At 38.0% G+C, this 230,686-nt stretch carries 237 protein-coding genes, 17 tRNA genes, 3 rRNA genes, 3 pseudogenes and 2 riboswitches (2 of these 262 running past the window's edge); of the genes and pseudogenes, 209 read left to right on the top strand and 51 right to left on the bottom strand.

Annotation, left to right across the window (positions count from 1 at the left end):
- Window positions 1-430: the 3' end of a histidine ammonia-lyase gene (gene hutH / locus QF028_RS21980; protein ID WP_429468782.1), read on the top strand. The gene continues 1,097 nt to the left of window position 1, outside the view; the window shows 430 of its 1,527 coding nt (coding positions 1,098-1,527); the start codon falls outside the window, past its left edge; the stop codon is at window positions 428-430.
- A gap of 33 nt (window positions 431-463) precedes the next feature.
- Here hutH and QF028_RS21975 read toward each other — a convergent pair whose 3' ends face one another.
- Window positions 464-676: a hypothetical protein gene (locus tag QF028_RS21975; protein ID WP_429472451.1), complete on the bottom strand. Its 213-nt coding sequence runs from the start codon at window positions 674-676 to the stop codon at window positions 464-466.
- 616 nt (window positions 677-1,292) lie between these two features.
- Window positions 1,293-1,382: riboswitch (cyclic di-GMP riboswitch) on the top strand.
- A gap of 30 nt (window positions 1,383-1,412) precedes the next feature.
- On the opposite strand from QF028_RS21975, the gene QF028_RS21970 reads away from it, so the two are divergent.
- Window positions 1,413-1,544: an anti-repressor SinI family protein gene (locus tag QF028_RS21970; RefSeq protein ID WP_168242216.1), complete on the top strand. Its 132-nt coding sequence runs from the start codon at window positions 1,413-1,415 to the stop codon at window positions 1,542-1,544.
- A 109-nt stretch (window positions 1,545-1,653) separates the two neighbouring features.
- On the opposite strand, the gene QF028_RS21965 is transcribed toward QF028_RS21970, so the two are convergent.
- The gene (locus QF028_RS21965; RefSeq protein ID WP_429468779.1) at window positions 1,654-1,980 is read right to left on the bottom strand and encodes a helix-turn-helix domain-containing protein; all 327 of its coding nucleotides are present in this window, start codon (window positions 1,978-1,980) and stop codon (window positions 1,654-1,656) included.
- Between the two features lie 277 nt (window positions 1,981-2,257).
- Here QF028_RS21965 and map point away from each other — a divergent pair, with 277 nt between their 5' ends.
- Window positions 2,258-3,007: a type I methionyl aminopeptidase gene (gene map, locus QF028_RS21960; RefSeq protein WP_429468776.1), complete on the top strand. Its 750-nt coding sequence runs from the start codon at window positions 2,258-2,260 to the stop codon at window positions 3,005-3,007.
- 37 nt (window positions 3,008-3,044) lie between these two features.
- On the opposite strand, the gene QF028_RS21955 is transcribed toward map, so the two are convergent.
- Window positions 3,045-3,269: a DUF1128 domain-containing protein gene (locus QF028_RS21955; protein WP_066251264.1), complete on the bottom strand. Its 225-nt coding sequence runs from the start codon at window positions 3,267-3,269 to the stop codon at window positions 3,045-3,047.
- 237 nt (window positions 3,270-3,506) lie between these two features.
- Here QF028_RS21955 and QF028_RS21950 point away from each other — a divergent pair, with 237 nt between their 5' ends.
- Together QF028_RS21950 and QF028_RS21945 are read left to right on the top strand one after the other, a co-directional pair.
- Window positions 3,507-3,878: a YtxH domain-containing protein gene (locus QF028_RS21950; protein ID WP_429468772.1), complete on the top strand. Its 372-nt coding sequence runs from the start codon at window positions 3,507-3,509 to the stop codon at window positions 3,876-3,878.
- Between the two features lie 16 nt (window positions 3,879-3,894).
- Window positions 3,895-4,731 carry a YihY/virulence factor BrkB family protein gene (locus QF028_RS21945; RefSeq protein ID WP_215012121.1) on the top strand — a complete coding sequence of 279 codons (837 nt, stop codon included), beginning with the start codon at window positions 3,895-3,897 and terminating at the stop codon, window positions 4,729-4,731.
- A gap of 237 nt (window positions 4,732-4,968) precedes the next feature.
- Here the strand turns inward: QF028_RS21945 and QF028_RS21940 are convergent, their stop codons facing one another.
- Both QF028_RS21940 and QF028_RS21935 read right to left on the bottom strand, forming a co-directional pair.
- A complete protein-coding gene (locus QF028_RS21940; protein WP_429468769.1) occupies window positions 4,969-6,882 on the bottom strand; it encodes a heavy metal translocating P-type ATPase in 1,914 nt (637 codons plus the stop codon).
- Window positions 6,883-7,058: 176 nt separating this feature from the next.
- Window positions 7,059-8,237, bottom strand: a complete 1,179-nt coding sequence (locus QF028_RS21935) for an MFS transporter (RefSeq protein WP_429468766.1) — start codon at window positions 8,235-8,237, stop codon at window positions 7,059-7,061.
- A gap of 184 nt (window positions 8,238-8,421) precedes the next feature.
- Between QF028_RS21935 and cax the strand changes: the two genes are divergently transcribed.
- From cax to rlmD, 8 genes are all read left to right on the top strand, one after another.
- Entirely contained in the window at window positions 8,422-9,462 is a 1,041-nt protein-coding gene (cax, locus tag QF028_RS21930; protein WP_429472449.1) for a calcium/proton exchanger, read from the top strand.
- A gap of 383 nt (window positions 9,463-9,845) precedes the next feature.
- Window positions 9,846-10,460 (top strand): YczE/YyaS/YitT family protein, encoded by a 615-nt coding sequence (locus tag QF028_RS21925; RefSeq protein WP_215006073.1) that lies wholly within the window; start codon window positions 9,846-9,848, stop codon window positions 10,458-10,460.
- A gap of 131 nt (window positions 10,461-10,591) precedes the next feature.
- On the top strand, window positions 10,592-11,362 hold the full coding sequence (locus tag QF028_RS21920; RefSeq protein WP_251033171.1) for a YfkD famly protein: 771 nt from the start codon (window positions 10,592-10,594) through the stop codon (window positions 11,360-11,362).
- 132 nt (window positions 11,363-11,494) lie between these two features.
- The gene (locus QF028_RS21915) at window positions 11,495-11,692 is read left to right on the top strand and encodes an SE1561 family protein (protein WP_088085809.1); all 198 of its coding nucleotides are present in this window, start codon (window positions 11,495-11,497) and stop codon (window positions 11,690-11,692) included.
- A gap of 196 nt (window positions 11,693-11,888) precedes the next feature.
- The gene (locus QF028_RS21910; protein ID WP_429468763.1) at window positions 11,889-13,430 is read left to right on the top strand and encodes a fumarate hydratase; all 1,542 of its coding nucleotides are present in this window, start codon (window positions 11,889-11,891) and stop codon (window positions 13,428-13,430) included.
- A 405-nt stretch (window positions 13,431-13,835) separates the two neighbouring features.
- Window positions 13,836-14,801, top strand: coding sequence for a nuclease-related domain-containing protein (locus QF028_RS21905; RefSeq protein ID WP_429468760.1), 966 nt, complete (start codon window positions 13,836-13,838; stop codon window positions 14,799-14,801).
- A gap of 63 nt (window positions 14,802-14,864) precedes the next feature.
- Complete coding sequence (pdaA, locus tag QF028_RS21900; RefSeq protein WP_429468757.1) at window positions 14,865-15,632, top strand: delta-lactam-biosynthetic de-N-acetylase; 768 nt, start codon at window positions 14,865-14,867, stop codon at window positions 15,630-15,632.
- Between the two features lie 192 nt (window positions 15,633-15,824).
- Window positions 15,825-17,204, top strand: coding sequence for a 23S rRNA (uracil(1939)-C(5))-methyltransferase RlmD (gene rlmD, locus QF028_RS21895; RefSeq protein ID WP_429468755.1), 1,380 nt, complete (start codon window positions 15,825-15,827; stop codon window positions 17,202-17,204).
- 48 nt (window positions 17,205-17,252) lie between these two features.
- On the opposite strand, the gene QF028_RS21890 is transcribed toward rlmD, so the two are convergent.
- Entirely contained in the window at window positions 17,253-18,386 is a 1,134-nt protein-coding gene (locus tag QF028_RS21890; protein ID WP_429468753.1) for a tyrosine-type recombinase/integrase, read from the bottom strand.
- 286 nt (window positions 18,387-18,672) lie between these two features.
- On the bottom strand, window positions 18,673-19,014 hold the full coding sequence (locus QF028_RS21885; protein ID WP_429468750.1) for a helix-turn-helix domain-containing protein: 342 nt from the start codon (window positions 19,012-19,014) through the stop codon (window positions 18,673-18,675).
- Between the two features lie 237 nt (window positions 19,015-19,251).
- Between QF028_RS21885 and QF028_RS21880 the strand changes: the two genes are divergently transcribed.
- The 16 genes from QF028_RS21880 to QF028_RS21805 all read left to right on the top strand — a co-directional run bounded on the left by QF028_RS21880 (window position 19,252) and on the right by QF028_RS21805 (window position 24,610).
- Window positions 19,252-19,437, top strand: a complete 186-nt coding sequence (locus QF028_RS21880; protein ID WP_429468748.1) for an excisionase family DNA-binding protein — start codon at window positions 19,252-19,254, stop codon at window positions 19,435-19,437.
- Window positions 19,438-19,519: 82 nt separating this feature from the next.
- A complete protein-coding gene (locus QF028_RS21875) occupies window positions 19,520-20,020 on the top strand; it encodes a hypothetical protein (protein WP_429468746.1) in 501 nt (166 codons plus the stop codon).
- Window positions 20,020-20,499, top strand: a complete 480-nt coding sequence (locus QF028_RS21870) for a siphovirus Gp157 family protein (protein WP_429468743.1) — start codon at window positions 20,020-20,022, stop codon at window positions 20,497-20,499. Before QF028_RS21875 ends, QF028_RS21870 begins: the two co-directional genes overlap by 1 nt.
- On the top strand, window positions 20,496-20,942 hold the full coding sequence (locus QF028_RS21865) for an HNH endonuclease (protein ID WP_429468740.1): 447 nt from the start codon (window positions 20,496-20,498) through the stop codon (window positions 20,940-20,942). Before QF028_RS21870 ends, QF028_RS21865 begins: the two co-directional genes overlap by 4 nt.
- Window positions 20,943-21,077: a hypothetical protein gene (locus QF028_RS21860; protein WP_429468737.1), complete on the top strand. Its 135-nt coding sequence runs from the start codon at window positions 20,943-20,945 to the stop codon at window positions 21,075-21,077.
- Complete coding sequence (locus QF028_RS21855; RefSeq protein ID WP_429468734.1) at window positions 21,070-21,750, top strand: ERF family protein; 681 nt, start codon at window positions 21,070-21,072, stop codon at window positions 21,748-21,750. The genes QF028_RS21860 and QF028_RS21855 overlap by 8 nt, the downstream gene beginning before the upstream one ends.
- A gap of 38 nt (window positions 21,751-21,788) precedes the next feature.
- Window positions 21,789-21,947, top strand: a complete 159-nt coding sequence (locus QF028_RS21850) for a hypothetical protein (protein ID WP_429468732.1) — start codon at window positions 21,789-21,791, stop codon at window positions 21,945-21,947.
- 56 nt (window positions 21,948-22,003) lie between these two features.
- Window positions 22,004-22,534, top strand: a complete 531-nt coding sequence (locus tag QF028_RS21845; protein ID WP_429468730.1) for a hypothetical protein — start codon at window positions 22,004-22,006, stop codon at window positions 22,532-22,534.
- Window positions 22,535-22,562: 28 nt separating this feature from the next.
- Window positions 22,563-22,787, top strand: coding sequence for a hypothetical protein (locus QF028_RS21840; RefSeq protein WP_429468728.1), 225 nt, complete (start codon window positions 22,563-22,565; stop codon window positions 22,785-22,787).
- A 243-nt stretch (window positions 22,788-23,030) separates the two neighbouring features.
- Window positions 23,031-23,177 (top strand): hypothetical protein, encoded by a 147-nt coding sequence (locus QF028_RS21835; RefSeq protein ID WP_429468726.1) that lies wholly within the window; start codon window positions 23,031-23,033, stop codon window positions 23,175-23,177.
- On the top strand, window positions 23,174-23,407 hold the full coding sequence (locus QF028_RS21830; RefSeq protein WP_429468724.1) for a hypothetical protein: 234 nt from the start codon (window positions 23,174-23,176) through the stop codon (window positions 23,405-23,407). Before QF028_RS21835 ends, QF028_RS21830 begins: the two co-directional genes overlap by 4 nt.
- Window positions 23,407-23,625: a hypothetical protein gene (locus QF028_RS21825; RefSeq protein WP_429468722.1), complete on the top strand. Its 219-nt coding sequence runs from the start codon at window positions 23,407-23,409 to the stop codon at window positions 23,623-23,625. Before QF028_RS21830 ends, QF028_RS21825 begins: the two co-directional genes overlap by 1 nt.
- Window positions 23,609-24,040 (top strand): helix-turn-helix domain-containing protein, encoded by a 432-nt coding sequence (locus tag QF028_RS21820; RefSeq protein WP_429468719.1) that lies wholly within the window; start codon window positions 23,609-23,611, stop codon window positions 24,038-24,040. Before QF028_RS21825 ends, QF028_RS21820 begins: the two co-directional genes overlap by 17 nt.
- Window positions 24,033-24,200, top strand: coding sequence for a hypothetical protein (locus QF028_RS21815; RefSeq protein ID WP_429468717.1), 168 nt, complete (start codon window positions 24,033-24,035; stop codon window positions 24,198-24,200). The genes QF028_RS21820 and QF028_RS21815 overlap by 8 nt, the downstream gene beginning before the upstream one ends.
- A 4-nt stretch (window positions 24,201-24,204) precedes the next feature.
- On the top strand, window positions 24,205-24,378 hold the full coding sequence (locus tag QF028_RS21810; RefSeq protein WP_429468715.1) for a hypothetical protein: 174 nt from the start codon (window positions 24,205-24,207) through the stop codon (window positions 24,376-24,378).
- Window positions 24,379-24,403: 25 nt separating this feature from the next.
- The gene (locus tag QF028_RS21805; protein WP_429468712.1) at window positions 24,404-24,610 is read left to right on the top strand and encodes a DUF1653 domain-containing protein; all 207 of its coding nucleotides are present in this window, start codon (window positions 24,404-24,406) and stop codon (window positions 24,608-24,610) included.
- Window positions 24,611-24,659: 49 nt separating this feature from the next.
- On the opposite strand, the gene QF028_RS21800 is transcribed toward QF028_RS21805, so the two are convergent.
- The gene (locus QF028_RS21800) at window positions 24,660-24,854 is read right to left on the bottom strand and encodes a hypothetical protein (RefSeq protein ID WP_429468710.1); all 195 of its coding nucleotides are present in this window, start codon (window positions 24,852-24,854) and stop codon (window positions 24,660-24,662) included.
- Window positions 24,855-24,911: 57 nt separating this feature from the next.
- Window positions 24,912-25,124 (bottom strand): helix-turn-helix domain-containing protein, encoded by a 213-nt coding sequence (locus tag QF028_RS21795; RefSeq protein WP_429468708.1) that lies wholly within the window; start codon window positions 25,122-25,124, stop codon window positions 24,912-24,914.
- A 185-nt stretch (window positions 25,125-25,309) separates the two neighbouring features.
- Between QF028_RS21795 and QF028_RS21790 the strand changes: the two genes are divergently transcribed.
- The 38 genes from QF028_RS21790 to QF028_RS21605 all read left to right on the top strand — a co-directional run bounded on the left by QF028_RS21790 (window position 25,310) and on the right by QF028_RS21605 (window position 53,704).
- Window positions 25,310-25,525, top strand: coding sequence for a helix-turn-helix domain-containing protein (locus tag QF028_RS21790; protein WP_429468706.1), 216 nt, complete (start codon window positions 25,310-25,312; stop codon window positions 25,523-25,525).
- Between the two features lie 213 nt (window positions 25,526-25,738).
- Window positions 25,739-26,086 (top strand): ribbon-helix-helix domain-containing protein, encoded by a 348-nt coding sequence (locus tag QF028_RS21785; protein ID WP_429468703.1) that lies wholly within the window; start codon window positions 25,739-25,741, stop codon window positions 26,084-26,086.
- Entirely contained in the window at window positions 26,073-26,831 is a 759-nt protein-coding gene (locus QF028_RS21780; RefSeq protein ID WP_429468700.1) for a helix-turn-helix domain-containing protein, read from the top strand. Before QF028_RS21785 ends, QF028_RS21780 begins: the two co-directional genes overlap by 14 nt.
- A complete protein-coding gene (locus QF028_RS21775) occupies window positions 26,767-27,585 on the top strand; it encodes an ATP-binding protein (protein ID WP_429468698.1) in 819 nt (272 codons plus the stop codon). Before QF028_RS21780 ends, QF028_RS21775 begins: the two co-directional genes overlap by 65 nt.
- 145 nt (window positions 27,586-27,730) lie before the next feature.
- Window positions 27,731-28,045 (top strand): hypothetical protein, encoded by a 315-nt coding sequence (locus QF028_RS21770; protein ID WP_429468696.1) that lies wholly within the window; start codon window positions 27,731-27,733, stop codon window positions 28,043-28,045.
- A 34-nt stretch (window positions 28,046-28,079) separates the two neighbouring features.
- On the top strand, window positions 28,080-28,259 hold the full coding sequence (locus QF028_RS21765) for a hypothetical protein (RefSeq protein WP_429468693.1): 180 nt from the start codon (window positions 28,080-28,082) through the stop codon (window positions 28,257-28,259).
- Entirely contained in the window at window positions 28,256-28,942 is a 687-nt protein-coding gene (locus QF028_RS21760) for a hypothetical protein (protein WP_429468690.1), read from the top strand. Before QF028_RS21765 ends, QF028_RS21760 begins: the two co-directional genes overlap by 4 nt.
- A 19-nt stretch (window positions 28,943-28,961) precedes the next feature.
- Entirely contained in the window at window positions 28,962-29,126 is a 165-nt protein-coding gene (locus QF028_RS21755) for a hypothetical protein (RefSeq protein WP_429468687.1), read from the top strand.
- Window positions 29,126-29,272 carry a hypothetical protein gene (locus tag QF028_RS21750; RefSeq protein WP_429468684.1) on the top strand — a complete coding sequence of 49 codons (147 nt, stop codon included), beginning with the start codon at window positions 29,126-29,128 and terminating at the stop codon, window positions 29,270-29,272. Before QF028_RS21755 ends, QF028_RS21750 begins: the two co-directional genes overlap by 1 nt.
- A complete protein-coding gene (locus QF028_RS21745) occupies window positions 29,272-29,553 on the top strand; it encodes a hypothetical protein (RefSeq protein ID WP_429468682.1) in 282 nt (93 codons plus the stop codon). The genes QF028_RS21750 and QF028_RS21745 overlap by 1 nt, the downstream gene beginning before the upstream one ends.
- Window positions 29,544-30,056, top strand: coding sequence for an HNH endonuclease (locus QF028_RS21740; protein WP_429468679.1), 513 nt, complete (start codon window positions 29,544-29,546; stop codon window positions 30,054-30,056). The genes QF028_RS21745 and QF028_RS21740 overlap by 10 nt, the downstream gene beginning before the upstream one ends.
- Window positions 30,057-30,207: 151 nt before the next feature.
- Window positions 30,208-30,630, top strand: coding sequence for a single-stranded DNA-binding protein (locus QF028_RS21735; RefSeq protein ID WP_429468677.1), 423 nt, complete (start codon window positions 30,208-30,210; stop codon window positions 30,628-30,630).
- 11 nt (window positions 30,631-30,641) lie between these two features.
- Window positions 30,642-30,911 (top strand): hypothetical protein, encoded by a 270-nt coding sequence (locus tag QF028_RS21730; RefSeq protein ID WP_429468674.1) that lies wholly within the window; start codon window positions 30,642-30,644, stop codon window positions 30,909-30,911.
- Entirely contained in the window at window positions 30,908-31,441 is a 534-nt protein-coding gene (locus tag QF028_RS21725; protein ID WP_429468671.1) for a dUTP diphosphatase, read from the top strand. Before QF028_RS21730 ends, QF028_RS21725 begins: the two co-directional genes overlap by 4 nt.
- Complete coding sequence (locus QF028_RS21720; RefSeq protein WP_429468668.1) at window positions 31,441-31,566, top strand: hypothetical protein; 126 nt, start codon at window positions 31,441-31,443, stop codon at window positions 31,564-31,566. Before QF028_RS21725 ends, QF028_RS21720 begins: the two co-directional genes overlap by 1 nt.
- Window positions 31,553-31,984 (top strand): DUF1064 domain-containing protein, encoded by a 432-nt coding sequence (locus QF028_RS21715; RefSeq protein WP_429468665.1) that lies wholly within the window; start codon window positions 31,553-31,555, stop codon window positions 31,982-31,984. The genes QF028_RS21720 and QF028_RS21715 overlap by 14 nt, the downstream gene beginning before the upstream one ends.
- Before the next feature lie 103 nt (window positions 31,985-32,087).
- Window positions 32,088-32,486: a hypothetical protein gene (locus QF028_RS21710; RefSeq protein ID WP_429468663.1), complete on the top strand. Its 399-nt coding sequence runs from the start codon at window positions 32,088-32,090 to the stop codon at window positions 32,484-32,486.
- A complete protein-coding gene (locus QF028_RS21705; protein WP_429468660.1) occupies window positions 32,486-32,911 on the top strand; it encodes an ArpU family phage packaging/lysis transcriptional regulator in 426 nt (141 codons plus the stop codon). Before QF028_RS21710 ends, QF028_RS21705 begins: the two co-directional genes overlap by 1 nt.
- Window positions 32,912-33,595: 684 nt before the next feature.
- Complete coding sequence (locus QF028_RS21700) at window positions 33,596-34,015, top strand: terminase small subunit (protein ID WP_429468658.1); 420 nt, start codon at window positions 33,596-33,598, stop codon at window positions 34,013-34,015.
- The gene (locus QF028_RS21695) at window positions 34,008-35,321 is read left to right on the top strand and encodes a PBSX family phage terminase large subunit (protein WP_429468655.1); all 1,314 of its coding nucleotides are present in this window, start codon (window positions 34,008-34,010) and stop codon (window positions 35,319-35,321) included. The genes QF028_RS21700 and QF028_RS21695 overlap by 8 nt, the downstream gene beginning before the upstream one ends.
- Window positions 35,315-35,455 (top strand): hypothetical protein, encoded by a 141-nt coding sequence (locus tag QF028_RS21690; protein WP_429468652.1) that lies wholly within the window; start codon window positions 35,315-35,317, stop codon window positions 35,453-35,455. Before QF028_RS21695 ends, QF028_RS21690 begins: the two co-directional genes overlap by 7 nt.
- Window positions 35,452-35,703, top strand: a complete 252-nt coding sequence (locus QF028_RS21685) for a hypothetical protein (protein ID WP_429468650.1) — start codon at window positions 35,452-35,454, stop codon at window positions 35,701-35,703. The genes QF028_RS21690 and QF028_RS21685 overlap by 4 nt, the downstream gene beginning before the upstream one ends.
- Before the next feature lie 4 nt (window positions 35,704-35,707).
- On the top strand, window positions 35,708-37,519 hold the full coding sequence (locus QF028_RS21680) for a hypothetical protein (RefSeq protein WP_429468648.1): 1,812 nt from the start codon (window positions 35,708-35,710) through the stop codon (window positions 37,517-37,519).
- A 79-nt stretch (window positions 37,520-37,598) separates the two neighbouring features.
- A complete protein-coding gene (locus QF028_RS21675) occupies window positions 37,599-38,345 on the top strand; it encodes a hypothetical protein (RefSeq protein WP_429468646.1) in 747 nt (248 codons plus the stop codon).
- 12 nt (window positions 38,346-38,357) lie between these two features.
- A complete protein-coding gene (locus QF028_RS21670; RefSeq protein ID WP_429468644.1) occupies window positions 38,358-39,326 on the top strand; it encodes a N4-gp56 family major capsid protein in 969 nt (322 codons plus the stop codon).
- 54 nt (window positions 39,327-39,380) lie between these two features.
- Window positions 39,381-39,644: a hypothetical protein gene (locus tag QF028_RS21665; RefSeq protein WP_429468642.1), complete on the top strand. Its 264-nt coding sequence runs from the start codon at window positions 39,381-39,383 to the stop codon at window positions 39,642-39,644.
- A gap of 42 nt (window positions 39,645-39,686) precedes the next feature.
- On the top strand, window positions 39,687-42,434 hold the full coding sequence (locus QF028_RS21660; protein WP_429468640.1) for a hypothetical protein: 2,748 nt from the start codon (window positions 39,687-39,689) through the stop codon (window positions 42,432-42,434).
- A gap of 88 nt (window positions 42,435-42,522) precedes the next feature.
- Window positions 42,523-43,083, top strand: coding sequence for a hypothetical protein (locus tag QF028_RS21655; protein ID WP_429468637.1), 561 nt, complete (start codon window positions 42,523-42,525; stop codon window positions 43,081-43,083).
- Window positions 43,084-43,086: 3 nt separating this feature from the next.
- Complete coding sequence (locus QF028_RS21650; RefSeq protein WP_429468635.1) at window positions 43,087-44,685, top strand: hypothetical protein; 1,599 nt, start codon at window positions 43,087-43,089, stop codon at window positions 44,683-44,685.
- 12 nt (window positions 44,686-44,697) lie between these two features.
- Window positions 44,698-45,462 (top strand): hypothetical protein, encoded by a 765-nt coding sequence (locus QF028_RS21645; protein WP_429468634.1) that lies wholly within the window; start codon window positions 44,698-44,700, stop codon window positions 45,460-45,462.
- Between the two features lie 9 nt (window positions 45,463-45,471).
- Window positions 45,472-45,747, top strand: coding sequence for a hypothetical protein (locus tag QF028_RS21640; RefSeq protein WP_429468632.1), 276 nt, complete (start codon window positions 45,472-45,474; stop codon window positions 45,745-45,747).
- 1 nt (window position 45,748) lies between these two features.
- Entirely contained in the window at window positions 45,749-45,889 is a 141-nt protein-coding gene (locus QF028_RS21635; RefSeq protein WP_429468630.1) for a hypothetical protein, read from the top strand.
- A 12-nt stretch (window positions 45,890-45,901) separates the two neighbouring features.
- Window positions 45,902-46,591, top strand: a complete 690-nt coding sequence (locus tag QF028_RS21630) for a hypothetical protein (protein WP_429468628.1) — start codon at window positions 45,902-45,904, stop codon at window positions 46,589-46,591.
- 5 nt (window positions 46,592-46,596) lie between these two features.
- Window positions 46,597-47,265 (top strand): hypothetical protein, encoded by a 669-nt coding sequence (locus tag QF028_RS21625; protein WP_429468626.1) that lies wholly within the window; start codon window positions 46,597-46,599, stop codon window positions 47,263-47,265.
- Between the two features lie 11 nt (window positions 47,266-47,276).
- Window positions 47,277-52,352 (top strand): LPD38 domain-containing protein, encoded by a 5,076-nt coding sequence (locus QF028_RS21620; RefSeq protein ID WP_429468623.1) that lies wholly within the window; start codon window positions 47,277-47,279, stop codon window positions 52,350-52,352.
- 5 nt (window positions 52,353-52,357) lie between these two features.
- Window positions 52,358-52,543 carry a hypothetical protein gene (locus QF028_RS21615; RefSeq protein ID WP_429468620.1) on the top strand — a complete coding sequence of 62 codons (186 nt, stop codon included), beginning with the start codon at window positions 52,358-52,360 and terminating at the stop codon, window positions 52,541-52,543.
- 34 nt (window positions 52,544-52,577) lie between these two features.
- A complete protein-coding gene (locus tag QF028_RS21610) occupies window positions 52,578-52,970 on the top strand; it encodes a phage holin family protein (RefSeq protein WP_429468617.1) in 393 nt (130 codons plus the stop codon).
- Entirely contained in the window at window positions 52,967-53,704 is a 738-nt protein-coding gene (locus QF028_RS21605) for an N-acetylmuramoyl-L-alanine amidase family protein (protein ID WP_429468615.1), read from the top strand. The genes QF028_RS21610 and QF028_RS21605 overlap by 4 nt, the downstream gene beginning before the upstream one ends.
- A gap of 31 nt (window positions 53,705-53,735) precedes the next feature.
- Here QF028_RS21605 and QF028_RS21600 read toward each other — a convergent pair whose 3' ends face one another.
- Both QF028_RS21600 and QF028_RS21595 read right to left on the bottom strand, forming a co-directional pair.
- A complete protein-coding gene (locus tag QF028_RS21600) occupies window positions 53,736-54,533 on the bottom strand; it encodes a hypothetical protein (protein WP_429468613.1) in 798 nt (265 codons plus the stop codon).
- 21 nt (window positions 54,534-54,554) lie between these two features.
- Window positions 54,555-54,797 carry a helix-turn-helix transcriptional regulator gene (locus QF028_RS21595; protein WP_429468610.1) on the bottom strand — a complete coding sequence of 81 codons (243 nt, stop codon included), beginning with the start codon at window positions 54,795-54,797 and terminating at the stop codon, window positions 54,555-54,557.
- A 274-nt stretch (window positions 54,798-55,071) separates the two neighbouring features.
- Here QF028_RS21595 and QF028_RS21590 point away from each other — a divergent pair, with 274 nt between their 5' ends.
- From QF028_RS21590 to QF028_RS21515, 16 genes and pseudogenes are all read left to right on the top strand, one after another.
- Complete coding sequence (locus QF028_RS21590) at window positions 55,072-56,376, top strand: FtsK/SpoIIIE domain-containing protein (RefSeq protein ID WP_429468607.1); 1,305 nt, start codon at window positions 55,072-55,074, stop codon at window positions 56,374-56,376.
- Window positions 56,312-56,908 (top strand): replication-relaxation family protein, encoded by a 597-nt coding sequence (locus QF028_RS21585; protein ID WP_429468604.1) that lies wholly within the window; start codon window positions 56,312-56,314, stop codon window positions 56,906-56,908. The genes QF028_RS21590 and QF028_RS21585 overlap by 65 nt, the downstream gene beginning before the upstream one ends.
- Before the next feature lie 12 nt (window positions 56,909-56,920).
- The gene (locus QF028_RS21580) at window positions 56,921-57,388 is read left to right on the top strand and encodes a hypothetical protein (RefSeq protein WP_429468602.1); all 468 of its coding nucleotides are present in this window, start codon (window positions 56,921-56,923) and stop codon (window positions 57,386-57,388) included.
- Between the two features lie 391 nt (window positions 57,389-57,779).
- A complete protein-coding gene (locus QF028_RS21575; protein ID WP_429468599.1) occupies window positions 57,780-58,346 on the top strand; it encodes a DUF4256 domain-containing protein in 567 nt (188 codons plus the stop codon).
- Between the two features lie 250 nt (window positions 58,347-58,596).
- Complete coding sequence (locus tag QF028_RS21570) at window positions 58,597-58,920, top strand: ArsR/SmtB family transcription factor (protein ID WP_429468596.1); 324 nt, start codon at window positions 58,597-58,599, stop codon at window positions 58,918-58,920.
- Between the two features lie 3 nt (window positions 58,921-58,923).
- On the top strand, window positions 58,924-59,313 hold the full coding sequence (locus QF028_RS21565; protein ID WP_429468593.1) for an SRPBCC family protein: 390 nt from the start codon (window positions 58,924-58,926) through the stop codon (window positions 59,311-59,313).
- 21 nt (window positions 59,314-59,334) lie between these two features.
- Window positions 59,335-62,506 (top strand): annotated as a pseudogene (locus QF028_RS21560) (ATP-binding cassette domain-containing protein).
- Window positions 62,507-62,782: 276 nt separating this feature from the next.
- Window positions 62,783-64,015, top strand: a complete 1,233-nt coding sequence (locus tag QF028_RS21555) for an NlpC/P60 family protein (RefSeq protein ID WP_429468591.1) — start codon at window positions 62,783-62,785, stop codon at window positions 64,013-64,015.
- Between the two features lie 167 nt (window positions 64,016-64,182).
- The gene (locus QF028_RS21550; protein ID WP_429468589.1) at window positions 64,183-64,890 is read left to right on the top strand and encodes a M48 family metallopeptidase; all 708 of its coding nucleotides are present in this window, start codon (window positions 64,183-64,185) and stop codon (window positions 64,888-64,890) included.
- 34 nt (window positions 64,891-64,924) lie between these two features.
- The gene (locus QF028_RS21545; protein ID WP_429468586.1) at window positions 64,925-65,422 is read left to right on the top strand and encodes a DUF1456 family protein; all 498 of its coding nucleotides are present in this window, start codon (window positions 64,925-64,927) and stop codon (window positions 65,420-65,422) included.
- Window positions 65,423-65,483: 61 nt separating this feature from the next.
- The gene (locus QF028_RS21540; RefSeq protein ID WP_429472447.1) at window positions 65,484-66,953 is read left to right on the top strand and encodes a protein adenylyltransferase SelO; all 1,470 of its coding nucleotides are present in this window, start codon (window positions 65,484-65,486) and stop codon (window positions 66,951-66,953) included.
- Between the two features lie 51 nt (window positions 66,954-67,004).
- Complete coding sequence (locus tag QF028_RS21535; protein WP_429468583.1) at window positions 67,005-67,274, top strand: iron-sulfur cluster biosynthesis family protein; 270 nt, start codon at window positions 67,005-67,007, stop codon at window positions 67,272-67,274.
- Between the two features lie 173 nt (window positions 67,275-67,447).
- A complete protein-coding gene (locus QF028_RS21530) occupies window positions 67,448-68,221 on the top strand; it encodes an IclR family transcriptional regulator (protein WP_215012171.1) in 774 nt (257 codons plus the stop codon).
- A 52-nt stretch (window positions 68,222-68,273) separates the two neighbouring features.
- On the top strand, window positions 68,274-69,161 hold the full coding sequence (locus tag QF028_RS21525) for an acetaldehyde dehydrogenase (acetylating) (protein ID WP_429468581.1): 888 nt from the start codon (window positions 68,274-68,276) through the stop codon (window positions 69,159-69,161).
- A gap of 23 nt (window positions 69,162-69,184) precedes the next feature.
- On the top strand, window positions 69,185-70,213 hold the full coding sequence (gene dmpG, locus QF028_RS21520; protein WP_215006120.1) for a 4-hydroxy-2-oxovalerate aldolase: 1,029 nt from the start codon (window positions 69,185-69,187) through the stop codon (window positions 70,211-70,213).
- A 229-nt stretch (window positions 70,214-70,442) separates the two neighbouring features.
- Window positions 70,443-71,849: a GntP family permease gene (locus QF028_RS21515; protein WP_215006123.1), complete on the top strand. Its 1,407-nt coding sequence runs from the start codon at window positions 70,443-70,445 to the stop codon at window positions 71,847-71,849.
- Window positions 71,850-72,030: 181 nt separating this feature from the next.
- Here the strand turns inward: QF028_RS21515 and QF028_RS21510 are convergent, their stop codons facing one another.
- Window positions 72,031-72,456, bottom strand: coding sequence for a MarR family winged helix-turn-helix transcriptional regulator (locus QF028_RS21510; protein WP_429472445.1), 426 nt, complete (start codon window positions 72,454-72,456; stop codon window positions 72,031-72,033).
- 36 nt (window positions 72,457-72,492) lie between these two features.
- Window positions 72,493-72,972 carry a glutathione peroxidase gene (locus tag QF028_RS21505; protein WP_429468577.1) on the bottom strand — a complete coding sequence of 160 codons (480 nt, stop codon included), beginning with the start codon at window positions 72,970-72,972 and terminating at the stop codon, window positions 72,493-72,495.
- A 162-nt stretch (window positions 72,973-73,134) separates the two neighbouring features.
- Here QF028_RS21505 and QF028_RS21500 point away from each other — a divergent pair, with 162 nt between their 5' ends.
- The 3 genes from QF028_RS21500 (at window position 73,135) to QF028_RS21490 (ending at window position 74,606) form a co-directional block, all read left to right on the top strand.
- Window positions 73,135-73,362, top strand: a complete 228-nt coding sequence (locus tag QF028_RS21500; protein ID WP_215006130.1) for a hypothetical protein — start codon at window positions 73,135-73,137, stop codon at window positions 73,360-73,362.
- Between the two features lie 191 nt (window positions 73,363-73,553).
- Entirely contained in the window at window positions 73,554-73,937 is a 384-nt protein-coding gene (locus QF028_RS21495; protein ID WP_429472443.1) for a VWA-like domain-containing protein, read from the top strand.
- Between the two features lie 60 nt (window positions 73,938-73,997).
- On the top strand, window positions 73,998-74,606 hold the full coding sequence (locus tag QF028_RS21490) for a methyltransferase (RefSeq protein ID WP_168242271.1): 609 nt from the start codon (window positions 73,998-74,000) through the stop codon (window positions 74,604-74,606).
- On the opposite strand, the gene QF028_RS21485 is transcribed toward QF028_RS21490, so the two are convergent.
- Together QF028_RS21485 and QF028_RS21480 are read right to left on the bottom strand one after the other, a co-directional pair.
- Window positions 74,595-75,671 carry a UvrB/UvrC motif-containing protein gene (locus QF028_RS21485; protein WP_429468574.1) on the bottom strand — a complete coding sequence of 359 codons (1,077 nt, stop codon included), beginning with the start codon at window positions 75,669-75,671 and terminating at the stop codon, window positions 74,595-74,597. The two genes, QF028_RS21490 and QF028_RS21485, sit on opposite strands and share 12 nt — an antisense overlap.
- A gap of 97 nt (window positions 75,672-75,768) precedes the next feature.
- Window positions 75,769-77,253 (bottom strand): peptide MFS transporter, encoded by a 1,485-nt coding sequence (locus QF028_RS21480; RefSeq protein WP_429468572.1) that lies wholly within the window; start codon window positions 77,251-77,253, stop codon window positions 75,769-75,771.
- A 334-nt stretch (window positions 77,254-77,587) separates the two neighbouring features.
- Between QF028_RS21480 and QF028_RS21475 the strand changes: the two genes are divergently transcribed.
- From QF028_RS21475 to QF028_RS21370, 22 genes are all read left to right on the top strand, one after another.
- The gene (locus QF028_RS21475; protein ID WP_215006142.1) at window positions 77,588-78,352 is read left to right on the top strand and encodes a MerR family transcriptional regulator; all 765 of its coding nucleotides are present in this window, start codon (window positions 77,588-77,590) and stop codon (window positions 78,350-78,352) included.
- A 304-nt stretch (window positions 78,353-78,656) separates the two neighbouring features.
- Window positions 78,657-79,670 carry an ABC transporter ATP-binding protein gene (locus QF028_RS21470; protein WP_215006145.1) on the top strand — a complete coding sequence of 338 codons (1,014 nt, stop codon included), beginning with the start codon at window positions 78,657-78,659 and terminating at the stop codon, window positions 79,668-79,670.
- Complete coding sequence (locus QF028_RS21465) at window positions 79,651-80,619, top strand: ABC transporter ATP-binding protein (RefSeq protein ID WP_429468569.1); 969 nt, start codon at window positions 79,651-79,653, stop codon at window positions 80,617-80,619. Before QF028_RS21470 ends, QF028_RS21465 begins: the two co-directional genes overlap by 20 nt.
- Before the next feature lie 50 nt (window positions 80,620-80,669).
- Window positions 80,670-82,286 (top strand): ABC transporter substrate-binding protein, encoded by a 1,617-nt coding sequence (locus tag QF028_RS21460; RefSeq protein ID WP_410889315.1) that lies wholly within the window; start codon window positions 80,670-80,672, stop codon window positions 82,284-82,286.
- A 154-nt stretch (window positions 82,287-82,440) separates the two neighbouring features.
- Window positions 82,441-83,448, top strand: coding sequence for an ABC transporter permease (locus tag QF028_RS21455; RefSeq protein ID WP_429468566.1), 1,008 nt, complete (start codon window positions 82,441-82,443; stop codon window positions 83,446-83,448).
- Between the two features lie 17 nt (window positions 83,449-83,465).
- Entirely contained in the window at window positions 83,466-84,365 is a 900-nt protein-coding gene (locus QF028_RS21450) for an ABC transporter permease (RefSeq protein WP_308162605.1), read from the top strand.
- Window positions 84,366-84,504: 139 nt separating this feature from the next.
- The gene (locus tag QF028_RS21445) at window positions 84,505-85,023 is read left to right on the top strand and encodes a shikimate kinase (protein ID WP_410889318.1); all 519 of its coding nucleotides are present in this window, start codon (window positions 84,505-84,507) and stop codon (window positions 85,021-85,023) included.
- Between the two features lie 51 nt (window positions 85,024-85,074).
- Window positions 85,075-85,839, top strand: coding sequence for a type I 3-dehydroquinate dehydratase (gene aroD / locus QF028_RS21440; RefSeq protein WP_429468563.1), 765 nt, complete (start codon window positions 85,075-85,077; stop codon window positions 85,837-85,839).
- 119 nt (window positions 85,840-85,958) lie between these two features.
- Window positions 85,959-86,384, top strand: coding sequence for a DUF4395 domain-containing protein (locus tag QF028_RS21435; protein ID WP_215012224.1), 426 nt, complete (start codon window positions 85,959-85,961; stop codon window positions 86,382-86,384).
- Window positions 86,385-86,642: 258 nt separating this feature from the next.
- Window positions 86,643-87,689: an N-acetyl-gamma-glutamyl-phosphate reductase gene (argC, locus tag QF028_RS21430; protein ID WP_429468559.1), complete on the top strand. Its 1,047-nt coding sequence runs from the start codon at window positions 86,643-86,645 to the stop codon at window positions 87,687-87,689.
- Between the two features lie 18 nt (window positions 87,690-87,707).
- Entirely contained in the window at window positions 87,708-88,976 is a 1,269-nt protein-coding gene (argJ, locus tag QF028_RS21425; RefSeq protein ID WP_429468558.1) for a bifunctional glutamate N-acetyltransferase/amino-acid acetyltransferase ArgJ, read from the top strand.
- A gap of 14 nt (window positions 88,977-88,990) precedes the next feature.
- Entirely contained in the window at window positions 88,991-89,788 is a 798-nt protein-coding gene (gene argB, locus QF028_RS21420) for an acetylglutamate kinase (protein WP_214998191.1), read from the top strand.
- Window positions 89,788-90,987 carry an acetylornithine transaminase gene (locus QF028_RS21415; RefSeq protein ID WP_429468555.1) on the top strand — a complete coding sequence of 400 codons (1,200 nt, stop codon included), beginning with the start codon at window positions 89,788-89,790 and terminating at the stop codon, window positions 90,985-90,987. The genes argB and QF028_RS21415 overlap by 1 nt, the downstream gene beginning before the upstream one ends.
- 5 nt (window positions 90,988-90,992) lie before the next feature.
- Entirely contained in the window at window positions 90,993-92,069 is a 1,077-nt protein-coding gene (locus QF028_RS21410; RefSeq protein ID WP_214998196.1) for a carbamoyl phosphate synthase small subunit, read from the top strand.
- Window positions 92,056-95,283 carry a carbamoyl-phosphate synthase (glutamine-hydrolyzing) large subunit gene (gene carB / locus QF028_RS21405; RefSeq protein ID WP_429468552.1) on the top strand — a complete coding sequence of 1,076 codons (3,228 nt, stop codon included), beginning with the start codon at window positions 92,056-92,058 and terminating at the stop codon, window positions 95,281-95,283. The genes QF028_RS21410 and carB overlap by 14 nt, the downstream gene beginning before the upstream one ends.
- A complete protein-coding gene (gene argF, locus QF028_RS21400) occupies window positions 95,276-96,253 on the top strand; it encodes an ornithine carbamoyltransferase (RefSeq protein ID WP_429468549.1) in 978 nt (325 codons plus the stop codon). Before carB ends, argF begins: the two co-directional genes overlap by 8 nt.
- 84 nt (window positions 96,254-96,337) lie before the next feature.
- Window positions 96,338-97,549, top strand: a complete 1,212-nt coding sequence (locus QF028_RS21395; RefSeq protein ID WP_410889657.1) for an argininosuccinate synthase — start codon at window positions 96,338-96,340, stop codon at window positions 97,547-97,549.
- Between the two features lie 61 nt (window positions 97,550-97,610).
- On the top strand, window positions 97,611-98,987 hold the full coding sequence (gene argH / locus QF028_RS21390; protein ID WP_410889659.1) for an argininosuccinate lyase: 1,377 nt from the start codon (window positions 97,611-97,613) through the stop codon (window positions 98,985-98,987).
- A gap of 121 nt (window positions 98,988-99,108) precedes the next feature.
- Window positions 99,109-99,969, top strand: a complete 861-nt coding sequence (locus QF028_RS21385; RefSeq protein ID WP_168245978.1) for a carbon-nitrogen hydrolase family protein — start codon at window positions 99,109-99,111, stop codon at window positions 99,967-99,969.
- Window positions 99,970-99,989: 20 nt separating this feature from the next.
- The gene (locus QF028_RS21380) at window positions 99,990-100,652 is read left to right on the top strand and encodes a GNAT family N-acetyltransferase (protein WP_429468547.1); all 663 of its coding nucleotides are present in this window, start codon (window positions 99,990-99,992) and stop codon (window positions 100,650-100,652) included.
- Window positions 100,653-100,671: 19 nt separating this feature from the next.
- Window positions 100,672-101,346 (top strand): GNAT family N-acetyltransferase, encoded by a 675-nt coding sequence (locus tag QF028_RS21375; protein WP_429468545.1) that lies wholly within the window; start codon window positions 100,672-100,674, stop codon window positions 101,344-101,346.
- A 96-nt stretch (window positions 101,347-101,442) separates the two neighbouring features.
- Window positions 101,443-101,554, top strand: a riboswitch (SAM riboswitch).
- A 102-nt stretch (window positions 101,555-101,656) separates the two neighbouring features.
- On the top strand, window positions 101,657-102,895 hold the full coding sequence (locus QF028_RS21370; RefSeq protein WP_168242291.1) for a homoserine dehydrogenase: 1,239 nt from the start codon (window positions 101,657-101,659) through the stop codon (window positions 102,893-102,895).
- Between the two features lie 206 nt (window positions 102,896-103,101).
- On the opposite strand, the gene QF028_RS21365 is transcribed toward QF028_RS21370, so the two are convergent.
- The 4 genes from QF028_RS21365 to QF028_RS21350 all read right to left on the bottom strand — a co-directional run bounded on the left by QF028_RS21365 (window position 103,102) and on the right by QF028_RS21350 (window position 105,746).
- The gene (locus QF028_RS21365; RefSeq protein ID WP_429468542.1) at window positions 103,102-103,896 is read right to left on the bottom strand and encodes a transposase; all 795 of its coding nucleotides are present in this window, start codon (window positions 103,894-103,896) and stop codon (window positions 103,102-103,104) included.
- 354 nt (window positions 103,897-104,250) lie between these two features.
- Window positions 104,251-104,442: a YfhD family protein gene (locus QF028_RS21360; RefSeq protein ID WP_168242292.1), complete on the bottom strand. Its 192-nt coding sequence runs from the start codon at window positions 104,440-104,442 to the stop codon at window positions 104,251-104,253.
- Window positions 104,443-104,583: 141 nt separating this feature from the next.
- Window positions 104,584-104,718, bottom strand: coding sequence for a YfhE family protein (locus tag QF028_RS21355; protein WP_082797355.1), 135 nt, complete (start codon window positions 104,716-104,718; stop codon window positions 104,584-104,586).
- 119 nt (window positions 104,719-104,837) lie between these two features.
- Complete coding sequence (locus QF028_RS21350; RefSeq protein WP_429468538.1) at window positions 104,838-105,746, bottom strand: TIGR01777 family oxidoreductase; 909 nt, start codon at window positions 105,744-105,746, stop codon at window positions 104,838-104,840.
- Between the two features lie 76 nt (window positions 105,747-105,822).
- Here QF028_RS21350 and recX point away from each other — a divergent pair, with 76 nt between their 5' ends.
- Window positions 105,823-106,638 carry a recombination regulator RecX gene (recX, locus tag QF028_RS21345; protein ID WP_429468535.1) on the top strand — a complete coding sequence of 272 codons (816 nt, stop codon included), beginning with the start codon at window positions 105,823-105,825 and terminating at the stop codon, window positions 106,636-106,638.
- An 8-nt stretch (window positions 106,639-106,646) separates the two neighbouring features.
- On the opposite strand, the gene QF028_RS21340 is transcribed toward recX, so the two are convergent.
- Window positions 106,647-107,324, bottom strand: a complete 678-nt coding sequence (locus QF028_RS21340) for an SDR family NAD(P)-dependent oxidoreductase (protein ID WP_410889534.1) — start codon at window positions 107,322-107,324, stop codon at window positions 106,647-106,649.
- Between the two features lie 86 nt (window positions 107,325-107,410).
- On the opposite strand from QF028_RS21340, the gene QF028_RS21335 reads away from it, so the two are divergent.
- Window positions 107,411-107,737 carry a YfhH family protein gene (locus QF028_RS21335; protein ID WP_429468532.1) on the top strand — a complete coding sequence of 109 codons (327 nt, stop codon included), beginning with the start codon at window positions 107,411-107,413 and terminating at the stop codon, window positions 107,735-107,737.
- Between the two features lie 57 nt (window positions 107,738-107,794).
- Here QF028_RS21335 and QF028_RS21330 read toward each other — a convergent pair whose 3' ends face one another.
- Window positions 107,795-107,971: a small, acid-soluble spore protein K gene (locus QF028_RS21330; protein ID WP_066070009.1), complete on the bottom strand. Its 177-nt coding sequence runs from the start codon at window positions 107,969-107,971 to the stop codon at window positions 107,795-107,797.
- A gap of 127 nt (window positions 107,972-108,098) precedes the next feature.
- Here QF028_RS21330 and QF028_RS21325 point away from each other — a divergent pair, with 127 nt between their 5' ends.
- Entirely contained in the window at window positions 108,099-108,368 is a 270-nt protein-coding gene (locus QF028_RS21325) for a YfhJ family protein (protein ID WP_429468530.1), read from the top strand.
- 27 nt (window positions 108,369-108,395) lie between these two features.
- Here QF028_RS21325 and QF028_RS21320 read toward each other — a convergent pair whose 3' ends face one another.
- Window positions 108,396-109,376, bottom strand: coding sequence for a metal-dependent hydrolase (locus QF028_RS21320; protein WP_214998178.1), 981 nt, complete (start codon window positions 109,374-109,376; stop codon window positions 108,396-108,398).
- A gap of 125 nt (window positions 109,377-109,501) precedes the next feature.
- On the opposite strand from QF028_RS21320, the gene mutY reads away from it, so the two are divergent.
- Window positions 109,502-110,602, top strand: a complete 1,101-nt coding sequence (gene mutY / locus QF028_RS21315; protein WP_429468527.1) for an A/G-specific adenine glycosylase — start codon at window positions 109,502-109,504, stop codon at window positions 110,600-110,602.
- Between the two features lie 26 nt (window positions 110,603-110,628).
- Here the strand turns inward: mutY and QF028_RS21310 are convergent, their stop codons facing one another.
- Entirely contained in the window at window positions 110,629-110,853 is a 225-nt protein-coding gene (locus QF028_RS21310) for a hypothetical protein (RefSeq protein ID WP_168242299.1), read from the bottom strand.
- 114 nt (window positions 110,854-110,967) lie between these two features.
- Between QF028_RS21310 and fabL the strand changes: the two genes are divergently transcribed.
- The 5 genes from fabL to QF028_RS21285 all read left to right on the top strand — a co-directional run bounded on the left by fabL (window position 110,968) and on the right by QF028_RS21285 (window position 115,113).
- Window positions 110,968-111,717 (top strand): enoyl-[acyl-carrier-protein] reductase FabL, encoded by a 750-nt coding sequence (fabL, locus tag QF028_RS21305; RefSeq protein ID WP_214998176.1) that lies wholly within the window; start codon window positions 110,968-110,970, stop codon window positions 111,715-111,717.
- Between the two features lie 75 nt (window positions 111,718-111,792).
- A complete protein-coding gene (locus tag QF028_RS21300; protein WP_214998175.1) occupies window positions 111,793-112,119 on the top strand; it encodes a gamma-type small acid-soluble spore protein in 327 nt (108 codons plus the stop codon).
- 149 nt (window positions 112,120-112,268) lie between these two features.
- On the top strand, window positions 112,269-112,526 hold the full coding sequence (locus QF028_RS21295) for a YgaB family protein (RefSeq protein ID WP_214717005.1): 258 nt from the start codon (window positions 112,269-112,271) through the stop codon (window positions 112,524-112,526).
- 203 nt (window positions 112,527-112,729) lie between these two features.
- The gene (ntdP, locus tag QF028_RS21290) at window positions 112,730-113,260 is read left to right on the top strand and encodes a nucleoside tri-diphosphate phosphatase (RefSeq protein ID WP_088085870.1); all 531 of its coding nucleotides are present in this window, start codon (window positions 112,730-112,732) and stop codon (window positions 113,258-113,260) included.
- 86 nt (window positions 113,261-113,346) lie between these two features.
- On the top strand, window positions 113,347-115,113 hold the full coding sequence (locus tag QF028_RS21285) for an ABC transporter ATP-binding protein (protein WP_429468522.1): 1,767 nt from the start codon (window positions 113,347-113,349) through the stop codon (window positions 115,111-115,113).
- 14 nt (window positions 115,114-115,127) lie between these two features.
- On the opposite strand, the gene QF028_RS21280 is transcribed toward QF028_RS21285, so the two are convergent.
- The 3 genes from QF028_RS21280 to QF028_RS21270 form a co-directional block, all read right to left on the bottom strand.
- A complete protein-coding gene (locus QF028_RS21280) occupies window positions 115,128-116,201 on the bottom strand; it encodes an FUSC family protein (RefSeq protein WP_214998173.1) in 1,074 nt (357 codons plus the stop codon).
- 229 nt (window positions 116,202-116,430) lie between these two features.
- Window positions 116,431-120,900, bottom strand: a complete 4,470-nt coding sequence (locus tag QF028_RS21275) for a glutamate synthase-related protein (protein WP_429468519.1) — start codon at window positions 120,898-120,900, stop codon at window positions 116,431-116,433.
- 321 nt (window positions 120,901-121,221) lie between these two features.
- Window positions 121,222-122,517, bottom strand: a complete 1,296-nt coding sequence (locus tag QF028_RS21270) for a glutamate-1-semialdehyde 2,1-aminomutase (RefSeq protein ID WP_429468517.1) — start codon at window positions 122,515-122,517, stop codon at window positions 121,222-121,224.
- A gap of 160 nt (window positions 122,518-122,677) precedes the next feature.
- Here QF028_RS21270 and QF028_RS21265 point away from each other — a divergent pair, with 160 nt between their 5' ends.
- The 6 genes from QF028_RS21265 to perR all read left to right on the top strand — a co-directional run bounded on the left by QF028_RS21265 (window position 122,678) and on the right by perR (window position 127,100).
- A complete protein-coding gene (locus tag QF028_RS21265; protein ID WP_429468514.1) occupies window positions 122,678-123,685 on the top strand; it encodes an ABC transporter ATP-binding protein in 1,008 nt (335 codons plus the stop codon).
- Window positions 123,686-124,477 (top strand): ABC transporter permease, encoded by a 792-nt coding sequence (locus QF028_RS21260; RefSeq protein WP_214998169.1) that lies wholly within the window; start codon window positions 123,686-123,688, stop codon window positions 124,475-124,477.
- Window positions 124,478-124,480: 3 nt separating this feature from the next.
- Window positions 124,481-125,266, top strand: coding sequence for an ABC transporter permease (locus QF028_RS21255; protein WP_098929927.1), 786 nt, complete (start codon window positions 124,481-124,483; stop codon window positions 125,264-125,266).
- Between the two features lie 71 nt (window positions 125,267-125,337).
- Window positions 125,338-125,730, top strand: a complete 393-nt coding sequence (locus QF028_RS21250; RefSeq protein ID WP_214998168.1) for an ion channel — start codon at window positions 125,338-125,340, stop codon at window positions 125,728-125,730.
- 84 nt (window positions 125,731-125,814) lie between these two features.
- Window positions 125,815-126,285: a thioredoxin-dependent thiol peroxidase gene (gene bcp / locus QF028_RS21245; protein WP_410889550.1), complete on the top strand. Its 471-nt coding sequence runs from the start codon at window positions 125,815-125,817 to the stop codon at window positions 126,283-126,285.
- Between the two features lie 377 nt (window positions 126,286-126,662).
- Window positions 126,663-127,100, top strand: coding sequence for a peroxide-responsive transcriptional repressor PerR (gene perR / locus QF028_RS21240; RefSeq protein ID WP_168242311.1), 438 nt, complete (start codon window positions 126,663-126,665; stop codon window positions 127,098-127,100).
- A gap of 112 nt (window positions 127,101-127,212) precedes the next feature.
- On the opposite strand, the gene QF028_RS21235 is transcribed toward perR, so the two are convergent.
- Window positions 127,213-127,557, bottom strand: coding sequence for a YgzB family protein (locus QF028_RS21235; protein ID WP_214998166.1), 345 nt, complete (start codon window positions 127,555-127,557; stop codon window positions 127,213-127,215).
- Window positions 127,558-127,709: 152 nt separating this feature from the next.
- Between QF028_RS21235 and QF028_RS21230 the strand changes: the two genes are divergently transcribed.
- From QF028_RS21230 to QF028_RS21130, 21 genes are all read left to right on the top strand, one after another.
- Complete coding sequence (locus tag QF028_RS21230) at window positions 127,710-128,585, top strand: nucleotidyltransferase-like protein (RefSeq protein ID WP_429468509.1); 876 nt, start codon at window positions 127,710-127,712, stop codon at window positions 128,583-128,585.
- A gap of 268 nt (window positions 128,586-128,853) precedes the next feature.
- Window positions 128,854-130,403, top strand: a 16S ribosomal RNA gene (locus tag QF028_RS21225).
- 197 nt (window positions 130,404-130,600) lie between these two features.
- Window positions 130,601-133,535: ribosomal RNA gene (locus QF028_RS21220) — 23S ribosomal RNA — on the top strand.
- Between the two features lie 127 nt (window positions 133,536-133,662).
- Window positions 133,663-133,779, top strand: a 5S ribosomal RNA gene (gene rrf, locus QF028_RS21215).
- Together the 16S, 23S and 5S rRNA genes with 17 tRNA genes alongside form the textbook arrangement of a ribosomal RNA operon.
- A gap of 14 nt (window positions 133,780-133,793) precedes the next feature.
- Window positions 133,794-133,868, top strand: a tRNA-Asn gene (locus QF028_RS21210).
- Window positions 133,869-133,872: 4 nt separating this feature from the next.
- Window positions 133,873-133,964: transfer RNA gene (locus tag QF028_RS21205), tRNA-Ser, on the top strand.
- Between the two features lie 19 nt (window positions 133,965-133,983).
- A tRNA-Glu gene (locus QF028_RS21200) sits at window positions 133,984-134,058 on the top strand.
- A gap of 9 nt (window positions 134,059-134,067) precedes the next feature.
- A tRNA-Val gene (locus QF028_RS21195) sits at window positions 134,068-134,143 on the top strand.
- 31 nt (window positions 134,144-134,174) lie between these two features.
- Window positions 134,175-134,248, top strand: a tRNA-Met gene (locus QF028_RS21190).
- Between the two features lie 2 nt (window positions 134,249-134,250).
- Window positions 134,251-134,327, top strand: a tRNA-Asp gene (locus QF028_RS21185).
- Window positions 134,328-134,349: 22 nt separating this feature from the next.
- Window positions 134,350-134,425, top strand: a tRNA-Phe gene (locus QF028_RS21180).
- A gap of 170 nt (window positions 134,426-134,595) precedes the next feature.
- Window positions 134,596-134,671: transfer RNA gene (locus QF028_RS21175), tRNA-Thr, on the top strand.
- 26 nt (window positions 134,672-134,697) lie between these two features.
- Window positions 134,698-134,782, top strand: a tRNA-Tyr gene (locus QF028_RS21170).
- Window positions 134,783-134,787: 5 nt separating this feature from the next.
- A tRNA-Trp gene (locus QF028_RS21165) sits at window positions 134,788-134,861 on the top strand.
- Window positions 134,862-134,872: 11 nt separating this feature from the next.
- Window positions 134,873-134,948 (top strand) — tRNA-His (locus tag QF028_RS21160).
- Window positions 134,949-134,979: 31 nt separating this feature from the next.
- Window positions 134,980-135,054: transfer RNA gene (locus tag QF028_RS21155), tRNA-Gln, on the top strand.
- Window positions 135,055-135,058: 4 nt separating this feature from the next.
- Window positions 135,059-135,133: transfer RNA gene (locus QF028_RS21150), tRNA-Gly, on the top strand.
- A gap of 8 nt (window positions 135,134-135,141) precedes the next feature.
- A tRNA-Cys gene (locus QF028_RS21145) sits at window positions 135,142-135,215 on the top strand.
- A gap of 44 nt (window positions 135,216-135,259) precedes the next feature.
- A tRNA-Leu gene (locus tag QF028_RS21140) sits at window positions 135,260-135,345 on the top strand.
- A 27-nt stretch (window positions 135,346-135,372) separates the two neighbouring features.
- Window positions 135,373-135,454, top strand: a tRNA-Leu gene (locus tag QF028_RS21135).
- 420 nt (window positions 135,455-135,874) lie between these two features.
- Window positions 135,875-135,948, top strand: a tRNA-Gly gene (locus QF028_RS21130).
- Window positions 135,949-136,027: 79 nt separating this feature from the next.
- On the opposite strand, the gene QF028_RS21125 is transcribed toward QF028_RS21130, so the two are convergent.
- Entirely contained in the window at window positions 136,028-136,699 is a 672-nt protein-coding gene (locus QF028_RS21125; protein WP_429468507.1) for a B3/B4 domain-containing protein, read from the bottom strand.
- 112 nt (window positions 136,700-136,811) lie between these two features.
- On the opposite strand from QF028_RS21125, the gene queG reads away from it, so the two are divergent.
- The 7 genes from queG to QF028_RS21090 all read left to right on the top strand — a co-directional run bounded on the left by queG (window position 136,812) and on the right by QF028_RS21090 (window position 144,247).
- Complete coding sequence (queG, locus tag QF028_RS21120; RefSeq protein WP_429468504.1) at window positions 136,812-137,942, top strand: tRNA epoxyqueuosine(34) reductase QueG; 1,131 nt, start codon at window positions 136,812-136,814, stop codon at window positions 137,940-137,942.
- Between the two features lie 85 nt (window positions 137,943-138,027).
- Complete coding sequence (locus tag QF028_RS21115; protein ID WP_429468502.1) at window positions 138,028-138,900, top strand: amidase domain-containing protein; 873 nt, start codon at window positions 138,028-138,030, stop codon at window positions 138,898-138,900.
- Between the two features lie 73 nt (window positions 138,901-138,973).
- Window positions 138,974-139,447, top strand: a complete 474-nt coding sequence (gene trmL / locus QF028_RS21110) for a tRNA (uridine(34)/cytosine(34)/5-carboxymethylaminomethyluridine(34)-2'-O)-methyltransferase TrmL (RefSeq protein ID WP_088085886.1) — start codon at window positions 138,974-138,976, stop codon at window positions 139,445-139,447.
- A gap of 52 nt (window positions 139,448-139,499) precedes the next feature.
- The gene (gene nfsA / locus QF028_RS21105) at window positions 139,500-140,249 is read left to right on the top strand and encodes an oxygen-insensitive NADPH nitroreductase (RefSeq protein WP_429468499.1); all 750 of its coding nucleotides are present in this window, start codon (window positions 139,500-139,502) and stop codon (window positions 140,247-140,249) included.
- Between the two features lie 324 nt (window positions 140,250-140,573).
- The gene (locus QF028_RS21100; protein WP_088085888.1) at window positions 140,574-142,469 is read left to right on the top strand and encodes a PrkA family serine protein kinase; all 1,896 of its coding nucleotides are present in this window, start codon (window positions 140,574-140,576) and stop codon (window positions 142,467-142,469) included.
- A gap of 275 nt (window positions 142,470-142,744) precedes the next feature.
- Entirely contained in the window at window positions 142,745-143,911 is a 1,167-nt protein-coding gene (gene yhbH, locus QF028_RS21095) for a sporulation protein YhbH (RefSeq protein WP_215003926.1), read from the top strand.
- A gap of 204 nt (window positions 143,912-144,115) precedes the next feature.
- Window positions 144,116-144,247 carry a hypothetical protein gene (locus QF028_RS21090; protein WP_429468497.1) on the top strand — a complete coding sequence of 44 codons (132 nt, stop codon included), beginning with the start codon at window positions 144,116-144,118 and terminating at the stop codon, window positions 144,245-144,247.
- A 70-nt stretch (window positions 144,248-144,317) separates the two neighbouring features.
- Here the strand turns inward: QF028_RS21090 and QF028_RS21085 are convergent, their stop codons facing one another.
- The 4 genes from QF028_RS21085 to nagE form a co-directional block, all read right to left on the bottom strand.
- Window positions 144,318-145,589, bottom strand: coding sequence for a cation:dicarboxylate symporter family transporter (locus QF028_RS21085; RefSeq protein WP_429468495.1), 1,272 nt, complete (start codon window positions 145,587-145,589; stop codon window positions 144,318-144,320).
- A 198-nt stretch (window positions 145,590-145,787) separates the two neighbouring features.
- Complete coding sequence (locus QF028_RS21080) at window positions 145,788-146,681, bottom strand: response regulator (protein ID WP_410888817.1); 894 nt, start codon at window positions 146,679-146,681, stop codon at window positions 145,788-145,790.
- Between the two features lie 2 nt (window positions 146,682-146,683).
- The gene (locus QF028_RS21075) at window positions 146,684-147,964 is read right to left on the bottom strand and encodes an ATP-binding protein (protein ID WP_429468493.1); all 1,281 of its coding nucleotides are present in this window, start codon (window positions 147,962-147,964) and stop codon (window positions 146,684-146,686) included.
- A 355-nt stretch (window positions 147,965-148,319) separates the two neighbouring features.
- Window positions 148,320-150,209 (bottom strand): N-acetylglucosamine-specific PTS transporter subunit IIBC, encoded by a 1,890-nt coding sequence (gene nagE / locus QF028_RS21070; protein WP_429468490.1) that lies wholly within the window; start codon window positions 150,207-150,209, stop codon window positions 148,320-148,322.
- Window positions 150,210-150,456: 247 nt separating this feature from the next.
- Here nagE and nagA point away from each other — a divergent pair, with 247 nt between their 5' ends.
- The 5 genes from nagA (at window position 150,457) to QF028_RS21045 (ending at window position 155,078) form a co-directional block, all read left to right on the top strand.
- Window positions 150,457-151,656: an N-acetylglucosamine-6-phosphate deacetylase gene (nagA, locus tag QF028_RS21065; RefSeq protein WP_429468488.1), complete on the top strand. Its 1,200-nt coding sequence runs from the start codon at window positions 150,457-150,459 to the stop codon at window positions 151,654-151,656.
- Window positions 151,653-152,408, top strand: coding sequence for a glucosamine-6-phosphate deaminase (gene nagB / locus QF028_RS21060; protein ID WP_429468485.1), 756 nt, complete (start codon window positions 151,653-151,655; stop codon window positions 152,406-152,408). The genes nagA and nagB overlap by 4 nt, the downstream gene beginning before the upstream one ends.
- A 24-nt stretch (window positions 152,409-152,432) precedes the next feature.
- Window positions 152,433-153,155: a GntR family transcriptional regulator gene (locus tag QF028_RS21055; RefSeq protein WP_215003914.1), complete on the top strand. Its 723-nt coding sequence runs from the start codon at window positions 152,433-152,435 to the stop codon at window positions 153,153-153,155.
- Between the two features lie 21 nt (window positions 153,156-153,176).
- Window positions 153,177-153,914, top strand: coding sequence for an SIS domain-containing protein (locus QF028_RS21050; RefSeq protein WP_429468482.1), 738 nt, complete (start codon window positions 153,177-153,179; stop codon window positions 153,912-153,914).
- Window positions 153,915-154,070: 156 nt separating this feature from the next.
- Window positions 154,071-155,078 (top strand): CAP domain-containing protein, encoded by a 1,008-nt coding sequence (locus tag QF028_RS21045; RefSeq protein ID WP_429468480.1) that lies wholly within the window; start codon window positions 154,071-154,073, stop codon window positions 155,076-155,078.
- Between the two features lie 45 nt (window positions 155,079-155,123).
- On the opposite strand, the gene QF028_RS21040 is transcribed toward QF028_RS21045, so the two are convergent.
- The gene (locus QF028_RS21040; RefSeq protein ID WP_429468477.1) at window positions 155,124-156,170 is read right to left on the bottom strand and encodes an ATP-binding protein; all 1,047 of its coding nucleotides are present in this window, start codon (window positions 156,168-156,170) and stop codon (window positions 155,124-155,126) included.
- Between the two features lie 352 nt (window positions 156,171-156,522).
- On the bottom strand, window positions 156,523-158,049 hold the full coding sequence (locus QF028_RS21035; RefSeq protein WP_429468474.1) for a diguanylate cyclase domain-containing protein: 1,527 nt from the start codon (window positions 158,047-158,049) through the stop codon (window positions 156,523-156,525).
- Window positions 158,050-158,533: 484 nt separating this feature from the next.
- Between QF028_RS21035 and QF028_RS21030 the strand changes: the two genes are divergently transcribed.
- A complete protein-coding gene (locus QF028_RS21030) occupies window positions 158,534-159,943 on the top strand; it encodes an MFS transporter (RefSeq protein ID WP_429468471.1) in 1,410 nt (469 codons plus the stop codon).
- 382 nt (window positions 159,944-160,325) lie between these two features.
- The gene (locus QF028_RS21025; protein WP_429468469.1) at window positions 160,326-161,705 is read left to right on the top strand and encodes a glycoside-pentoside-hexuronide (GPH):cation symporter; all 1,380 of its coding nucleotides are present in this window, start codon (window positions 160,326-160,328) and stop codon (window positions 161,703-161,705) included.
- Between the two features lie 72 nt (window positions 161,706-161,777).
- On the opposite strand, the gene QF028_RS21020 is transcribed toward QF028_RS21025, so the two are convergent.
- On the bottom strand, window positions 161,778-162,971 hold the full coding sequence (locus QF028_RS21020; RefSeq protein WP_429468466.1) for an ROK family transcriptional regulator: 1,194 nt from the start codon (window positions 162,969-162,971) through the stop codon (window positions 161,778-161,780).
- 259 nt (window positions 162,972-163,230) lie between these two features.
- On the opposite strand from QF028_RS21020, the gene uxaC reads away from it, so the two are divergent.
- The 7 genes from uxaC to QF028_RS20985 all read left to right on the top strand — a co-directional run bounded on the left by uxaC (window position 163,231) and on the right by QF028_RS20985 (window position 171,280).
- Window positions 163,231-164,634 carry a glucuronate isomerase gene (gene uxaC, locus QF028_RS21015; protein ID WP_429468463.1) on the top strand — a complete coding sequence of 468 codons (1,404 nt, stop codon included), beginning with the start codon at window positions 163,231-163,233 and terminating at the stop codon, window positions 164,632-164,634.
- Between the two features lie 73 nt (window positions 164,635-164,707).
- Window positions 164,708-166,120, top strand: a complete 1,413-nt coding sequence (gene gndA, locus QF028_RS21010; RefSeq protein WP_410888786.1) for an NADP-dependent phosphogluconate dehydrogenase — start codon at window positions 164,708-164,710, stop codon at window positions 166,118-166,120.
- Window positions 166,121-166,358: 238 nt separating this feature from the next.
- Complete coding sequence (locus tag QF028_RS21005) at window positions 166,359-167,294, top strand: AraC family transcriptional regulator (RefSeq protein WP_429468460.1); 936 nt, start codon at window positions 166,359-166,361, stop codon at window positions 167,292-167,294.
- The gene (locus tag QF028_RS21000; protein WP_429468457.1) at window positions 167,295-168,182 is read left to right on the top strand and encodes a sugar phosphate isomerase/epimerase family protein; all 888 of its coding nucleotides are present in this window, start codon (window positions 167,295-167,297) and stop codon (window positions 168,180-168,182) included. It begins immediately after the preceding gene.
- Window positions 168,183-168,184: 2 nt separating this feature from the next.
- Window positions 168,185-169,345 (top strand): Gfo/Idh/MocA family protein, encoded by a 1,161-nt coding sequence (locus tag QF028_RS20995; protein WP_429468454.1) that lies wholly within the window; start codon window positions 168,185-168,187, stop codon window positions 169,343-169,345.
- A gap of 67 nt (window positions 169,346-169,412) precedes the next feature.
- The gene (locus QF028_RS20990; RefSeq protein WP_215003891.1) at window positions 169,413-170,417 is read left to right on the top strand and encodes a Gfo/Idh/MocA family protein; all 1,005 of its coding nucleotides are present in this window, start codon (window positions 169,413-169,415) and stop codon (window positions 170,415-170,417) included.
- 2 nt (window positions 170,418-170,419) lie between these two features.
- Window positions 170,420-171,280: a sugar phosphate isomerase/epimerase family protein gene (locus tag QF028_RS20985; protein WP_410888779.1), complete on the top strand. Its 861-nt coding sequence runs from the start codon at window positions 170,420-170,422 to the stop codon at window positions 171,278-171,280.
- Window positions 171,281-171,785: 505 nt separating this feature from the next.
- Here QF028_RS20985 and QF028_RS20980 read toward each other — a convergent pair.
- The gene (locus tag QF028_RS20980) at window positions 171,786-172,967 is read right to left on the bottom strand and encodes an ROK family protein (protein WP_429468450.1); all 1,182 of its coding nucleotides are present in this window, start codon (window positions 172,965-172,967) and stop codon (window positions 171,786-171,788) included.
- A 233-nt stretch (window positions 172,968-173,200) separates the two neighbouring features.
- Between QF028_RS20980 and QF028_RS20975 the strand changes: the two genes are divergently transcribed.
- The 8 genes from QF028_RS20975 to tkt all read left to right on the top strand — a co-directional run bounded on the left by QF028_RS20975 (window position 173,201) and on the right by tkt (window position 182,140).
- Entirely contained in the window at window positions 173,201-174,469 is a 1,269-nt protein-coding gene (locus QF028_RS20975; protein ID WP_168242339.1) for a lactate racemase domain-containing protein, read from the top strand.
- A 22-nt stretch (window positions 174,470-174,491) separates the two neighbouring features.
- Window positions 174,492-175,262 carry an SDR family oxidoreductase gene (locus QF028_RS20970; protein WP_429472441.1) on the top strand — a complete coding sequence of 257 codons (771 nt, stop codon included), beginning with the start codon at window positions 174,492-174,494 and terminating at the stop codon, window positions 175,260-175,262.
- A gap of 88 nt (window positions 175,263-175,350) precedes the next feature.
- Window positions 175,351-176,154 (top strand): ATP-dependent sacrificial sulfur transferase LarE, encoded by an 804-nt coding sequence (larE, locus tag QF028_RS20965; RefSeq protein WP_215003881.1) that lies wholly within the window; start codon window positions 175,351-175,353, stop codon window positions 176,152-176,154.
- Between the two features lie 153 nt (window positions 176,155-176,307).
- On the top strand, window positions 176,308-177,780 hold the full coding sequence (locus tag QF028_RS20960; RefSeq protein ID WP_429468447.1) for a gluconokinase: 1,473 nt from the start codon (window positions 176,308-176,310) through the stop codon (window positions 177,778-177,780).
- A gap of 24 nt (window positions 177,781-177,804) precedes the next feature.
- A complete protein-coding gene (gene larB / locus QF028_RS20955; protein ID WP_429468445.1) occupies window positions 177,805-178,563 on the top strand; it encodes a nickel pincer cofactor biosynthesis protein LarB in 759 nt (252 codons plus the stop codon).
- The gene (locus QF028_RS20950) at window positions 178,560-179,540 is read left to right on the top strand and encodes a LarC family nickel insertion protein (RefSeq protein ID WP_429468442.1); all 981 of its coding nucleotides are present in this window, start codon (window positions 178,560-178,562) and stop codon (window positions 179,538-179,540) included. Before larB ends, QF028_RS20950 begins: the two co-directional genes overlap by 4 nt.
- Before the next feature lie 46 nt (window positions 179,541-179,586).
- Window positions 179,587-180,063, top strand: coding sequence for a nickel insertion protein (larC, locus tag QF028_RS20945; RefSeq protein WP_168242344.1), 477 nt, complete (start codon window positions 179,587-179,589; stop codon window positions 180,061-180,063).
- 64 nt (window positions 180,064-180,127) lie between these two features.
- Window positions 180,128-182,140 (top strand): transketolase, encoded by a 2,013-nt coding sequence (gene tkt, locus QF028_RS20940; protein ID WP_429468438.1) that lies wholly within the window; start codon window positions 180,128-180,130, stop codon window positions 182,138-182,140.
- A gap of 91 nt (window positions 182,141-182,231) precedes the next feature.
- On the opposite strand, the gene QF028_RS20935 is transcribed toward tkt, so the two are convergent.
- From QF028_RS20935 to QF028_RS20925, 3 genes are all read right to left on the bottom strand, one after another.
- A complete protein-coding gene (locus QF028_RS20935; RefSeq protein ID WP_429468437.1) occupies window positions 182,232-183,512 on the bottom strand; it encodes an ArsB/NhaD family transporter in 1,281 nt (426 codons plus the stop codon).
- A 155-nt stretch (window positions 183,513-183,667) separates the two neighbouring features.
- Window positions 183,668-184,774, bottom strand: coding sequence for a metallophosphoesterase (locus tag QF028_RS20930; RefSeq protein ID WP_429468435.1), 1,107 nt, complete (start codon window positions 184,772-184,774; stop codon window positions 183,668-183,670).
- 91 nt (window positions 184,775-184,865) lie between these two features.
- Window positions 184,866-187,040 (bottom strand): MMPL family transporter, encoded by a 2,175-nt coding sequence (locus tag QF028_RS20925; RefSeq protein WP_429468433.1) that lies wholly within the window; start codon window positions 187,038-187,040, stop codon window positions 184,866-184,868.
- A 284-nt stretch (window positions 187,041-187,324) separates the two neighbouring features.
- Between QF028_RS20925 and QF028_RS20920 the strand changes: the two genes are divergently transcribed.
- From QF028_RS20920 to QF028_RS20885, 8 genes and pseudogenes are all read left to right on the top strand, one after another.
- Window positions 187,325-188,266: a sugar-binding transcriptional regulator gene (locus QF028_RS20920; RefSeq protein ID WP_429468430.1), complete on the top strand. Its 942-nt coding sequence runs from the start codon at window positions 187,325-187,327 to the stop codon at window positions 188,264-188,266.
- A gap of 128 nt (window positions 188,267-188,394) precedes the next feature.
- Complete coding sequence (gene deoC / locus QF028_RS20915; RefSeq protein ID WP_429468428.1) at window positions 188,395-189,069, top strand: deoxyribose-phosphate aldolase; 675 nt, start codon at window positions 188,395-188,397, stop codon at window positions 189,067-189,069.
- A 24-nt stretch (window positions 189,070-189,093) separates the two neighbouring features.
- On the top strand, window positions 189,094-189,264 hold the full coding sequence (locus QF028_RS20910) for a DUF1427 family protein (protein ID WP_429468425.1): 171 nt from the start codon (window positions 189,094-189,096) through the stop codon (window positions 189,262-189,264).
- Window positions 189,265-189,289: 25 nt separating this feature from the next.
- Window positions 189,290-189,688 (top strand): cytidine deaminase, encoded by a 399-nt coding sequence (locus QF028_RS20905; protein WP_410888812.1) that lies wholly within the window; start codon window positions 189,290-189,292, stop codon window positions 189,686-189,688.
- A 355-nt stretch (window positions 189,689-190,043) separates the two neighbouring features.
- Window positions 190,044-191,285: an LOG family protein gene (locus tag QF028_RS20900; RefSeq protein ID WP_429468423.1), complete on the top strand. Its 1,242-nt coding sequence runs from the start codon at window positions 190,044-190,046 to the stop codon at window positions 191,283-191,285.
- A gap of 332 nt (window positions 191,286-191,617) precedes the next feature.
- Window positions 191,618-191,740: a GapA-binding peptide SR1P gene (locus QF028_RS20895; RefSeq protein WP_215003857.1), complete on the top strand. Its 123-nt coding sequence runs from the start codon at window positions 191,618-191,620 to the stop codon at window positions 191,738-191,740.
- A 680-nt stretch (window positions 191,741-192,420) separates the two neighbouring features.
- The gene (locus QF028_RS20890; RefSeq protein WP_429468420.1) at window positions 192,421-193,404 is read left to right on the top strand and encodes a sugar ABC transporter substrate-binding protein; all 984 of its coding nucleotides are present in this window, start codon (window positions 192,421-192,423) and stop codon (window positions 193,402-193,404) included.
- Window positions 193,405-193,615: 211 nt separating this feature from the next.
- Window positions 193,616-193,954: pseudogene (locus QF028_RS20885) on the top strand (HAD hydrolase-like protein); the annotation flags it as partial.
- 206 nt (window positions 193,955-194,160) lie between these two features.
- Here QF028_RS20885 and QF028_RS20880 read toward each other — a convergent pair.
- Genes QF028_RS20880 through QF028_RS20870 form a run of 3 tightly spaced genes read right to left on the bottom strand, consistent with a single transcriptional unit; the run spans window position 194,161 to window position 196,350 of the window.
- Window positions 194,161-194,889 (bottom strand): amino acid ABC transporter ATP-binding protein, encoded by a 729-nt coding sequence (locus tag QF028_RS20880; protein WP_429468418.1) that lies wholly within the window; start codon window positions 194,887-194,889, stop codon window positions 194,161-194,163.
- Window positions 194,886-195,530 carry an amino acid ABC transporter permease gene (locus QF028_RS20875; RefSeq protein WP_215003851.1) on the bottom strand — a complete coding sequence of 215 codons (645 nt, stop codon included), beginning with the start codon at window positions 195,528-195,530 and terminating at the stop codon, window positions 194,886-194,888. Before QF028_RS20875 ends, QF028_RS20880 begins: the two co-directional genes overlap by 4 nt.
- 49 nt (window positions 195,531-195,579) lie before the next feature.
- Entirely contained in the window at window positions 195,580-196,350 is a 771-nt protein-coding gene (locus tag QF028_RS20870) for a transporter substrate-binding domain-containing protein (protein WP_429468415.1), read from the bottom strand.
- A gap of 1,315 nt (window positions 196,351-197,665) precedes the next feature.
- Between QF028_RS20870 and QF028_RS20865 the strand changes: the two genes are divergently transcribed.
- The 4 genes from QF028_RS20865 to QF028_RS20850 all read left to right on the top strand — a co-directional run bounded on the left by QF028_RS20865 (window position 197,666) and on the right by QF028_RS20850 (window position 199,294).
- Window positions 197,666-197,800, top strand: coding sequence for a BA3454 family stress response protein (locus QF028_RS20865; protein WP_429468413.1), 135 nt, complete (start codon window positions 197,666-197,668; stop codon window positions 197,798-197,800).
- A gap of 164 nt (window positions 197,801-197,964) precedes the next feature.
- Window positions 197,965-198,123 carry a hypothetical protein gene (locus tag QF028_RS20860; protein ID WP_215003844.1) on the top strand — a complete coding sequence of 53 codons (159 nt, stop codon included), beginning with the start codon at window positions 197,965-197,967 and terminating at the stop codon, window positions 198,121-198,123.
- Window positions 198,124-198,286: 163 nt separating this feature from the next.
- Entirely contained in the window at window positions 198,287-198,748 is a 462-nt protein-coding gene (locus QF028_RS20855; protein ID WP_429468410.1) for a hypothetical protein, read from the top strand.
- Window positions 198,749-198,943: 195 nt separating this feature from the next.
- Entirely contained in the window at window positions 198,944-199,294 is a 351-nt protein-coding gene (locus tag QF028_RS20850) for a recombinase family protein (RefSeq protein WP_429468407.1), read from the top strand.
- Window positions 199,295-199,355: 61 nt separating this feature from the next.
- On the opposite strand, the gene QF028_RS20845 is transcribed toward QF028_RS20850, so the two are convergent.
- Window positions 199,356-199,523, bottom strand: a complete 168-nt coding sequence (locus tag QF028_RS20845; protein WP_429468405.1) for a hypothetical protein — start codon at window positions 199,521-199,523, stop codon at window positions 199,356-199,358.
- A gap of 370 nt (window positions 199,524-199,893) precedes the next feature.
- Between QF028_RS20845 and QF028_RS20840 the strand changes: the two are divergent.
- From QF028_RS20840 to QF028_RS20825, 4 genes and pseudogenes are all read left to right on the top strand, one after another.
- Window positions 199,894-200,091: pseudogene (locus QF028_RS20840) on the top strand (transcriptional regulator); the annotation flags it as partial.
- Window positions 200,092-200,134: 43 nt separating this feature from the next.
- The gene (locus QF028_RS20835) at window positions 200,135-200,617 is read left to right on the top strand and encodes an SRPBCC family protein (RefSeq protein ID WP_429468401.1); all 483 of its coding nucleotides are present in this window, start codon (window positions 200,135-200,137) and stop codon (window positions 200,615-200,617) included.
- Window positions 200,618-200,691: 74 nt separating this feature from the next.
- On the top strand, window positions 200,692-201,090 hold the full coding sequence (locus tag QF028_RS20830) for a DoxX family protein (protein ID WP_429468399.1): 399 nt from the start codon (window positions 200,692-200,694) through the stop codon (window positions 201,088-201,090).
- A 39-nt stretch (window positions 201,091-201,129) separates the two neighbouring features.
- Complete coding sequence (locus QF028_RS20825) at window positions 201,130-201,660, top strand: SRPBCC family protein (protein WP_429468397.1); 531 nt, start codon at window positions 201,130-201,132, stop codon at window positions 201,658-201,660.
- A 260-nt stretch (window positions 201,661-201,920) separates the two neighbouring features.
- Here QF028_RS20825 and QF028_RS20820 read toward each other — a convergent pair whose 3' ends face one another.
- On the bottom strand, window positions 201,921-202,820 hold the full coding sequence (locus tag QF028_RS20820; RefSeq protein ID WP_429468395.1) for a helix-turn-helix domain-containing protein: 900 nt from the start codon (window positions 202,818-202,820) through the stop codon (window positions 201,921-201,923).
- A gap of 127 nt (window positions 202,821-202,947) precedes the next feature.
- Between QF028_RS20820 and QF028_RS20815 the strand changes: the two genes are divergently transcribed.
- The 3 genes from QF028_RS20815 to QF028_RS20805 all read left to right on the top strand — a co-directional run bounded on the left by QF028_RS20815 (window position 202,948) and on the right by QF028_RS20805 (window position 206,191).
- On the top strand, window positions 202,948-203,814 hold the full coding sequence (locus tag QF028_RS20815) for a sugar phosphate isomerase/epimerase family protein (RefSeq protein WP_429468392.1): 867 nt from the start codon (window positions 202,948-202,950) through the stop codon (window positions 203,812-203,814).
- 416 nt (window positions 203,815-204,230) lie between these two features.
- Window positions 204,231-205,043: a sugar phosphate isomerase/epimerase family protein gene (locus tag QF028_RS20810; RefSeq protein WP_429468390.1), complete on the top strand. Its 813-nt coding sequence runs from the start codon at window positions 204,231-204,233 to the stop codon at window positions 205,041-205,043.
- Window positions 205,040-206,191, top strand: coding sequence for a Gfo/Idh/MocA family protein (locus tag QF028_RS20805; protein ID WP_429468388.1), 1,152 nt, complete (start codon window positions 205,040-205,042; stop codon window positions 206,189-206,191). The genes QF028_RS20810 and QF028_RS20805 overlap by 4 nt, the downstream gene beginning before the upstream one ends.
- Window positions 206,192-206,572: 381 nt before the next feature.
- On the opposite strand, the gene QF028_RS20800 is transcribed toward QF028_RS20805, so the two are convergent.
- Both QF028_RS20800 and QF028_RS20795 read right to left on the bottom strand, forming a co-directional pair.
- A complete protein-coding gene (locus tag QF028_RS20800; protein ID WP_429468386.1) occupies window positions 206,573-207,820 on the bottom strand; it encodes an NAD(P)-dependent malic enzyme in 1,248 nt (415 codons plus the stop codon).
- 98 nt (window positions 207,821-207,918) lie between these two features.
- Window positions 207,919-208,065 carry a hypothetical protein gene (locus QF028_RS20795; protein ID WP_429468384.1) on the bottom strand — a complete coding sequence of 49 codons (147 nt, stop codon included), beginning with the start codon at window positions 208,063-208,065 and terminating at the stop codon, window positions 207,919-207,921.
- Between the two features lie 364 nt (window positions 208,066-208,429).
- Here QF028_RS20795 and QF028_RS20790 point away from each other — a divergent pair, with 364 nt between their 5' ends.
- From QF028_RS20790 to QF028_RS20760, 7 genes are all read left to right on the top strand, one after another.
- Window positions 208,430-208,561: a hypothetical protein gene (locus QF028_RS20790; RefSeq protein WP_429468382.1), complete on the top strand. Its 132-nt coding sequence runs from the start codon at window positions 208,430-208,432 to the stop codon at window positions 208,559-208,561.
- Window positions 208,562-208,718: 157 nt separating this feature from the next.
- Entirely contained in the window at window positions 208,719-209,231 is a 513-nt protein-coding gene (locus QF028_RS20785) for a DUF3189 family protein (protein ID WP_215003840.1), read from the top strand.
- 13 nt (window positions 209,232-209,244) lie between these two features.
- Complete coding sequence (gene proC / locus QF028_RS20780) at window positions 209,245-210,048, top strand: pyrroline-5-carboxylate reductase (protein ID WP_429468379.1); 804 nt, start codon at window positions 209,245-209,247, stop codon at window positions 210,046-210,048.
- A gap of 245 nt (window positions 210,049-210,293) precedes the next feature.
- Window positions 210,294-210,716: a response regulator gene (locus QF028_RS20775; RefSeq protein WP_214713293.1), complete on the top strand. Its 423-nt coding sequence runs from the start codon at window positions 210,294-210,296 to the stop codon at window positions 210,714-210,716.
- Between the two features lies 1 nt (window position 210,717).
- A complete protein-coding gene (locus QF028_RS20770; RefSeq protein ID WP_429468376.1) occupies window positions 210,718-211,758 on the top strand; it encodes a HEAT repeat domain-containing protein in 1,041 nt (346 codons plus the stop codon).
- A complete protein-coding gene (locus tag QF028_RS20765; protein WP_429468373.1) occupies window positions 211,758-213,170 on the top strand; it encodes a glycosyltransferase family 2 protein in 1,413 nt (470 codons plus the stop codon). The genes QF028_RS20770 and QF028_RS20765 overlap by 1 nt, the downstream gene beginning before the upstream one ends.
- Entirely contained in the window at window positions 213,167-216,424 is a 3,258-nt protein-coding gene (locus tag QF028_RS20760; protein ID WP_429468371.1) for a hypothetical protein, read from the top strand. The genes QF028_RS20765 and QF028_RS20760 overlap by 4 nt, the downstream gene beginning before the upstream one ends.
- A 46-nt stretch (window positions 216,425-216,470) precedes the next feature.
- Here the strand turns inward: QF028_RS20760 and QF028_RS20755 are convergent, their stop codons facing one another.
- The 3 genes from QF028_RS20755 to QF028_RS20745 form a co-directional block, all read right to left on the bottom strand.
- Entirely contained in the window at window positions 216,471-217,058 is a 588-nt protein-coding gene (locus QF028_RS20755; protein WP_429468368.1) for a YitT family protein, read from the bottom strand.
- Between the two features lie 135 nt (window positions 217,059-217,193).
- Entirely contained in the window at window positions 217,194-218,201 is a 1,008-nt protein-coding gene (locus QF028_RS20750; RefSeq protein WP_429468365.1) for an inorganic phosphate transporter, read from the bottom strand.
- Between the two features lie 11 nt (window positions 218,202-218,212).
- A complete protein-coding gene (locus QF028_RS20745) occupies window positions 218,213-218,830 on the bottom strand; it encodes a DUF47 domain-containing protein (protein ID WP_088085931.1) in 618 nt (205 codons plus the stop codon).
- A 326-nt stretch (window positions 218,831-219,156) separates the two neighbouring features.
- Here QF028_RS20745 and QF028_RS20740 point away from each other — a divergent pair, with 326 nt between their 5' ends.
- Window positions 219,157-219,414, top strand: a complete 258-nt coding sequence (locus QF028_RS20740) for a GlsB/YeaQ/YmgE family stress response membrane protein (RefSeq protein ID WP_429468362.1) — start codon at window positions 219,157-219,159, stop codon at window positions 219,412-219,414.
- A 57-nt stretch (window positions 219,415-219,471) separates the two neighbouring features.
- On the opposite strand, the gene QF028_RS20735 is transcribed toward QF028_RS20740, so the two are convergent.
- Window positions 219,472-220,395: an RluA family pseudouridine synthase gene (locus QF028_RS20735; RefSeq protein ID WP_429468359.1), complete on the bottom strand. Its 924-nt coding sequence runs from the start codon at window positions 220,393-220,395 to the stop codon at window positions 219,472-219,474.
- A gap of 107 nt (window positions 220,396-220,502) precedes the next feature.
- Here QF028_RS20735 and QF028_RS20730 point away from each other — a divergent pair, with 107 nt between their 5' ends.
- Window positions 220,503-220,889 carry a YhcU family protein gene (locus QF028_RS20730; protein WP_429468356.1) on the top strand — a complete coding sequence of 129 codons (387 nt, stop codon included), beginning with the start codon at window positions 220,503-220,505 and terminating at the stop codon, window positions 220,887-220,889.
- A 537-nt stretch (window positions 220,890-221,426) separates the two neighbouring features.
- Window positions 221,427-223,169: a phospho-sugar mutase gene (locus tag QF028_RS20725; RefSeq protein ID WP_214999958.1), complete on the top strand. Its 1,743-nt coding sequence runs from the start codon at window positions 221,427-221,429 to the stop codon at window positions 223,167-223,169.
- A 147-nt stretch (window positions 223,170-223,316) separates the two neighbouring features.
- Here the strand turns inward: QF028_RS20725 and QF028_RS20720 are convergent, their stop codons facing one another.
- Window positions 223,317-223,571 (bottom strand): YhdB family protein, encoded by a 255-nt coding sequence (locus QF028_RS20720; RefSeq protein ID WP_088085936.1) that lies wholly within the window; start codon window positions 223,569-223,571, stop codon window positions 223,317-223,319.
- Between the two features lie 149 nt (window positions 223,572-223,720).
- On the opposite strand from QF028_RS20720, the gene QF028_RS20715 reads away from it, so the two are divergent.
- The 7 genes from QF028_RS20715 to QF028_RS20685 all read left to right on the top strand — a co-directional run.
- The gene (locus QF028_RS20715; RefSeq protein ID WP_429468352.1) at window positions 223,721-224,707 is read left to right on the top strand and encodes a M14 family zinc carboxypeptidase; all 987 of its coding nucleotides are present in this window, start codon (window positions 223,721-223,723) and stop codon (window positions 224,705-224,707) included.
- 92 nt (window positions 224,708-224,799) lie between these two features.
- The gene (locus QF028_RS20710) at window positions 224,800-226,215 is read left to right on the top strand and encodes a SpoVR family protein (protein WP_429468349.1); all 1,416 of its coding nucleotides are present in this window, start codon (window positions 224,800-224,802) and stop codon (window positions 226,213-226,215) included.
- A gap of 127 nt (window positions 226,216-226,342) precedes the next feature.
- Entirely contained in the window at window positions 226,343-227,095 is a 753-nt protein-coding gene (locus QF028_RS20705; RefSeq protein ID WP_168242372.1) for a GTP cyclohydrolase II, read from the top strand.
- Window positions 227,088-228,194 carry a bifunctional diaminohydroxyphosphoribosylaminopyrimidine deaminase/5-amino-6-(5-phosphoribosylamino)uracil reductase RibD gene (gene ribD, locus QF028_RS20700; protein ID WP_429468346.1) on the top strand — a complete coding sequence of 369 codons (1,107 nt, stop codon included), beginning with the start codon at window positions 227,088-227,090 and terminating at the stop codon, window positions 228,192-228,194. Before QF028_RS20705 ends, ribD begins: the two co-directional genes overlap by 8 nt.
- Window positions 228,194-228,766, top strand: coding sequence for a 5' nucleotidase, NT5C type (locus QF028_RS20695; protein WP_410889272.1), 573 nt, complete (start codon window positions 228,194-228,196; stop codon window positions 228,764-228,766). Before ribD ends, QF028_RS20695 begins: the two co-directional genes overlap by 1 nt.
- A gap of 196 nt (window positions 228,767-228,962) precedes the next feature.
- Entirely contained in the window at window positions 228,963-230,144 is a 1,182-nt protein-coding gene (locus tag QF028_RS20690; protein WP_429468343.1) for a hypothetical protein, read from the top strand.
- Between the two features lie 113 nt (window positions 230,145-230,257).
- Window positions 230,258-230,686: the 5' end (the start) of an NAD-dependent epimerase/dehydratase family protein gene (locus tag QF028_RS20685; RefSeq protein ID WP_429468340.1), read on the top strand. The gene runs 528 nt beyond the window's last position; the window shows 429 of its 957 coding nt (coding positions 1-429); its start codon is at window positions 230,258-230,260; its stop codon lies off the right edge, out of view.

Genomic DNA, 230,686 nt, shown 5'->3' with positions numbered 1-230,686 from the left:
TTTCCTAAGTCCTGAACCTGGTTTGCAATCGGGTGCAATGATTATGCAATATGCGGCAGCAGCGCTTGTTTCAGAAAATAAAACACTCGCACATCCTGCCAGTGTCGACTCGATTCCCTCTTCCGCAAATCAAGAGGATCATGTAAGTATGGGAACAATTGCTTCTAGGCATGCTTATCAAATTATCCAGAACGCACGCAGAGTTATCGCAATTGAACTAATTTGTGCCATGCAGGCGGTTGAAATTCGCGGGATCGAAAAAATGGCATCTCATACCAGGGTTTTTTATGACAAGGGCCGCGAACAGGTAGCTTCGATTAAACAAGACAGGGTGTTTTCCAAGGATATCGAAAGAGCAGCTAATTGGCTTAAAACAATTGAATTTTCACATTTTATTAGAAATTTAAGTATGGAAAAAGGCCAATTCTAGGGATATAAAAAGGCGTGAAGTGCTCACGCCTTTTTACTCTGTCTGATCGGGCAGCAAACGAGCTGTGTCACCGCGATATTCTTCCTCATCTTCCACTCGATTTTTAAATGCTTCCCTTACCACTAGGAATTCTTCGTCTCCAACAGCTTCTTTCGTATGTTTTTCCGTTAAACTGTCTTTTGGAAAATTACCTGGGTGGTTTTTCTTTTTATGTTCAAAATGTTCTCCACGTGCCAAATTCAACACTCCTTTCGTCATCAAAAGTAGCATTCCCTGATTGGAGTGAAAATAATTATTATTAAAAAAGAAAAAGCTGTCTGAAAGTGGAATCTAATAAATAGATTCACTCTTCACCAGCTTTATCTTTCGGGGGATCTGGTTTACACATGCGGTCTAATACATACCCAGCAAACACAATAAACGCAATCGGAATGGAAAAGTTTAATACATGAATAAGGGTCATCGCAATGCTTCACCACCATTATTTTAAAAATTAACAATATTAAGTTTATTATTTCGTTGTTTAATTATATGCTAATTGTCACAGTTTAGACAAATTTTAAAGTCATATGAATTGTAAAATTATTCTAGTTTCCACAAGGAAATAAAGAAATGGCAAGGAATTTCGTCTAAAGCTCTAGACCTTAGTTATGGAACATCAAAGGAGTTAAGCTGTAATTGGTATATTTTTGTAGATATTTGGCATAATTTGTTAGAAAAAAATGTGCAAAAATTAAAATAATGCGACAAATTACAACACCCTACTAAAATAGCACTAGATATAATATCAATGAGGATTAAGTAAATCGACCTATCACATAAGAACGATAAGCTAATACAGTCATACTTAAGTTGTATTAGTATCAGAAAAAGGCAAACCTGTTGAAAAGCAGGGACGCAAAGCCGAGGATCTAAGGCAAGTATGACTTGTTATGATGGCCGGGCTACCTGGAATACACAATGTATTTTAGGAGTGAGAAAAATGGTTATTACAAAAAGTGAAGTAGAAGTAATCGATCAAGAATGGATGGACCTCATATTAGAAGCAAAAGACTTGGGATTATCCATAAAAGCAGTTCGTGACTTCCTTAGCCAACAAGAGGTTATGAGTTAATCACGGAACGACAGTGTACATAAATAAAAAAAGCATTCTACAAATGGGAGTATTTGTAGAATGCTTTTCTTTTTTCAAATTGAAACAGACGTTTTTAAAAAGCAGGTTATTATTTATCGTTTTGATTAATTCGCCACTTGTTAAATTCAAGAAAATCACGAAATTGTTCTTTGGAAACACCAGAATTCATTGCATCTTTGACAAGATTCATCCAATCAATGTCTAATTCCGCTTTATTGACTTCTTCATGTATTAAATGATCAACAGGAATATTTAAGACAACTGCAATTTTTTCAAGAAACTTTATAGAAGGATTCTCTTGTTTGTTATTTTCAAGGTTGCTTAAATAAGATTTTGCCACGCCTGCTTGAGCAGCAAGTTCGGAAAGTGACATTTTCTTTTCTAAGCGAAATTTTTTTACGCGATCACCGATCATAATTCTCACACACCTAATTTTTATTCACTTACATTAATTCTATCAAAAAGAATAGAAAAGCACCATATGAAGAACAAAGGAATATGACAATAAAATGAACTTTGAGAAAAGTTTCACCATATAAAGTATTTTTGAAAAAATCACAGGATAGGGTTAATATTAATAGTGTTGCCAATAGTGGTCAATTGTAATTCACTAAAAGGTATTGCTTTTAGACGAATAACAATTTTGAATATTTTACATAAAAATAAACAAAAAGGAAGGGGACCCTCCTAAAATGATTGTCCTTAAATCACAACGTGAAATTGATGCAATGAAAAAGGCAGGAGAAATACTTGCAGCTTGTCATAAAGAAATCAGAAAATTAATCAAACCAGGTATAACCACTTGGGAAATCGATGTATTTGTTGAAGAATTTCTTAAGAAAAATGGAGCAACACCAGAACAAAAGGGTTATAAGGGTTATGAATATGCAACCTGTGCAAGTATAAATGACGAAATATGCCATGGCTTCCCAAGGAAGGAACCTTTAAAAGATGGGGATATTGTGACAGTGGATATGGTTGTCAATTACAATGGTGCTTTGGCTGATTCCGCCTGGTCTTATGCAGTAGGAAAGGTATCCGAGGAAACCGAACGTCTATTAAATGTTACTAAGGAAGCACTCTATAAAGGGATAGAACAGGCGATTGTCGGCAATCGAATTGGGGATATCGGACACGCAATTCAAACCTATGTTGAAAGCGAAGGTTTTTCTGTTGTTCGAGACTTTATTGGCCATGGGATTGGAGCAGTGATACACGAGAAGCCGGATGTTCCACACTACGGGCTGCCAGGAAAAGGCGCAAGAATTAAAGAAGGTATGGTCTTCACAATTGAACCCATGGTTAATGTAGGTAGATACCAAACGAAGATGGACAACAATGGCTGGACGGCAAGGACCATTGATGGAAAATATTCAGCACAATACGAACATACACTTGCAATTACAAAAGATGGCCCTGTCATCTTAACTGAACAGGATTAAAAACAAACCCGTTATTTGCAATAACGGGTTTTTTAGCTTATTTTTTTCGGAGGCTTCCAAGCTCTTCTACTAAGGCCTGCATTTCATTAGGACTAAATGAATTTTTTCTAAGGACCATATCATAAATCTCTTTTAATTCCTCGTACATTTCTTCATCAAAATGCGAAGGTTTTATGGCTCCAAGGTTTAGGACCTTTAGCTTTTCTTTAATTTGTTCAATCATATATTCGACATTCTCAATCGATTTTTCTGATAAATTCATTTGGGTCACCCTTTCCGCGAGTTAATATGTCCATCTTTTCATGTTGAAAATTATATGTCAATACAAAGTTCCTAGGAAAGACTCCCAATTTAGTAAACCAAAAAAAATGGATAAAAGTATCAGTTGGACTTGCGTGGCCATCCTCTATGAAGGAAAATAAATGAAAGAAGGTTTTGGTATTATTATCAACGGGTATTATTGATGATAATAATAATTAAGATTAAAGGAGAGGTTAACATGACAAAGAAAAATCAATTTTGGCGCGGGATGTTACTTGGAGCACTTGCTGGCGGAGCAATCAGCCTTTTAGATAAACAAACACGAGAAGTGATGAAAGAAAACGTACAAAAAACTACTACTAAAGTTACCTATATCATGAAAAATCCAAGAGAGATTACTGATAAGGTGAAGGAAACTGCAGAAAAATTAAAGACAACCGTTAAGCAGGTCAGTGAAGATATATCTTATATAACAGATAAAGTGGAAGAGTTACGGGAGATAACTCCTCAGGTTACGGACATTTTAAAAGAAACGAAGGAAACATTCTCAAAAAGTGACGAAGCACTCATTATTGAAGAAGTGTTAGGAGAAGAAAAAGAAATTCATTAAAAAAAGGAGGATGAAAATGGAAAAGGTGGGGAATGTTCGCTCATCTTTATTAAAATTACTTTGGCACCGGGTCGATGAAGATGATTTACCTGGATTAAGTGCACAGCTTGCATATTATTTTCTACTGTCCCTGTTTCCGCTCTTGATTGTTTTATTTACACTTCTTCCATATATTCCAATTCCCCATCAGGATATGCTTGGGATCGTAAGGGATTTTGCACCTGTCGAAGCCATGGACCTAATTGAAAAAAACGTCCATGACATAATGAATCATCGGAATGGCGGGTTGTTATCGTTCGGGATCATCGGTACGATTTGGTCGTCATCGAACGGTATTAGTGCGATTGTGAAGGCTTTTAATAAGGCATATAATGTAAAGGAAAGCCGCTCGTTTATTGTCTCAAGAGGGATGGCTATTCTTTTAACTTTTGGAATGATTTTTGTTTTAATTCTGGCGATTGTTCTTCCTGTATTCGGCAGAGAAATAGGTGTTTTTTTATTTTCTCAAATGGGCTACACGACAGAATTTATTAAGGTATGGGATACATTAAGCTGGCTGGTAAGTGCGATTATTTTGTTTCTCATTTTTACAGGATTGTATTGGATTGCACCGAACGTAAAAATAAAATGCCGGAGTGCCTTTCCAGGGGCAGCTTTTGCTACCGTGGGCTGGATTATTTCCTCGATTGGATTAACCTTTTATGTTGGAAATATCAGTAATTATTCGCTCACCTATGGCAGTATAGGGGCAATTATTGTCTTAATGATTTGGTTATACATATCGGCATTTATTATTATATTAGGTGGAGAAATTAATGCTTTTTATAGTGAAAAGAATCGTAAGAATTGCTAATAGTTTCCTTCATGAAAATAGCCCATCTGTTCAAACTAAGATAGAACGCTAACTAACTTCAGGGAGGTTCTTATTATGACAAAGAAGACCAAAAAAGATGGCGGTACAAAGCAAAAAGGTAAAGGTAGTAAAGGAAATAAAACTTCGGGGTCTGCGAACGGCTCGAATGGCTATCACTAATGGGTTAAATCCCATATAAAAATAAAAAGACCGGATGAATGTTCATCCGGTTTTTCACTATTTAAGCAATCGAAGGCTATTTAGAATGACTAAAATGGTACTGCCTTCATGACCGATTACTCCATATGGCAAATCGAGCATCTGAAAGAAATTCGATGCGATCAAGATCATGATTACAGTTATGGAGAAAACCACATTTTGTTTAATGATTCTATTCATGCGTTTGGAAAGATCGATGGCCTCTGCAATTCGCGGCAAATCATTTTTCATTAGGACAATATCAGCAGTCTCAAGGGCAACATCAGTTCCTCCGCCCATGGCAATACCGACATTGGCAATTGCTAGCGCGGGTGCATCATTAATCCCGTCACCTACCATTGCCACAGTTTTATACTTTTCTTTTAAATCCTTAAGTTTTTCTACTTTTACCTCAGGTAAGCATTCGGCGAAAAATTCATCTACATGGCTTTCAGAGGAAATCGCTCGTGCTGTTTTTTCACTATCCCCAGTAAGCATGACCGTATGAATACCTTGCTTTTTTAAATGATCAATGGCAAGTTTTGTTTCCTTGCGAACTACATCCTTCATGGCAATGATCGCACTCAGTTCACCATTTATTTCAATGTATACAAGTGTATTGCCAAGACTTGCAAGATCTTTTGCCTTACCTTCAGCAAACTTGTCAACATAATTATTGCCAATAAAGGCAGCTTTACCAATTTTCCACTGCTCACCATTAATTGTCGCTTTAACACCCCAGCCTGGTACATCCTCAAGACTTTCTGGATAAAGGAGATCCTTATTAATGCTCAATTTAACATAATTCACAATTGCGGTTGCAAGAGGATGGTTAGAATGGCTTTCAATTGAAGCTGCTTTCCAAATAAGGTCCTCTCGATCAAGTCCTTCCTTAACAATCACTTCAGTTACTTCTGGTTTCCCTTTGGTAAGTGTTCCCGTTTTATCAAATGCGATGGCTCCTAGATGGCTTAAATTTTCAAGATGAATACCACCTTTAACCAATATTCCATGTCGCGCTCCATTTGATATGGCGGATAAAGTGGCCGGCATAATGGAAGCAACAAGTGCACATGGGGATGCAACCACCAATAATATCATTGCCCTGTAGAAGGCTTCTTGCCAACTCCAGCCTAACATAAAGTGTGGGAGGAAAAACATTAATAATACAACGGATAGGACTACCTTTACATAGGTTCCTTCAAAACGTTCAATAAACAGCTGTGAGGGTGATTTTTCGCTTTGAGCTGATTGAACAAGCTGTATGATTTTGTGGAAGAGGGTATCATGACTCGCTTTTGTCACTTTAACAGTAATTGAACCAGTCATGTTAACGGTGCCCGCGAAAACCTCCTCCTCAGTTCCTTTTGAAACAGGCATTGATTCACCAGTAATAGCTGCCTCGTCGATATTCGTTTGTCCTTTGATGATGATTCCATCAGAAGGGACTCGCTCTCCAGGCTTAATTAAAATAAAATCACCGACACGAAGCACTGAAACAGGAACCTTTTTTTCATAACCACTTGAGATGAGCAAGGCTTCTTCGGGCTGAAGCTTCATTAAAGAGGAAATTTCCTTGTGGCTTTTATTCATGGTATAGGTTTCTAATGCTCCACTTACAGCAAAAATGAAAATTAGAACGGCACCCTCTGTCCAGTAACCAATAATTGCTGAACCTATGGCAGCAAAAATCATTAGCATTTCCACATTTAATTCTTTATTTTCATAGGTGGCTTCAATGCCTTCTTTAGCCTTGGCAAACCCGCCAATTACAAATGCCAGCAGGTAAGCAATAATGGAATCTGCTCCACTTCCGTACTTATCCAATATCCAGCCAGCAGCAATGAATCCACCGCTTAATCCAGCAGCAATCAATTCTGCATGCGGTTTGATTTTTTCTAAGAAACCTACTTTGTGAATACTCTTTGTTAGAGTCTTTGCTTCTGAATTCATAGGATCTCCCCCTCTCAATTTCCTAGTTGATAAGAATAATCAAAATCAATCCCCTTAAAAAATACGAAAGCTGTCATCAAAGGGATGACAGCAACAATTCTAACTTTTATCATTATTTTCTTTCATCTTACCACATATCTTATGCATTAGATATGAATTTGCTCTACAATAGTGGATTAAGAATTTTGTTGTCCGAAAACCAATAAAGTCTTTTTTCCAAAAGCAAAGATGATAATTGATAAGATTAAAAGCATTGTACTAATTATATAGAAGAAACTCACATTTTCAGAGAATTTAATGAACAATCCCCCGATGATTGGACCACATAAGCTGCCAAGACTAAAAAAGATGCCGCATAACAAATTTCCTGTCGGTAGTAGGTTCTTTGGAACTAAATCGGTCATGTAACTTATGCCAAGCGAGAAGGTCGAACCGACTATCATCCCGGAAATGAGGAAAGATACAAACAGCCCAATAAAGGAATGCTCAAGAAAACTTGCAGCTGTAAAGCTGAAAAATCCAAGAAATAATATAGTTATTAAGATATTTCTACGCCCAACCTTATCACTAATAATTCCTAACGGAAGCTGGGTAATGATACTGCCGATTGCAAAAGCTGATAACACCATTGAAACACTGGAAACGTCGATATTCATTCTTAATGCATAGACAGGGAAACTTCCGTTTAAGGAGGATTCTAAAAAGCCGTAAGAGAATGGAGGTAAGAAAGCAACCCATCCATATTTTAATGCCTTTCTAAACTGCTTGATTGTGGCTAGGAATGAATTGATACCAACTTCTTGTTCAGGTAATTCATTTTTAAGAGTAAAAACAAAGACCCAGCCAATAAAACATAAAATCGAGGAAACAATAAAGGGCAGCGATTGATTTACGTTTACTAATGGTGTCATTAATGGCCCGGAGGCAAAACCAATCCCAAAGAACAGACCATACAGAGAAATATTACGTCCCCGCTTTGCAGCTGGGGAGGAGGAAGTAATCCAAGTCTGTGTGGCAAAATGGAGGAAATGATCGCCAATGCCAATCAGTAATCGTAGCGCAAACCAAAACCAAAATGTCTCCCATATTGGAAATAAAGCAAGTGAAACAATTACGAGCCCGCCACCATAGATAATAACCGGTTTATAACCGTATTTTCTGAGAGGCATTTCCATGAAAGGGGACACAAGTAAAATTCCAATATAAAGTGCTGTAGCATTTAAGCCATTTAATGAAGGAGAAACGCCGCTTTTTTCAAAAATTACTGCGGTGAGCGGCAACAGCATGCCTTGCGAAAAACCAGATATGGCAACTATACTAACAAGAATCCAAAAACGAAGGTTATTTTTATTCATAGAACTTCCTCATTCAAATATTTTTAAATAGTTCCTAAATGATGGTAACGAGAAAATCCGCCATTTGCAAGTGAACAAACTCCCTAGACATTTATGATTAGTTTAGGTAAATTAGGGTACAAAAGGAAAAATTTATATAATAGAAATCCGAGAATTTGGAGGGAATACGGTGAACAAGATTTTTATGCTTATGACACTTATTGGGGTGCCACTTTCAGTTATTGGCTCGCTTATGCACTGGTCAAATATCATCTTATTTATTATTTACTGTTTAACCATAGTTGCATTAGCCAGTTTTATGGGGAGGGCAACAGAAAGTCTCGCAATTGTTGCTGGCCCGCGAATAGGCGGATTATTAAATGCAACCTTCGGAAACGCGGTTGAACTTATTATTTCTATCTTTTCGTTGAAGGCAGGACTCGTTGGTATTGTTCTTGCCTCCTTAACCGGTTCGGTATTAGGAAACTTGCTTCTTGTGGCGGGACTATCTTTCTTTATAGGGGGCATAAAATTTAAGCGGCAGACATTTAATGTGTACGATGCTCGACACAATTCGGGCCTGCTTATGTTTGCTGTTATCATTGCCTTTGTTATTCCCGAAGTTTTTTCGATGAATATGAATGAGACAAAAACTCTTTCCTTAAGTATCGGAATATCAGTCATTCTGATTGTCCTTTATCTAGCGGCCTTATTTTTTAAGCTGGTCACCCATCGAGGTGTGTATCAGCCTAGTACTGAAAAAGTGGCGCATGAGGAAGAAATACCAGAATGGAGTAAAGGGAAAGCGATCGCTGTCCTTTTCATCGCTACCATAGCTGTTGCTTATATTTCCGAGCATCTTGTTCATACCTTTGAATATGTAGGTGAAACTCTCGGTTGGTCTGAATTATTTATCGGGGTAATTATCGTGGCAATTGTTGGTAATGCAGCAGAGCATGCTTCGGCTATAGTGATGGCATTTAAAAACAAAATGGATATTGCGGTGGAAATCGCAATTGGTTCTACCCTACAAGTGGCTATGTTCGTCTTACCTGTACTTGTTCTGATCTCTCTTTTCTTTGATACCACGATGCCGCTTCTTTTCAGCTGGCAGGAATTAATTGCCATGGTTTCATCGGTTCTCCTTATGGTTGTTATCTCTAACGATGGAGAATCCAATTGGTTTGAAGGGTTAACTTTACTGGCAGCCTATTTGATTATGGGAATTGGTTTTTACTTACTCTAATTTACATTAAAGAGACTCTAAGCCTAATGGATTAGAGTCTCCTTTGAAATATATACTATTTTTAAATTCTTCCATGTACGGAGTTAATGATCTTGCTTGGACTATAATAATAAAATATCTTTTTTGTAGGGTTAAGTATCAATCGCTTTTCTTTGGGCCATCAATCACCAACCTTCATGTTTATTTAGATACATGAACACGAGTGTTGAATCTCATATAAGACGGGAATCCCAACCTCCTTAATATTAATTAGGTAAATGGATAGCAGATTGATTACAGCCCTCCTTACTTGATAGGTTAAGTATATTATATAACGAAATTGTAATTTTGTAAATGTTCTGATTATTACATTTATGTTACTTTTCCCCTAAAAGGAGCCACAAATGAAATTATTAATTAGGTTTTTATTTTTTATTTTCGGTTTAACTATTATGACTTTTGGAGTATGTATGACCATTGAAGTAGCCGATATTGGTGTAGGTGCATGGGACGCACTTAATGTAAGCCTAACTGAAAAGGTTGGGTTATCAGTGGGAAAATGGGTGATGATCGATGGAGCGGTTTTAGTCATCGTTGTATCTCTTTTATTAAAAAAAAGACCGGATCTGCTTTCATTACTAACTATTATTATCATTGGTTCCTTAGTGGATTTTTGGTTAGACACTGTTTTTGATTTATTTCAAGTCAACCAACTTAAGGGGAAAATCGGGATGTTATTGATGGGCATCTTGATTATTGGATTTGGGGCAGCCATTTATATTCAGGCTAAGTTTCCACAAAGTCCAATCGATAATTTTATGTTGGCAATCAAGGAACGTTTTCATGTTAATTTAATGGTTGCGAAAACGATTGGGGAAATTACAGCCTTAATTCCTGCAATTTTTCTGCATGGGCCTATTTCATACGGGACCCTTATTATCACTTTTACGGTAGGGCCGGCCATTCAATTGTTTTTTCCATTTTTTGAAAAATTAATGGTCCGTCTTCAGGCGAAATAATGAAATTACTTGCTTGGATGGATAAAATATATCAACTCCGAAAAAACTACTAGCAGACTGATTAATGCTATTTAGTGAAAGGAGTTTAACTCGTGAAGAGAAATATCTCTGTTCTTATGACACTGCTATTAATGTTAACTTTTATTCCGTCAGGGTATGCACAAAAGGTTCCGGTGAAAAAAGTCTCGGTTAAATATCAAGTTCCAGCTTCGGTTCGGAATATCACCAAGGAAAATACTTATCCGAATTCGACACAGGATCTGCCATTACTGCAACCAAGTGATTTAACTAAGAAGTTGATTAATTCTTCAAAGGTCAAAATTGAAAATCCTGATTTGATTCGGATGTTGAATGAATCGAGTATTAATAGCACACCATTTGCGATTGGTTATCGCGCTATCGTCTACTTAGGCCAGTGGCCGTTGAATTACGAATCAACCGAAACTTCCCCTAATTGGGAGTTCCAAAAAATAAACACAAATTATTTCGATAATCGTGGCGGAAAGGTGCCATATCAGATTAAGTATGTTCAGGAGTCGCAAAAAATCATCAGAGGCGGCCTAACGGCAAAAATCGCCAATGCCGAAGATGTGAAAAAAATGATGCTATTAAAGGCGATGGAAAAAACGAATCTTCCACTTTCATTTGATACGATTATTGGAGCAGGCACAAAGAATGATCATATTTATAACATCCCTCCTAACCGCCTAGGCTATTTATACGCTTATGCACCAGGTGTGAATGAAAAAGGAAAAGTAACCTACGGTGAGGTCTACTTAATGCTAAAAGGAAGTAAAAAGTTTATCGTAATTAAAAATGTCACGTCCCAAGGAATTGGTGCATGGATCCCTGTACAGGATTATGTTTCCTTTGGATTTGCCGCATCTGAAAGACCAAGATGACTTTAAAATTGAGGACTCCTCCGTACAGGAGTCTTTTTATTTTTTAAAAATAGGGCAAAATAATAATAATCGATTGTCAAAGTTTAAATTTTTCGGTAGGATGAGAACGTTAACGAAAAGGAGTGAATCAGTTTGGGTAATCCAATTGAAGATAAAAATACACAAGTGAATTTTTTAAAACAACGTTTAAACATGTTCATTGATGTACTCGATGCCATTGATCCTGAAGATACGGATCTTGAAGATATTGACCGCTTAATTTCAATGTTAGATGATATGGAATCAAAATGCAGAGAATTTAATAATCGCGAAGTGAGTGAGTCTGTTTAATCAACAGGCTCTTTTTTTATTTTGGAGGGAGGTGAGTTTCTTTATCCAAAATTTACATGGTTTTTTTCCCGATTAACATGGCAACGGTTGCAAGCTAATCCTTTAATTCTAGAGGGTATAGGAGTATAATATAAACGTGCAAAAACGTTGAAAATTGAAAAGACTATTGGGGAACATAGGGAGAGGGGTACTCGAATTGAATATTTCTAAATTTCAAGAAAGCATGTACAAGCTAGTCGTAGAAACATCAACAAAACTTCCTAAGGATGTACGCCGGGCCGTTAAAAGGGCGAAGGAAATAGAAAACGCGGGAACAAGTGCGGCGATGAGCCTTGCGACGATTACAAACAATATCAAAATGGCAGACGACCAAGTGTCACCCATCTGCCAGGACACTGGTTTACCAACCTTTAAAATCAAAACGCCAGTTGGTGTAAACCAGTTAGTAATTAAAGAAGCGATTCGCAATGGCATTGTTTTAGCAACAAAAGAAGGAAAATTACGCCCGAACTCGGTTGATTCACTCACAGGTGAAAATAGTGGTGATAATCTTGGTGCAGGGGTGCCGGTTATCAAATTTGACCAATGGGAAAAAGACTATATCGACGTTCGTCTTATATTAAAAGGCGGCGGTTGTGAAAATAAAAACATTCAATACAGTCTTCCATGTGAAATAGACGGTCTAGGCCGCGCTGGACGTGACCTTGATGGAATCCGTAAGTGTGTCATGCATTCCGTATATCAAGCACAAGGACAAGGCTGCAGTGCTGGCTTTATTGGTGTTGGGATTGGCGGCGACCGTTCCTCCGGATATGATTTAGCCAAAGAGCAGCTATTTCGTTCCGTTGAAGATGTGAACCCAAATGAAGAACTTCGCAAGTTAGAAGAATATGTTATGGAAAATGCAAATAAATTAGGAATTGGCACCATGGGCTTTGGCGGTGAGGCAACTCTTTTAGGCTGTAAAGTCGGTGTGATGAATCGTATTCCTGCAAGTTTCTATGTGTCTGTTGCTTACAATTGTTGGGCATTCCGACGTTTAGGTGTGAGTGTGAACGCGGAAACAGGCGAAATTAATGAATGGATGTACCAAGACGGGGAATTCATTGATTTTGCTGAGGGAGAGGCAGCGAAGGAAACGGCAGCTTCATCTGAGGGTGTTATCACGCTTGAGGCGCCAATTTCCGAAGAACAGATCCGTGCTCTTAAAGTTGGAGATGTCGTTCAAATTAACGGCATGATGTACACAGGCCGTGATGCAATTCATAAGTATCTAAGTGATCACGAGGCACCTGTTGATTTAAATGGACAAGTTATTTATCATTGCGGTCCGGTAATGTTAAAGGATGACGCTGGTGAGTGGCATGTTAAAGCTGCGGGTCCGACAACAAGTATTCGTGAGGAACCTTACCAAGGTGATATCATGAAGAAGTTCGGAATCCGCGCTGTCATCGGTAAAGGCGGGATGGGCCCGAAAACATTGGCAGCGTTGGAAGAGCACGGAGGTGTGTACCTGAATGCGATTGGCGGTGCGGCCCAGTATTATGCAGATTGTATTAAATCTGTGGAGGGTGTGGATTTAATGCAATTTGGTATTCCAGAAGCGATGTGGCATCTGCGTGTAGAGGGCTTCACAGCCGTAGTAACCATGGACTCGCACGGAAACAGCTTGCACGCCGACGTTGATAAATCTTCCTTAGAAAAATTAGCTCAGTTTAAGGAACCGGTTTTTAAATAAGGTATTTTTGGGATAGGCGCTTTGGGCGTCTATCTTTTTTAATTTGAAGAGCAATTAGTGAGGAAGGAGATAAAACTGGGAATTAGATGCCATTTTTTGAAAAATAAAGTCCCTGTTTTGTAAAATTAATCTTAATTTTGGTCGAATAACCTGGTTTTATTTTCAATGTTGGAAATATTTCCCAATAATTGTTCGATTCCTAGCTTTTTATGAAAAATAAATTGAATAATTGTATAATAAATCTTTTTTATCGTGTAATTATCTACCGATATGTAAAATTCCCCTTTCATCTTTTGTCTATCACATTATAATTAACAAAATTCATAAATACTTCATACACGAAATAAGGAAAACATGTTATAAATAAGCGAAACAATTTCTAGATTTACTATGGGAGGTATTAATTTGTTTGTTAAAGAACTAACACTTCCGCTTAATCTCTTAAAAGCCGAAGCATTGGAAAAAAGAATGCCCTTAAATCATCCCAAACTTAATGCTTTAAGGCTATTCATTAAAAATTTACGATCTGGATATAATGGAGAAAGAAAAATACATTACTATCTAGGACAAATTCCCCCAAAAAGGTTTCTCATTTTCCACGACTTGCGTCTCCCGTATGGAGAAGGATACTTTCAAATCGATGCCCTGCTACTTTCCCCAAGAGGTATTCTCATGATTGATGGAAAAAACCATTCTGGTAAACTTACAATCGAAAAAAATCAGATGATTCAAGATTATTTGGACAATAGGGTCATTTATGAAAATCCAATCGCACAGGCACAACGCCATAACTTACTATTGACATATTTTCTAGAAAAACACCAAATCCCTCCAATCCCAATCGACTCCTTAGTTTCTATTTGTAAATCATCCACTGAGGTATGTATTAGTCCTGGATACACAGCTGCTCAAAAGAAGGTTTGCCGAGTAGGTGATTTACTTGGAAAAATCGATGTATTTTATCATCAACAGAATAAGAACCAGATTGATAATAAAACCATTGAGAAAATAAAAAAGCTCTTTTTAAAGAACCACACTCCTCTAATTACAGACATTCTTCAAAAATTTGGTATTATAAAATCTGAAATTATAACTGGAGTTCAATGTCCCAATTGCTTCCAATTTCCAATGAAATATAAGAGGAAAATATGGTGTTGTCCTACTTGTCAATTTATTTCACAAGATGCGTACATAGATGCGATAAGAGAGTATTTCTTTCTACACACTCCATCATTTACAAACATGGAAATACGGAATTTCCTCCATCTTCCATCAACAAGAATAACCGCGTATTTTCTTTCCTCATTAAACTTCCCTAATACTGGAACAACTAAGGGGCGGATTTATTATCCGCCTAAAAATTTCCTTTAAATACTAATAATCTTTTCTCTCCAATAACAAATAATAAAAAAAACAAAAATAGGGGGAACATGGATGAAAAGATTATTGTGCATCCTCAGTATGCTGCTCGTTTTGATACCTCAGAGTACATATGCGGCTGTTTCTAATCAGCCGATTCATTGGGGTTTTAAAAAGGGGGTTAACGAACAGCCTGCAGAAGCAGGGGCCGAGCTTGATCAGTTGATCGAACAATACGGGGCTTTTTACAAAAGTGACCCTAATAAAAAGACGATTTATCTTACCTTCGATAACGGATATGAACAAGGTTATACCCCTCAGATTCTTGATATTTTAAAAAAGGAAAAGGTCCCTGCAACATTCTTTGTAACTGGACATTACTTGCTCTCAGCAGGGGATATAGTTAAAAGGATGGTAAAAGAAGGGCATATTGTTGGTAACCATTCGTGGCATCATCCAGACCTTACAGCTGTAAGTGACGAAAGGATACGTGAAGAGCTGGAAAAGGTCCGCGTTAAAACGAAAGAATTAACAGGTCAAAAGGAAATGAAATATCTCCGACCGCCTAAAGGAGTCTTTAGTCAGCGAACGATGCAAATTGCTAAAGAAGAAGGTTATACACATGTTTTCTGGTCCCTTGCCTTTGTCGATTGGAATGTGAACCAGCAAAAAGGCTGGCAATATTCCTACGACAATATCATGAGACAAATCCATCCCGGTTGTATACTGCTATTACACACAGTTTCAAAAGACAATGCCGATGCACTTGAAAAGGCGATTCAGGACTTAAAGAAAAAAGGCTACAAGTTCAAAAGCCTGGATAAGTTTCCGAAGAAAAAATAATCAAAGCTAAAGGCGAATTTATTCAAAAATTCGCCTTTTAATGATTCATTTTATCAATGCCGAATCATGGAGATTCGGTTTTTCTATATAAATCATGCTATAATACGGGGTAAAATTAAAATGAAACTATCTGTAATGAAGAAACAGTTACTAGGGTTCTTTGAATTTATGGAATAATTTGGAGTGAAATAGATGAAAACTGATCAAAATATCAAAATCGAATTAAATCAAACCTTCCCGCTAACCATCAAAAGGCTTGGAATTAATGGGGAAGGCGTCGGCTATTTTAAAAAGCAAGTTGTCTTTGTGCCGGGAGCCCTTCCAGGTGAAGAAGTTGTCGTAGAGGCAATGAAGATTAACCCTAAATTTGCTGAGGCAAAAATCAAAAAAATCCGGATTAAATCCCCGCATCGTGTACTGCCACTATGCCCGGTGTATGATCAATGCGGTGGATGTCAGCTACAGCATTTGAAATACGACCAACAGCTTAAGGAAAAACGTGATATCATCATTCAATCATTGGAGCGCCATACCAAAGTTGACATCAACAAGCTCGAAATTCGTGAAACAATTGGGATGGAAGACCCATGGGGATATAGAAACAAGAGCAGTTTTCAAGTCAAGGCAATCGATGGCAAGGTACTCGCCGGACTTTATGGCCTTAATTCCCATCAATTGATTAACATTGACGAATGTGCTGTGCAGCATGCACAAACAAATGAGGCAACCTCTGAAGTGAAACGGATTTTAGAGGAATTAAAAATTCCGATTTATAATGAAAAATCTAGAAAAGGTATTATTCGAACCATTGTTACTCGTGTCGGCATTCAAACAGGGGAACTGCAAATAGTTCTAATAACTACACAAAAAGAATTGCCGAAAGTGAACGTCATCATTCAGGAAATCCAAAAGCGTCTTCCGAATGTAAAATCAATTGTGCAGAATATAAATGGACAAAAAACATCACTAATTTTTGGTGATGAAACCTTGCCATTAGCTGGTGAAGATTTTATCCAAGAAACCTTGGGAGACTTACAATTCGAGCTTTCGGCAAGGACCTTCTTCCAGTTAAATCCTGTGCAGACAGTAAAACTTTATAATGAAGTGAAAAAAGCAGCGGCTCTAACTGGCCAAGAAAAAGTCCTCGATGCCTATTGTGGAGTGGGAACTATTGGCTTATGGCTTGCTGACCAGGCAGCCGAAGTCCGTGGGATGGACGTCATCACGGAATCGATTGAAGACGCCAAGAAAAACGCGAAGCGCCACGGATTTACCAATACTAAATACGTGCCTGGCAAGGCAGAAGAGGTCCTTCCTAAATGGGTCAAAAAGGGTTGGAAGCCAGATGTCATTGTAGTCGATCCACCTAGAACAGGCCTAGAGGGGCAGCTCATCCAAACCATCCTTCAGGCAGAATCAAAAAAGTTGATATACATCTCATGTAATCCTTCAACTTTGGCTAAGGACATTCAGAACTTAAGCGCGAAATATGAAGTAAAATATATCCAACCAGTGGACATGTTCCCGCACACGGCACACGTGGAGTGCGTGTCGCTTTTAACCTTGATATGACAAGGGTTCAGAGGGGTTAGTTGCTCACATGCCCACTTTTTGACCACATTAAGAGAAATTTGTTTTTTGTAACGCATTTCCGAATTTGTCGGCTGTATTTTTTTGCATATCTGGTGTAACATGAGAATAAGTATCTAATGTCATTGTGACGGTGGAATGCCCTAAACGTTCACTAACAATTTTAGGATTTTCCCCTAATTTCAAAAGTATGGTTGCGTGAGTGTGTCGGAGATCGTGGAGGCGAATCTTTGGCACACTCGCTTTTTTTATCAAGGCATCAAAGTGAGTTGCTAATGTTCGTGGATAGATAGGTCTGCCATCTTCCCGACAACAAACTAAATCCATATCGTGATATTCAGAACCTAAAGCTAGTTTGAATTGATTTTGCTGTGCTTTGTATCGTTTTAATTCAGCTGTTAAATCATCGTCAATCGAGATTAAGCGTTTGGATGAAGCCGTTTTTAAATCGGAAAACCGAAAGCCTTCATCATCATAAACCAGAGATTGAGTAACACTGATTTTTTGCTCCTGTAAATCAACATCTTGCCAGCGTAACCCAAGCACCTCGCCACGCCTCATGCCTGTGTGAATAGCAATTTTCAAAACCATATAGTAAATGGCACTATCGAATTTTGCAAAATGTAAAAAACGATTCACTTCTTCGATGGTCCACGTTGTTTGGTCCCTTCGTCTTGCTCGTGGAACTTCAACATGCTGCAGGGGATTCTTCATTAATCGTTCTGTTTTTACAGCATGTTCGGTAGCACCGTTTATAATAGTAAATAAATACTCAATGTATCTTGGTGTAAGTCCTTCTTCAATTAATTCATTGATATATTTTTGGATAGTTGAGTGATTAATTTCCTTTACTTTCATTTGTCCTAATGCCGGAATGATCCTGGTATTAGCTGCACGGAAGTAATTTTTGAAAGTGGTATCCCTTACCCTCACTTTGGATAAATCTAACCACTCTTCCACCAAATCCTTTAATAACAAATCTTTTGAATCCACAAAAACACCTTTTGATAACTCGGTGATTAATTCTGCACATGCTTCTTGTGCGGCTTTCTTTGTTTTGAAACCACTCTTTGTTTTTTGTGTTCTTTTCCCTGTTGCTGGATCACGACCTATATCAATTGTAAAACTCCACTTATCGCCACGCTTGCGAAAGTACCCTTTCATGCTGTTTTAACATCTCCTTTGATGTTTATCTTTCCTGTTCCTATAAGAATAATGTTGTTTTCAATTTTGATAGCAACTCCTCTAGGTATATGTTCACAATAAACAATTTTTTCCAACGTAATCCCCCCTCAAAAGTAACGGAACACATGTTCTCTTTTAGCTCCTAATTAATTATAGCACGCTTTAGTTAACTAAAGGAGAGTGGAATGTTGGATTATTTTCGACATTTTTCGACATTCAGTCTGTATAGGTATATTTTATCAGTGTTCTCAGATGGAGAATGGAATCATTTACCGTTTTTCCTATACTCTTCGATCCATTCCAGGACTTGTTCGGTAGTAATTCCTTTGTGCTTCATTTCATTAAATAGTTGAATCCATTCTACTCCTGCTTCTTTAAGCTCGTTTGGCACATAGATTTTATTCTCTTCAAAAAAGTCCCCAGCAGATATACCTAAAACCTCTGCACACTTTGCGAAAAAATCCACGCTTCCTCTTTTTTCACCTTTTTCAATATGTGAAACGTATGAAGGGGAGTATTCAATTCTTCTTGCGAATTCTCTTAGGCTTAATTGTGATTGCAAACGTAATTTCTTTAATTTACTTCCTGCTATTTTTGAGTCTGGCATAACACCCCTCCTTCTCATCAAATAAACTATACCATATTATGTGCGATATGTTGACTGTCAATGAACACTTAAGAATTGTTAAGATTATTTAAAATTAATTAAAATTAACTGTTGACTATTAGAGAACGCCCTGTTTATAATAAGGATATCGAAAGTGTTCACCGAAAGAGAACGCTTAGATGGAAAATTTTTTAGATTAAATGTTCTCTGTTTGAGAACAAAGGAGAGGAGAAACAAATGAAAAACACAACAGATTATCCACTAATACTTACTGCAGATCACATCTCTGAAATTATGGGGGTCAGCAAACGCATAGCATACGAAATGATGGAGTACAAAGGATTTCCACTTATCCGGGTTGGTCGATTAAAAAGAGTGAACAAAGAAGCGTTTTTTGGATGGTTAGAAAATCAAGCCAATTAAAGAGAAAGTGTCTAAGAATTTGCACAGCGCAATTTTGCGCAGTCCACTTATGGAGACCACTTTTATAAGGGAGGAAGACAAAATGACAATCGAACAAAAATTAGCGTACATCAAACGGGCTTTAGAATTAGGCGGCGATGTAGATGTGAAATTCCATAATATCCGGGATAAAAAAGCAGCTGAGCAAGTAGCGGTAGAGTTAAGCGAAATATCGAACCGTCCATATGAACAGAAATCAAGTAACAGTACGAACTGGTACAAAATTCAAAATGAAGATTACATTTTTGAAACCTATATTTTCTTTGATGGCGAATTCCTTCAGGAAGATGTGGACCTATCAGGGGTGAAGAACATGTGTCATGAAATCGATAATCCAATGACAATCGATAGCTTATGGAAAGAAAGGGAACAGGAATCAAAAGTAATCGGTGAGTGTGCAGGATGTGAGGAAGATATTGTGGTGGGTGAAACGTTTTATGAATTCACTATGGGAGTGGTTGAAAAAGTTTACGTTCATCAAAACTCAGAATGTTGTATGCAATATGTTGCTGAAAATTCTTGGTGCAGGGGAGGAGAGGAATAATGAAGTTATATGATCTCTCACAAAGGTACACTCAATTACTGGATCTGGCAGATGGCATGGATGAAGAAGTATTTCGTGATACATTATCGTCTATTGAAGAAGCGCTAGAAGATAAGGTCGAGAATACCGCTAAATTCGTCCGTTGCTTAGATGGGGATATAGAAGCTATCAAAGCAGAAGAAAAACGCCTAGCAGACCGCAGGAAGGCGCTAGAAACAAAGGTAAGCAATTGTAAAGCCTATCTACAAGAACAATTAGAGTTTGCCGGAATCGATAAAATTAAACGTCCTACCGTTACCGTATCGATCCAAGCAAACCCACCAAGCGTATTAGTGAAGGATGAATCTCTTATACCTTCTCATTATATGGTACCAGTTGCTCCTAAACTTGACAAGAAGGCGGTGCTTTCCTTCCTTAAAGAAGGCGGGGAAGTGCCAGGTTGTGAAATCCAGCAATTGAAAGGATTGAGGATTAAATGAAAACTTGCAGTAAATGCAATAAGCAAAAAGATTATAGCGATTTCAGCAAGGATAATAGCAAAAGTGACGGGTATCGACCAGATTGTAAGGAGTGCAAAAATAATCGTTATCAAGCGAATAGAGAACAAGAGTTAAAAAAATTAAAAGAATATAGGCAAACAGAACACGGGAGAGAAGCAATTTACAGAGGCGTAGCCAAACATCGCGCTCGTAAATATGGTGTTGAATTTACACCTTATAGTCGAATTGAAATATTCGAACGTGATAATTGGACTTGTCAAATTTGCAAATGCAGAGTACACAACGAAAGAGTCAATGACGGTTACAAGGCAAATGTGGACCATATAAAACCAATTAGTAAAGGCGGGGATACTGAGCCAAGTAATCTTCAAACCCTATGCAGAAATTGCAATTCATCAAAAAATCATAGGGAGGTAATTTAATTGGTCATTTACCTTATCAACGGAAAGCCACATACTGCCGTTTCTAATAGTTTTCAACCTATTGACAACCAAACATATTACATGATGATTGAACGCTCTGAAATCACTCATACGGAGGTTATAGACTATGACTGAATTAAATATTTATCAAAAACTTGTTGAGGTGCGCAAAGCGGTGCCTTATCTAAAAAAAGAAGCAGAAGGAAAACAATACAAATATACGGGTTCTTCTCAAGTTCTCGCTAGTGTTCGGGCGAAAATGGATGAACTCGGATTACTACTCATTCCTAGGATTACCGGAAAAGAAATTTCAGAATCACAAATAGAATTCAAAGATACAAGCGGAAATGTCACCAAACGGACTACAACCTACTTTACAGAGTTAATAATGACCATGACGTGGGTTAATGCCGATAAACCAGACGAAACAATAGAATGTCCATGGTACGGTCAAGGGGTAGATATAGCTGGAGAAAAAGGAGTCGGGAAGGCTCTAACTTATGCCGAAAAATACTTCATTTTAAAACAGTTCAATATTGCTACAGATAAAGATGATCCCGATGCTTTCCAAGAAAAAGCAGAATCCTATCGCAAGCCTGATCCGATTTCTTCGATGGAATTAGGAACATTGGAAACGAAGGTCCTTGAATTTGCACAGTTACGAGGAAAAACAGATTCGGATGTTTATACAGCATTAGGGATTGCGGACATAACTTCCCTTACTTCAAAAGAAGCAAAAGACATCATTACAAAGGTTACTGGCTGGATCACATCAGCTCAAAAGGAATTGAAAAAGAAAGGGGCTTAATTGCTCCTTTGATGCAAAAGGCGAAGGAGTGATTTTTAATGTTGCTTGGTGATAATGATTGTGTTGTTTGTGGAAAGAAGTTCGGAACAAAAGAAGAACACGACAAACACTACACAAAATGTGCAGATGAAAATATTAAAACTGATTATACAAAGGAAGAAGCATTTGACTTGATTCACAATAAAGATAATCGCTAGTGAACAATACGAGTAAATAGCATCACTAAAAAACATACAAAAAGGGGAAACGACAAATGAAAAAAGCATTAAAAATTACGGGTATCGTATTCGGGGGATTCATCGCATTATTTATTATCGTTGCTATTATCGCCATTAATGATGATGGTCCAGGAACAAAAGTACCTTCTCCGAAAGTCGTCGAGTCCGCAGCAAAACCAGAAGTTATAAAAGAAGAGCAACCAGTAGTGGAAAAAGAAGAACCGAAAAACATCTTTAAATTTGGTGAAGAAGTTCCTTTTGAAAGCGGCTTGAATGTTAAAACAATCAATGTAACCAAAACAGCTGAAAGAAACCAATTCGAAGATCCAACAAAATATGTCTTAGTCGTTAATATAGAGCTAACCAACACAACGGGTGCGGAAATGTATATAAGCTCTTATGACTTTAATGTGCAAGATAAAGATGGATTCCAAGGAAAGCCATATGCTGGTGGAGATCAATCTGTAAGCATAGCGCCTAACGGTAAAGCAAGAGTGAATTTCCAATTTGCAATAGACGGAGAAGGCCCATACAAAGTATTGGGTGGAGTAGCTACCTGGCAATAACGGTATGAAAAATAAGGAGGGAACACTAATGAACCTTCAACAAGTTGAACAATACTTTCAGCAGCAGGAAGCTTTGATGGGAAACCTTGCCGATACAGAATCTTTCGCCTTGATCTATGGCTTAATCGAAAAGGTGCGTGAGCAAAACGAGACAATTGACCGGGTCACTGCCTTAAATCGTCACTATTACTTTAAGTTTTACAACGGAGATATTGCCAAAATGCAAGCGGATTTTAAATATCTAGGGGAGTAAAATCCCCTCTCTTTTTGGGGGAATGACCGTGATTATCAATATAAAACGTAAACACAAACACGAAGCTGAGCAAGCCATTAGCGACTTAGTTTATAGAGGGTGGGAGTTATCTTACCCTCTCACTGAAATCAAATCAAGCGGTACCGAAAGAGGCGAATACGACCGCAGAAAAGAGCGGTACACCTCCAGGGTAGGAACATCAACTTCCTGTTGGATGGCTCGTATGCAGAAGGAGGGGAAGTAATGAATAAACAGGAATTGAAAGATGAAATCCAATTGCTAAAGGATATGCTCTTTTTTTCTGAACGCGCCAGGGACGGGCATTACTGCAAGTTACAACTCGCCTTAAAGCGTGTCGAAGAGTTAGAAGAAAAGGAGGGACAATCTTGATTAATCTGTCCATATGTTTATTAGTTTGGTTGTTTATAGGGTTTATAGGAGGGTTAAAGACAGTTCTTGATAAAGATTTCGATGAAACGCACAAAGAAGTATATGAGAAAGTGTTGTCTACGTTTATTGAAAATCCTAAAAATCCGAAACTGTTTGCAATGTGCCTGTATACAATTACTGGTCCTTATTGGATAAAATCATACCTTAAAAACAAAAAGGATGAAGAATAATGACAGCCGATCATTTCAGAGAAGTGTTAGGAACCATCATGTTATCGACTCAATCAAGCAAACGACAGATAGCAGATTATTTATATGTTTCCACCGTAACTCTAAACTTGTGGTGCAAAAATGGACTGCCTCAAAAGCGTTCCATGCGAATTATGAAAAAATTACGAGTTTACCTTTTTACTAATATGGGAGGATTAGAGAATGTATCTAACGGATGATCTAACAGATGAACATTACCTCATAGCTGAGAAAAATGGGATATCTAGAAAAAATGTAAAGCAACGCTTTTGGGATTATGGTTGGAGTATTGAAAAAGCAATAACTAAACCTATTCCAGTTAAGACGAGCGAATGGGAGAATTGGAAGGAAACGGCCATACAAAACAGAGTATCCAATGCGCTTTACACACAAAGAGTAAAAAACGGCATGACACCGGAACAAGCAGTGATGATGCCAGTGGGATCGCGTGGCGTAAGACCTCAAAAGAAGTTTAAGGCTGAACAAATAGCGGAAATAAGGGAATTATGTCAAAACAAGAAGTGTACGCAAATCCAATTAGCTAGAAAATACGGTGTTTCTAGAACAACTATATGGAACATTGTTAACAAAAAGACGGTGTATGCAAATGTTTGATTATCTAACACCTGATGATTTTAAAAGAAGTAGCAGCAACCATGCCGAGGAAATGGAAAAAGGGAGAGGTGAAATGAACATGGAAAATCAAACACATTTAAATGCAGTAGGAGAAATCACAGAACTGATCTATGCAGCTACACATGAAGGTGAGGAATAAACAAATGGTAAAGCCTAAGTTACGGGAAAAAGGGGAAACATTTCGTCCAATCGTTCAAGTATTGAAAACAAAGAACGGGGAACCCACAAGTATTAGTTTTAACGGCAATCAATATGCGTTAGTGCATCCTCGTTATATCAACGGGGGTAAGAACAAAGTAAAGAATAGCCATCTTTGACCTAAAAGACGAAGGAGTGAAAATCATGGATTGGACAGATTTAAAGATAAATGGAATATATCAAAATAATAAAAACAAACAACTTTATAAAGTGATAAATCTCGCAACACACAGCGAAACTTTAGAACCGATGGTTGTTTATATGGCTTTATATCCTAATTTTAAGGTATGGATCAGACCTTTAGACTTGTTTTTAGAAAAGTTTCAAGTAGATACAGGAATTGACGATTAACGTCACTCTACGAACAAATTGCGGTGCAAAAAAAAGATGTTAGGCTGCATTAACCCAACATCTTCTCTTTCTTCTTATTCAAAAGTGCTTCATACTTTAACCCTTTTTTAATCAGTTCGGCAATCGCCTGGCTGCGGTTATCCTTACGCTTAGTAAAACGGTAATCCTCAACCATCATGAGTAGTGGTTCTTCCAGTGAAATAGTAGTGGACAGGTTTTTACAATTAGATCGTACATGGGCCATTTGTGTTCGCTCCTTTTTTTTAAATGATTTGTATTACATAAATACAAGGCGGTGAGATTATGATTCGGAACCCTCCAGGAAAAGCAGATCATTTACTTCACAGTTGAAATACACACATAAACGAGCAATAACATCAAACGTAATTTGGATAGAAGATTCATTATATAGTTTAGAAATTGATTTCCTAGAAAGTCCAGTGGCATCAGAAACGTCTTGGATGTTGACTCCTTTTCTCGCCATTAGCACTCTAAGGTTGTTTTTTACTACCATTTGGTATCACCCCTTCAAGGTTTATTATACACAATTGTATTTAAAATAAAACCTAAAGGTTTCAACAAATTTCGATTCTTTTGTCACATTTTGACATTTGTCGAATATATTTTCGCATTATTTAATACCCAAGGGTTGTTTCTAACCACCCAAGGGTGGTATAATTGAATCAAGGAGGTGAGCAAATGAACAAACCAACATTAGAAGTACATCTTTTAGAAATGATGGGCAAAAGAAATATTAGAACGATCAAAGAGTTAAGTGAACGTTCTGGATTATCTCGTAAGCCGATTTCAGAAGTCCTCAACAAGCAAACACATCGGATGAAGTCCGATACCATTGTCAAGCTTTGCACGGCGTTAGAATGTGAGATTGGCGATTTACTAGTTTTAAAGAAATAGGAGGGAATATATGTTTACTGGAGTTTGGCTGATGATGGTTGCGGTTTTTATTACTGGAGTGGTTTATGGTGATGTTACGGCTAAGGGGGGAGGCAAATGAATAAAGAACAGCTTTTAGATGATCTATATGAAGTATTGCAACTCACAGAGAACGAAGCAGCTTATGAGCTTATCGGAAATACAATTGATTACATTAAAAAGGAGGTGAGATAAATGGCCGGATGGAAAAAGCTTCCGAACGCAAAGCCAATCATCAATATAACCATTGATGAAGACTTACTAAAGAAAATAGAGGATTTACGTTTTGAAATGCGATTAGCTAATCGTTCGCAAACTGTTAGTTATTTAATTGAAGAAGGTCTTAGGGCTTTTGAAACAAAGATACCCAAATTTGTGAGCTTTGACGAAGCAATGGAAGAATATCAAAAAGGGAAACTGATTGAATCGTATTTAGATGAAGATTTAACCGGTCCTTATGCTGGATATAAAAAAGGATCTCATGTTAAAGAGATTTCTATAGAAGAAATTCTGGAAGGTAAATGGGTCATTGTTGAACAATAAAAAAGCCCCAATGCGCCAACATTGGGAACCCGAACAATATTTTCTTATTAGAAGTATATCACATTCGGCAAGTTTTATTCAAGAAGGTGAAAAAATGGAGAGAGATTTTAAAGGCGTTTGGATCCCTAAAGATATTTGGTTATCAGAAGATTTAGGCTGGACAGAGAAATTCTTGCTAACTGAAATAGACAGCCTAGCTAAAAACAATGAATGCTTTGCTTCAAATGATTATTTCGCCAAGTTCTTTAATATCAGTAAAGACCGTATCTCTAAAATCATTTCCAGCTTATCGAAAAAAGGATATCTGGAAGTGCATCTGATTTATAAAGAAGGAACGAAACAAGTCGAGAAGCGGGTCATTACAACTATAGGGTATCAACGAAAACACCTAGAGGGTATAGGCGAAAACAACTATACCCCTATAGGCGAAAACAACGAGGATATTAATACATCTATTATTAATCCAATTATTAATTCAAAAGATATATATACCCAATATGCTGAATTCGTGAAAATGAAGGAATCAGAATACAACAAATTAGTGGAAGTTCACGGTGAACCTCTTACTAAAAAAATGATTGAAGTCTTAGATAACTATAAAGGTGCGAACGGAAAGAAATATAAGTCAGATTATCGAGCCATTCTTAATTGGGTAGTTGATAAGGTGAAGGGAGAAAAGAATGAACGCACTAAACAAGGTGGTCGAAAACCTAATTCAAGCGAATATGACTCACTCTCACTCTGACATTCGTGTTTGCCCTTACTGCCAAAAAGAAGTACCTAAATTAGAAATAGAAATTTTAGGCAAAAAAAGGTTCGTGCAGCCTGTTTGCAAATGTGAAGCTGAAAAAGCAATGGAACCGATCAAGAGAGCAGAAGAGCGGAAGCAAGAAGCTGAATTAAAGCGACTCTTTTCTATACATGATATTGGTGAAAGGTTCAATGAATCAAACTTTACTAACTTTATCGTACGGAACGGTTCGGAAAAATGCTTTAAATTAGCTAAAAAGTATGTAGAGGAATTCGATGAATGGGAAGGCGAGAGCTTAATGTTTTGGGGGGAACCTGGTAATGGAAAATCCCACTTAGCTACAGCCGTTACTAATGAATTAACCGCCAGAGGAAAAAGAGTCGTTTTCATCAGTATGCCGGACCTATTAGAAAAAATAAAAGCCACCTTCAATAAAAACAGCGTGGAAACAGAATCAGAAATTATGAAGGGATTGCAGATGTGTGACCTACTCATAATTGATGATATCGGAGCTGAGAAAGTATCGGATTGGGTGCAAGAAGTCATCTTTAGAATCGTAGATGGACGTTATAAGAAGGTTAAACCTATTATGGCTACGTCTAACCTAGAACCGAAAGAATTAGCCGAGAGGATAGGCAAACGGGCCTATGATCGCTTAATAGAAATCAGTCAACCCATTCAGAATGAAGCTACCAGTTATCGGAGAGAAAAAGCAAAGGCAAGGATGGAACGGTTTAAAGACTTATAAGTGAGGTGCTTAATGAGACATACCACCTACCAACAAATCATGCCAGGAGTGTATCAAACCATTCCTTGCTCCTGTACTCAATGTACGAATAAGCAAGCCCAAGAACAAAAATTTGAAAGCTTCTTGGAAAGGTTGAATAAGCAGTATGAAGAATTCTTTGGAAGATCCGCACCAAGTTATAACCAGTACCAGCGAACAAAAAGCGATAGGGAAGATAGAAGCGTTCTACTTACGTAATCAAAGAAGATCTATCTATATAGCTTTGGAAGAGGTCGAAGATGCCGACTTCTTCTGGGGCCGGACGGAAATCAAAGAATTTGATTTTTGGTGGAAAAAAGACACACCTTTAACGAAAATCGCCTATGAAATGGAACGAACGGAAACAGCGGTTTTACTGTTAGCACTAGATCGGGTAATGAAAGGAAAAATTAAGCCAAGAGATGGATGGCGTATTTGGTAATTGACCCAAAAAGCGTCACAAGGAGAGTGAGAAAATGGAGATAAAAAAAGGGGATTATGTACGAGTGATAAAAGACGGAATAGGAATCCATACATTTTCTCCAATGGCTAAAGTTATAAGAATAAACAAAACCAAGGGTTATGTGTTTGTGGACTTTGGTGTAGAAAGAGTGTATAGATACAGACTCGAACAAGTGGAGCTAATTGGCGAATGAAAATTTATCATGTTGCGGTTGATTCCTCTACAGCTGAGTTAGAAGCATTGCATCAAGTTAAACCACCAAGATTGCTGTTATCATACTATTATTTCCGTAACAAACCATTAAAGGACTATGTGGAGCGTTTAGGTTACACTCCTGAAATTATGTTAGATAGTGGAGCTTATTCAGCCTTTACAAAAGGAAAAGGGATTGCTTTAACAGACTATATGAATTACATCGAAGAAAACAAAGAATATATACACCATTATTTTTCTCTTGATGTAATCGGCGATAGTCAAATGTCTTATAGATACTGGCAGATCATGAAAGAAAAAGGGCTTAATCCTATCCCAGTATTCCATTACAAATCACATGAAATGTTTTTGGAACTATATAGGAATCAAACGGATTATATCGGATTGGGTGAAACGGTTCCTGAAAAGGATAAAAACAAAGTTTCTGAATGGGTGCGGTTATTATCTTGGCAGTATCCAGAGATTAAATTTCATCTTTTAGGAAGTAGCAGCAGAAAGATTTTAGACCATTGCGATATTTATAGTGTGGATTCATCCACATGGTTCATGATGGCTATAAATGGTTATCCAAAACACATAAAAGGCAAGTCAAGAGCATCAAAGATTGAACGTGCTGTCTTTAATTTAAAAGAGGAATTGGAATTATTAAGGGAAGCGAAATAGCTGATGAAAGGGTGAGGAAATGTTTAAGTACGATCAAATTTTTTACAACGAAGTCATTTACCACCTGGAGCAAACATGGAATCGCAAACTAACGGATCACGAAAAACATATAGCAATTGAGTGTTATCGCTTTGGAAGAAAAATCGAGGCAGAAAACGAAATCAGAATATTGGAGGTTAAGTGATGAAGAAACCTAAATATATAGTTGATCACGATAGTATGCAGTTTAAAAAGCAGTTAAGAGAACATATGCAGCTGATCAATCCCAAGCCGGACCAGGAAGAAAGAGAACGGAGAATTCAAGAACTTCTAAAACGGAGGGAAAAATAATGGCTGATTACCTCAATGATTATCAAAAACTAATGGTGGAAGTAAGAACCGAATTACATCATAGACCTGACCTGCACGACAAGGTAAAAGGATATATTGAGGAATTAGAACAGCAGAAGAAAAACTCACAGGATCAATACATTGAAACTTTTAATCGGCTGGAAAAGGTAGATTATGAGCTTACCAGCTTAAAGAAAGCCAATGAGCATGTTGGGAATACGGTTAAGTTGTACGAAAAGGAAAATAAAGCATTAAGGGATTTGGTTTCTTTATGGATTTAAACTTTTACCCGGTGCCTAAGCCTATTTCCAAGCCAAAGGATAAACCGAAATTCAAAGAAAAGCGACCGAAGAAAAAGAAAAACCCTAACTTGCATCGAGGAAGAATCATTCCATCTAAAAAGGAACGTACCAGAATCACAGAATCAGCCTATAAACGAATGATAAAAGAATTCGGGGAGTATTGCTTGAATTGTGGTTTTACACCTATCGAGGCCCATCATATAACTTTTCGTTCGCAGATGGGCTCTGGCAACTGGAGGAATCTTGCTCCATTGTGCAACAGATGTCATGGGTTCGCTCATAAATATAAAAGCTATGCGGATCAGCTAAGGGAAGATAGGGAAACGATTTACGGGAAATGGTATTGGGCGGATAAATATACCTTGTTTAAAGAAGGTCTAATAAACAACACCACGGATGAAGCATACGAACGCTTTATGAAAGGTGAGGAAGAACGTGCCGAAAAAAGTGTATGTCAAGGAATGGACAGAAAAGACAGTTGATAAAGAGGAACTTCAGGTGTGCGTTGTCAATGAAAGCATGATTAAGAAACTATCTTATATTGTTTTTATCGAAAAATAGGCAATAAGAATCCAATTTAAATTATATGTCAATCAACATACGAACGAAAAGAGAACATAGGAGGAAAAACAAATGAACGTAATTACCTTAACTGGCAACGCTACGAAAGATTTTGAACTGAAATATACACCTAATGGTAAACCCGTAGGAAGTGGCACCATTGCAGTAAGACGAGACTTTAAAAATCAGAAAGGTGAATATGAAACTGATTTTATTAACCTGGTTGTATTAGGCAAGCTTTCTGAAATCATGGCAAACCATGTTCAAAAGGGTGACAAATTCGGAGTCACAGGAAGACTGCAAATTCGCATCTGGAATAAAGACAATGGCGAAAAAGCCTATTTTACAGAAGTGGTTGTGAATGGATTTGATTTCCCGGATAAAAAGAAACAAGAGAATCCCGGACAACAGCAACCACCTTCCACAAGGGTAGATAACGACCCATTCGCAGGGAACGGACAAATAGATATTTCAGATGATGAGTTACCATTTTGATGGTGAACCTCATGAACTTTGATGAAGCAACTAAAAAACAATTACTAACCATCGCATTACATGATGATTGTCCACTCGAATTCAAGTATAAAGCCTGTGTGGAGCTCCAGCTTAAAAACTGGGGTCCCACCTTCCTGCAAAAATTATTGAAATATTGGGGAATGGGTTTAAGTGAAAACCAAATAGCGGACAAATTCGGAGTAGAAGATTGGGAAGTAAAAAAGCAATTACTAAAATATAACCTGTATGGCAGCAGGGTAAAGAGGAGAAATGGAGCATGAACCTAGAAAAATTATTCAGTATGCAGAAAGTTTTACGTGATCGAATTGGATACAACGAACCAGATAGATTCAATAAGCTCATTTTGGCATTATTAGTCGAATTAGGAGAATGTGCAAATGAGTGGAGAGGGTTTAAGTTTTGGAGTGTGAATCAATTACCACACACTTCAGCTGTAAGAGTGCCTTGCATGATGGAAGAGGATAAAGAGTATTACAATCCTTTGCTTGAGGAATATGTGGACGGATTGCATTTTGTGTTGGAAATTGGTTTAGAACATGGAATTGATAAAGAAATATCAGGTTTAGCTATAGACGATATTAAGTATGCAACGATTGAAGGACAATTCACAGCTCTATTCAAAACCGATTGGGAATATTGCGAAATTGGTAATGCTGGATATTATCATGAAGGATTGGAGTTGTACATCAGCTTAGGCGAAATGCTCGGCTTTACCTGGGATGAAGTAGAAAAAGCTTATTTCACCAAGAACGAAATCAATCACGCTAGACAGGATTCGGGGGTTTACTAATGTCATCTGATGAATTGCGCTCCCTCTTAACCATGATAACCAATTATTCCTTTGAATACTTACAGAGTTTGAACAAAGAACAGTTAGAGAAAATTTATGAGGCAAAAACCAATGGCAAAAATTAATAGTGTCAAAACAACTATTGATGGATACGAGTTCGATAGTTTAACAGAAGGAGAGTTTTATAAACACCTTAAAAGTCGAAATGATGTACTTAAAATAGATGTTCATCCGTCATTCGTGTTAATGAACGCATTCCAAATAAGTTGTGGACGTTGTACAGGTGGATGCGTCAAATCACCAAAGACAGGAAAACAAATCAAATGTAAAAGGTGCGGAGGTAAAGGGTTGATTACTCGCCAACCTTGGACATACACTCCAGACTTTAGAGTGATTTGGAAAAAAGGTTCTCCTTCGTATTTTGATGTTAAGGGTGGATTTAAGGACGCTAAATTCAACTATGTAAAAAAAATGTTTGAGTATAGGTATTGCCGTGAATTATTAGTCGTTAAGCAAGTAAAGGGCGAATGGAAATACATGTGAGAAGGTGTATGAATGGTCATGATTGCTTTGTTTATCGGTGGAATGATTGGATTTAGCACCTGTGCGATATTTTCAGCTAGGCAATATGAAAAGGGGTATTCCGATGCAAAAAAAAGACTGGACTGATGATTATCTCCAGGAACTAGTCAAATACAATAACCAATTAAAACAAGTCCCGGACGAAAGTAGAATCCAGCGAATAGAAATCCTCTCCAAACAATTAGTATTAATCGGGAAGATGGCAGCAGAGTTTTCGGAACGATACAAGATGATCTATGCGGAAAGAAAAAGAGTCCATGCTCAAGCTTATATTGATGCAGAGAAAAACAAAGCAGCCGAAGCAGAATTAGCAGTAGTTTTTCTAAGGGGAATGGAAGCTGAAGCATATGGGAACATGAAAAGATGGTCCAATGCCTTTGAGAGCACCAAAGAGGAAATCAACGCCTTAAAATATAAAGTAAAAATCGATATAGAGGACGGATCCAGCAGGAGGGGAAGTTGATGCAATTAACCTTACTCGATGTAAAACTCACGAAAGAGGTAAAACGTCAGGCAGAGAAGCTGATGAGCCGTTACAAAATGTATGAAGCAATTATCGAAAGTAAGAAGATGGATTTAGAACCGAAGTTGGTTGCGAGTTACCAAGGTTCAGAAAGCCAAAGAGGAAATCAATTCTATAGTGAACCAGAAAAGATTGCTCTCACTGAAATTGAATTAGATGAATACACTCGAACCTTACGAAAATTAGACTTAGTTTATAACTCCTTACGGCCCATGCAACAACGAATATGGGACCGTCGATACTTATTGGATCAACAGGACATCGATGTGTATTCGGATTTAGTCATTCCAGATAGAACCTATTATCGATTAAAGCGAGAAATGATTGCAGTCGTGGCAGAAGCATTCGGAATCATGGCAGATTAGACATAAATTGTGTCGTTAAAGGAGTTGAGAAAGTTTGAAAAAGCAAAGATGGAGATTTACTAAGCTAAATGAATTTTCTTTTTGTCAAGAGTGCGGTAGACGTTTGGATTTAAAGAATAATTCATATCACAAAACATTCGGAACATGTAATTCAACTTGTTATATGTATTTAGTTGGGATGAGTTGGAGTGACTTTTGCTAACGTCGCACTACAAAGATTAACGAAATATTTATTGGCAGAATAACGCAGTAAATTAGCCGTGAAATATAATGATTTAAGTAATATGATGATAGTATCAGGTAATCTAATAGGATACGGAAATATCCTCGACAAGTATTTTCCGTACTCTTAGGTATTCGGCGGCGGTGCTTTAGGGAGCATCGTCTTTTTTATGGTGTGCCTTCGGGCGGGTAATTAAGCGGCACAAATGCCAAAGGTGGGGGCAGTCGCTTATTTTTTGTCTAGAGGATATTATGGTATCTTGTGGAGAGAAAATGAAGGAATTATCTCTTTGATGTCGTATATAATTAAGACAAGGGAGTGATAATCATGAGTGAAAGAGTAGGCGGTTATACAGGAACTAAACCGGGCGGAGATAAGTTAGTAGATCCTGGCACGGGCGGATTATAAGTAACAGAGGAGCATCCTTCGGGGTGCTTTTTTCTTTGGAGGCGGTGAATGATGTGAAACTGAAACCACAACATAAAGACTTCGCTGATTACTATTTACAGCTAGGGAATGCTGAACAAGCAGCAATTAAGGCTGGTTATAGTGAAAGGTATGCAAGAGGGAATGCTTATAAGTTAGTGGCACATAGTGGCATTCGTGCCTATATAGAGGAAAGACTCGCTAAAAAGGATATTAAGAAGATAGCTGACCAGGATGAAGTGCTGCAGTTTCTTACAAATGTCCTTCGAGGTGAGGAAACAGAAACCATTCCGATGTTTGCGAAAGATCACTTTGAATTAGTTGATAACACGCCTTCTATAAAGGACCGTACAAAGGCTGCTGAATTACTCGGCAAGCGGTACACCTTATGGACAGATAAACAGCAAATAGAGGGTAATCTAGGCGTGACCATTGTAGATGATTTAGATGAGTAAAGTTAAGCTATCCAATATAGTGGCTCCATCTTTTAAGGCAATTCACAAGGACATTAAGCAAGGGAACCATGTTCATTATTGGTTTGGTGGAGGGCGAGGGAGTACAAAATCCTCATTCGTAGCAATCGAAACCATATTAGGAATCATGAGTGATCCACAAGCGAATGCTGTTGCTATGCGAAAAGTTAAGGATACCTTAAAGGATTCGGTGTATGAACAACTCCAATGGGCTATAGAAGTCTTAGGTGTCGGTCAATATTGGCATGATAGCATAAGCCCATTAGGATTAACTTATATTCCCACGGGACAGAAGATAATATTCCGTGGTGCGGATAAGCCGAAAAAGATTAAGTCCATTAAATTCTCCAAAGGCTATTGTAAATTCCTTTGGTATGAGGAAGTGGATGAGTTTGGCGGTATGGAAGAGATACGGATGATTAACCAGTCTCTCATGCGTGGTGGTTCATCGTTTGTTGTATTCTACAGCTATAACCCACCAAAGAGTGCGAACAACTGGGTCAATGCAGAAGTGCAGCTCACTAGGAAAGATAGGTTGTTCCATCATTCCAATTACTTAACCGTGCCGAAAGAATGGCTAGGAGAACAGTTTATAGTAGAAGCTGAACACCTGAAAGAAGTGAAACCCACCTCGTATCAGCATGAATACCTGGGAGAAGTCACGGGAACAGGCGGAGAAGTCTTCGACAATGTGAAGATACGACAGATTAGTGATGAAGAAATCAGCGGTTTCTTCAACATCAAACGAGCAATTGACTTTGGTTATGCGATAGATCCACTCGCTTATATTGCGGCTCATTACGATAGGAAAAAGAAAAGGCTCTATATATTCCATGAACTATACAAGGTAGGCTTATCAAACTATGCTGCCTTTGAACATATACAACAAGAAAACATATCGAACGACCTAGTCAAAGCTGATTCAGCTGAACCAAAATCGATATCCGAATTGAATCAACTAGGATTGAGGGTAACAGGAGTGAAAAAGGGTCCTGACTCGATTGAATACGGGATTAAGTTTCTTCAAGGTTTAGAACAAATTGTGATTGATGATGTGCGATGTCCAGAGACAGCGAGAGAGTTTTTAACCTATGAGCTCGAGAAGGATGCGAACGGCAACTTCAAAGCAAAATTCTCTGATAAAAACAATCATGCGATTGATGCGACTCGGTACTGTCTCAATGACGAGATCATTAATCATATGCAAGAACAGAAGGTGAAGAAGAAAGACAACGCTCACTGGATGTTTAACAATGACGAACCTGAAAAGGGGTATATCGAATGGTAGAAAAAGATAAAAAATGCGTTCATCAGGTAATTAGACGAAATGCAACAACTGGTGACCCGAACAAGGTAGAAGTGGAATGTATAAAATGTGGTGTTAATGCAGAATACAATCTGATAACAGGTGAGTACAAATGACAATTATATTAGCTTTATGTATCCCACTGACAGCCGTTGTCGTGGGCTTTTTAACGTTGAAAGCCGTACAACTGGGGTTAAAGTGGCAGATTCAAACCAGCAAGCAAGAAGCTCCTACATTAGAGATACCCAATCCTATTCAACCGATTATCGATGCGAAACAAGAGAAGCAAGCAGCAGCACAACAAGGTAAAGAGCTGCAGAACATCTTGGATGAATGGGTAAACGGGGCAGAAGAAAGCAGGTGAGTAAATGAAACTAGACAGTGCATTAGAGCAAGCAAGCACGGTAGTAAAGCAATATCAGGATGGTTTGGAGTATAAGAAGCAGATGGGATTCTTGGATAAGTGGGCAGAGTCCGAACGGTTTAAAGCGGGCATACAGTGGCCACCAGTAACCGATAAAACGAAAACACTCCCACGTCCAGTCGTGAACATGATTAAGCAAATTGAAAATCATAAGGTTGCATCTGTCATGAATGAGAATATCAAGATGGTGTTTTCAGCAAGTGAGGTTGCAGATGAAGGATCTCCAGAATATGAAGCAGCTGACCTTTATACCCGTTATGCGGATACCACATGGGAAGAAGTGAAACAGCAGGAGCTTAACGAGGAAGCCTTGGATAGTGCGTCTAATGTCGGTACAGGCATCTGGCACTATTACTATGATACGAGTAAATACGGTGGCAATAAGCTGAAATACCAAGGGAAGATATGCGGTGAGATTATTGACCCGGTTAATTACTTTCCCGGTAATCCACAAAACCGTAATGTCCAGCAACAACCATATAACATTATTACCTATCGTGATCTAGTCGCAAATGTTCGCAAAGAGGCAGAGGCGAATGGAGTCCCACAGGAAATGATTGCTTTGATTAAGTCGGACAGTGATACGCAAGACCAAGCCTATGACTTAGCCAAGAAAGAACTGGCTGATAAAGATAAGCTCACGGTTATTACAAAGTATTGGAAAGAGAACGGCGAAGTTCACTTCCTTAAAGTCGCTAGCGGGGTCGTGGTGAAGCCACAAACAAACATGCGATTGAAACTATACCCTCTTATTGTCATGCAGTGGGAACGCCGTAAACGGTCTATATTCGGTGTAGGTGATACAGAAACATTAATCCCGAATCAAAAGGCGCTCAATCTTTTAATTGCGATGCAAATACTGTCCACTCAATTAACAGGATGGCCGAAAGTGATTGTGGATCGTGCGATTGTTCAAGGGAATGTGACCAACACTCCAGGTGAAGTCATCAACGTGAACAGTGGCGGTGGAGGTAACTCGGTAGGAAACGCTGTCCAATATCTGAATCCTGCCAATGTATCGACAGGCTCCTTCAACTTGATTGATAGCTTGTTATCGAAAACAAAAGAGGTAGCGGGCGCCAATGAATCAGCCTTAGGGGAAAACATGGGAAGCCAACTCAACGCATCAGCCATTATGATGTTACAGAAAGCGTCCGGTATTCCGTTAGAATCCATCAAACGGAGATTTTACCAAGCGATGGAGGACACAGGAAATGTTTGGCTAGATATGTGGCAAGTGTACTACAATACGGACCGTATGATCGCGGTGAAAAACGATGACGGAGAGCCACAAAGTGCCGTATTCAATGGTGAGAAATACAAAGATATTGAAATGAGCATGAAAGTGGACATTGGACCATCTTCTTCTTATTCGGAAACACTCATGATGTCCTCATTAGATAAGCTGTTTGATACGCAGCAGATTACATTGGAGATGTATTTGAAGTACGTTCCTAACAACGTTGTACCATTTAAAGACAGATTGTTAAAAGATATTCAAGCGCAGCAAGAAGAACAAATGATGATGCAAGAACAGCAGATGCAAGAACAACAGATGGAAGAAGAGCAACAAGTGTATGCGGATGACATGATAGCGGAACAGGAACAAGCGGCTACGGAACAGGAAGCCCCCCACAACTTTGACCGACTATTAGCTCAATTGCCGAAACATCAACAGAAAGCCTTTGAAAAGCTTTCACCCGAAGAACAAGATGCCATTATGAATCAATTAATGTCTGAACAAGAAGCCCAATAAGGCTTTTTTATTTTGTCCTTAGCATGACGCTATAAACTGCTCAATACTATTCGCCAACCATAGCGAAGGAGGATTTCAAATGTCAGAAGAATTATTAGGTGGCAGCCAAACCACTCCCGAACCAGAAACACAGGAACCATCGATACAGCAAGAACCAGCACAAACACAGGAACCTGTCACCACACAGGAGCCGAATTATTTCACGGTTAAATACAACAAAGAAGAGCGCCAAGTATCCTACGATGAGGCACCCGACTACATTCAAAAGGGGCTTAACTACGAAAAGGTACAACAGCGCGCCACAGAATATGAACAGCATCTAAACCGTGTTGCTCAATTGTCGGGATACCAAACCCACGAAGAGTTTATTTCAGCCTTAGAAGAGGCAGAAGAGCGCCAACGTTATGAAGATGCAGGGGTTGACCCCGAAGCCTTTAACAAGCTCTTGGAAACTCACCCTGATATGCAGTATGCAAGGGAAATGAGAGCCAAAGAACAGGAACAACGGCAGATCCAATCGGAAGTTGAACAGTTACGCGAACGATTTCCTGATTTAAAACCCGATGATCTCACGGAAGAATTATTCACTGTGAAAGAACAGCGTGGTGTTCCGTTGTTGCATGCGTATTTAGAGCTTAACTTTTCGAAACTTGCTCAACAAAAAGAGCAAGAAGCTATCCAAAAACTACAACAAAATGTTCAATCCTCACCAGGTTCATTAGGCGGCGGAGATGTTCCACACACGAAAAGTGTCAGTAACCTCTCACAAAAGGATTTTGGCAGCTTAGTAGACCAAGTATTAAGGGGAGAACGAAAACAATTATAGGGGGAATTATAGATGGCAACTAACATTCAAACATACTCACAAGGTGGAGCAGGATATGCAACATTAACAGCGGAGCAAGCGGAATTTTACCAAAGAGCGATGCTCGAACGCTTAATTGATAACGTAGTATTCATGAATTACGGTAAGAAACAAAACATTCCGAAACAAGCAGGGGCTACTACTTCATTCAGACGTTTAGAGCTTCCTACACTAAGCACGAATGCCATTGTCGAGGGTACCACTCCTGATGGCATCGATTTAACGATCAATAAAATTTCTGCTACTGTAAAACAATACGGTGCATGGACAAAAACTTCTGACTTCCTAGACCTGACTGGATTGGATCCGGTTGTTACGGAAACTGCTCAAATGTTTGGGGATCATGCAGGTCTTTCTATGGATATCATTGTGCGCGACATTGTAGCAGCAGGAACAAACGTTAAATACGCATCTACAGCAAGTTCTCGTGTGACAGTTGCAGCAGGAATGAAGATTTCGGCGGCTGACATTATCAAATGTCGTACAATTCTTGTGAAAAACAATGTAAAACCAATCAAACTTCCTAACGGTGGTAAAGGATATGTTCAGTTTACTCACCCAGAAGTCATTGCGGCTATCATGAATCTGACTGAATGGAAAGAACAAAATACCTATGTTGACGTAAAAAACCGTGAACAAGGTATTGCTGGACAAATGTACGGCATCTACTTCCTAGAGGCTAACACGGCTCCTGTATTTACTGGTGCGGGCGCGGGTGGAATTGATGTCTATGGTTCTATTATCATTGGAGATGGCGCTTATGGTATCCCTGATGTTCAAGGTTCTTCTAAGCCTGAAATCATCGTTAAAAACTCTAAGGGCGACAGTAACGACACTTCTAACCCAATGAACCTATATAGCACAATCGCATGGAAATCAGTCTTTACTGCTGTTCGTCTTCAAGAAAAATCGATTCTTCGTTATGAAAGTGCAATTGTTTAATAAAACAAATGAAGGGGGCTTCGGCTCCCTTTTTATTTATGAGGAGGAAATTTAATGTCTAAAACACAAAAAGAAGTAGAAAAAGAACTATTATCCGATCGTGACGCAATCTTGGCACAACCGAAAGTGAAATTATTCATCCCTCATGATAGAAGTAACCCAGCTAAACACAGAACGGTTATCATTAACGGGCAAGAATTTATCCTAGCAGTAGGTAAGCAGCTTGAAGTACCAGAAGTTGTTGCCGAAGTATGGAACGACTCCTATAGTCGTACGGTTGAAGCTGAATTTAATATGGAAAAATTCAATGAAGTATAGAGCCCTAAACAGGCTCTTTTTTCTTTATAAGGGGGTTTATCCATGCCTTTAATCACAAATCAACCTAGACGAAACGGAAGCCTCGTGGTCACTGAATTTGTTGATAGCGTTGGTACAAATAATGTGACGTTCTCCATTCCTGACAACATCGAACAGGAAACCTTGCAAATATACAATATCAGTCCCGTGGAGTTACTTGTGAACGTCGGGACCCAATCAAATGTATCTGTTCCGGCTTACCGTGGGATTACATTGAATGAAACCTTTACAGCCTTCTCCATTAAATCTTCATTGGGTGTGGGGGGGTTCCGGGCAACCTGTTCCTACCAGGATTCCGATGAAGAGGACGAGATTATTTTAGATGATAAAATCACAGCCCTTACGACATCTTTGGTACAAAAAGCATCTCAATCTGATATAAGTGTAAATCCTAAATGGTTCGGGGCAAGTGGTTCTAAACAATCAACAACAGGAACGATAAATGCAGGTTCAAATCAATTAACTTTGGCTAGTGCGATTGATTTTAAAGATGGTCAAGGCATTGCAATTGCTCACGCAGGGACACCGTGCGCATTAGTTGCTCCGGATGGATTAGCAATAAGTAATGTAGGGCAAGCGGGAACGACAACATATTCCTATCAAGTTGTAGCATTAGATGCTAATGGAGGTTGTTCTACTGCGAGTTCGGCTATTACTACCACAACAAGTAAATTATTCAGTAGTTCTTACGCTGATATTGCAACAGCAATGAACTACGCTAACTATAATTCATTGTCTTGGTCACCTGTTAGCGGTGCGGTTTCATATGCAATTTATGGACGAGGTAAACTATTAGGTACAACACCTGAAAATACAACAACATTTTATGACTTTGGTGTAGATTCCTATACAAATTTTTGGAATTTACCAACCACCATAGCACCTTCCACTTCATTAGCAGGGACATTGGTTGCCGAAATTGTAGCTGGTGGTGGAACAAATACACTAACCTTATCTACAAACGCTATTACATCTGTAACTACACAAGCGGTACAGCACGATGATACACAAGCCTTAACAGATACGTTTAATTTTGCTTTTCCACTAGGGCGTTCCATTAAGATTTCAGAAGGGGTTTATAATACAACATCCCCGTTAATCTGGGATATTGACCACCAATATGAATTTAATGTGGATATGGAGGGTGTATTAAAACCGCAATCAGGGCTAGGTACTGCTCTTACCGTTAAACGTATGACAGGAGGAAGGTTGCAGTTACGAGTAAATGATGGTGGATGTGGTTCAGATACTGCCTTTTGCATCAATAACGTTGCTAGTACTGACGTGAAAGTATTCGGATTAAATTATGCTGGTACGGTTTGGAAAGTAATGGGTAGTTATGAAGATGCTAATAACTATGTAAGCACACAAAATACAGTTGAAGTATTCGCAACCCAATGTGGTAGAGCGTTAATACATGGCCCAGATAGTGGACACACAGACTCATTCGGTGCCTATAAAACTATTTGGGATCAATTATGTTCTCATGGCTCATTATTTAAAAACTCGTATGATATAACCATCCTTCACTATGAGAATCTTTTTAGAAATATAACAGAATCCAGTTTAACATTTAATACCTGTGGTTCGTTGCATTTGGGTACTATCGCACTTGGTGGCTTATCTAATGGTTTTGTCAATTTTATTTCAGCATCAAATGCTAGTATTCAAAAATTATTCTTAACAACCAATGATATGGTTTATGGAACATCATACCAATCAATAGGTCTGAAAGCATCAACAAGTTCAAATATTATTGTGACTACAGCCGTTATTGCGAAGTGTCTAGATGCTATTAGTTACGATAATTCAAGTACAATTACTATTCTTGATTTTGAACCGTCTAGCTGTACAAACATCATACGTAAAAATGGTGTGGTGCTTGACACAACAAATGCAAAGAAATCATTACATTTTGAAACGATAAAAAGTGTTGCTTCTACTGTTATAGATTCTACAATGGCGACGGGAAATGTGGGAATTGAGCATGGTTCCATTAGTAATGCAACAACTCCATTTTTAGATTGGCACTCATCAGGGTTTGTAAATGATTATGATATTCGGTTTATGGCATCAGGTGGGACGAATGGATCGAATGGTGGTGGTGATTTAACTGTTACTGCTGCTAACTTTAAAGTAAGTGGTGCTATACAAGAGGGTGGTGTGACACTAGATTCAAAATATGCAAAAATAGCCTCTCCAACGTTTACTGGTACAGTAGCCTTACCTGTAGCAACTACTACAGGAAACTTAACGGTAGGCGGTTCAATTAACTCAAGTAGCACTATGAGTTTAACAGGGGCGAATCAGGGTGTTGAAGTCGGTTCTACATCAACAGTAGGTACGCCTTATCTAGACTTTCATTCAAGTGGAAGCGCGAACGACTTTGACGCTCGTATTATGGCAAGTGGTGGGACTGATGGTACTAACGGACAAGGGAACTTAAATTTCTCGGCTAACATTCAATTAAACAGTGGTACAGCTCTCAAAGGGCATTTATCCGCAACTGCTTCTCTTAGCGGATTTGGGAGTATTCCAGCACAAGGTTCTGCTATTCAAACAATTACGGTGTCAGGTGCAAGTATTGGTGATAACTGTTATGTTTCACCGAATGCCGACATAGGAGCAGGGTTGGTGTGGTCTGCTTGGGTTAGTGCAGGAAGCACCATAACAGTCCGTGTATCTAATCCAACCGCAGGTGCTATTACCCCAACAACAGCGACTTGGAGAGCGGATTTGTGGAAACATTAATTCATCTTTGGACAAAAGTGAGTCGAAACTCAAGAACGAAATTCAGAGCCTTTTTAGGGCTCTTTTTTATTTATAAGGAGGTGGACAAATGAACCTCGAACAAATCATTAACGAGATTAACAAAGACCTGGACGATACCCAGGACAACGGGGATTTAATCGGCTGGATTAATCGATGTATGGATGATCTGTCACCGATTGCCAAAAAAGAAGCAAAAACCGTTTATGAGATTTCCTCCTTAAACGGTTATGATTTGCCAGAGGATTTACTCGAAATCGCCTTAGTTCTGGTGAATGGTACACAATATGATCCCGTTGTGTTAAATGATTCGTGGAGTACAGGGTACAAAAGGTGGGGGAATGTGTTGTCACTTCAAAACGCCCCTTCTGACGGTCAGGTAGAGCTGTATTATTTTAAACGATTGTCTCATTTAGAAAACTTAGAAGATGTGCCGGAGATTGAACCAACCTTTCATGATTTATTCATTCTCTATACCATCGCTCACCAGCAGTTTTCGGAAGATGAACCCGAACGTCAAATGGATGCTCTCACTCGGTATAACAATCGCAACGGGGAATTCAATCGTTTTGTGATGGCAAATTCCTTTGTTTATAATTCACAACGGCAAATAACAGATGTGTGGTGGTAAACCATGGGCGAAAAATTATATGCAGATTTTCGAGACTTTTCATTAGGGTTAAACCAGAAGGATGGACCCACTCTCATCTTAGATCAAGAGCTAATGGATGTTGAAAATGTCATCTTAGGTAAGGGATTTGCACAAAAACGATATGGCTTTGAAAAATATTCTACTGTGCTGCCGAATCCCATTACCAAGTTATATGAATATAAAAAAAACAGCGGAACCAAAGAGTTTTTATCGGTCAGTAACTTACAACTTTACAAAGATGTGAGCGGTACTCCGACAGCCATTACAGGAGCGCTTACAAGCAACACAGTGAAGATGTTGACCTATAAAGATAGAAACATCAATGATGCGACATTAATCGCTGACGGTGGCAGTTTGAAAGCCTATAACGGCACATCTGTAAGTGTGGTTACACCACACGTACCGACAGATGGCACAGGGGGAACACCGTTAGAAACAACAGATCCTGGCTTAAATGACTTAGCAAACTTAACAAACTTCCGTACCATTGCTATGAAAAAGGATAGAGTCTTTGCGGCAGCGCACCCAACGGTTAAAAATAGAGTGAGTTTTTGTTATTTTGACCCATACAAAGGGTATGCGGTCTATGATTACTGGCCAGCTATTTACTTTTTTGACGTAGCGGTAGAAGATAACGATGAGATTGTAGAACTGAAAGTATTTCGAAATGTGCTGATGATCTTCTGTAAGAAAAGTGTATGGGCATTACGTGGTGATGGAGTCACCTTAGCAGACTTAGAGCTTATCAAAGTAAACGTGCCGAATGGTTGTATTGCACCAAACAGCGTGCAGGAGGTGGGAAATAACCTGTTTTACTTGGGTGATGACCATGTGTACAGCTTATTTGCATCCGAACAGGAATTTGTATCAGCACAGATTATGAGCACTAAGGTTCAGCCTATTCTCAAATCTATTGGGATCACAGACAAGGCGCTTGCAACGTCTATTTTTTATGACAACAAGTATTATTTGAGTTTTCCGAGCGGTTTAACGATGGTGTACGATGTGACACTCGAATCATGGACCAAATTCACGAATATCAAAGCCAACTCCTTCCTTATCCGGGATGGGGTTCTTTATTTTTCAGCCAACACCGGATATATCTATAAATTTAACGAGAATCTTTACAGCGATGATGGGCAACCAATCAATTATCTATTAGAAACCAAGATTTTTGATTTTGGCTTGCCAATAAATAAAAAGAAATTCCGGCGGGTTTTTTTCATTACAAAAGATTATGACGGATTCAATACCTCTTTTGTTCCTGTTTTGACCATCGATCAGACGTTATCCATCGATTTGAATCAAGTCGATAGCGGTAATTCTGGTATATGGGATACCTCTGACTGGGATGAAGTGGAATGGGAAGCGCATAACAACATAAAGTCCGGTGGATCCGGTATATGGGATACTTCTAGCTGGGATGAAGCCGTTTGGGATTCAAGAGAGACCACAAGAACGGATTATAAAATACGGCAAAAAGGGAATGACATTTCAGTAAAAATCACAAATAACAATTTAGACGAACCCCTTTCGATTTATGGGATATTATTCGAATACGAAAATAAAGGAATTAAATAAGGCGGTGGCACAATGGCGTGGAGTAGATTATACAACTTTCAAAATGGAACAAAAATTAACTCTGGTCAAGTAAACGGGGAATTTAACCAATTAATTGCGGCAGCCAATCAACTTCAAACGGATGACGAGACAAAAGATACAAACTTACGGGCGATTGCGCAGCTAAACAAAATTACAGCTGACACAGGCGACTATAAGCTGAAAGTGACAAATGCAGCGAATGACTTCTTAGCACAAATTATCGCGAATGTGATCGGGTTACAAACAGTCTACTGCGTTGCCGGGGCGGTCAACAATCCTTCTGCAGCGGATAGTGTCCGGGGGACAGCTTATGTATACAGTAACTTTGGTTGGGTAACGGTTTTTGATAAAACAGGCGGTGTTTTTACCAATCACCTTGATAACGGAGCGTGGCAAGGATGGAACAAGCAACAATCCTTATGGTCGGGCGCAACCTACCCACCAGCAGCTACTACAATTACCCCAACTAAGCCACTATCTAAATGCCGGAATGGCTGGATGTTGGTATGGAGCGACTATGACCCTGGTACAGGTTCGAATGATTACGATATTGCGTATTCTCAAATTCCGAAAGACACTCCGTTTCTAGGGAGAGTTCACACATTTGATGTACCGAATAATGCTTCATCCTCCAATGTAAGCACGATTGTAAAAAAATTAACCGTCAATGATACCACGTTGGTAGGCTCGGACGATAACGGATCAGCAACAACCAATACCAACGATGTCGTATTAAGAAATATCTTAGAATATTAGGAGGTTAATATGAAAATATTTATTCAACTAAATGGAAATCGTGTGGTCAATCAAGGGAGTACAAAAGGTGCAGATCAGGATATTGAATTAGAAGTAGCAGAAGATCATGAAGTATTGCGAAATCCGTTTGTTTTTACGTATGAAAACGGACAATTAATTAAAGATGAAGCGTATCAGCAACAACTCATCCAAGAAAAAGAAGCACGTGAAAGCGAACCGTCTACAGAGGAAAAACTCGAACTTATGCAAAAAGCGATTGACGATATTATTTTAGGAGTGATATAGCTTGGGCGAATATATGGGTCAAAGAATAATAAGCGGTGTTTATACCTACGACTATGTGATTTCCAAGCGTCCGGACCTAAAAGAAGAAGGTATCGACGCTTATTTAATTTCTAATGGACGAGAAGACCTAATCACTCAATAAGGAGGTCGTCACATGGCGAATACCTTTAGTTATAATTACAAACCGATGGATTACAAAACGGCTCAAAAGCAAGTGTCCGGGCAAGTTGACCCTCTCTTTAACCGTGCCATCCAAGGGATCAATCAACAAAAATATCAATCCGATGTGCAGGCCGGGCAAGTGGCGGCGGCAAGAGGACTCGGTCATTCTGGCTTAGCGGCGGACCAACTCAATAAGATTGCGATTGGGGCTCAAGGGCAAATTGGCGACTTAAACGCCCAGCGTGCATCACAATTGGCTCAAATGTCTAACGATTTAATGTGGCGGGATAAAGAGTTTGGTATGCAGGATAGAGCGCAGAAATACAACGAATTTAATTCAGACCGTGGGTACAACTATCAAGTCGGCAGAGATAAAGTCGGGGATAGTCAATGGGATAAAACCTATAATCGGGGTGTGTACGAGTCAAACCGTAATTATAAACGCGGCGCATATGAATCTGACCGATCTTATAAACGGGGAGCGTACGAATCAGACCGTAATTATAAACGTGGTGCCTATGAGTCAGACCGAGAAAACACATGGAGGAAATACACTTATAACACTATGAGTGCATCCGATAAAGCAAATCTTGACTGGAATAAGAAACAGTATGGCGAAGATGCAGCGTGGAGAATGTACGAAATGAAATATAACGGAGAAATAGCAAAAGAGGGTTTTTAAGTTCTGTGGAAAGCGGCTCACCTGGTTCTACTCCATCTTCAAGCGGGTATGGTTCTACTCCATCTTCTTCAAGTGGATTAGGTTCATTATCTAGCAAGTATGAATCAGGCGGTGCCGGTGCTGGAACTATCGGCCGCAATAGTGGTGATTGGGGCGGTGCTTCCTACGGAACGTATCAGATAGCCACAAATACTGGAACGATGAAAACCTTCATGAAATACTTGAAATCTGCTAATCCGTCCATGTATCAAGCCTTAGCAAGGTCTTCACCAGGTTCAAGTAGTTTTGACCAAACTTGGAAAGCCTTAGCGAAAAATTACGGCAAAGAATTTAATAATGTGCAGCATGGGTTTATTAAAAAGTCCCACTATGATCCAGCGGCAAGTAAGGTATTGAAATCGACAGGTATAGATGTAAATAGATATTCATCAGCCTTACAGAATGTTCTATGGAGCGTATCCGTACAACATGGTTCAGGCGGTGCTAGTAAAGTGTTTAGAAATGCTGGCATAAGAAAAGGCATGAGTGAAGCGGAAATCATTAAACGAGTATATGCCGAGAGAATGGCGAATGGAGGCAGGAAATACTTCTCCCGTTCTTCTCCAAGTATCCGTAATTCAGTTGTAAGACGTTTCAAAAATGAATTAAGAGATGCACTTAATATGCTGGGATAGGGGAGAAGTAAATGGCATTCGATGATAAGTATTATAAGAAGGTATTCGAAAGTAGATATGGGAAGGGCTCGTTTGATGCGGGCCTTTCTGAAGCTAGAGAAATAGGCCGTGCCAAAAGAAGAAAAGAAGAAGCAGAACAAGCAGCAAAGCAGAAGAAAACTTATGGTGATGCGGTATCCTATTGGAGCGACCCTATCAATAAAGAGCAAATTAAATCAGTCGGTGCGGCAAAGGTAATAGATAATATCCGGAATGATCCTGCCCAACAAGAAATGATTAAATCCCAAGGCTTCAATGTAGAGGATTATTTAGATGGCATCACCAATGCGGCATCCGATGGAAAGTTTCGTTCAAATCGTGAGTATAATCAATATAAAACCAACTTGTTAGCAGAAACAAAACGTGAAGATAAAGAGTTTAAAGCAAAGAATGGGATGTCTAAACAAGAATACTACGACTTAATCATAAAGCCTAAACAAGATGCTGCTAAGAAGAATAAAGAAAATAAAAGTCTTGTCCCTGAAATAGGAAGCAAGAAGAAAAAGAAGGATGAACCCTTCTTAACCGATTTGAAAAACTTCTTAACGGGTAAAGATACAGATGGAGACGGAAAGCCTAATGGGTTGTTTCGTGCCCTTGAAATTATAGATAGACCTGGGGATGCTATCCGTACCGGGATAAAGGAAAAAGTACAAGGTCGTGGTTTTTGGCAAGGTGCAAAAGATGGGTTCTTAGGAAACAAGGATACATCAGGTGAAGAACTAAATAAGACTTTAGGCTTCGATCCTAAAAAGAATAAAACACACAGAACTATCGCTAATGAATTTGGTAGACTTGCTATTAATACTTTTCAGCCTGGGGGCGCGCTTCTCACCACTTTTCTAAATGATAAACAAAGGGATGCGGTGGGGGACGAAGCGTCAAGAATGGCAACTGAAATGGCCTTAGACCCATTAAACTTGATAGGTACTGGAATTGTGTCGAAATCAGCAAAAGGGCTCAGTAAGCTTGATAAGCTAGGTGAGATGATTTCTAAAGCGGCAAGTAGATCTAAAGGTTCAAATAATGCAGAAGAATTATTGGGATTACCAGCGCCACAAAAAGCATTGCCAGCACCAAAGGGTAATACACCAGAACGATACCCTTCTAATTATAATTATGAAGAGTATGGATTCAAGGGTGAGTCTGCAGATACACCTGATTGGGTTAGAGGGTTTAACAAAGAACAAGATGCCCGTGTATTAGGTTTACCAGAACCTCAAAAGGGACTACCCGAACCACAAAGAAGATTGATGGAACCACAAGGACCTAAACCGACGGAAAAAGAATTCAGTGAAGTGACTGCACTAAAAAACGATGTTCTTAACCCGTTCGATAATACTAAAACACCATCAGGTAAAACAACACAAGCAAAACCGGACCCAGAATTGAATGCGGCGATTCAACAACAATATGAATATCTTAAAAACTCAATGGGTAAAGGTGTAGATTCTGGCCTAACTACTCGAGATTCCGGAATAAATGGGTTTGGTACAGCGTCGGAAGTTACCGGGCGTTACTCGGTAAGCAATAATCCTAAATGGTATCAAGATTTTTACGCATTAAATAAACGTAAACCTAACAACGCAGAATTGCGTCAATTAGCTGAACAACACGTAAGAGAAGGTTTTCAAGATGAATTTGGGAATATTCCTGCTTGGAGTCCTAAGAAAGTACGGGAAATTGATGATCAAATTGATGAAATCCTCACTACCATTAGAGAAAACCCTGAACAAGAACCAATTTTACGCCCGATTTTAGAAGCTTTACAAGAGGATAAAGCAATTGCTTTAAATGAAACGGCACCTTCTAAGACTTCAACTAGAGCAGAGAAACTAAGAAGCCAGGCGGATGCTTTAGAAAGGGAGGCACAACGTTTAAGAGGGTTAACCGAATCAGAAACAGCGGGTATTGTACCGGGGCAACCGATTCAAAAAGGCAAAAACTATTCAGAACCATTAAGAGCAAGAGAAGATAAGCGACAAGAGGCCTTGAAACAAGCGGAAGAATTAAAGCGCCAAGCAGAAGCTTCCGAAAAACATCAGGCCAGAAAAGAACAACGTGCGGGAATGTCTGATTCTGAAAAGAAGGTCAGCAAGGTAGAAAAGGATTTGAAAAAGGCTAAATCTAATTTGGAACTAGCTTTAAGTGGTAAATCACCGGCTTTGGAATCATTTATTCCTGATTTAAAGAAAGAGGTTCCTAGATTAGAAAAAAGATTAGCTAAACTTTTAGGAGAGCAGGCACCAAAAAAGAAAGAAATTCCATTGGTACCTGAAATTCGAAAAGTATCCGGCAAAGCTGATTTTAAATCTAAACTCTTGATGGATTTAGATTTACATCAAGGTTATCTTAAAACAGTTACAACAAAGAAAAGATTAGACAAGATGACTAAGGAAGAATTAACTACCATTCGTCAACAATTGGCTTCATCTAAGGAGATGACCAAACAGATAAAAGAAGATCTTAAAAAGGTTGACGAGTTTTTAGTGAAATTGAATTTGCAAACGTTCGGAAATGCCCAGAAAAAAAGTTCGGTAAATAATCCTGTTACAGATACACAAAGACAATCACAAGGAAATGCCGATTCATTCCGTTCAAAAATCAACGATACACCAAAGAAGAAGGAAAGTATCCTAAAGGGGTTACGTACTCAATTTGTTGATGATGTGGCACCGTTAGAAAATATTGAAAAGCTGATAGCAGGAAAAGTAGGCAGCGCAGAGAATAGTTTATACAAGCAAGCGAGGTTGTTTAAGGGATCACCCGAAAAAGCCCATATGATTGTACAGGAACAAATGCAGCCGATTCTTCGTGACTTACAGGCTAACAAAACGGATATAAAAGACTTGCGAGATTACGCTCTTGCGGTTCATGCGAAGGATGTTAATTCTAAAGGGATAAATTCCGGATTCACGAATGCAGAAATAGACGATGTTATAAACAGATTAGGTTCTGAATCAATGGAAACTATGCGGAAAAAAATGGTTGGTGTTAATAACCATGTACTTGATATGCTATCCTCTGGTGAAAATCCTGTTCTAAGCAAGGAACAAGTAACTGCTATGAGGGAGAAATGGCCTAACTACATGTCGCTATTCCGTTCATTTGATGACGATAAAATTGAATTCGCCGGCGGTATGAATAAAGCGATGGCTAATGCAACAAACCCTATAAAGAAACTTGAAGGATCCAATCGAGATGTTATTGACCCAATGGAAAGCATGGTTAAAAACATCTTTAAAGCTGTGAATGCCATTGAAAAGAACAAAGTTTCTGCACAAGTCGGTAAATTAGCCGAAAAAGATGTAGAAGGTAATTTTATTCGGAAGTTAGCGGATAATGAAGATACAAGCCGAGTGAATGTTATAAGCGTCATGGATAACGGGAAGAAAGTAAAATATGAAGTTCCTCCAGAAGTGTATAAAACTTTAATGAATTTAGACAAGGAATCAACGAATACACTTGTAAAGATACTTCAAAAACCTGCTTCCCTTTTACGAGCAGGGGCAACCTTAACACCTGAATTTAGCTTGCGAAATCCTTTGCGTGATGTGCCGAATGCTTTTGTTGTGTCTGAATCTGGTTTTAATCCAATTACAGATTTCCCAGTTGGATTATGGCAATCAATATTTAAAGGCAGGACCGTTAAAATCGGGAATAAAGAATTCGAAACTCCAGGGAAATTGTACAAAGAATGGGTTAAAGAAAATGGTGGTTATGGGAATCTTATTTCTATGGACAGAAAACTCCATCAACAAACGCTTAAAAAAGCTCTTTCGGAAGTAAATACTAACTACATTGATGTGCTTGATCCTAAAACGTATACGACTCTAATGAAAAAACTTGCTAACCCAATTGGTGTTTTGCGTAATATTGCGGATGTAAGTGAATCAGCAACTAAAGTGGGAGAGTTTAGAGCGGCATTACGTAAGGGTACAACGCCACAAGAAGCAGCATACCGTGCTAGAGATATTATGGACTTCGGTCGGGCTGGCATAAGTGCAAGAGAAGCAAATAAGGTAGTAGCATTTTTGAACGCGAATATTCAAGGTAAGAGTAAACTTTTGAGGTCATTTAAAGAAAGACCTGCTCAATTCATAGGGAAGGCTGTTGCTGCGGTTACAATCCCGACTATAGGCGCGCGTGTGGCTCAAGAAACATACGCTAATGAGAAACAAAGGGAAATTATTGACGATGCACCACAGTGGTTAAAGGATACTTTTTATCTCATTCCTGTTCCTGGAACGAATCAAATTGCACGTATCCCTAAACCGTTTGACTTAGCTTTTGCCTTCTCGAATACACTAGAAAGAGCTATGGATTACGCGTTCAAGAACGACAAAGACGCTTTTGATGGTTGGATTAAAGAAGGCTTTTCACAAGCTTCTATTCCTACTATGTTAACGGGTATTGCTCCGATTATTGAAGGAATGGCGAACTACTCTTTCTTTCGTAAGGGTCCGGTTATTCCAAAGCGAGAAGAAGGCATGAATTTTCCGGATCAATATGATGTCAATACAACGGAAACAGCAAAAGTATTAGGCAAGGGAATAAACAAGGTTACAGGCGGTCAAGGTGCATTTAAAAACTTTGGTTCACCACGTATCATTGATAATACGATTCAAGGGTTCACGGGCGGTCTAGGTACGTATTTTACAAGTGCGATTGATATGTTTGCAAAGGGTGGAGAAGGTGAACCGGTGCGGCCAGAAAAGAGCATTGACCAAATGCCGGTAGCTAGAGCATTTCTTGTCAATCAATCTTCATCGGGTGAATCTCTTGACAAGTTGTATAATTTAAAAGAAAAACTCACAAAAGCAAGAGGATCAGCGAAACAAAACTCAAAACCATTTGCCGATGAAGGGAAATACAAGGTAGTTAATAATGCTACGAAGTCGATTGGAAACTTAAATAAGCAAATACGATCAATTGAAAACTCACCAGATTTATCAGCACAAATGAAAAAAGCACGCTTAGACGAATTCATTAGATTACGGAATGACCTTTCAAGGCAAGCGCTGAAAAACATAAAAAACATGGAGTGATAAAATTGGCGTGGTATCATTGGATTGGAGCATATTTAATTATAATTGCTGGAACAACGTTTACTATCATACCTGATAAGCCCTGGTGGTTATGGCTTGCTATATTTGTAGTAGGTGGAATCGGATTATTAATTGGATTATTGATACCTGGAAAAGAAGATAAATACGCAAAAAGTAACCGAGAGAGCTGAAATCCAGCTCTCTTTTATTTGGGGGGGAATGAAGATGATAATCGCATCACAACAATTACACGTCATTCAAACATATTTATTTGGTGGGGTGAAATTCTTAGATTTACTAGCTATTCTTATGTTAGTGGACATTATTACAGGGGTTATGAAAGCAATCAAAGAAAAACGATTACGAAGTCGAAATGCTCTTTTTGGATACGCTCGTAAAATTGGGGTATTCGGGATCGTTATCCTGGCGAACATCATTGACCAAATACTTTCATTGAATGGAACGGTGGCTTTTGCTACGGTTCTTTTTTATTGTGCCAACGAAGGTTTATCTATTATTGAAAATGCTGCCCAAATTGGAATCAAAGTACCCTCAGTTATTACAGACAAATTGCATGTGATTCAAGAAAAAGATAAAAAAGGAGAGGGTAAAGAATGAGTTTATTTAAGATAAGCTTAGATGCAGGGCATGGCGGTTTTGGGGTAACACCAGGTAAAAGGGTTCCAGACGGTTCTATGTATGAATGGGATTTTAACGGCGCAGTTGTAAAAAATATTATGGCTGAATTGCTGAATTACGAGGGTGTAACCATGCTTCGTGTGGATGATCCGACAGGAAAAACGGATGTTCCTTTGAAAGAAAGATCAACAAAAGTAAACAATTGGGGTTCTCATGCCCACATATCTGTTCATGCTAATGCAGCGAGTGATGAATGGGGACCTGCACACGGTGTTGAGACCTTTACTTACACTTCTCCTTCTAAAACGTCTGTAGAGTTAGCTACAAAGGTACAAAATTCTTTAATTAAAGCGACAGGTTTAACAGATCGGGGAGTAAAGAAGGCAGATTTCCACATCATCCGGGAGACTCATATGCCTTCCATTCTTGTAGAGTGTGGGTTTATGTCCAATAAAGAAGAAGCAGCACTCCTTAAATCAAGCGATTACCGTAAAAAGTGTGCCTTGGCGATTGTGGAAGGTTTAGCGGATCAGTTTAATTTAAAGAAAAAACCTGTTGTAGTAAAACCTGTTTCAAAACCTGTTGAAACGTCAACTGTAAAGGTAAATGTCATCACTGGATGGTACACGGAAGGATCCAGTGGTTTAGCTGCTCTCGAAAAGTTTCTAAAAGACCATGGCTGGAAATACCGAAAAGAAATAGTAAAAGAATAACAAAAGGGCCCTTCTCAATCGAGAGGGGCTTTTAATAAGCTACTTCATACATTCTATTCAATCTCACACCATTACTCATGAAGTGTAAGATGTTGTAATCACAGTTTTTATATTTCGTTTTAAAGTGTTGCTCCATCATATTCATTACATTCGTATCACTTAAATCAAAATCATCCACATAAAACAGATTATTTACTACATAATACCATTGTTCCTCATTTAATCTCGGATGTTCTACATTTCTATATTCCTGGTAAAAAGATAAGTAATATTCAATACATTCAATTGCGTCATCTTTTACAGAGAACTTATTTTTAAAATCATTAAAAGAAAAACATAGGACGGAATCTTGTTCCGTTCCCTTATTGTTTTTGTAATCTCTGTTTTTAATATCTGTAGTAATCTCTGTTAAAGAACGTGTGTTTTCATCATTTCCATTTTCCGAATCCGTATTTTCCTTTTGTTGATTTCGCAAAAACCAAGTAAATTGGTCAACGAAGGCTTCTTTATTTAATTTATAGTGCGTTGTGGGATTACCATATGCTTTTTTAATTTTCGTTTCCAATATACCTAATTCAGTTAATTTCTTTTTTGATTTTCTGACAGCGTATTTACTTAATCTTAATTCGTCATGCCATTCTTTATCTGATTTAAAAATAAAACCGTCTTTCCTTGTTCCTCTATCTGACCAGTAAATAAGTTGTGATAAAAACAACCCACATTCCAAGTCATTTACAAAGTCCACAAAAGCAACATTCAATGTAATAATATTTTCATGTCCTGTTAGTTGACGAATAATATCAAATGTTTGGTGTTTAAAATCACTCATTCTTCATCCTCCACTTTGGGTCTACTTTTCATTTTCTTCATACATTTCTTCTATTTTTACATTCAATAATTTTTGTAATCTCAAAATATATAAAACACTTGGTGTTGATTTAGCAAAGCCATCTTCATTCTTACACCAGTTTGTAAGCTGCGCTTGTGTAGCTCCGATCTGTTCAGCTACCCACTTCAAACGCAATCCTTTATTCTCTAATATTTCCCCTAAATTTGACTTAACTTTTGCCTTCAAAATTAGCCCAACTTCCATAATATGATGTTCACCTCCTCATTATGCCATTTTCTTAATTATAATACAAATTATAAAATAATACAAATAAAATTATAAAATATTGTAATAATGGACATTCCAACCCCAATACCCTTTAATATACCCAATTAAAACCCCCGTTGGTAGCCTGTTCGGGAATCATCAAAAAGTAGAACTATCAACTATTCATCCTATAATTTTCGAATACCCATTTCGAGGGATAACTTATTATATAAGTTCCAATGAGGTGGCGTTGAAGGGAGAGGAAAACTAAATGATTTTCGAAGTGGTCTCAACAACAATTTTTGGAGCAATTTCTTTGAAAGCTTATTTATCAAAAAACGGGGCAGGGAACGACTCGAAGAAACTCAACAAAATATTCACACTAAGTGGATTAAATGTAAAGGACGGAGATCGCACCTTAACCACTCAACAAGTAAAGAAAAGAAATGAGGAATGGGGAACAGAGTATAGGTATCGGATTCCTTTGGGAAGAAGTTTTGAAGACTATGTAGCGAAACAAAAAGTAATTGAAGCAGGAGTAAACACTCGCTCGGTTAAAATTAGACTAAAAGACCTAAGAGAGTTGAAATTAGATAGAAACATCATATCAACTATTAAAGGTATATACACAAAGAAATTGACCGATAGAAAGGAAATAGAGCTTTCTTATGACGGTATGTTAATCATTCGCATTTACAATGAACCTTTACCCACTCAAGTGGATTTTCAAGAAGGCAAAGGGTGGAAAGTGGTATTCGGGGCAACCAGAGACCGAAATAAATTAATCTTCCATGATTTCGAAAGTTTTCCACATTTATGCCTAGGTGGTGCTACGAGGTACGGTAAATCTAATTTAATTAACTGTATTATTAACGCTTTGATTAGGCAGCAACCAAACGATGTCAAACTTCACCTGATAGACCTAAAAGGCGGTGTGGAGCTTTGCGACTATGAAAGTATTAAGCAAACTGAATCAATCGCCTACGAGCCAGAGGAAGCCTTAGAAACATTAGAAAATGCCTATCAGCTAATGAGAGGAAAACAAGATATCCTAAGGAAAGCAGGAAAGAAAAAAGTGGAGGATGCTGGAATTGCCGAAAGACATTTTATCATTATCGATGAAGTGGGGGAATTAAATCCGGATGAAGCAGTAAGCAAAGAAGAGAAGGCACTTAAACAACAATGCCAAAAATATATGAGTCAAATTGCCAGGTTAGGAGCCGGACTAGGATTTAGGTTAATCCTAGCTACGCAGTATCCCACTGGCGATGTAATCCCTAGGCAATGCAAACAAAACAGTGATGCAAAACTTTGTTTCCGGGTTCAATCTGGAACAGCATCAAGGGTAGTCTTAGATAGTGAAGGAGCCGAAACCCTACCCAAAGTTAAGGGGAGAGCAATTTATCAAATGGCAGACCAAAAAGTTATTATCCAAACCCCTCTAATTACTCCGGAAATCATCCAAGAAACCATTACACCATTTATTACTCCTAATAAGGGAGGGAGAACCATTGAAAAGGTTGACCGAGAGACAAGAAAACATACTGTTGAGCTTGAAGAAACTGGACTATCTTAACCGAGAACAATTAAGTACGATTCACAGACTTGGTACCAAACGAAACGCCAATCGAATCCTCAAAGAATTATCCCCTTGCCTCTCTTCCTTTCGAGAGGACGATCAACCAGCTATTTACTATTTAAATGAAAATGGTCGGGAGTATGTAAATTCAACCAAAGAAAGGCGAAAAAACAAGTTTGTCAATCACGTAATTATGAGAAATGATTTTTATATATTCGCTGGATACCCTCATGATTGGAAAAACGAAATGAAGGTGAAGGATGGAGAATACTCCGTTATCTGTGATGCGTTGTTTAAATCCAATGGGAAGTATCACTTTTTAGAGGTGGATTCTTTACAAAAAATGAAAGCTAATCGAGAAAAGATTGTTCAATATAAAGGGTTGTTTGAAAACAGAGCGATTGAAGAACATTTCGGATACTTCCCTTTGTTGATATGGCTGACCACAACAGAGTTGAGAAGAAGGCAACTAACGGAATTATGCAAACCGTTACCATGCGCGATTTATACCATCAATGACATTAAATAAGGAGTGAACAGCATGAAAACCATTCAATTCAGCGAATTTATGTCTGGTGAGTTTAGAGTGAAGGAGAAGGAGAAAAGACGGAAACGGATAGCCACAACCACAAAATTAGCAAGTGCTGCTCTCTTACCATTGGCTACTGGCGGGGCGGTAGGAACATTAAGTTTTGCAATAAAGGCTTTCGCTGCTACAAATGCTGTTCCTGTTATGGCTCCGGTGGTTGTGGAAGTCGGGGCGAAGGCATGGGCAGGACACCAAGCTTTATCAACCTTAGCCCATGCACTTGATCCGGTGATTGATATATTAGTCGCTCTTAGCTTCCCTATCGCTTCTGTGGTCATTGTGGGATCTTGCTTCCTATTTATGTTTGGTAATTCCGAAAAGGCGTGGACAGGAATTCAAAACGCTGGATTAGGATATGTCTTGATACAGGTATCTCCCGTCATCTTAGATGTACTGAAACAAGTAGGCGGTGCGGTTTAGGAGAAGCAATTCTCCTTTTTTTTTGGTTAAAATAAAGGGCCATGTGTATTGACCACATGACCACATTTTGTTCACACACTATAAATTTTTGACCACGATTAGAGTTATTTACAATGAAAAGTATATGCACTAAAGTTAATTAAACTCACTTTCAGACGCTTGTGAGCAAGTGAAATATAAACGATATCTAACACGGCACATGTTGAATGTGTTTGTGTGCTATATATGGCTGATTAAGGATTGGAAAAAATAAATAATATCCATCATAGAGCATCTGCAGAAAAATGCAGGTGTTTTTGTTTGTTTGTATAAAATGCTTTAGAATGAAATTAAATTAAATTTTATTATGATTAAAAGCATTTGGTTAACATAATTTAGGAAGAGGTTTAGTATGAATAATGAAAAAAGGAAGTTGTCACCAGAACAACATGAAGAAATACTTAGAACATTGAAAGCCCGTTTTGAGAAAAACATGAATCGCCATAAAGGACTTGAATGGGCTAATGTACAAGCAAAGCTAGAAACTAATACTGAAAAACTGTGGTCGCTTTATGAAATGGAAAGAACAGGCGGTGAACCGGATGTTATCGATCATGATAAACAGGCGGGCGAATACATTTTTTATGATTGTTCAGTGGAAAGTCCTAAAGGCCGCAGAAGTGTTTGTTACGATCGTGAAGCGCTGGAGTCAAGGAAAGAACACAAACCAAAAAACAGCGCTATAGATATGGCTGCTGACATGGGTATTGAGATTTTAACGGAAGAACAATACCGGGAGATGCAGAGACTTGGAAATTTCGATACTAAAACATCGAGCTGGGTGAAAACACCTGATAATATTAGAAAACTCGGCGGGGCCATCTTTTGTGATCGTCGCTACGATACTGTTTTTGTGTACCATAACGGAGCAGAATCCTACTATGCTGCCAGGGGTTTCCGTGGCTCGCTAAGGGTCTAAATTTTGCTGTGAAACGCTGCCTTGTGAAGGGACAACTCATTTTTAAGAAAGGCGACTAACCCATTTTTGGGAGTTGCCTTTTTACGTTTCCTGCAACGGATTACCAAATCTGTATTGAATAGGAATAAAGATATGATGACAAATGAATAGAACGATTAACTTATGACTAAAATAAAATTTGACTGGACACCAATTAGTGTCATATAATAAAGACACCAATTAGTGTCCTATTTAAAAAGGGGGGGTGATTTTGAGCGAGAAAAATCAAGAGCGTGATGTTTATGCAGCCATCGCTGACCCAACAAGACGTAAATTGTTAGGTTTGTTGGCGGAGGCAGAAGAGTTACCTCTTCATGAATTAACTGCTCAATTTCAAATGGGGCGTACTGCTGTCTCTAAACATTTGGCTATTCTTAAAGAAGCGGGCCTAGTTGCTGACCGTAAAGTTGGTAGAGAAACAAGGTATCGACTAAATGCGGCTCCGCTACAGGAAATTAAAGATTGGGTATCCTTTTACGAGAAATTTTGGAATGAAAGAGTGTTTATTTTAAAAAATTTAATAGAGGAGGAATAAAAAATGGCAGATGTATCATTAGATTTTCAGTTTACAAGTTCAATCAATAAGGTGTGGAACGCATTAACCGATTCGGATACTCTTGCAAAATGGATAATGGAAAATGATTTTAAACCAATCGCAGGACATAAATGTCAATTCCGAAATCCGCAGTGGAATTTAATTGTAGATTGTGAAGTACTAGTAGTGGACGAGCCTAATAAGTTATCTTACACATGGGTAGGTGGTCCGATAAACACTACAGTCACATGGACATTGAAGGAAGAGGATGGCACAACCTACTTACATCTTGAACAAGCAGGATTCGAAAAAGAAGATCAAGCGTTCAATGGTGCGAAATATGGTTGGGCGAATATGGGCGAAGATCTTAAAAAATTGTTAGGGGAAATGTAAGACCAAACCGAGGATATCCATATGAAAATAAATCAATTAATTGCGAACAATATTAACAAATTAAATGCAGCACTTCCAGCAGATCAATCGTTAGGAATTGCTGGTTTGTCAGGATCTGGAAAAACAACTTTTTGTCAAACCATTGGTGAAGAATCCAAGAAACGTCTCGTTTCCTTATTGCCAAAGGCTGAATATCAGTATTTATTTCTTAACATAATGGAAACCAATTTTAGTGCTATCAAGATGGAAGAAATGCCACTTGTACTTTTTCTAGGAAGATCATCCATTTCTTCCAATCCACGTTCAACAATTGGCACACATACTGGCGTGTTTACAGAGATTCGTGTAAGTCTTGCTGAAAAATATAATCTTTCTCCGGAAGTGTTTTCTTTTAATAATGCATTAGGCTGGTGTCCAGAGTGTAAGGGTCGTGGAACTACTAAAAATGTCGAATGTAAAAAGTGTAAGGGAAAGCGCTATAATCAAGAAGTTGAACAATATAAAATTGAATTATTTGATCAACCACATAGTATTTCCGATATCAACAATTTAAGCATTGAATCGATTCTATCACTAGCAGAAGTTTTACATATTAGTGAAGAGAAACAGCATATTCTTAAAAATATTATCAATATGAATATTGGTTACTTAACCTTAAATCGGATCATGGGTACATTGTCAGGAGGGGAAATAACACGCCTTTACTTGGCAGAATTCATGGCAGCCAGTGAAAATACCGTGATTATCATTGATGAAATCTCCGTTGGCCTTGATCACCAAACATTATTGAAAATTTTAGAACAGATTCAACAATTAGGCTATAGGAACCAAATTTGGTTCATTGATCATTCTGACACGGTGCTAGATACAACGGATGAGCAATTGTTCTTTGGACCCGGCAGTGGGAAATATGGCGGAAAAATTGTGGAAGAATCACCGCGTCCACAACCCATCCATTGGGAACAAAATCAAGAAATGCCAACAGATTACTATAAATTTCGTGAACTGCATTGCCGTAATATTCAAATGGCTGAAATTCAGATACCCAAAAATAGGCTTGTAACTGTTACGGGTGAGTCTGGATGTGGTAAATCTACACTAGTCAATGAATGTATCGCCAAAGATTTTCAGAAACGTTATCCAAAAGATAAACTAGTAATGGTAGGGCAAGATCGAAATCAATCGATTACTAGTCGGTCAACCGTTGCGACTTTTCTTGATATTAAAAAGAAACTTACAAAATATAGTGAAGATATTGATGATATTTTTGAGCGTTCGATTGAAGATATTATTGATGAACTTCCAAATCAAGATATTGCACATAAACGTTTGAGTTTACTGATCAAACTAGGACTAGGTTATTTGACATTAGAAAGAAAAACACAAACCTTATCGACTGGAGAATTTCAATGTGTTCATTTAGTTTCGGAGCTGTTTGCTAACTCAAGAAACCCATATACACTTTTTATTTTTGATGAGCCTTCAAAAGGTTTATCACAAAATATTTTAAACCAATTCATTGATAGTATCAGGGTCATTTTGCAAGATGAATCAGTCTCTATTATGATGATTGAACATAATGCCTATATGTTAGAAAGCTCTGATTTTATCGCTGATTTTGGTAAAAGAAAGAATGAACCTGTCACTCATCTTGAAGTTGTCAGTCATAACGAATATTACGAGCTTGAAAATAAGGAAGATGTTGTGCTTCCATCGCAAATTTCTTCGACACTCAAAGCGGAAAATGGCATTACTTATTTAAAAGAAAATCATATCGACTATTTTAAGAATGCAGAAAATGTCTATAAGGGAGGTATCTTAAAAAGCTTATCATCAATGGCCCGTTTAATTTACGGCGAATACGAATCTGACACCATTGCGCCTGTCATTGCTATAGATCTTGAAAGACATTTGTATAGCCAATATAGTTTTCTCTATGAAATGGGCGGCGTGATCAACCATATTATCGCGTCGCATCCGACCATTAAAGATACGAGAAGCTTCGATTTCTATTCACAGGACAATCATTGTCCATCATGCTCAGGACGCCTTAAGATTGAAATATTTGATAAAGATCTTGTCATTCAGGACAAAACCGTTCCATTCTGGGATGGCCTATTTTATCCTGAAGTGATGGAAGTATTAAAATATTATCAATATCCAAAATTAGAGTTTCTATTTGAGGAAATTAAGAATGAGCTCGGGTTCGATCTGACGAAAAGCTACAATGAGATGTCAGAAGAAGAAAAGCATATTTTTTGGTACGGATATTTTGAAAAGACATTCTATGATAAAGCAGGCAAGACACAGAGGACCTGGGTAGGCTTTAATACCATCGTTGGTGGGTATATGGTCATTTCGAAATCGGTGATTAAAGAGAAAATGAAAGCATCTAAAGAAAAGATTACCTGTCCGATTTGTCATGGGAACTGTACTTAATCATCATAAACAGCTTACATTTGGTGACACAGATATTCGTGAGATGATTAATCAGCCACTTGATCAAGTGTTACAAATAGTCGGTGATTTACCTGTACTCGTAAAGCTAAAATCTATTGTTGGCGGCGATATGACTTTGACAGAAGATGTCTCCCTGCTGCCTAGGGAAACACAAGTCGCATTGAAAATGTTTGAATTGGAAATCGCAAGCTTTGTTGGGTATGAAATGGTATTACAAAATGTCTTACCATTCTGGGATACAATTAAGGGCTATATCGAATCTATCAGCATCAATAATCAGATTACCATCTGTGATTTTGCCAATATCAATGAGACAAGAGAAACTATCATTGATAAGTATTTCACTAATGGAAAATACAAAAAACTAACATATGTTTATGAAGCATTTGGTTACAAAAAAATAGTCACTCAAATTAATAAGATTATAAAAAGTCATCCATGTCCATTCTGTAAAGGAAAGAAAGTCATTACAGAAGAGAATCTCCATGATGGCGTGTTTAAATTAACGATACCATGTGTGAGTTGTCGTGCAAGTGGCATCAATGATGAAGGTCGCAAGGAAATGGTCGAAGGCATACCAGTAAAAACATGGTTAACCGGCAAAGTAAGTGATGTTCTTGAAGAAAGCTTATATACAGAAGCTGTCGCTGATATTCCAATTTTCAATCGTATTCGTGAGTTAAATAAACGAGATATGATGGCGGTTTATCAATGCCTTGAGCAAAATAATTAGATTATGCATTTCCTGCAAATTTGGAATGGGATAATATCCTGTTTCTTTTTTTTGGTCTATTTTAACAATACAGGTTTATGTTTATGCTCTAGAATACCGGGATGGGTGTCCGTCTAAAATAGGGCACAGGAGTCGACTCTTTATCAGATTATTCTACATAAAATTACAATTACATTACATTATCGACTGTTTCATTGTTATTAGTCCGATTGGAAGATAAACTATTATTATATAAAAAATTCGAATTAACAATAGGTAACAAGAGGAGATTTTAAAATGATAAAAAAATTATTTAAATATACAGTATCGGCTGCCATCCTCGCCACTATGATTCAAGCAACACCTACTTTTGCAAGTCCAGTAGATTCGCCAGTTACACAAAAAGAAATCAATTCTACAAAAGTACAAATCAATGACTTTGAAACAAAGATCCAGCAATTAGACGACCGGATCTCCTTATCCATGGAGAAAAGTCAAAAACTAAACGATCAGATTAAAACACAACAAGGAAAAATTGAAAAAACAGAGGCTGAAATTGAAAACGCTAAAAAGTCCTTAGATGCTCATAAAAAGGTCTATTCGGATCGCCTAAAAAGCATTCAGTTAGATGGCAAACAATCAATCGCTACATACGCGGAGCTTTTACTTTCGTCTGATAACATTTCAGAGTTTTTAACTCGTTTTACAGCTATATCGCATATCATGGAAACTGACACAGACTTACTGAACGGTTTAAATGATAAAGAACAAGCGTTAGAAAATGCAGAGGAAAAATTACATAATGAGTTTGACCAATTAAAAAAGAGCCAGGTTGAATTAGCTTCTGAACAAAAAAACATTGAAGAAGATAAAAAAGAAGTTGAAAAAGGAATAGCTGAGGCGAAAAACACATTACAAAACCAACAGGCTCAACTGGCACAACAAAAGGCTGAACAAGCCCGACAGCTTGCTGCACAACAACGCGCTCAACAAGCTCAACAAGCTCAACAAGCTCAACAAGCTCAACAAGCTCAACAAGCTCAACAAGCTCAACAAGCTCAACAACAGTCCCGACAGCCTGCTCAACAAGCCCAGCAACAAACTCAACAACAGGCACCAGTAGGCAGCAGACCTTCTAAGTCTGCACCACCGTCAGTTGCTGCCATTTCAACTAACTCTGGATCAGCAAGTGCGATGATTGCTTACGCTAAACAATTTTTGGGTGTTCCTTACGTTTGGGGCGGGTCAACGCCAAACGGATTTGATTGTTCGGGATTCACTTCCTATGTGTTACGATCAGTTGGCATTAATCTGCCAAGAGTTTCACGAGACCAGCAAAATGTTGGAACAAGAATTTCTCCGAGTCAAGTACAGCCAGGAGATTTAGTATTCAGGGGTTCTCCTGCCTACCATGTCGGCATTTATATTGGAGGCGGGCAATATATACATGCTCCGCAAACGGGTGATGTTGTGAAAATTGCTTCGTATAATCCGTCTAAATTTTCTAGTGCTGCTAGAGTATTGCGTTAGAAGTAACAATTTTTTGAAATGTAACCTTAAATAGTGAGACCCTTGCAAAAAAAGTTAATTGCTTTTTCAAATAAACATAGGCAAAATCATGTTAGAGTAGGTTATTTATACTTACTCTAATTTTTTTTGCTGTTATTTTACCCATTGTCATAAATGAAGGTGATTAAATGATACATAAATATTTAGGTCAGACCCTTAGTTTTGAGATAAATTATAAAAATCGTACATCCATGGGCATTTATATAGATGTTTATGGAAATGTTGAAATCCAGGCTCCTAAAGGGACCTCCGATGAACTTCTCCTGCAATTATTAGAGGAAAAATGGGATTGGATCCAGCAAAAATCAACAGAAATGAATGATAGAACGCTTGGCCAAAAGGTAAAGGTCTATGATCATGGTGAAACCTTTCTTTATTTAGGAAACGAATATCCTATCCAGGTCTCTCTAGATATAAATATCAAGCAAGACTATGTAGTGTTTGAAGGGGACAAGTTATATATATATGTGAAACAACTTGAGGATGAGAAAATAAAACAAGCCTTAAAACGGTTTTATTATCAGCAGTGTAAAACCTTAGTAGAGAGGAGTATTCGTTCCTATCAAAGCAACTTTAAAATAAAACCAAGGTCTATCCGTATTTCAGATAATAACAGGAACTGGGGAACCTGTGATTCCAGGCAGCAATTAACCTTCAATTGGAAGCTCGCGATGGCACCATTGAAGGTAATTGATTATGTAGTCGTTCATGAAATGTGCCATATGGTTCATCTGAATCATGACCGATCTTTTTGGCGCCTTGTAGGTAAAATAATCCCCGAATATGAGCAAATGGAGAACTGGCTAGCTTTATCAAGTTGGAAAATGACAGTCTAAAAGTGGAACATCAATTTTAAAGGGAGACTTACTGATGGATAATAATGATATATTAATTCGAATGAGATATGCACTAGAAATAAAAAATAAAGAAATGGCAGAAATATTTAAACTTGGCGGAGTGGAAGTAACAGTCCCTGAGGTAATAAAGATTCTAACAAAATCCGATGATGAGGCTGAATATGACGATCAAATAAAATGTAATAACAGTATGTTTGATTCATTTTTAAATGGACTTATTATTTTTAAAAGAGGGAAACAAGAGACCAAACCAGGACAGTCGGAAACACCGGAACAGTCAATAAAGAAAAGCGCAAACGTTAATAATCTCCTGTTGAAGAAAGTAAAAATAGCGCTGGCCTTAACTACTGAGGATATGCTGGAAATATTCGAAAATGCAGGAATAACAGTAACAAAAGGAGAACTCGGCGCTTTATTAAGAAAAGAAGGGCATAAGAATTATAAAGAGTGCGGGGATAAATACGCTAGAAATTTCTTAAAAGGTTTAGCTATAAAATATAGGGAACAGTAATAACAAACAGAGCAACACTACATTGGTTACTCTAAACTTTTTAAAAAGAAAAGGGGATTCGATGGCTAAAGAAATTAATGAACTAGGCTGGAATTTAGATAACAGTTATGCCCGACTGCCAGACTTATTTTTTACTAGGACCGACCCAACGCCTGTCCGTTCACCCAAGTTGATTATTCTTAATAACCGGCTGGCAACCTCCCTTGGCTTGAATTTACAAGAGCTCGAGAGCAAAAATGGCGTAGCAGTATTTGCTGGCAACCGGATACCTGAGGGGGCCATGCCGCTTGCCCAAGCGTATGCAGGGCATCAATTTGGGCATTTCACGAAATTAGGGGATGGACGGGCCATCTTGCTTGGTGAACAAATCACCCCGAAAGGTGAACGGTATGATATTCAACTTAAGGGTCCAGGTAGAACACCGTACTCCCGCGGAGGCGATGGTCGAGCGGGGCTTGGACCGATGCTGCGTGAATACATCATCAGCGAAGCAATGGATGCGCTTGGGATACCAACCACCCGAAGTCTAGCCGTTGTGACAACCGGGGAGGCAGTATTCCGCGAAACCGCCCTGCCAGGAGCAATTCTGACTCGTGTGGCATCCAGCCATCTGCGCGTTGGTACCTTTCAATACGTTGCAAAATGGGGCACAGTTGAGGAGCTCCAGGCACTAGCAGACTATACACTAAAACGCCATTATCCACACGTTGACACTGATGAGAGACGATATCTATCGCTTCTACAGGAAGTGATCAAACGTCAGGCAGCGCTAGTAGCAAAATGGCAGTTGGTTGGCTTTATCCACGGGGTCATGAACACCGATAACATGACCATTAGCGGAGAAACGATTGATTATGGTCCGTGTGCTTTTATGGATACTTATGATCCTGCAACAGTATTTAGTTCTATTGATAGGCAAGGACGTTATGCTTATGGCAATCAGCCGTATATTGCCGGTTGGAATCTCGCTCGATTGGCCGAAACTCTTTTGCCGGTCTTACATGACAATCAAGAACAGGCTGTCCAACTGGCTCAGGATGAGATTTCACATTTTATGGAGTTGTTCCAGGGTAATTGGCTGGCTGGAATGAGAGCCAAACTCGGCATATTTAACGAAGAAGAACAGGATGAATCTCTTGTTGATAATCTTTTAACTATGATGCAGAAGTATAAGGTGGACTATACCAATACTTTCCGAGCATTAACTTTTGATAAGCCAGAGGATACAGACTTAGTGGAGACTTCAGAATTTAAGCAGTGGTATGAGCAATGGCAAGCACGTCTAAATAGACAGCAGGAATCGAAAGACTCCTCACACCAGTTGATGCGTAATAGCAATCCTGCGGTAATCCCTCGTAACCACCGGGTGGAGGCCGCACTAGACGCTGCCGTGAATCAAGAAGACTACATCGTAATGGAGCGATTGCTTGATGTACTTTCAAGCCCATATGCGCACTCCCCAGAACAGGCGGAATACTGCACGCTTCCTGAGCAATCAACCCAGCCTTACCAAACCTTTTGTGGTACATGATAATCATTAATTAAATCTCTTTTTAGGAAATTAAGGTGTGAGGATGATCGCGTGTTTCTATTAACTGAAAATGCCAAAACAGAACTACAAAATAGGTTGAAACTAGCTGATTCAAAACAATTTATCCGGCTGCAAATGCGTAAAAGTTGTTTTATGAAAGTGAAATTGACCCTGGAAGAAACGATTCAGCCAAATGATGCAGAAATCACTAATGATGAGTTGCATTTCATCATTGACAATGGTGAGTGCCACTATTTCAATAATAAAACGTTAGATTTTATCCCAGATACAACAGGTTTTATGCAATTTGAGATTATTTAAAAAGGAGTCTGATTTCTATGAAATCAGGCTCCTTTTTTTATATTTTCAACGTAAATTAAAAAAACAGCTAAATTATTAAAAATATTGACAGAATAATGAACGAGAGTTACTATTAGATTGTCCTTAAGAAACGCGAACGTCGTTCGATAATGTCGAATATAAGGAGGATGGTTGTGTCAGAACGTTTAATTCAGTCTGTTGAAAGAGCCGCTGATATCCTAGAATTATTTTTGGTTACTAAACCAGAACTAAGTATCAAAGAGATTAGTGAGAATTTAAATTTATCAAAAAGTACTGTTCACGGTATTATCAAGACCTTGGAACATAGAGGGTTTCTTCAACAAAATCCTGAGGATTTGAAATATAAGCCTGGGATCAAGCTTTTTGAACTTGGGAATTTTGTCGGAAAACATTTCGATATTGGGAAAATTGCAAGGCCCATTATTAGAGATTTAGTGGATGAACTAAATGAAACTGTTCACTTAGTTTCGTTACAGCGAGATGAAGTTATTTACATTGAAAAAGTAGAAGGTCAAAGTGCCCTTACTATTTATTCGCATATTGGAAAAAGAGCTCCTTTTCATAGTACGGGTGTGGGAAAGGCAATACTTGCCAACCTTAATGAAAACGATGTTAACAGAATATTATCATCTATCAATTTGGAATCATTTACAAAGCACACGATGACAAATATTGAGGAAATAAAAGACCATTTACATTCCATCCGTGAGCAAGGCTATGCGGTCGATGATGAGGAAATTGAGTTAGGGCTTAAATGTATAGCTGCGCCGATATTTAATCATCAAGGAAATGTAATCGCTTCAATAAGTTGTGCTGCACCTAAAATGAGGCTTGATGAAAATCGGCTGCCTAAGGTGATAGCAGGAATTAAAAGTGCTGCAGCAGAGATTTCAAGTTGTTTAGGCTATAAAGGTAAAAATACCTGATAGAAAGACAAAGAGAGAAATAAACACATTAATTTTTAGGAGGAGAATTATTTTGTCAAAAGTAAAAGTTGCCGTTCTTGGCTCAGGGAACATTGGTACAGATTTAATGATCAAACTTGGACGCTCTGAATATTTAGAGCTAACAGCTGTGATTGGGATTGACCCGCAATCAGACGGATTACGCCGTGCAAGAGAATTAGGTTATGCTGGGGTTGATACGGGAATCGATGGTTTTCTTGCAGACCCAACACTAGAAGCAGACATCGTTTTTGATGCAACTTCAGCCAAAGCTCATCTTTATAATGCAAAAGTGTTAAAAGAAGCAGGAATAAAAGTAATTGACATGACCCCTGCAGCTGTAGGTCCATATGTATGTGCTGCTGTAAATATTGATGAACATTTAGATAAAGATAATATCAATTTAATTACTTGTGGTGGTCAAGCAACCATTCCAATGGTTCATGCAGTTAACCGAGTAGCTCCAGTAGAATATGCAGAAATCGTTGCAACGATTGCGAGCTTAAGTGCTGGCCCTGGAACACGTGCAAATATCGATGAATTTACGGAGACAACTTCACGTGCAATTGCTGAGGTTGGTGGTGCTAAAAAAGGAAAAGCGATAATGATCCTAAACCCTGCTGAACCGCCAATTATGATGCGTGATACCGTTTATACACTTGTTGAGGATGGAAAAATGGATGAACAAGCGATCAGGAAATCGATTGAGGAAATGACTAAGGTTGTTCAATCCTATGTTCCAGGCTATCGACTCCGCACAGAACCAATTTTTGAAGGAAATAAAGTAACCATCTTCCTTGAAGTAGAAGGTGCTGGTGATTACCTTCCTAAATACGCAGGAAACTTAGATATCATGACATCTGCCGGTGTTAAAATTGCCGAAGCGTTTGCTAAAAAATTATTAACGAAAGAAACAGTTTGAACTGTAGAAAGGGGTAAAAAATAATGACAAATGAAAGAGATATTCTTATCACAGAGGTAGCACTACGCGATGGAAGCCATGCGATCAATCATCAATTTACAGTTGAACAAGTACTTAAGGTTGCAAAGGCATTAAATGACGCAAATGTTCCTTATATCGAAGTATCACATGGAGACGGTTTAGCAGGATCTTCTTTACAATATGGACTTTCCCGTACAAATGAAATGGAATTAATCGAAGCAGCCGTTTCTGTTGCCGACAAATCCAAAATTGCTGTGTTACTTTTACCAGGAATCGGTACTTTACATGAATTAAAAGAAGCAGCTAATTTAGGAGCAAAAATGGCTCGTATTGCAACACATGTAACAGAAGCAGACGTGGCGCCACAACACATTGCCTACGCAAAAGAATTAGGGATGGAAACAGTTGGATTTTTAATGATGAACCATATGGCACCTGTTGCTAAATTAGTAGAACAGGCTAAATTAATGGAAAGCTATGGAGCAGATTCAGTATACGTTGTTGACTCTGCAGGTTACTTACTTCCAGACCAAGTTCGCGAACGTATTCGTGCTCTTAAACAATCCATTGGCGTTAATGTTGGTTTCCATGGTCATAACAATTTATCTTTAGCGATGGCCAATACACTTGCTGCAATCGAAGAAGGTGCCACTCGTATTGATGGCAGTGTTCGTTGCCTTGGTGCTGGTGCCGGTAATACACAAACAGAAGTACTTGTAGCAGTTTGCGAACGGATGGGTATTAAAACAGGGGTAGATTTATATAAAATGATGGACTTAGCTGAGGACATTGTGGCACCACTTTTACAAGTACCACAAGAAATCACGAAAGACAGCCTAACGCTCGGGTATGCTGGTGTATATTCTAGCTTTGCTCTTCATGCAAAACGTGCAGCTGCAAAATTTGGTGTGGATTCACGTGATATTTTAATTGAACTAGGAAATCGTAAAGTAGTTGGCGGTCAAGAGGATATGATTGTTGAAGTGGCTGCAGAGATTGCTAAAAACAAGTCAAAGATAGTCTTGGCCTAATAGTTATAACCCATTACAAATAGATTTATAGAATATTAAAAAATAATAGAGTTGATGGAAGAGGGGACTAAACTGTTCCCACCTCCATCGACTAGCCTAAATCGGAATGATTTAATTTATTTTCTATTTAAATGCTTATGTAACCGTTTTTACCTTTAAGAAGAGATAGATAACCGTCTAAATTTCATCTTAGCTGGAATTTACATCATAGGATTAGAGGAGAAATTTTATGGAATTAGTTATAATATTATTAGCACTCGGAATGTTAATGTTTATTGCATACCGAGGATTTTCAGTTATCATGTTTGCACCGTTATGTGCATTATTCGCCGTCTTTTTAACGGACCCTGATTGGGTTCTTCCGTTTTTCTCCAATGTATTTATGGGGAAAATGGTTGAATATATTAAACTTTACTTTCCAATTTTCCTATTAGGAGCTATTTTCGGTAAAGTGGTAGAAATGTCAGGATTAGCACGTTCAATTGCATCTACGCTTATTCAGTTAGTAGGACGTAAACGTGCAATGTTAGTTATCGTTTTATTGTGTGCGATTCTAACATACAGTGGAATAAGTTTAGTCGTTGTTGCTTTTGCTGTTTATCCATTTGCAGCACATTTATTCAGACAGTCAGATATTCCGAAACGATTGATTCCAGGGACGATTGCACTTGGTTCATTTACCTTTACGATGGACGCACTTCCTGGTTCACCTCAGGTGCAAAACGTTATCCCAACTACATTTTTCAAAACAGATCTTTATGCCGCGCCTACTCTTGGAATAATTGGGGCAATTTTTATCTTCATACTTGGGATGCTCTATTTAAATTCACGTCGTAAAAAGGCAGAAAAAGCGGGTGAAGGCTATTATAGTTTCGGCACAATCAAAGAAAAACAGATCGATATTGATTTAGACCAAAATGAAAGTATAGCCCGTAAAATCTTGGCATTTGTTCCAGTAGTCCTTGTCGGTGTTTTAAATAAAGTGTTAACCACTTGGATTCCAAAATGGTATCCTAATGGCTTTGATTTTTCTAAGATTGGCTTAAATTTTCCAAATGTTGAAACTTCCCAGGTTGTAGGTATTTGGTCAGTTGAAATTGCTCTTATTGTCGGTATTCTTACAACCATTTTATACAATCGTAAACCCGTTGTTATGAACTTCAAGGATGGCATGAATCTTGGTATTGCTGGTGCATTATTAGCCATCATGAACTCTGCAACTGAATATGGTTTTGGAGCAGTAATTTCTAACCTTCCTGGTTTTACGATGGCGAGAGATGGAATTGCTAAATTATTTACGAATCCTCTATTAAATGGAGCAGTTACAACCAATGTTCTATCTGCTATTTCTGGTTCCGCATCGGCTGGTATCGCCATTTCACTTGGGATTATGGCAGATAAATATATTGAATTAGCAACTCAATTCGGTATCCCGCTTGAAGTAATGCACCGCGTAATTTCCATGGCTTCAGGGGGTATGGATACACTTCCACATAACGGAGCAGTCATTACGTTGCTTGCGATCACAGGCTTAACACATAAGCAGTCCTACCGTGACATTTTCGCTGTTACCATTATTAAAACAATCGCTGCTTTCTTTATCATTGGCGTTTATTTAGTAACAGGTCTTGTTTAAGACTACAATTATTGAATACAGATGGTTGGTAATCCTTCTTGTAGTTGGACTAGCCATTTAGAATATGTATGAAAGCAATAACCCGATTGCAAATAGAGCAATCGGGTTATTGTTAAGTCACCTCAAATAAAGAAACTCGTAATCTCTTCATAAAATCCCACATGATATGATTGTTGTAAGTCTAATGTTCCCGTTCTTTCAACTTACTATGCAATTGATTCAATCGCACCATTAATTGTTTATATTCCTCGAGTTCAATATTACAGGATTGTATTTCTTCACCAACTGTTTTTGTAATGGCTTGTTTTTCTTCCAGTGCTTTCTTTTGTAAATGGATATAGACTTTTCTCTCATCTGCCTTTGAACGTTCTTTTCTAAGCCAACCATTTGCTTCCATTCTTGTCAGCATGGGAGTCAATGTTCCAGTACCTAAACTTAATTTTTCTCCTATCTCCTTAACCGTTATACCATCTTTTTCCCATAATGTTAATAGAACTAAGTATTGAGGATAGGTTATTCCATAAGGTTGAAGTGCACTTGAATATAACTTATTGAATTCACTTGCTGTTTCATAAATGGCAAAGCATAGTTGGTTTTTTAATAACATGAAGTCTTCCAAGATGATCACCTTACTTTAAAATAATTATGAAAATAATCTTTTTATATCCTTCTCAATTCTGCTTGGTTCAGTCGTGGGGGCATACCGTTCGATCACCTGACCCTTTGAGTCGACTAGAAATTTTGTGAAATTCCATTTTATATTTTTTGTAAGAGCACCTGGTTTCTGGTTCTTTAAATAAGTAAATAGGGGATCAGTATTATTGCCATTTACATCAATTTTAGCGAATATTGGAAAGGTTACCCCGTAGTTTAATTGGCAGAACTGTGTTGTCTCTTCAATATTAGCAAATTCTTGATTATTGAATTGATCACAAGGGAAACCTAAAATCTCTAAACCATTCTCATTAAAATTTTCATATAATTCTTGAAGTCCTTTGAATTGAGGTGTTAACCCACATTTACTTGCAGTATTCACAATAAGTAAAGGCTTGCCTTCATAATCCATTAATGATTTTTCCTCACCATTTGTCATCTTTACACTAAAATCATAAATCGTTGTCAATTGAGTCTCCCCCTTGGTTTTTACTATGGAATTTTTTAGATTAAATCGTTTGCGATTTAATCTTACACGATTTAATTAAATGTGGCAAGTCTGAATTTGTTAACTAGGCTGGATATCTGGAATGGAAAAGAGAAAGATAAAGATGAAAAGGAGGGTTTTCCAATGGGGATAAATTTGTTTAATGGTAAAAATGGAGAAGAAAAGGAAATACTTAAAGACGTTCTTGAGGATTCAATCGAAACGGAAGAAAATTTAATGCGGACATATCTAATAACTGCAGAGCGAATTCATGATGATGATGAACTAAAGGAACGCCTTGAAAACTTTGCCGAAGGAAATGCAAAACGAACCAAACAACTGATTGATGAACTCAATGAAATCAAGGAATAGTAAAATTTGGTGCTCATCTGTGAATAGACCAAGATGAGCATGTCTTTTTTACTTACATACGTTTCTATTGTTGTTCTGATTACCGCAATTATCCAAACATAAACCTTTTCTTTATAAACCAAAATAATATGGTTCACTTATACATTCCAAAGGAGTTGGTCGTGTTGAAATGGCACAAAACGATACTTTCAATGATTCAACAGCGTCAAGATAAAAAGGTTGCGTTAGCTGTAGACACTTCCACGAATGAAGCCCCAAGCATTTTGATCAATAACATAGTAAAACTGTTTGAACAATTAAAGCCAGACACCATTTTGGTGCAAGCAGATTTTAAAATTAGAAGTACATCACCTGTCAAAAGTGATACAATTAAATACTATACACATGGGAAATCTTCGTATACCTTGGTGCTTGAGTGGGCTAAAGAAGAAAATATCGATACACTATTTTATATTACCGATGTAACCGGCTTTATTTCAGAAGACATAGAAAATGTTAGTTATGAAATGATTTGGCTTGTACCTGGAGGTATTTTGCCAAGGGTTCCTTTTGGCAAAGCAATTAAAGTAGCCTGAAAAGAATCCCTCACAAAAAGTGAGGGATGAACTCTTTCAGATAGGAGTTATGAGTTTTCAATGAAAGAATATTATTATGATAAATTAATGGGGATAAAAACGGGAGGGGACCAAGAGGGATTTAATAAGTCCTTTCACTACCATCGTTATGAGCCAACGCCATATAGCGCCCTCGAAGAATTATTTAACAACTATAAATTAACTAGCCGTGATCGAATAGTTGACTTTGGGTGTGGCAAAGGGCGATTAAACTTTTTTATTCATTATCTATTTAATGCAATGGTTGTTGGCGTTGAAATGAATGAGGATTTCTATCAGGAAGCAATTGAAAATCGAACTAGTTATTTAAAGAAAACCGACACGAGAAATAGCAATATTGATTTTTATTGCGGTTTGGCGGAAGAATACCAAATAGACCCTTATGACAATCGATTTTACTTTTTTAATCCGTTTTCAATCCAAATTTTTATGAAAACCATTAATAATATATTGCTATCGGTGGAAAAATCCGAGCGTAATATTGAATTGATTTTATATTACCCATCAGAAGATTATATATATTATTTAGAAAACGATACCTCTTTTGAATTGAAAAAAGAAATCACTTTGCCTTACTTCTATGAACATAATTCTAATGAGAGATTTTTAATTTATCAATTAATCGTATAGCTTTTGCATTAATCTGTTTATCTCATCGTTTAATTCAGCTGTGTTTTTAGTATCAAGCAATTGTTCAGAAATGACGATATAACTGCTGTTGCTTCCTTTCAAATAACTATAGATAATCTGTGCGGCATCAATTTCATCTCTGCTGACTTTTTTTGTTGAATTAACTTCTGTAGTTTTAAAGATGCTTAATATATTGGACGTGATTGTTTTCCTCGTTGCCTCAATCTCAGACCATGAATATTTTTCACTGTAGAGTATTTTGTTCTTCTTAATTAGGAATAGTTTAAAAGTACTGTAATTTAAGGATTCAACGACTGCGAGATTTTTATTACTTTCCGTAAATTCAATCACTTTTTCTTTATTTAGAAGGGAGTGGAGGGCATCCAACGTGTCTCTATACTTTGCGGCCACTTCAAAATCAAATTCTTCAGAAGCCTCTGTCATTTTTCGCTCCATAACTTCAAGCAGGCTCATATCGGTTCCATGCAGTAAGCCGATAATCTTAGTTATGTTTTCATTATATCGATCAAGTGCATCTCCTCCTAAACACATACCAAGGCATAAACCTAAGGAATAATTTAAGCAGGGAGTGTTCTTGTTTGAAGAACTGCTACAGCAGATCTTATAGAATTCCTTGATACCTTGGAGCGCCTTTTCGACAGTATGCTTGCTTGTATATGGACCAAAATAAAGACTTTTAGGGTTATCAGGACTGCTACAAGTGTTGATTCTATGATAGCCGGCTTCCATTTCAATCCTAATATAGATATAGGATTGAGTATTTTTCATCATTCTATTAAAAATGGGCTTGATTTCACTGATTAATTTACATTCTAACATAAACGCTTCAAATTCTGTGTCAGTAAGGATATAGTCAAAATCCTTTAGGCTTGCTTTTAACTTTATTATCTTTTTAGGATGGGCCTTTGAATTTTGGAAGTAAGACCGCACACGATTTTTAAGTTTTTTTGCTTTTCCCACATATATAATTTGTGCTCTGGAGTCCTTCATAAGATACACTCCAGGGGAAGAGGGAAGGTTTTTTACCTTTTCTTTAAGATCCATATGAAAACCTCCATTCACACTATATTTTATCACAAATAAAAAAGGTGCCCAGCCTTTACCATCAATGGATGAGAAGACTAGGCACCTTTTTTTATAATTACCTAATACCTTTCATGTAGCCCTGAATTTTCGGGGCTAGCATTAATAGGATAATACCTAGTACGATGGATGCTCCACCAATCACACCAAAATAGGTCATTTCAGTTTCAGGTGTGTAGAATTTAACAACTTGTGCATTTAGTGCTTGTGCAGCAGCACTTGCTAAGAACCATAAGCTCATCGTTTGTGCTGAGAATGCTGCAGGCGCTAATTTAGTAGTGGCTGACAAACCAACAGGTGACATGCATAATTCTCCAAATACAACAATTAAATAACTAAGAACAAGCCACATTGGACTCACCAATGAATCCGTACCGCCAAAATAAGCAGGTATTAGAATAACTAGGAATGACAAACCAGCAAATAATAATGATAATGAGAACTTTTGAGGTACTGATGGCTGACGCTTTCCTAATTTAACCCACAACCAAGCAAATACAGGCGCAAATATAATAATAAATAACGGGTTTAAAGATTGAAACCACGCTGGCTTAATTTCAATTCCAGCAAAATGTAATTGTGTACGAGTATCAGCATAACTTGCAAGGATGGTTGAACCTTGCTCTTGAATTGCCCAGAACATAACCGCTGCAATAAATAACGGGATATAAGCAATAATCCTTGAACGTTCTACTGCTGTTGTTTTTGGACTACGGTACATCACAACGAAATAAATCGTCGGAATTAAAATACCAAGAAAAGTAACAATATTAATAAAGCTAGCAAAAGTTAAAAGTCCGTTTGGTATTAATACTGCACATAAAACAGCAAGAATAATTACAGCTAATCCAATAAAAGTGAAGACTTTTTTCTTTTCTGCAGGTGACATTGGATTGGCAATCATCGTTCCTGCAAGACCCAGATTTTTTTTCTTTGTAAGACTGAACACAATTAATCCTAAGAACATACCTACAGCGGCAATTCCAAACCCTAAGTGGAAGTTACCAACCGATCCAACGATTAACGGGGATAAGAATGCTCCCAAGTTAATACTCATATAGTAAATAGTAAAACCTGCATCACGACGTTCGTCCTTTTCGCTGTACAATTCACCTACTGCGGAAGAAACATTCGGTTTAAGCATTCCAGTACCAAGGACAATCAATACCATGGAAACAAAGAACATAGAAACACTGCCAGGAATAGCAAGAGCTATATGTCCAAACATAATCAGGATTCCGCCGTAAAACACGGCTTTTGAAGAACCGAAGATCCGGTCAGCAAGCCAGCCGCCAATTATTCCAGACATATAAACAAGTGATCCATAGATGGACATGATAGAAAGTGCGAGATTTTTATCAATGCCCAATCCGCCTTTAGAAACTTCATAATACATATAGAAAACGAGGATGGCTCTCATTCCATAGTAAGAAAAGCGCTCCCAAAATTCAGTAAAGAAAAGAGTAGATAGGCCTTTAGGATGTCCGAAAAATCCAGTTTGAGGTACACTATCCACAATTTTCTGTCTATTTATGTTTGACATGTTACAACCTCCCTTTTATTATACTATAATACTTTTTGTAGTTTTGAATTGTCAAAAACTTTTTTTCATGAAATAAGTTTTGAAAGGTTATAAACATTGATAATACTGAATTTCAGTTTAATAAAAGGAAAAAAGAAAGTTTTTTTTAAATAGTAAATGATTTCAGATAAGAGGGACTTTTCACTCTAATAGACCTTAATTGGGTGCCTGACACCACAGATGGACATTTGTCCATCTGTGGTGTCAGGCACCTTTTTTCCTAAAAATAGGCATAATAGTGATTGACATTGACGTTGCGTAAAGGTGTATCGTTAGTTTATAAGGGGGTGAACGAATGGAGTATACAGTGCAGAAGCTTGGAGGTCTAGCTGGTGTTAGTACTAGAACACTTAGGTATTATGATGAAATTGGAATTCTTAAGCCAGCTAGAATTAATTCATCAGGATACAGAATTTATGGTCAAGCGGAGGTGGACCGTCTTCAACAAATCTTATTTTACAGGGAATTAGGGATCAGTTTAGAAAGTATAAAAGAAATTGTAACAGCTCCAAACTTTGATGGCGCTGCAGCACTTAAAGAACATCGTGAAAAACTTCTGGAGAAAAAGGAACAGTTAGAATTATTAATTGCGAATGTAGATAAAACGATCGCAGTAACAGAAGGGAGAATGAAAATGTCAAATAAAGAAAAGTTCGAGGGTTTTAAGAAAAAAATGATTGACGAAAATGAGAAAAAATACGGGAAAGAAATTCGAGAAAAGTATGGAGATGAAACCGTCAAAAAGTCAAATGCCAAACTTCAGAATATGACACAAGAACAACATGATGAGGTAACAGCACTAGCTGAAAAATTGACACAAACGTTAGCTGAAGCTTTTAAAACCGGGGATCCAGCCGGAGAAAAGGCACAAACAGCCGCTGACCTCCATAAGCAATGGTTATGCTACTATTGGAATGAATATAGTAAGGAAGCCCATGCAGGTCTGGCACAAATGTATGTGGATGATGAAAGATTTACCGCCTATTATGATAAACAACAGCCAGGGACCGCAGAATTTTTAAGGGATGCCATTCACATTTATACGGGTATGAAAAAATAACTTTTTACAATAGATGAGATTCCCTGTAAGACAGCGATAGTCTTACAGGTTTTTTTTATTACCTTTTATATTTTTTATTATTTTAATATCTAAAGGAAAAATTTGGTGTATAACACCAAAAAGCGCCTTAGTGCATTACCGCGACTATGTGCTACTGGGATATTTTGAACTTTTTTCACGTAATTGACAAAAATGGATAGTACCACTAAAGTAATATATGTCATAATTATTTTAAAATTTATTATATTATTATATTTCTGATTAGAATGAATACATAAAAAACAATGTACAGGTAGGTGTAAATGTGGAAAAGGATCCTATTCTTCGAATAAAAGACTTAAAGGTGTCTTTTCAATCAGGGAAAAAACTAGTGCCGGCAGTTGATGGCATCAGTTTCGAATTAAAGGATGGAGAAATTCTAGGGATTGTAGGTGAATCGGGGAGTGGTAAAAGTGTCACTTCTTTAGCGACCATGGGTTTGATTCCTTCTCCACCAGGAAAAATCGAGAATGGTCAAATCATTTTTGAAGGAAAAGACCTGAAAAATATCTCCGAAAAAGAGTGGAGAAAAATCCGCGGCAATCAGATTTCAATGATATTCCAAGAGCCTATGACCTCATTGAATCCGTTGTTTACAATTGGTAATCAGTTAATGGAAGCCATCCGACTGCATACAGACCTTTCAAAGCGAGAAGCAAATGTACGCAGTATCGAATTATTAAAACTTGTTGGTATTCCAAGAGCAGAAGGAATTCTTAAAGAGCATCCACATCAACTATCGGGCGGTATGCGGCAACGGGTAATGATTGCGATGGCCATGGCCTGCAATCCTAGAGTGCTGATCGCGGATGAGCCAACAACCGCACTTGACGTAACAATTCAAGCACAAATCCTTGCCTTAATGAAGGACTTAAATAAAAAGACAAATACATCGATCATTCTCATTACCCATGATTTAGGTGTCGTTGCAGAAATTTGTGAACGCGTAATTGTCATGTATTCTGGGCAAATCGTGGAGCAGGGTGATGTTAGAACGATACTCAAAAATCCTCAGCATCCTTATACAAAGGGCCTTTTAAAATCCGTCCCTGATTTAAGAGGGAAAAAGGAACGACTTTATAGTATTCCCGGCACTGTCCCTACACCAGGATCAATCCAAAAGGGCTGCCGGTTCGCGGCTAGATGTTCAGAGGCATTTGGTCAATGCCAGGAAGAAACACCAGTTTTGTATAAAACGGAAAAAGACGGACATGAAGTGCGCTGTTTCCTACAAACATTGATGAAGGGGAGTGACAACCATGTCAGAGTTACTTCTTGAAGTAAATGGATTAAAAAAGTACTTTCCGATTATAGGCGGCCTTTTTGGGAGCAAACAAGGAGAAGTCAAAGCGGTTGATGATGTATCCTTTTACGTTAGAAAAGGAGAAACATTGGGCATCGTTGGTGAAAGCGGTTGCGGTAAATCGACCACGGGCCGTCTGCTCATGCGTTTGATTGAAGCAAGTGAGGGTAGGATTATTTTTGAAGATCAAGAGATTACTAGTATGTCAAAATCTGAATTAAGAAAAACTCGACGAGATATCCAAATGGTATTCCAAGACCCTTATGCATCGCTTAATCCAAGACATTCGATCGAACAGATTCTTGAAGAGCCGCTCATTGTTCATGGAATAGGGACAAAAGAGGAACGTAAAAGGCAAGTGAGAGATATGCTTGAGGTAGTTGGCTTAAGCAGTTACCACGCTAAAAGGTATCCGCACCAATTTAGCGGCGGTCAGCGTCAAAGAATTGGAATTGCAAAAGCGTTAATGACCAAACCAAAACTAATTATCGCCGATGAGCCTGTTTCAGCACTGGACGTATCCATTCAGGCTCAGGTTCTTAACCTGATGAAGGACATACAAAGGGAATTTCAGCTTACTTACATATTTATTGCTCATGATTTAGGAGTTGTACGCCATATTAGTGATCGTGTTGGCGTGATGTATTTAGGAAGATTAATAGAGTTAGCTGAAAGTGAAGATCTATATGAAAATCCGAAGCATCCATATACAAAAGCGCTCCTATCAGCTGTGCCAATACCGGATCCAGATATAAAGAGGGAGACCATTTTAATAGAAGGAGAACTTCCAAGTCCTGCGAATCCTCCCTCAGGTTGTGCCTTCCATACACGATGCTCACAGGTGATGGACATTTGTAAAAAGACTAGACCTGCGGAACAAAATCTAAACGGTCATTTTGTCGCATGTCACTTATATAACAAGTGATTTGCTGCATTTATGATAAAAAACAAAAAAATAAGGGGGCAACAAAACTTATGAAGAAGAGGTCTTTTAAACTGCTGTTAATCTCTCTATTAGCCATCAGTATGTTTCTAGTTGGCTGTAACAGCAAAACCAATGAAGTAGCAGGAGGCAAGAAAGATCCTGCCACTGGAAGTGGATCGAAAAAAGATACACTAGTTTATGGTCGTGGTGGAGATTCTACATCTCTAGATCCAATCACCACAACTGAAGGTGAAGCATTCAAAGTAACAGAAAACATTTATGAAACATTGATTCAATATGGTGATCAAGATACTACTATTAATCCAGGACTTGCTGAATCGTGGAAAGTGACACCAGATGGCTTAACTTACACATTCAAGCTTCGTCAAGGAGTTAAATTCCATGACGGTACTGATTTTAATGCAGACGCGGTTGTTTTTAACTTCGATCGCTGGATGAATGGTAATGCTGACAGCTTCCCATATTACACCATGTTTGGTGGATTTAAAGGGGAAAAAGGACACATAATTAAAGAAGTTAAAGCTGTTGATGCAAATACAGTACAATTTGTATTATTTAGACCACAGGCACCGTTCCTTAAGAACCTAGCCATGTCTCCGTTTGGAATTGCAAGCCCTGCGGCTGTTAAAAAATACGGTGATAAGTTTAGACAAAATCCAGTTGGAACAGGTCCATTTAAATTCGTTGAGTGGAAAGAAAACGATACAATTACGCTTGAAAAGAACCCTGACTACTGGCAAAAAGGCTTGCCCAAGTTAAACAAAGTTATTTTCCGCGTGATTCCTGAAAATACTGCACGTTTGAACGCTCTAGCAAATGGCGAGATTGATGTGATGGATGGACTAAACAATTCAGATGAGGCGACTGTTAAAGCAAATGCCAATCTCCAAGTCATTGAACGTCCATCAATGAACGTGGGTTATATTGGTTTAACAACCACTCGTAAACCATTTGATAATAAACTCGTTCGTCAAGCGATTAACTATGCTGTTGATAAAAAATCAATCATCGATGCGTTTTATGGTGGGAAAGCCCTTGCAGCGGTCAATCCAATGCCTCCTTCCATCGAAGGCTATAATAAGGCAGTTGAGCCGTATCCATATGATTTAGAGAAAGCAAAGCAATTGTTGAAAGAAGCTGGATACGAAAAAGGATTTGAAATTGACCTATGGGCAATGCCTGTTGCTCGCCCTTATATGCCAGAAGCACAAAAAGTTGCTGAAGTTATTCAAGAGAGCTTAAGCAAAATCAATGTCAAAGCCAAAATCCAATCTGTGGACTGGGCTACTTACTTAGATAAAGCAGCAAAAGGTGAATTTGATATGTTCATGCTTGGCTGGACAGGCGACAACGGTGACCCTGATAACTTCTTATACACATTGCTTGATAAAGACAGTATTGGAAGTAATAACTATTCCCAGTACAGCAATGACAAATTACATGACGTCTTAATTAAGGCACAAACAGAAATTGATCAAGCAAAGCGTAATGCACTTTATGAGGAAGCACAAGTAATCATTCATGATGATGCCCCTTGGGTGCCACTTGTACACTCTACACCGTTGTTAGCAGCAGGGAAAGATGTCGCAAATTACTTACCGCACCCAACTGGATCAGAAGCACTAACAAAAGTTGAATTTAAATAACAGACAAGTTTAACAGACCGAATTAATAATGGCTGAAAGGGGAGGGAGCTTAGCCTCCCCTTTTGTTAACTAAACACATTCAGTTTTTTTGTAAAAAAATTGTTTAGCTAAAGCATCTAACCAGGCGCTTACGCTTTTCAGTGAGGTGAAAAATTTGTTTACTTATACAGTCCGCCGTGTGTTTTCTTTAATCCCTGTTTTAATTGGGATGACTCTCGTGGTTTTTGCCATCATCCATGCTATTCCAGGAAATCCCGCTCAGGTAATTCTTGGGCAAAGAGCGACTGCAGAATCAATTGCCACGTTAACAAAGGAATTAGGGTTGGATAGACCTTGGTACATACAATACGCCGATTATATTAATGCTTTACTTCATGGGGATTTAGGAGTCTCACTCAGGACAAGGGGTCCAATTAACGAAGAAATATGGTCCTACTTAGCAGCAACCGCCGAACTAACAGTAGTGGCAATGTTAATTGCCATCATAGTGGGGGTAAATGCAGGAATTGTCAGTGCTTGGTTCTCCAAATCATGGTTTGATTATGTTGCGATGGTTCTTGCGCTGATTGGGGTGTCATTGCCGATTTTTTGGCTTGGTTTAATGGAGCAATGGGTATTTTCAATTGAATTAGGCTGGCTTCCAACGACAGGAAGAGAGAATGTTAGAGATCCCGTTGCAGCAATTACTAATTTTTATTTAATAGATACCCTCTTACAAGGAAGATTTGATCAATTTATAACGGTCATAAAGCATTTGGTGTTACCTAGCATTGCACTCGCAACGATTCCAATGGCGATTATTGCTCGAATGACCCGCGCAACCATGCTGGAAGTGATGAAGTCAGATTATGTCCGTACCGCAAGAGCAAAGGGACTGAGCATGTTCTGGGTCGTTTATAAACATTCCTTAAAAAATGCCGTTATCCCTGTTCTAACTATCATCGGGTTGCAAACCGGTCTTTTACTTGGAGGAGCTATATTAACGGAAACAATCTTTGGCTGGCCAGGAATCGGGAGATATCTATATGATGCGATCGGCTATCGAGATTATCCGGTTATCCAGTCAGGGATATTAATTATTGCGGCAATTTTTGTACTCATTAATTTAATTGTGGATCTATTATATGTTTTTGTTGATCCACGAATAAAATATACCAAGTAGAGGAGGGGGATCTTAAAGTGGCGGAATTAGCAAAAAAACCGGCAAATATGGCAACGGTAATTGTTGAAGAAAAGCTGACACCTCCCTGGAAGGAAGCATGGATTTCATTTTATAAAAACCGATTAGCAGTAGTTGGTTTAGGAATTGTGGTCTTTTTTATTATCATTGCTATATTCGCTCCTATTATTGCTCCATATAGCTTTAAAGATCAAGTGTTGGCAGATCGAATGCTCTCACCTTCCAGTGAGCATTGGTTTGGGACAGACGACTTTGGCCGAGATATTTTTTCTCGTATTGTTTATGGTGCAAGAATATCATTGTGGGTTGGCTTTTTCTCAGTTTTAGGCTCAGTTGTGGCAGGGACATTACTAGGAATTGTAGCTGGATATTACGGCCGCTGGGTAGATGCGATTATCTCGCGTATTTTTGATATTATGCTAGCTTTTCCAAGTATTTTATTGGCGATTGCGGTTGTTTCTATTTTGGGGCCATCCCTGCAAAATGCTTTGATTGCGATCGCGGTTATTAATATACCGAACTTTGGACGATTGGTTCGCTCCAAAGTATTAAGTGTTAAACAGGAAGAATATATTATGGCTGCCCGTGCCGTCGGAATGAAAGATTCACGTATTCTTCTCCGTCATATTTTACCTAATAGTATATCACCAGTAATCGTTCAAGCTACATTAGCGATTGCCACAGCAATTATTGAGGCAGCAGCTCTTGGTTTCCTTGGAATGGGTGCACAAGCACCGACACCAGAGTGGGGAAAAATGCTTGCCGATTCAAAAAATTATATCACTCAGGCACCATGGACGTTATTCTTCCCTGGGGTCGCTATAATGCTGACCGTGCTCGGATTTAACTTAATGGGGGACGGGCTAAGGGACATCCTAGATCCGAAAATGAAACAATAGACGTAGAGACTCCTGTGTGGGTCTCTTTCTTTTGGTGTCAGGCACCATTAACTTGATTAATTAATAATTGTCTAAAATCTCAAAATAGCATTATAATTATGCTTAATAATTTGTTTTACCAATTGGGGGTTTGGCGTAAATGTTGAATAGAAATAAGAGTATTGTTTTTATTGGGTTTATGGGTGTTGGAAAAACTACTATCGGCAAGATGGTTGCTAATAAACTAAATCGTGATTTTATTGATATTGATGAACAAATTGAAAAAGAATACAACATGCCAGTGTCCCAAATTTTTTCTGAATTTGGTGAGAAAGTTTTTAGAGAAAGAGAAAAAAGTTTAATTGCAAGTCTAGCGTCCCAGCAGCAAAAGGTTATTTCTGTCGGCGGAGGTGCCTTCCTACAAGAAGAAATTAGAAAGACCTGTTTAGAATCTTGTATTGTTATTCTGCTAGATTTATCATTGGAGGGCTGGAAAGATAGATTAGGTCTGATTATAGACAGCCGACCTGTTTTAAAAGGAAAGTCAATTGAGGAAATGGAAGATCTTTTTTACAAAAGACAAGATATTTATGTTAACCATCATTTGAAGATTTCAACTGATAGCAAGGATGCAAAAGAAATTGCTAACCAAATTATTGACGAATTAAATTCAATCTAGGGAAAAATAGGTATCAAAACTTATGTAGAATGGGACAAGGAGTGGGAACAAATGACTAAAACAGTAACGGTTAGAGGTCTCGTCATTGGGGAAGGAATGCCAAAAATTTGTGTCCCGTTGGTGGGAGAAACACTTGTACAATTAAAGGAAGAAGCCGAATTTCTAAAAACAATTGACTTAGATGTAGTAGAGTGGCGGGTAGACTTTTTTGACCAAGTAGAAGATTTTGAGCAGGTGAAAAAGGCTCTTGCTGAAATTCGCACGTTCCTGCCTGCTACACCACTTATCTTTACCTTTCGAAGTCATAAAGAAGGCGGCAATAAGGAAATAACCACTTCTTTTTATTTTGAATTAAACAAGACGGTTGCAGAAACAGGTCTGGTGGATATCATTGATGTTGAGTTATTTAATGATGAAAATGAAGTCAAAACAATAATTGAAAAGGCACATGCAAAAAATGTTTTTGTTATTGTCTCTAACCATGATTTTCATAAGACGCCAACAAAAGAGGAAATTATCTCGCGGTTACGGAAAGCACAAGAGTTTGGGGGAGATATACCAAAAATTGCTGTAATGCCAAATAGTACAGCCGATGTGCTAACCCTCTTAGCTGCAACAAATACAATGAACGAACAGTTTGCGGATAGGCCGTTCATTACCATGTCTATGGCAGGTAAAGGGGTCATAAGTCGATTGGCTGGCGAAATATTTGGGTCTGCTCTTACCTTTGGAGCAGCAAAAAAAGCTTCTGCACCTGGACAGGTAGCAGTTAAGGAATTACGAAGCGTATTAAATCTGTTACATGCAAGTTTATAATCATTGGAAAAGCACTCCTCGGGGTGCTTTTCTTAGAAATGATTACTGTACAAATAAATACATTCAAGTTAAAATAATTTCAAGCATATAATTCCAATAAGAAAGGTAGGAATTAAATTATGACAGAAAATAATCGTTCCATCCCTCGACCGCTTGTAAGAACAAACCAATGGGTTATTGTCATAAGTGTTGTATTAACTTGGATTTCTAATATTGAGTGGTTTTTATTAGTACCGTTTATTTCGGGTTTACTTGGGCTGCTATTTGGATATAATCCGGTTATACAATTTGCTAAACTATTCTTAAGAAAAGCCCCCAAGTCCTATATCCCTGAAGATTGGGATCAGCAGCAATTTAATCAAAAGATTGCAGTATCATGCCTAGGAATAGGATTTATTAGTTTTTTACTTGGTTGGTCTACTTTAGGTTACGTGTTCACTATTCTTGTCGCCGTGGCAGCGTTTGTAGCCATTCTAGGTTTTTGTGTTGGATGTTTCATTCATTTCCAATGGAAACAATTTAAACATAGACGAACAATCCGATAAATACAAAAGATTTTTTAATATCTAAATAGATTCAATCTTTATATAGAAGTTCTTTAAAAGACAGTGAACTTTAACATGTTCACTGTCTTTTGCATACATAAAGATGTATAAAAATTGTATAATCTACCATTCTATTTTGTAAGCGTTTTCAAAAAAATGGGCAATTATTTTCAATAAAAACAGAAAATTAAGCTGTTTTTTTATTGAATAATTATATATATGTATGTATAATAATACATTATGAAAGACACTTAGGAGATGGGCAAATTGAAGGCTGCAATTATTGGTGGTACCGGTTATGGATCAATTGAATTAGTGAGGTTAATCAATAAACACCCTTATTTGGAGATTGGTTCAGTTATTTCAAACTCACAATCAGGGTCAAACTTTAGCGGAATTTATCCACATCTTTCTGAGATTGTTGATCAACCTCTTGAAACCTTTGATGTTGATAGATTGTCTGAAAAGAATGATATTGTATTTTTTGCAACCCCATCAGGTGTGAGCAGCAAACTTTTGCCACAACTAGTTGATAGAGGAATTAAAAGTATAGATTTATCCGGTGATTTCCGGCTAAGGTCTGCTGAAGAATTCGAAACTTGGTATAAACATTCACCTGCTGAGGAGAAATATTTAAACCAAGCAACCTATGGTTTGAGCGAAATTTATCCAGACCAAATAAAGCCGGCCAAATTAATAGCCAATCCGGGCTGTTATCCGACTGCGACTACACTCGGTCTTATTCCGATATTAAAAACAAATTTGGCTGATGAAAAGTCGATTATCATTGATGCAAAATCTGGTGTTTCTGGCGCTGGAAGAGGACTTTCCTTAACAGCCCATTATTCGGAAATCAATGAAAACTTAAAAGCTTATAAACTAGGAGCACATCAACATATTCCGGAAATTGAGCAAGTACTTTCAGATGAGAGCGGTAATCCAATTACCATTTCATTTACTACCCATCTTGTTCCAATGACAAGGGGAATCATGTGCACGATGTACGTGAATCTAACAGAAGAAATTTCATCACAAAAAATTATAGATTTATATAAACAATTTTATCAAGATTCTCATTTTATAAGAGTGCGGCCAGAAGGAAATGTACCATCAACAAAAGAGGTACTCGGTTCAAATTATTGCGATATCGGCCTGCATGTTGACGAAAGAACAAACCGCCTGACCATCATTTCAGTTATCGATAATTTAGTTAAAGGGGCTGCCGGGCAGGCCATCCAAAATGTGAATTTGATGAATGGCTGGGATGAGCGAACAGGACTTACAGACATTCCAATGTATCCATGAGTAAAACTACTACCTTTTATGTATAGAACGAAGGGAAATTTGAAGGGGGAAATTCAATTGACACAAGCTACATCAACAAATGAAATCGTAATTATAGAAGAAGGTAGTGTGACCTTACCTAAAGGATACAAAGCAGGCGGCATGCATTGTGGAATAAAAAGAAAAAGACTTGATCTGGGATATATCGTTTCAGAAGTTCCTGCAACAACTGCGGGAGTGTATACAACCAACACCTTTCAAGCAGCTCCATTGTTAGTTACCCAGGAAAGTATCGCAAAAGAAAATAAGATTCAAGCAATTATCGTAAACTCTGGGAATGCCAATGCCTGTACAGGAGAGCAAGGTTTACTTGATGCATTCGCTATGCAAAAGGGCTTTGCAAGCCAACTAGGAATACAAGACCATCTCGTAGCGGTTACTTCAACGGGAGTGATCGGGGAACTACTGCCGATGGATAAAGTAAATGCAGGGATAAAACAAATCCTAAATAAAGATAATGAAAATGAAAATAATTTTATGAATGCTATCCTAACAACTGACACTTGTATCAAACATCTAGCAGTGCAAATGAAAATCGATGGAAAAACAGTTTCCATTGGCGGTACCTCAAAGGGTTCTGGAATGATTCACCCTAACATGGCTACCATGCTTGGATTTGTAACAACAGATGCAAACATTGCCCAAGAAGACCTGCTTGGAGCATTGAGAGATATAACTAATCAAACTTTCAATATGATTACGGTTGATGGTGATACAAGTACGAACGATATGGTTTTAGTTATGGCAAATGGCTTGGCTGATAATGAACCACTAACTAAAGATCACCCTGAATGGAATATTTTTAAACAAGGGTTAAAAATCGTTTGTGAGTCACTTGCTAAAAAAATTGCAAGAGATGGTGAAGGTGCTACAAAACTAGTAGAAGTTCAAGTAAATGGTGCCTACAGTCAAAACGCAGCAAGTGCAGTCGGTAAAGCGATTATTTCATCCAACCTAGTTAAAACTGCAATTTATGGAACGGATCCAAACTGGGGAAGAATTGTTACTGCAATTGGCTACAGTGGTGTACCAGTTGAACCTAACGCAATTAAGGTGGCAATTGGACCATTTACAGTATTCGAAAATGGACTTCCGAGCAACTTTGTTGAGGAAGAAGTGAAGGAATACTTAGAGTCGGAAAATGTTAAATTAAGTGTTGAATTAAATCAAGGTAAATATAACGCTACAGCCTGGGGATGCGATTTAACTTATGATTATGTGAAAATCAACGCATCTTACCGCACGTAAGGGAGGACCTGAAAATGAAATATATAGTCATTAAGTGCGGCGGAAGTGTGTTAGATAATCTCCCAAGATCCTTTTATGAAGATATTGTTTCACTTCATGAATCTGGTGAATGGATACCGATCATCGTTCATGGCGGCGGTCCACTAATCACATCGTTATTAAAAAATCTAAACGTCGAAACCACCTTCGTGAATGGTCTTAGAGTAACCAATCACGAAGTGTTAGATATAGTGGAAATGGTATTAAGCGGTTCAGTTAACAAACAAGTTGTTCGGAACATTATCGAAGTTGGGGGAAAGGCCATTGGCGTAAGTGGCGTGGATGGTTGCCTTTTACAAGCTGAACCAACTAAAAATGCGGATAAATTAGGATTTGTTGGGGAAGTAATTGGTGTTAACCACGAAGTAATCGAGGGAATCATTGCCCAAGGAAATGTTCCTGTAATTTCTCCAGTCGGCATCGATGCAGGTGGACAACGATATAACATTAATGGTGATATTGCTGCCTCAGCTATAGCCAAAGCTTTAGGGGCAAACCTATGTTTTATCAGTGATATCCCTGGAATCCTAGTTGAGAAAAATGGTGCTAAGACAAAACTTGATAAAGTTTCAAAGGCAACAATCGAGGAACTGATAAATAATAAGACTATTTATGGGGGAATGATTCCCAAAGTAAAAGCCGCAATTGATGGTCTTGTCCACAAAATACCCGAAGTGGGTATCATCAATGGCTCTGAAAAAAGTAGCTTAATAGATTATACAAATGGTAAAATGACTGGCACAAAAATTGTCTTAGAAGAGGGGATCGCGTAATGTCAATCAATAATTCAATCTCCCTAGCCTCTCCAGTGATGGCAACATACAGTCGATTCCCTGTTACTGTCGTTAAAGGGAAGGGAAGCTATGTTTGGGATGAAAAGGGTACTCAGTATTTAGATTTCACTTCCGGTATAGCAACCTGTAACCTAGGGCATGTGCCTGATGTCGTAAAAGAAGCACTTGAGGAGCAATTACAGAATCTTTGGCACTGTTCAAACCTCTATAACATACCGAATCAGCAGCAATTGGCCGCTCTTCTTACCGCCAATAGTTGCGGGGACCAAGTTTTCTTTTGTAACAGTGGGGCGGAAGCAAATGAGGCAGCGATCAAGTTAGCTAGAAGGTATGCCAACAAAGTGAAGGGGAAGGAATCACCTGAAATAGTAACATTTCAGCAATCCTTTCATGGTAGAACACTAGCCACCTTATCGGCAACAGGACAAGAAAAAATTCAGCAAGGATTTTTTCCGTTAGTATCCGGGTTTAATTATCTTCCTTTTAATGATGAAGAAGCACTTGAATTGCTCTATACACTCGAGCCTGCAGCCGTTCTCCTTGAGCTTGTTCAAGGCGAAGGTGGAGTCATCCCAGCGAACCAAGAATGGGTTAGTAAACTTGCAAAGATTTGCCAAGAAAGAGAAATCCTCCTGATGGTGGACGAAATCCAAACAGGGATCGGTAGAACAGGCACACTGTTTGCATATGAACAATACGGTATAGAGCCCGATGTCATTAGCATTGCAAAGGGACTTGGTTCAGGTTTTCCAATTGGAGCAATTATTGCAAAAGAAGAAGCCGCTAAAGGATTTGACCCAGGAAGCCACGGCAGTACTTTTGGAGGAAATCCATTAGCAACAGCAGCAGGACTCGCGACTGTTACACATATTACTGAAAGTAATTTATTAAATAACGCCAACGAAATTTCAGGGTACTTAGATAAAAAGTTACAAGAACTGAAGGAAAAGTACTCTTTTATAAAAGATATCCGCGGGCTCGGCCTATTAAAGGGAATGGTCGTCGAAACGAATGCTTTAGGAATTGTTCAAAAGGCAATCGAAAACCATCTTCTTATCTTAACAGCCGGACCAAATGTAGTGAGAATTTTACCTCCGTTAACAGTAACAAAGGAAGAAATAAATGAATTTATTAAAGCATTGGAAATATCTTTCCAAGGTATTGAGAAAGGCGAGTGAGTATGTTGCAGAATGGATACCTTACTTTGGAAACGGGAGAAGTATTTGAGGGGGTACTAATTGGTGCCGAAAAAGAGTCTCTAGGAGAAGTGGTTTTTAATACAAGCATGACTGGGTATCAAGAGATTATCACCGATCCATCATACGCAGGACAAATTATTACCTTCTGTTATCCTATTATCGGTAATTATGGGGTTAACGCAATCGATGATGAGAGCATCACACCAGCATTATCAGGGGTGATTATCGGTGATTTATGTGAAACACCGAGCCATTATCAATCCGTAAATAAATTCTCTGAAAAACTAAAGCAGGCAGGAGTTCCTGGGATTGCAGGAATTGATACGCGTCTTTTAGTAAAAACCATTCGCAGCCGTGGGACGGTAAAAGGGTATTTAAGCCAGTCCAAGAATGGCGAAATATCAGCACCAGAAAAATCTTCATTTTGGGTGGAGAAAGTATCAACTAAAAAAATACAATATTTCAAAAACCAAGGGCCACATGTGGTGCTCATGGATTATGGATTTAAAAAGTCGATTCTCAACGCCCTGCTAGATGAAAACTGTGCGGTAACAATTGTCCCATACAATACTCCTTATGAAAAAATAAAGGCCTTGAATCCAGATGGTGTCCTGTTCAGTAATGGACCTGGGGACCCAATGGAATTAAAAAAATGGTTTCCAGAAATAAAAAAAATAAGTCAGAACTATCCTACACTGGGCATTTGTCTTGGGCATCAATTAATCGCCCTTGCATATGGGGCTAAAACAGAAAAACTAGCCTATGGGCATCGCGGTGGTAATCATCCAGTTAAGGAACTTACGACTGGAAAAGTGAAAATCACAGCACAAAATCATGGCTATGTTGTAGTTGACGAAAGTATTGACAACAAGGAATTCGATGTCACCTACCGAAACGTAAATGACCGTTCGATTGAGGGGCTAATGCATAAGAACCATCAGATACAAACCGTGCAATTTCATCCTGAAGCCCATCCAGGACCAAGCGATACAGAATATATTTTAAAAAATTTCGTAACTCAGATAGCTTCTATGGGAGAGACTGTTTATGCCATTAAATAAAAGTTTAAAAAAGGTACTAGTGATTGGATCAGGTCCAATTGTCATTGGGCAGGCTGCAGAATTTGATTATGCAGGTACACAGGCATGTATAGCCTTGAAAGAAGAAGGAATTGAAGTTGTTTTAATTAATAATAACCCGGCCACCATCATGACAGATGAAGCCGTTGCCGATAAGGTATATATTGAACCGCTTAACGTTGAAACCATTGAAAAAATCATCAAGAAAGAAAAACCAGATGGAATTATTGGTACACTAGGCGGCCAAACGGGTCTGAATTTAACTGTGCAGCTTTACGAACAAAATATTTTAGAAAAATACAATGTTGAATTATTAGGAACATCTGTTGAGTCTATCAAAAATGGTGAGGACAGAGAAAAGTTCCGTAACTTGATGCTTAAAATTGGTGAACCAATTCCAGAGTCCGCGATTATTCACAGCTATGAGGAAGGCGTGTCCTTTGTAAAGGAAATTGGATTTCCGGTCATCATTCGCCCTGCGTATACACTTGGAGGGGATGGAGGCGGCTTTGCTTATAATGATGAAGAACTGGAAACTGTTCTAAAAAAAGGCTTAGCGGCAAGTCCGATTCAGCAGGTGTTGGTAGAAAGAAGTATCAAAGGCTGGAAAGAAATTGAGTATGAAGTCATGAGAGACGACAATGACACCTGCATCATCGTTTGCAATATGGAAAATATGGATCCAGTCGGCGTTCATACCGGGGATTCCATTGTCGTTGCTCCGTCGCAAACATTAACAGATGTCCAATATCAAATGCTTCGTGATTCTTCTATAAAAGTTATTAAAGAATTAAAGATTATCGGTGGTTGTAACATCCAGTTTGCTCTTCATCCGGCATCGAATCAGTATTACATTATCGAAGTAAATCCAAGGGTGAGCCGTTCTTCTGCGCTTGCATCTAAAGCAACTGGTTATCCCATTGCCAGGATGGCAGCGAAGTGTGCGATTGGGTATCATTTGGATGAGATTGTGAATCCGATAACAGGTAATACCTTTGCATCATTTGAGCCGGCGATTGATTATATTGTGGTAAAACTACCTCGCTTTCCTTTTGACAAATTCCCTGAAGCGGACCGGACCTTAGGAACGCAAATGAAGGCAACTGGGGAAGTCATGGCGATTGATCGGACATTTGAAGGGGCCTTAAACAAAGCCATTCGCTCGATGGAAATGAATGTTTATGGACTTTGCCTCGAGGGAAATAAATTAATTGATGAAAAGAACTTGCTTGAACTTCTTAAACAGGCAAATGATCAACGATTATTCATCATTGCAGAATCGTTTAGAAGAGGGATCTCACTTGAAAATGTTCGAGAGTTGACCGAGATTGATCCATGGTTTTTACACAAAATTAGCTCAATCGTTATGTTAGAAACGGAATTAGCTTCCTATAATTGGAGCGATGTTCCAGTTTCTTTGCTTAAGGTAGCAAAGCGGAATAATATTTCCGACAAGCTCTTATCTCAAATATATGCTATTCCTGAAAAGCGGGTAAGAAGCAAGTGGAAAGAACTCAACTGGAAACCTGGTTATAAAATGGTTGATACCTGTTCAGCTGAGTTTGATGCTGTTACACCTTACTATTATTCAACCTGGCACGGGTTTGATGAAGTTGAAGTGACGAGCAAGAAAAAGATTCTTGTCATTGGCTCTGGCCCAATTCGAATCGGCCAAGGGATTGAATTTGATTACTGTTCAGTGCACGCGGCAAATGCGATCAAGAAAAAGGGCTTTGAAGCGGTTGTTATCAATAACAACCCTGAGACTGTTAGTACCGATTATTCGATTGCAGACCGCCTTTATTTTGAACCACTCGCAGCAGAGGATGTACTTCATGTCATCGAAAAAGAACAGGTGGAAGGTGTATTGATTCAGTTCGGCGGCCAAACAGCTATAAATCTAGCCCATGATTTGGAAGAAGAAGGGATCAAAATTTTAGGTACTACGGTAAAAAATGTTGATCGCTTAGAAGATCGTAAAGAATTTTACCAGTTGCTTGAAGACTTAAACATTCCGCATATAGAGGGTCAAACCGTTTCGCATTCTGACGAATTAATAGAAGCAGCCACTAAACTTGGTTATCCTGTCCTTGTGCGCCCATCCTATGTCATTGGCGGCCAATCAATGTTTACTATTTTTTCAGAAGCGGAATTAAGCCAGTATATACTGCAACTGGAGAAAAATTCGCAAGCAACGATGTGGCCATTATTAGTAGATAAATACTTACCTGGATTAGAGTGCGAGATTGATGTCATATGTGATGGGGAAAATATCGTCGTCCCAGGTATCTTTGAACATATAGAAAAAGCTGGGGTCCATTCAGGGGATAGCATCTCGGTGTTCCCGCCGATTTCACTGTCAGAGAAAATTAAAGAAACGTTAATAGATTATGCAGAAAAAATTGCAAATTCAGCACCAGTTATTGGAATCATGAACATTCAATTTGTTATCTATGAAGGCCAGGTTAATGTGCTTGAAGTCAATCCGCGTTCTTCTAGAACAGTGCCAATCATGAGTAAGGTCACAGGAATTCCGATGATTGAATGGGCGACACGCGTTCAATTAGGAGAGACCCTCTCAGATCTATGTTCAACAAAGGGACTAATGGATGAGCCATCCTATTTTTCAGTAAAAACACCTGTATTTTCATCGAGTAAGCTAAAAGGTGTTGACCATGTGCTAGGACCAGAAATGAAATCAACAGGTGAAGCGCTTGGCATGGGAGTAACCTATCAAGAGGCACTTGAAAAGTCTATTCCTACTCTTGGCGGGCAACAAGGTGAAAATTATATTTTTTGTTCCATTTCTGATCGAGATAAGCAAGCATCTCTTCCTATCATTCAAGAACTTGTAATAAAACAATACAAGATTGTTGCTACCGAGGGGACTGCTTCATATTTCCAAAACCATGGAATTGATGTTGAAAAAGTGATTAAGGACGATGCAGAAGTCATTGAACTTTTCCGAAAACAGTCCATGAAGGCTGTCATAAATATACCGAATCAAGGACGAAATAAAATTAAATTTGGTTTCCAGATTCGCGAGCATGCTGTACGCTACAAGGTACCAGTATTTACACACTTAGATACAATTGAAGCGATAATCGGCCTGGAAAAAGGATCTCAATCCAATTCTGGGGTTCGATCTATGAATGAATATTACAAGTTGGAAGAGAGAGGTGCCGTTCATGGGTGAGGCCATTAAATTAAATGAAATTAGTAATATAAATAAGCCGAAACTTAAAGGAAAGGGATTTTTACAGCTTTCCGATTTTAGTACAGATGAAATCCTCTATCTTCTAAACGAGGCGATAGAGATGAAAAAGCTTCAAAAACAAGGAAAACCGCATCCGTATTTAAGCGGGAAGGTTTTAGGGATGATTTTTGAAAAATCATCCACCCGTACAAGGGTATCATTTGAGGTAGGGATGTTGCAGTTAGGCGGTCATGCAATATTCTTAAGTTCAAAGGATATCCAGCTTGGAAGAGGAGAAAGTATTTCTGATACCGCAAAAGTGTTGTCTCGCTATGTGGACGGATTAATGATTCGAACGTTTTCACACGATTCAGTCGAAGAATTAGCTGAGCATGCAACAGTACCAGTTATTAATGGTTTAACTGACCTGCAGCACCCTACCCAAGTGTTAGCAGACCTTTTAACGATTCTTGAGCATAAAGGGAAACTGTCCGGCTTAAAGATGTGCTATATTGGGGACGGCAATAACAATATGGCTCATTCTTTAATGGAAGGCGCGATGAAGGTTGGAATGGATATTAGCATTGCCAGTCCACCAGGATATTTGCCTGATGGAGAAATAACAGAGAAGGCAATTAAAGTTGGAAACCAAACTGGATGTAAGCTCGTGATTACAAATGATCCGCTAGAAGCTGTTAAAGATGCAGATGTCATCGTAACAGATGTCTGGACCAGTATGGGGCAGGAAGAAGAAACTTCAAAAAGACTCGAGGCATTCCATGGATTTCAAGTAAATAATGAACTTTGTAAGAATGCAAATGAGGACTATATCTTTTTGCATTGCTTGCCTGCCCATCGAGGCGAAGAAGTTACAGCAGAGCTCATCGATGGTCCTCATTCAGTGGTTTTTGATGAAGCGGAGAACCGTCTTCATGCCCAGAAAGCAATTTTAAAACTTTTACTAGCATAATGGTTTCTTTTCTATGAGACTTGTTGTATAATAATTCTATCGGATGAATAAAAATACACAGATGGTAAGAGGAGAATAAAAACAATGACAAAAGAAAAAATCATTCTAGCCTACTCAGGCGGTTTAGATACATCAGTTTCAGTAAAATGGATTCAAGAAAAATATGGCTACGATGTGATTGCATTAGGCCTAGATGTCGGTGAAGGAAAAGACTTAGAAGCCATCAAAAATAAGGCACTGAATGTCGGAGCCATTAAAGCCTATATGATCGATGCTAAAGAATTATTAGCAAAGGAATATATTTTACCAGCATTAAAAGCTAATTGCTTATATGAAGGAAAATATCCATTATCTTCAGCTTTATCTAGACCGCTTATTTCAAAACTATTAGTGGAGGTAGCTGAAAAAGAAGGGGCTACTGCTGTTGCTCATGGCTGCACAGGTAAAGGAAATGACCAGGTACGTTTTGAAGTTTCGATCCAAGCATTGAACCCAAGTTTAAAAGTTGTTGCCCCTGTTCGTGAATGGGGAATGACACGTGACGAAGAAATCAAATATGCTGAGGAAAACGGAATTCCAATCCCAGTCGATTTAGATAATCCATTTTCAATTGATGCCAACATCTGGGGCCGTGCTTGTGAAGCTGGTGTTCTGGAAGATCCATGGGCTGAGGCGCCAGAAGCAGCCTTTGATTGGACGAATCCAATTGAACTAACACCAGATGCAGCAGAGTATGTTGAAATCGAATTTGAACAGGGAGTACCTGTTGCCCTTAATGGTGAGAAGCTCCCGCTTGTTCAATTAATTGAAACCTTAAATGCACTTGGCGGCAAGCATGGTGTTGGCCGTATTGATCATATTGAAAATAGATTAGTAGGAATTAAATCCCGTGAAGTGTACGAAAATCCTGCAGCGCTAATTTTAATCAATGCCCATAGAGAATTAGAGTTTTTAACTCTAACTCGTGAAGTTACACAATTTAAGACACAGGTTGAACAGCAAATGGCTAAGATTATTTACGAAGGACTTTGGTATTCTCCTATAAAACCAGCACTTGATGCATTTATTAATGAAACTCAAAAGAACGTTTCTGGAACAATTCGTGTCAAGCTTCATAAAGGTAATCATACGGTTGTTGGCAGAAAGTCACCTTACAGCTTATACAATGAGGAACTAGCAACATATTCTAAAGGCGATGCATTTGATCATAATGCCGCAGTAGGATTTATTAAGATTTGGGGTCTGCCAACAAAGGTCTATTCAGAAGTGAATAAAAAGGAATCAATTTTAAAATAATTCGGATTGCCCTCGAATCCTTTTTCGAGGGCTGTCTTGTTAGGTTAAGGGGGAGCAATCAATGTCTAAGTTATGGGGCGGCCGTTTTACGAAAGAAACGAATAAGCTAGTTGAGGAATTTACAGCCTCAATTACTTTTGATCAAAAGCTAGCTAAGGAGGATATCGCAGGAAGTCTTGCCCATGTGCAAATGCTGGGTGAGTGCGGTATTATTCCAATGGAGGATGCTATAAAGATTAAGGACGGACTACTCTCCATCAAGAAACTGGTCGACGATAACGCGGTAGAGTTTTTAGTTGAAGATGAAGATATCCATATGAATATTGAAAAGTTATTAATAGAAAAAATTGGTCCGGTGGGAGGAAAGCTCCATACAGGGAGAAGCCGTAATGATCAGGTGGCCACCGACATGCACCTATACTTAAGAACGAAAACAACTGAGCTGATTAAATTAATAGAAGATGTCCAGCAGGCATTAATTGAGCAGGCGAAAGAGAATGTCCAAACGTTAATTCCTGGGTATACTCACCTGCAGCGTGCCCAGCCTGTATCCTTTGCCCATCATTTAATGGCTTATTTTTGGATGTTTGAACGTGATAAAGAGAGATTGATTGATAGTTTGAAGCGTATCAATTGGCTGCCTCTTGGTTCAGGAGCATTGGCAGGAACGACGTTTCCGATCAACCGTGAACGTGTCGCGGAACTGTTAGGTTTTGAAACGGTTTATCCTAATAGTATGGATGCTGTCAGTGATCGCGACTTTATCCTTGAGTTTTTATCGATTGGTTCAATAATCATGACCCATATTTCCAGATTATCCGAAGAGCTTGTCATTTGGTCGAGCCAGGAGTTTCAGTTCGTCGAGTTGGATGATTCGTTTTGCACAGGTTCAAGTATTATGCCGCAAAAGAAAAATCCAGACGTACCTGAGCTGCTACGTGGAAAAACCGGACGGACATATGGTAATTTAATCGGACTGCTCACCGTTCTTAAAGGTCTGCCACTCGCTTATAACAAGGATTTACAGGAAGATAAGGAAGGCATGTTTGATACGGTTGAAACGCTTGAAGGTTCCTTAATGTTATTAGCACCGATGATTGAAACGATGACAGTAAATAAAGACGTGATGCGTAAGGCCATTAACAATGACTTTTCTAATGCCACAGATATTGCTGATTACTTGGTAAGAAAAGGTCTGCCCTTCCGTGATGCGCATGAAGTTATCGGAAAAATTGTTTTATATGCGATTCAGTCTAACAAATTTTTGCTAGATTTGAGCTTCGAGGAATATCAGGGCTTTAGTCCATTATTTGAGGAAGATATTTATGTTGTATTGGCTCCTGAGCATGTTGTTGGTGTCCGAAATAGCTTTGGAGGAACGGCTCCAGAGCAAGTGGAAAAGCAAATCAAGCTTGCAGAGGGAAAACTAGAGCAATAAATATAATTTTTTTCAAAGCCTGCCATTTGGTGGGCTTTTAGTTTTTAAAATTTGTATTAAATACTAAAATATTAGATAATTTCCCCATGGGAATTTTAACTAATGACAGGAGGAAAAAATGATGAAAATTCGTGTGTCTGCCGTTCAGTACCAACTACATACCATTCAATCCTTCGAGGAATTTACCTCACAATGTGAGCACTACATAAAAACTGCTGAGGAATTTGGGGCAGAGTTTGTCTTATTTCCAGAGTTCTTTACAACTCAACTACTTTCAATAGGTAATGGTCAAGGCAAGAGCCTGACAATTAATGACCTGCCAAGTTATACCCAACAATATCTAGAACTGTTTTCTAATTTTGCACAAAAAAAGAACATACATATTATTGCGGGAACACATGTGATTGAAAGGGATGGCAAGTTGTATAATACAGCACATTTATTTTACCCAGATGGAAGAATTGGTGAGCAGGCCAAACTCCATATTACACCGACTGAAGTAAATGAATGGAATATGGCACCTGGGGATTCATTTCAGATATTTGAAACAGAAAAAGGGAAAATCGCCCTCCTTACTTGTTATGATATTGAATTTCCAGAAATTGTACGTATGGCAAAGGCCAAAGGTGCCGATGTGATTTTCTGTCCATCATGCACAGATGACCGTCATGGTTTTCATCGTGTTCGTTATACCAGCCATGCTCGTGCAGTTGAAAACCAAGTATATGTGGTCCTAACGGGAACTGTCGGTTCACTGCCGACTGTTGATTTTATGCGCGCTAATTTTGGCCAGGCGGCAATCATTACTCCTAACGATATACCATTTCCACCAAAAGGAATCTTGGTGGAAGGGGAAATCAATAATGACATGATTGTGACGGCTGACCTAGATTTAAACTTGTTATATGAAGTAAGAGAACGTGGTTCCGTTACAACCTGGCGTGATCGAAGAACGGATCTTTACACAGATTGGGAAAAATAAACTGAAAGGGTGGGTATAGAATGTATCGAAGTGAATTTTACGTCTATGACCAAGAGAGGCCTGTGCCAGTTATCATTCGCAATTATTCAAAAGTGGATTTTGACGATCTTATCAAGATTCAATCCGAGTGCTTCCCACCTCCTTTTCCTTCAGAATTATGGTGGAATAAAGAGCAATTAACAAACCATGTGAAAATGTTTCCAGAAGGTGCATTGTGTGTTGAAGTAGATGGTGAATTAGCTGGGTCAATTACCGGCTTAACTATCGACTTTGATCCTAGCGATAAAAACCATTCGTGGGAAGAAATCACTGACCATGGATATATACGGAACAATAATCCAAATGGGAATACCTTGTATATTGTTGATATTAGTGTTCGTCCGAAGTACCGCAAACTAGGGCTTGGTAAATTGATGATGCAGTCTATGTACCATGTTGTGATAGAAAAAGAGTTATATCGATTACTTGGCGGGGGCAGAATGCCAGGATATCATAAAAAAGCTGATATCATGACACCAGGACAATATTTAGATGCAACTATTAAAGGGGAAGTTCAAGATCCTGTTATCACTTTCTTGCTGCATTGTGGTCGTGTGCCAATAGGGATTATTGAAAATTATCTCGAGGATGAAGAATCCTGCAATTATGCTGCATTAATGGAATGGAAAAACCCTTTTAGATGAGTGAGAGGAATGTATCATAATGGAATATATTAGAATAACCAGTATAGAAGACCCTAATTTTAAAAAGCTTCATAACTTAATGGGAGAAATTTTTCCTGCAGAAGAAGTATTAGAATTTGAGCTATGGAAAGAGCCATTAGAAGATCCGAGTATTCGCGTGTTTGTTGCTGTCGATGGAGACGAAGTCACAGGAGCAACTGAATATCGTTATTATCCGGATTGGAATATTGCTATGACAGATTTTACAATCATCAGTAAACCAGGCTTAAGCCTTGGCCGTTTTTTAGCGCAAAACCGTTTAACGGATTTACAACAATTAGCTAAAGAAAATGGTAACGAGCTATTCGGGATGTTTGCAGAAATATACGATCCGTACCGGGTTGAACATCACGAATTTGGTGGAGTAAAGGTTATGGATCCATATGTCCGACGTGAAGTTCTATCCCATATGGGTTATAAACGCATTGATTTTTCATATGTTCATCCTTCCTGGAAAAACAATGGGGAAGCTGTAGCAGGTCTAGATTTATGTTTCATGCCAATTCAAGATGAAGGACTTAATTCACTACCAGCAAACCTGGTAAAGGATTTTCTGACGACATACTATTCAATTCTTTCAAATAAGCCGAAGGAATGGCTCAAAATGATAGATCGACTGGGGAAAAAGGAATTTGTCTCCCTATTACCACTTTAATAAAAAGAAATTTCAAATAATATTGACAACTACCTTGGAATCAACTAGAATTCTCTTTATAACTTTGAAATTTAATGAAAAACTAACTAAATAAAACTCTTATCCAGAGCGGCGGAGGGACTAGGCCCGATGAAGCCCGGCAACCATCAAGGTAATTCTTGAAAAGGTGCTAATTCCTGCAGGTTATTTTTAACCTGACAGATAAGAGGAGGAAATCTACCCTCTTCTTATGAAGAGGGTTTTTTCTTATTTATATGAGATAAAAAACAACCTATTAGTCATGTCTAATATTATTTAAGGGGTGGAGAGCATGTCTGTCATTAAAGTGGCAATTCTAGGCTTTGGTACAGTTGGGGAAGGTGTTTATAGAACAATACAATCCCACGCGGAGGAACTTACTAGTGTTTTAGGGAGAAAAGTAGAAGTGGCTGCAGTACTAATAAAAAATAAGCAAAAAACCAGAGACATAAGAGAAGATGTTTTAATAACTACAGATTTTGCCGAAATTCTTAATCTACCTCAACTTGATGTTGTTGTCGAAGCAATCGTCGACAAAGAACAACCCTTTACTTTTTTAAACCAAGCTATACAAAGTGGTTGCCACATAATCACAGCGAATAAAGAAATGTTTGCACACCATGGGAATGAGCTGCTCGAGTTAGCTGAGAATTATAATGTTTCGGTGGGTTATGAAGCAACAGTTGCGGGTGGTATTCCGATTATTCAAACCTTAAGGCAGTTATTAAATGTTAACCGAGTTCGTCACATCCAAGGAATTCTTAATGGGACATCGAATTTTATCCTAACGGAAATGCGCGAAAAGAAGCAGTCATTTGCTGATGCCCTCATTTTAGCGCAAGAGAAGGGGTATGCTGAAGCGGATCCAACCAACGATGTGGAGGGATTTGATGCTTTTTATAAAACAATGATTCTCAGCAGAATTGCTTTTGGAGAACAACCCAATTGGAAGAATGTCGAGCGTGCGGGCATTACCTCGATTTCAAGAGAGTTAATTGAAACAGCAGAAAAGATGGGATTAAGGTTTAAGCATATTGCTAGCATTAGTAAGACAGGTAGTCAAATTAACGCAGAGGTTAAACCAGTCCTTGTTGGGAAATCTCATCCTTTTTATTCTATTGAAGGCGTAGAAAATGCGGTAAATATTCACTCTGATATTGTTGGTAGTATTACTTTGCAAGGACCAGGAGCTGGGATGTATCCTACTGCAAGTGCTGTTATTGAAGATTTGGTCTATGTCTGTCAAAATCGGTCGTCAAATAAGAGTATCACAAAAACAACAGCAGCATGTGATGGAGAGAAAAAAGGGAACGAAAAAGAATTATGGTTAATTCAAGGCCTCTCAAAGAATTATAATAACCCTTTGATTACATGGGTGGCCCAAGCTTCTGATAAGATAGCAATTATCAAGGCAACCAAGGAAGAAATTGAAAAGTTAATTAATCTGAAAAAGGCAACGTGCTACTTTCAAATTATTGGGGAGTATGATACAGAAATTAAGAATAAAGAAGTAACTTTAGCTGTCCTCTAAAAAGCCATTATTCCCGTGATAGAAGAGCACTTTGGTGCTCTCAGTTTGTCGAGAAAGGGTATTTTTATCGGCAATTTTTTATTCTCAGCATTTAATTATTCATTGTACCTGCTAATGGGCCTGTTGATTTCCGCTCTAGGCACTTCGCTTTCCACGGGCGGTCCGGGGAGCCTGCGTGCCTTCCGCGGAAATCAACAGGGAGGTAATCAACCTAAAGAATTGCAACACACTTTTTCTAGCCTTGCTAAGTGTGTTGCAATCTTTTTCATATTTTGGCAGGCTGCCGTAAGGAGAGCCTGTTCGCTTGCTTTCTTCAATCCCCGTAACCGGCAATAGCGAAGCCCGTGCAGCTCTTTTGAGTCTGCGAAGCTTCGCTCAATTTTTTCCTTTCTAAATTTATAAAGCATTTTTCCAGATTTAGATAAGCGATTTTCCCTTACCTTTTCCTTGTGCTCTTCCCAAACATGACGTGTCACTACTTTTACCTTATTTTTGGAGCGTGTACATTGGGAAAGAAGTGGGCAGTTTGAATTTATGTTTATTAGCGTTAGCCTTAAATGAGTAGAATCCGAAAATAAGACACGACCACCTACCATTTTGTGATTCATTGCCTGGAGAACAATCTCATCAAATATTTCCTGAAAGATATCGGTACCTTTAAAACGATGTTGGCGATTCCAACTAATCGTTGAGTGGTGTGGAACAAGATCCTTAAATTTCAGGCCTAAAAACCAGCGGTAGGCAACATTCATTTCAATTTCTCTTTGTAATTGTCGCTCGGATCGGATGCCATATATATAACCAATAAACATCATTTTAAATAGAATAGTGGGATCGGAAGGGCGTCCGTTATCATCACTATAATAAGGACGTACCTTTTCAAGAAGGAATGAAAGATCAATATATTTATCGATTAAACGAAGAAGGTGATTGTCAGGAACCAATTCATCAATAGAAACAAATTCATATTCACTTTGGGTAGATACTCTTGGTTTAAACATAGATTTCACCACTTAATTTTTTATTGTTTGGTTGTGTTAAGAGCAGTGTATTATTGATTTTACAGCTCTGTTGATTTGCGCGGAAGGCACGCAGACTCCTGCGGGAGTACGGGGCAGGGGAGACCCCGCAGGCGCTTCAGCGCCGAGGAGGCTCCCCGGCACGCCCGCGGAAAGCGAAGTGCCTGGAGCGCAAATCAACAGACATGTTGCAAAGCCTATATATTAATAATATTATAATGAAACGCGGTGAATGGTTAAAGTTATTGTAGAAAATAAGAGGCTGTCGAAAGTTTCTCGACAGCCTGAGAAGCAGGTTGCCCTGCTTCTTCTTTTTTGTTACCGCTTTTTTTAAACTTATTTATTTCTTCTCGATTTTACACGCTGGTTCGCTGCGTTAGCACGTGCTTGCGCTTCAAGGTCGGAATGGTCTGCAAATTCTGCAGAATATTCAACGTCATTTCCATCAGTTATTTTTAGGTTCTTAGGTGTTTGTGGAAGTGAACTTTTGTTACTATTACCTGTTCCACTATTATGCATACGACCCATTACTAAAAACCCCTTTCATTGTTAACTTTTCAGGAGCCGAATTGCTCCCATTAATATCATTTACAATTAGAAAGGTAACCATGAATGGAAAATACTTCAGCAAAGCGATCAGGGCTGCTTTTTATCGCAAATTTAGTTGAACTAGAGTCTCGTTTTTTTGTCGTGATACCCGCCTGCACGGTCCGCCATTTTAAATTCTCGTTGATAAGAGACTTCCTGCATACTGGTTAATGAGTATTTGCCTCGATCCTTATCTTTTTTCTTTTTTTCCGCCATTTTGCTCATTCCTTTCAACATTTTTTTAGTTAATTGTCATCAAGCTATGTGGTAAAAAATAAAAGCACGTTATGTACTTATTTCCATTTTTACCTTTTAAGAAAGGAATGATACTTTTTTTAAGAAAATATATTTTTCAATGCCAAATGTAAATCGGAATACTTAAATTGATAGCCAGTTTCTAAAAGCTTATTCGGTAATACCCTTTGTCCATCAACCACCAATGTACTCATTTCACCAAGCAGCAGACGTAGTGCAAAACTTGGGACCGGAAGCCAGTGGGGGCGGTTTAATACTCGTGCAAGTGTTTTTCCAAACTCAGTCATCGTTACCGGTTTCGGTGCAGTGAAATTGATGGGTCCATCCATTTTTTCATTTTCGATAATAAAGGATATCCCTTGGACCACATCCTCAATGTGAATCCATGACATCCACTGACGTCCATTTCCTATGGGACCACCGATAAATGATTGATAAGGGATTGCCATTTTTTGAAGAGCCCCTTGGTGTTTATCAAGAATGATTCCGAACCTGCAAAAGACAGTACGTATCCCTAATTGGCTGGCTTTTCCAGCTTCGATTTCCCATTGCTTAACTGTTTCGGCCAAGAAATCATTCCCAAAGCCATGGTTATCTTTTTCAGTAAAAATTTTATCAAAGGATGTTCCATAAATCCCAATTGCACTTGCATTGATCAGTGCCTTTGGTTTGGTATCTAATTTATTTATAATGGCTAGCAGTGCATGAACAGACTCTAAGCGACTGTTTAGAATCTTTTCTTTTCTTTTTACCGTCCAACGTCCACTATTAATTGATTCGCCTGCAAGGTTGATAAAAATATCAGTATCTTGGAGTTCATGAATGGGGCTTGAACTATCACTTAGCCACTCGACGTATCGAATTCCATCAGTACGATTTGTCTCAATCGATTTTCTTGATAAAATAATTATCTCATGATTGTTTTTCAACAGGTGTTTGGTAATTGCTTGCCCTACAAAGCCTGTTCCGCCTGCAATCGTTATTTTCATTTTTTCCGCCCCCTTTTACGTTTAATCTTACAACAGATAATGAGGAATATGGTAAAGTATTGATGAGGTGAATAACGTGGCCATTATAACAAAGATCACCACACAACAGAAAACTCAAGATCGATTCAATATTTTTATGGATTACGGTAAGGGTAAGGGTGAGGAATTTGCCTTTAGTGTCGACAGTGATGTTCTAATCAAATTTCAATTAAAAAAAGGAATGGAGCTTGATGATTTTTCCTTTGTGGAAATTCAGTATCAAGACGACATTCGCAAAGCATACAACAAAGCCATTCATTACTTAGCTAGAAGAATGAGATCAGAAAAAGAAATAAAAGATTATCTTGTATTAAAGGAAATAGATGAACCTGTCATCAATGAAATTCTTCATAGATTAACTGCACAGAAATACATAAATGACGAGGAATTCGCGTTGGCCTATGTACGAACCCAAGCGAATACCACTGATAAAGGTCCTAATGTAATTAAAATGGAATTAAAGGAAAAGGGAATAGTAGAAGGAATTCTCAACCATGCACTAAAGGAATATCCTCTTGAGCAACAGATTGAAAAAGCAACCAAAATAAGCTCAAAGTTTTGCGAAAAGAATACAAAGGAATCATTAAAAATTCAAAAACAGAAACTTGAGAATCTGCTCCTTAGAAAAGGTTATCCATATGAAGTCATTAATATTGCTGTTAATGATGTCTCCATAAACAACGAGGATGATGAGGAAATGGGAGCAATCAGATTCCAAGGGGAAAAGGCCCATCGAAAATATAGTAAATTCAGTGGCTTTGAATATGAACAAAAGATGAAGCATGCATTATATCGAAAAGGGTTCCCGATAGAGCTCATCGAAATCTATTTATCAGAAATGGAAAAATCATGACAAAGTCGTCATGATTTTTTACTTTCAATAATTATGGAATCTTGGTCCATTTGCTCGATAATTATTTCGGCAACTTCCCTTGGTGAGCGGAAACGGGAGGTATCCTTGACATGGTCACTATTTTCCCAAAACGGTGTGTCCATTCCGCCCATATAAACAGCATTAAATTTAATCCCACTCCCTTCGTATTCTTTCTGCAGACTCTCGGTAAATCCTCTAACTGCAAATTTACTGGCCACATAAACCGCTTCATTCACTTTTCCACGCAAGCCTGCTGTTGAAATAATATTCAAAATGCGTCCTTCCGAAGTCTTTAACAGCAGGGGTAATATTGCTTTAGTCATCATAAGAGTTCCTAAAACATTTGTGTTGATCATTTCTGTAATGTGATGTTCATTCATTTCCACAAATGGACCGAAATGACCAACTCCAGCATTATTAACTAATCCGTATATATTATATGTATGACTAATTTCTTCAGCTTTTTTCGAAACATCTTTCGCATTTCCAATATCTATAGGAAGGATATCAGCACTTCCTCCACTTGCTTCAATTTCTTCTTTTGTAGTTGTTAATTTATCAAATGTCCGCCCTGTTAACAAAAGGTGATAGCCTTTTTGCGAAAAGAGGTGCGCTAATTCTTTTCCTAAACCAGAGCCTGCCCCAGTAATAATGATCGTTTTCATTCTAAAATCTCCTTTGTATATTAGTTCATCCTTTATTTATTATATTATAATATACTAAAATGAAGTTATAAGGGGAGTGAATTCAAATGCAACAGGAGAAACGCTACAGTACCATGTCAGAACATGAATTAAGACAAGAAATTGGCATGCTCCAAGAACAAGCCAGAAAAGCAGAACAAATGGGAATGGTCAATGAGTTTGCCGTGCTGGAACGAAAGGTTCAAATGGCGAGAGCATACCTGATTGACCCTCATTCGTTTAAACCTGGAGAAATTTATGAAATAGACGGGGACCCAGGACAATATTTTAAAATTGATTATATGAATGGTGTGTTTGCTTGGGGTTATCGACTTGCAGGAGAGGGAAAAGAAGAAGCATTGCCAATTTCAATATTGAATCAGCCAAAAAAATAATTGGACAAACCAGAGAATAAGACCTCTGGCTTGTCTTGTTTTTACAGATAGGAAGGTTTATTTATAAACCTGTGGCGACTCATCATCGCGCTCTCCAGAAGCACGCATCCGCTCCTGTGGATGGGTATTTATCGTGCCATCTGCTCTTGTTGAAGCGTATTCTGCTTTTGCTCTTGGTTCTCCCTCGAGCTTGTTATTATTTTGATTTGGGAAATTCGTTGCTTTATTTCTCATGCTGTACCTCCATTAAGGGAATGAGAACACGTGAAAAGCAAAGCATTCTCAATGCTTACCACGTAAAGATAGTATCTGCTTTTTTAAAATAGGTTATGTTAAAAGAAATTGGCAATGAGGTGGATGAATGAACGATTATCATGAAAGATTAACAAAACTGCTATTAGCTAAAAACGATCAACTTTCCTATAACCAGGCACGAACCTGGGTTGAACTTCTTTGGGATGATTTTGAAACCACTTATGCAAAAGCGGGCAGGGAATATATGGGCAGTGAAGTAGCAGAAAGAATTGTCAAACAAAGGATAGAAAACTACGGTGATAAACTGCATGAATTTGCAGCAACAAACCCAAAATACAAGGATTATTTAAATCAGGAAAAGGATAGTTTAAATTAAAAAAGCGAGTGACAAAGTCACCGCTTTTTAACTTGGAATTATACTTAATTTCTTTCGTAATTTCTTTTCACTAAACACCCACCCCGTATAGGAGCTAATTGGATTTAAGTTACAATCTAATTGAACAACGGCCACAAACGGATAGTGTCCATTGCTCCGATAGCGTAAATCAATGAAGCGAACTTCGTAAAAATCAATAAATTCATCGACTTCCCATCGATAAACTGGTGAAAAGGATAAAAATGCTGAAAGGTTTTTATCCTTTTTTGCTGCCTCGATTACGGGTGTTTTCGGAACGGGTATTCGATTAAAATGGTCTAAGATTTCAACTTTTTTATTTACTGCTTTTCCCACAAAAAATTGTTTCTTGTTCATGGCAGCAATTCTCCATTGATGAAACCTCATGGTTGGTGCAATAATTATTTCTGTTGCATCGGGAATTATTCTTTTTACCTCAACCAATACCCTTTTTTTCGCCCTAAAACGAGCAAGATAGTAAGCTATAATGACTGCATACATTATCAAAAAGGTATAACCTGGATTTGCTCCTAATACCCAAATAACGATTCCAATGATATGGAACCCAAAGATAATCGGGTCAAACGTATTTATAACGCCTAGAGCGACCCATTTTGTAGAAAAAGGTCTTAGAGCCTGCGTACCGTAGGCGTTAAATATATCAACAAATACATGGATAAAAACAGCTGCAAATGTCCAAGCCCATAAATGAAAAAGATTGGCATCAGGAAAAAACGGATAGATTACGGCTAACAGGACGAGTGGCCACAATATTACAGCAGGGATGGAGTGGGTAATCCCGCGATGATTTCGAATGTATATGGCATTATTTCTTAGCTTCAAAACGGTATCTATATCAGGTATTTGCGACCCAGCAATGGTTGCAATTAAAACACTCGTCGTGGTCGCGTGGCTGCTAATTACTGCGGGATCAAGCGTAGCAAGACCACCAAGAGCAATACCCATGACAACATGAGTTCCTGTATCCAAAAGGGAATCCTCCTTCAATATAGTTCTTGTAAAACTAAACAAATTGAATTATCGTAAAACAAATACACTACTTATTATATTGCCTTTTTTCATACATGTTAACAACATCTGGAGGAACAAAAGTTATGATAATCGAACTAAAGAATATAGAAAAAATCAACATATCTGCTTTTCAAAATGATTTAATATCCTGGTTTAAACGAGAACAACGGGACTTGCCGTGGCGAAAAGACCAAGATCCATACAAAATATGGGTCTCAGAAATAATGCTCCAACAAACAAGAGTAGATACAGTTATCCCCTATTTTAACCGCTTTATTGAATGGTTTCCCACGATTGAAGACCTAGCCGAGGCAGAGGAGGATAAAGTGCTAAAGGCCTGGGAAGGGCTGGGATATTATTCAAGGGTTCGAAATTTGCAATCAGCTGTAAAGGAGGTAAGCGAGAAATATGACGGAGAGGTTCCAAACACCCCAGAAGAGATAGCTGGACTAAAAGGGGTGGGGCCATATACAGCTGGTGCGATATTAAGTATTGCTTATGGAATTCCAGAGCCGGCTGTGGATGGAAATGTGATGAGGGTCATTTCGAGAGTCCTTTCCATCTGGGATGACATTGCCAAATCATCTTCGCGGAAAATTTTTGAAAAAGCAGTGCGACAGTTAATTTCACATGAAGACCCTTCCTCTTTCAACCAAGCGTTAATGGAATTGGGAGCGTTAATTTGTACACCCACTTCTCCTTCATGTTTATTATGTCCAGTTCGAGAACATTGCCAAGCTTTTGATGAGGGAGTTCAAAATGAACTTCCGATAAAAACTAAAAAAACCAAGACACGAAACGTTCAACTTGCTGCTGCTATCCTTTTGGATGGAAATGGTAAGGTATTAATCCACAAGAGGCCGGCAACTGGACTGCTCGCAAATTTATGGGAATTCCCTAATGTTGAGATCCATCACCCCTTACTAAATGAACGGGAGCAGGTAGCGGACCTATTTCACCATTCACTTGATTTAAAAGTAAAATTTGAAAAAATTATCGGTCAGCTGGAACATACTTTTTCCCACTTAGTGTGGAATATTAAGGTCTATTCAGGGACCTTAAATTCAGTCTTTCAAGAAAATGAAGAATGGAAACTTGTTTCATTCGAAGAAATGAAAGAGTTTGCTTTCCCTGTATCCTCCCAAAAAATGCTCAAGATTTTTCATGAACACCAGATGGAATGAACGCCGTATTTAAGCGGCGTTCATTTTCATTCATATACCGTTTTTGTTCCATGTGTATAATCTGCTTCTTGACGATTGATTCCGCCGCGATTCTCAATTTCTTCAATAATCTCGCGGTGAATCGTTTGTCCTTCGCTATTTAAATATGGAGTAATTTGCTGAAATGAGTGATGAAAAAAAGCAAGCTCACTGTTTTCCCAATCAGATTTAGCCATCATTGAAAGCTCTGTCATATCCCGTCCAACATACATATTTTCTACTTCCTTTCATAAGTTATTTATTCCTTAGTGTTTTATAATAATTGTCTTCTATTCCTGGAAAAGTTAAAATGATAACAATACTTGAATATAGAAGGGAATAGTTAGATGACTCAGAAAGTAGCACTTATTACCGGAAGCAGCAGGGGAATCGGCAAGGCGACTGCACTTCGATTAGCTGCAGCAGGATATGATATCGTTATTAATTATGCAAGAAGTAAAAAGGGTGCCATAGAGACTGCCGAGCAAATTGAGGCATTAGGGAGAAAGGTATTAATTGTAAAAGCAAATGTTGGCGATGTTGCTAAAATTAAAGAAATGTTCGTGCAAATTGAGGCAGAATTTGGCCGCCTGGATGTGTTTGTCAATAATGCAGCATCAGGAGTTCAGCGTCCAGTCATGGAATTAGAAGAATCCCACTGGGATTGGACCTTAAACATCAATAGTAAAGCCTTGTTATTCTGTGCACAGGAAGCAGCAAAATTAATGGAAAGAAATGGTGGGGGGAAAATTGTCAGCATCAGTTCTCTCGGTTCCATCCGTTATTTAGAAAATTACACGGTTGTAGGGGTCTCTAAAGCAGCACTTGAGGCTCTGACAAGATATTTGGCAGTTGAGCTAGCACCGAAGAATATTGTCGTTAATGCAGTCTCAGGCGGTGCTGTCGATACCGAAGCATTAAAACATTTTCCAAACCGTGAAGAGCTTCTTCAAGAAGCAAAAGAAAAGACTCCTGCTGGAAGAATGGTCGAAATTGATGACATGGTTAACTGTGTAATGTTCCTTTTATCTGATGATTCAAGCATGATCAGGGGACAGACTATCATTATTGATGGTGGAATTTCATTACTTGTTTAAATTATTTTTAAATAATATTTTTTGAGGATAATCTCCACGAAGCATGGTTACATTATATTCGTGGAGGTGATATCAATGGCAAACTTCAATCAACAGCCAAACAAAACTTCAGCTGGAACTAACATCCAGGAAGTAAGACAACAAAACGCTCAATCTCAATCTGGATCTCAAGGCCAATTCGGAACTGAATTCGCGAGTGAGACAAATGCTGCTGAAGTAAGACAACAAAACCAACAATCGGCTCAAAAGTCTCAATCTGCTTCAGGACAAGGTTCCCAAGGCTCTTCAGGCCAATTCGGAACTGAATTTGCAAGCCAAACAGATGCTCAAGAAGTAAGGCAACAAAACCAACAATCTCAAGCTCGTAAAAACCAAGGTAATGGCCAATTTGGTCAAAGCTAATAATAGTATGCAGAAGGCACTCTAGATTCGTATAGAGTGTCTTCTTTCTGTTTCGACAAAACTTCTCTTAAGGTTACATATTTTGTCAAAGGAGAATAAGGCCTGTTCGAGAATACATATTAGATACAACTAATAAGGCGGTGAGGGAAATGGATCATTTTAACCGATTAGTTTCCGATCAAATGGTGACGATGGAAAAATTGCTATACCTTCAAGGAGAACTTGAACGTTGTCAACAAATCGAAGAAGAACTACAAACATTGCAGGATGCTACAGACCTTGAAAGTGTTCAAGCTGATATCCGACTGAAGAAAAAAGAGTTGAAAGAGATCCAGACCATTTTTGAAAAGCAGACAGAAGAGGTAATTAATTCCTATCGGGAAATGAACCTAACAGCATCTTTTTAGGTGAAAAAACCAAGAATAACTAAAAAAATTCGCAAATTTTTACAAAGAGCCATTGAAATATGGCTCTTTTGTTTTAAAATCTGTTCCCAACCGTTATAATAATAGAAAATAGGAATTGTACTTTGTTGCCTTTTGTCATTATTTATTTATATATTGTTAAGAATAGGTTACAAAGCGTTCAGGAATGAAGGTAGGGGAGAAACATGGGCGTACCCATCGAAGGTGAACCAATGCAAATACATAGTTATAAGCACAATGGGCACATCCATCGCGTCTGGGAAGAAACAACCGTTTTAAAAGGGACACAAAATTTGGTGATTGGAGGCAATGACCGAACACTTGTGACAGAATCAGATGGCAGGACCTGGATAACAAGAGAACCAGCTATTTGTTATTTTCATTCACAATATTGGTTCAATGTGATTGGAATGATACGTGAGGATGGTATCTATTATTACTGTAATATCAGTTCACCATTTATCTTTGATGGCGAAGCACTAAAGTATATTGATTATGACCTTGATATAAAGGTGTTTCCTGATATGACCTTTAATTTATTAGACGAGGATGAGTATGAACGTCATCGCCGGGAAATGAATTATCCAGCTCCTATCGATCAAATCCTAAAAAGGAATGTTGACAAGTTGATTCAATGGATTCGGCAGCGGAATGGCCCTTTTGCACCAGATTTTATCGATATCTGGTACGAACGTTATTTAACATACAGACGTTAGATGGCAATTAGAATTATATGCGCCTGTTGATTTGATCAACAGGTTTTTATTTGCTTATTAAAGAAGATTCCGAAAGGAGGACCAACTTGAGCAGTATTCGCAGGTATCTTCAATTTGTAAAACCATACCGTTTGCAAGTAATTGGGACAATTATCATTGGAGTAATCAAATTTTCCATTCCACTAATGATTCCGATGCTGATTAAATATGTTGTCGATGACATTGTTGGAAGTCCTACCCTATCCCACGGTGAAAAAATGGATAAACTGATGTTCATTATGGGTGTAATGATAGTAATCTTTGTCATCGTGAGGCCGCCAATCGAATATTATCGGCAATATTTTGCCCAGTGGACGTCCAGTAAAATATTATATGATATTCGGGATACGATGTACACACATATCCAAAAGTTAAGCTTTAGGTATTTTTCAAATACCCGTGCTGGAGAAATTATATCACGAGTTATCAATGATGTTGAGCAAACGAAGACATTTGTCATTTCAGGATTAATGAACCTTTGTCTGGATATAGCCACAATTATTATTGCAATTATTCTTATGTTTTCTATGAATGTTAAGCTGACGTTTGTTTCGATTTTGCTGTTTCCACTCTACGCCTTCTCGATTAGATTTTTCTTTGGGAATTTACGGATATTGACACGTTCGCGTTCACAGGCCCTAGCCGAAGTCCAGGCCTATTTACATGAGCGGGTGCAAGGGATGCCCGTAATCAAGAGCTTTGCGATCGAAGACTATGAACAAGGCCAATTTGATAAGCAGAATAAAAACTTCTTAGAAAAGGCATTACAGCATACAAGCTGGAATGCGAAAGCCTTTTCGGCTGTTAATACGATTACGGATATTGCCCCATTAATAGTCATTGGCTATTCTGCTTACCTCGTCATTCAAGGTCAACTATCACTTGGGACAATGGTTGCGTTTTTTGCCTATATTGATAAGCTTTACAATCCATTAAGAAGACTAGTTAATTCTTCCACCACAATTACTCAATCGTTTGCATCTATGGATCGGGTATTTGAATTTTTGGATGAAAAGTATGATATCGTGGATAAAGCTAATGCGAGAGAATGCAGCGAGGTACACGGGGACATTTCGTTTAAGAATGTTTATTTTTCTTATGAAAAAAAAGAGGAAATGGTTTTGACAAATATTACTTTAGATGTAAAAAGGGGAGAAACGATAGCGCTCGTAGGAATGAGCGGCGGCGGGAAATCCACACTTGTTAGTCTGATTCCCCGTTTTTACGACGTGACCGAAGGAAGCATCACCTTAGACGGGGTAGACATCCGTGAATTTAAGGTTCAAACTCTGAGAGATAAAATTGGTGTGGTTTTTCAGGATAATATCTTATTTAGTGAATCGGTTATGGATAATATTTTATTAGGAAAACCAGGTGCTTCCGCTGAAGAGGTATACATGGCTGCAAAAGCGGCCAATGCCGATGAGTTTATCTTAAATCTCTCAGAAGGGTATAACACCAAGGTAGGCGAACGAGGGGTTAAGCTTTCTGGAGGTCAGAAACAACGAGTTGCGATTGCCCGTGTCTTTTTGAAAAACCCACCTATCTTAATTCTTGACGAAGCAACCTCTGCACTAGATTTAGAGAGTGAGCATGCTATACAAGAATCACTCAAGGAGTTAGCCAAGGATAGGACTACCTTTATTGTTGCACACCGATTGTCAACGATTACTCACGCAAATCGAATTGTCCTGATTGAACATGGTCAAATTGTAGAAGTCGGAACACATGACGAGTTGATGGAGAGGAAAGGAAATTATTACAAACTTTTTCAAGTGCAGCAGTTAGAACAAAAAGAAACCGAAGCAGAGTAATTTGCTTCGGTTTTTTATATATTTTCTTCGTCGATCGAGACTTCATTATGATGATACGAATGGAAGCTTGTAATCAGTGTATCAAGATGTTCTACCTGTTCACCGTAATCAATAATCGAAGCAACAATTTGCATGGTATGATAATGAAGTGGATTATCATGGTCGGTAATTTCTTGCTGGTGGAGTAAAAATAAATCAAATAATTCCTTTTTATTTAAGCAGATCGTATTTTCAGAATTGGCAGGAGGGTTTGGAATTTTACCAATAAATCTAAGCATGAGCTGTTCATGATGGTAAATTAGGCAGTCTAATTGTTCCTGTATCGATTGTTGAAATTTTTCTGGAAGGTGTAATAATTCATTCTCAAAACGATGAAGTCTTTTTAAAGTATCAAGTGCCTTTTTTGCTGCAGAATGCATTTGCCGATAAATAACAAGCTTACGTGATTTTTCCAGACTATTTTTCTTAAAATAACTGCGTTCTTCTTTGTACATACTGTAGAACTGGCCCATTTGAATAATATTCTCTTTTAATTTATCAATATCTGTTTTGAGAAGATTATGATCGAAGTCATGCCGGGTGCTTAAACGGATCCATCTAATAATTTCTTCCGTTGTGCTCGTCATTCTAAAATAAAGTTTATTTTCATACTTTGGCGGCATAAATACTAGATTGACTAAAAATGCAGAAAAGACTCCAATCATGATGGTAGAAAAACGGATCCCGGCAAATGGTATGAAATCGCCACCTGGTGTTTCCATTATGGATATTAACGTAACAAGTGATAAACCAATCGTATTTTCGAGTTTAAGCTTTAAATTAATGCCAATCACAATAATAGCAGCCAAGCCAATGACAATAATATGATTGCCTAACAGAAGTACAAAAACCACTGCAAGTAAAGCACCAATGATATTTCCTTGAATTTGTTCAATGATTGTTAAATAGGAGCGATAAATGGTCGGTTGTATCGCAAATATGGCAGCAATGCCGGCGAATACCGGTGAGGGTGAATGTAATAACTGACCTAAGTAAAGGGATAACACAATGGCAATTCCCGTTTTTAAGATGCGGGCACCTAACTTCATTCCAAATAGTTTCCTTTCAAAAATAAATATATAGTTTATGGCAGCCCCAGGTAACAGTTTTACATCGAAAACAGAACTGGCGCTTTTTCAATCAGCAATAAGTTACTATACATTGATTATCATATATTATCAAGAGAAATAATATGAATTTATATTTCATTTTTTACAGGAAAATGTCATATTAAAAAACGCCCGCTAGAGCAGCGGACGTTACTATTAGTATTCTTGATCATTCTGTTGATACAGCTGGATCTGCTTGTTCTTTGACAGGAAGAACCTGCACAAATTGATTTTCAAGATCAGTTAAAAGTACACGAAGTTGATTAGCTTCGTCAGCCTGACCATTCTGATCAAGCAAGTCAGTATACTTGGTTAATAGCTCGTTTATATCCTGTTTGCCTTTTTCGTTTAGATCAACAACTGAAACCTTAGCTCCTTTTGCAATCCTTCTTTGAATGGCTTCTTTCGTTAATCCCATCTCAGGCTGCTGGCGAATATAGATAACCCCGCCCGTCATTCCTGCACAAATCCATGGTCCTGGGTCTCCCAGTACAAGGCCGCGGCCATTAGTCATGTATTCAAAGGCAAAACCTTTAATATTAGCATTTGAACCAATGTTACCTGCTTCTTTTTCTGGAAGTGGCTTCTTAACAGCACCGCCAATAATTAGGTCAGCACCTGAAAGTCTAATCCCTGCACGTGCATCGGCATTTCCTTGTGCAACAAGAAGACCTTTTTGAGCACCATATCCAAACCCTTTTCCGACGGAACCGTTGTAATAATTGCCATCTTTACCCTTGGATTTTAGGATATAGATATTTCCACCAAAAGAAGTCTTTCCGACACCGTCCTGACCTCCGCCATTCACAGTGATGTCAATTCCTTCACTATTATAAGCACCTAAACCATTTCCAGGAATGGAACCACCCTTATATTTAAGTTGTACGGATGGAAGTTGCTTGTATGAACCATCAAGTCTTCCACGAACACGATGACATGAAACACGGCTTCCTAGCACACGTTGTTCAGAAGTGACACTTACAAATTCGCGAGATGAGTGTAACTGATCGACACTGCCATCAAGATACTCTGCACCCACTGCAACCTGCATTTGAACTTCTTCAATTGATTTAGATGCTTCTGTTTTTGCAAATTGGCTAATTTCTAGCGGCTTTAACAAATAGGAGAGGCTAAGCTGGCCTTGGCCTTTCATTTGCTCTAATAAATCAGAACGTCCAACAGCATCCTGTAAATTGCGAATACCAACCGATGCTGCAATTGTCTTTAACTCTGTCCCAAAGGCTGTGAAGAGATTCATAATTCCCTGCACTGCTAATTCTAATTGGCGTGGAACAAAACGTCGTAAGCCATGATCCTTCGCTTGTGCTTCTGATTCAATTTGTGTCGCGATACCAACATGACAGGTATCTAAATGGCAACCACGGCAAGTCGTACATCCAATTGCCAGCATTGAAAGCGTACCGAAACCAACTCGGTTTGCACCAAGAAGCATGATCTTCATAACGTCCATGGCACTTTTCATACCACCATCAGCCCAGATTTCTACTTTATGGCGAAGGCCGCTTTCAAGTAGGGCATTATGTGCTGCTTTTACACCAATTTCTACTGGTAAACCAACATGCTGAAGGGCATGTATTCTGGCAGCACCAGTACCGCCATCGAAGCCGCTCAAGGTGATAATGTCTGCACCAGCTTTGGCAATACCGACAGCAATCGTTCCGATATTCGGTACAACTGGAACCTTAACAGCAATTTTTGCTTGATCGTTTGCCGTTTTTAATTCAAGAATCATTTGTGCTAAATCTTCAATTGAGTAGATATCATGGTTGTTTGATGGTGAGATCAAATCAGAACCAAGTGTTGCATTACGTGCTTCTGCAACCTTCGCAGTTACCTTTGAACCTGGTAAGTGACCGCCTTCACCAGGCTTAGCTCCTTGCCCAATTTTGATTTCTAATAGATTTGAAGAGTTAAGTAGTTCAGCATTTACGCCAAATCTTCCAGAGGCAATCTGCTGACCTCTTGTTTTTGGATATTTGCCAAGCATATCTTTGATTTCTCCGCCTTCACCATTTAGGCTTATCATGTTTAACCGGTCTGCTCCTTCAGCATAAGCTCTGAATGCTGTTTCATTCTGAGAACCAAATGACATCGAAGAAATAAGAAACGGTAAATCATGGTCCCCAACACGAAGATTAACCTCATCAGGTGAGAGAGATTTATGACTCTTTTTAAGTTGAACTAAATGGCGAATCGTTGTTGGATTCTCCGTTTCTTGTTCGGAGATTTTATCACGATAACTACTGTAGTCACCAGTAGCAGCCACTTCACCAATGGCCTTCCAAATACGTGGGAAGAGATGGAAAGTCTTTCCGACTCTTTCCTTTTCATTATGGTAATCTTCTGCTCTAGACAAAGCATCCATCTTCATGGCTTCAAAATCAGTCTCAAGTTCCTTCGAGCCAAAAAAGTTAACGATGTTTAATAGGCTAGCGATTTCCTCATGTAATCCGATACTTGAGAAAAGGCGGCCGTAACCTCTCAGTTCGTGAATGCCTATTGTTGAAATTACTTTTTCTAATCCTTTTGTCAAAGCACTATATAGATTGGTTAAAGGCTTAGTTGTCTCGTCTTGAACCGTTAAGAACATGTAATATGGGCTAATTAAATCTGCCCCTAATCCAAAAGCAGTGATAATGTCATGAAGTGATCGTATAGCTCCAGAACGTAGAACTAAAGAACAATCCCTTCTTATTTCTGCCTTAACTAGTGCTTGATCAATCGCAGATGTTACTAAGTGCGGATCAATCCAATAGGAATCTTCTTGGTGTGCTTTTGCATCATCAAGAACAAGTAATGTTTTTCCAGCCTGAACTGCTTGAACTGCTTCATTTGCAAGTCTTTCTAATGCAAGCTCTAACTTTTCTTCTTTTTTGAAGGTAGTAGATATAAAGGTTACTAACTTTTGTTCCTGAAAATGGTGGACAACTTGATCAAAACTTGGCTGATCTAAACTTTCAGATAGGCTGTAGCCAGCTTTTCCTTCCAATAATAGAGGAGTTGTTAGTTCGATTACAGTTTCACTATTTTCTTTATTGAATAAGGTTGGACGCTTACCAATAATTACACGTGTGGAAAAGTGTTCTGTTTCACGGTCTCTATCAATAGCAGGATTCGTTACAACGGCAACACTTTCTTTAAAATAATCGGCAATATTTTTACGCTCTGGGTTAAGCGCAGCAAGTGGGGCATCATGGCCAAGTGAACGAATGGGTTCCACACCTTTTTCTGCCATTTGTTCGATTAATTGGATATGATCTCTTTCCCAGCCAAAAGCTTTATATTGTCCATTATGGATTTTGTCAGGATAATTCATTGTAACTGTTTTACCTAAAGCTGGTGGCAGCAAACGCGTTCTCGATTCATTGAAATTTAACTTATCAGAGAAACGAGTATAGACCTCATTCTGAAAACGAGCTTGTTCATATACTTCTAACGTTTCACCGTTCCATTTAAAGCCAACCTTTTCACCTGGTGCTAAAGGCTTCGGATCGTTCGTATATTCGCTTGAAGAAATGATTCCTGGTTCTGAAGAAAACAGATAAGAACTATCAATTTCAAGCATCCAAAGCGGACGAAGGCCAAGAGCATCCACACTAAATACTGCTTCATCTCCAAATCTAGAAATAATACCTGCAGGTCCTTGGGCAAAGTGTCCCCATGCTTCCCTTAAATAGGTATATAGATCTTGGAGATTTTCAGGATATGCCTTAATTTCATTGATAATTGGCGGGAATAAAACATCCATTGCTTCAAATAATGAAAATCCTTCGCGGCAAATTAATGTTTCCATTGTACGGCTTAAATCTTGGGAGTCACTGCCATCTTTGACAAGCGGTACACCAATCATTTTTGCTTCATCACGAAGCTTTGCAATGGTATTAATCTCCCCATTATGCCCGAGAACACTAAACGGCTGTACCCGGAAAAAGCTTGAAAGTGTATTCGTAGAATAGCGATTATGTCCGAGTGTCATGGTTGAAGCAACAAGTGGATTCGCAAGGTCATAATAGTAACGTGGAAGAATATCCCCAGCCCCCATTACCTTATAAACCACATGGTTCTGACTTAGTGAAGCCACATGGACATGCTCGTTTGTTTCTAAATCAACTAATGCATCGAAAAGGGATTTTGATAATTCCTGCCCTTTTTTTGTGGAAAGACAGGCAAATTGCCAAAAAACAGGGTTTTCCTGAATAGCAATGGGACCAAGTGCATAAGTGTCCGTAACCTTATCAGTTTCATAAATTAAATCAAAGTCGTATTTTTCCAACTTCTTAATTAATTCTTGTTTGGTAGTTTCCCAGTTTACCTTTTGACTAATGAAAACATGACCAACAGCAAATTCTTCTTTTTCAGCTAGTGATGGTTCCTGGCCAGCCTGAAGCAATTTTTCTTTCCAAAGCTCGACAGGGATATCGGTATGAATGCCAACGCCATCGCCTTCACCGTTAATAAAACCTGCGCGATGATTCATTGTCACAAGAGCGTCTATACAATCAAATATATTTTTTCTAGTTGGGCTCTTAGTTTTTTCAAGGCATGCGACAATCCCGCAGGCATCGTGTTCTTGTTTATGGAAATCTTTGAAAAGGGAAGGGGTCCATTTTTGTGTCATCTTATTAGGCTTTAGCAGATATCTGCTAAGGCCTCTTTCACCTCCTATGAAACTTAAAGTTTGAGAATATAGTGTTTGTAGTTAGTTTTCGGTTGTTACTTTAACGAGGTATAAAGTTAAAAAGTATATCTAAAAATAATAATTTAATAGTATCATAAGAATTTTCAGAAATCAAATAAATATGCAGTAATTTGGATAAGAAAATAGTGGTTAAAAGGTGTAGGATAAATGAGGGAACATCTTATTGTAAACGTTTTCAAGATGATTTTATAAAAAAAAGGTAGTGATTTCCACTCCCTTTTGTGCATAAAATGTGCATATTTATTCGTTGTTAAGTGAGAAAAATGCATTTCTTACCGCATGTAGAGTTGCTTCAACATCTGCTTCAGTATGAGCGATTGTCAAGAACCATGCTTCATATTTGGATGGAGCAAGGTTTATTCCTTGATGGAGCATATGTTTAAAGAACTTTGCAAATGTTTCACCGTTTGTGTTTTCAGCTTGTACATAGTTTTCGATTTTTTCATTTGTAAAATAAACAGTTAACGCACCCTTCAAACGATTAATGGTAATTTGAATATTATTTTCCTTAGCTGCCTCTAAAATTCCTTCTTCAAGCATCGCACCTAAAGAGTCTAAATAGTCATATATTCCTTCTTGTTTTAAAACCTCTAGACAGGCGATACCTGAAAGGATGGAAGCGGGATTCCCTGCCATTGTCCCTGCCTGGTAGGCTGGTCCGAGCGGGGCAACGGTTTCCATAATTTCTTTTCGGCCACCGTAGGCACCAATAGGAAGACCACCGCCAATGATTTTACCTAACACGGTTAGATCTGGCTGGATGCCTAATAAATCTTGAGCACCGCCGTACATAAAGCGGAAGGCCGTGATGACTTCATCATAAATCACAAGTGCCCCTGATGCATGAGTAATCTCATTAACTTCCTGCAGGAAACCTGGCTTTGGTTCTACAATCCCAAAGTTACCGACAATGGGTTCCACTAATACTGCTGCAATTTGGTCGCCCCATTTAGCTATTGCCTCTTTAAATGGTTCGATATCATTGAAAGGTACCGTTATCACTTCTTGCGCAATACTTTTCGGAACACCCGCAGAATCTGGAGTGCCTAATGTAGATGGCCCCGAGCCTGCTGCAACAAGGACGAGGTCTGAATGACCGTGATAACAGCCTGCAAATTTAATAATTTTATCTCTGCCAGTGTAGGCACGAGCAACTCGGATCGTTGTCATCACGCCTTCCGTTCCTGAGTTTACGAAACGAACTTTTTCCATAGAAGGAATTGCTTCTTTTAACATTTTTGCAAATTTCACTTCATGGGGTGTTGGTGTACCATAAAGGACGCCGCTTTCTGCCGCACGTTTGATTGCCTCTGTGATATGTGGGTGGGTATGACCGGTAATAATGGGTCCATATGCTGCGAGATAATCGATATACTGATTACCGTCGACATCCCAAAAGTAAGCACCTTGTGCGCGCTCCATTACAACCGGAGCACCTCCGCCAACAGCTTTATAAGAACGAGAGGGGCTATTAACTCCACCAACAATGTGTTCAAGTGCTTCATTATGTAATCTTTCTGAATTAATAAATTTCATTTTTTTTCCTCCTTAAATTGCTTCTTACCTATTTTATCACTTTTCTTCTCCCACTTAATCTGTTTTCACTTTTGCGATAATTAATGGGGTGCTTGATTGTTGTTTTATCAACCTCAATTGGCTAAACTAATTCTTTAGGGCATTGTTTCGGGAGGAAAAAATGAAAAATGTGATTGAAGTCAAAAATTTACGAAAAGAGTTTAAGTCATATTCCAGCAGGACAGGTTTAAAAGGGGCGTTTCGGGACTTACTAACAAGAAATTATAAAGTTGTTCCGGCTGTAAATGATATTAATTTTACAGTGAAAAAGGGTGAAATGGTCGGTTATATCGGTGAAAACGGTGCCGGGAAATCAACTACGATTAAAATGCTTACAGGAATTTTAACGCCTTCTTCTGGACAAATCATCGTTAATGGCATGAATCCTCATAAAGAACGGGAACGATTTGTTCAAACCATTGGAGTTGTTTTCGGACAGCGTTCGCAATTATGGTGGGATATTGCTGTTCAAGAATCCTTTCGCCTTTTGAAAAAGGTGTATAAGGTATCAGATGCAGAGTATAACAGCCACATGAATCATGTGATACAAACATTAGATATCGAGCCGCTCTTAGATAAGCCTGTGCGCAAATTATCTCTTGGCCAAAGAATGCGGTGTGAGCTTGCGGCTGCGTTGATTCATAATCCGCCACTATTGTTTTTGGATGAACCGACGATTGGCTTAGATGTACTCGTTAAGTTGAAAATTCGTGATTTTTTAAAAGAAATCAATGAGAAATATCAAACGACAATCCTCTTAACCACCCACGATTTAACCGATATTGAGGCATTATGCGAGCGGGTGATTATGCTCGATGAAGGTAAGGTTATTTATGATGGTGCGCTAAAGAATCTCCAGGAGAAATGGGGCGAAGGAAAAGAACTTCAGTTTCAGTTTCTAGAGAAGGTTGGAATTTCTGCCGTGCAAAATCTCACCAGCGGAATGCCTATTAAGTGGGACCTTGACGAAAAAAAGCAAATCTTTACCGCCACACTTGATGATAATGATGAACTTATTTCACAAGTAATTGCCAAAGTAGTAGCTGCATTTAAAATTAAAGATATTAAAATAAACGAAACATCTACAGAAGAAATCATTCGAAATATTTATGAAAAGGGTGCAGTATAAGTGGAGAAATACCTTGAAATGATTAGAATCCGCTTTTTAATGATGCTTGCATACCGTACCAATTATTACACAGGAATTCTAATCTATAGCATTAACATTGGGGCCTATTATTTTTTATGGTCGGCGATTTATGGTTCTAAGGAACATATTGTTGGTTTATCTGTCACTCAGATGACCACATATGTAGCGGTCTCCTGGATGGCGCGAGCATTTTACTTCAACAATCTTGATCGTGAAATGGCATTAGAAATTATGGAAGGTAAAGTGGCTATTGAATTAATCAGGCCCTATAATTATCTTGGTATGAAAACGATGCAAGGTCTGGGGGAAGGGATTTTCAGGTTATTCTTTTTTTCTGCACCGGGAATGATCATTGTTTACTTCGTCTTTCCTATTAAATTCACCTGGGATCCAAGTGTCTGGGGATTGTTTGCGCTCTCCATCCTGTTAAGTTTTTTTATTAATACGGAACTAAATTTATTAACTGGGATCACTACTTTCTTCTTATATAATAACTCTGGGCTAATTCGGGCAAAACGTGTCGTTATTGATTTATTTTCAGGGCTGCTACTGCCGATTAGTTTTTTTCCAGGCTGGGCACAGGATGTGATGAAATTTCTTCCCTTTCAAGGAATCAGTTATTTTCCCAGTATGATTGTTACTAAAGGTTTTTCCCATACCCAGGCACTAGAAGCAATTTCTCAACAATTTGTTTGGGTAATCATATTATTTTTTCCAATCCAAATTCTTTGGATTTTGGCGAAGAAACAACTGATTATTCAAGGGGGGTAAGAGTTGTTTTATATATCTATGTTTTTTCAATATATATCTCAATATTTAAAAACGAGACTTCAATATCGAGCAGATATATTTGTAGAGTTTTTCTCTGATTTACTATCACAAGCAATAAACCTTATTTTCATATTGGTCGTCTTTGGACATACCAATTTGTTAAATGGCTGGAACAGGGATGAAATCATATTTATCTATGGATTTTTTCTAGTACCTTCCGCAGTCTTTTCTGCCTTCTTTAACATTTGGGATTTTAATGAGCGCTATATCGTAAAGGGAGAACTGGATCGTATCTTAACTAGACCGATACACAGTCTCTTTCAAATAATTCTTGAACGAATTGAATTGGAATCATTGTTAGGGGCATTAACAGGACTTGCTGTCATGTTTTACGCGGGGAGTCGGTTGGGACTGGAAGTCCATTGGTTCGATCCAATCTTGTTTATTGTTTTTGTCCTCGGTGGGGCATTGGTTTATGGTGGAGTTTTCATCATGATCGCCTGCATTAGCTTTTGGGCAGATGCGCGTACATCTCTTATGCCGATGATGTACAATATTAGCAACTATGGCAGGTACCCAGTTAATATCTATAATAAACTAATTCGTTTTGTACTAACATGGGTGATGCCATTTGCCTTTGTTGGTGTTTATCCTGCTGCCTTTTTCCTTGGAAAAAAAGAATGGTTTTGGTATTCGTTTTTAACACCTGTGATGGGAGTTGTTTTTTTCGTACTTTCCGTAATGCTTTGGAATCAAGGGGTAAAAAAATACCGAGGTGCGGGCAATTAACTAGAATTTGATATTTTATTGGTCAAGCGTGCATAGAAATTAAATACCAGATGTTAAAATAGAGGTGGTCTGTGGTGTTTTTTTTCTTGCTTCCAATCGTCATCTTTTGCATCTTTATGAGTTTAAGGACGCTTTTTATACCAAATACCGTAAAAGGTAAATTGGTATCAATTGATAATTTTTTGTATTTAGGTTCTGTGTATTTGACTGTCATTATTGGTTTTGGTCTTATTTATTTGCTTTTTGAGTTAATCGGAATGTCATTATTGATAGAGGTAAATAATCAAAACAAAAATATTTTTGAAACAAGCTTTTACTTTAGTGCAATGACCTTATTTTCAGTTGGGAATGGCGATGTCATTCCACATGGGATAGGAAGAATCCTTACCGTTACAGAGGCGTTGATCGGTTATACACTACCTGCTGCATTTGTTGCCCGCGTTGTTTTTGATCGGGAAAAGTAAGTTAGCGATGCAGGATAGTTGTTTTGTCAGCCGGGATTTTGCTACGCTAATGATAAGGAATAATTTACAATGGGAGTGGTAGGGATGACTGTTGAAATCGGAATGCAGGTACCGAATTTTGAGTTAGAAGCCAATAATGGCGAAACAGTAAATCTTTCAAAATTTCGGGGCACAAATGTTGTTATTTATTTTTATCCAAAAGACATGACTCCGGGCTGTACAACCGAAGCATGTGATTTTCGGGATCAAATTCAACAATTTACTGAGGTAAATGCCGTGGTTTTAGGAGTTAGTCCGGATCCGGTTGACCGCCATCAGAAATTTGTAGAGAAATATGGTTTGCCATTTTTGCTACTTGCAGATACGGAACATCTTTTAGCGGAAGCATTTGGAGTTTGGCAGTTAAAGAAAAACTTTGGGAAAGAATACATGGGTATAGAAAGATCTACTTTTATTATTGATAAGGAAGGCAAACTCGTCAAAGAATGGAGAAAGGTCAAAGTTAAAGGTCATGTAGAAGAGGCTTTATCATACATACGAGAACAGTTAAGCTGATCTGCTTTCTGAAGCCTATTTTGCGCAGAAAAGGCATTTGTCCAATGCAAGAAACGTTAGATTGAATATCATTTTATTAGGGCATACCTCCTCAGATAAACTTTGGGTCCATAGTGGCCCCTTTTTTTATGGAAATAAAAAGGAATATGGGATTTATCATGAAATAAGTTCTATGCTTGGGTTTGCGGTGAGTCATTTAATAAAATTTCCAAGGGAAAGAAATAATTGATAATATTTATCATAAAATACAAACAAACATGGAAAAAGGAAATAACATTTCCCGTTAATGAGATAACAATATTGACAAAAGTACAAATTACTTAGTAAAATTAATTATAACAATTACAATCTAAGAATACTTTTTAGAAAGAAGGTGCATGGCGATGAATCAGTTAAAAGAAGCGTTGGATACCTTGAAAGAAACAGGTGTACGGATTACTCCGCAGCGTCATGCGATACTTGAATATTTAATAAACTCGATGTCACATCCTACCGCAGATGATATTTATAAAGCTCTAGAGGGAAAATTCCCTAATATGAGTGTGGCGACAGTTTACAATAATTTACGAGTATTTCGTGAAGTGGGTCTAGTGAAGGAATTAACTTTTGGAGATGCCTCCAGCCGTTTTGATTTTGTAACATCCCATCATTATCATGTGATATGTGAGAAGTGTGGGAAAATTGTTGACTTCCTTTATCCGGGCCTAGATGAAGTGGAGCACTTAGCATCGCATGTGACCGGCTTTAAAGTCGAGAATCATCGTATGGAAATTTACGGTACTTGCCCTGAGTGCGCAAGTAAAGAAGTGCATTAAATAGGATCGCGGCTGATTTTAGAAAAATCAGTCTTTTGCTGTAAATAAAAGAGGAAGAAGTAATCCATGGCAGCTATTCTGCAGATTGGTTTACTTCTTCCTCTTTTTATTTTTAGGATTTTTTATTATAGGACTCATCGAATTCCTTGCCTATTAAATTAGGGTCAAGGGTTAATGGCTCACGACAATACATACACATATCCACTCTACCAAGCATTTTAGTATGCTTACCGCAGCTTGGACATTTTACTTGGATGGATTTTGTAGAAAGCATTCCAATCCAAAAATAAACAATAGTACTGGCAATAATAAAAAGAAGGCCTAAAATCATAAAAATGGTCATAATAAGTGGTGAAGATCGAAAAAAGATACCACCATACATAACAATGAAACCAATGAAAATTAACGATAATGCAAAGGTACGAATTTTATTTATTTTACTCGAATATTTTGCCATGTAACTCCCTCCTAGAGAAAACTATACCATATTTATAAATAGAAAAGAAAAGTCTACGTAGAAGAATGTCGAAATTTGTCTTTGAATAAAGAAGGAGATTTGTTTTCCTTGTCGAACTTATATTGCTACCTGAAAAAAATGGAGGAATGAAGATGGAAGACATCCTTCGGCCTATTTATCAAGAAAGGGCGAGCCAATTAAATACCCTTGGAGTATTAATGGTACAAAAAAAACAAAAGTTAAGCCACATAACAGATTCATTTGATGAAATTCTCTTAGTTCTTGTCAAAGAAGCGGATCAGCCGCTATTCATTAAGCACTATACTTACTACGATAAAAAGGCAGCAATGCATATCATCACAGAAGCGCAGTTGCAAGAGTGGTTATTATTAGGATCGAATCGGAAAATATTTGAATGGCTTCATGAGGCAAAAATCATTTTTGATCGAAACGAATACGTAGCCAATTTAAAAACGGAATTGCGAGAATTTCCTTTTAACGGACGCAAAATAAAAATGGGTTTAGAATTTGCCAAATTGATTCGGCGATATGTGGATGGAAAAGCTTTGTTTGAAGGTCATCAGTTTTTAGATGCATACAACTATGTTGTCCATTCGCTGCACCATCTTGCCAGGTTAGCCATATTAGAAAATGGACTCCATCCAGAACTGACTGTTTGGAATCAAGTAAAACAGATTGAACCAGAAATTTTTAAACTATACGAAGAACTTGTCTATAGCGAAGAAACGCTTGAGAAAAGACTTGAGCTGCTGTTCCTTGCGAGCGAGTTCATGATCCATTCGAGAACAAATATTGGGACAGTCCATTTGTTAGATATTCTTAGTCGTAAGGAAATTTGGATGTTTAATGAAATTATGAGTGAAGAAGAGTTGCTCCCATACTCAGTCGATTTGGGTGTGCTTCTTGAATATTTAATTGATAAACATTTGATAGAAGTAGTTAATATTGAAACGAAGGGCCAAGGGGTTTTTCATAGAGGTTATCGACTCAATAAAAAATTATCTTAAAAAAACAATAAAACCTATTGACCTTTTCGTTGTTACTTGGTATATTAATAACCGTCGCTGAGAAACAAACTAAATGATGTTTTCGTAAGTGACGGTTTAAAAAAAGTTATTGACACTTTCAAATGCTTTGTGTTATATTAATAAAGTCGCTTACGAGCGAATGAGAAATTGATCTTTGAAAACTAAACAAACAAAATCGTGCAAACAAACAAAATTTTTTAGTTTCAATTAAGAAACTAAGCCAACGTAACAAATGAGCTAATCAACTTTCTTGGAGAGTTTGATCCTGGCTCAGGACGAACGCTGGCGGCGTGCCTAATACATGCAAGTCGAGCGAATCAATAGGAGCTTGCTCCTGTTGGTTAGCGGCGGACGGGTGAGTAACACGTGGGCAACCTGCCTGTAAGACTGGGATAACACCGGGAAACCGGTGCTAATACCGGATAATCCTTTTCCTCTCATGAGGAAAAGCTGAAAGTCGGTTTCGGCTGACACTTACAGATGGGCCCGCGGCGCATTAGCTAGTTGGTGAGGTAACGGCTCACCAAGGCAACGATGCGTAGCCGACCTGAGAGGGTGATCGGCCACACTGGGACTGAGACACGGCCCAGACTCCTACGGGAGGCAGCAGTAGGGAATCTTCCACAATGGACGAAAGTCTGATGGAGCAACGCCGCGTGAGCGATGAAGGCCTTCGGGTCGTAAAGCTCTGTTGTTAGGGAAGAACAAGTACCGGAGTAACTGCCGGTACCTTGACGGTACCTAACCAGAAAGCCACGGCTAACTACGTGCCAGCAGCCGCGGTAATACGTAGGTGGCAAGCGTTGTCCGGAATTATTGGGCGTAAAGCGCGCGCAGGCGGTCCTTTAAGTCTGATGTGAAAGCCCACGGCTCAACCGTGGAGGGTCATTGGAAACTGGGGGACTTGAGTGCAGAAGAGGAAAGCGGAATTCCACGTGTAGCGGTGAAATGCGTAGAGATGTGGAGGAACACCAGTGGCGAAGGCGGCTTTCTGGTCTGTAACTGACGCTGAGGCGCGAAAGCGTGGGGAGCAAACAGGATTAGATACCCTGGTAGTCCACGCCGTAAACGATGAGTGCTAAGTGTTAGGGGGTTTCCGCCCCTTAGTGCTGCAGCTAACGCATTAAGCACTCCGCCTGGGGAGTACGGCCGCAAGGCTGAAACTCAAAGGAATTGACGGGGGCCCGCACAAGCGGTGGAGCATGTGGTTTAATTCGAAGCAACGCGAAGAACCTTACCAGGTCTTGACATCCTCTGACACTCCTAGAGATAGGATTTTCCCCTTCGGGGGACAGAGTGACAGGTGGTGCATGGTTGTCGTCAGCTCGTGTCGTGAGATGTTGGGTTAAGTCCCGCAACGAGCGCAACCCTTGATCTTAGTTGCCAGCATTCAGTTGGGCACTCTAAGGTGACTGCCGGTGACAAACCGGAGGAAGGTGGGGATGACGTCAAATCATCATGCCCCTTATGACCTGGGCTACACACGTGCTACAATGGATGGTACAAAGGGCTGCAAGACCGCGAGGTTTAGCCAATCCCATAAAACCATTCTCAGTTCGGATTGCAGGCTGCAACTCGCCTGCATGAAGCCGGAATCGCTAGTAATCGCGGATCAGCATGCCGCGGTGAATACGTTCCCGGGCCTTGTACACACCGCCCGTCACACCACGAGAGTTTGTAACACCCGAAGTCGGTGGGGTAACCGCAAGGAGCCAGCCGCCTAAGGTGGGACAGATGATTGGGGTGAAGTCGTAACAAGGTAGCCGTATCGGAAGGTGCGGCTGGATCACCTCCTTTCTAAGGATAAAGCTGGACCTGTGAGCCAGACAAAACAGTTTGTGACACGATCTTTGTTTGTTTAGTTTTGAGAGTACAATTCTCTCAAAGCTTTTTTTAATCGTTCTTTGAAAACTAGATAATCGTAATGAAGAAGTCAATGTAAGAACCGAGTCAATGCCAATTTCTTATTTAAGTAAGAAGAAACAAACCTTTTAGGTTAAGTTAGAAAGGGCGCACGGTGAATGCCTTGGCACTAGGAGCCGATGAAGGACGGGACTAACACCGATATGCTTCGGGGAGCTGTAAGTAAGCTTTGATCCGGAGATTTCCGAATGGGGGAACCCACTGTTCGTAATGGAACAGTATCTTTACCTGAATACATAGGGTAATGAAGGCATACCCGGGGAACTGAAACATCTAAGTACCCGGAGGAAGAGAAAGCAAACGCGATTCCCTGAGTAGCGGCGAGCGAAACGGGACATAGCCCAAACCAAGAGGCTTGCCTCTTGGGGTTGTAGGACACTCAACATGGAGTTACAAAGGAACGGGGTAGATGAAGCGATCTGGAAAGGTCCGTCATAGAAGGTAAAAACCCTGTAGTCGAAACTTCGTTCCCTCCTGAGTGGATCCTGAGTACGGCCGGACACGAGAAATCCGGTCGGAAGCAGGGAGGACCATCTCCCAAGGCTAAATACTCCCTAGTGACCGATAGTGAACCAGTACCGTGAGGGAAAGGTGAAAAGCACCCCGGAAGGGGAGTGAAATAGTTCCTGAAACCGTGTGCCTACAAGTAGTTAGAGCCCGTTAATGGGTGATAGCGTGCCTTTTGTAGAATGAACCGGCGAGTTACGATCCCATGCAAGGTTAAGTTGAAAAGACGGAGCCGCAGCGAAAGCGAGTCTGAATAGGGCGTATGAGTATGTGGTCGTAGACCCGAAACCAGGTGATCTACCCATGTCCAGGGTGAAGTCCAGGTAACACTGGATGGAGGCCCGAACCCACGCACGTTGAAAAGTGCGGGGATGAGGTGTGGGTAGCGGAGAAATTCCAATCGAACTTGGAGATAGCTGGTTCTCTCCGAAATAGCTTTAGGGCTAGCCTCACGTAGTAAGAGTCTTGGAGGTAGAGCACTGTTTGGACTAGGGGCCCTCATCGGGTTACCGAATTCAGACAAACTCCGAATGCCAAAGACTTATCCGTGGGAGTCAGACTGCGAGTGATAAGATCCGTAGTCAAAAGGGAAACAGCCCAGACCACCAGCTAAGGTCCCAAAGTATACGTTAAGTGGAAAAGGATGTGGAGTTGTTTAGACAACCAGGATGTTGGCTTAGAAGCAGCCACCATTTAAAGAGTGCGTAATAGCTCACTGGTCGAATGACTCTGCGCCGAAAATGTACCGGGGCTAAACGTATCACCGAAGCTGTGGATTGACATCTCTGATGTCAGTGGTAGGAGAGCGTTCTAAGGGTGTTGAAGCTAGACCGTAAGGACTGGTGGAGCGCTTAGAAGTGAGAATGCCGGTATGAGTAGCGAAAGATGAGTGAGAATCTCATCCACCGAATGCCTAAGGTTTCCTGAGGAAGGCTCGTCCGCTCAGGGTTAGTCGGGACCTAAGCCGAGGCCGAAAGGCGTAGGCGATGGACAACAGGTTGATATTCCTGTACCACCTCTTTATCGTTTGAGCAATGGGGGGACGCAGGAGGATAGGGTAAGCGCGCTGTTGGATATGCGCGTCTAAGCAGTTAGGCTGAGAAGTAGGCAAATCCGCTTCTCGCGAAGGCTGAGCTGTGATAGCGAGGGAAATTTAGTACCGAAGTTCCTGATTCCACACTGCCAAGAAAAGCCTCTAGCGAGATAAAAGGTGCCCGTACCGCAAACCGACACAGGTAGGCGAGGAGAGAATCCTAAGGTGAGCGAGAGAACTCTCGTTAAGGAACTCGGCAAAATGACCCCGTAACTTCGGGAGAAGGGGTGCTTTTTGAGGTGAATAGCCTCGAAGAGTCGCAGTGAATAGGCCCAGGCGACTGTTTAGCAAAAACACAGGTCTCTGCGAAGCCGCAAGGCGAAGTATAGGGGCTGACGCCTGCCCGGTGCTGGAAGGTTAAGAGGAGGGGTTAGCGCAAGCGAAGCTCTGAATCGAAGCCCCAGTAAACGGCGGCCGTAACTATAACGGTCCTAAGGTAGCGAAATTCCTTGTCGGGTAAGTTCCGACCCGCACGAAAGGCGTAACGATCTGGGCACTGTCTCAACGAGAGACTCGGTGAAATTATAGTACCTGTGAAGATGCAGGTTACCCGCGACAGGACGGAAAGACCCCGTGGAGCTTTACTGTAGCCTGATATTGAATTTTGGTACAGCTTGTACAGGATAGGTAGGAGCCTGAGAAGCCGGAGCGCTAGCTTCGGTGGAGGCGTCGGTGGGATACTACCCTGGCTGTATTGAAATTCTAACCCGCACCCCTGATCGGGGTGGGAGACAGTGTCAGGTGGGCAGTTTGACTGGGGCGGTCGCCTCCTAAAGAGTAACGGAGGCGCCCAAAGGTTCCCTCAGAATGGTTGGAAATCATTCGCAGAGTGTAAAGGCACAAGGGAGCTTGACTGCGAGACCTACAAGTCGAGCAGGGACGAAAGTCGGGCTTAGTGATCCGGTGGTTCCGCATGGAAGGGCCATCGCTCAACGGATAAAAGCTACCCCGGGGATAACAGGCTTATCTCCCCCAAGAGTCCACATCGACGGGGAGGTTTGGCACCTCGATGTCGGCTCATCGCATCCTGGGGCTGTAGTCGGTCCCAAGGGTTGGGCTGTTCGCCCATTAAAGCGGTACGCGAGCTGGGTTCAGAACGTCGTGAGACAGTTCGGTCCCTATCCGTCGTGGGCGCAGGAAATTTGAGAGGAGCTGTCCTTAGTACGAGAGGACCGGGATGGACGCACCGCTGGTGTACCAGTTGTTCTGCCAAGGGCATCGCTGGGTAGCTATGTGCGGACGGGATAAGTGCTGAAAGCATCTAAGCATGAAGCCCCCCTCAAGATGAGATTTCCCATAGCGCAAGCTAGTAAGAACCCTGAAAGATGATCAGGTTGATAGGTCAGAGGTGGAAGCGTGGTAACATGTGGAGCTGACTGATACTAATCGTTCGAGGACTTAACCAATTTATAAGGCATACTCGTTTTACAAACTTCTTCTGCATTATCTAGTTTTGAGGGAATGAAAAAAAAATAATTTTCCTCTTGAAAAATATGAAAAAGACATTATAATAAAATAGTGTCGAATAAATGGTCTGGCAATTATGGCGAGAAGGTCACACCCGTTCCCATACCGAACACGGAAGTTAAGCTTCTCAGCGCCGATGGTAGTTGGGACATGCGTCCCTGTGAGAGTAGGACGTTGCCAGGCTGTAATACTATTATTCCGCAGTAGCTCAGTGGTAGAGCTATCGGCTGTTAACCGATCGGTCGTAGGTTCGAGTCCTACCTGCGGAGCCATTATGGAGAGCTGTCCGAGTGGCCGAAGGAGCACGATTGGAAATCGTGTAGGCGGGTAACCCTGTCTCAAGGGTTCAAATCCCTTGCTCTCCGCCATAATTTTTTTAAAAGATATGGCCCCTTGGTCAAGCGGTTAAGACACCTCCCTTTCACGGAGGTAACACGGGTTCGAGTCCCGTAGGGGTCACCATTGATTTGTGGAGGATTAGCTCAGCTGGGAGAGCATCTGCCTTACAAGCAGAGGGTCGGCGGTTCGAGCCCGTCATCCTCCACCATATTTTCAAATTAGATTATTATTATTATTGTCGCGGGGTGGAGCAGTCCGGTAGCTCGTCGGGCTCATAACCCGAAGGTCGCAGGTTCAAATCCTGTCCCCGCAATTGGTCTGGTAGTTCAGTTGGTTAGAATGCCTGCCTGTCACGCAGGAGGTCGCGGGTTCGAGTCCCGTCCAGACCGCCATTTTCATTTGGCAAACTATTATGGCTCAGTAGCTCAGTCGGTAGAGCAAAGGACTGAAAATCCTTGTGTCGGCGGTTCGATTCCGTCCTGAGCCACCATTTATATTAAAAAACTTGCCGGGGTAGCTCAATTGGTAGAGCAAAACCGAATATGCTTCCTAAATTATCTTCAGCATACTGACCGAGTTGCTGCTTGTATAAGCTTCCTGAGGTCAGGATGACGATAACTAGGACAGCGTGGATAAATCAAATAATATACCAAACTTTACGCCGGGGTAGCTCAATTGGTAGAGCAACTGACTTGTAATCAGTAGGTTGGGGGTTCAAGTCCTCTCGCCGGCACCAGAAGTTACACAGTGAATATAATATGTGGAGGGGTAGCGAAGTGGCTAAACGCGGCGGACTGTAAATCCGCTCCCTCCGGGTTCGGCGGTTCGAATCCGTCCCCCTCCACCATTTATAGGGGTATAGTTTAAAGGTAGAACGAAGGTCTCCAAAACCTTTGGTGTGGGTTCAATTCCTACTACCCCTGCCAATTATATTGTGGCGATTGTGGCGAAGTGGTTAACGCACCTGATTGTGGTTCAGGCATTCGTGGGTTCGATTCCCATCAGTCGCCCCATAATATGATTATTAAATAATTAGAATAACATTGGGCTATAGCCAAGCGGTAAGGCATCGCACTTTGACTGCGACATGCGTTGGTTCAAATCCAGCTAGCCCAGCCAATTTGCGGAAGTAGTTCAGTGGTAGAACATCACCTTGCCAAGGTGGGGGTCGCGGGTTCGAATCCCGTCTTCCGCTCCAATGTATATGGCGGCATAGCCAAGTGGTAAGGCAGAGGTCTGCAAAACCTTTACCACCGGTTCGAATCCGGTTGCCGCCTCCATAAAACATTTGCTAGGTATGGATTAAAACAGGTAATTAGATTTTGCCGGGGTGGCGGAACTGGCAGACGCACAGGACTTAAAATCCTGCGGTAGGTGACTACCGTACCGGTTCGATTCCGGTCCTCGGCATTGCTTTATCAAAACAATTTTATACGCGCCGGTGTGGCGGAATTGGCAGACGCGCACGACTCAAAATCGTGTTCCGTGAGGAGTATCGGTTCGACCCCGATCACCGGTATCAATTTGTTTTAATAAGAAAGTTGCTCATAAAAATATGAGCAACTTTTTTTTGACTAAATTTTATTTTGTTCTTTTCTAAAAGATTGTTGCTCATAAAATTCGCCCATTGAATACTAAATCGTTAAATCAATCAAAAAATTCCAGATAATGAAGTGTAATTTTACACAAAATATCAATTTTAATGAGCATCTCCTTTATAATTACATCATTATTGACGAAAACAGACTAATGGTATAATCCATAATCTCCATAATCTTTTATGAAGACTGTCAAACTAAAATTCTTGTTTCTTTCCCAAAATAATGCACCACTCTTAAATAAATTCGACAAAATTTGCGTTTTTCCCTTGACGATACTAAAAATAGTGTGTAATATAGAAAAGGTCAGTTGATGATTCAAAAATTTGTCACTTATTAATGCGGGTGTAGTTTACTGGTAAAACCTCAGCCTTCCAAGCTGATGTAGTGGGTTCGATTCCCATCACCCGCTCCATACATATTAACTAACGCAGTGTATCGTTACATAAGAGAACGATGCATTGCGTTTTTTTCTATACAAAGAAAAAGATGCCCTATGGACACCTAAGGATTTGGAAGGAAGCATCTCCTCCATGTAATTTTGTAAACATATTCATTAAAGATTCTGTTAGTTTCATCGCGTTTTCAACGTCGGTTGAAGGCCTCAAATAAATAATTTGCAGGGCATTTTTAGTAGCAAAAGTTACTGGTGTTCTATCAGAATCGACGAATGGGCTTCCAAATGGACCCAGTTCATCACAAGATACAATTAGACGATTTAAAGAATTTATTCGCCCATTCAATCCGGTATATTCCTCACCCACCGTTCCCAACCGAATGCTCACCCGTCCCTTTATGAGATTCAGGTCATATATTCCGATTGGTACTTGATATTGTAAAGAGAAAAAATTATTTATATCAATCGCACTCTGAACGGAAGTAAGGTAATTTTGTTTTTGTACTCTCCTGTATAACGCCTCTACTGAGGGTCGATACCTGTTCGGGTCTTTACCGATTTTTTTAAAAATAGTACGCCATTCCTGAATGCCAGAGAGTTCAGTAACATTTTTATTTTCTAAATCAAAATAAATAGATTCTTGGAAAAGCTGGAGTCTTCCTTTTATCATTTGCTGCGATTCCCCGACCATAATATCTTTATATTCAATTATCCCCAGCTTAAAGTTAGGTATTTGCTCAAATAATTCCTGTGAGAGTTGAATTTCCAACCATTCCACCTCCAAAATTCATTGAAAATAGTTTATCATAAATAGATGCGCATCTAATAATATAACGAGCCAATTATTAAAATAAATGACTTCTAGGGAAGGAGGGGATCAAATGGATGTCCTAAACTTAAAGGAAGAACTCATCGCCTATAGTAAAGAAATTGGAATCGATAAAATTGGTTTCACAACCGCAGACACGTTCACTAAATTGAAAAACCGATTAATAAGGCAACAGGAACTCAAATACCAATCAGGATTTGAAGAACCAGATATAGAGAAGAGAGTGACCCCTTCATTATTACTAGAGGAACCTCGTTCGATCATTTCCATTGCCATTGCTTACCCTTCCAAAATGAATTACCGTGTTGAGAGTAAAAAGGGTGAGAGAAGAGGGATTTTCAGCAGGGCCTCTTGGGGTCTCGACTATCATCATGTTCTCAAGGACCGGCTGCACAAACTTGAGGAGTTTATCTCTGCAAAAATGCCAGAAGCTAGGTTAAAATCGATGGTTGACACTGGAGAACTCTCAGACCGCGCTGTGGCCGAGCGTGCTGGAATTGGTTGGAGCGGAAAAAATTGTTCCATTATTACACCGGAGTTCGGATCATATGTTTATCTTGGGGAAATGATTACCAGTATCCCTTTTGAACCAGATACACCAATTGAAAATCAATGCGGGTCATGCACAAAGTGTTTGGATGCTTGTCCAACAGGGGCACTTATACAAGGTGGACAAATTAATGCACAGCGCTGTATTTCTTATTTAACACAAACAAAAACATTTATCCCAGATGAGTTTAGAGACAAAATTGGTAACCGCGTCTATGGCTGTGATTCTTGCCAAACAGCATGTCCGGTTAACAAAGGGAAGAATTTTCATTTCCATGAGGAACTTGAAGCAGATTCTGATATTGCCAAACCGTTACTAAAGCCAATCTTAAAATTAAGTAATCGGGAATTTAAAGCTAAATTTGGTTACGTTGCTGGTTCATGGCGAGGGAAAAAGCCGATTCAACGGAATGCGATTATCGCGCTTGCCCATTTTAAGGATATAACAGCAATTCCCGAATTAGTGGATGTATTAGAAAATGAGGGAAGCCCAGTATCAAGAGGAACAGCTGCCTGGGCCCTTGGGAAAATTGGCGGTGAAACTGCTTTTGCTGCCTTAAAAAAAGCTCAAGAGCTTGAAACCGATCTGGAAGTACAAAATGAAATAGAAAAAGGTTTAAGTTATTATAGGTAAAAATGAGTGAACTCAAGGGTTTGCTCATTTTTTTTGATTGAAATCCTGTCTTCTCTCATATGTATGAGAGAAAGGGGTGAGAAATATGCTTCATTTGATACAAGATTTATTTGATAAAAGAGTAAATCAATTTGTCTCCGATAAAAGAACACATAAAGTATTTTTTCCAAAGGCTGAAATAAAACAAAGTGCATTGTCAAAAAGGTCTGCAGAAATTGTCAAAGTAAAAGCAGCCGGCAGAATCATAGAAAGAAATGAAGAGGATGAATTTCAAACAGTAAAATATCATGCTCATTATCAATATTTAATTAAACAAAAAGGTATTCTTTACATGGAGGAAGAAGTCGAAGAAAGATTAGCTAAGTTTTATAAAGAGGCTTTAGTGATGGATGAGGAAATCAACCCTTATGATTATCAAGAGCCTTATCAAGTACCAATTACACAGAGCTTTGAGGATAGTGATGAACGATTAAGCTTTCAATACAACCGCTTAAAAGCTGTACAATATGCGGAACGCTGGTGGAATAGCTACAATCCTGCCTACAAAAAATTTGAGAATGATTGCACCAACTTTATTTCACAATGCCTCCATACGGGCGAAGCGCCGATGAGAGGCTATCCAAATCGGAGCACAGGGTGGTGGCTCCAAAATAAGAATTGGAGCTACAGTTGGGCGGTGGCACACTCATTTAAGCTTTATTTTGCACATTCTAAAAGTGGTTTACGGGCACGGGAAGTCAGCAGTCCTGATCAATTATTATTAGGTGATGTTATTTGTTACGATTTTGAAGGGGATGGACGATTTAATCATAATACAATTGTTACGGGTAAGGATGCACATGGAATGCCGTTAGTGAACGCCCATACCTATAATAGCCGAATGAGGTATTGGGCATATGAAGATTCATCTGCCTACACACCTAAAATAAAATATAAGTTTTATACGATTCTGGGTTAAAAATGCATCATTATTGAAAGGATAAATCATAGTGGTATAATGGCATGTAGAGTTTTTTATCGAGGTGAGAAACGTGTCAATAAATGTAGTATTATATCAGCCACAGATTCCTTCTAATACAGGAAATATAGCAAGAACATGCGCCGGAACAGATACCAATTTACATTTAATCCGTCCATTAGGTTTTTCGACCGATGACAAAATGTTAAAAAGAGCAGGTTTGGATTATTGGCAACACGTTAATATTGTCTACTATGATTCACTTGATGACTTTTATGAAAAGAATGCTGGCGGTGATTTTTTTTATATCACAAAATTTGGTCAAAAGCCTTTTAGCAGCTTTGATTATAGTAATTCAAGCAAAGATTACTATTTTATCTTTGGACGGGAAACGACAGGACTTCCGAAAGATGTTATTGAAAATAACAAAGACGTCAGTTTGCGGATCCCTATGAATGAAAATATTCGTTCCTTAAATTTATCCAATACAGCTGCCATTCTTATTTATGAAGCACTTCGTCAGCAAAACTATGCACATTTAAAATAATAAAAGGAGGTCCTATCGGGCCTCCTTTTGATGAAATGAAAGGAAGTTTGTCATGAATGAAGTTATCAAAACAATTCTTAATCATCGCTCCCTTCGTCATTTTGAGGACAAGCCATTAACAGATGAACAAATCAAAACGATTGTTACTAGTGCCCAAGCAGCGGCAACATCAAGTTTTATTCAAGCCTACTCTATTATTGGTGTTAAGGACAAAGAGAAAAAGAAAAAATTAGCTGAGATTGCTGGTAACCAAGAATATGTTGAAAAAAATGGTCACTTTTTTGTTTTTTGCGCCGATCTTTATCGTCACACCATTATTGGGGAGAAGGAACAAAAAGATGTTACTCCATCTATCGAAAGTACTGAAAAGTTCATGGTTGCTCTAATAGATGCTTCTTTAGCTGCACAAAATGCAGCGATTGCAGCGGAATCGCTTGGGTTAGGAATATGTTACATAGGTGGAATTCGCAATAACCTAGAAGAAGTTAAAAAGCTTTTAAAGACACCCGAGCGGGTTATTCCTTTGTTCGGACTAGCTGTTGGAGTTCCAACCAAATTGACAGACAAAAAACCTAGGCTCCCGTATGAGCATGTTTACCATGAAGATGAATATCAACAAAACTCTGAAGTTTATCTTAGTCAACTGCAAAAATATGATGAATTGATTTCTTCCTACTATGAAGAGCGGACCAATGGGAAAAGAAAGGACCGCTGGACTGACCAAATAGCCACTATGCTTGATAGGAAGAGTAGAATGTATATGAAGGAGTTTGTTCAAAAAAATAAACTTAATCTTAAATAAAAAAACTGCCGATTGGCAGTTTTTTTATTTTGAAGAACCTGGTTTGTCATTATAACCCGATGTGAAGATTGCCGCTAAAAACGTGACCATTACTAAACAAACGATGAAAGTGTTCATATTTATGTAATCCTCCTTCGTCATACATTTTTCATTTTTATCACACATATAGTTTTATTATAGCCTATCTTATAAAAATGAAAAGAGGGAGATTCTTTTTATTAATACAAAAAAGATAGACGCTACTTGGAATGGTACGCATGTTCAAAAGCTTATCAGCATAGAGTATATTAATCGTCTCTGATTAACCTACAGGGGGAGGGCCTTATGGATATTCTAAAAAAAATCGAGATGTATCGCGAAGAAGAAGAAAAGCTACGGTGGGAAGGGTCATTCGCAGATTATTTACAGTTGTTGAAAGAGAAGCCATGGGTTGCACAGTCGGCACATTCACGAGTTTATAATATGCTTAAAGATGCAGGAATTACTGAAGAAAAAGGGACGAAAAAGTACGAATTCTTTAGCAATCAATTATTTGGTTTAGAGGAATCGCTGGAACGGCTTGTTGAAGAATACTTCCATCCGGCAGCAAAAAGGCTGGATGTAAGGAAGCGTATTTTGTTATTAATGGGTCCTGTAAGTGGAGGGAAGTCAACTCTTGTTACCATGCTAAAAAGGGGACTTGAAGCTTACTCTCTCACGGATAGAGGCTCTGTGTTTGCCATTAAAGGATGCCCAATGCATGAAGATCCACTTCATTTAATTCCACATCATTTACGCAAGGATTTCCATGATGAGTATGGAATTCGCATCGAAGGTAATCTTTCTCCATTGAATATGATGCGTCTAGAACAGGAGTATGGTGGACGAATCGAAGATGTTTTAGTAGAAAGAATCTTCTTCTCCGAAGATAAGCGAACCGGAATCGGAACATTTAGCCCATCCGATCCGAAATCACAGGATATTGCCGATTTAACAGGAAGTATTGATTTTTCAACCATTGCGGAATTTGGTTCCGAATCAGATCCACGTGCCTATCGCTTCGATGGTGAGCTTAATAAGGCGAACCGTGGAATGATGGAATTCCAGGAGATGTTAAAGTGTGATGAGAAATTCCTTTGGCACTTGTTGTCTCTAACTCAAGAGGGGAATTTCAAAGCAGGCCGGTTTGCCTTAATTAGTGCTGATGAGCTAATCGTAGCGCACACGAACGAAACGGAGTATCGCTCCTTTATCTCCAATAAGAAAAATGAAGCACTCCACTCAAGGATAATTGTTATGCCTATTCCTTATAACTTGAAGGTGTCACAAGAAGAGAGAATTTATGAAAAGATGATTAATGAGAGTGATGTTTCTGATGTTCACATTGCACCACATACATTAAAGGTAGCAGCGATGTTTACCATCCTTACTCGCTTAAAGGAACCGAAAAAAGGCGATATTGATTTACTTAAGAAAATGCGCCTTTATGATGGAGAAAGTGTGGAGGGCTTTAATACGGCGGATGTGGATGAACTTAAGAAGGAATATCCAGATGAAGGTATGAGTGGTATTGATCCTCGTTACGTGATTAACCGGATTTCATCCACGATCATTCGTAAAGAAATACCTTCAATTAATGCACTTGATGTATTAAGATCATTAAAAGATGGGCTGGATCAACACCCGTCCATCACTACAGAGTTACGTGAACGTTATATGAATTATATCTCATTAGCCCGTAAAGAGTATGATAATATTGCCAAGAAGGAAGTCCAAAAAGCATTTGTTTATTCATACGAAGAGTCAGCTAAAACGTTAATGGATAATTACCTTGACAATGTTGAAGCTTATTGCAACAAATCGAAGCTTCGCGATCCACTTACTGGAGAAGAAATCAATCCAGATGAAAAGCTCATGCGTTCCATTGAAGAACAAATCGGCATCTCTGAAAATGCGAAAAAGGCTTTCAGGGAAGAAGTACTAATAAGAATTTCTGCTTTTGCAAGAAAAGGCAAACGTTTTGACTATAACTCTCATGACCGCCTGCGTGAAGCCATTCAAAAGAAATTGTTTGCAGATTTAAAGGATGTAGTAAAAATCACCACTTCATCGAAAACACCTGATGAACAGCAATTGAAAAAGATTAATAACGTGGTGGCCAGGTTGGTTGATGAGCATGGCTATAATACAACATCAGCTAATGAATTGCTGCGTTATGTGGGTAGTCTATTAAATAGATAAGTGGATTAAAATAGCTAGGACTGGCAGAAGGTAATCTGTCAGTCTATTTTTTTCCTTATGATGATAAGGAGAAATCCCGGTGCATCCACATGGATAATTTGTCCAATTTAGTAGGCAAAAGCACAATTGTCAAAATAATTTGTAAATTATTCTATTTTTCTGCATAGGATAAAGTAATCCATATTTATCTTAATTTTTTCATTCGAGTTATATTATGAATTTGATAAAAATTTGTGCATTTTGGAAACTAATAAATTAATAAGGAGGGGTTTACATTGTCAGTTAACAACCATCAATATGTCATTTCAAGAGAAGATTGGTCCCTCCATCGTAAAGGCCACGATGATCAGCAGAGGCATCAGGAAAAAGTCCAGGAGGCAATTCGCAACAATCTTCCAGACTTAATTACAGAAGAGAGCATAATTATGTCTAATGGTCGAGATGTAGTAAAAATTCCGATTCGTTCATTGGACGAATATAAAATTCGTTATAATTATGACAAAAACAAACACGTGGGCCAAGGTGATGGTGACAGTCAAGTAGGTGATGTCGTTGCACGTGACGGTTCTAGCGGCCAAAAGGGACCAGGTAAAGGCCAAGGAGCGGGAGACCAAGCAGGCGAAGATTATTTTGAGGCAGAAGTATCATTAATGGAGCTTGAGGAAGCCCTATTTAAACAATTAGAGCTTCCAAATTTAAAGAGAAAAGAACAAGAAGAGCATCTCGTTGAAAATATTGAATTCAACGATATACGAAAAACAGGTTTAATGGGGAATATCGATAAGAAACGAACGATGATGTCTGCATTTAAAAGGAATGCAATGAGCGGGAAGCCTGCTTTTCACCCTATTTATAAGGATGATTTGAAATTTAAGACTTGGAATGAAGTAGTTAAACCGGATTCCAAAGCGGTGGTCATCGCAATGATGGATACAAGTGGAAGTATGGGGATATGGGAGAAATATATGGCACGCAGCTTTTTCTTCTGGATGACACGCTTTTTAAGAACGAAATATGAAACAGTGGAAATTGAGTTTATTGCGCACCATACTGAGGCTAAAGTTGTTACTGAGGAGGACTTTTTCTCTAAGGGTGAAAGCGGTGGGACAATTTGTTCATCTGCATACCGCAAAGCCTTAGAAATCATTGATGCCAAATACAATCCACGTAAGTTCAACATCTATCCATTCCACTTCTCAGACGGTGATAATCTCACATCGGATAACGCCCGCTGCGTGAAGCTAGTTGAGGAATTAATGAAGGTGTCAAACATGTTCGGGTATGGAGAGGTAAATCAATACAATCGCCATTCAACCTTAATGTCAGCCTATAAGAACATTAAAGATGATCAATTCCGCTACTATATTCTTAAGCAAAAAGCAGATGTGTTTCATGCAATGAAGAGCTTTTTCCAAGCAGAAGAATCGAAATTATTCGCTTAACAAAAACGACTGGTGTCAGGCACCAGTCGTTTTTTGCTATTGCTACTGTACTTTAATGCAATAAGCATCTTCCCTGAAAAGGTGGATTATATACAAGATTCTTTTCATAACTTGTATATAATACGTTTATTTTTTTTATTCAAAAAACATACTGCCATTTATAAGATTGATTAAATAAATTCAATCGAATGACAGAGATGCTATATGGAAGGAACTTTTGAAGTCGGTGTTGATTTTATTAATACTGATGATATAGCTACCTTGCAGCAGTTCTTGTTGAAAAATGATCCTCAGCCATCTGGACCTAATATTACTTGGGAAACCACTAATAAATAATAAAAAGTTGGATTATTAATACAAATGAAAGGCGATGACTGAGTGTCATCGCCTTTTTGTGTTTACCATCTTATGCAGCTTTATCAATGGAAGTGATGTATTCTTTACCTTTCTTTGAATCAAATCGCCCTTCCCACTTAGACATAACGATTGCTGCCAATGAGTTACCGAATACATTAACAACGGTACGAGCCATATCTAGAAGTCTATCGATACCCGCTATAAATGCGAGGCCTTCTAGTGGAATGCCTACAGTTCCTAAAGTTGCTAATAGAACCACAAAAGAAACACCCGGTACACCTGCAATTCCTTTGGATGTAACCATTAATACTAACATTAAAGAAATTTGTTGAGAAATACTTAAATCGATTCCGTACATTTGAGCAATGAAAATTGCTGCTAGCGCTTGATAGAGGGTAGAACCATCTAAGTTAAATGAATAACCTGTTGGAATAACAAAGGAAACAACATCTTTCGGACACCCGTATTTCTCCATTTTTTCCATCACTTTTGGCAAGACGCTTTCTGAACTGGCCGTTGAAAAAGCTAAAATTATTTCGTCCTTTAATATCTTTGTAATATGAAGAATGCTGGTCCCACATATCTTTGCTATAACACCTAACACAACAACAATAAAAAAGAACATTGCGGCATAAACACAAATGACTAATTTTCCAAGGGGAATTAAGGACGCTACTCCAAATTTTGAAACCGTTACACCTATAAGGGCAAAAACGCCAAATGGTGCAAATTTCATAATCCGATTTGTTACCCAAAACATGGCATCGGCCGTACCTTGGAAGAATGCAAGAACTGGTTTTCCTTTTTCACCGATTGCTGCAATTCCTAACCCAAACATAACGGAAAAGAAAATGATAGGAAGCATGTCCCCATTTGCTATAGATTCGAAGATATTTTTCGGAACAATATTGACAAATGTATCCATAAAACTATGACTTGTTACTTCACTTGTTGAGTCTACATATGTTTGTATATCGCCTTTAGCCAGTTTGGCCATATCCACACCTACACCTGGCTTAAAAATATTCGCTGCAAGCAAACCTATTATGATAGCGATCGATGTAACAATTTCAAAGTAAAGAATGGTTTTCCCACCGAGTTTACCTAACTTTTTCATATCCCCGGTTCCGGCAACACCAAGGATTAGTGTTGAAATAACAATGGGAACCACAATCATTTTTATCATTCGAATAAAGATGTCACCAATGGGCTGTAAATAGGTTGCAACTGCAGGATTTCCGTAAAAAATGGCTCCGACAATAATCCCCAAAATCAATCCAACAAGTATTTGATAACCTAAGCCAAACTTAAATTTTTTCATCCAATATCCTCCTTAAAATATAAAGTGCAAACGCTTACTATTTTTTCTGTAAATTTTAAAATGTAAGTTAATTATATAAGGAGATTATTAAATCCTACTAAATCCGACATAACTGATTATAAAATATTTACGTTATTTTGAATTGACAGAAAAAATCCCAGAACTTAGCTAAAGATCTGGGGAAATAAATCGTTTCTTTTATGAAGTTTGAGAGTATTTTTCTGCTGTATCAAGGAACAAAACCTGGAGGAATTTTTTAATATTAATTTTTACTTTCGTTGCTTCATTGCTATTTTGATTCAATTCTTTCATTCGTACCCTTATTTCTTGAAAATCGAAATAACGGGGTGCATAATATTCAAAATTGGGGTTGGTATAATCCAATGTTCCTAATGAAGCCAAGTTGTTAAGTGCTGCTATAATGGCTCTGCGGAGACGCTGTTCAATCGATTTCGTTTCTTTTTTAATATCCAGGATGTCTGCTTTATTCGAACTGGAAATAGCTTCGTATAAATCCTTGAGAGGGGGCAATAGTGCAGTGGAATCATTGCGATTTATTAAAAATTCCATCATCAATACCATATCCCCACTTCCTGATTCTCCGATAATCCCCATATCATTTAATATGGAATATACGATTTCTTTCACACTTAGTTGTTTTTGCGTAAACTTGTCTGATTCCATGTATGCCAGGGATTCCCGAATAGTCATTAACGATTGTCTAAGGCGATATTGTCCTACTGTTTTTTTTAGAATGCTTTGTACTTCTAATCGGTTAATTGGTTTATGAATAAAGAACTCAACACCCTTTTCATAAGCTTCACCGACAATTTCTTTATTTTCGATTTGAGAAATCATGATGAATTGTCCTTGAAATCCTTGAATCCTCAATTGTTCAATTGTTTCAATTCCGTCGAGATTAGGCATTAAAAAGTCGATTAAGACAACATCTGGACGGATCGAAAGGATGAGCGGAAGCGAATGGGCGCCAGATTCTGCTTCACCGACTACATCTCCTAGCTTGCCCTCTGAAATGATTTTCTTTAGCATTCTACGACTTGCTGTATCGTCGTCTACTATAAAATATCTCAGTTTTATTCACCTTTCTTTCTTATGTTATCGGTAGGAATTTTGATTCGAAAAGTAGTACCTTCATCTTGTGATTCTACTTCAATTTGGCCTTGAAGAGTATGAACAATTTCATGTACATGAGATAGACCAATCCCTGTTGCACCAACCCCATGATTATTGAATTTTGTTGTATAACCAGGTTCAAAGATGATTGATAGGTCCTCTTCGGGAATTCCATTTCCAGAATCGTTTATAGTGAAATAAATAAACTCTAGTTCCTCGAAGATATCTATAACGATTTTTCCTTTTTCCGAAATGGCCTCAACAGCGTTAGCGGTCAGATTATTCAATAATGCCAGTAATTGAATTTTTTGATGGGTATAAAAATCGGTAGAAATTGTCAGATTAAACGATATTTTTTTGTCTAACATTTCACTATATTTTTCATTTGCTGTAACCACAAATCCTAGCACATCAGAAAGAAAAAAATCATCATTACTTTTTTGAATCGTTATCTTGGACAGACCTGAAAGTATCCGCTGTGAATCCTTTTTCACTTCATGTATTTCTTGAGCAATGAGCAATGCTTGCACGCTTAGCTCGCCCTGATTGCTCTTCTTTAATTTTCGATATAAATCATGGCAAGATGCCGTGATTTGTTCAATATGATTCATTGATTTCTGAAGGTAGAGAGTTTCCGAATATAATTCCGATCCAACTTCGAGCATTTCTTGCATTCGTTTTTTTTGTTCCGAAACAGTTATGGAACTATATAGTCCTACAACGAAGTAGCTCCGGAATAAGGCAACCCCGCTTAATAATGCCCATTCGCTAAAGCTTGAGTTCTCATGATTTAATAACAGGTAGCGCATCAGGTGCTCTGCGCCGTTTGCGATAAACTCTATTCCTGCAGCCAAAAAACCAAGTATAAGGGGAAAAGTTTTGTATTTCTCTATTTTAATCACGCTGAGCCCTAAACCAAACAAGAAATAAAACAGAAATGCAGGCAGATGATTCTTTATGTTTGCCAAGAAAGGAACGGGATCGATCATCAAATCTCCAAGAATGCGAAAACAAACGACAATCATACCAGTGAAGAACCCTGTTAAAGCTAATGAAGCTGGTGGCTGAATAAGAATTATTAGAAAAAAAGTAATACTTCCTAATCCGAAACGAAAAGCCTCCCCATTGAAAGGAATTACTTTGATTTCGCTAGCAAACGCGGTTAACAGACCAGTAAGAATTAAGGAAATCCATCTAGATTTGTTAAAAAATATCTCAAAAAATGAAAATGAAGAAAACATTTATGTCTCCTTTGAAGTAATGAAGGCACCTAACTAAACAGGTGCCTTTACTTATAAAGATAATTTATTTTACCATTTCCTGAGGCAAATCAATATACTATAACCTGTTTTTTGTGAATGTATCAAAAGATGTCATTTTTCATCCATATGATGCGGATGCGATGTGCTTGCACCAGATAATAAAATTTCTTTAAGAAAAGTAAACATACTGCCATTTAAAAGATTGATTAAATAAATTCAATCGTATAAACATGGACTTCATGTATTTCATGCGATGAAGAGCTTTTTCCAAGCCGAAGAAGCGAAACTATTCGCATAAAAGAAACGACAGGTGCCTGACACCTGTCGTTATTTTTTATTCAATCGATAGAATTCCACTTTGACCTTGAGGCGTGTGTCCTTGTTTCTTTACATTTAATTTTGTTAGGTTCGTAAAGATAATAGGAGTAACAGTAGATGGAGCTGACTTCTTGATAAAATCTAAATCAAATTTTAGAATTTCTTGCCCTTTTGTAATCTGCTCGCCTTCTTTTACAAGAACTGTAAAACCTTCTCCTTTTAAATTCACAGTATCCATCCCAACATGGATGAGAATTTCATATCCTTGTTTTGATTTGAGTCCAAGGGCATGTTTTGTTGGAAATATATTAATGATTTCACCGTCAACAGGTGAAACTACTGAACCTTTAGATGGAACGATTGCAAAACCATCACCCATCATTTTTTGTGAAAAGACCTGGTCTGGAACCTCATGAAGTGGAATAATTTCTCCTTCAATAGGCATAATAAATTCTTTTTCCGAAAGAGGTAGTTTCCGATTCTCTTTCACTGATGTGTCTTCGTTGGGAATTATATCAAGATTTACATTGTCCATATCAATTTTCTTCATAGCATCAGCAATAAATTCTACTTCTGTACCAACCACGATTTGCAGATTGGTTTTATTTAACTTCATAATTCCTTTAGCACCATGCGCTTTGAGGGCAGATTCGCTTACCTTCTCCATATCCTTAATATTTAAGCGAAGGCGTGTTGTGCAATTATCAATTGTTGTAATGTTTTCTCTTCCACCAATATCATTAATAAAATGATAAGCCATCGTTTCATATTTATTGTTACCAACAGTGGCAGCGGGAGTCGCATTATCGAAGTTTTCGTCATCATCCTCACGGCCAGGTGTTTTAATATTAAATGCTTTAATTAATCCGTAGAAAATAACGAAATAAATAACGGCGTAGACAAGACCTACTACTAATAACAATAATGGCTTTTCAGCGATGTTAAAGTTTAATGCATAATCAATAGCACCTGCAGAAAAAGTGAAACCATCACGAATTCCAAGCATCGATGTGATCACAAAGGATAATCCTGTTAAAACAGCATGAACACCATATAATAATGGAGCAATAAACATAAATGAAAACTCAACTGGTTCTGTAATCCCTGTGAGGAATGAAGTCAATGCTAAACCAATAAACATTCCTAATGTAGCTTTTCTTTTCTCCGGTTTTGCGGCAGCCACAATAGCAAACGCTGCACCAGGAAGTCCAAACATCATAACTGGGAAGAATCCAGTCATATAACCGCCCGCAGATGGATCTCCAGCAAAGAAACGAGCAATATCTCCGGTTTTACCAGCATACTCTCCAAATTGGAACCAGAATAAACTGTTTAATACATGGTGCAAGCCTAAAGGAATGAGCAGACGGTTTAAAAAACCGAAAATACCTGACCCGATTGCTCCTAAGCCAATAATCCAGTTTCCGAGCCCATTAATGCCATCCTGAATCGGCGGCCAAGCAAATCCGGCAATTCCAGCTAAAAGAACCATTGCAATGGAAGTAATAATTGGAATAAACCTTCGGCCACTAAAGAAGCCTAACCACTCAGGCAACTTTATATCATGGAAGCGATTGTATAATAATCCCGCAATAATCCCGGCTAATATTCCTCCAAGAACTCCCATATTAATATCTTTATCAATTGCTTTTGTTCCTTCAGTTAAAACCAAGTAACCTATTGCACCGGATAATGCAGCGGCACCGTTGTTATCCTTTGAAAAACCAATGGCTACTCCTATCGCGAAGATTAATGCTAAGTTTGCAAAAATTGCGTTTCCTGCATTTGCTATAAATGGAATATCTAATAAATCGGGTTGTCCAAACCGAAGCAATAGCCCTGCAGCAGGCAATACTGCTATCGGAAGCATTAATGCTTTACCAATCCGTTGTAAAAATCCTAACATAATAGTCCTCTCCTTTTTAAAAGTCATTCTAGTGAAAGCGCTTTTCCATCAGTAAATATATCACTAAATATTTATAGATGTCTATACCAATTTTTAATTCAATAATAGATATTTAAATTCCTTTACGATAAATGATGACCGAAAGGTGGAAAATTTAAGTTTTTCGATTCAATTAAATTGGTATAGACAACTAGAAAAGGGTGATGCTAATATATAGTATAGAAATACCCGAAGGGAAGTAATTTCAATGATTCAAAAAATTAATCATATTTTGCTTAAGGGAATCCAAGTTTATGCAGAAGATATATTAATTGAAAATGGATTTATTAAAATTAATAACGGAAAAATAGTGGAAATCGGATCAATGGAAGAACTTGAAAAGGAGAATGAATTTGAAGTTATTGAGCTTCCTGGGCACTATAAAGCAATTCCCGGTTTAATCGATGTTCATATTCATGGGGTCAATGGTGCTGATACGATGGACGCCACTAAGGAAGCACTAGACACAATGGTTACAGCTTTACCGAAAGAAGGAACTACGAGTTTTTTAGCCACAACAATGACCCAAGAAGGTAAACAAATTGAAAATGCTTTAATAAATGCAGCGCAATACATTGAAAAGCAGAAACCAAATGGAAAGGCCGAAATACTTGGCCTCCATCTTGAAGGGCCGTTTGTAAACGCAAAAAGAGCAGGGGCACAGCCGATACAGCATATTATTGACCCAGACCTTGCTTTATTTCAAAAGTGGCAAAATCTCACAAACGGAAATATTAAACTTGTTACACTTGCGCCAGAGCGTCCAGGTGGATTAGAAATGATTCGATATTTAAAGTCAAATGGGATCATTGCATCAATTGGTCACACCGATGCAACCTTTGATGAGGTTGATCAAGCCATTGATGCTGGTGCAAACCACGTAACCCATCTTTTTAATCAAATGAGGGGACTGCATCATCGTGAACCCGGTGTCGTGGGTGCAGCTTTTTTACGAGATGAATTAAAAGCTGAAATTATCGTGGATGGGGTGCATGTTCGTCCGGAAATGGTAAAACTTGCTTTCAAGCAAAAGCAAAGTGAAGGGTTAATCTTAATAACTGATTCCATGCGGGCGAAATGTTTGAAAAATGGTAAATATGATCTTGGTGGTCAAGAGGTAACAGTAAAAAATGGAAAAGCAGTCCTTGAGGACGGAACCCTTGCAGGAAGTATTTTAAAATTGGGGCATGCAGTAAAAAATATTATTGCTTACACTAGCTGTCCACTTGAAGACGCCATTGAAATGGCTTCAGTAAATCCAGCAAAGCAGTTGAATATGTATGATCGGAAAGGCAGTATTGCTGTTGGAAAAGATGCAGACATTGTCATTTTAGATGAGCAACTGGAAGTTTATATGACACTTTGCCGTGGGGCTCTTGCATTTAAAAGGGAGGAAAACTCAAAATGAGGATTATTGAGGTAAATGATTATCAACAAATGAGTAACAGAGCGGCTGAATTTATCATTGAAAAGGTAGTTCAGAATCCAAGTATTAAACTTGGATTAGCAACAGGTGGGACACCAATCGGAACCTATAAAAGTCTAATCGAGGATCACAAAATGAATGGGACGTCTTATCAGAAAGTAACCACATTTAATTTGGATGAGTACATGGGACTATCAGGTGATAATAAGAACAGCTACCGGTATTTTATGAATAACCAACTTTTTAATTATATTGATATGAATAAAGCTAAAACAAATATTCCAAGCGGTATTGCTGCTGATTTTCAAGAAGAATGCAATCGTTATGAAGATTTAATTGCTAAGCATGGCGGCGTTGATTTACAAATTCTCGGAATTGGCAGTAATGGGCATATTGGATTCAATGAACCAGGAACTTCCTTTGGTTCCAAAACGCATATTGTAAAGTTAGCACCTTCAACCATTCAAGCAAATGCAAGATTTTTTAACCGAATTGATGAGGTTCCTACAAAAGCGATTACGATGGGGATTGCAACCATTATGAAAAGCAAAGAAATTCTTCTTCTCGTTTCAGGTGAAAAGAAAAAAGAAGCACTGTTTAGACTTTTAAACGGCAAAATTAATGAAAGTTTTCCTGCATCCGTATTGAAAAATCATCCATGTGTTACAATTATTGCAGATAAAGCGGCAATAGCAGATCTAAAGGTTCAATATAGCGCAAAGGTGCCAATGTAAAGGAAAGGATGCAGTTGGAGGAAAATGATTAATAAGAATTCTCCCATTCCAATTTATTATCAACTTGAAGGATATATCAAAGAGTTAATTGAAAACGGCGAATTGCGGCCTGGTGATTCTCTCCCTCCTGAGAGAGAATATGCGGAGAAATATCAAATTAGCCGGATGACCGTTAGACAGGCCTTTACACAGTTAGTAAATGAGGGCTATTTATATCGTTTGCAAGGAAAAGGAACATTTGTTGCAGAAAGAAAAATCGAACAGCCCCTTCAGGGATTAACAAGCTTCACAGAAGATATGAAGGCAAGAGGATTGGAACCAGGGAGCCAATTAATCCACTTTGAAATTATTCCGGCGACAAAACAAATAGCAGGTCAGCTTTTGATTTCTGAATATGGACCCGTATATGAAATCAAACGGATTCGTATGGCAGATAGTGTCCCAATGGCCTTAGAAACAAATTATATTTCAGCAAATCTCGTTAAAGGACTTACGGAACAAATTGTAAATAAATCCCTATACGCACATATTGAAGGACAGTTAGACTTAAAAATTGATAGCGCTTCTCAGATTATTGAATCATCAGTTGCCAGCCAAAGTGAGGCAAATTATTTAAAGATTAGCAAAGGGTCACCAGTTATGTTAATCCAAAGAAATACTTTTCTTAAAGATACTACCCCGGTTGAATTTGTTAAATCTGTATATCGTGCGGATCGTTACAAGTTTATGATTCAGATGAAACGCTGAAAACAAAGGAGATTATTTATCTTGTTCAATCTTTATTTTTCTAAGCTTAAAGAATTATTAAGCTTAATCGAAAAGGATGAAAATGAAAACCTAAAAAAAGCTGCAAAGAATGTGGCCAAGTGCATCCAAAAGGATGGGATTGTTCATGTTTTTGGTTGCGGACATTCCCATATGCTTGGGGAAGAACTATTTTACCGAGCTGGTGGACTGGTTCCAATTAATCCAATCCTAATAGAAGATTTAATGCTGCATAAAGGGGCGGTTCGCTCCTCTCAATTAGAAAAAGAAAATGATTTTGCAGAACAATTCATGAAAAATGTTAAGATTCAACCTCAAGATGTTGTTATTGTCGCATCAACCTCTGGCAGGAATCCTGTGCCAATTGATGTGGCCGAGATTGCTAAAAATAAAGGTGCATTTGTCATTAGCGTCACATCGTATGTTTATACAAAAACCGTGAAGTCAAGACATAAAAATGGTGAATATTTGTATCATACGGCTGACCTTTCCATTGATAATCATATTAAAGTGGGTGATGCATTAATGGAGCACGAGTCAATTGGTGTAAACTTTGGTTCAGGTTCAACGGTTGTAGGGACAGCAATTGTTAACGGAATAATGGTTGAAGCCATCCGCATAATGATTGAAAATAATTTTGAACCGCCAATCTTTAAAAGTGGCAATGCAGATGGTGCCGAAGAACATAATCGAGATCTTATTAACAAATATAAAGGCCGAATTCCGATGCTGGAAAATTGACCCTTAAAAACAAGCCGACAGTTTCAATAGTTGGTTTTTTTTGTGGAAAATTGTTATTATGCCCGATTATTAAATACGTTTATTTTCCATCAATACTTTCTTTGAAAAACATTAACACTATGAAGGCAACATGAATTTCAGAAGGAGGTATTTCGATTGATAAAAAAACCAGTTGGGTTACTGTTAACAGCGGTCTTAACAATGGGCCTTGCTGCTTGTAATAACAATGATAATAAAGAGATAAATGATCAAGGGTCAAATCGTATAGGAATGAACACGAATAACAGAAACAATACCCCTTATATGGATGTACGTAATGGGAGAGATGATGGGATCGACCACAATGGTCCTTTAACTGAGGATTATACGAACAATAATAACAGCGAATCTGATTCTGATGTAAATTTTTATAACAATAAACGAAAAAATAAGAAAAATTACAACAACAATGATGATATGATTTCTGCATATCAAACAAATTTGAACAGTAATCAATACCCTCATACAAGGGCGGTATTAATCCAAGATGCAAAGTACCAGTTTATTCGTCTCGATCCTAGACTAGGTAATTTGGCACTCCAACAGATCCAACCTTATATTCAGCAGCAAAGACCGAATGGACAAGCACCAGTCCAACAACAACCGGCACCAATTCAACAACAACCAGCACCAGCACCTATCCAACAACAGCCAGCACCGAAGCAACAACGGCCAGCTCCACCACAAGCCCAACCTGCACCAAAACAGCCAGCTACTACACAAAATAATGCACCGGCTACTGGGACAGTTAGTCAATACGTACAACAAGTAATTGACCTAACAAATGCCCAACGCAGTAAAAACGGACTTCCTGCTCTAAAGGCGGACAAACAGTTAAACAGTGTTGCACAGAAAAAATCGTTGGATATGCAGCAAAAAAATTATTTTTCACATACAAGCCCTACCTATGGATCACCATTTGACATGATGAGAGATTTTGGCGTGACTTATAAATCTGCAGGTGAAAATATCGCACAAGGACAACGAACGCCACAAGAAGTAGTAACTGCTTGGATGAACAGTGAAGGGCATCGTAGAAATATCTTAAGTTCAAATTTTACTCATATTGGGGTAGGATTTGAAGCGACAGGCAAACACTGGACCCAAATGTTTATTGGAAAATAAAGTTAAAACAAACCGACAAAAGGTAATCTTCTGTCGGTTTGTTTTTTAAATGATAATATTTTCTTTTTTCATTATCGACGAAATCGTTGGAAATTTAAAATGAAAAGTGGTTCCCATTCCCACTTCACTTTCAGCCCAAACCGTGCCATCCATTGCACGTGCTATGCTATAAACCACCATCATACCTAAGCCTGTTCCATTTTTTCCTTTTGTAGAATAAAATGGTTCTCCTAATCGCTCTAGTTGTTCTATGTTCATTCCTACACCAGTGTCCTTCACACTAATGGTTACATTGTTTTTACTATACTCCGTTGTGACAGTTAAATAACCTCCATTAGGCATTGCTTCAATCGCATTTTTGAGGACATTCACAAAGCATTGACGGAACTTTTGCCCATCCCCTTTTATAAACCCAATCACTGAAAAGTCTGTGTTAATCTCGACTGAATTTTGATGGGCTAAGGGCTGAAGAATATTAATTATTTGCCGTAATTCACTTTTTACATTTATTTCCTCAAATGACTCAATCGATGGTTTTGCAAAGGTTAAATAATCTTGTATAACCCGTTCAGCCGAAATTAATTCCTCTTTTACAATCGATAAATATTCTTTCCGTTTTTGCCTTGAAAGGTAATCATCTTGCAGGAGCTGAACAAACCCGCTAGCTGCAGTTAGTGGATTTCGAATCTCATGGGAAATGGCCGCTCCCATTTGTTCGACTGCTTTTAATTTTTCAGCTTTAATCAGCTGCTGCTGCATTTCATTATTTCTTCTAACAAATTCAATCCCATATGAAATGATCCCAATCCCGAGAGAGGGAATGAATAAGAACGCAGTCCACGCATCCAGCCAATAGGAATGAGTATTGGCGAAACTCATCCCGATAACTGTAATAACGCCGAGGATTATTCCCAAACATACTGTAACGAAAATACGGCGTACTGGAATTTGCTTTAAAAACCAAGGATATAATCTCCAGAATATTATCGAGAGAGGTGCATAAAGCATAATGGTTTGAAAAAAGCCTAAATCAAAACCATAGAAACCCCGAATAATAATAATTACTCCTATAAGAATCGGGCCAATTCCCACATAAAGGGCCCCCAAAACCAAAGGAATAATCCTTAAATCATATCGAACATATGAAATCGGATTGTATGAAAATTGAATACATAACCATAACATGGCAATAAAAAAGATTGTAAGTGAGGGTTTGGATAGGGTGAATTTTTTATAATTATCTAAAAAAATTAAACAAAAAAAACAATAAAACGATATATATTGAGAGGTTTAAGAAAAGATGTTTCGTAATTTCCATTGTCTCACCATCCAAAAAGGGCTGATAGGAAAATTTTACATGTATTTTCCGCATTATACAACAAAATTTGCATAATATTTAGAAAAATATGTTTTGAATTGATAAAAAAAGGAAGGCTTGTATTATTTACAAGCCTTCCATGCTTAAATGAGAAGATGAAATTGTATTTCTACCTTTTGTCTTAGATAAATATAATGCCGAATCAGCCATTTGAATTAATGCTTGCGGTTTTTCTAAAGTTGTTGGAACCATTGTGGCAAATCCAATACTTAACGTAACAATATCAGCAATGTCAGAACTAATATGAGGAATTTTAAGTAACTTAATTGTCTCCTGAATTTGATAAGCAATTTTCATCCCTTCCTCCATGGTTGTAGAAGGAGAGATGAGAGCAAACTCCTCACCTCCATAACGGCAAAAAGTATAATGAGAGTTAACAGCCATTTGATTGTTAATAGCTTGTGCGATTGATTGTAAGCAAAAGTCTCCAGTTAGATGGCCGTATGTATCATTGTATTTTTTAAAGTAATCAATATCAAACATAATTAATGTGATTGGCGTATGACTTATAGAAGAATTAGCCCATGCTTTATTAAGTGTTTCGTCAAAATATCTTCTGTTGGCAATCCCTGTTAGTCCATCTAAGTAGGATAGTTGATTGAGTAATTGATTTGCCTCTTGTAGTTTTTGTTCGGTAAGTTTTCGATCAGTAATATTTCTTGATACAATAATGACTTTCTTACTTCCATCTTCTTCGAAATGAACGCTTTTTAAAGTAGATTCAATCCAAACATAATCTCCTTTATTCGTACGGTACCTGTAAGTTGATTCAGCCCCACCCTCATGAAGTGCTTTTTCAAACATGTCTTTTGTTTGTACAACATCATCTGGATGAATAAAAACCTCCATTTTTTTTCCGAGAAGTACAGGATACTCAAAATGAATAATTTCTTTTACAGCGGGTGAAATATAAATATATTCGGCTTTTTCGTTGTGCATTGTAATCATGTCACTTGAATATTCAGCTATGAGGCGAAAACGTTCTTCTGTTTCCTTCAATTTCATGACATTATGCTTTAATTGATTTTGTACTTCGTATGACTTCACCACGAAAACAAAAAAATGATAAGCAAAAAAACCACCAATGAGAGAAATTAAATAATGTATGGTTAAAACACTTTTGAGCATTTGGAAGTTGTCAATTCTGATAATGAAAATGATTGAAACAATTAATAAACCAATCAGATTCATTATGAAAGCCTTTAAAGTTCTGGAATAGTTTAATGTTGCGATTCCACCACAGAGGATGCCTGTTAATACAGCCCCGATTGCTCCCAATAAGGAAGATTCATTCATACCAAAAAGAAGGATTCTTCCTGCTGCAATAAGAACAGCAGCCAATAATGCTGGGATATACCCACCGAAAGTTGCTGCGATCACTATTGCCAAATGGCGTAGATCAGCAATCGTGTTTACGTTAATTTGAATGCTAAACGACATTAAAATATTCCCTAGAACTCCAAAACAAAATCCCCAATATAATTTTGAGGATAGCGGAGAGGAAGGATTAATTGGCTTATCTTTAAATAACACTCCCATAATAGAAAAGGAAGCAATTAATAGTGAGGCATTTGAAACAAAATCTTTTAACATGCATACTCTCCTGGAATAGTGAATAAAGTTCTTAGAGCTATTGTGCAATATTATTTCATAAATTATTTGCATCTTTCCAATTATACTATGAATTAGATATTTATGACAAAGTTAGATTAAAAAAGGCTCCCTTGTGACGTTCTTGAACAGTTAGTGTCAATTTTTTTTTAATTACATCAATATACTACTTCTGACTACAAACTATCTTAAGCACTTAATCACGTAAGAGAAGGAACCTTAATATTTGGAAAAATTTTTTATTAAACGCTTACAAAAATCTGTTGACTGAGTAAATAGTCGATGATAAGATACAACTATACTAATTAATTAGTTCAATAAACTAATTAAAAGAAATGCACTAATATTTTTTTAATAATCTTTGAAAGGGATTTCAAAGTACTGAATGTTCAAAAAGTTTTAAGGATTTAAAGGTATAGGTAATCGGGTTAGATTAAAAACTAAATGCATAATGGAGGGGTCAAAAATGAGTCAAACTGCAAAAAAAGCCGCTGTAGTACAAGGTTCTGCAAATGAATTTAGAAAGTTTGGAATGAAAGACAAACTTGGTTATATGTTTGGTGATTGGGGGAACGATTTCTTCTTTGTTCTAGTTGCCGCATTCTTAATGGTTTTTTATACAGATGTCTTTCATATTAATCCTGCAGCAGTCGGTGGATTATTCTTACTTGCCCGTTTGTGGGATGCAGTAGCAGACGTATCATGGGGCCGTTTTATTGATACAAGAAAAGCAGGGAAAAATGGCAAATTCAGGCCTTGGATTTTTAGAATGTCTTTCCCGCTTGTTATTTGTGGTGTTTTAATGTTTGTTCACATTCCAGGAATGTCAGATGGATTTTATCTTGCTTATGCTTACGTAACATATATTATTTGGGGAACACTATATAGTACAGTTAATATTCCTTACGGATCAATGGCTTCAGTTATCACAGGCGATCCTGTTGAACGTACAGCACTTTCAAGCTGGAGAACATTAGGTGGAAACTTGGCTGGTTTAATTATTAACGTGGTTGGCCCTATGATTTTGTTTGTTAACAACAAACCAGATGCTAATCGCTTCATATTAGCTGCATTAATTTTCGGTGGACTTGCACTTGCTTGTTATATGGCTTGTTATAAATTATCGGTTGAACGAATTGTAATGGATGAAACAACTAAACCAAAAGTGAATTTGGGACAAACAATGAAAGGTCTTGGAAAAAACAAACCATTAATTTGGTTCCTCATTGCTTCATTATTGTTCTTGGTTTGCTTTATGCTAATTGGTGCAGTAAACGTTTATCTATTTAAAGATTACTTCGGAAATGCGAAAGCACTAAGTATGGTTGGTCTTCTTCAAGCTATTGCAGTATTTGTAGGTATGCCATTTGTTAAACCATTAGTTGCGAAATTTGGTAAAAAAGAAGTGGCTTCTGGTGGCTTATTAATAGCAACAGTTATATATGCGATTTTGTACTTCCTTCCAAATTTAACTGGAACACAATTTATTGGTGTATTAACAATTGGGATGTTTGGTTATGGAATTTTCAACCTTGTCATTTGGGCTTTTGTTACTGACGTTATTGATTATCATGAGTATTTAACTGGTTTACGTGAAGATGGAACCGTTTACTCGATTTATTCTATGGCACGTAAAGTTGGTCAAGCAGTAGCTGGCGGAGTTGGTGGTGCAGCAATCGCAGCTGTTGGTTATAATCCAACTCTTAAAGCACAAACAGCTGATACGCTTCAAGGAATTCATACACTTGGAACTCTAGTACCTGCAAGCATACTTGCTGTTGTGTTCCTAATTATTGTATTCTGTTATCCATTAAACAAAAAACGTACAGCGCAACTTACAGCTGATTTAGCTGAAAGGAGAAAAGGCAAACATTAATTCAATATTACCAGAAGGAAGATAGCTAACATCTGTTAGCTATCTTTTTTCATCATGTCTTAAGTGATATTTTAAATTAGGAAAATATCGGCTCCGATTTCATACGAATCGGAGCCTTTTCTGTTATGTTATGAACTCCATTATTGATCTTTGCTGGATAAATGTTTATAAATGGGTTGGACAGGATGATATACGCTTACAAATTATTATTGACGAAATTTGTCGACGGTGGTATTCTATCAATGAAGTTAATTTGTTAGTTTATTAAACAAATTAAAAAACTTTTTCAAGCTTAATATTCAAACCATATAATCTTTTGTAGTTTTGAAAAGGGTTACAGGTAAAACTCATTTAATTAATATAAAAGGAAGAGGGAGACATAATGGAGAATAGTGCCCAAAAAAAATTAACCTTAAAAGAAAAAATCTCCTACGGTTTAGGTGATGTGGGTAACGGATTTATGTTTGATATGGGGCAAATTTATTTGCTTAAGTTCTATACAGATATTTTAGGAATATCTGCTTATTGGGGCGGCCTCGTATTTTTAGTATCAAAGATTTTTGATGCATTTGCAGATTCCTCTGTAGGTGCTTTTGTGGATAAACGGAAGGTAGGTAAACGAGGTAAGTTCCGGCCGTTCATCTTATTTGGATCGATTCCGCTTGCCATTATGACTGTCATTTCTTTCATGGCACCTGACTTTTCAGATACAGGAAAAATTGTTTTTGCTTTTATAACCTATATGGCCTTTGGGTTGTCGTATTCCATTGTTAATATTCCTTATGGATCACTCGCAGCTTCCATGACCCAAGATTCTGTGGATCGGGCATCTCTTGGATCCTTCAGAGCTATTGGCAGCCAATTTGCAATGCTTATTTCTGGGATGGTTGTTATCCCAATTGTTTTATATTTTCCAGATCAAAAATTAGGATATACCGTGGGAATCGGTTCGATGGCGTTAATTGGGGTCATATTCCATTATATTTGCTATCGTAATACAAATGAAAATGTGATTAGGGTGCCTAAAAAAGAAGAAGAAAAGCTTCCGATGTCGAAACTCTTCAAATTATTGCTAAGTAATAGACCGCTAATTGCTCTATGTTTCGTTTGTTTGTTTATGGTTGCAGGGAGTAACCTACGCACGGCTGTTCAGTTATATTACTTACAATATAATTTAGGAAATCCAGGTCTTATGTCTTTGCTTTCATTTACTAGTATTGGAATCGCTGTCATTGGTTCATTTTTTATTCCAGCACTTGTTAAAAGACTTGGAAAAAAGAAAACATTTATTATCGGTCTTTTTATTGGAGTTGCCGCGGATGTTGCGAACTTTGTTCTACCAGCTAACGTACCGACTTTCCTTATATTACTTACCATTGGAAGCTTAGGTCTTAGCTTTGCACTAGGTTTACCATGGGTAATGGTTGCGGATGCAGTGGATTATCACGAATGGAAAACAGGACAACGGACAGAAGGGATTGTATATTCAAGTTACAGTTTCTTCCGTAAACTAGCACAGGCGTTAGCTGGTTTTATTCCTGGCGTTGCCCTTGGATTAATCGGTTATGTTCCAAATGCAGAGCAAACTGCTGGCGCACTCCTTGGTATAAAAGGGCTAATGTTCCTCGTTCCAGCCGGACTAAACTTAATTGCTGCGGTTATCTTAATTGTTCTGTATAATTTAACAGAGGATCTTTATAAAAAGATTGTTGATGAACTTAAAGAAAAACAAAAGGTGAATGATAGTTTAAAAAGTGCGTAATGAACATCGATAAAAACCCCTTTTAGCACTAGCTAAAAGGGGTTTTTCCTTGAAAGAAGGGGTAATCAAGTTCTAAATGAGTACGCTTCCAATTCGGTTGGATTTTATCTCATAAGGTAAATTTAACATCGGGACATCAAGAAAATGTTTGATAGCAAGTGCACATGCCCCAAGGACACAAGATTCTTTCCCGATAGTAGAGATCATTAATTCCCGGTAATGACTAATTGAAGAATTTAGATTTCCACTAATTTTATCGAGAGAGTCCGGATACATACGCAGCAGTTCACTATCAAGCACGAGTACGTCTGGATTATACATGTTAATCATATTATTCAATCCAATGGAAAGATAGAAAAGGAATTGTTCCATCAATTCGTGTACTTCCACATCGCCTTCATTAAGCCACTTTTGAATATGTTCGTAAGTTAGATTCTTTATTTGTCGTTTTTCAGATAAATGTTCAAAAATGACCGATTCCGAAGCATATTTTTCCCAGCAACCCTTATTTCCACAATTGCATGGTTTACCTTGTGGAACAACAATCATATGACCTATTTCACCAGCATATCCGTCATTTCCTCGGAAAAACTCATTGTTCATCATCATACCTAGGCCGATCCCAGAATAGAGGGTCGCACATAACAAGTTGTCTGTTTCATGGTGCGCAAAGACCCTTTCGGCAAAAGAACTTAGATTTGCATTATTTTCAAGGTAGATAGACGTATCAAATTCTCTTTCTAAATCACGCTTGAGACTAATATCATGCCAATTAAATCGTGGAACATAGTGGATCTCTTCGTCTTTTGTGACCAGACCATGGATGGCGATAACAATTCCTACAATACCATAGCGGCTCGTAGTGCAATCTGCTTTGAACTTTTTGATTTGTTGAATTAAAAGATGAAGAATCTCTGCATAATTAGAAGTATTTATTTCGATAATATTAGATGAAACAGGACAGCCAAGAAGGTCTGATAATGTAAATGATATTTGACCATAATCAAGGTCAATACCAAGTGCATAGCCAACTTGTCCGTTCAATGAGAGCATAATCGGCTTTCTTCCAACCGAAAAATGCTCAAGCTGTGTCTCTATAATAAGCCCTTCTTCTAATAAGTCTGCAACTTGTGCTGAGATGGTTGCTCTTGTTAAGTTAGTGGCTTTGGATAGATCTGCTCTCGAAATCATTCCTTCTTTAACAATTTCTCTAAGGATTAAAGAGCGATTAATTTTTTTTATATATGCCGCATCACCCGTAACCATTTTTATCCTCCATTTCGTGCATTCCTTTGTTTATATTCTTATTATATCAGTTCTTTCATTAAAATGTCGTTATTATTCTATTAATTCCTAAATAGTTAATTGACTAAACATATTAAACATGATAAATTAGGAATGTAATTAATTTGTTTATTAAACAAATTAAAGGAGAACGATCTGATAACAAATACTTATATTTTTCTGTAAGGGGTTACAGATGTGCATTTACTGTATGAATTTCTATCTAAAGGAGAGGTATTCGATGAAAAAATTTATGGATCAACACTTTTTGTTAAATACAGATACTGCAGTTAAACTGTATGAAAATGCCGCAGCATCTTCACCAATTTTTGATTTTCACTGTCACTTAGATCCAAAGGAAGTTTGGGAAAATAAGTCTTACGAAAATATTACTCAAATCTGGCTTGGTGGGGACCATTATAAATGGCGAACAATGCGCATGCATGGTATCGGAGAGCAATACATTACTGGAGATGCGGGTGATTGGGAAAAATTCTCAGCATGGGCAGAGACAGTTCCACATTTAATTGGAAACCCAGTATACCATTGGACGCACTTAGAATTAAAAATGGTCTTTGGTATTGATAAAGTATTAAGTCCTGAGACAGCTCGTGAAATTTGGGAAGAATGTAATGAAAAGTTACAGACGCCTGAATTCAGTGCAAGAGCTTTAATTGAGAGATCAAATGTAAAGTTTATCGGAACAACGGATGATCCAATCTCTACATTAGAATTCCATCAATTACTGAAAAATGATGAGACCTTTAAAACAATTATTGCTCCAACATTCCGTCCGGATGGTGCGCTTTTTATTGAACGTCCAACTTTCAAAAGCTGGATTGAAAAATTGGCGGATGTGTCAGGTATAAAAACGGATTCCTTAGATGGATTTTTAACAGCTTTGAAACAAAGAGTAGAGTATTTTCATGAAAATGGGGGCCGTGCCTCAGACCATGATATTCAAAAAATGGAATATGTAGAAACAACCAAACAAGAGGTTGAAGCGATTTTCAATAAACGTATTAGCGGTGAACAACTTACAAATAATGAAATGATTGCCTATCGTATTTTCCTCTTAAAAGAACTTGGAAAAATGTATGCAGAAAAGCAGTGGGTCATGCAGCTTCACATGGGAGCAATGCGAAACAACAACACAAGGATGAAGGAATTGCTTGGAACAGATGTAGGGTTTGACTCCGTTGGAGAAGCTAATATGGCTGAGGGGTTATCCCGATTCCTTGATGCCCTTGATCAGGAAAATGCACTTCCTAGAACTGTATTATTTAACTTGAACCAAAAAGATAATGTAGTCTTAGCTGGAATGATGGGTAACTTCTATGAAGAAGGGATTCCAGGAAAAGTTCAATTAGGCTCTGGCTGGTGGTTTTTAGACCATATCGATGGTATGGAGAGACAAATGAAGGATTTTGCAAATGTCGGATTACTCAGTCACTTTATCGGCATGCTGACAGACTCTCGCAGTTTTCTATCCTATGCACGTCATGATTACTTCCGCCGAATTCTATGTAACCTCCTTGGCGAATGGGTTGAAAAAGGGTTAGCGCCGAATGACATGAAGCAAATGGAGCAAATGGTAAAGAATATTTGTTTTGATAATGCCGAAAAATATTTTTTAAGACGCTAAAAAGCACTTTTTAATTGTATTAATGAAAGAAATATGGTTATCTAAGTAGTATTAATAATGAAAGAGGGATAGTATGTCTAAACAACAAATTGGTGTAGTTGGTTTAGCTGTTATGGGTAAAAACCTTGCCCTAAATATCGAAAGCCGTGGTTATTCTGTCGCTGTATTTAATCGTTCATACGATAAAACAGAAGAGTTTTTAAAGAATGAAGCAGAGGGAAAAAACTTTGTAGGTGCACGTACTGTTGAAGAATTCGTTAATTCTTTAGAAAAGCCTCGCAAAATTTTATTAATGGTTAAAGCTGGTACTGCAACAGATGCAACCATCGACTCTTTAAAGCCATTTCTCGAAGAAGGCGATATTCTAATTGATGGTGGGAATACATTCTTCCAAGATACAATCAGACGTAATAAGGAACTAGAGACAGCAGGATTCCATTTCATCGGAACTGGCGTTTCAGGTGGAGAAGAAGGCGCATTAAAAGGTCCTTCTATCATGCCAGGCGGTAAAGAAGAGGCTTATAACCTTGTTAAACCAATCTTAGAAGCCATTTCTGCAAAAGTAGAGGGCGATCCTTGCTGTACGTATATTGGTCCAAATGGTGCTGGTCACTATGTGAAAATGGTTCATAACGGAATTGAATATGGAGATATGCAGTTAATCTGTGAAGCTTATTTTATTTTGAAAAATGTCCTTGGTTTAGATGCAAAAGAGCTTCATAAGGTCTTTGCTGAATGGAATAAAGGCGAATTAGACAGCTATTTGATTGAAATTACGGCTGATATCTTTACAAAAGTGGATGAAGAAACTGGTAAACCAATGGTCGACTTAATCCTCGATACAGCTGGTCAAAAGGGTACTGGTAAATGGACAAGCCAAAATGCTTTAGACTTAGGTGTTCCACTTCCAATTATCACTGAATCTGTATTTGCCCGCTTTATTTCAGCAATGAAGGATGAGCGTGTTAAGGCAAGTCAGGTTCTTAATGGACCAGAAGTTAAGGCGTTTGAAGGCAATAAAGAAGAATTAATCGAAGCAGTTCGTAAAGCATTATATATGAGTAAAATTGTTTCTTATGCACAAGGTTTTGCACAAATGCGTGCTGCCTCTGAAGAATACGATTGGAATCTTCAATACGGTAATATCGCGATGATTTTCCGCGGAGGCTGTATCATTCGTGCACAATTCTTACAAAAGATTAAAGATGCGTATGATCGCGACCCTGAATTAAGAAACTTATTGTTAGATCCATACTTCAAAGAAATTGTTGAAAACTATCAACAGCCATTACGTCAAGTTCTTGCTGTGGCAATTGAGCGTGGTATTCCTGTACCGTCATTCGCTAGCGCGATTGCCTATTATGACAGCTACCGTACAGAAACTTTACCAGCTAATCTGTTACAAGCACAACGTGACTACTTTGGTGCTCACACCTATCAACGTGTTGATAAAGAAGGAGTATTCCATACACACTGGATGGAATAAGCAGTTTGATTTGGACCACTTTCAAAAGAGACAAAACTAGCTCAACAGGGGCTGGTTTTGTCTCTTTTTTTAATAGTCGGTTGTCTAAAATTCATTATGAAAAAGCAACATGAGTCAAAAATCAACTATTTTTTAAGCAGTTTTAGAGAATGATTTTGGTTTCTAAGTGCAATATAATAATAGTATGTTCAGTTAACAAATTAATTTGTTAACGCTTACCTATAAGGGTGTGAGAGTAATGGATGAGTGGAATACATCTCCGAACCAAAAGAAAATAATGGATGAATGGATAAACGCATTCTACCGAGCACAAGGTATGGAGTCCAACATATTTAATTTTCACTCACATCAAGAATATGAGATCTATTTTTTTCATTCGGGTGATTGTAAGTATTTAATTAATAATAGGATTTATGAATTACAGCCTGGTGATATCATTCTTTTGGATGGTATGACATTGCATAAACCGAACCCGAGGACCGGCAGCACGTATACAAGGAGTATGCTTCATTTTTCACCTACGTGGCTGCAAGAGTTATTGACAGCTCTTGGAATCCCAAATTTGTTAGATCCTTTTAAAAAACTTAACAATTGTTTGCTGCGAACACGATATGATGAAGCGGGACAATTTGTTGATGGACGGATAAAGGAAATCGCCGCATCGTTGGAACAGATTAATAAAGAAATGCAACGAACCGGTAAGAAAAATGAACTATTAGAAGCCGAAGTGAAACTTGAGTTAGTTCAATTATTGATAGGAATTTTTAAAATGAGTCAAAAAGAGTTATCTCAAGTAACAAGTAAAAAGACTGAAAAGGAACATCATGCAGAGGCTATTGCGTCTTGGATTAATGAACACTATAGCGAAAAAATAAGTTTAGATCGAGTGGCTGCAGAGTTGAATCTGAGTAAGTATTATGCTTCGCATGTGTTTAAGGAAGTCACTGGCTTTACGGTGATGGAATATGTGATGGGATGCCGGCTCAATCAGGTGAAATATTTGTTGGAAATGGAGCCTGATCGAACGCTAACAGAGGTGTCACGGGTAACTGGCTTTGAGAGTGTTGCCCATTTTAGTCGGTATTTTAAGGAGAAGGTGGGCACCACACCGTCACGTTATCGTAAAAATAAAATTACTAGCAACATTACTGTGAAAAAGGGGGAACAGTCCTAAATGAATAAAGACTTATTGATCTCAGGCTTTTCAGATGAAATCTCTTCTGATTTTGATACCCAGCTTGAAGTTGTCTCAAATCTTGGTATGCATTATCTTTCTTTACGCGGGATTGATGGGAAAAATATTGGTGATTATACTGTTGATGAGATTAAAGAAAATGTACAACCACGGCTTCAAAAGGCAGGTATCGGTGTTTCTTCAATAGGGTCGCCTATTGGCAAGGTGTTCATTAACGATGAAGATGGATTTGCCAATCAAAAGATCATGTTGGACACGCTTTGTCAAATTTCCAACTTATTAAATTGTCAATATATCCGTATATTTAGCTTTTATATTCCTAAGGGCGACAATGCCGACCAATACCGTGAGGAAGTCGTTAGTAAGCTTAAGGAATATGCGGCCATTGCAGAAAAATACAATGTGATTTTGCTGCATGAAAATGAAAAGGATATCTTTGGTGATATCGGAAGACGCTGTCATGAGATTTTAACAGAAGTAGATTCTCCTTACTTTAAAGGGATTTTTGACTTTGCTAATTTCGTACAGTGCGGTGAGGACACACAAGAGTGTTACGATCTCTTAAAAGACGAGATTGTTTATATACACATTAAGGATGCTGTAACATCAGATAGTCAAAACGTTGTCTGTGGAACTGGCGAAGGTAAAATACCTGAGCTATTAGCTCAATTTATTAAGAGCGGCTACAAAGGCTTTTTAACTCTTGAGCCACACCTCGTTCTCTTTGATTCACTAAAGGATTTAGAACTTGAGGATGCAACTGAGATTATAAAAGACAACAAGGGGCTGGATGGTGCCGGCGGCTACAAGCTTCAATATGAAGCACTTTTAGAAATTCTTAAAACAATTGAAAGCGAGGAGAAGTAATAATGGAACAAGTTAGATTAGGGATTATTGGTTTAGGTGCAGAAGGCGGTATGTACGCTAATTTCATTTCTGAAGGCAAAGTTAAAAACATGGTGATTGGTGCGATTTGTGATAATGATCCTGCTAAAAAACAAGTAGCGCAAGAGAAGTATCCTGGTGTTCCTTTCTACGATAATTATATCGATATGATGGAAAGCGGTGACGTTAATGCGGTCGTTACAACTGTTCCGCATTATCTCCATCCTGAAATGGGAATCGAAGCACTAAAACGAAACCTCCATGCATTAGTGGAAAAACCAGCAGGTGTTTATACAAAACAAGTTAAAGAGTTAAACGACTTTGCAGCAACAAAGCCTGAAGTTAAGTTTGCCATCTTCTTTAACCAGCGTACAAATCCACTTTATAAAAAAGTAAAAGAAATTATTGATAATGGTGAGATTGGCAGCATTCGCAGTACCAACTGGATTATTACTACTTGGTGGAGACCTCAAGGGTACTACAATCAAAGTGAATGGAGAGCAACTTGGGGCGGAGAAGGTGGAGGTGTCCTTGTAAACCAAGCGCCACACCAAATTGACTTGCTTCAATGGATTTGCGGCATGCCGAAAAAGGTTTATGCGAAAGTAAACTTTGGCTCTCAAAGAGATATTGTTGTTGAAGACGATGTGACAGCAGTATTTGATTATGGAAATGGTGCTACTGGTGTATTTGTAACTCGTACACACGATGTAGTGGGGACTGACCGTCTAGAAATCCTGGGCGATAAAGGAAAAATTGTGGTAGACGATAGTAAGAAAATAACCATCAAGCGCCTGAAGAAATCTGAAAATGAAATGAGCAATTCCATGGATATGTCAGATGTTATGAAGCTGTTTATGGGCGGCGGTGCAGGTGATATTTTCACTGAGGAAGTACTTGATTTTGGCAATGTTTGGGGCGAACAGCACATTGCTGTATTAGATGACTTTGCTTCTGCGATTGTAGAAGGTACTCCATTATTAGCACCTGGCAGCGACGGCATTAATGGTGTTAGACTTGCAAATGCTATGCACCTGTCAGCCTGGTTAGGCAAGGAAGTGGAAATACCATTTGATGAAGATTTATTCCTAGAAGAATTAAATAAACGGATTGCAGAAGAAGGTAAATATCCGGTTAGAAAGTAATCAAACACATGAAACGAACTCATCGCTAATACAGCTTTGAGTTCGTTTCAAAAAAGGGGAGAAGCTCATGCTAAAAGTAGCAGTAATAGGGCTTGGAGATATTTCAAAAATTCATATTCCAGCTATACAAGCGAACCCAAATGCTGAGTTAGTGGCAGTTTGTGATCTTGATGAATCATTAAAAGATAATGTACCTGGGGTAAATTTTTATCGAGATTATCACGAGATGCTTGAAAAAGAAAACCTTGATGTTGTCCATAATTGCCTGCCTCACTATCTACACTATCCTATAACAAAAGCTTGTGTTGAAAAGGGTGTTCATGTTTTTCAAGAAAAGCCATTGGGCTTGAACACGGAAGAGGGACAGGCACTCGTAAAACTAGAGGAAGACCACCGTGATGTTAAAATCGGTGTGTGTTTACAAAACCGTTATAATGAGTCGTTTGAAATGCTTATGGAGATTGTCAAAGGCGGCGAATATGGCAAGGTCACAGGAGTTAAAGGGTTGGTGGCTTGGTACAGACCAAAAGCTTATTATGATGTGAAACCTTGGCGTGGAAAAATGGCGTATGCCGGGGGCGGTTCCATGATCAATCAATCCCTCCATACACTGGATTTAATCCAGCTAGTCGGCGGAAAAATAGAATCAATAAGAGGTTCAGTGGACCAATTATTGGATTATGGGATTGAAGTGGAAGATACTGCTTCCGCACATATACTCTTCGAAAACGGTGCAAGAGGATTATTTTTTTCAACCAATGCCAATCCAGAGAACTCCAGTGTAGAGCTTGAAGTATATCTTGAAAAGGGTAAATTCATCATTAAAGACAGCATTCTCACAAGAATAAATGAAGAGGGAAAAAAGGAAGAATTGGTAGAAGATGCTAAGCTGCCTGGCTCAAAATTCTATTATGGTGCCAGCCATGCGAAAACGATCAATCAATTCTATAACTGTATTTTACAGGGTACTCATGATTATGTTCATGCAAAGGATGCGGTCGTATCTATTCAAATGATTGATGCTATTCGACTTTCTTCAGAGACAAAACAAAGTATTAAGATGGAGGGATAACCATGAAAAAAGGTAAAATCGGCGTTCAAATGATGATGCTTAAAGGCAAAGTGGAAGAACTAGGTGCTTATGAAACAATGAGAAAAGTTAGTGAGCTTGGATATCACGCTGTTGAAGTATCTCAAATACCTATGACTCCAGAAAACGTAGCGGAATTAAAAAGGGCGAGTGTAGATTTTGATATCAAGATTGCGGCTCTTTCTGCCGCTGTAGAGCCAATGTTGCCTGGAATGCCTGGCGAAACATTGACAAGTGATTTTGAAAAAATAGTTAATGATTGTAAGACACTTGATTGTAATTTCTTACGTATTGGTATGCTTCCGTTAACATGTATGGGCCATAAAGATAAAATCATGGAATTTATTGAAAAGGCAGAAGTAATGGCTCACAGATTAGCTGAGCATGGAATTGAATTGTATTACCATACTCATCATTTAGAATTTCAAAAATATGATGGTGAATATTTGTTAGACATTATTAAAAATAACACCACTAAGCTTGGATTTGAATTAGATGTTCACTGGATTCAAAGAGCAGGCGTAAATCCTGTGGAGTTTGTTAAGGAATATACAGGTCGTATTTCACTCTTACATTTGAAGGATTATCGAATTGGACAAATGGATTTAAGTGAAGTTGACTTCAAAGATATGGCTAAATTCTTTGACAAATTCACGAATACGATTGAATTTGCAGAACTCGGTGAAGGAAACCTTGATATCAAAGCGATTACTGAAGCCGGTCTTGAAAGCGGTGCACAATATTTCTTGGTAGAACAAGATGATACGTATGGTCGCGATCCATTTGAATGTCTAGAAATTTCAGCTAATCACCTGAGAAAACTAGGATTTGGCGAATGGTTTTAAAATTAAAACGACCGTAAAAAGATATGAAGTAAATTGGGTGTCAGGCACTATGGTGTCAGGCACTTTCGTTTTTTTAAAAGGCTGTGTTATAAGACATTGTTGATTTTATAGCCAAGTTGATTGGAGCGGAACTCAACAGCCAAGTTTAACAAGCAAAAAAAAACCAATTCACATTTTATTTACGTGAATTGGTTCTGACAGGTTCAGATAGATGAAATGGAATGTATTCACCATGTTTTTCAATTTGTTTAACTACTAAATTAATTAAATGTTTCATTACAATGCCTCCTAGTAATTTGATACTCTTATTATCATTTATTATCAAAATTTAAACAAACTCACTGAAAACGGAAACAAACGCGATGAAAACGGGAACATTGGTTATGAAAGTGTTCACATCATCTTTTTTCTTATAATTATGCCGATTTTCTCGTTATTTCATTCATTCCAAATGAAAAAGAAAAAGCCCTCTGGAATGAAGGCTTATAGTTACTTTTTGCTTATTCTATTTATCGAGAAAGTTCTCCTCACACAAAGTTAAACAAAGCTCTGAAACCCCTAAAAAGTTTTGAATGGTCAAAGCACAAGCACCCATGATACATGCCCTTTTGCCAAATTTTGAGATCAACAATTCCGAATAATGGCTAATGGAAGAAGAGAGATGGGCTTTAAGTTCTTCAGCTGCATTAGGATATATACGAAGGATTTCACTATTTACCACTAAGATTTCAGGATTATAAAGGTTAATTAAATTATTTAATCCAATAGAAAGATACATAATAAATCGATCTATCTCTTTTAGGAAAACAGGGTCATGTTCATTGATCCGATTTTGAAAATCTTCAAGGTTGAAAGCTATTTCTTTTTGATTTTCAGCAAATTGGGTAATAAAACTCAATTCGGAAGCGTATTGTTCCCAGCATCCCAAATTTCCGCAACGGCAGGGGAGTCCATTTGGAACGACAATCATATGCCCAATCTCACCAGCATAACCGTGGAATCCTTTGAATAATCCGCCATTGATAATAAATCCAAGACCAATTCCAGAATACAAACTGACAGATAATAGGTTGTTACTTTGGTGGTGTTTATACACTTTTTCCGCAATGGAGCATAAGTTGGCATTATTTTCGATGTAAACATTGACTCCTATTTCATTTTCTAAGTCTTTTTTTAAGGTTTTGTTTCGCCAACCGTGTTGAGGGACAAAATCAATTATTTCATTTTTATTCACAATTCCATGTATTCCAATGGTAATACCAACAAGACCGTAACGAGTATGGGCGGATTTAAATTTATAACAAGTAATCTGTTCTATTAATAACTTAAGAATGACATCATATTCAGATACTTGCATTTCAATTATATCTGTCTGAATAGAAGTACCAATTAAATCTGATATGGTAAAAGTAATTGAATTTTTATCTAGGTCAATTCCCAGGGCAAAACCTGCCTCTCGGTTAACTGAGAGCATGATTGGCCTTCTCCCCAAACTTTTGTGTTCCTGTTGTGTTTCAATAATTAATTCTTTGTCCAATAAATCTGATACCTGTACAGAGATCGTTGCTTTATTTAATCCTGTAATTTTTGCAAGCTCTGCTCTAGATATCAATTTATGCTCAACAATTTTACTTAAGATTAAAGACTTGTTCATTTTTTTGATAAATGCTGCATCTCCTGTGAGCATAAAGAACCTCCTTGCATTTTTAAAAGGAAATAACTTATTAATATTGACGTAATTTAGTCATAATGATATTATACAGGTAATTAGTTTGTTTGGTAAACAAATTAATAAATAATACTTTTTTTTAGTTTCTTTTGTAAGGGATTACAGGGGGATTTCATTATAGCCTCATCAATACATGGAATGTAATAGAATGAGGAAAACTTTAATAGGTAAAAAAAAGGAGTGATACAAACATGGGTATCCTACAAGAATTATTAAAAGATATTCCAGTTCCTAAAATGGCAAAGGTCAAAGTTCACTTTGATAACACAAAGATTGATGACCTTGGTACTACGCTGAAGGAACAATTACAGCAAGTACATATTCAGAAAAAAGTCCAGCCTGGGATGGAAATTGCGGTTGCTGTTGGCAGCCGCGGACTTGATCGCCTCGTTGAAATTACTGAGGTAACAGTCAAGTTTCTTAAAGATTTAGGAGCTAAACCTTTCATTGTACCAAGCATGGGGAGTCACGGGGGGGCGACTGCAGAGGGTCAACGCGAAGTTTTAGCGCATCTTGGTGTCACCGAAGAAAGTGTCGGTTGCGAGATTCGATCTTCAATGGATGTAGTAAAGATTAGTGAGCTGCCGAATGGTTTACCAGTTTATGTGGATAAATTTGCTTCTGAAGCGGACGGAATTGTTGTTATTAATCGTGTGAAACCACACACAGCTTTTCGTGGACCAGTAGAAAGTGGAATTATGAAGATGATTAGTATTGGATTAGGAAAGCAAAAAGGGGCAGAGGCCTGCCATCAAATGGGATTTAAATATATGGCAGAAAATGTCCCAGCCATGGCAAAGATCATCATGGAAGAGACCCCCATACTTTTTGGAGTTGCAACAGTTGAAAATGCATTTGATAAAGTTGCAATTATTGATGTACTTACTCCAGAAGAGATTATTAATAGAGAACATGAACTTCAAAAACAAGCAAAAGAATTATTACCAAAGCTTTTCTTTGATCAATTGGATGTCCTTGTAATTGATGAAATAGGTAAAAATATTAGTGGGGATGGTATGGATCCGAATATTACGGGCCGTTATCCAACACCATATGCATCTGGCGGACCCGAAGTTAACAAAATGGCGGTGCTCGATGTAACACATCAATCAGAGGGGAATGCCAATGGCGTAGGAACGGCTGATTTTACAACACAACGGCTAATAGACAAGATGGACAAAGAAGGAACTTATGCAAATGGTTTAACTTCAACCGTTGTTGCTCCTACAAAAATTGCTACGACATTACCAAACGATAAACAAGCGATCCAAGCGGCTATTAAAACATGCAATATTCTAGATTTTAGAAACGTCAAATTAGTCCGCATTAAAAATACATTAGTGTTAAGTGAAATTGAAGTATCTGAGCCTTTACTTGAATATGTAAAACAGCATCCAAATATGGAACTAAGTTCAGATCTTTATGATATTCCTTTTAATGAAAATGGAAATTTATTTTAACAGAACAAAGGAGAGAAGAATGATGTCAAATTTATTTGATTTAAGTGGAAAAGTTGCAGTCGCAATTGGTGGAAATGGTGTGTTGGGTTCAGCAATGGCAAAAGGCTTGGCTTCTCAAGGGGCAAAAGTTGCGATTGTAGGACGTAATCTTGAAAAAGCTGAGGAAGTTGTCAAGGAGATTGAAGAGACCGGCGGGGAAGCAAAGGCGTTTTCTGCAGATGTTAGTTCAATGGATTCTTTAGTTAACGTTGCGAATGAAATTGAACAATGGTCCGGTGGCTGGGACATTCTTTTAAATGCACCAGGTACAAATAGTGCTACACCATTTTTTGAACTTGGTATGGACGAATGGGACAAAATTATGGATATAAATTTAAAAGGAATTGTGTTAACCTGCCAGATTTTTGCGAAGAAAATGATTGAGCAGGATAGAAAAGGAAGCATCATTAATATCTCATCCGTTTCCTCAACAACACCACTTTCAAGAGTGTTTACTTATTCTGTATCAAAAGCAGGCCTTAACAGCGTTACCCAGTTTCTAGCACGTGAATTTGCTCCAAATGGGATTCGTGTTAATGCAATTATTCCAGGATTTTTCCCTGCTGAACAAAACCGAAAAATTTTAGATAAAGAACGCATTGAATCAATCATGCGACATACCCCAATGAATCGTTTTGGTGAGGCGGAAGAGTTACAAGGTGCTACTGTCTGGCTTGCCTCTGAGAAAGCGTCAAGTTTCGTAACAGGAACCCTCGTTCGTGTTGATGGCGGCTTTGGCAGCATGACTATATAATCCAAGGTACACATAAATCTACAGCTCAATAAATAAATTAACAATGGCGGACTTTAAATTGGATGAGGGATAGGGGGAGAAAAGGACCATGCTAACAGAGAAATACGAAAAATTAACGTCTATTCTCCGAGAAATGGAATCCGTGGTTGTAGCATTTTCAGGAGGAGTGGACAGTACATTTCTATTAAAGGCTGCTGTGAACGCATTAGGTGCTGAACAGGTTCTCGCCATTACAGCAGACTCTGAAAGCTACCCTTCTAGTGAGCTTGAAGAGGCAAAAGTACTTGCAAATCAAATTGGTGTCAGGCACCAAGTGATTGAAACATCTGAACTCGCAATCCCAGGATACGCGGAAAACAATAAAAATCGTTGCTATTTTTGTAAAAGCAGTTTATTTGAACACATAATTCCAGTTATGGAAGAAAAGGGCTTTCAAAATGTAGTTTATGGTGTCATTGCTGATGATATGAATGAATTCCGACCGGGTATGCAAGCCGCTAAAGAAAAGGGGATACGCGGTCCACTCCTAGAAGCTAATCTTTTTAAACAGGAGATCAGAGAACTCTCTCGGGAATTTAGTTTGCCGACATGGGATAAACCATCTTTAGCTTGTCTTTCTTCAAGAATTGCCTACGGTGAATATATTACAAAAGAAAAGCTGACGAAGGTTGAAAAAGCCGAAGCTTATTTAAAAACATTCAATATCCATCAGGTACGGGTCCGAACACATCAGGATATTGCAAGGATCGAAGTTGAACCTAATGATATGAAGGAGATTCTTGAAAATCATGACTCGATCGTGAAAGCACTTCAAGGCTATGGTTACAAATATATCACGTTAGATTTAATTGGATATCAGAGTGGAAGCATGAATAAGGTGTTATCTGAATAGCTTTCTGCTCGGCAAATTAGCTTAGGAGTGTACACTGAAAAAATGGCTTTGGATCATCCAAAGCCTCTTATTTTAACGATAATATAAAATAGCAATAAAGGATCAAAATAAACTCCAATATTACTTATTGTTATGTGAAAAGGAAGAGGAAGTATGTCAAGAGAAGTTGTAATTGGACTTGATATCGGAACTACAAGTGTTAAAGCATGCGTATTTGACTTACAAGGTAAATTAATTGCAGAAGCCGAGAGAATGAACACATTCACTTATCCACAGCAAGGATGGGTAGAACAAGACCCCATTGAGATTGAACAATCAGCTGTAAAAGCAATCAAAGAGGCGATCCAAAAAGCTGGTATTGAGAAAAATGAATTAATTTCAATCGGGTTTTCAGCTGCAATGCATTCACTGATTTGTGTAGATGAGAATGGCTGTCCAATATCTCCGGCCTTAATTTGGGCTGATGGAAGAAGTTATCTACAAGCAGAATCAGTGATAGAAACAATGGGTAACGAGGTTTATTCAAACACAGGAACACCGGTTCATCCAATGACACCATTCGTTAAGTTGTTATGGATGAAAGAAACAAAATATGAACCCTACCTCCAAGCAAAGTACTTTATGTCGATTAAAGAGTATTTACTACAATGCTGGTTTAATCAGCGGGTTATTGATTATTCGATGGCATCTGCGACAGGTTTATTTAACCCTGCCACACATACTTGGAATCAAACATTATTATCTCTAACGGATATTCATGATGGTCAGCTTTCAAGAATTGTCCCTCCAACTGAGATATTAACAGGGATTAATCCACAAATTGCGGAAGACATGGGAATTGACCCGGAACTTCCTTTTGTGATTGGTGCTGCCGATGGCCAATTGGCTAACTTGGGAATTGGAGCGATTCTCCCTGGTGAAGTTGCGGTTTCAGTGGGTACTAGCGGGGCCATCAGACAAATCACAAAAGGTGTTAAGATAAGTGAAAATCAAGAAACCTTTTGTTATTCCTTTACTGAAGATTTTTCTATCATTGGAGGTCCAACCAATAATGGCGGGATTGCCTTACAATGGTTAAAAGACCTTTTGAACGACCAAAGAGACTTCTCCGAATTCCTTGCCGATGCAGAAAAGGTTCCGCTTGGCGCAGACGGAATCATCTTTCACCCTTATTTAAATGGCGAAAGAGCGCCGATTTGGAATCAACGGGCAAAAGGGAATTTCTTTGGATTATCTGTAACACATAAAAGAGAACATTTTATCCGAGCTGTTCTAGAAGGAATCACTTTTAACCTCTTTCAAATTGGCAAGGCATTAGAGAGGTTAGCTGGGAAACATCAAAAGATATATGCTAACGGTGGTTTATCCAGATCTCCATTGTGGCTGCAAATGATGGCAGATGTATTCGATGCGGAAATTTATGTGCCTGAGAGCTATCACAGTGCAGCATGGGGAGCAGCTTGGACAGCTTTAGTGGCTACTGGTAAAGTAAATTCATTTGAAGAGATTAAAAAGAATATTCCAATGGGTAAAGCAATCGTTCCTATTAAGGAAAATAGTGAAAAATATAGAATTATATATGAGAACTATGAAAAATTGGCAAGTGGAATGGCAAAACATTTTTGAAGTGTATATTAAGGGGGAGAACGAATGCTTGAAGAAATTTTAGAGCAGGTTCAAAGAGGTACCCTAAGTGTTAAAGAAGCTAAAGAGCAATTAGCAACATTTGAAAATTTGGGATTTGCTAAAGTGGACCATCATCGTAAGAAACGTCAAGGATTCCCAGAGGTCGTGTACGGTGAAGGGAAGACGACTGAACAAATCGTTTCAATTATTCAAGTGTTACGAGCTCGAAACAACCAAGTACTCGTCACACGTATTTCCAAAGAAAAGGCAGAAATTGTCAAACGTTCTTGCCCTGATTTTATCTACAAAGAAGAAGCACACATTCTTTTTTGGAAAGAGGACCATGCGAATGAGGCGGATCCACAAGGGTATATTGCTGTGATTTGTGCAGGAACCTCGGATTTAAGGGTTGCAGAAGAAGCTGCAGTGACGGCTGAAGTATTAGGAAGCAAGGTCCATCGTATCTATGATGTCGGTGTTGCTGGAATTCATCGCCTGTTAAGCCATGCTGAGGAAATTCAAAATGCCACGGTTTCCGTTGTAGTTGCAGGTATGGAAGGGGCACTTCCAAGCGTAGTGGGCGGACTTGTATCACATCCTGTAATTGCAGTCCCAACAAGTATTGGGTATGGGGCAAATTTTAATGGACTATCTGCCTTATTAACCATGTTAAATTCATGTGCTTCCGGGATTAGTGTCGTGAATATTGATAATGGGTTTGGCGGGGGATATAACGCAGTATTAATTGATCAGCTTGCACAAAAAGGGGCCAGAAAAAATTGAAAACACTTTATTTTGATTGTTTTTCAGGTATCAGCGGAGATATGGTCATTGGAGCCCTTATCGATGCCGGAGCAGATCCCAATCGGTTAGTAGAAGAATTAAAAAAACTTCATATTGATGATGAGTATAAGTTGACATGGACAAAGTTAGTAAAGAATGGGATTACAAGTACCAAATTTGACGTGGTGTTATTGAATAATGCTCATGACCATACACACGACCATGACCACGAGCACGACCATGACCATGACCATGACCATGACCATGACCATGACCATGACCATGACCATGACCACGAGCACGATCATCACCATGACCATGAACATGACCATGACCACCATCATGACCATGAGCACGACCATGACCACGAGCATGACCATGACCACCATCATGACCACCATCATGACCATGAGCACAATCACAACCAGGATCATAACCACCATCATCACCTTCATAGCCACCAACATGAGCACCGTGCATATAAGGATATTGTTGGATTAATTGAGAGTGCTGGTTTTGTTGAGCCAGTGAAAGAAATGTCTTTAAAAATTTTTAAAAGAATCGGTGAAGCAGAAGGACATATCCATGGGATTCCGCTAGAGAAGGTCCATTTTCATGAAGTAGGGGCAGTAGATTCGATTATTGACATTATCGGAGCTGCTATCTTAATTCATCAATTAGAAATAGACGTAATCAAGTCATCACCCATCCCAGTAGGAACTGGACGTATCCATATTGACCATGGTATTTATCCTGTCCCTGCACCGGCCACTCTTGAAATTTTGAAAGGTGTACCAATTGAACAATCGGACATTCGTTTCGAGCTCACTACTCCAACGGGGGCAGCGATTGTTGCTGTACTGGCAGAAGAATTTTGCCCCATACCATCCATGAAGGTTACATCCATTGGTTATGGTGCCGGAACGAAGACCTTTATAAACCATCCCAATGTGCTCCGTGTCATCATTGGGGAATAGAAAAATAGCTCTTAAATCCTTTTTATGAAAGAAAGGAAATGATTTAATGGTCTCTCATCATCCTCCCAGCAATGAGCATCTTGATGATCAGATGGTCAAAATGGAAGTTAATCTCGATGATATTCCTGGAGAATGGCTAGGCTATGTGATGGACTTGCTGTTTGAGGCTGGCGCTAATGATGTCTTCTATACCCCGATTTATATGAAAAAAAATAGACCAGGCGTATTGCTTCAATTGCTTTGCTCGATGAAACATATAAATACAATGAAGGAAATTCTTTTTAAGGAAACCACCACACTAGGAATACGCTATTATCCGTTAACAGTACACCGGTTAGAAAGAATGTTTAGGAAGGTTACAACTGAGTGGGGTGAAGTGACAGTAAAAGAAGGAATTTATGAGGGACATGTTGTGCAAAGAGCTCCGGAGTTTGAGGAATGCAAAAGCATTGCACAACTACATAACATTCCCTTGAAAAAGGTTTACGAAATGGTTTGGAAGGCTTTGGGTAATGAAAACTAAGCCTTTCAAACTGCTCTATAACAAGGTGATATACAATATTAATAGATTTGGAGTGTAATAGCACATGACAACATTACTTAATGAAACAAAACTTGATCAATTAGCCATTAATACGATTCGTACTTTATCGATTGATGGGATCGAAAAGGCCAACTCCGGTCATCCCGGCATGCCAATGGGTTCAGCCCCAATGGCTTATACACTTTGGGCAAAAGAAATGAATCATAACCCAGTGAATCCTAAATGGTTTAACAGAGACAGGTTTGTTTTATCAGCAGGTCATGGATCAATGCTTCTATATAGTTTATTACATTTATTCGGTTACGACGTAACCATTGACGATTTGAAAAACTTCCGTCAATGGGGAAGCAGAACTCCTGGTCACCCTGAATTTGGTCATACCCCTGGGATAGAAGCAACTACAGGGCCATTAGGACAAGGGGTTGCTATGGCTGTGGGGATGGCAATGGCGGAAAGACATCTTGCTGCTACATACAATCAAGAGGGATATACAATAGTTAATCATTATACTTATGGTATTTGTGGAGATGGTGATTTAATGGAAGGTGTATCTGCTGAAGCAGCATCCCTGGCAGGTCATCTTAAACTTGGAAGACTAATTGTTATGTATGATTCAAATGACATTTCATTAGACGGAGATTTGCATTTATCTTTCTCTGAGAGTGTGGAGGATAGATTTAAAGCCTATGGATGGCAAGTGATTCGTGTAGAAGACGGAAATGATACTGATGCTATTCAAAAAGCATTACAAGAAGCAAAAACAGAGTTGAATCGCCCTACTTTAATTGAGGTTAAAACCGTGATCGGTTATGGTTCTCCAAATAAAGCTGGTAAGTCTGCTTCCCATGGGTCTCCACTTGGGAAAGAAGAAATTAAGTTAACAAAAGCTGCCTATAATTGGGACAATGAAGAGCCATTTTTCGTTCCCGAAGAAATAAAAGAGCATTTCAAGCAATTTACGCTAGATGGCCAACTCAAAGAAAATGCATGGAATGAATTATATGCGAGTTATAAGAAGGAATACGCAGAGCTTGCTAAGCAATTTGAAGCCGCGATCATTGGAGAGCTTCCGGCAAATTGGGAAGAAGCATTACCTGTTTTTACAGAAGGAGAAAAAATCGCAACTCGCGTATCATCGGGGAAAACATTGAATGCGGCAGCCAATGTTGTCCCACATTTTATCGGGGGGTCTGCTGATTTAGCAGGATCGAACAAGACACTTATTACATCTGAAAAGAATTACTATATTGATAGCTATGCAGGTCGCAATATTTGGTTCGGAGTTCGTGAATTCGCAATGGGTGCCGCACTAAATGGGATGGCTCTTCATGGCGGCGTTAAAGTATTTGGTTCTACTTTCTTCGTATTCTCTGATTACTTACGTCCAGCAATTCGTCTAGCTGCCTTAATGAAGCTTCCTGTTACTTATGTGTTTACACATGATAGCATCGCTGTAGGTGAAGACGGACCTACACATGAACCAGTTGAACAGCTAGCAGCATTACGTGCAATGCCGGGAATTTCCATTCTTCGCCCCGCGGATGCGAAGGAGACTGTTGCCGCTTGGAGATTAGCACTGGAAAGCACAGATACGCCAACAGCCCTTGTTTTAACACGTCAGGACTTACCGACATTAGCGCTTTCACAACAAACGGTTTATGAAGGTGTTAAAAAAGGTGCATATGTTGTTTCAGAAGCAAACGGCAATGCTAGCGGTTTATTGCTTGCAACAGGATCCGAAGTGTCCTTAGCGATGGCAGCTCAAAAAGAGCTTGAAAGTGAAGGGGTTTTTGTATCAGTTGTAAGTATGCCAAGCTGGGATCGTTTTGAGAAACAATCGCTTGAATATAAAGAATCAATCCTTCCTAAAAATATTAAAGCACGTCTTGCTATTGAAATGGGTTCGTCAATTGGATGGAGAGAATATATTGGGGACAATGGCAGCGTCATTGCCATCAATCAGTTCGGGGCATCTGCGCCTGAAAGTATATTACTTGAGAAGTATGGTTTCACAGTTGAAAATGTCGTGAAATGCTTTAAGGAGCTTAAAAATTAAGACGTTAAACTATAATAGAAATGGCTGCCAGATTGATGGCAGCCATTTTTTAGATCCATTTAATCTCTTTCACTATTTGTTGTCTAAACAACTAAATTAAATATCTTAGATAAATGTAAACCGTACAGATTATGATCGATAAAATCATTAATGGGAAGGCAATTAACAAGAATTTACCAAAAGTAATCGGATGTCCTTCCTTCGCTGCTAGCCCGGCAACAATCACATTGGCACTTGCACCAATTAATGTACCGTTTCCGCCAAGACATGCCCCTAACGATAGACTCCACCAAAGTGGCTCTAAATTATTTATTCCTAATTCTCCCATATCTTTAATCATAGGAATCATTGTAGCGACAAACGGGATATTATCAATAAAGGCAGATGCGATGGCGCTTACCCAGAGAATTAATATCGATGTAGAAGTAACATCACCCCCGGTAAGGTGTACAGAATAATCTGCTAATAACGAAATCACCCCTGTTTCTATCAAACCTGATATCAATACGAACAGTCCGATAAAGAAGAAAATGGTTGTCCATTCAACTTTTGAAAATGCTTTATCTAAGTATTTTTCCCCTGTTAAGAGAAGAAGCAAAAAGGCACCGGCCAATGCGACAGTTGCTGATTCAATGTGAAGCAGTTGATGCAGGAAGAATCCCAAAATCGTCAGCAAAAGGGCAATTAATGATTTGATTAATAACTTTTTATCCGTTATTTCTTCCTTTTCATCCAGGTTCATTAGATTGGCTTTTAATTCTTCTGATGTCCGAAGCTGTTTCCGATAAATGAATGCTAATATTCCAATATTAACGAATAGGATAAAGAATGATATGGCTGTAAGATTATTAATAAATGCCATAAAGGTAAGTTCCTTCACGGCGCTGCCTAGCATAATATTCGGAGGGTCTCCAATCAGTGTGGATGTTCCTCCAATATTGGATGCGATAATTTCGGTAATTAAAAAGGGAATCGGATTTACTCGAAGTTGTCTTGTGATACTGAATGTAACTGGTACCATTAAGAGTACCGTTGTCACATTATCTAAAAACGCTGAACCCAATGCAGTTATGGTACCGAGCGCCAGCAAGATTTTTAAAGGATCCCCCTTCACTTTTTTAGCAGCCCAAATAGCTATGTATTTGAACAGACCAGTCTCAGAAGTAATAGCAACTATGATCATCATACCGGTTAGCAATCCGAGTGTATTAAAATCGATATGATGAAGTGCCTTTTCCTGCCCAATAATTCCCAGTAATACCATCATAATTCCGCCGGTCATGGCAATGATCGTGCGATGGATCTTTTCTGTGACAATAAAGGCATATGTAATTAAAAATACACCAATTGCGATTAGTGCTTGAGTTGACATGTAGCGACCTCTTCTCCCAAATATTTTATCCAGTACAATAGTAAAAAATGACAAAAAGGAGCCTGTTTGACAGACTCCCCCTAATAAAAACACCAATTATATTCTACATTATTTTATAAAATTATACTTTGGATGTAAAGAAAATCTTTTAACTATTAAAGCCCCAATTTTTTAATAAAATCTACCGTTTCCTGGTGCTCAGGTTTAACTAACTTATATAGTCCTTTATCCTTCCTTACAAGAGGATTTCCTGACTCATCAGCAATGGGTCTTGTTAAAGATGTCCCTTTTACTACCCTCCACGTACTATTGATTTTTTGGATTCTGAGATCAATAATCCCAAGTCGGCTTCCAAAAGCCCCTGCCATTACAACAGGCTTTCCATTTATTTGCCCCATTTTTATGTTGGTATTGGGAGAATTTTCATAAACAGGTCCTGGGAAGACACTATGTGAATGTCCAGCTAACACGGCATCAATTCCAGGGATTTTTGTTAAATAATAGACAGCATTTTCTGATTCAGCATTATATGGCTCGTAGCTGATTCCTGTATGGGCAAGGGCGACAATGATATCCGCTCCTTTAGACTTCATGATTGGTATAAATTCTTTTGCTGTATCAACAATCGGTTTTGCAGTAATCTTCCCTTCAAGATTCGCCTTATCCCATTTCATGATTTGTGTTGGCATAAATGAGATGACCCCAATCTTTAGTTCATGTTTTCTTCCTGTTTGGTCAACCACATTCCTTTTTAAAATAACATAGGGGGTAAAATAGGGTTTATTCTTTTTAACAGAGAAGACATTTGCATTGATGACTGGCATCTTGGCACCTTTTATGGCGGCATTTAAGAAATCTAGTCCATAATTAAATTCGTGATTACCAATGGCAATCGCATCATAGTCCAAAAAATTAAAGGCACGATAAACTGGATGTATTTTTCCCCTATGAATTCCCCGAATTCTAGCTAAATACTCTCCAAGGGGATTTCCCTTAAGGTGATCTCCATCATCAAACAATAAAGAATTTTGGACTTCATTCCTTGCAGTACGGATAAGTGTTGCAGTCTTTACAAGTCCAATTCGGTTGTCTGCTTTTGTTTGATAATAATCATAATTGATTAAAGATGCATGCAAATCGGTTGTTTCTAGGATACGTAAATCAACTACTCCTTGTTGATTTGGCGTACTCTCTGCAATAGACAAAAAGGAAGTTTGCGAAAGACATATTAGAAAAAGGATAAGAAGAGTTTTTTTATGCAAATAGAATACCTCCTTCAGAATCTGGCTTTAAAGGTATTCTTAGTATTCATACTTCTAATTGAATTATGATTCTTTTTGACAATCAAGGAAATTAAGCTGGCTTTTTACTTGATCTATGTAGTCTTTTATTTTTTTTTCCAAAAAACCACCAGTTCCAATCGCCAAGCAGCTTCATCAAGGCTGGCACCAAGACCATTCTCACAATCGTCGCATCAATGAAAATTGCTATGGCAATTCCCACCCCTAATTGCTTAACTGGCATAACCCCAGTAAAAGCAAACGCACCAGTAACGACAATCATAATGGCAGCGGCTGAGGTAATAATTTTACTGGTATAAGTCAAACCAGAAATTGTAGCCTCACTATTATCTCCTGTTTTTAAATAGAATTCCTGTATTCTCGAGATGAGAAATACTTCGTAATCCATTGAAAGACCAAAAACAAGTGTAAAAACAAACACAGGTAAAATTAAGGCAATATCAACTGGTGTGATTCCTAAATGACCTTTCTGGAAAATCCAGACAACAATTCCGAAGGTGCAGCCCAGGCTTAACACATTCATTAGGATGGCTTTCAATGGAATAAGAATCGAGCGGAAAGCTGCCATTAATATTACAAACGTAGAAATGACAATCAATAAGAATCCATAGGGAGCTTTTTGGAATATTTCTGAAAAAATTTCTTGCTCAAATTTTATGGGTCCGCCAAATGAAGCTTTTAAGCCTAAATCTTTATTCGACCAATCAGCTACCCATTGTCTTGCTTTAGAAGAATGTTCGCCTGTTTTTAAATACACCTCTATAAGCAGTTTATTATCTCTAATATAGTAATCATAAATAGGAGCCATCTTGGTATTTTTTCCAATGGTGAGGACTTGATAAAGTTGGTCCACATCCTGTAATCCTGTGGCTGAAAATGGTGAGTTTATAGAATTTACGAGCTTGTCGTTATCAAGTTTTTTTATCACTTCACTTACTTTTTCAAGATTGTTTTTTTCAATAATGCTGCCTTTTGTTTCTAGGACCATCGTCACTTTTTTCTCATCGCGCTGTTCTTTTGCTACGAAGTGATCCTTAAATACTTCCATGGCAGTTCGTGAAGGGTAATTTGGCGGCAGAGATTCAGTACCAGGAATTGCTAAAACCATTTGTTTAAGAGGTATCAATCCTGCCAAAAGAATAACAAGGGCTGCAACTGTCATAAGAATAGGGCGCCTCATCACAATTTTAGCAAATCGGTACCATATGCTTGTTTTCTCGTCTGCCATGGGCAGTATACTTAATTTGTTGATCTTGGTTCCCAATATGGCAAGCAATGCAGGAAGAAAGGTTAATGCACAAACAGCAGAAATTAACACTACGGTCATCCCGCCTAGCGCAACATTTTGAAAGATATCAATTTTGATAAACCAAAGAGCCGATAAGCCAATAAAAACACAAAGGCCAGAAAAGATGATGGATCGTCCCGCGGTTGATACTGTTATTTCAAGTGCAGACTGAATGGATTTGGTTTTTAGTTCTTCTTTATATCGATTGATAAACAATAAAGCAAAATCAATACTTAGTGCCAACCCGATCATTGGAACAATATTTAATATAAAAATGGTTAAATCAGCACCATAACTAAAAAAGTAAACGGTTCCCATTGTACATAATATCGAAACAACACCGATAACAATCGGAAGAGAGGCAGCAACAAGACCTCCGAACGCTAGGATAAGAACGATTAAGGCAATCGGCAAACCGATCATTTCCGCTTTTGCTAAATCTTCCTGACTCGCAGTATTTAGGTCTTGAACAATAATGGGTTCACCAGTCATTGTGACCTTTAAGCCCTTTTTATTTTCAAGTACATCTTTTAATTGGTTAATTTCTTTTCCAAGACTCTCCGCTTTCTTGTTAAAAGTAAGAAGTCTATAGGCATAATTATCCTTTACCATCCCGTCCTGCTCGAATGGAAGAATCATTTGTTCACTGTCATGTATAGCCGTTATTTTATCAAATATGTCTTGAATGAACTTCCTGAAATTCTCATCACTAACCGATTTATCTTTTTCGAACACAAGGATAATGGAAGATTTAGAATGTCCAAATTCTTGTTCGAGGAGTTTACGTGTATGATTGTATTCGCCTTTATACTCAAAACCATTTCCGCTAAGAACTGTCGGTAATTTTAATGCAAAAAATCCTAATAATAGGATCACTAAAATCCAAAATACCAGTACCCATTTACGTTTACGGTATATATATCCGCCTAATTGCTGCAATGTATCGCCTCCTCAAAAGGAATCATTTTCCTTATTTCAGTATACAGAAGAACTGATGATTAGCGGATGACTTTTACATGTCTTTTTGTATTGTCAACAACTCAGATAAATATCTTAATAAATGTTCCCCATATTAGATGATGAAAATTCACCGTCCTATTAAAGCCCACTTTTAAATATATTGAAATTAAATTCAAAATGTTGTTTACAAATGTAAACTATAAATGAAATCATTTGTTTTTTTTGTTACAATTAAGAAAATATTAAAACATAGGGTGATAGCAGTGGATCGTGAAAAATTAGCGAAAGTCATTGAAGCAGCAAAGTTATATTATCTATTGGATTATAATCAAAATGAAATTGCCAAGAAGCTCGGAGTTTCCCGCCCTACTGTATCCCGTCTATTACAGCAGGCGAAAAGTGATGGTATTGTCCAAATCAATATTTTGGATCCTACAGAAGATGTTGAGAATCTTGCGATGCAGCTTGAACAAAAGTTCAAGCTTAAAAAGGCGGTTGTCGCTTCGATTCCACAATATGAAGATCACATCATAAAGAATTATCTGGGTGAAAAAGCTGCCGTTTATCTTGGTGAAATTGTCAAGGATGACGACATAATTGGGGTGACTTGGGGAACAACTTTATACCATGTTGCGGTTGAACTCAAGCAGAAATTTGTAAAAGGGGTAAAGGTTGTTCAATTAAAGGGCGGTGTTAGCCACGCTGAAACAAATACGTATGCATCGGAGATTTTATATCTTTTTGGCAAGGCCTTTCATACAACCCCCCATAACCTACCGCTTCCTGCAATTGTCGATCATGTTGTTGTAAAACAGGCAATGGAGGCTGATCGTCATATTCGAAAAATCCTCGAGCTAGGAAGTCAGGCCAATATTGCTCTCTTTACGATTGGTCCAATTAAAACCGACTCTTTATTATTTCAGCTAGGTTATTTTACAGAAAGTGACTTGAAGTCTCTTTATGGAAAGGCAGTCGGTGATATTTGCTCGCGTTTTTTTGATGAATCTGGAGAAGTATGCAACGAGAGCCTAAATGAAAGGACACTGGGAGTAAATCTTAATGAATTAAAGAAAAAGGACCATTCCATTCTTGTAGCCGGAGGTCCGAATAAAATTGAGGGAATATACGGAGCATTAAAAGGCGGGTACGCCAATGTGCTCGTAACGGATCAATATACAGCACAATTCTTGCTTGATAAGAATTAAAAAAATCAATTTTTACATTTGTTCATAAATGTATTTACAAATGTTCAACGCGTTTGATATAGTTACATTGTGATAAATGCCATAAAATCTTTATATAAATTTACAGGAAACAGGGAGGAAGATTGGTTATGACTCAAAATGTTGTTAGGATGATTGATCATACATCATTAAAAGCAGATGCAACAAAGGAAGAAATTGGTAAATTGGTTGAAGAAGCGAAAAAATATTTATTTGCATCGGTGTGTGTAAATCCTACTTGGGTAAATTTTGCAGCTAAAATGCTTGCAGATACCCCAGAAGTAAAAGTATGTACAGTCATTGGTTTCCCGCTTGGGGCAACTACATCAGAAACAAAAGCATTTGAAACAAAAAATGCCATTGAAAACGGTGCAAATGAGATAGATATGGTGATTAACGTCGCTGCGCTTAAAGATAAGCAGGATGATTTGGTTGAAAGAGATATCGCTGCAGTTGTGGGTGCTGCAAAGGGAAAAGCATTGGTAAAGGTAATCATCGAAACTTGCTTGTTAACTAAAGAAGAAAAAATAAGAGCATGTGAAATTTCTGTAAAAGCTGGGGCAGACTATGTAAAAACTTCTACTGGTTTTTCAACAGGCGGTGCAACAGTCGAGGATATTCGCTTAATGCGTCAAACAGTCGGACCTGAAATTGGCGTAAAGGCTTCTGGTGGGGTTCGCAGTCGTGAAGATGCAATTGCAATGGTAGAAGCTGGAGCAACTCGCATTGGTGCAAGTTCTGGTGTTTCAATCAGTAAAGGTGAGCAATCTTTAAGCAATTACTAAAAATACTATTGTGAGGTTCATTTGATGAGAGACGTAATAATGGCATTAATTGCCGGATTAATAGTTGGTATGTTGTTTAAATTTTTAAAGCTTCCGTTACCTGCACCTCCAGTATTTTCGGCTGTCGTTGGTGTTTTCGGGGTGTACTTTGGCGGCGTCCTGCTTGAATGGATTACAAAACTAGTTCAGCATTAAATTTCCTTGGCGGAGTGTGAACATGATGGAAAAAAACGACTTAATCGTTGAAGCGAATAAAGCGAGAGAGTTTGCTTATGCACCATATTCAAAATTCAAAGTTGGTGCAGCCCTATTGTCAAAAGATGGTCAAGTTTATCATGGTTGTAACATTGAAAATGCTGCATACAGCATGACGAACTGTGCTGAACGAACTGCTTTGTTTAAGGCATACTCTGAGGGTGTCACACAATTTAATTCGCTCGTTGTTGTGGCGGATACTGAGGGGCCAGTTTCACCTTGTGGGGCTTGCCGTCAGGTAATTTCAGAACTTTGTGATGCAGAAATGGAAGTAGTACTAACAAACTTAAAGGGTGATATTTTAAAACTCAAAGTAAAAGACTTACTTCCAGGAGCATTTTCACCTAAGGATTTAAATAAATAAATAAATAAATAAATAAAAGAAGTTTATCCTTTTCTGATAAACTTCTCAGGCTATCGAAAAACTTTCGATAGCCTTTTATTTTATTCTCTTTCGTTAAAATTAATTCAAAAAGTTTAATTGTTAAAAAATATTAACAAGAAACCTCGTGTTTTCTATCTACTTAAGGCGTTTGGATTTGAAGGGAAACGTCTCTCCAGGTCTCACATATTCTATACTTTCAATTTGTGCCCAATACTGAATAATAATAAAAAGCTTAGTTAAACTAACAAAAGGAAAATACTGGACAAATCCAATATGACATGCAAGCGCGTAATCCGTAAAAGAAATGAATCGAGTAAAGGAAGGTTGTTCCTAGATGAATGAAATTGAATTGTATGGCACGATCTTTTATGACCCCGCTACAAACCAATGGAAGGGATCAGGTACGGGGTGGTGGATTGAGAAGACGGATGAGAATGTGGCAAAGATTACGTTTGAGGAGCCAATTACATTTGATCCGAGGTTACCATCAAAAACAAATAACTATAGTCTTTCCATCAGTAATATCAATGAAAATGGTGATGTGGATACCTATAATGTAGACGAAGACGGCTTTATTATGATTTGGAAGGATTATTCAAATGAAACTTGCATGGCTTCCTTTCATGTGGTCGGAACCAAAGTCTGCTTTGTACCGAATGACAGGGCTCTCGTTACGGAAGAAAGCGTGGCTGACATCTATGCAGCAGAGCTTTTATTTAGCTATGAAGCAAAGTATGGAGTTATTACACTGATGGGTTCCGGAACTATATCATGCAAAAAAATCGCAGAGGAAAAGTTAGATATCCTAAGTACCCATGAAAAGAAAATTAAGGATCAGCTGGAGAATCAAGAGGACCCATTCTGCAGGAAGCTGCTTCAGCACAAATTGGACATGACAAAGCTCAGGATGGACCGCCATAAAAGAATCATCGAAAAAAGTACAAAGTATTGGGATTCTGCTTTTAAGTTCGGGGAGTTATGGGGACATTATTCTGCAAATCAACAGGAAAAGGCACTAGGCGGATGTTATGTACCACTTTGTACAGGCGGAGGTCCTGGAATCATGCGGGCAGCAGCCCAAGGGGCAAGAAACCAGGATGCCCATGTCATTGGGATCGACTGTCAATTTGGTATTGACAACTTTTTCAATTTAAAGGATACATACTCTGTCACCTCGAATCAGCGGCTGAGAATGAATAATTTCTCAATCAGGGAGGGTGTTCTCATTAATTATTCCCATGTCATCCTGTTCTGGCCTGGAGGATTTGGTACGGCATGGGAAGTTTACGAAACCCTATCAAAAATTCAAACCAATCACCTACGAAGACATCGAACCAAGGCCATTTTTGTCCATGCTGAGTATTGGCAGCCCCTTTTCAATTGTATCAACCATATGCGTGAGCATGGTGCCATTAACAGCTATGGGGACCGTATTAAGATACCTGGTATAGACGATCAATTACCAGATGAGGCCTATCTTGCAGAAGTCGCCAATGGTCCGGAGGAGGCCTTCGAAAAAGCACGTGCGTTTGTCGAAGAGCTATATCGAAAAAATCAATTAACATTAAAGGCATAGATTCCAAAAAGCTTCATTTACTAAAAGTAGGGAAGCCTTGAGAAAGGTTTCCCTACTTTATTCAATTCCCTATATATTGTAGGTAGATATTTTCAAGAAGACGAAGCGATCACTCAATTTGTCCGGCTAACGGATGATTTCAGCAGCAAACAAGAAGCCATCGAGTGGCTTCCCTAAAAATCGACATTATCTCCTTTAAATGTGTTATACAATTTATTATTGACAAATCAAATGTGACATACTATTATAATATTAACAAATAAAAAACGCTTACATTTTAAGAAATTAGAATTGTCTATCTTATAAAATTCAAACAAAAGGGAGTTTTTCTAATGGGAACTATCATTTGCCAAATTTGCAATAACACAATTGATCATTTTGAGAATGAGAAAGTATCAACTTTGTACGGACAATGCACTTGCTGTGATAAAAAACAAAAGAAGACTTCTAAATAATTCAAGCATAAATCAATACTATAAAAGCCGTTCTCAAATGTTGAGAACGGCTTTTATAGTTAATAAATCATCAATATATGGTATTTTTTCTCAGGATAATAACCAAATATTTAACTAAAAAAGAAACAAAACCCCTTTTTCTTCAGATAACTTTTTGAAAAAGGGGTTTGTCTACACTCTGAACCCATCAGATTTATCTGATGGGCTTTTAATTGCTGAGAATAAGTATTATGCAACTAGAAATATTCATTATCTTAAATAACTTCTTTTTTTCATTCCGATCATAGACCTTTTCTGGAGTAATAAATGTTTAAAATCGCCAATCGGGTTCCATTAAAGGGCCATATTTCTTGAATAAGAGAAGGAATTATTAGAAAGTGAAACGAAGCTCTAAGTTGTTCAATTAACGGGCAGGATTGTGGAGGAACAAATTTGAATAAATTCTTCATTTCAGTAAGGGGAGCAAGTGGAAGAAGTGTCTTGGGTAGGCCTTTTGGATATTATCGGTTTAACCAACGATTTCAACTTGTTTTGTATTTTTCCGTAGGATTATGTAGTTCTTATTATAAATTAAACCTAAAGTATTATTAAAGGGAATGTGAAAGCGCTTAATATTTAAATTTCTGGTTTATAGTTTATGACACGCATAAAATCCCGATCGTCCATTAGGAGGGAGAATATTGAAAAAGAAAAGGATCGTTTCATTAGTATGTCTTACAGTTTTAATAAGCTTTATCGTTCATTTTTTGAAAGAAGATGAGAAGCTTAAAGTGGTAGTTGTTGCGAAAAGTTTAGACTTAGAGTATTGGAGAATTTTTGAATCAGGAGCTAAAAAAGCGTTTAATGATTTTGACATAGATGGTCAAGTGATAGCACCTGATTCCATCAATCCCATTAGAAATGAAGCTAATACATTGAAAAAAGTTTTAAGACAACATCCGGATGCACTGATCGTTACTCCCATGCACCCCTCCGTTACCATTCCAGTATTGATGGAATATAAGAAAAATAACATTCCCGTATTATTTGCTGGTAGAGACGCTGACTGGAAAGACAAAGTCACTTATATAGGAACGGATCACTTTAAATTGGGCATAATGGCAGGAGAGCTGCTAGGATCCATGCTGCAGCCAGGGGATCAAGTAGCAATTATTCATGGAACTTTAAAAGATCATGCTGAGGTGGAGCGGTTAAAGGGAGCGAAGGAGGTCTTAGGAAAAGCCGGAATCGAGATTGCCACAGAACAGTTAGGAGAAGATCGATTTGGAAAGACAATATCTGTAATAGAAAATATTTTGCAGAATCATCCAGATATCCAAGGGGTACTTGCTACTGACGATTTAATTGCCCTAAATGTATTAAAAACAGCAGAAAAAGAAGGCTTGATAATTCCTATAGTTGGAACGGATGGCATTACAGAAATGTTGGAAGCTGTAGATGCAGGAAAACTGAGCGCTACAGTGACGCAGAATCCTTATGATATGGGGTATTTAAGCGTAAAACAAGCAATAAAAGCAGTTAAGGGGGAACATGTCCCAAAAAGGATTGATAGCGGGGTTGATATTTTAACCCAAGATAACGCAAAAGACAGATTAGCGTTTCTAAACAATAGATTATATAGCAGAGTTGAGAAATTCAAACATTTTTTATATGAACTATTATGATCGGAACAAACTGTTTTTCTAAACAAAAAGCAGTTTATTTTTTAGCGTCAAGAATTACCACTATACAGAAAAAAACGAAGACATTCCACGTTATACAGATAAGCAATAACAAAAAAACTGAAGTTGTAGTTAAAGATATCATTTTCCGTTCCTACACAAAAAGGGATTTATTATTATTCTTATGGAGTATGGTGGATGGATGAAAAGGAAGAGCACTCCTACTGTTTTTGCTGAACAAATACTTAAGCATTTTAATATTGATCAGTATTTTGAACTTATTGTCGGAAGTAATCTTGATGGAACAAGAGCGTCGAAAACTGAAATCATTCAATACATTCTAGATAACTATAATGACTATAAACTTGGTGACTTTATTATGATTGGTGATAGGAAGCACGATATTATTGGGGCAAATAATACTGGAATTGACTCTATTGGAGTAACGTATGGATATGGTTCATTAGAAGAACTAAGTCATTCTAACCCTACTTATATTGTCAAAAGTGTTGAACAATTAAAAGATAATTTGATGGGAAGTCGAGTAAAATAAACATTTTTAGTTCTTCCATTATAGGGCGCTTTAGCTGAACAAGAAGTTAAAGGGTGATACATATTATACATGATAATATGCATCACCCTTTATTTTTTATGACTTTTTACGAATTAGGTCTTGATAACTGATGCACCCTTTAAAAAGATGAATCGGAGAATAGTCTTGACGGTTCTCATTTTATTGAAGTAGCTACTACTATTATTTTATAGTACCTTACTTAAGAAAGCTTTAGTTCGCTCATGCTGAGGGTTACCAAATAACTCGTTTGGCTTATTTTCTTCTACAATATATCCTCCATCCATGAAAATAACACGGTCTCCAACTTCACGTGCGAAGCCCATTTCATGGGTAACAACGACCATGGTCATCCCTTCTTTAGCTAGTTGCTTCATTACCTCTAAAACATCTCCGACCATTTCAGGGTCAAGTGCCGATGTGGGCTCGTCAAAAAGCATGATTTTTGGATTCATTGCAAGTGCCCTTGCAATGGCAACCCGTTGTTTTTGTCCTCCGGATAGTTCTCCCGGATAACTGTTTGCTTTTTCTCGCAGTCCTACTTTATCAAGTAATTCAAGCGCTATTTTTTCCGCTTCGGCTTTCTCCATTCTGTGAATTTTAATAGGGCCCATCGTGATATTTTCTAAAACCGTTTTATGTGGGAATAAATTAAATTGTTGAAATACCATCCCAACTTCTTGCCTAACTTTGTTTATATTGATCTTCGGGTTAGTAATATCATGTCCATTAATGACAACCTCTCCGCCTGAAATTTCCTCCAGGCGAGTTAAGCACCGCAGAAATGTACTCTTACCAGATCCAGATGGACCTATTACACAAACAACCTCTTTTTCTTGTATTTCTGCGTTAATGTCTTTTAATACTTCTATGTTTCCAAAAGATTTTCTTAAGTTTTTAACAGAAATAATACTCATCGAAGCTGAATTCTCCTTTCGACGAAATTAGCAAGCACGGTTAATAAATAAATAACGATAAAGTAAATGACTCCTACTGTCAGCCAAATCTTGAATGCTTCAAAGGTTGCCGAAGCTTGAATTTGTCCTTGCTGCGTTAAGTCTGCTATACCAATAACGGATAACAGAGAAGTATCTTTTAAGCTAATAATAGACTGGTTTGTAATAGTAGGAAGCATTCTTCTAAATGCCTGAGGAAGCACTACATATCTCATCGTTTGTGCACTTGTAAAACCGATAGATCTTGCTGCTTCTGTTTGCCCTTTATCAATGGATTGAATTCCTGCTCTTATGATCTCTGCAAAATATGCCCCTGTATTGATAGCAACGGTGATTATTCCCGCTGTTGTACTATTTAAAGAAATCAACTGGAATGAATTTATACCAAAATAAATAAAAAACAATTGAACAATAAAAGGTGTTCCTCGAATCGCATCAACATAAACCTTTGCCACCCAATTCAGGATCTTGATTGGTGAAAGTCTTAACAAAGCAACTACTAAACCAATTAAAAATCCTAAAATAATAGCTATAACAAAGATATAAAGTGTGACTTGAAGTCCTTTTAATAACATAGGTAAAGCTGCAGCAATTATGTCCATCCTTTTCATCCCCTTTCAAAAAGAAAGCGCGCCTTATAATCTTGTTTTTTTATTCACCAAGATAAGATTTTACGATTTTATCATATGTTCCATCTTTTTTAAGCTCTTCTATACCTTTGTTAATTTTTTTCAAAAGATCCTGGTTTTGTCCTTTTAATACAGCAATTCCATATTGGTCTCCATTTAAACGGTCACCCACGATTTTTAAACCAAGGTCTTTTTGGGCAATTGCGTAAGAGATTACAGGATAATCTTCAATAAGTGCATCTGCATTTCCGTTTGCTACTTCCTGGAACATGGCAGGACTATCGTTAAATTGAACAACTTTTATTCCTAGTTTAGCAGCATTATCCTGTGCATATTTTGCACCAGTTGTCCCTTTTTTTACTGCTACAGTTTTTCCTTTAAGGTCATCCGCTGATTTAATATTAGAATTATCATTTTTTACAATGACTGTTAATCCTGCATCGAAATAAGGTGTTGAAAAATCTACAATTTTCTTTCGTTCATCCGTAATACTCATTCCTGCAATAGCAACGTCCAACTGATTAGCTTGCATGGCAGGGATAATTCCGCCGAAATCCATTGGAGAAAGTTCGAGTTTAAAACCTTGGTTTTTTGCAATGGCATTGATTAAATCGATATCGATACCTTTATACTGATCTCCTTCTTTAAATTCAAACGGAGGATAAGTGGTATCTACACCAACTTTATACACCTTATCATTGTTTTCTTTGTCGCCTGCTGTCTCTTTACTGCCACAAGCTGCGATAAAGATGGTAAGAATTAAAAATAAACTAAAAAAACCTAATTTCTTCATTTAATCCACTCCTAAATTTTTAATTATTCTTTTTATTCGAATATAAAGCGTTTACATTTTTTTGTATAGCACAGTTACAAAATATAAAAAAGTATAAATTATTGGAATATAAATTCCTAAATTACTATTATTGCTTTGGAGTTTTGACGATAAATTTATGTATTTTATGAAAAGCTAAGTAGATACTAAATCATTTCATCATTTTGTTCACCACCAAAAAGTGAGAAATATTTTTTAAAATAATAATATTCTAATTAAATACAATGCACACAGAAATATGAGTTATTACGTAAAAATATCAAATGCACCCTTAGGCAGCTTCTTGTTAATTATGTTCATTTAAGCTGCTAAAAAAATTTTTTTATCCGAAATAGATAACTCTCTAATTAAAGGTGTCCCCAAATTAATTTTTAGGATTTTTTGAAGGTTGCCCTTCGGATTCGATAAGAGTTGCGGACTCTCCATTTAATGGTGTACCACTCCTTTCATGGCCGCATACGTATTTGTTAAAGCAGTAGATGAATAAATTTCATCAGAAAGCAATTCTTGAAAGGGCCTTGATGGGCACCGGCAATGGTTAATGAAACGAGACTGTAATCAATTCTACTGATAACCTCATCACAGGTAGGTTTAGAAATTAGAAACTTACAAATATTGTTAAGTGCTTTTATATTTCTTCTCTCTAAACGTAGTTTTAATTTATAATAGGAACTACATAATCATACGGAAAACTACAAAAATCTACAGAAATAATTTTAAATTTTCAAAAAAGTAAGTCTAGTTTACAAATTTCGGTGTATATAGGAATACAGTTCATAGAATCTGCCGAGAGAATTAATTATCTAAATGATTTAATACTTGAAAAGAAGGGGGAAAAGGTGGCGATAACTTCAAAGCCTTACCTATCTGTATTAATAAATAAGTAAGAAATCCATCTTATCAAAGGTGGCTTGTTTACTTTGGGGAAATTTAGTTTGAAGGATAGTCGGCCTTTTTTAGTTTTTATATTTCGACATTTTTCTGCATTCTAAGAAGTGTAACAAAATACATAAGAGATTAGAATCATAAAAAGTTTGTTGATTTTATTGACTTTGCCAGTCATTACCGTTGCTAGTGAGTAAATTAATTTTTGTTAAGTTGAGAATTTGTCAAATCTTGACCTTTTTTTTAGCTTTAATCACTTTCATTTTATTTGTAAAATAAAAAAAAGTTAAAAAACATTTATAGGGATAACTAAATGAAATTGGATTTATTAGAGAAGTGGAATGAACAAAGAGTGAGAATTATTAGAATTATATAAAGGAGATAGAACAAAATGTATAAGTATACAATCTATGTAACACATAAAGGTAAAGTTTATCAAACCAACGTAATAGCTGCCAAAAATCAAACAGAAAATGAAGTTTATCGTATAGCAAAAGAACAAGTTATGAAACAATGGGCAAATTAAATGGGATCCTGGGATTAAAAGGATTTCGAATGGAACTTCCACTTGAGGAATAGATTTTGGATAGCTTCCTTTACTTGAATATCCCGCTGCCAATAGCGGCTTTGAAGGATTTTATGAAGAATATTAATTATATATAAATTATAATAAGAGGAGATGGTGGGTTTATGAAGAATACTAATAACCTTACTATAGAGGAGTTGGAAAGACGTATTGCTCATTTTGAGGATCGTCTTACGGATTTTATTATTACCGAGGAACAAAGAGAGTTAATCAAAGAAAGGTTAAGGGAACTAAAGAACGCTAAAGAGTGCAAGGCTTCCTAAACTTTTTAAAAAAAATAATACATATAAATTAAAGAGCATTATCTTTTTAAGATAGATGCTCTTTTTTGTAACCGCATTTTATTAACCTAGTCTATACCTCTCACCGACACCAAGGGAATACAACATAGTTGACATTATGTTGCAAAACTCCAATTGGAAGGTATTGTTTGAAAGTGGTCGTTATATTACTTCTTCTTGCGGCTATTATGCAGCTGAGGTATTAGATATTAAACAAAATCATGGTAAATATTTTTGTGTGGTTCGCGGGGGAAGCCATCATTTTAGACTTCCGGCAGCTTGGAAGCATAGTCATCCTTTTACAATCGTACCAGTAGAAAAATGGTCATATCCTTTCAAACGTCCTGAAGTAAACAGGGCTGTGATTACAGTGACAGGGGGGTTGTGTACTCCTAATGACGTACTTGCAAGGGATATACTAGTTACAAAAGTACGGGTTGGAGATATTATTCTTTTCAGTTATACGGGAGCGTATGGGTGGTCTATTTCTCATCATGATTTTCTTAGCCATCCACACCCAAAGCATCTTTACATAGAATCTAACTCTATTATTAGTTCTGATACAAGAATGGAAGAACAAAGAAACGAATTTTATATATTCTCTTGAATAATCTATGAAGTAACATCTAGAGGGCCTTTAAAAATTGAAGAAAGAATGATGACTATACCCAATAAGGGATACTTTAAAAATTCTTTCTTGGGTTTTTTTATGTGCGCTTGGCAGCGCTTCGCTCTAATGGGTGAAAGTCCCTAACATGCCGTTGTGGCGGAAATGTATAGCTAACAGGCAGTTGGAAAAGCTATGTTTGGAATGATTGCCCTATTTGCAGAATTTGAAAAAAATCTTATTCAAGAGCAGACAAGGGCGGGCTTAGAAGCTGCCAGAAAAAAAGGACATACAGGCTGCAGACCACCATTAAGCCAAAGCCAAAAAGGTCCAGCTGAGGATATAGAAGAGAATAAAATTAAACTCTTGACTATTGACTCCTATAAAGAACTTAAAGAAATCCCCTTAGATACAGTTGAATATTACAAAATTGAAAATAAAAAGGGTAACAGATTTGGTCTTTTTCAGTACATTCCACATGTATTAAGTCTTGGAGAAGTTGACATTAAAGATGTGGATTTTATAAATTGGAACAAACCACAATAAAAAAATACTTATGTCTTATTAAACTAACTGGGTGCTTAAGTTGAAGGTTTTAGCTTCTTTTTTAATTACCATTATTTTTATTTTGTTTATTTTGCTTATATATATAATCAATCCTATTCATTGTTCTATAACCTAAAATACCAAGTAAAATTGAATATATTGTTGTTAAGAACAAACCAAGAATGGCAATCCAAAATAATGATGTAAGCTTGGTTTTTTTATTGAACATACTTAATAACCTCCGTAAAATAATTGTTATTATCTTTTACTTATTAAGGGAGATTATTCGAATTAATCAAACTGGGTATTATAGTTTAAAATTTATAAGCTGCGTCTGCAGCTTTTTTTGTGCCCAAGTAAAACCGAATGTAACTTAAAAGATATTTTGTTACATTCAATTTTCCTAAAATACTAGACTTAGCCGAAAACGGTATAGTATGTAACTTTTTAAAAATTAAGTTACATTTCTTTTGTTGAAAACAATGGTGTTACTGATTCGATTTTTTGAATGGAACGTTTGAAGGAACATGATACATTCAGAATGATACGATTTTTGCAAAGAGAAAAAGGGGAAATTTTGATACTTATATACCTGTATTGTACTTAATAATGCCGGGCTGGTAGAGGTGCAGGCGATGGCCAATCGACGGATCTACAAACTGAGGGCCGAGCCATTCAAAGAGCTTGATTCATGGTTAGAGTCTTACCGCCACATCTGGAACGAGAGATTCGACCGCTTAGACGATTACCTGCAGGATCTGCAAAGTAAGGAAGTGAACCATGACGACAAGCAATAGTCCTGCAAAAGTACATTAAAAAACGAAATAGGAGGAAGAAATCATGGCAAAAGGCCAAACCACGAATAACACTTTTACGTCTGTAGAAGATCGGGAACTCATTATCAATCGTGTCTTTAATTCTCCATGTGATCTGGTATATAAGGCTTGGACTGACCCTAAACATTTACCGCATTGGTGGGGACCAAAAGGCTTTACGATTACGGTTCAAGAAATAGACGTAAAGCCAGGCGGTGTATGGCATTACGTCATGCACGGTCCCGATGGTGTCGATTATGACAATAAAATCGTCTACATCGAGGTTGTAAGCCCCGAACGACTCGTTTATTCCCATGGCGGAGGTGAAGAGGACGAACAATTTCAAGTGACTGTAACGTTTGCAGAGCAAGGAAATAGGACCGAGCTCACCATGCGGATGCTCTTCAAGTCTGCTGCCGAATTAGATAAGGTGATCAAGGAGTACGGCGCTATTGAGGGAGCAAAATCCACGCTTGATCGCCTTGAGGAACAATTGGCGAAGATTTAAGGAACAAAAACACACCAAAATAGGAAATTTGCAATATGCGATTATTATACAAAACTAAGGGAGGAACTGAGTAAATGAAAAAAATAAAAATTATATACTGGATTTTTACAGGGCCGTTGGTGGCATTAATGATTTTTGGTTCTATTCCGGATATAATGTCTGTTCCCGATGCAGTTGCTTTATTTAATCATTTAGGCTATCCAACCTACCTCCTACCCTTTCTCGGAATTGCCAAACTATTAGGTGTTGTGGCGATACTTATTCCTGGCTTTCCGAGAATTAAGGAATGGGCTTATGCAGGTTTTGTATTTGATTTAACGGGTGCTATGTATTCAAGCATATCTGTTGGTGACCCTGCTAGTGGATGGCTGCTTTTTATTATCGGCTACATTTTGATAGCCGGCTCTTATATTTTCCATCACAATAAAATAAAATCCGCTTCATTAAGTAGTAAGAATAGCTTAACAATATAACTAAAATGCAACAACCTACACATTTAAGGAGGAACTGAAATGTCAAAGGAAAATGTAATAAACTCCACAATAATGAACACTGATGAATGTGAATTGGTTATCACGCGTACCTTCGATGCACCACGCGAGCTGGTATTCAAGATGTGGACCGATCCTGAACATCTGAAGCACTGGTGGGGACCGAAAGGCTTCACGATAGATGTAACTAAGTTCGATCTCCGCCCAGATGGTGTCTTTCACTACTGCATGCGATCCTCTGATGGGTACGAAATGTGGGGCAAGTTTGTTTATCGCGAAATCATTGCACCAGAGAAAATCATCTTCATCAATTCATTTTCTGATGAAGAGGGCAATACGATCCGTGCACCATTTAGCCCGATCTGGCCGCTAGAAGTATTAAATACACTGACACTTTCAGAAAATGAAGGCAAAACCACAATCATCCTTCGAGATGGTCCTCTAAATGCATCTGAGACAGAAAGTAAGAGATTTGTGGAAGAGTTTGAATCAATGAAGCAAGGTTTTGGCGGAACCTTTGATCAGCTCGACGATTACTTGACTAGAGTGTGACGAATTGGATAATAGCTGCCTTGTGTATCAAAGAAAAGCACCGATAATTGGTGTTTTTTCTTTTGGTTGAAAGTCTAGATCGTTTTATGATTTCAACTTCGATCACTTTGTAAAAAGAACTGCCAATCCTCAACAATCTGGCCCGATACACTAAAAAGACGCGTTCCTCAATAAACGCGCCCGATTGTTACACAAGTTTATAATTACTTTACCTATTAAAAACCTTCTGATTATGAATTCTTGAGACAAAGAAGGTGCATTTACTCTTGTTTTTCTATGATTGCCAGATTCTTGTTATGTTGCTTGCAGTAAGCCCTTGGGCTAATGCCATATACGTTTTTAAAGCGACGATAAAAATTAGTATAATCGGAAAAACCACACTGAATAGCTACCTGTTGTGGAGTTACCCCAATATTGAGCAAGCGCTGTGCATGTTGTAATCTTTTTTGAAGAAGATAGCGATAAGGAGGACATCCCACAAGACGTGTAAAATCCCGTGTGATCTGATAGCGGCTTACATAAAACTTTTTTTTCAATAATTCTAAGGTGATTGACTCCGCAAAGTGTTGTTCCATATAATCTAATACTTGCCTCACCAGCTGTGCAGCAGGATCAAACAAAGCGGGCATCTGAGCTCCTTCAATTGAAGCTCGGTTGATTAGAAGAAAAAACTGAGTAAGAAGCGTTTGTTCTGCAAGAGAAGTACCAAACCGCGTACCATTTTGTTCATTTAACAGCCCTTGAAAAATGTAGTCTATCTCACGCTTTTGTGCTTCAGAAAGTTGGTATAGGTTTGTATATGTAGGAGACTGAGTATCAAAACAGGTTGCCAAATTACATTCTGAAGTTGACAAATCTGCTAATAAACTAGCATCAAAACGCAATCCGATGCGTTCAGCGTAACCACCAGTTTGATGGCAAAGTTGGTGGAATTCAAAGGGTGAGATAAGTAACAACGTACCAACACTCAATTGATACTTTCGCCCTTCTATAGCATTTAGCATGTTCCCAGAAAGGGAGAAAAAAGCTTCATAGTGATCGTGATAGTGTAGGGCATTGCCATGCCGCGCAGAACTTACCCTATGGCGAACTGCATATTTCACCCCAGTTGGCAGAGAAATAGTATCCATTTCATATTTTAAAGTCTGCTTCGTTGACATAATATTCTCCTTTTGCTCAAAAAGCAATGTTTTTGCAAGGTTTAACAATGTAAAGAAAATAGCTCCACTTCTATAATTCTATTGTAACCTTTAGCAGGTTTCAACATTTAAAGAAAGGATGATAACAATGAAAAAAGGCCAAATTGGTGTACAGATGATGATGCTTAAAGATAAAGTGGCTGAGTCTGGAGTTTATAATGTTTTAAAAAGAATCTATGAAATAGGCTACAATGCCGTTGAGGTTTCACAAATTTCTATGACTGAAGAGAATATACAAGAGATGAGAAGGGCCATGAGTGATTTTAATATGAAAATTGCTGCCATGTCTTGTGGTGTTGCAGATATTGCAGAGGATCAAAAATATCCTGGAGACACCTTAGAACACGACTTTGATAAAATTGTTAAAGATTGTAAAGCCGTTGATTGTACTATTTTGCGTATTGGTATGTTGCCAGTTAACTTTATGGGATCAAAAGAAAAAGCATTGGAGTTTGCATCCATTTGTGATGAATATGCAAAACGGCTAAAAAAAGAAGGAATTGACCTTTACTATCATGCTCATAACATGGAATTTGCCCGTTATGACGGACATTTTATGCTTGATTTAATGCGCGATAATACAGAATATCTTGGATTTGAGTTGGATGTTCATTGGATTTGGCGAGCAGGATTGAATCCAATAGACATTATTCCTCATTATGCCAATCGAATCCGAGCCATTCATTTAAAGGATTATCGTGTTGGAGAAATAAATATGGACAATTATCCTGGGGAAGGCATGCAAAAACTGTACTACATGCTTCATTTAATTACACAATTTGCAGAAGTTGGCGAAGGAACCTTACGTATAAAAGAAATTATCGAAACCGGTTTAGCTAGTGGTAGTGAATATTTCTTCGTAGAGCAAGATGAATTATATGGGAAAGATCCATATGATTGTTTAATTACGAGTCGTAATAACTTAATTGCAATGGGATATGAAGACTGGTTTTAATCAACCTCTTGCTCATTATTGAACTAAATCGATTTGTGTTCTTATTTTTCTATCAAGGGACAAAATTGCTAGGTAATAAGTCGATTTTTTCATTTTTTTCAAGGTTGTTACCGGATTTTCCATGAAGGAATATGAGATGGGATGCTGGCTGAACCAAGCGAAGTTTTTATTGGAAATGATACCAGACATCTCATTAGCTGAAATAAAAGCTGTATCAGACTAACAAAGCCATGCGAATTTTAGCTGTTATTTGAAGGAAAAGGTTGGTATGCCATCCGATTCGTAAAAACAAACTGCATCATCGAGTTTTATAAACAGGAGGTTACCAAAGGTAATGAATCAGGATTTATTAATTTCCGGCTTTTCAGACGAAATCTCAGCCAGTTTTGACACCCAGCTGGAGGTAGTTAGGAAACTTGGAATGCAATATATTTCGTTGCGCGGAATTAATGGGAAAAAACATCGGTGATTTTTCTGTAGAAGATATAAAGGGAAAAGTCCTGCCACGCCTGCAAAAATGGAATGTGGGTGTTTCTTCCATCGGTTCGCCAATCGGTAAAGTGTTTATCAATGATGAAGAAGGATTTGAAAAGCAGAAAAAGATGCTCGACACTCTTTGTCAAATATGTCATGTACTAGATTGTAAATATATCCGTATATTCAGCTTCTATATTCCAAAGGGAGAAGAAGCGGATCCATATAAAGATGAAGTCGTTAATAAACTAAAACAACTTGCTGAGATTGCAGAGAAATACAATATCATTCTACTGCATGAAAATGAAAAGGATATTTTCGGAGATATTTTACGACGCTGTCATGAAATACTGAAAGTGGTTAATTCCTCGTATTTTAAAGCCATTTTTGATTTTGCAAACTTTGTTCAATGCGGTGAAGATACGCAAAAGTGCTATGATTTGCTGAAGGGTGAAATCATTTACATTCATATTAAAGACGCTGTTACAACCGATAATCAAAATGTTGTATGCGGTACTGGAGAAGGGAAAATCCCTGAAATTCTATCACAAGCGATTAGAGGCGGATATAAAGGCTTCTTAACATTAGAGCCGCATCTCGTTCTGTTCGATTCATTAAAAGATCTAGAGCTTGAAGATGCTACAGAAATCATCAAGGATAACAAAGGGCTTGATGGCGAAGGCGGATATAAGCTGCAATATGAGTCACTCTTAAAAATTCTTGAAAATATAGAAAGCAAGGAGAAGGCAAAATGAAAAAAATTCGATTAGGTATTATAGGAATTGGTCAACAAGGTGGCACCTACGCTGGATTTATTTCTGAAGGAAAAGTAAAAAATATGGAGATCGGTGCAATTTGTGATATTGATCCAGCCAAAAAAGCCATGTGTGCTGAAAAATATCCAAACGTGCCTTTCTATGAAAACTATATTGATATGCTTGAAAGCGGCAATGTCGATGCCATTGTAACAACGGTTCCCCACTATCTGCATGCAGAAATGGGTATTGAAGCCTTAAAAAGAGATATCCATGCATTGCTTGAAAAACCAGCAGGCGTTTATACAAAACAAGTAAAAGAAATCAATGAATTTGCTGCAACAAAACCTAATTTAACATATGCTATTTTCTTTAACCAAAGAACAAATCCGCTTTATCAAAAGGTAAAAGAAATTGTGGATAATGGCGAGATCGGTAATATCCGCCGTACAAACTGGATGATTACAAACTGGTGGAGACCACAAGCATACTATAATCAAAGCGCTTGGAGAGCAACATGGGGCGGAGAAGGCGGCGGCGTTCTTGGTAACCAGGCACCGCACCAAATTGACTTGCTGCAATGGATTTGCGGTATGCCGAAAAAGGTTTCTTCAAATCTTAAATATGGCTATCAAAGAGACATCGTAGTAGAAGATGATGTAACAGCTGTTCTGGACTATGGCAATGGCGCAACAGGTGTGTTCATTACATGTACACATGATGTTATTGGTACAGATCGCTTTGAAATCACCGGTGATAAAGGAAAAATCGTTGTCGATGACAGCAAGAAAGTTACAATTAAGTGTTTAAAAGAGTCTGAAAATGAAATGAATGCCAAAATGAGCTGGGCAGATGCCGCGAATCTCTTTAGGGGCGGCGGTTTTGATGATCTCTATGATGAAGAAGTTCTAGAGTTTACAAGTGTATGGGGCGAACAGCATATTGCTGTATTAGAAAACTTTGCTGCTAACATCTTAGATGGTACACCACTTATTGCACCAGGAAGCGATGGCATTAATGGGGTCGCCCTTGCAAATGCGATTCACCTTTCCAGCTGGTTAGGCAAAGAAGTAGGACTTCCAGTTGATGAAGAAGTTTACTTGGCTGAGCTGAATAAAAAGATTGAAACTGAAAAAAACAGTAAATAAGACAGTTTGAACTAAAAGTAAAAAAATAAAGGGGCTGTCCCAAAAGCAGAACAGCCCCTTTCTACAGGGAGATGGTCACATGCTGAAAGCAGCCATCATAGGACTTGGGGATATCACTAAAATACACATACTTATTTATGGTACGGTTCTCCACTATTAATGCAAAATTACATCCTCAACAATCTGGCCCTTTTAATGGAATAACATGACTGGCGTTTTTAAACAACTTTATTGTCATTCAACATTAAGGCAATTAACATGATACTGATTTTAAGAAGCAAAAAAGCCTGATCCTAATTGTATACAGGCTTTTTACTTGTTCGTCAATATGTACCCTTACGAATAATATGAGATCTTAGTTTATCGTTAATTAGGACTGGATTATACTAAAGCAGGTCGTTTTTCATCTGCCAACGCTAATAAGCGCTCTTTCACTTTTTCCGCATTAACAAGCTTTTGCGAAACACCTGTTTCCATTGCTGCGTTAGCAACGGCTTCTGCTACATGAGCCGCCACTCTACGGTCAAATGGATCTGGAATCACATAATTAGCGTGAAGATCTTCATCTGCAATTAATCCGGCAATCGCATAAACGGCTGCCAGTTTCATTTCTTCGTTGATTTCTTTGGCGAAAACGTCCAAAGCACCGCGGAAAATACCAGGGAATGCTAGTACGTTATTGACCTGATTTGGAAAATCAGAACGACCTGTTCCGACGACGAGTGCTCCAGCTTCAATTGCAATTTCAGGCATGATTTCAGGCACCGGATTTGCCATAGCAAAAATGATTGAACTATGATTCATTGAACGAACCATTTCTTTCGTGACGACACCTGGGGCCGATACTCCCACAAACACATCTGCTCCCACAAGAGCATCTGCCAATGTACCTTGTTTTTTTTCTTTATTGGTGATACAAGCCATTTCCTCTTTAAATGGATTCATTCCGAACGGGCGTCCTTCATAAATGATTCCTTTTGTATCACATAAAATGACGTCTTTTACACCCATATGCAGCAGTAACTTGACAATCGCCACGCCGGCAGATCCGGCACCGTTTGCGACAACGCGAATCTCTTCTAACTTTTTGTTTGCTAGTTTCAAAGCATTGATTAACCCAGCCGCTGTTACAATTGCTGTACCGTGCTGATCATCATGGAAAACTGGAATATTACAAATCTTTCGTAGCCGATCTTCAATTTCAAAGCATTGTGGTGCTGCGATGTCTTCTAAGTTCACTCCGCCAAAAGTCGGTTCCAATAATTTAACGACCTCCACAATCTTGTCCGGATCTGTTGTATCTAAGCAAATCGGGAATGCATCCACATCTGCAAACGATTTGAATAACAATGCTTTACCTTCCATGACCGGCATGGCAGCTTTCGGGCCGATATTCCCAAGACCGAGTACGGCTGTTCCATCTGAAACAACGGCAACAAGATTCCCCTTCATGGTGTATTCATACGCTTTGCTTTCATCTTCATAAATTTCCAAGCATGGATCCGCTACACCTGGAGAATAAGCGAGACTTAAATCTTTCGCATTGCGTACTGGAACTTTTGAATGAACACCAAGCTTTCCTCTATTTTCCTTGTGCATCTTTAATGCTTCTTCACGTAAAGTTGACATACAATGTCTCTCCTTTTGTTTAATTTAATAGATATTTGTTTTAGTAAACAAAGAGTTAAAAAATTCTCAGACCTCCTGGTAAAGATCTTAAACAGTAGCTAAGCAACATAATGATCATTAAAGTAAACAACCTCGGAAAGAATCCTGTAGTCTTGAATGTTCTCGCAAGCTTCTCTTGCTTCGTTTTCTGCGTTAAATTCAAACATGGTAATATTTTCCTTTGAATAGACGGTGATTACCCACATGAAAAGCTTCCCCCATTAAAAGATGATTTTCCCCCTTTTTCATAACATGTCCAAGGGTCAACAAAAGCAATTAGGAGCAATAGGAAACAAAATGAAAACAAGTGAAACTTCCATCAGTGGGATCTTACTGCCCGTTAATTCGGGATAAATCTTATTGAGCGCTTTCATATTTGTTCTAAAAAAGGATAATTTTAATTTATAATAAGAACTACTAAAAACTACAAAAACTCACCAAAAAATAAGAATTTAAAAAAATGATTGTTTTAATACCAGTTAGTTCTTTGGGTTTAAGGACGGGAATTGATAATTCATTTGTAACAATCATAAAAACCACGAAATACATTCCAGGATAAAATGCCAGTCAATGAAATCTAAAACAGAATGGAAATCGATATGTTTTGGAAAAAAGTTTTCTGTAAAACCTTCTCTTATCACGGTCATTCGATGGGAAATGGAGCGGAAATCAACAGGCCAGTTAGCAGGGACAATCAATTAATAAAAATCGGGATTTTGAATCAGACAAAATGAAAAATTGCCGAGAAAATGAACCTTTTCTCCACAATCTGAGAAGTTTATCATTTTGTGACTGTAACAAGAATTGGCAGTTGCTTATTTGTGCATAATAAACATAGTAAAAATAAAAGGATGATACCATGATTTATATCTATAATGATTTTGGCGGGACACATACAACTTCTATAGCAGCGGCCTATCATTTAAAACGATTACCACAATCTGAACGGAAACTTACGAAAGAAGAAATATTAAATGTGAAATATTTTAATAAATTAACAAAAGACGATTTTGGGAAAATTATTTTCCATGGGATCGATGAAGATGGACATTCTGTATACACTATTGGACGGAAAAGGAACAAATATGTGGTTCCTGCATTAAAAGAAATGTGTTTATTGCTGCAAGAGAAGTTTAAATTTGATGAGAAAATTGTCTTCTCCAATACTTCACCAACGGTGCCTTTTGCAATGTCTATGGGGGGATTTTTCTCAAGAGGTTTAAAAATTGATTTTATCGGTGTGCCGTTATTAGTTATTGGTGCAAAACAATGCTGTGATAATATATATAGGTTGGTTGAAAATACAAAAGAAATAGGGAGAACTACGTACGCAGAAAATATAATCGTACTGGAGAATGAAATGTATAAATAGGTGGGGAGTTAACATGAAGAAAAAAATAGGTTTTATTGGAGCTGGAAAAATGGCTCAGGCTATGATAGGGGGAATTGTAAATTCACAAATGATTCCAAAAGAAAACATCATGGCTAGTGCGAATACAGAAAAAACGATTGAAATAATTGAACGAACATACGGTATTATTACTTCATTAAATAATAGGGACGTTGCTAGGTTTGCAGACGTACTCATACTTGCTGTTAAACCCGATCTCTATGACACTGTCATAAAAGAAATAAATAATGATATAAAGGAGTCTGTAATCATTGTAACGATTGCAGCCGGAATTACATTAATAGATATTGAACAGTCGTTTGGATTCCAAGTAAAGGTTGTTCGAACAATGCCTAATACTCCTTCTGTGGTCGGAGAAGGAATGAGTGCAATTTGTGCAAATGAATATCTCTCCGAAAACGAGTTAAATGAGATCGAGAGTGTGTTCCACACCTTTAGTAAAACCGAGCGTCTAGATGAAAAACTAATGGATGCCGTACCTGCAATCAGTGGTTCCTCACCAGCATATGTTTATATGCTAATAGAAGCTATGGCAGATGGGGGAGTAAGGCAGGGAATACCTAGGGATCAGGCTTATCGACTAGCTGCTCAAGCCGTACTGGGTGCAGCAAAAATGGTTCTTGAGACTGGAAAACATCCTGGTGAACTTAAGGATAATGTATGTACCCCAGACGGTGCAACGATTGAAGCAGTTGTTACCCTTGAGGAAAAGCAATTTAGAGGATCGATATTGGCAGCAATGGACAGCTGCACAAATAAAGTAAAAAATCTTATATAAGCAGCAATTTCGGGATCCATTTGATGGATCCCTTTTTTCTACATTCAAAATCAGGGGAATTCGACGAAAATTAGTATTTTTCGACACTTTCTGTATTTTACGCGTGACACATGGTTTTATTAATAATAAACTTTAGATTCATTCAAACTGTTAGAAAAAAAGGGAATAGTAAAAGCAATGAATCAAATACCGCGAAGGTCTGTTCATCATAAGGGAATGATCTTCAATCAGGGAGTAGAGCGTTTATGGGCTTAATTAATGAAATTACGAAAAAAACCTTGTTCATTTCGGTTATTGATGATGATGCGATTATTCGAACAATACTAATGAGAATACTCAAGGTAATGGATTTTAATCATTACGAACTGAACCTTGAAGCATTTGAAAATGGTCTACAATTTTTTGAATCCAAGCGCTTAGCGGAAAAAGGAGATCATTTTTTAATACTAGATGGTGTCATGCCTGTCATGGATGGAATAGAAATCCTCCAGAAAGTAAAAAAAATAGAAAATAGAAGAAATATTCATGTCCTTATGTTGACAGGGAGAAAAAGTGAAACGGACATTGAACGTGCATTAAAGCTTGGAGCAGATGATTATATGACCAAGCCTTTTAGTATTAAAGAACTTCAATCTAGGATAGAACGTTTAATCAAAGGGATGAAATAGAATGCTGAGAAATGAGTTATTTTTCCTAACAATTCTAACGATAACCATTTTAGGGTTATTAATGGTTTTACTAATATACTTAACGATAAGAAAAGCAATAGATATTAAAAACAGAAAGGCGATTGAACAATATATAGAAAATTATCAATCCATCCTTTTTACGATGCTTATGGAGGGAGGATATTCTAGGGGAATGAATCCTAAATCAGTTCTTGAACGGAAAGCCACCGAAAAACTTCTAAGCATGTATAGTAAAGTTTTAGAGGGCGAGGATGAAAAGAAACGTTTATCAGAATTAGCATCCATGTATTTAGCAGAGTATTATCATAAGCAGCTTAAAAGCAAAAAGTGGAGTCAACGGATGAATACCCTCTATCATATTGAGGATTTCAAACTAAGCCTACTTATAGATGATATACATAAGCTATCCCAGAAAAAACGAATTTCCCATGAAGAACTTATTCATACCTTGAGAATCCTAGCTTTATTTCAATATGAAAATTTATTTGAAATGCTGACAATCCACTACAATTCTTTATCTGAATTCGAGTATCGTAATATCTTAGTACGACTCGAGCAACAACAATTTGAACAGTTTATTCTACATTTTCATAAAAGCAGCCCACCATTACAAAAAGCAATTCTTGATGTAATTTCGATGAAAAAAGAGATTAATTATCTATCTTTTCTTGAAAATATTTTTTCTACCTGTAAAGGGGAAATCAAGCTGAGAGCCTTAAAGGCATTAACGGAAATTGGTTATGTAAAAAATTCAGATCCCTATTTAGAACTTTTATATTCCACCAAGTGGGAAGAAAGAATGGTAGCCGCTAAACTTGTGGGTTCATTAAAAGAAGTAAAAGGTATATCGAGATTGATTGAACTTTTACATGATCAAACATGGTGGGTTCGATCGCAGGCCGGCCAAGCAATCTGTCAATTTCCAAATGGGCCGAGATTTTGCGTGAAGTATTTGAAACATCAAAGGATGCATTTGCCAAGGACATGGCTTGGGAATGGCTTCATAAAGGGGTATAAATAATGATAATTTTACACTGGGGAGATGTTGTAACTGCTTTTGCTTGGTTTATTGCAGTTTATATGGTAATTGTCATTTCTTTCTACTCCGTTATTTTGGTTATTTCCTTTTTCCAGCTTCGGAAGGAATACCAACTAGACAGAGTTCAAGCTTATGAAGATTACTCGGATGAATTTTATACCAAACCTGTTTCAATTATCGTACCTGCTTACAATGAAGAAGCAGGTATTGTTCAGAGTGTACGCTCATTATTAAGTGTTAATTATCCTACATTTGAAGTGGTTGTGGTGAACGATGGGTCAACTGACCATACGCTTGAAAAAGTGATTGAACACTATGGTATGAAGGAAATAAAAAAAGTGGTTAGAAAACAGGTGGAAACAAAACCAATTGGCAGGATATATCAGTCAGACGTTTTATCAAATTTGTTTCTTATTGACAAGGAAAACGGGGGAAAAGCGGATGCGCTTAATGTCGGTCTTAACTTTTCCCATTACCCTTATTTTTGCTCTTTAGATGGCGACTCAGTTCTTGAGCCAGATGCCTTTTTAAAGGTGATGAAGCCTATAATAGATTCAAATGAAGAAGTTGTTGCCTCAGGTGGGAGTGTTCGAATCGCGAATGGCTGCCAAATCATAAACGGACATATTCAAAAAATCGGGTTATCCAATAAACCATTGGTCGTAATGCAAATCATCGAATATTTACGAGCTTTTTTGATGGGGAGAATTGGCTTAAGCCGTCACAATCTTTTATTAATTATTTCTGGGGCGTTTGGTGTCTTTTCCAAGCACTGGGTGATTGCTGCAGGTGGTTATAAAACAGATACGGTTGGGGAAGATATGGAATTAGTCGTGAGAATCCATAGACTCTTAAAAGAAAAGAATACAAAGAAAAAGATTGTGTATGTTCCTGACCCTGTTTGTTGGACTGAGGTTCCTGAAGACATTACATTCTTACGAAGGCAGAGGAGACGCTGGCATAGAGGACTATTTGAAAGTTTATGGACTCATAGAAAGATAACATTTAATCCAAAATACGGATCGATTGGTCTTATATCTTTTCCATACTTCTGGATTGTTGAATTTTTGGGTCCAGTTATTGAATTATTAGGATATCTTTTTATGATCCTTTGTTTATTTTTGGGCGGGATCTATGTTGAATTTTCTATTTTGTTGTTTCTTCTTTCCTGTTTATATGGGTCTATTTTTTCTATGACTGCTGTTCTTTTAGAAGAATGGAGCTTAACAAGGTATCCAAAAGTAACAGATATCATCAAGCTATTTTTATACTCTTTAACTGAAACTATATGGTACAGGCCTATGACCGTACTCTGGCGATGTGAGGGAATATGGCAAATGATAATCGGGGATAGAAGTTGGGGAGAAATGAAGAGAAAAGGTGTTTCCAAATGAAAAAACCCATCAATTTAATCATTTATACAATTCTATTTTTTATTATTTTGACATGCCCTTTTTGGTTATGGCAAATTCAGCCTGTGAAAAAATTAAACGTATTAATTGTCGACAAGACTGTGCCAAATCCTTCCTACAGAGAACATAAGGGGCTTGTTTGGATATTAAACAATGCTAAATATTATAAAAATGGACAAAGACCTTATTCGGTGATCGATGACTATAAGGGGTTTGAACCAAAAGAAGGACAGAAATATACGATTGCCCCCCTTCCTAAGGACTTAAAAAAATATGATGTTTTCTATTTAACAGACCAATACGGGGTTTATAAAGAAGAGTTTTTCGGACAGAATCTGTCGGGAAAAAGGTCCGAAAAAATATACGGCGGACTTAAATCAAGCGAAGTCAATCTAATTGAAAAAGCACTTATCCAGTCAAAAGGAAAAACATTAATAGCTGAATTTAATACCTTTGCGAGCCCTACATCAGAAACCGCCAAAGCTGAGATTTCTAATTTACTAAATGTAGAATGGTCTGGCTGGATTGGACGATTTTTTTCGGACCTTAAAAGTACGGAAGTACCTGAATGGGTAAAGGAGAATTATGAGGAACAAAACAAGAAATGGTCCTTTACTGGTGAAGGGTTCGTTTTTGTCAGTAAAAATAATTATGTAGTTGTCATAGGGGAAAAGGATGTTCATGATGAGGGGCTTCTTTTTCAATTAACAGATAAAGGAAAGAAACATTTTACACGCGATATTCATGGGAAGTATACCTATTGGTTCGATATTATTGATGCTAAAGATAAGGATGAAATAATAGCAGCTTATCAGCTGCCAATATCAAAGCAAGCAAAGGAAACGCTTAAAAAATATGGTATACCAACCCATTTTCCTGCAGTTATTTATCACGAAAATGCTAAGTATTCCTCCTATTATTTCTCAGGAGATTATGCAGACGAATCCGAGGTTCCTGAAATTTACCAAACAAAGGGCTTGGATACATGGAAAAGGAATGTTGGAGCAAAGAATTCTTTTTATTGGAAATCATACGTTCCAATGATGAAGGACATCTTAGAAAATGGATTGCACCACATTGCAAATCAAGAAAAAGTAGAAGTGGCAGACCGTGATGGAATAAAGTCAAATAGCCAAACAGGAGATTCCTATATACAGGTTCAAAAGAATGGAAAATGGGAGAATCTATTAATCAAGGGCGTGAACATGGGGATTGGAAAGCCAGGATATTTTCCTGGGGAGACGGCAATTACCAAGGAAGAATACTTCCGATGGTTTAAAGAAATTGGCGCAATGAATGCCAATGCCATCAGAATTTATACTCTTCACCCGCCACAATTTTATGAAGCCTTTTATGAATATAACCAAATTGCTAAAAAGCCGCTCTTCCTATTTCATGGTACATGGGTTAATGAGGAAAATCTCATCCAAACCCAAGACGCTTTTGCCAAAGTTAATCTAGAGGATGCGAAGCTGGAAATTAAAAATATGATAGATATAATCCATGGAAAGGCTAAGCTTCCTGCGCGGTCTGGTCATGCTTCTGGAGTTTATAAATATGACATTTCAAAATATGTCCTCGGAATAATTGTCGGCACAGAATGGGATCCTGCTATGGTTATGAACACAAATGAAAAGTATTCAGCTATCGGTCAATTTACAGGGGATTACTTTAAAACGGAAAGAGCAAATCCCTTTGAAGTCTGGCTGGCTGGTTTAATGGACTATGCCGCTGATTATGAAGCCGATAAATACATGTGGCAGCATTCGATGAGTTTTACTAACTGGTTAACCACAGATATGTTAAAGCATCCTGCTGAACCTCTTGAGAATGAGGACATGGTTTCGGTTAATCCCAATCATATTAAAGCATCCAAGTTGTTTTCTTCAGGTTTATTTGCATCCTACCATATATATCCATACTATCCTGACTTTCTAAACTTTGAAGAATCGTACCTTAACTATGTTGATAAGACTGGGAAGAAAAACAATTATGCCGGCTATCTGAATGAACTGCGTGCTGCCCATCAAATGCCAGTACTTGTTGCTGAATTTGGTGTGCCAGCTTCTAGAGGCTTAACCCATAAGAACGCTTATGGGATGAACCAAGGGTTTCATTCGGAAGAGGAACAAGGGAATATTAATAAGTATCTATATCAATCGATTGTTTCAGAAGGCTATATGGGTGGGCTTGTCTTCGCCTGGCAGGATGAATGGTTTAAACGGACATGGAACACGATGGATTTTGATAACCCAGACCGAAGACCATACTGGAATAACATGCAAACAAATGAACAGCATTTTGGTTTAAAAGGTTTTGAACCAGTAAAAAAGGAACAAGAAATCATTGTTGACGGTGTCTCTATGGATTGGGACTTAGCTGGAGTTAGGAATAGTTATCTTACAAAGGATAAGAAAGACACTTTAAAGGAAGTTCGGTTTTCTTCGGATAATGGGTATTTGTATTTTCTTCTAAAATATATTCGTCCCGTTGATTTTAGTAACCAAGGAACTTTCCTATTACTCGATACCATCAATAAGCAAGGGCAAACTAATATACCATTAGCAGGTAAGAGTTTTATAAAAACAGACTATGGAATTGATTTTTTAATAAAACTTACAGGAACTAATAATTCCAGAATCATGGTTGATAGCTATTATGATACATTCTATTATCAATATGCTCAGCTTTTGAAGATGATTCAGGAGCAGCCATATGCTAAACAAAAGGATAATGGAGTGTTTCATCCCATTAGACTTGCTCTTTTTAAGAAATTAACTATTCCTTCCACAAAAACAATTATTCCATTTGAGAGCTACGAGACGGGAAAACTGAAGTTTGGGAATGCCAATCCAAAGAATAAAGAATTCGATTCATTAACGGATATAAGTATAAGTAATGATATGAAGGTTATTGAAGGTAGAATTCCATGGCAGCTATTAAATGTGAAAGACCCTAGTTTAAGAGAAGTAATGGGAAATGTGTGGGAAAGTGGTTTGGCAAGCAGCATTGAAACAAGCGGAATTAGGGTGGCTATTGTGACAACAGAGAATGGGAAGGTCCAGCAGTCATTCCCTAATTTAACTAATAATCAGCTGCATCAAACCGATGCATTTTTCTACAGTTGGAAAAAGTGGGAGGAGCCAGCCTTTTATGAACGGTTAAAAAAATCTTATGGAATCATGAAAGAGGCCTTTCGAACGGCGGAAATTAAGGATGGTAAGAATACAAATTAAAACGCTGGCTCACCAGAACCAGCGTTTCTTTTAAATCTTTTTTTTCTCAATAGTAAGGAAAATACTCATTATTATTACCACTAACAGTTAAGGTCGTCATAAAGCCGACACATATGATCGTAAGAAGGGAATAAAAAAAATTTTCTAAACCGACTATTTGAATGCCGCTCGTAATGACTAGACCATCGATTAAGAATATAATGATACCTACATTTATTGAAGTAAATTTGGTTAGAATCTGAGCTAGTAAATCAGTCCCACCCGTACTTGTTTCATAACGAAGCATAAGACCGATGCCAATGCCGACAAGTAATCCACCAATTATTGTACTTGGTAATATACCCAATTGTATTTTTCCGTTCATAAATGAAAGAAAATCAATACAAAACGAAGAAATGATCAGTCCGTGGAGGCTAAAGTAGAAGTAGCGTCGCTCAAAAAACCAGGCTAAGACATATAAAGGTAGACTTAAAAGGATAATACTTAGACCAGTCGGCCATCCGTAAAAATAATGAATGAGTAGCCCTAAGCCGATTACCCCTCCGTCTAGCAAATGATAGGGAACTAAAAATCCATTTACCCCAAGACTCAATAGCAAACTCCCAAGCAGCATAGCTGTAATTTTTTCCTTCACAATCTCACCTCAAAACTTGTCCTCTAACATAAAAATATGAAAGTTCGAGGCATTTAGAAGTGATATCACCAAAAAAAATGATTATTATAAAGGATTAAAAAAACAACCAGGAGAAAAAAATTCCTGGTTGTTTTTTTAAAAGAAGATATTCAAAATAAAATAAATAATACCTGCTAATAAGGAGGTTATTGGTAGTGTAATGACCCACGTAATTAACATCCGCTGAGCAGTACCCCATTTTACCCCTTTAAGACGATGCGAAGCACCTACACCAAGTATTCCTGAAGAGATGACGTGTGTAGTACTAACAGGTAAGTGGATGTAGGTGGCCCCGAAAATGATCGCTGCACCCGTTAAATCCGCTGCAACACCATTAATCGGACGGATCTTCATAATTTTCCCGCCCACTGTTTTAATGATCTTCCATCCGCCAATCGAAGTACCAAGTCCCATTGCAATCGCACAAGAAAGCTGTACCCAAAAAGGAACCTCATCAGTATGCAGATAACCATTAGCTAACAGAGCCATGGTGATAATCCCCATTGATTTTTGTGCATCATTTGTTCCGTGTGAATAGGATTGTAATGCCGCAGTAGCAATCTGGATAAAACGAAAGTTTCGGTTTGTCTTTGTTAAATTGAAGTTCTTAAACATGACTTTAAAAATGCTGTAAACAATATACCCAACTGTGAAAGCTAAGATCGGTGATAGGACTAATGCTTCAAGGATTTTTATAAAACCTTCTGCTTTAATTACGTCAAATCCTTTGGCAGCAATTGCCGCACCAGCAATAGAACCAATAATTGCATGGGAAGAGCTGCTTGGAATACCGTAATACCATGTGAGTAAGTTCCAAATAATAGCCGATAGCAGCGCCGCAAAAATAACAATTGATCCGGTATGACCACCGGTTAGTGAGAATGGATCAACAATATCCTTAGATATGGTTTTGGCTACACCTGTGAATGTTAAAGCACCAACAAAATTCATTACGGCTGCCAGCAAAATTGCTTGGCGTGGCTTTAGAGCTTTTGTTGATACAGAGGTAGCGATTGCATTTGCAGTATCATGGAATCCATTTATAAAGTCAAATGCAAGGGCACCAATTACAATTAAAATCGTTAGAATTAATACAACGCTCATATTTTTGCTCCTTAAGCATTTTTCATGATAATGGTTTCAAGTGTATTAGCAACGGTTTGGCAATAGTCTGCGATATCTTCAAGATTTTCGTAGATTTCTTTATATTGAATGATACGGATTGGATCTTTTTCAACCGTAAATAAATTTTTAATCGACTGGCGTAAGATATTATCACAGTTGGATTCATAATCTTTTATTTTAATCGCATGTTCTCTTATTTGTTGTAACTTTTTATTTGAAAGCAGTTCAACCGCTTTGTCAATTTCATGAACACTGGCTTGAATAGCATCCACAAATTTCTTCATATAGTCATCTGCATTCGTAATGGAGTACATTTCAAATAATGCTGCACATCCTTCAAGGCCATCCAGAACATCATCCATGCTCATAGCTAGATGAAGAATATCTTCACGTTCAATTGGAGTGATGAAAGCATCATTCAATTCTTTGATTACTTCGTGAACGAATGTATCTCCTTTGGTTTCCAGTTCTTTCATTTTCTCTGAGAAAATTTTCAAATCACTCACATTTTTTAATTTATAATCAGTGAAGAAATTTGCACTTTCTTTAAGGTTCGCGGAAATATTACTAAGTAATGCCATAAATTTATCAGTTTTTTTGAATGCCATGTAATTACCCCCATTTTAATTTAAAACGTCTTGTAGACCAACTTAGATATTTTATCTGAAAAATGTCGAAGAAAGAAACAAATTCTATGTAACTTTACAAAAACTTAACATTAGAATTTTTTGAATAGTTCATTTTTAAGATTGAGACTTTTTTACTTTTACCTAAATTCATTGATTTATGTATTAAAGGAAGGTTGTAAGATTTTTTCTTTTCTGAGTATAAAAATGAAAATAGGGTACTTTAAAGGTACAGGTAGCATGAAAATTAAGTACATTTCCACTACTGCCTGAGACAAATAATTGAATACTAAAAAGGAGTGTTCTAAATGAGTTTCATTTGGGCATTAATTATTGGTGGGATTATTGGATGGTTAGCAGGCCTTATCGTTGGAAGAGATATACCGGGCGGCATCATTGGTAACATCATAGCTGGATTTGTTGGGGCGTGGCTTGGGACAGCGATTTTAGGTAACTGGGGGCCTCATGTGGCTGATTTTGCAATAGTACCTGCAATCATTGGTTCTGCAGTATTGGTATTGCTGCTAAGCTTCATTTTGAGAGCCTTTAGAAAAACAGATAAATAACCATTGAAAAAGCCTCCTAAATCAGGAGGCTTTTTCAATGGTTTGTGGTTCAATAACCTAAATTGAATATATGTCAATATCTTTAAAAATAGCAGGTTGATCTAAAAATGGAGCATGACATACAATTTTATCCTGAGTAAATGGGTGAATCAACTCAAGCTTTGCTGCATGGAGTGCTTGTCTTTTAATAATTGCTTTCCCGCCATACAAAGTATCTCCAACTAAAGGATGTCCGAGATGACTTAAGTGAACTCTGATTTGATGGGTTCTCCCAGTATCGAGCCAACATTTAACATAGGATTGTTGTTTGTCTTTGTCTGCCTTTAAGACCATGTAATGGGTAAGTGCCTCTTGACCTGTTGGAGAAACTCTTCTTTTGGTTGCATGATGGCGGTCACGGCCGATTGGATCCTTAATTGTTCCACTTCTATGTTTAACTATCCCATGAACCAAAGCAATGTAGGTTCTTTTAATCTCCCGTTTTTCGAGCATATTGTCCAAAATAGCACCAGCTAAAGCATGTTTAGCAAAAAGGATGGCACCTGATGTATCGCGATCTAATCGATGAACCTGCCGAATGTTTCTTATTTCCCCATTTGATTGCAGATAATATTGCACCGCATTAACAAGGGTATATAGATCGGCTTTTGGGTCATTGGGATGGGTATTCATAAATGGCGGTTTGTTAAGAACCAATACATGGTCGTCCTCATAAAGGATGTCGACATCTATATAGTTTGGTGTGATTAGTAATTCTTCTTCCTCAAAAAGTTTAAATTGCAGCTCCGAACCATGACTAAGAGGGATATTCCAGTTAGCCTGATCCCCATTTAGTAAAACCTTATTTTCCATTCTAAAAAAATGAGTTAATTTTTTGGGGGCTCCCCATACGTTTCGAAAAATATCAGCAATGGTTCTTCCATTCCATTCCAAAGGAATCGTTAGTTGAAACCATTCACCCATTCGCATTGTTTTTAGCATTTAATTCTCCTTCAGGTTATAATTACCACCGTAAATACGGTCTTTGTTATGTTATTCTAATGATATACAATCAGACAGAAATAAGCGATGGCAAAGGTGGGTTAAAAGTGAAAATTGTTTTTGCCTCCACACCAAGTCAGGAAGAAGAAATTAATGAACTGGTGAGGTACATCTATTCGGATATTTTTCCTCTTTACTATACCGATGAGGAAATTAATCAATTTGAACAGTTAAAGGTTTTGCATACATCTGAAGATTTTAACACATTAAAAGATGCCTTTCAGGTAATGACAAGTATTCAAACATTAATCTCTATTCTTGAGGCCTCTCAACTTGATGTTCAGTATACATTATTATTTAATAAGAATGTTGAGACCTTACAGGAATTTGGATTATTTTTTCCATTTAAATATGAACATTTTGAAGATGCAAAATGTATCAGAGCAAACATGCTAAGTATTTATTCTAATGCTGATAATGAGTTGCTAGTATAATGAAGTCTGCAAAATTGCAGGCTCAGATTGTCGAGAAAGGGTATTTTTCTCGGCAATTTTTTATTCTCAGCATTTAATTATTCATTGTACCTGCTAATGGGCCTGTTGATTTGCGCGGAAGGCACGCAGACTCCTGCGGGAGTACGGGGCAGGGGAGACCCCGCAGGCGCTTCAGCGCCGAGGAGGCTCCCCGGCACGCCCGCGGAAAGCGAAGTGCCTGGAGCGCAAATCAACAGACATGTTGCAAAGCCTATATATTAATAATATTATAACGAATTAATGCGGTGAATAGTTAAAGTTATTGTAGAAAATAAAAGGCTGTCGAAAGTTTCTCGACAGCCTGAGTCTGCAAAATTGCAGGCTTTTATTTTTTTTCTATTAGTAATGAGTAATTTTAAGGTAATATAGTAAAAGGAAAGAAATTAACAATTATATATTACTGCGAAAATTGTCGTCTAATTTCAGTAGATTTTTAAAGGAGTAACAAACATGAAATTAGAAACAATATAGAGTAGACAGAAACTGGAGGGGACACCAATGGATTGGAAGAAAAAAGCAAAAAGTTGGATAGAATTTGAAGGATTAGATGCTGAATTAAGAAATCAATTAACAGAAATAGTGAAGAATGAAGGGCAGTTAGAAGAGGTTTTTTATAAGAATTTAGAATTTGGAACTGGGGGTATGAGAGGCGAAATCGGAGTTGGTACTAACCGAATGAACCTTTATACTGTGCGCAAAGCCTCAGCTGGTTTAGCGGGATACATAGAAAACCAAGGTATAGAAGCGAAACAACGCGGTGTTGTGATTGCTTTTGATTCCCGTCATAAGTCACCAGAATTTGCAATGGAGGCCGCTAAAACGTTAGCCTCAAAAGGAATCCAAACATATGTATTTGAAGAATTAAGGCCTACCCCTGAATTATCATTTGCGCTAAGATATTTAAATGCCTTTTCAGGAATTGTCATCACTGCAAGCCATAATCCGCCTGAATATAACGGATTTAAGGTATATGGTTCAGATGGCGGCCAACTTCCTCCAGATGGAGCAGATAAGGTTATTGCCAAGGTAAATGAGATCGAGAATGAATTACTAATTGAGGTTGATAGTGAAGCAAACTTAAGAGCTGCCGGATTAATTAAAACGATCGGTGCTGAAATTGATAATGCTTATATTGAGAAATTAAGAACTATTTCAGAGAATCCAAACCTTGCTGAAGAAACTGATATTAAAATCGTCTTTACCCCTTTACATGGAACTGCTAATAAGCCTGTCCGTGCGGCTTTATCTGCATTGGGCTATAAAAATGTAACAATCGTTAAAGAACAAGAACTTCCAGATCCGGAATTCTCGACTGTAAAAAGTCCTAACCCTGAAGAACATGCAGCCTTTGAATTGGCCATTCGTGATGGAAAAGAAGTAGGAGCGGATCTTCTCATTGCTACAGATCCCGATGCCGATCGATTAGGTATTGCTGTGCGCAATCCTGAAGGAGAATATGTTGTTCTTACAGGAAACCAAACAGGTGCTTTGTTACTTGATTACATTATCACACAGAAAAAGGAAAAAGGAACACTCCCGGAAAATGGAGTTGTTTTAAAAACTATTGTTACATCAGAAATTGGCAGGAAAATTGCTACAGCTTTTGATTTAGAAACAGTTGATGTCTTAACCGGATTTAAATTTATCGCTGAAAAGATCAATGAATATGAGGCATCAGGTGATCGGAAATTCCTATTTGGATATGAAGAATCCTATGGCTATTTAATTGGTGACTTTGCTAGGGATAAGGATGCAGTCCAAGCGGCTCTACTAGCAACCGAAGTGTGTGCTTTTTATAAGAAACAAGGAAAAACCCTCTATCAAGGAATGATGGAAGTATTTGAAAAGTATGGTTATTACCAAGAAGGCCTACGTTCCTTAACCTTAAAAGGAAAGGAAGGGGCGGAGACAATCCAACAATTATTGGCTTCTTTCCGATCAGAGCCAATTACGAGTCTTGGAAACTTGACTACCTTCACGACGGAGGATTACTTAACAAGCATCCGTGTAAAGAATAATGGAGAAGAAGAAATTGATTTACCAAAATCGAATGTTTTAAAATATACTTTCGAGGATGGTTCATGGGTTTGTTTAAGACCATCAGGAACAGAGCCGAAGGTGAAATTCTATTTTGGAGTCAATAGTAAAAGTTTAGAAGAAAGCAAGATAAAACTAAAATCGATTGAAAATGATTTTATGGCTTTAGTTGACGATAAAATGAAAATGGTTCAAGAAATTTAATCCAATTTTAATAAGATCTAAGAACATCATCATGAAAAGAAAAAATTAAAACACGGCTTCCATTTCAGGAAGCCGTGTTTTTTTGGTGGAATTCTTTGGTCCGGTTGTAATAAGTTTCTCAGGCAGAAATTGTATTCACTTATCATTTTAGGAAAGACTATACATCGGTATCTCATTAGGGTCAGGCTCTACGGTTTCATTCGCATGGTCAATGTAGCGAAGAAGGTTATATAGTTTGGTTTCAATTACACTGTAATCACGTTCGAAATTGTAGGCATGCAGGAATTGTTCAATTCTTTTCGATAAAAATTGGTCTTTTGTTCGTACCATTAAAATCAGCAAATTATCCCACTCAGATCGATGTGTATAATATAAAGCTCGATCATAATCCATTTTATTCATTTTTTTTATCTCCTCCTTATTAGGAGTTGAGATTATTGTATGATATTTAGACGATAACTTTCACAGCAAATGTTGGACACCCATTGTTTACGCGTTTTTCAACATTTACCTGTATATATTCTTGTCATTATGAACAAGGCGGAGGCGCTATGGTTAAAATTATAATTTGTGTCATGCTCTTTTTATCCCTACAACTGGAAAATGTCGCAAGCGCTAAAATTGTCAAAGCTGATAAACCGTATACTTATGAAATGTTAGAAAATGACCTTTCAATAATTAACGAAAAGTATCAAGAAAAAATAAAAATCAAATCGATCGGTACGTCTCACTTTGGGCGGGATATTTGGGCAATCAAGCTCGGAAAGGGCAAGAAAAATGTGGTTTTGATTGGCTCGCATCATGGGCGGGAGTGGCTGACAAGCTTAATGTTAATGAAAATGCTTGAGTCTTATGCAGCTTCCTATGAGGAGAAGGGTCTTTTCGGATTTAAATCCAATCATATTCTTAATGAAGTATCATTATGGTTTGTGCCAATGTTAAATCCAGATGGAGTGGCCATTCAACAGAATGATCTTAAAAGTTTTCCATCTACACATCAGAAACTTTTGGTGAAAATAAATGAAGGATCAGATAACTTTAAACGATGGAAAGCAAACGGCATGGGCATAGATTTAAATAGGCAATATCCAGCTGGGTGGGAAAATCTTAATCCTGATCCTGTTTCACCCTCCTATAAACTTTATAAAGGAAAAAAACCATTAGAATCAAAAGAAGTACTCTCCTTAACGAAATTTATTAAGGAAATTAACCCTTCAATTGCAGTTGCTTATCATACAGCGGGAAGAGAAATTTATTGGAATTATAAAAATGGCAAGCATCTTACACGTGATAAACTTGTTGCTAAAAAAATTTCGAAATTAACCGGCTATAAATTAGCCAAACCTGAAAAAAACGCAGTGGGAGGCGGTTTCACGGATTGGTTTATCACTACTTATCACAGACCGGCCATGACCATTGAAATTAGTTATTTAGTTGGCGAAACAAATCCCCCCATCTCAATTTTTAAACAGGAATGGAAACGGAATCGACATGTTGGCTTGAAACTTGCAGTGGAAGCCAAAAAAATCTCTGATTAAAGCAATACTAGCCTATTGTTTTTTCTATCTTGTTTCATCATTCCCCTTTTTCCTTCATACATTGTGGTAAGAGGAAAAGGGGGAATGGCAAAATGGATGTGGAAGGTCGTAATTCACTCGAATATGCGATCAGTGAAATCACTGAAATAGCAACCGGGTTTGGTTTGGATTTTTATCCAATGCGTTATGAAATCTGTCCTGCCGAAATTATTTATACATTTGGGGCTTATGGTATGCCAACCCGATTTTCACATTGGAGCTTCGGCAAGCAATTCCACAAAATGAAACTTCATTATGATTTAGGGCTGAGTAAAATTTATGAATTAGTTATCAATTCAAACCCATGCTATGCTTTTTTGCTTGATTCCAATACACTTATTCAAAATAAACTAATTGTTGCCCATGTTTTAGCACACTGTGACTTCTTTAAAAATAATGTTCGTTTTCAAAATACAAAACGTGATATGGTCGAAAGTATGGCTGCCACAGCAGAAAGAATTCAACAATATGAAGTTCAATATGGTAAAAAAGAGGTGGAAACCTTTTTAGATGCAGTATTGGCTATTGATGAACATATAGACCCGTCGCTTATGAGGCCAAAGTTATCTTGGTCCATTGGAGACGATGAGGAAGATGATGACCTAGACCTTCAAGTAGCAACGCCATACGATGATCTGTGGAGATTGGATGAAAAAGATAAAAAGGAGACCAATCAACCGCGGAAAAAGAAATTTCCTCCAAGGCCAGAAAAGGATCTGTTGCTATTTATTGAAACATATAGCAGAGAGTTAGAGGATTGGCAGCGGGATATCTTAACTATGATGCGGGAGGAAATGCTCTACTTCTGGCCGCAGCTTGAAACGAAAATTATGAACGAAGGCTGGGCTTCCTATTGGCATCAACGAATTTTACGGGAAATGGATTTAACGAGCGGTGAGGCAATCGAGTTTGCTAAATTGAATGCGGGAGTTGTACAGCCATCAAAAACGGGCATTAATCCTTATTACCTTGGAATAAAGATTTTTGAGGATATTGAAGAACGCTATAACAATCCAACGGAAGAGATGAAGCGAAGAGGCGTGGTTCCAGGATCAGGGCGGGAAAAAATGTTTGAGGTCCGTGAAGTAGAATCCGATATATCTTTTCTTCGCAATTACTTAAATAAGGACCTTGTCATGCGAGAAGATATGTATCTTTTCCAAAAACAAGGAAGAGACTACAAAATTGTTGATAAACAATGGGAACAGATTCGTGATCAACTTGTAAATATGCGCGTAAATGGAGGTTTCCCTTACATCACTGTCAATGATGGCGATTATTTAAAAAATGGGGAACTATATCTAAAACACTGGTATGAAGGGGTGGAACTCGACGTTAAATATCTAGAAAAAGTTCTTCCGTATATCCAACAGCTTTGGGGCAGACCTGTTCATATCGAATCGATGATTGAAGATAGAAAAATGTTATTTTCTTATGATGGTAAAGGAGTCCATCGTAAATATTTGTAATTTCTTGAGGCTATCTTGTACTATCAAGATAGCCTATTTTTATTTATGCGTAATAGGAGAGAGGAAATCATTTCATGAATGTATTTGTTAATGTTGTTAAAACTATTCTTAAAAAGGGGATAAATAAATGAAACAAGCTCTTAACTCTAAAGTTCTTTCAGTTTTAGAAGACAAGATTCAATTAATAAAAACAGAAAAAGGTGCGATATATTTAGTAGGACCGATCCGGCTTCCCGTTAATTTATACGGAGAAACAGTTGTCTTCAAATGGTATTGTTGGCTAAATTGTGATGAGGTAACAGAGGATTTTGAAAGAATTATTGATAAGTTATCTTCTGCAAATTTAGCAGAGTTTCAACAATCAAGCGTTTTAGTATATGGTGACTTTGAATATGAAGATGATGTCATTATTAGAATGCATTCCATCTGCCATACGGGAGATATATTTGGAAGCAAGCGATGTGATTGTGGATTCCAATTAAAACAATCAATGAAAATGATCTCCGAACATGGAACAGGGGCATTATTTTATCTAGCTAACCACGAAGGAAGAGGAATTGGCTTATTCAGTAAGGCAATGGCATATGTTCTTCAAGAAAACGGCTATGACACGGTTGAAGCAAATGAAGGCCTTGGTTTTGTCGATGATTCTAGAAACTATGGGGATGCTATTCAAGTCCTTAAAGCATTACGCTCTAAACCAGTCACACTTATGACTAACAATCCAAAAAAATTGGAAGCATTAAAAAGTGCTGGTTTAGTGGTAGCAGGCAGAAAGCCTTTGTGGGGAGATGTATCAGAGTATAACGAAAAATATCTGCAGACAAAAGTAAATAAGTCAGGTCATATAGGAGATAAGGGGACTTGTCCAAATGACTAACCATGAATTCTATATGGAGTTAGCTCTTAAAAATGCTAGTGCAATGAAAGGCCAAACAGACCCAAATCCACTAGTAGGGGCTGTGATTGTGAATGATAACCGAGTAGTGGGAATCGGAGCCCATTTAAAAGCTGGCGAGCCTCATGCTGAGATTCACGCTCTCCGTATGGCTGGCGAAGCAGCAAAAGGCGGAACCATTTATGTTACATTAGAACCATGTTCCCACTATGGCAGGACAGGCCCATGTGCTGTTGCAATAGTAGAAGCCGGTATTAAAACAGTCGTAATTGCCACACTTGATCCAAATCCTGTTGTGTCAGGGAATGGAGTAAAAATTCTAAAAGACGCAGGAATTGAAGTAATAATCGGGGTTCATCAAGAGGAATCCCAAAAGATGAATGAAGTATTCAATAAATTCATTGTGGAGAAAAAACCATTTGTCACCTTAAAATCAGGGATTACTTTAGATGGGAAAATAGCCACTTATGCATCAAACAGTAAATGGATTACTTCGGAACAATCCAGACATGATGTCCATCTTCTGAGAAATGAAAATATGGCTATTCTTGTAGGGGTTAATACAGTAATAAAAGACAACCCAGAATTGACAGCGCGAATTCCAAATGGAAGAAATCCAATTCGTGTTATTTTGGATTCTACTTTAAAGATCCCTATAGATTCAAAAGTTGTAACAGATAACCTTGCTGAAACTTGGATATTTACGTGTCAGAAATATGATCAGGATAAGGAAAAAACATTAAAGTCCTTAGGGATGAAAGTCTTTCCTACCAATGGGGTGGAAAAAGTAAATCCTAAAGATGTCATGGAAATATTAGGTGAGCACCTTATCTCATCCGTATTAATTGAAGGTGGGGGCACCATAAATGCTTCTTTTCTTGAAAATAATTGTATTGATAAAGTAATTCTTTATTTTGCACCCAAATTAATTGGTGGAAAGGATGCACCTACTTTCTTAGAGGGGGCAGGAATAGAGAAAATGTCTGATGCAGTGGATTTAGTGGATACATCGATTATTAAAATTGGAAAAGACTTTAAATTTATTGGCTATCCGATTTATTCAAAAGAGGGAATTATGTGATGAGATTTGGTTTTGATATCGATGATACATTAATAAATCTACGCGAGCATGCCTTTAACATTTACAATCAAAGGTTGAATCAGAATGTTCCGATCGAAGTTTTTCATAGCTTAAAAAGAGTAGAGATACATGAACCCTTTGGATTAACAGATGAACAAGGGCAAGAAATGTGGCGTAATTCTTTAGAAGAAATTTATTATACGTCATGTCCTGCTTTTCCAGATGCTGTCGAAACTTTACAAGAACTAGAGAAGAAGGGGCATGAAATCTTTTATATTACGGCTAGGCCCAAAGAACATGGGGAAAGAACGAAAGAATGGTTAAAAGAAAACGGTTTTCCTGTTCATGAGGAGAGGTTTTTTTATGGAATGCAGGATCATGAAAAGGTAGAAATCATTAAAAAATTAAAACTCGATTATTATTTTGATGATAAACCAGAGGTTTTAAATACATTATTAAACGAATCAATTAAAATTTTTCTCAGGGATCAATCCTATAATCGGCATTTAAATTTACCGAGAATTATAAATTGGAGTGACCTTGAGGAAACAATTAAAGATAAAGCGAAATAAAAGTCGAGTTTTATTGTGTGTTAAAGCTATCTTGTAAAGACAAGATGGCTTTTTAATATATATAGGTTAAAAATGTGACTATTTAGTTAAATATAATAAAACAAGTTGACACTGATAATCATTCTCTTTATAATCATAGTTGTGAATGATAATCATTATCAAATATAAAAATTATACAAACCGGGGGAAAATCACAATGTCAATCAAATTTAAACTTCTAGCAGCAATGGCAGCACTTTCATTAGTTCTCGGAGCTTGTGGGAAAGCGGAAGAAACCGCTAGTAAACCAAAGGTAGAGAACAAGGAAAAAGTATCAGAGAAGAAAGAAGCAGAAGCAGAAGAAAAAGAAAAAGTAGAGTATGCTGATGTATTTAAAGAAGCTATTACGGAACTTGAAAAAGCAAAAGAAGGTAAAGATGTTGATTTTGACAAAGTGACAGATTTATATAATTCGAATTTAAAAGAGTTAGTTCAAAAGAGAGACGCAGAATTTGAAGATACAATTGATGAAAAAATCACTGCAGCTCTATCAGCTGGTAAAGATGGTTCAATGGATAAAGTAATCGTAAAACAAATCTTTGATAAATTAATGCAAAAGGTATTTTATACATCTATTAAACACGATTTTACAGAAGTAACTGAAAAATGGGGCAAAACTGAAGAAGTCAATGCAGAATTAGAAGAAGCAAAAGGATATTATGCCATTCTAAAATCAACTGTAGATAAGCGTGATGCAGCTTATGGAACAAACCTTGTCAGTGTAATTGATGGCGGATTTAGCGAAATAGAAACAGCAATTAAAAACAATGATCAACTAAGCTTTAACTTAGGTAAGCAAGTGGTTGACAAAACGTTAATGAAGACCTTCTATCTTGCAACGGGTGCACTTCCAAATGGATATGCAACAAAGGCTGCAGCTGAAGCGGGGAAAGATGCTGCTTTAGCCAAAGTAGAACAGGCAGAAGGCTGGGCATTCTTCCAATCTTTATATAGCTATTTGAACAAACATGCAGCTGATGAAACTGCATTAATTGAAAAACAATTCAATCTTGAATCTGATGTAAAAGCAGTTGATCCAGCTGCTGTTAATAAAGCTTTTGTTCGTGGTTTTGCAAAAATTGCCATTTCTGAGTATGGTGAGAGTAAAGAATTATTAGGTGAAGATAAAGCTGTTATCACTGGTTTAGAGGGTGCGTTATTCATCGATATCATCGGCGAAGATATCAAGCCCCTTCTTGGAGAAGATGGTTATAAGACATTAACTGAAAAAGCACAGAAATATGTTGAAACAGCAAAAGCCAAAGATAAAGCTGCTGGTGAAGCACAATTGAACGAGTTAATTTCCACTCTGAATACAATCGTAGAAAAAGCGAAATAATGCAGAGGAAAAACCTTGTTAACTTACGCAAGGTTTTTCCTTTTTTCTCTGATATGAGAGAATAATGTACATAATAAGTCGTGATGACCAACTAGGTATAGAGGTGTTATACATTGAAAGTAATTGTTACTGGCGGAGCAGGGTTTATTGGCTCCCATCTTACAAGGAAATTGTTAACGGAAGGCCATGAGGTTTTAATCATCGATGAACTGCATCCTTACTATTCTGTTGCTAGGAAAAAACGACAGCTAGAATTTGCACGTGGAGCAGGAGAGTTCGCTTTCATTCAAAAAAGTCTTCTAAATGACGAAGCGGAAGTAAAGGAAATCTTTCTTTCCTACAAGCCAGAAATGGTAATACACCTAGCGGCCATTCCTGGAGTATCACATTCAATAGCGGCCCCGAATGAGTATGTTGACTACGATATTAAAGCCACCATTAATGCACTGCGATTTGCGGGTCAATCAAACGTAAAACATTTTATTTTTGCTTCTTCCTCATCGGTTTACGGAGAACAAAAGAACGTTCCGCTTCAAGAAGAG

The organism is Neobacillus sp. B4I6 (genome assembly GCF_050434045.1).
Lineage (GTDB): Bacteria > Bacillota > Bacilli > Bacillales > Cytobacillaceae > Neobacillus.
This window is presented reverse-complemented; position numbering and strand designations above follow the sequence as displayed.

Bases quoted from the DNA above. Each gene is read 5' to 3' on its own strand.
- QF028_RS21495 (WP_429472443.1), top strand. From the start codon at position 73,554: ATGATTCAACAGCGTCAAGATAAAAAGGTTGCGTTAGCTGTAGACACT.
- QF028_RS21745 (WP_429468682.1), top strand. From the start codon at position 29,272: ATGGCTGATTACCTCAATGATTATCAAAAACTAATGGTGGAAGTAAGA.
- QF028_RS21370 (WP_168242291.1), top strand. From the start codon at position 101,657: ATGTCTGTCATTAAAGTGGCAATTCTAGGCTTTGGTACAGTTGGGGAA.
- larE (WP_215003881.1), top strand. From the start codon at position 175,351: ATGCTAACAGAGAAATACGAAAAATTAACGTCTATTCTCCGAGAAATG.
- QF028_RS21415 (WP_429468555.1), top strand. From the start codon at position 89,788: ATGTCAATCAATAATTCAATCTCCCTAGCCTCTCCAGTGATGGCAACA.
- QF028_RS21005 (WP_429468460.1), top strand. From the start codon at position 166,359: ATGGATGAGTGGAATACATCTCCGAACCAAAAGAAAATAATGGATGAA.
- QF028_RS21680 (WP_429468648.1), top strand. From the start codon at position 35,708: ATGAAACTAGACAGTGCATTAGAGCAAGCAAGCACGGTAGTAAAGCAA.
- QF028_RS20805 (WP_429468388.1), top strand. From the start codon at position 205,040: ATGAAAAAAATTCGATTAGGTATTATAGGAATTGGTCAACAAGGTGGC.
- argH (WP_410889659.1), top strand. From the start codon at position 97,611: ATGTCTAAGTTATGGGGCGGCCGTTTTACGAAAGAAACGAATAAGCTA.
- QF028_RS20825 (WP_429468397.1), top strand. From the start codon at position 201,130: ATGTCAAAGGAAAATGTAATAAACTCCACAATAATGAACACTGATGAA.
- QF028_RS21875 (WP_429468746.1), top strand. From the start codon at position 19,520: ATGACAATCGAACAAAAATTAGCGTACATCAAACGGGCTTTAGAATTA.
- QF028_RS20995 (WP_429468454.1), top strand. From the start codon at position 168,185: ATGGAACAAGTTAGATTAGGGATTATTGGTTTAGGTGCAGAAGGCGGT.
- QF028_RS21460 (WP_410889315.1), top strand. From the start codon at position 80,670: ATGAAGAAGAGGTCTTTTAAACTGCTGTTAATCTCTCTATTAGCCATC.
- QF028_RS21880 (WP_429468748.1), top strand. From the start codon at position 19,252: ATGAAAAACACAACAGATTATCCACTAATACTTACTGCAGATCACATC.
- QF028_RS21100 (WP_088085888.1), top strand. From the start codon at position 140,574: ATGGATATTCTAAAAAAAATCGAGATGTATCGCGAAGAAGAAGAAAAG.
- QF028_RS21230 (WP_429468509.1), top strand. From the start codon at position 127,710: ATGGAAGACATCCTTCGGCCTATTTATCAAGAAAGGGCGAGCCAATTA.
- QF028_RS21785 (WP_429468703.1), top strand. From the start codon at position 25,739: ATGGCCGGATGGAAAAAGCTTCCGAACGCAAAGCCAATCATCAATATA.
- QF028_RS21835 (WP_429468726.1), top strand. From the start codon at position 23,031: ATGAATAAACAGGAATTGAAAGATGAAATCCAATTGCTAAAGGATATG.
- QF028_RS21925 (WP_215006073.1), top strand. From the start codon at position 9,846: ATGAAATTATTAATTAGGTTTTTATTTTTTATTTTCGGTTTAACTATT.
- QF028_RS21675 (WP_429468646.1), top strand. From the start codon at position 37,599: ATGTCAGAAGAATTATTAGGTGGCAGCCAAACCACTCCCGAACCAGAA.
- QF028_RS20870 (WP_429468415.1), bottom strand. From the start codon at position 196,350: ATGAAGAAATTAGGTTTTTTTAGTTTATTTTTAATTCTTACCATCTTT.
- QF028_RS21715 (WP_429468665.1), top strand. From the start codon at position 31,553: ATGGCAAAAATTAATAGTGTCAAAACAACTATTGATGGATACGAGTTC.
- QF028_RS21955 (WP_066251264.1), bottom strand. From the start codon at position 3,269: ATGAATTTATCAGAAAAATCGATTGAGAATGTCGAATATATGATTGAA.
- QF028_RS21500 (WP_215006130.1), top strand. From the start codon at position 73,135: ATGGGGATAAATTTGTTTAATGGTAAAAATGGAGAAGAAAAGGAAATA.
- map (WP_429468776.1), top strand. From the start codon at position 2,258: ATGATTGTCCTTAAATCACAACGTGAAATTGATGCAATGAAAAAGGCA.
- QF028_RS21435 (WP_215012224.1), top strand. From the start codon at position 85,959: ATGACAGAAAATAATCGTTCCATCCCTCGACCGCTTGTAAGAACAAAC.
- QF028_RS21115 (WP_429468502.1), top strand. From the start codon at position 138,028: ATGCTTCATTTGATACAAGATTTATTTGATAAAAGAGTAAATCAATTT.
- QF028_RS21020 (WP_429468466.1), bottom strand. From the start codon at position 162,971: ATGGTTACGGGTGATGCGGCATATATAAAAAAAATTAATCGCTCTTTA.
- QF028_RS21490 (WP_168242271.1), top strand. From the start codon at position 73,998: ATGAAAGAATATTATTATGATAAATTAATGGGGATAAAAACGGGAGGG.
- QF028_RS20705 (WP_168242372.1), top strand. From the start codon at position 226,343: ATGAAACAAGCTCTTAACTCTAAAGTTCTTTCAGTTTTAGAAGACAAG.
- QF028_RS21090 (WP_429468497.1), top strand. From the start codon at position 144,116: ATGGAAGGAACTTTTGAAGTCGGTGTTGATTTTATTAATACTGATGAT.
- QF028_RS21355 (WP_082797355.1), bottom strand. From the start codon at position 104,718: ATGGCGGAAAAAAAGAAAAAAGATAAGGATCGAGGCAAATACTCATTA.
- QF028_RS21865 (WP_429468740.1), top strand. From the start codon at position 20,496: ATGAAAACTTGCAGTAAATGCAATAAGCAAAAAGATTATAGCGATTTC.
- QF028_RS20970 (WP_429472441.1), top strand. From the start codon at position 174,492: ATGTCAAATTTATTTGATTTAAGTGGAAAAGTTGCAGTCGCAATTGGT.
- QF028_RS21485 (WP_429468574.1), bottom strand. From the start codon at position 75,671: ATGGATCTTAAAGAAAAGGTAAAAAACCTTCCCTCTTCCCCTGGAGTG.
- QF028_RS21595 (WP_429468610.1), bottom strand. From the start codon at position 54,797: ATGGAAGTTGGGCTAATTTTGAAGGCAAAAGTTAAGTCAAATTTAGGG.
- larB (WP_429468445.1), top strand. From the start codon at position 177,805: ATGCTTGAAGAAATTTTAGAGCAGGTTCAAAGAGGTACCCTAAGTGTT.
- nagA (WP_429468488.1), top strand. From the start codon at position 150,457: ATGATTCAAAAAATTAATCATATTTTGCTTAAGGGAATCCAAGTTTAT.
- QF028_RS21885 (WP_429468750.1), bottom strand. From the start codon at position 19,014: ATGCCAGACTCAAAAATAGCAGGAAGTAAATTAAAGAAATTACGTTTG.
- QF028_RS21475 (WP_215006142.1), top strand. From the start codon at position 77,588: ATGGAGTATACAGTGCAGAAGCTTGGAGGTCTAGCTGGTGTTAGTACT.
- QF028_RS20860 (WP_215003844.1), top strand. From the start codon at position 197,965: ATGAAGAATACTAATAACCTTACTATAGAGGAGTTGGAAAGACGTATT.
- QF028_RS21650 (WP_429468635.1), top strand. From the start codon at position 43,087: ATGGGCGAAAAATTATATGCAGATTTTCGAGACTTTTCATTAGGGTTA.
- QF028_RS20750 (WP_429468365.1), bottom strand. From the start codon at position 218,201: ATGAGCGTTGTATTAATTCTAACGATTTTAATTGTAATTGGTGCCCTT.
- QF028_RS21360 (WP_168242292.1), bottom strand. From the start codon at position 104,442: ATGGGTCGTATGCATAATAGTGGAACAGGTAATAGTAACAAAAGTTCA.
- queG (WP_429468504.1), top strand. From the start codon at position 136,812: ATGGATGTCCTAAACTTAAAGGAAGAACTCATCGCCTATAGTAAAGAA.
- QF028_RS20865 (WP_429468413.1), top strand. From the start codon at position 197,666: ATGTATAAGTATACAATCTATGTAACACATAAAGGTAAAGTTTATCAA.
- QF028_RS21935 (WP_429468766.1), bottom strand. From the start codon at position 8,237: ATGAATAAAAATAACCTTCGTTTTTGGATTCTTGTTAGTATAGTTGCC.
- QF028_RS21735 (WP_429468677.1), top strand. From the start codon at position 30,208: ATGAACGTAATTACCTTAACTGGCAACGCTACGAAAGATTTTGAACTG.
- QF028_RS20760 (WP_429468371.1), top strand. From the start codon at position 213,167: ATGAAAAAACCCATCAATTTAATCATTTATACAATTCTATTTTTTATT.
- QF028_RS21825 (WP_429468722.1), top strand. From the start codon at position 23,407: ATGACAGCCGATCATTTCAGAGAAGTGTTAGGAACCATCATGTTATCG.
- QF028_RS20690 (WP_429468343.1), top strand. From the start codon at position 228,963: ATGTCAATCAAATTTAAACTTCTAGCAGCAATGGCAGCACTTTCATTA.
- QF028_RS21035 (WP_429468474.1), bottom strand. From the start codon at position 158,049: ATGTTAAAAGATTTTGTTTCAAATGCCTCACTATTAATTGCTTCCTTT.
- ribD (WP_429468346.1), top strand. From the start codon at position 227,088: ATGACTAACCATGAATTCTATATGGAGTTAGCTCTTAAAAATGCTAGT.
- QF028_RS21685 (WP_429468650.1), top strand. From the start codon at position 35,452: ATGACAATTATATTAGCTTTATGTATCCCACTGACAGCCGTTGTCGTG.
- QF028_RS21575 (WP_429468599.1), top strand. From the start codon at position 57,780: ATGAATAATGAAAAAAGGAAGTTGTCACCAGAACAACATGAAGAAATA.
- QF028_RS21630 (WP_429468628.1), top strand. From the start codon at position 45,902: ATGGCGAATACCTTTAGTTATAATTACAAACCGATGGATTACAAAACG.
- QF028_RS21480 (WP_429468572.1), bottom strand. From the start codon at position 77,253: ATGTCAAACATAAATAGACAGAAAATTGTGGATAGTGTACCTCAAACT.
- QF028_RS21725 (WP_429468671.1), top strand. From the start codon at position 30,908: ATGAACCTAGAAAAATTATTCAGTATGCAGAAAGTTTTACGTGATCGA.
- QF028_RS20795 (WP_429468384.1), bottom strand. From the start codon at position 208,065: ATGTGGGTAATCACCGTCTATTCAAAGGAAAATATTACCATGTTTGAA.
- nfsA (WP_429468499.1), top strand. From the start codon at position 139,500: ATGAATGAAGTTATCAAAACAATTCTTAATCATCGCTCCCTTCGTCAT.
- QF028_RS20985 (WP_410888779.1), top strand. From the start codon at position 170,420: ATGAAAAAAGGTAAAATCGGCGTTCAAATGATGATGCTTAAAGGCAAA.
- argB (WP_214998191.1), top strand. From the start codon at position 88,991: ATGAAATATATAGTCATTAAGTGCGGCGGAAGTGTGTTAGATAATCTC.
- QF028_RS20775 (WP_214713293.1), top strand. From the start codon at position 210,294: ATGGGCTTAATTAATGAAATTACGAAAAAAACCTTGTTCATTTCGGTT.
- QF028_RS21805 (WP_429468712.1), top strand. From the start codon at position 24,404: ATGGATTGGACAGATTTAAAGATAAATGGAATATATCAAAATAATAAA.
- QF028_RS20790 (WP_429468382.1), top strand. From the start codon at position 208,430: ATGAAATCTAAAACAGAATGGAAATCGATATGTTTTGGAAAAAAGTTT.
- QF028_RS21820 (WP_429468719.1), top strand. From the start codon at position 23,609: ATGTATCTAACGGATGATCTAACAGATGAACATTACCTCATAGCTGAG.
- QF028_RS20835 (WP_429468401.1), top strand. From the start codon at position 200,135: ATGGCAAAAGGCCAAACCACGAATAACACTTTTACGTCTGTAGAAGAT.
- QF028_RS21325 (WP_429468530.1), top strand. From the start codon at position 108,099: ATGAACGATTATCATGAAAGATTAACAAAACTGCTATTAGCTAAAAAC.
- QF028_RS21690 (WP_429468652.1), top strand. From the start codon at position 35,315: ATGGTAGAAAAAGATAAAAAATGCGTTCATCAGGTAATTAGACGAAAT.
- QF028_RS20905 (WP_410888812.1), top strand. From the start codon at position 189,290: ATGGAAAAAAACGACTTAATCGTTGAAGCGAATAAAGCGAGAGAGTTT.
- QF028_RS20990 (WP_215003891.1), top strand. From the start codon at position 169,413: ATGCTAAAAGTAGCAGTAATAGGGCTTGGAGATATTTCAAAAATTCAT.
- QF028_RS21350 (WP_429468538.1), bottom strand. From the start codon at position 105,746: ATGAAAATAACGATTGCAGGCGGAACAGGCTTTGTAGGGCAAGCAATT.
- QF028_RS21665 (WP_429468642.1), top strand. From the start codon at position 39,381: ATGTCTAAAACACAAAAAGAAGTAGAAAAAGAACTATTATCCGATCGT.
- aroD (WP_429468563.1), top strand. From the start codon at position 85,075: ATGACTAAAACAGTAACGGTTAGAGGTCTCGTCATTGGGGAAGGAATG.
- QF028_RS21605 (WP_429468615.1), top strand. From the start codon at position 52,967: ATGAGTTTATTTAAGATAAGCTTAGATGCAGGGCATGGCGGTTTTGGG.
- QF028_RS21445 (WP_410889318.1), top strand. From the start codon at position 84,505: ATGTTGAATAGAAATAAGAGTATTGTTTTTATTGGGTTTATGGGTGTT.
- QF028_RS21705 (WP_429468660.1), top strand. From the start codon at position 32,486: ATGCAATTAACCTTACTCGATGTAAAACTCACGAAAGAGGTAAAACGT.
- QF028_RS21800 (WP_429468710.1), bottom strand. From the start codon at position 24,854: ATGGCCCATGTACGATCTAATTGTAAAAACCTGTCCACTACTATTTCA.
- QF028_RS20735 (WP_429468359.1), bottom strand. From the start codon at position 220,395: ATGCTAAAAACAATGCGAATGGGTGAATGGTTTCAACTAACGATTCCT.
- QF028_RS21950 (WP_429468772.1), top strand. From the start codon at position 3,507: ATGACAAAGAAAAATCAATTTTGGCGCGGGATGTTACTTGGAGCACTT.
- QF028_RS21300 (WP_214998175.1), top strand. From the start codon at position 111,793: ATGGCAAACTTCAATCAACAGCCAAACAAAACTTCAGCTGGAACTAAC.
- QF028_RS20815 (WP_429468392.1), top strand. From the start codon at position 202,948: ATGAAAAAAGGCCAAATTGGTGTACAGATGATGATGCTTAAAGATAAA.
- QF028_RS21335 (WP_429468532.1), top strand. From the start codon at position 107,411: ATGCAACAGGAGAAACGCTACAGTACCATGTCAGAACATGAATTAAGA.
- nagE (WP_429468490.1), bottom strand. From the start codon at position 150,209: ATGTTAGGATTTTTACAACGGATTGGTAAAGCATTAATGCTTCCGATA.
- QF028_RS21810 (WP_429468715.1), top strand. From the start codon at position 24,205: ATGGTAAAGCCTAAGTTACGGGAAAAAGGGGAAACATTTCGTCCAATC.
- QF028_RS21000 (WP_429468457.1), top strand. From the start codon at position 167,295: ATGAATAAAGACTTATTGATCTCAGGCTTTTCAGATGAAATCTCTTCT.
- QF028_RS21970 (WP_168242216.1), top strand. From the start codon at position 1,413: ATGGTTATTACAAAAAGTGAAGTAGAAGTAATCGATCAAGAATGGATG.
- QF028_RS21600 (WP_429468613.1), bottom strand. From the start codon at position 54,533: ATGAGTGATTTTAAACACCAAACATTTGATATTATTCGTCAACTAACA.
- QF028_RS21270 (WP_429468517.1), bottom strand. From the start codon at position 122,517: ATGAAATTTATTAATTCAGAAAGATTACATAATGAAGCACTTGAACAC.
- tkt (WP_429468438.1), top strand. From the start codon at position 180,128: ATGACAACATTACTTAATGAAACAAAACTTGATCAATTAGCCATTAAT.
- QF028_RS21510 (WP_429472445.1), bottom strand. From the start codon at position 72,456: ATGTTATTAAAAAACCAACTATGCTTTGCCATTTATGAAACAGCAAGT.
- QF028_RS21375 (WP_429468545.1), top strand. From the start codon at position 100,672: ATGGAATATATTAGAATAACCAGTATAGAAGACCCTAATTTTAAAAAG.
- QF028_RS20875 (WP_215003851.1), bottom strand. From the start codon at position 195,530: ATGGACATAATTGCTGCAGCTTTACCTATGTTATTAAAAGGACTTCAA.
- QF028_RS21920 (WP_251033171.1), top strand. From the start codon at position 10,592: ATGTTAACTTTTATTCCGTCAGGGTATGCACAAAAGGTTCCGGTGAAA.
- deoC (WP_429468428.1), top strand. From the start codon at position 188,395: ATGACTCAAAATGTTGTTAGGATGATTGATCATACATCATTAAAAGCA.
- QF028_RS21280 (WP_214998173.1), bottom strand. From the start codon at position 116,201: ATGAAGTTAGGTGCCCGCATCTTAAAAACGGGAATTGCCATTGTGTTA.
- QF028_RS21085 (WP_429468495.1), bottom strand. From the start codon at position 145,589: ATGAAAAAATTTAAGTTTGGCTTAGGTTATCAAATACTTGTTGGATTG.
- QF028_RS21790 (WP_429468706.1), top strand. From the start codon at position 25,310: ATGAACAAACCAACATTAGAAGTACATCTTTTAGAAATGATGGGCAAA.
- QF028_RS20710 (WP_429468349.1), top strand. From the start codon at position 224,800: ATGGATGTGGAAGGTCGTAATTCACTCGAATATGCGATCAGTGAAATC.
- uxaC (WP_429468463.1), top strand. From the start codon at position 163,231: ATGAAAAAATTTATGGATCAACACTTTTTGTTAAATACAGATACTGCA.
- QF028_RS21850 (WP_429468732.1), top strand. From the start codon at position 21,789: ATGTTGCTTGGTGATAATGATTGTGTTGTTTGTGGAAAGAAGTTCGGA.
- QF028_RS20880 (WP_429468418.1), bottom strand. From the start codon at position 194,889: ATGAGTATTATTTCTGTTAAAAACTTAAGAAAATCTTTTGGAAACATA.
- QF028_RS21640 (WP_429468632.1), top strand. From the start codon at position 45,472: ATGAAAATATTTATTCAACTAAATGGAAATCGTGTGGTCAATCAAGGG.
- QF028_RS21945 (WP_215012121.1), top strand. From the start codon at position 3,895: ATGGAAAAGGTGGGGAATGTTCGCTCATCTTTATTAAAATTACTTTGG.
- QF028_RS21365 (WP_429468542.1), bottom strand. From the start codon at position 103,896: ATGTTTAAACCAAGAGTATCTACCCAAAGTGAATATGAATTTGTTTCT.
- QF028_RS21295 (WP_214717005.1), top strand. From the start codon at position 112,269: ATGGATCATTTTAACCGATTAGTTTCCGATCAAATGGTGACGATGGAA.
- QF028_RS21795 (WP_429468708.1), bottom strand. From the start codon at position 25,124: ATGGTAGTAAAAAACAACCTTAGAGTGCTAATGGCGAGAAAAGGAGTC.
- QF028_RS21075 (WP_429468493.1), bottom strand. From the start codon at position 147,964: ATGTTTTCTTCATTTTCATTTTTTGAGATATTTTTTAACAAATCTAGA.
- QF028_RS21720 (WP_429468668.1), top strand. From the start codon at position 31,441: ATGTCATCTGATGAATTGCGCTCCCTCTTAACCATGATAACCAATTAT.
- carB (WP_429468552.1), top strand. From the start codon at position 92,056: ATGCCATTAAATAAAAGTTTAAAAAAGGTACTAGTGATTGGATCAGGT.
- QF028_RS20800 (WP_429468386.1), bottom strand. From the start codon at position 207,820: ATGTCAACTTTACGTGAAGAAGCATTAAAGATGCACAAGGAAAATAGA.
- QF028_RS21540 (WP_429472447.1), top strand. From the start codon at position 65,484: ATGGCTAAAGAAATTAATGAACTAGGCTGGAATTTAGATAACAGTTAT.
- nagB (WP_429468485.1), top strand. From the start codon at position 151,653: ATGAGGATTATTGAGGTAAATGATTATCAACAAATGAGTAACAGAGCG.
- QF028_RS21030 (WP_429468471.1), top strand. From the start codon at position 158,534: ATGAGTCAAACTGCAAAAAAAGCCGCTGTAGTACAAGGTTCTGCAAAT.
- QF028_RS21765 (WP_429468693.1), top strand. From the start codon at position 28,080: ATGGAGATAAAAAAAGGGGATTATGTACGAGTGATAAAAGACGGAATA.
- QF028_RS21555 (WP_429468591.1), top strand. From the start codon at position 62,783: ATGATAAAAAAATTATTTAAATATACAGTATCGGCTGCCATCCTCGCC.
- QF028_RS20850 (WP_429468407.1), top strand. From the start codon at position 198,944: ATGTTTGGAATGATTGCCCTATTTGCAGAATTTGAAAAAAATCTTATT.
- argJ (WP_429468558.1), top strand. From the start codon at position 87,708: ATGTATAGAACGAAGGGAAATTTGAAGGGGGAAATTCAATTGACACAA.
- QF028_RS21550 (WP_429468589.1), top strand. From the start codon at position 64,183: ATGATACATAAATATTTAGGTCAGACCCTTAGTTTTGAGATAAATTAT.
- QF028_RS21610 (WP_429468617.1), top strand. From the start codon at position 52,578: ATGATAATCGCATCACAACAATTACACGTCATTCAAACATATTTATTT.
- QF028_RS21870 (WP_429468743.1), top strand. From the start codon at position 20,020: ATGAAGTTATATGATCTCTCACAAAGGTACACTCAATTACTGGATCTG.
- QF028_RS21845 (WP_429468730.1), top strand. From the start codon at position 22,004: ATGAAAAAAGCATTAAAAATTACGGGTATCGTATTCGGGGGATTCATC.
- QF028_RS21515 (WP_215006123.1), top strand. From the start codon at position 70,443: ATGGAATTAGTTATAATATTATTAGCACTCGGAATGTTAATGTTTATT.
- mutY (WP_429468527.1), top strand. From the start codon at position 109,502: ATGATAATCGAACTAAAGAATATAGAAAAAATCAACATATCTGCTTTT.
- QF028_RS21740 (WP_429468679.1), top strand. From the start codon at position 29,544: ATGGATTTAAACTTTTACCCGGTGCCTAAGCCTATTTCCAAGCCAAAG.
- QF028_RS21235 (WP_214998166.1), bottom strand. From the start codon at position 127,557: ATGGCAAAATATTCGAGTAAAATAAATAAAATTCGTACCTTTGCATTA.
- QF028_RS21755 (WP_429468687.1), top strand. From the start codon at position 28,962: ATGTTTAAGTACGATCAAATTTTTTACAACGAAGTCATTTACCACCTG.
- perR (WP_168242311.1), top strand. From the start codon at position 126,663: ATGGCGATGAATCAGTTAAAAGAAGCGTTGGATACCTTGAAAGAAACA.
- QF028_RS21730 (WP_429468674.1), top strand. From the start codon at position 30,642: ATGAACTTTGATGAAGCAACTAAAAAACAATTACTAACCATCGCATTA.
- QF028_RS21750 (WP_429468684.1), top strand. From the start codon at position 29,126: ATGAAGAAACCTAAATATATAGTTGATCACGATAGTATGCAGTTTAAA.
- larC (WP_168242344.1), top strand. From the start codon at position 179,587: ATGGTCTCTCATCATCCTCCCAGCAATGAGCATCTTGATGATCAGATG.
- QF028_RS21645 (WP_429468634.1), top strand. From the start codon at position 44,698: ATGGCGTGGAGTAGATTATACAACTTTCAAAATGGAACAAAAATTAAC.
- QF028_RS20715 (WP_429468352.1), top strand. From the start codon at position 223,721: ATGGTTAAAATTATAATTTGTGTCATGCTCTTTTTATCCCTACAACTG.
- QF028_RS21265 (WP_429468514.1), top strand. From the start codon at position 122,678: ATGAAAAATGTGATTGAAGTCAAAAATTTACGAAAAGAGTTTAAGTCA.
- QF028_RS21940 (WP_429468769.1), bottom strand. From the start codon at position 6,882: ATGAATTCAGAAGCAAAGACTCTAACAAAGAGTATTCACAAAGTAGGT.
- QF028_RS21330 (WP_066070009.1), bottom strand. From the start codon at position 107,971: ATGAGAAATAAAGCAACGAATTTCCCAAATCAAAATAATAACAAGCTC.
- QF028_RS20695 (WP_410889272.1), top strand. From the start codon at position 228,194: ATGAGATTTGGTTTTGATATCGATGATACATTAATAAATCTACGCGAG.
- QF028_RS21590 (WP_429468607.1), top strand. From the start codon at position 55,072: ATGATTTTCGAAGTGGTCTCAACAACAATTTTTGGAGCAATTTCTTTG.
- QF028_RS20830 (WP_429468399.1), top strand. From the start codon at position 200,692: ATGAAAAAAATAAAAATTATATACTGGATTTTTACAGGGCCGTTGGTG.
- QF028_RS21340 (WP_410889534.1), bottom strand. From the start codon at position 107,324: ATGAAAACGATCATTATTACTGGGGCAGGCTCTGGTTTAGGAAAAGAA.
- QF028_RS21855 (WP_429468734.1), top strand. From the start codon at position 21,070: ATGACTGAATTAAATATTTATCAAAAACTTGTTGAGGTGCGCAAAGCG.
- QF028_RS21890 (WP_429468753.1), bottom strand. From the start codon at position 18,386: ATGAAAGGGTACTTTCGCAAGCGTGGCGATAAGTGGAGTTTTACAATT.
- QF028_RS21275 (WP_429468519.1), bottom strand. From the start codon at position 120,900: ATGACACAAAAATGGACCCCTTCCCTTTTCAAAGATTTCCATAAACAA.
- QF028_RS21310 (WP_168242299.1), bottom strand. From the start codon at position 110,853: ATGTATGTTGGACGGGATATGACAGAGCTTTCAATGATGGCTAAATCT.
- QF028_RS20740 (WP_429468362.1), top strand. From the start codon at position 219,157: ATGAGTTTCATTTGGGCATTAATTATTGGTGGGATTATTGGATGGTTA.
- QF028_RS21580 (WP_429468602.1), top strand. From the start codon at position 56,921: ATGAAAACCATTCAATTCAGCGAATTTATGTCTGGTGAGTTTAGAGTG.
- QF028_RS20820 (WP_429468395.1), bottom strand. From the start codon at position 202,820: ATGTCAACGAAGCAGACTTTAAAATATGAAATGGATACTATTTCTCTG.
- QF028_RS21775 (WP_429468698.1), top strand. From the start codon at position 26,767: ATGAACGCACTAAACAAGGTGGTCGAAAACCTAATTCAAGCGAATATG.
- QF028_RS20980 (WP_429468450.1), bottom strand. From the start codon at position 172,967: ATGCTCACAGGAGATGCAGCATTTATCAAAAAAATGAACAAGTCTTTA.
- QF028_RS20935 (WP_429468437.1), bottom strand. From the start codon at position 183,512: ATGTCAACTCAAGCACTAATCGCAATTGGTGTATTTTTAATTACATAT.
- bcp (WP_410889550.1), top strand. From the start codon at position 125,815: ATGACTGTTGAAATCGGAATGCAGGTACCGAATTTTGAGTTAGAAGCC.
- gndA (WP_410888786.1), top strand. From the start codon at position 164,708: ATGTCTAAACAACAAATTGGTGTAGTTGGTTTAGCTGTTATGGGTAAA.
- QF028_RS20785 (WP_215003840.1), top strand. From the start codon at position 208,719: ATGATTTATATCTATAATGATTTTGGCGGGACACATACAACTTCTATA.
- QF028_RS20900 (WP_429468423.1), top strand. From the start codon at position 190,044: ATGAATGAAATTGAATTGTATGGCACGATCTTTTATGACCCCGCTACA.
- QF028_RS21465 (WP_429468569.1), top strand. From the start codon at position 79,651: ATGTCAGAGTTACTTCTTGAAGTAAATGGATTAAAAAAGTACTTTCCG.
- QF028_RS21395 (WP_410889657.1), top strand. From the start codon at position 96,338: ATGACAAAAGAAAAAATCATTCTAGCCTACTCAGGCGGTTTAGATACA.
- QF028_RS20960 (WP_429468447.1), top strand. From the start codon at position 176,308: ATGTCAAGAGAAGTTGTAATTGGACTTGATATCGGAACTACAAGTGTT.
- QF028_RS21770 (WP_429468696.1), top strand. From the start codon at position 27,731: ATGAAGAATTCTTTGGAAGATCCGCACCAAGTTATAACCAGTACCAGC.
- QF028_RS21055 (WP_215003914.1), top strand. From the start codon at position 152,433: ATGATTAATAAGAATTCTCCCATTCCAATTTATTATCAACTTGAAGGA.
- QF028_RS21565 (WP_429468593.1), top strand. From the start codon at position 58,924: ATGGCAGATGTATCATTAGATTTTCAGTTTACAAGTTCAATCAATAAG.
- QF028_RS21965 (WP_429468779.1), bottom strand. From the start codon at position 1,980: ATGATCGGTGATCGCGTAAAAAAATTTCGCTTAGAAAAGAAAATGTCA.
- rlmD (WP_429468755.1), top strand. From the start codon at position 15,825: ATGAAAACTGATCAAAATATCAAAATCGAATTAAATCAAACCTTCCCG.
- QF028_RS21025 (WP_429468469.1), top strand. From the start codon at position 160,326: ATGGAGAATAGTGCCCAAAAAAAATTAACCTTAAAAGAAAAAATCTCC.
- QF028_RS21660 (WP_429468640.1), top strand. From the start codon at position 39,687: ATGCCTTTAATCACAAATCAACCTAGACGAAACGGAAGCCTCGTGGTC.
- QF028_RS21670 (WP_429468644.1), top strand. From the start codon at position 38,358: ATGGCAACTAACATTCAAACATACTCACAAGGTGGAGCAGGATATGCA.
- QF028_RS21545 (WP_429468586.1), top strand. From the start codon at position 64,925: ATGGATAATAATGATATATTAATTCGAATGAGATATGCACTAGAAATA.
- argC (WP_429468559.1), top strand. From the start codon at position 86,643: ATGGGCAAATTGAAGGCTGCAATTATTGGTGGTACCGGTTATGGATCA.
- QF028_RS20975 (WP_168242339.1), top strand. From the start codon at position 173,201: ATGGGTATCCTACAAGAATTATTAAAAGATATTCCAGTTCCTAAAATG.
- QF028_RS20765 (WP_429468373.1), top strand. From the start codon at position 211,758: ATGATAATTTTACACTGGGGAGATGTTGTAACTGCTTTTGCTTGGTTT.
- QF028_RS21815 (WP_429468717.1), top strand. From the start codon at position 24,033: ATGTTTGATTATCTAACACCTGATGATTTTAAAAGAAGTAGCAGCAAC.
- QF028_RS21620 (WP_429468623.1), top strand. From the start codon at position 47,277: ATGGCATTCGATGATAAGTATTATAAGAAGGTATTCGAAAGTAGATAT.
- QF028_RS20845 (WP_429468405.1), bottom strand. From the start codon at position 199,523: ATGTTCAATAAAAAAACCAAGCTTACATCATTATTTTGGATTGCCATT.
- cax (WP_429472449.1), top strand. From the start codon at position 8,422: ATGCTTATGACACTTATTGGGGTGCCACTTTCAGTTATTGGCTCGCTT.
- pdaA (WP_429468757.1), top strand. From the start codon at position 14,865: ATGAAAAGATTATTGTGCATCCTCAGTATGCTGCTCGTTTTGATACCT.
- QF028_RS21760 (WP_429468690.1), top strand. From the start codon at position 28,256: ATGAAAATTTATCATGTTGCGGTTGATTCCTCTACAGCTGAGTTAGAA.
- QF028_RS20770 (WP_429468376.1), top strand. From the start codon at position 210,718: ATGCTGAGAAATGAGTTATTTTTCCTAACAATTCTAACGATAACCATT.
- dmpG (WP_215006120.1), top strand. From the start codon at position 69,185: ATGACAAATGAAAGAGATATTCTTATCACAGAGGTAGCACTACGCGAT.
- QF028_RS20910 (WP_429468425.1), top strand. From the start codon at position 189,094: ATGAGAGACGTAATAATGGCATTAATTGCCGGATTAATAGTTGGTATG.
- QF028_RS21385 (WP_168245978.1), top strand. From the start codon at position 99,109: ATGAAAATTCGTGTGTCTGCCGTTCAGTACCAACTACATACCATTCAA.
- QF028_RS21695 (WP_429468655.1), top strand. From the start codon at position 34,008: ATGAGTAAAGTTAAGCTATCCAATATAGTGGCTCCATCTTTTAAGGCA.
- proC (WP_429468379.1), top strand. From the start codon at position 209,245: ATGAAGAAAAAAATAGGTTTTATTGGAGCTGGAAAAATGGCTCAGGCT.
- argF (WP_429468549.1), top strand. From the start codon at position 95,276: ATGGGTGAGGCCATTAAATTAAATGAAATTAGTAATATAAATAAGCCG.
- QF028_RS21840 (WP_429468728.1), top strand. From the start codon at position 22,563: ATGAACCTTCAACAAGTTGAACAATACTTTCAGCAGCAGGAAGCTTTG.
- QF028_RS21655 (WP_429468637.1), top strand. From the start codon at position 42,523: ATGAACCTCGAACAAATCATTAACGAGATTAACAAAGACCTGGACGAT.
- ntdP (WP_088085870.1), top strand. From the start codon at position 112,730: ATGGGCGTACCCATCGAAGGTGAACCAATGCAAATACATAGTTATAAG.
- QF028_RS21710 (WP_429468663.1), top strand. From the start codon at position 32,088: ATGCAAAAAAAAGACTGGACTGATGATTATCTCCAGGAACTAGTCAAA.
- QF028_RS20720 (WP_088085936.1), bottom strand. From the start codon at position 223,571: ATGAATAAAATGGATTATGATCGAGCTTTATATTATACACATCGATCT.
- QF028_RS20745 (WP_088085931.1), bottom strand. From the start codon at position 218,830: ATGGCATTCAAAAAAACTGATAAATTTATGGCATTACTTAGTAATATT.
- QF028_RS20895 (WP_215003857.1), top strand. From the start codon at position 191,618: ATGGGAACTATCATTTGCCAAATTTGCAATAACACAATTGATCATTTT.
- QF028_RS21380 (WP_429468547.1), top strand. From the start codon at position 99,990: ATGTATCGAAGTGAATTTTACGTCTATGACCAAGAGAGGCCTGTGCCA.
- QF028_RS20725 (WP_214999958.1), top strand. From the start codon at position 221,427: ATGGATTGGAAGAAAAAAGCAAAAAGTTGGATAGAATTTGAAGGATTA.
- fabL (WP_214998176.1), top strand. From the start codon at position 110,968: ATGACTCAGAAAGTAGCACTTATTACCGGAAGCAGCAGGGGAATCGGC.